The organism is Pseudarthrobacter leeuwenhoeki, assembly GCF_055412885.1.
On sequence record NZ_JBVAYY010000002.1, the window covers coordinates 114,006 to 286,790 of the forward strand.

General features: G+C 67.5%; 164 protein-coding genes and 3 pseudogenes. 102 read left to right on the plus strand and 65 right to left on the minus strand.

Features of this window, described 5'->3' with window-relative positions:
- The first annotated feature begins 125 nt into the window (after positions 1-125).
- Both ACZYX4_RS02205 and ACZYX4_RS02210 read left to right on the plus strand, forming a co-directional pair.
- Complete coding sequence (locus tag ACZYX4_RS02205) at positions 126-1,790, plus strand: PucR family transcriptional regulator (RefSeq protein WP_463873356.1); 1,665 nt, start codon at positions 126-128, stop codon at positions 1,788-1,790.
- 246 nt (positions 1,791-2,036) lie between these two features.
- The gene (locus ACZYX4_RS02210; RefSeq protein ID WP_463873357.1) at positions 2,037-3,719 is read left to right on the plus strand and encodes an ABC-F family ATP-binding cassette domain-containing protein; all 1,683 of its coding nucleotides are present in this window, start codon (positions 2,037-2,039) and stop codon (positions 3,717-3,719) included.
- An 87-nt stretch (positions 3,720-3,806) separates the two neighbouring features.
- Here ACZYX4_RS02210 and ACZYX4_RS02215 read toward each other — a convergent pair whose 3' ends face one another.
- A complete protein-coding gene (locus ACZYX4_RS02215) occupies positions 3,807-4,499 on the minus strand; it encodes a GntR family transcriptional regulator (RefSeq protein ID WP_463873358.1) in 693 nt (230 codons plus the stop codon).
- A gap of 145 nt (positions 4,500-4,644) precedes the next feature.
- Between ACZYX4_RS02215 and ACZYX4_RS02220 the strand changes: the two genes are divergently transcribed.
- From ACZYX4_RS02220 to ACZYX4_RS02230, 3 genes and pseudogenes are all read left to right on the plus strand, one after another.
- Positions 4,645-6,411: an L-lactate permease gene (locus ACZYX4_RS02220; protein WP_463873359.1), complete on the plus strand. Its 1,767-nt coding sequence runs from the start codon at positions 4,645-4,647 to the stop codon at positions 6,409-6,411.
- A complete protein-coding gene (locus ACZYX4_RS02225) occupies positions 6,411-9,236 on the plus strand; it encodes an FAD-binding and (Fe-S)-binding domain-containing protein (protein WP_463873361.1) in 2,826 nt (941 codons plus the stop codon). Before ACZYX4_RS02220 ends, ACZYX4_RS02225 begins: the two co-directional genes overlap by 1 nt.
- 155 nt (positions 9,237-9,391) lie before the next feature.
- Positions 9,392-10,603, plus strand: a pseudogene (locus ACZYX4_RS02230) (MFS transporter); the annotation flags it as partial.
- On the opposite strand, the gene ACZYX4_RS02235 reads toward ACZYX4_RS02230, so the two are convergent.
- Positions 10,581-11,180, minus strand: a complete 600-nt coding sequence (locus ACZYX4_RS02235; protein WP_463873362.1) for a phosphatase PAP2 family protein — start codon at positions 11,178-11,180, stop codon at positions 10,581-10,583. The pseudogene ACZYX4_RS02230 and the gene ACZYX4_RS02235 overlap by 23 nt on opposite strands.
- A 183-nt stretch (positions 11,181-11,363) precedes the next feature.
- Here ACZYX4_RS02235 and ACZYX4_RS02240 point away from each other — a divergent pair, with 183 nt between their 5' ends.
- From ACZYX4_RS02240 to ACZYX4_RS02270, 7 genes are all read left to right on the plus strand, one after another.
- Positions 11,364-12,860 carry a phosphatase PAP2 family protein gene (locus ACZYX4_RS02240; RefSeq protein ID WP_463873364.1) on the plus strand — a complete coding sequence of 499 codons (1,497 nt, stop codon included), beginning with the start codon at positions 11,364-11,366 and terminating at the stop codon, positions 12,858-12,860.
- Positions 12,861-12,991: 131 nt separating this feature from the next.
- Positions 12,992-13,942 carry an ABC transporter ATP-binding protein gene (locus tag ACZYX4_RS02245; protein WP_463873365.1) on the plus strand — a complete coding sequence of 317 codons (951 nt, stop codon included), beginning with the start codon at positions 12,992-12,994 and terminating at the stop codon, positions 13,940-13,942.
- Positions 13,939-14,835 carry an ABC transporter permease gene (locus tag ACZYX4_RS02250; protein ID WP_463873366.1) on the plus strand — a complete coding sequence of 299 codons (897 nt, stop codon included), beginning with the start codon at positions 13,939-13,941 and terminating at the stop codon, positions 14,833-14,835. The genes ACZYX4_RS02245 and ACZYX4_RS02250 overlap by 4 nt, the downstream gene beginning before the upstream one ends.
- A 29-nt stretch (positions 14,836-14,864) precedes the next feature.
- On the plus strand, positions 14,865-16,196 hold the full coding sequence (locus ACZYX4_RS02255) for a sensor histidine kinase (protein WP_463873367.1): 1,332 nt from the start codon (positions 14,865-14,867) through the stop codon (positions 16,194-16,196).
- A 14-nt stretch (positions 16,197-16,210) separates the two neighbouring features.
- The gene (locus ACZYX4_RS02260; RefSeq protein ID WP_463873369.1) at positions 16,211-16,951 is read left to right on the plus strand and encodes a response regulator; all 741 of its coding nucleotides are present in this window, start codon (positions 16,211-16,213) and stop codon (positions 16,949-16,951) included.
- A 257-nt stretch (positions 16,952-17,208) separates the two neighbouring features.
- Positions 17,209-18,654, plus strand: coding sequence for an amino acid permease (locus ACZYX4_RS02265; RefSeq protein ID WP_463873371.1), 1,446 nt, complete (start codon positions 17,209-17,211; stop codon positions 18,652-18,654).
- A gap of 315 nt (positions 18,655-18,969) precedes the next feature.
- Positions 18,970-20,280 carry a M18 family aminopeptidase gene (locus ACZYX4_RS02270; RefSeq protein WP_463873575.1) on the plus strand — a complete coding sequence of 437 codons (1,311 nt, stop codon included), beginning with the start codon at positions 18,970-18,972 and terminating at the stop codon, positions 20,278-20,280.
- Between the two features lie 378 nt (positions 20,281-20,658).
- Here ACZYX4_RS02270 and ACZYX4_RS02275 read toward each other — a convergent pair whose 3' ends face one another.
- The 9 genes from ACZYX4_RS02275 to ACZYX4_RS02315 form a co-directional block, all read right to left on the minus strand.
- A complete protein-coding gene (locus ACZYX4_RS02275; protein ID WP_463873373.1) occupies positions 20,659-20,955 on the minus strand; it encodes a hypothetical protein in 297 nt (98 codons plus the stop codon).
- A 159-nt stretch (positions 20,956-21,114) separates the two neighbouring features.
- Entirely contained in the window at positions 21,115-21,993 is an 879-nt protein-coding gene (locus ACZYX4_RS02280) for a glycosyltransferase (protein WP_463873374.1), read from the minus strand.
- The gene (locus ACZYX4_RS02285) at positions 21,990-23,270 is read right to left on the minus strand and encodes a hypothetical protein (protein WP_463873375.1); all 1,281 of its coding nucleotides are present in this window, start codon (positions 23,268-23,270) and stop codon (positions 21,990-21,992) included. Before ACZYX4_RS02285 ends, ACZYX4_RS02280 begins: the two co-directional genes overlap by 4 nt.
- Complete coding sequence (locus ACZYX4_RS02290; RefSeq protein WP_463873376.1) at positions 23,267-24,406, minus strand: glycosyltransferase; 1,140 nt, start codon at positions 24,404-24,406, stop codon at positions 23,267-23,269. Before ACZYX4_RS02290 ends, ACZYX4_RS02285 begins: the two co-directional genes overlap by 4 nt.
- On the minus strand, positions 24,403-25,668 hold the full coding sequence (locus tag ACZYX4_RS02295; protein WP_463873377.1) for a glycosyltransferase family 4 protein: 1,266 nt from the start codon (positions 25,666-25,668) through the stop codon (positions 24,403-24,405). Before ACZYX4_RS02295 ends, ACZYX4_RS02290 begins: the two co-directional genes overlap by 4 nt.
- Positions 25,665-27,122 carry an oligosaccharide flippase family protein gene (locus ACZYX4_RS02300; RefSeq protein ID WP_463873379.1) on the minus strand — a complete coding sequence of 486 codons (1,458 nt, stop codon included), beginning with the start codon at positions 27,120-27,122 and terminating at the stop codon, positions 25,665-25,667. Before ACZYX4_RS02300 ends, ACZYX4_RS02295 begins: the two co-directional genes overlap by 4 nt.
- Positions 27,123-27,124: 2 nt before the next feature.
- Positions 27,125-28,252 carry a DegT/DnrJ/EryC1/StrS family aminotransferase gene (locus ACZYX4_RS02305; RefSeq protein WP_463873381.1) on the minus strand — a complete coding sequence of 376 codons (1,128 nt, stop codon included), beginning with the start codon at positions 28,250-28,252 and terminating at the stop codon, positions 27,125-27,127.
- Positions 28,252-28,491 (minus strand): hypothetical protein, encoded by a 240-nt coding sequence (locus ACZYX4_RS02310; protein WP_463873382.1) that lies wholly within the window; start codon positions 28,489-28,491, stop codon positions 28,252-28,254. The genes ACZYX4_RS02305 and ACZYX4_RS02310 overlap by 1 nt, the downstream gene beginning before the upstream one ends.
- Positions 28,492-28,901: 410 nt before the next feature.
- Positions 28,902-29,585, minus strand: a complete 684-nt coding sequence (locus ACZYX4_RS02315) for a DUF1345 domain-containing protein (protein WP_463873383.1) — start codon at positions 29,583-29,585, stop codon at positions 28,902-28,904.
- Between the two features lie 241 nt (positions 29,586-29,826).
- On the opposite strand from ACZYX4_RS02315, the gene rpsF reads away from it, so the two are divergent.
- The 4 genes from rpsF to rplI all read left to right on the plus strand — a co-directional run bounded on the left by rpsF (position 29,827) and on the right by rplI (position 31,626).
- On the plus strand, positions 29,827-30,132 hold the full coding sequence (gene rpsF, locus ACZYX4_RS02320) for a 30S ribosomal protein S6 (protein ID WP_069950073.1): 306 nt from the start codon (positions 29,827-29,829) through the stop codon (positions 30,130-30,132).
- Positions 30,133-30,187: 55 nt separating this feature from the next.
- Positions 30,188-30,790 (plus strand): single-stranded DNA-binding protein, encoded by a 603-nt coding sequence (locus ACZYX4_RS02325; RefSeq protein WP_463873384.1) that lies wholly within the window; start codon positions 30,188-30,190, stop codon positions 30,788-30,790.
- 126 nt (positions 30,791-30,916) lie between these two features.
- Entirely contained in the window at positions 30,917-31,156 is a 240-nt protein-coding gene (rpsR, locus tag ACZYX4_RS02330; RefSeq protein ID WP_003800144.1) for a 30S ribosomal protein S18, read from the plus strand.
- A 17-nt stretch (positions 31,157-31,173) separates the two neighbouring features.
- Positions 31,174-31,626 carry a 50S ribosomal protein L9 gene (rplI, locus tag ACZYX4_RS02335; RefSeq protein WP_463873386.1) on the plus strand — a complete coding sequence of 151 codons (453 nt, stop codon included), beginning with the start codon at positions 31,174-31,176 and terminating at the stop codon, positions 31,624-31,626.
- Between the two features lie 102 nt (positions 31,627-31,728).
- On the opposite strand, the gene ACZYX4_RS02340 is transcribed toward rplI, so the two are convergent.
- Positions 31,729-32,244, minus strand: a complete 516-nt coding sequence (locus tag ACZYX4_RS02340; protein WP_463873388.1) for a DUF1801 domain-containing protein — start codon at positions 32,242-32,244, stop codon at positions 31,729-31,731.
- A 65-nt stretch (positions 32,245-32,309) separates the two neighbouring features.
- Here ACZYX4_RS02340 and ACZYX4_RS02345 point away from each other — a divergent pair, with 65 nt between their 5' ends.
- Positions 32,310-33,170, plus strand: coding sequence for a PhzF family phenazine biosynthesis protein (locus ACZYX4_RS02345; RefSeq protein ID WP_463873389.1), 861 nt, complete (start codon positions 32,310-32,312; stop codon positions 33,168-33,170).
- Between the two features lie 211 nt (positions 33,171-33,381).
- Positions 33,382-34,008: an FMN reductase gene (locus ACZYX4_RS02350; RefSeq protein WP_463873390.1), complete on the plus strand. Its 627-nt coding sequence runs from the start codon at positions 33,382-33,384 to the stop codon at positions 34,006-34,008.
- Positions 34,009-34,086: 78 nt separating this feature from the next.
- On the opposite strand, the gene ACZYX4_RS02355 is transcribed toward ACZYX4_RS02350, so the two are convergent.
- On the minus strand, positions 34,087-34,659 hold the full coding sequence (locus ACZYX4_RS02355; protein ID WP_463873391.1) for a hypothetical protein: 573 nt from the start codon (positions 34,657-34,659) through the stop codon (positions 34,087-34,089).
- Positions 34,660-34,663: 4 nt separating this feature from the next.
- A complete protein-coding gene (locus ACZYX4_RS02360; RefSeq protein WP_463873392.1) occupies positions 34,664-35,092 on the minus strand; it encodes a hypothetical protein in 429 nt (142 codons plus the stop codon).
- A 628-nt stretch (positions 35,093-35,720) separates the two neighbouring features.
- On the opposite strand from ACZYX4_RS02360, the gene dnaB reads away from it, so the two are divergent.
- Positions 35,721-37,103, plus strand: coding sequence for a replicative DNA helicase (gene dnaB, locus ACZYX4_RS02365; RefSeq protein ID WP_463873393.1), 1,383 nt, complete (start codon positions 35,721-35,723; stop codon positions 37,101-37,103).
- Between the two features lie 3 nt (positions 37,104-37,106).
- On the opposite strand, the gene ACZYX4_RS02370 is transcribed toward dnaB, so the two are convergent.
- Positions 37,107-38,081, minus strand: a complete 975-nt coding sequence (locus ACZYX4_RS02370) for an acyl-CoA thioesterase (protein WP_463873395.1) — start codon at positions 38,079-38,081, stop codon at positions 37,107-37,109.
- A gap of 240 nt (positions 38,082-38,321) precedes the next feature.
- On the opposite strand from ACZYX4_RS02370, the gene ACZYX4_RS02375 reads away from it, so the two are divergent.
- From ACZYX4_RS02375 to ACZYX4_RS02385, 3 genes are all read left to right on the plus strand, one after another.
- On the plus strand, positions 38,322-39,677 hold the full coding sequence (locus ACZYX4_RS02375; protein ID WP_463873396.1) for an MATE family efflux transporter: 1,356 nt from the start codon (positions 38,322-38,324) through the stop codon (positions 39,675-39,677).
- Positions 39,678-39,757: 80 nt separating this feature from the next.
- The gene (locus tag ACZYX4_RS02380; protein WP_463873397.1) at positions 39,758-40,351 is read left to right on the plus strand and encodes a hypothetical protein; all 594 of its coding nucleotides are present in this window, start codon (positions 39,758-39,760) and stop codon (positions 40,349-40,351) included.
- A 144-nt stretch (positions 40,352-40,495) separates the two neighbouring features.
- Positions 40,496-40,801, plus strand: a complete 306-nt coding sequence (locus ACZYX4_RS02385) for a hypothetical protein (protein WP_463873398.1) — start codon at positions 40,496-40,498, stop codon at positions 40,799-40,801.
- Positions 40,802-40,859: 58 nt separating this feature from the next.
- On the opposite strand, the gene ACZYX4_RS02390 is transcribed toward ACZYX4_RS02385, so the two are convergent.
- Positions 40,860-41,171, minus strand: a complete 312-nt coding sequence (locus ACZYX4_RS02390; protein ID WP_463873399.1) for a hypothetical protein — start codon at positions 41,169-41,171, stop codon at positions 40,860-40,862.
- Between the two features lie 208 nt (positions 41,172-41,379).
- Here ACZYX4_RS02390 and ACZYX4_RS02395 point away from each other — a divergent pair, with 208 nt between their 5' ends.
- The gene (locus ACZYX4_RS02395) at positions 41,380-41,547 is read left to right on the plus strand and encodes a hypothetical protein (protein ID WP_463873400.1); all 168 of its coding nucleotides are present in this window, start codon (positions 41,380-41,382) and stop codon (positions 41,545-41,547) included.
- Between the two features lie 86 nt (positions 41,548-41,633).
- On the opposite strand, the gene ACZYX4_RS02400 is transcribed toward ACZYX4_RS02395, so the two are convergent.
- Positions 41,634-42,176 (minus strand): CGNR zinc finger domain-containing protein, encoded by a 543-nt coding sequence (locus ACZYX4_RS02400; RefSeq protein WP_463873401.1) that lies wholly within the window; start codon positions 42,174-42,176, stop codon positions 41,634-41,636.
- Between the two features lie 123 nt (positions 42,177-42,299).
- Here ACZYX4_RS02400 and ACZYX4_RS02405 point away from each other — a divergent pair, with 123 nt between their 5' ends.
- On the plus strand, positions 42,300-43,307 hold the full coding sequence (locus ACZYX4_RS02405) for an EamA family transporter (RefSeq protein ID WP_463873577.1): 1,008 nt from the start codon (positions 42,300-42,302) through the stop codon (positions 43,305-43,307).
- A 67-nt stretch (positions 43,308-43,374) separates the two neighbouring features.
- Here ACZYX4_RS02405 and ACZYX4_RS02410 read toward each other — a convergent pair whose 3' ends face one another.
- The 7 genes from ACZYX4_RS02410 to ACZYX4_RS02440 form a co-directional block, all read right to left on the minus strand.
- Positions 43,375-43,638, minus strand: a complete 264-nt coding sequence (locus tag ACZYX4_RS02410) for a hypothetical protein (protein WP_463873402.1) — start codon at positions 43,636-43,638, stop codon at positions 43,375-43,377.
- 287 nt (positions 43,639-43,925) lie between these two features.
- On the minus strand, positions 43,926-46,340 hold the full coding sequence (locus ACZYX4_RS02415; RefSeq protein ID WP_463873404.1) for a heavy metal translocating P-type ATPase: 2,415 nt from the start codon (positions 46,338-46,340) through the stop codon (positions 43,926-43,928).
- A gap of 57 nt (positions 46,341-46,397) precedes the next feature.
- Positions 46,398-46,628, minus strand: a complete 231-nt coding sequence (locus ACZYX4_RS02420) for a heavy-metal-associated domain-containing protein (protein WP_463873406.1) — start codon at positions 46,626-46,628, stop codon at positions 46,398-46,400.
- 67 nt (positions 46,629-46,695) lie between these two features.
- Positions 46,696-47,043, minus strand: coding sequence for a metal-sensitive transcriptional regulator (locus ACZYX4_RS02425; protein ID WP_463873407.1), 348 nt, complete (start codon positions 47,041-47,043; stop codon positions 46,696-46,698).
- Positions 47,044-47,329: 286 nt separating this feature from the next.
- Positions 47,330-47,842 (minus strand): universal stress protein, encoded by a 513-nt coding sequence (locus ACZYX4_RS02430; RefSeq protein WP_463873408.1) that lies wholly within the window; start codon positions 47,840-47,842, stop codon positions 47,330-47,332.
- Between the two features lie 2 nt (positions 47,843-47,844).
- Entirely contained in the window at positions 47,845-48,249 is a 405-nt protein-coding gene (locus tag ACZYX4_RS02435) for an arsenate reductase/protein-tyrosine-phosphatase family protein (RefSeq protein ID WP_463873409.1), read from the minus strand.
- A gap of 203 nt (positions 48,250-48,452) precedes the next feature.
- On the minus strand, positions 48,453-49,838 hold the full coding sequence (locus tag ACZYX4_RS02440) for an NAD(P)-binding domain-containing protein (RefSeq protein WP_463873410.1): 1,386 nt from the start codon (positions 49,836-49,838) through the stop codon (positions 48,453-48,455).
- A gap of 82 nt (positions 49,839-49,920) precedes the next feature.
- Here ACZYX4_RS02440 and ACZYX4_RS02445 point away from each other — a divergent pair, with 82 nt between their 5' ends.
- From ACZYX4_RS02445 to ACZYX4_RS02460, 4 genes are all read left to right on the plus strand, one after another.
- Positions 49,921-50,271: an ArsR/SmtB family transcription factor gene (locus ACZYX4_RS02445; protein WP_463873412.1), complete on the plus strand. Its 351-nt coding sequence runs from the start codon at positions 49,921-49,923 to the stop codon at positions 50,269-50,271.
- A gap of 77 nt (positions 50,272-50,348) precedes the next feature.
- Positions 50,349-50,549 (plus strand): hypothetical protein, encoded by a 201-nt coding sequence (locus ACZYX4_RS02450; RefSeq protein ID WP_463873578.1) that lies wholly within the window; start codon positions 50,349-50,351, stop codon positions 50,547-50,549.
- Between the two features lie 56 nt (positions 50,550-50,605).
- Positions 50,606-51,745, plus strand: a complete 1,140-nt coding sequence (locus ACZYX4_RS02455) for a WD40/YVTN/BNR-like repeat-containing protein (RefSeq protein WP_463873413.1) — start codon at positions 50,606-50,608, stop codon at positions 51,743-51,745.
- Between the two features lie 5 nt (positions 51,746-51,750).
- A complete protein-coding gene (locus tag ACZYX4_RS02460; protein ID WP_463873415.1) occupies positions 51,751-52,038 on the plus strand; it encodes a MoaD/ThiS family protein in 288 nt (95 codons plus the stop codon).
- Between the two features lie 5 nt (positions 52,039-52,043).
- On the opposite strand, the gene ACZYX4_RS02465 is transcribed toward ACZYX4_RS02460, so the two are convergent.
- Positions 52,044-52,280, minus strand: a complete 237-nt coding sequence (locus ACZYX4_RS02465; RefSeq protein ID WP_463873417.1) for a hypothetical protein — start codon at positions 52,278-52,280, stop codon at positions 52,044-52,046.
- 206 nt (positions 52,281-52,486) lie between these two features.
- On the opposite strand from ACZYX4_RS02465, the gene ACZYX4_RS02470 reads away from it, so the two are divergent.
- The 11 genes and pseudogenes from ACZYX4_RS02470 (at position 52,487) to ACZYX4_RS02520 (ending at position 61,933) form a co-directional block, all read left to right on the plus strand.
- On the plus strand, positions 52,487-53,563 hold the full coding sequence (locus tag ACZYX4_RS02470; protein ID WP_463873418.1) for an ATP-dependent DNA ligase: 1,077 nt from the start codon (positions 52,487-52,489) through the stop codon (positions 53,561-53,563).
- 228 nt (positions 53,564-53,791) lie between these two features.
- A pseudogene (locus ACZYX4_RS02475) lies at positions 53,792-53,911 on the plus strand (shikimate dehydrogenase); the annotation flags it as partial.
- 271 nt (positions 53,912-54,182) lie between these two features.
- Complete coding sequence (gene pcaH, locus ACZYX4_RS02480) at positions 54,183-55,079, plus strand: protocatechuate 3,4-dioxygenase subunit beta (protein WP_463873420.1); 897 nt, start codon at positions 54,183-54,185, stop codon at positions 55,077-55,079.
- A complete protein-coding gene (gene pcaG, locus ACZYX4_RS02485) occupies positions 55,072-55,638 on the plus strand; it encodes a protocatechuate 3,4-dioxygenase subunit alpha (protein WP_463873423.1) in 567 nt (188 codons plus the stop codon). The genes pcaH and pcaG overlap by 8 nt, the downstream gene beginning before the upstream one ends.
- On the plus strand, positions 55,635-57,167 hold the full coding sequence (locus tag ACZYX4_RS02490; protein WP_463873425.1) for a lyase family protein: 1,533 nt from the start codon (positions 55,635-55,637) through the stop codon (positions 57,165-57,167). Before pcaG ends, ACZYX4_RS02490 begins: the two co-directional genes overlap by 4 nt.
- Positions 57,160-57,978, plus strand: coding sequence for an alpha/beta fold hydrolase (locus ACZYX4_RS02495; protein ID WP_463873426.1), 819 nt, complete (start codon positions 57,160-57,162; stop codon positions 57,976-57,978). The genes ACZYX4_RS02490 and ACZYX4_RS02495 overlap by 8 nt, the downstream gene beginning before the upstream one ends.
- A complete protein-coding gene (pcaC, locus tag ACZYX4_RS02500; RefSeq protein ID WP_463873427.1) occupies positions 57,975-58,475 on the plus strand; it encodes a 4-carboxymuconolactone decarboxylase in 501 nt (166 codons plus the stop codon). Before ACZYX4_RS02495 ends, pcaC begins: the two co-directional genes overlap by 4 nt.
- Positions 58,472-59,713, plus strand: coding sequence for a thiolase family protein (locus ACZYX4_RS02505; protein WP_463873428.1), 1,242 nt, complete (start codon positions 58,472-58,474; stop codon positions 59,711-59,713). The genes pcaC and ACZYX4_RS02505 overlap by 4 nt, the downstream gene beginning before the upstream one ends.
- Before the next feature lie 3 nt (positions 59,714-59,716).
- Entirely contained in the window at positions 59,717-60,376 is a 660-nt protein-coding gene (locus ACZYX4_RS02510) for a 3-oxoacid CoA-transferase subunit A (RefSeq protein ID WP_463873429.1), read from the plus strand.
- Position 60,377: 1 nt separating this feature from the next.
- Complete coding sequence (locus ACZYX4_RS02515) at positions 60,378-61,070, plus strand: 3-oxoacid CoA-transferase subunit B (RefSeq protein ID WP_463873431.1); 693 nt, start codon at positions 60,378-60,380, stop codon at positions 61,068-61,070.
- Positions 61,071-61,117: 47 nt separating this feature from the next.
- Positions 61,118-61,933, plus strand: a complete 816-nt coding sequence (locus ACZYX4_RS02520) for an IclR family transcriptional regulator domain-containing protein (protein ID WP_463873432.1) — start codon at positions 61,118-61,120, stop codon at positions 61,931-61,933.
- 5 nt (positions 61,934-61,938) lie between these two features.
- On the opposite strand, the gene ACZYX4_RS02525 is transcribed toward ACZYX4_RS02520, so the two are convergent.
- On the minus strand, positions 61,939-62,178 hold the full coding sequence (locus ACZYX4_RS02525; protein ID WP_463873434.1) for a hypothetical protein: 240 nt from the start codon (positions 62,176-62,178) through the stop codon (positions 61,939-61,941).
- Positions 62,179-62,405: 227 nt separating this feature from the next.
- Between ACZYX4_RS02525 and ACZYX4_RS02530 the strand changes: the two genes are divergently transcribed.
- The 9 genes from ACZYX4_RS02530 (at position 62,406) to ACZYX4_RS02570 (ending at position 73,653) form a co-directional block, all read left to right on the plus strand.
- On the plus strand, positions 62,406-63,344 hold the full coding sequence (locus ACZYX4_RS02530; protein WP_463873435.1) for a diacylglycerol/lipid kinase family protein: 939 nt from the start codon (positions 62,406-62,408) through the stop codon (positions 63,342-63,344).
- Between the two features lie 522 nt (positions 63,345-63,866).
- The gene (locus tag ACZYX4_RS02535) at positions 63,867-65,351 is read left to right on the plus strand and encodes a sugar transferase (RefSeq protein ID WP_463873436.1); all 1,485 of its coding nucleotides are present in this window, start codon (positions 63,867-63,869) and stop codon (positions 65,349-65,351) included.
- Between the two features lie 17 nt (positions 65,352-65,368).
- Complete coding sequence (locus ACZYX4_RS02540; protein WP_463873437.1) at positions 65,369-66,457, plus strand: Gfo/Idh/MocA family protein; 1,089 nt, start codon at positions 65,369-65,371, stop codon at positions 66,455-66,457.
- The gene (locus ACZYX4_RS02545; protein WP_463873439.1) at positions 66,454-67,449 is read left to right on the plus strand and encodes an NAD-dependent epimerase/dehydratase family protein; all 996 of its coding nucleotides are present in this window, start codon (positions 66,454-66,456) and stop codon (positions 67,447-67,449) included. Before ACZYX4_RS02540 ends, ACZYX4_RS02545 begins: the two co-directional genes overlap by 4 nt.
- A complete protein-coding gene (locus ACZYX4_RS02550) occupies positions 67,446-68,618 on the plus strand; it encodes a DegT/DnrJ/EryC1/StrS family aminotransferase (RefSeq protein WP_463873440.1) in 1,173 nt (390 codons plus the stop codon). The genes ACZYX4_RS02545 and ACZYX4_RS02550 overlap by 4 nt, the downstream gene beginning before the upstream one ends.
- The gene (locus ACZYX4_RS02555; RefSeq protein ID WP_463873442.1) at positions 68,611-69,270 is read left to right on the plus strand and encodes an acetyltransferase; all 660 of its coding nucleotides are present in this window, start codon (positions 68,611-68,613) and stop codon (positions 69,268-69,270) included. The genes ACZYX4_RS02550 and ACZYX4_RS02555 overlap by 8 nt, the downstream gene beginning before the upstream one ends.
- Positions 69,271-69,290: 20 nt before the next feature.
- Positions 69,291-70,400 (plus strand): DegT/DnrJ/EryC1/StrS family aminotransferase, encoded by a 1,110-nt coding sequence (locus ACZYX4_RS02560; RefSeq protein ID WP_463873443.1) that lies wholly within the window; start codon positions 69,291-69,293, stop codon positions 70,398-70,400.
- A 28-nt stretch (positions 70,401-70,428) separates the two neighbouring features.
- The gene (locus ACZYX4_RS02565; protein WP_463873445.1) at positions 70,429-71,022 is read left to right on the plus strand and encodes an acyltransferase; all 594 of its coding nucleotides are present in this window, start codon (positions 70,429-70,431) and stop codon (positions 71,020-71,022) included.
- 9 nt (positions 71,023-71,031) lie between these two features.
- A complete protein-coding gene (locus tag ACZYX4_RS02570) occupies positions 71,032-73,653 on the plus strand; it encodes a WecB/TagA/CpsF family glycosyltransferase (protein WP_463873446.1) in 2,622 nt (873 codons plus the stop codon).
- A gap of 46 nt (positions 73,654-73,699) precedes the next feature.
- Here ACZYX4_RS02570 and ACZYX4_RS02575 read toward each other — a convergent pair whose 3' ends face one another.
- Together ACZYX4_RS02575 and mscL are read right to left on the minus strand one after the other, a co-directional pair.
- Positions 73,700-74,584 (minus strand): ACT domain-containing protein, encoded by an 885-nt coding sequence (locus tag ACZYX4_RS02575; RefSeq protein WP_463873448.1) that lies wholly within the window; start codon positions 74,582-74,584, stop codon positions 73,700-73,702.
- Between the two features lie 63 nt (positions 74,585-74,647).
- Positions 74,648-75,157, minus strand: a complete 510-nt coding sequence (gene mscL, locus ACZYX4_RS02580) for a large conductance mechanosensitive channel protein MscL (protein WP_463873450.1) — start codon at positions 75,155-75,157, stop codon at positions 74,648-74,650.
- A gap of 216 nt (positions 75,158-75,373) precedes the next feature.
- On the opposite strand from mscL, the gene ACZYX4_RS02585 reads away from it, so the two are divergent.
- From ACZYX4_RS02585 to ACZYX4_RS02600, 4 genes are all read left to right on the plus strand, one after another.
- The gene (locus ACZYX4_RS02585; RefSeq protein WP_463873451.1) at positions 75,374-76,264 is read left to right on the plus strand and encodes an ABC transporter ATP-binding protein; all 891 of its coding nucleotides are present in this window, start codon (positions 75,374-75,376) and stop codon (positions 76,262-76,264) included.
- Complete coding sequence (locus ACZYX4_RS02590; RefSeq protein ID WP_463873453.1) at positions 76,186-77,034, plus strand: ABC transporter permease; 849 nt, start codon at positions 76,186-76,188, stop codon at positions 77,032-77,034. Before ACZYX4_RS02585 ends, ACZYX4_RS02590 begins: the two co-directional genes overlap by 79 nt.
- Positions 77,035-77,070: 36 nt before the next feature.
- A complete protein-coding gene (locus ACZYX4_RS02595; protein ID WP_463873579.1) occupies positions 77,071-77,850 on the plus strand; it encodes an IclR family transcriptional regulator in 780 nt (259 codons plus the stop codon).
- A 94-nt stretch (positions 77,851-77,944) separates the two neighbouring features.
- Entirely contained in the window at positions 77,945-79,156 is a 1,212-nt protein-coding gene (locus ACZYX4_RS02600; protein WP_463873455.1) for a 4-hydroxybenzoate 3-monooxygenase, read from the plus strand.
- Between the two features lie 9 nt (positions 79,157-79,165).
- Here the strand turns inward: ACZYX4_RS02600 and ACZYX4_RS02605 are convergent, their stop codons facing one another.
- From ACZYX4_RS02605 to purB, 6 genes are all read right to left on the minus strand, one after another.
- Entirely contained in the window at positions 79,166-80,947 is a 1,782-nt protein-coding gene (locus ACZYX4_RS02605; protein WP_463873581.1) for an ABC transporter permease, read from the minus strand.
- Between the two features lie 38 nt (positions 80,948-80,985).
- Positions 80,986-82,053, minus strand: coding sequence for an ABC transporter ATP-binding protein (locus ACZYX4_RS02610; RefSeq protein ID WP_463873456.1), 1,068 nt, complete (start codon positions 82,051-82,053; stop codon positions 80,986-80,988).
- An 88-nt stretch (positions 82,054-82,141) separates the two neighbouring features.
- A complete protein-coding gene (locus ACZYX4_RS02615; protein WP_463873582.1) occupies positions 82,142-83,224 on the minus strand; it encodes an extracellular solute-binding protein in 1,083 nt (360 codons plus the stop codon).
- A gap of 272 nt (positions 83,225-83,496) precedes the next feature.
- Positions 83,497-84,000, minus strand: a complete 504-nt coding sequence (locus ACZYX4_RS02620; protein ID WP_463873458.1) for a GNAT family N-acetyltransferase — start codon at positions 83,998-84,000, stop codon at positions 83,497-83,499.
- A gap of 94 nt (positions 84,001-84,094) precedes the next feature.
- Complete coding sequence (locus ACZYX4_RS02625; RefSeq protein WP_463873460.1) at positions 84,095-84,760, minus strand: histidine phosphatase family protein; 666 nt, start codon at positions 84,758-84,760, stop codon at positions 84,095-84,097.
- Complete coding sequence (purB, locus tag ACZYX4_RS02630) at positions 84,757-86,199, minus strand: adenylosuccinate lyase (protein WP_463873461.1); 1,443 nt, start codon at positions 86,197-86,199, stop codon at positions 84,757-84,759. The genes ACZYX4_RS02625 and purB overlap by 4 nt, the downstream gene beginning before the upstream one ends.
- Before the next feature lie 201 nt (positions 86,200-86,400).
- Between purB and ACZYX4_RS02635 the strand changes: the two genes are divergently transcribed.
- Both ACZYX4_RS02635 and ACZYX4_RS02640 read left to right on the plus strand, forming a co-directional pair.
- Positions 86,401-86,760 carry a hypothetical protein gene (locus ACZYX4_RS02635; protein ID WP_463873462.1) on the plus strand — a complete coding sequence of 120 codons (360 nt, stop codon included), beginning with the start codon at positions 86,401-86,403 and terminating at the stop codon, positions 86,758-86,760.
- Positions 86,760-88,184 carry a hypothetical protein gene (locus ACZYX4_RS02640; RefSeq protein WP_463873464.1) on the plus strand — a complete coding sequence of 475 codons (1,425 nt, stop codon included), beginning with the start codon at positions 86,760-86,762 and terminating at the stop codon, positions 88,182-88,184. Before ACZYX4_RS02635 ends, ACZYX4_RS02640 begins: the two co-directional genes overlap by 1 nt.
- Here the strand turns inward: ACZYX4_RS02640 and ACZYX4_RS02645 are convergent.
- Entirely contained in the window at positions 88,181-88,567 is a 387-nt protein-coding gene (locus ACZYX4_RS02645; RefSeq protein ID WP_463873465.1) for a phage holin family protein, read from the minus strand. The genes ACZYX4_RS02640 and ACZYX4_RS02645 overlap by 4 nt on opposite strands.
- Positions 88,568-88,651: 84 nt before the next feature.
- Here ACZYX4_RS02645 and ACZYX4_RS02650 point away from each other — a divergent pair, with 84 nt between their 5' ends.
- From ACZYX4_RS02650 to ACZYX4_RS02675, 6 genes are all read left to right on the plus strand, one after another.
- The gene (locus ACZYX4_RS02650; RefSeq protein WP_463873466.1) at positions 88,652-89,770 is read left to right on the plus strand and encodes a histidinol-phosphate transaminase; all 1,119 of its coding nucleotides are present in this window, start codon (positions 88,652-88,654) and stop codon (positions 89,768-89,770) included.
- Positions 89,771-89,917: 147 nt separating this feature from the next.
- The gene (locus ACZYX4_RS02655) at positions 89,918-91,177 is read left to right on the plus strand and encodes a thiamine pyrophosphate-dependent dehydrogenase E1 component subunit alpha (RefSeq protein ID WP_463873467.1); all 1,260 of its coding nucleotides are present in this window, start codon (positions 89,918-89,920) and stop codon (positions 91,175-91,177) included.
- Positions 91,177-92,157 carry an alpha-ketoacid dehydrogenase subunit beta gene (locus ACZYX4_RS02660; RefSeq protein WP_463873468.1) on the plus strand — a complete coding sequence of 327 codons (981 nt, stop codon included), beginning with the start codon at positions 91,177-91,179 and terminating at the stop codon, positions 92,155-92,157. The genes ACZYX4_RS02655 and ACZYX4_RS02660 overlap by 1 nt, the downstream gene beginning before the upstream one ends.
- Positions 92,158-92,217: 60 nt before the next feature.
- Positions 92,218-93,741, plus strand: a complete 1,524-nt coding sequence (locus tag ACZYX4_RS02665; protein WP_463873469.1) for a dihydrolipoamide acetyltransferase family protein — start codon at positions 92,218-92,220, stop codon at positions 93,739-93,741.
- 111 nt (positions 93,742-93,852) lie between these two features.
- A complete protein-coding gene (locus ACZYX4_RS02670; RefSeq protein ID WP_463873471.1) occupies positions 93,853-95,451 on the plus strand; it encodes an AMP-binding protein in 1,599 nt (532 codons plus the stop codon).
- 735 nt (positions 95,452-96,186) lie between these two features.
- The gene (locus ACZYX4_RS02675) at positions 96,187-97,116 is read left to right on the plus strand and encodes a lysostaphin resistance A-like protein (protein WP_463873472.1); all 930 of its coding nucleotides are present in this window, start codon (positions 96,187-96,189) and stop codon (positions 97,114-97,116) included.
- An 18-nt stretch (positions 97,117-97,134) separates the two neighbouring features.
- Here the strand turns inward: ACZYX4_RS02675 and ACZYX4_RS02680 are convergent, their stop codons facing one another.
- The 3 genes from ACZYX4_RS02680 to ACZYX4_RS02690 all read right to left on the minus strand — a co-directional run bounded on the left by ACZYX4_RS02680 (position 97,135) and on the right by ACZYX4_RS02690 (position 99,601).
- Positions 97,135-97,566 carry a universal stress protein gene (locus ACZYX4_RS02680; RefSeq protein WP_463873473.1) on the minus strand — a complete coding sequence of 144 codons (432 nt, stop codon included), beginning with the start codon at positions 97,564-97,566 and terminating at the stop codon, positions 97,135-97,137.
- 51 nt (positions 97,567-97,617) lie between these two features.
- Positions 97,618-98,910, minus strand: coding sequence for an aminotransferase-like domain-containing protein (locus tag ACZYX4_RS02685; RefSeq protein WP_463873475.1), 1,293 nt, complete (start codon positions 98,908-98,910; stop codon positions 97,618-97,620).
- Positions 98,911-99,037: 127 nt separating this feature from the next.
- Positions 99,038-99,601, minus strand: coding sequence for an NAD(P)H-dependent oxidoreductase (locus tag ACZYX4_RS02690; protein WP_463873476.1), 564 nt, complete (start codon positions 99,599-99,601; stop codon positions 99,038-99,040).
- Between the two features lie 124 nt (positions 99,602-99,725).
- Between ACZYX4_RS02690 and ACZYX4_RS02695 the strand changes: the two genes are divergently transcribed.
- The 6 genes from ACZYX4_RS02695 (at position 99,726) to ACZYX4_RS02720 (ending at position 107,890) form a co-directional block, all read left to right on the plus strand.
- Entirely contained in the window at positions 99,726-100,322 is a 597-nt protein-coding gene (locus tag ACZYX4_RS02695; protein WP_463873478.1) for a TetR/AcrR family transcriptional regulator, read from the plus strand.
- A gap of 361 nt (positions 100,323-100,683) precedes the next feature.
- On the plus strand, positions 100,684-101,670 hold the full coding sequence (locus ACZYX4_RS02700; protein ID WP_463873480.1) for an ABC transporter permease: 987 nt from the start codon (positions 100,684-100,686) through the stop codon (positions 101,668-101,670).
- Between the two features lie 2 nt (positions 101,671-101,672).
- Positions 101,673-102,677, plus strand: a complete 1,005-nt coding sequence (locus ACZYX4_RS02705; protein ID WP_463873481.1) for an ABC transporter permease — start codon at positions 101,673-101,675, stop codon at positions 102,675-102,677.
- Entirely contained in the window at positions 102,674-104,956 is a 2,283-nt protein-coding gene (locus ACZYX4_RS02710) for a dipeptide ABC transporter ATP-binding protein (RefSeq protein WP_463873482.1), read from the plus strand. The genes ACZYX4_RS02705 and ACZYX4_RS02710 overlap by 4 nt, the downstream gene beginning before the upstream one ends.
- Positions 104,957-105,008: 52 nt before the next feature.
- Positions 105,009-106,721, plus strand: coding sequence for an ABC transporter family substrate-binding protein (locus ACZYX4_RS02715; RefSeq protein WP_463873483.1), 1,713 nt, complete (start codon positions 105,009-105,011; stop codon positions 106,719-106,721).
- 113 nt (positions 106,722-106,834) lie between these two features.
- Complete coding sequence (locus ACZYX4_RS02720) at positions 106,835-107,890, plus strand: Gfo/Idh/MocA family protein (protein ID WP_463873485.1); 1,056 nt, start codon at positions 106,835-106,837, stop codon at positions 107,888-107,890.
- Between the two features lie 95 nt (positions 107,891-107,985).
- Here the strand turns inward: ACZYX4_RS02720 and ald are convergent, their stop codons facing one another.
- A complete protein-coding gene (ald, locus tag ACZYX4_RS02725; protein WP_463873486.1) occupies positions 107,986-109,104 on the minus strand; it encodes an alanine dehydrogenase in 1,119 nt (372 codons plus the stop codon).
- Positions 109,105-109,363: 259 nt separating this feature from the next.
- Between ald and ACZYX4_RS02730 the strand changes: the two genes are divergently transcribed.
- Positions 109,364-110,584, plus strand: coding sequence for a PucR family transcriptional regulator (locus ACZYX4_RS02730; RefSeq protein ID WP_463873488.1), 1,221 nt, complete (start codon positions 109,364-109,366; stop codon positions 110,582-110,584).
- 11 nt (positions 110,585-110,595) lie between these two features.
- On the opposite strand, the gene ACZYX4_RS02735 is transcribed toward ACZYX4_RS02730, so the two are convergent.
- The 3 genes from ACZYX4_RS02735 to ptsP all read right to left on the minus strand — a co-directional run bounded on the left by ACZYX4_RS02735 (position 110,596) and on the right by ptsP (position 113,103).
- A complete protein-coding gene (locus tag ACZYX4_RS02735) occupies positions 110,596-110,865 on the minus strand; it encodes a hypothetical protein (protein WP_463873489.1) in 270 nt (89 codons plus the stop codon).
- A 74-nt stretch (positions 110,866-110,939) separates the two neighbouring features.
- Positions 110,940-111,362 (minus strand): helix-turn-helix domain-containing protein, encoded by a 423-nt coding sequence (locus tag ACZYX4_RS02740; protein WP_463873491.1) that lies wholly within the window; start codon positions 111,360-111,362, stop codon positions 110,940-110,942.
- Positions 111,363-111,417: 55 nt separating this feature from the next.
- Positions 111,418-113,103 carry a phosphoenolpyruvate--protein phosphotransferase gene (gene ptsP, locus ACZYX4_RS02745; protein ID WP_463873492.1) on the minus strand — a complete coding sequence of 562 codons (1,686 nt, stop codon included), beginning with the start codon at positions 113,101-113,103 and terminating at the stop codon, positions 111,418-111,420.
- Between the two features lie 140 nt (positions 113,104-113,243).
- On the opposite strand from ptsP, the gene ACZYX4_RS02750 reads away from it, so the two are divergent.
- From ACZYX4_RS02750 to ACZYX4_RS02760, 3 genes are read left to right on the plus strand one after another with little or no spacing between them, the layout of a single operon-like run.
- Positions 113,244-113,972 carry a TetR/AcrR family transcriptional regulator gene (locus ACZYX4_RS02750; protein ID WP_463873493.1) on the plus strand — a complete coding sequence of 243 codons (729 nt, stop codon included), beginning with the start codon at positions 113,244-113,246 and terminating at the stop codon, positions 113,970-113,972.
- A gap of 59 nt (positions 113,973-114,031) precedes the next feature.
- Positions 114,032-116,029: a PTS mannitol transporter subunit IICBA gene (locus ACZYX4_RS02755; RefSeq protein ID WP_463873495.1), complete on the plus strand. Its 1,998-nt coding sequence runs from the start codon at positions 114,032-114,034 to the stop codon at positions 116,027-116,029.
- Positions 116,029-117,189 (plus strand): mannitol-1-phosphate 5-dehydrogenase, encoded by a 1,161-nt coding sequence (locus ACZYX4_RS02760; RefSeq protein WP_463873496.1) that lies wholly within the window; start codon positions 116,029-116,031, stop codon positions 117,187-117,189. Before ACZYX4_RS02755 ends, ACZYX4_RS02760 begins: the two co-directional genes overlap by 1 nt.
- Before the next feature lie 129 nt (positions 117,190-117,318).
- Here ACZYX4_RS02760 and ACZYX4_RS02765 read toward each other — a convergent pair whose 3' ends face one another.
- Positions 117,319-118,770, minus strand: coding sequence for a sugar porter family MFS transporter (locus ACZYX4_RS02765; protein WP_463873498.1), 1,452 nt, complete (start codon positions 118,768-118,770; stop codon positions 117,319-117,321).
- 295 nt (positions 118,771-119,065) lie between these two features.
- Here ACZYX4_RS02765 and ACZYX4_RS02770 point away from each other — a divergent pair, with 295 nt between their 5' ends.
- Positions 119,066-119,998 carry a hypothetical protein gene (locus ACZYX4_RS02770; protein ID WP_463873500.1) on the plus strand — a complete coding sequence of 311 codons (933 nt, stop codon included), beginning with the start codon at positions 119,066-119,068 and terminating at the stop codon, positions 119,996-119,998.
- 54 nt (positions 119,999-120,052) lie between these two features.
- Here the strand turns inward: ACZYX4_RS02770 and rraA are convergent, their stop codons facing one another.
- Positions 120,053-120,529 carry a ribonuclease E activity regulator RraA gene (gene rraA / locus ACZYX4_RS02775; protein WP_463873584.1) on the minus strand — a complete coding sequence of 159 codons (477 nt, stop codon included), beginning with the start codon at positions 120,527-120,529 and terminating at the stop codon, positions 120,053-120,055.
- A gap of 642 nt (positions 120,530-121,171) precedes the next feature.
- Positions 121,172-121,618 (minus strand): annotated as a pseudogene (locus tag ACZYX4_RS02780) (thermonuclease family protein); the annotation flags it as partial.
- A 265-nt stretch (positions 121,619-121,883) separates the two neighbouring features.
- Here ACZYX4_RS02780 and ACZYX4_RS02785 point away from each other — a divergent pair.
- From ACZYX4_RS02785 to ACZYX4_RS02800, 4 genes are all read left to right on the plus strand, one after another.
- Positions 121,884-123,200, plus strand: a complete 1,317-nt coding sequence (locus ACZYX4_RS02785) for an MFS transporter (RefSeq protein ID WP_463873502.1) — start codon at positions 121,884-121,886, stop codon at positions 123,198-123,200.
- Positions 123,201-123,695: 495 nt separating this feature from the next.
- Positions 123,696-124,904, plus strand: coding sequence for an NAD(P)-dependent malic enzyme (locus tag ACZYX4_RS02790; RefSeq protein ID WP_463873504.1), 1,209 nt, complete (start codon positions 123,696-123,698; stop codon positions 124,902-124,904).
- Positions 124,905-125,027: 123 nt separating this feature from the next.
- Positions 125,028-125,528 (plus strand): DUF456 domain-containing protein, encoded by a 501-nt coding sequence (locus ACZYX4_RS02795; RefSeq protein ID WP_463873505.1) that lies wholly within the window; start codon positions 125,028-125,030, stop codon positions 125,526-125,528.
- Positions 125,529-125,566: 38 nt separating this feature from the next.
- Complete coding sequence (locus tag ACZYX4_RS02800; protein WP_463873507.1) at positions 125,567-126,556, plus strand: hypothetical protein; 990 nt, start codon at positions 125,567-125,569, stop codon at positions 126,554-126,556.
- 137 nt (positions 126,557-126,693) lie between these two features.
- Here the strand turns inward: ACZYX4_RS02800 and ACZYX4_RS02805 are convergent, their stop codons facing one another.
- Positions 126,694-127,344, minus strand: a complete 651-nt coding sequence (locus ACZYX4_RS02805) for a LysE family translocator (protein ID WP_463873509.1) — start codon at positions 127,342-127,344, stop codon at positions 126,694-126,696.
- A 103-nt stretch (positions 127,345-127,447) separates the two neighbouring features.
- On the opposite strand from ACZYX4_RS02805, the gene ACZYX4_RS02810 reads away from it, so the two are divergent.
- Complete coding sequence (locus ACZYX4_RS02810; RefSeq protein WP_463873510.1) at positions 127,448-127,903, plus strand: Lrp/AsnC family transcriptional regulator; 456 nt, start codon at positions 127,448-127,450, stop codon at positions 127,901-127,903.
- An 84-nt stretch (positions 127,904-127,987) separates the two neighbouring features.
- Here the strand turns inward: ACZYX4_RS02810 and ACZYX4_RS02815 are convergent, their stop codons facing one another.
- The 3 genes from ACZYX4_RS02815 to ACZYX4_RS02825 form a co-directional block, all read right to left on the minus strand.
- Positions 127,988-128,185, minus strand: a complete 198-nt coding sequence (locus ACZYX4_RS02815) for a hypothetical protein (protein WP_463873511.1) — start codon at positions 128,183-128,185, stop codon at positions 127,988-127,990.
- A 372-nt stretch (positions 128,186-128,557) separates the two neighbouring features.
- Positions 128,558-128,842 carry a hypothetical protein gene (locus ACZYX4_RS02820; protein WP_463873515.1) on the minus strand — a complete coding sequence of 95 codons (285 nt, stop codon included), beginning with the start codon at positions 128,840-128,842 and terminating at the stop codon, positions 128,558-128,560.
- A 90-nt stretch (positions 128,843-128,932) separates the two neighbouring features.
- Complete coding sequence (locus tag ACZYX4_RS02825; RefSeq protein WP_463873586.1) at positions 128,933-129,391, minus strand: Lrp/AsnC family transcriptional regulator; 459 nt, start codon at positions 129,389-129,391, stop codon at positions 128,933-128,935.
- 476 nt (positions 129,392-129,867) lie between these two features.
- On the opposite strand from ACZYX4_RS02825, the gene gluQRS reads away from it, so the two are divergent.
- Both gluQRS and ACZYX4_RS02835 read left to right on the plus strand, forming a co-directional pair.
- Positions 129,868-130,764: a tRNA glutamyl-Q(34) synthetase GluQRS gene (gene gluQRS, locus ACZYX4_RS02830; protein ID WP_463873516.1), complete on the plus strand. Its 897-nt coding sequence runs from the start codon at positions 129,868-129,870 to the stop codon at positions 130,762-130,764.
- A gap of 9 nt (positions 130,765-130,773) precedes the next feature.
- Positions 130,774-131,469 carry an HD domain-containing protein gene (locus tag ACZYX4_RS02835; protein ID WP_463873517.1) on the plus strand — a complete coding sequence of 232 codons (696 nt, stop codon included), beginning with the start codon at positions 130,774-130,776 and terminating at the stop codon, positions 131,467-131,469.
- Positions 131,470-131,600: 131 nt separating this feature from the next.
- Here ACZYX4_RS02835 and ACZYX4_RS02840 read toward each other — a convergent pair whose 3' ends face one another.
- The 3 genes from ACZYX4_RS02840 to ACZYX4_RS02850 all read right to left on the minus strand — a co-directional run bounded on the left by ACZYX4_RS02840 (position 131,601) and on the right by ACZYX4_RS02850 (position 134,416).
- Positions 131,601-132,917 carry an ATP-binding protein gene (locus ACZYX4_RS02840; protein WP_463873518.1) on the minus strand — a complete coding sequence of 439 codons (1,317 nt, stop codon included), beginning with the start codon at positions 132,915-132,917 and terminating at the stop codon, positions 131,601-131,603.
- A 197-nt stretch (positions 132,918-133,114) separates the two neighbouring features.
- Complete coding sequence (locus ACZYX4_RS02845; RefSeq protein WP_463873520.1) at positions 133,115-133,717, minus strand: DUF305 domain-containing protein; 603 nt, start codon at positions 133,715-133,717, stop codon at positions 133,115-133,117.
- Between the two features lie 135 nt (positions 133,718-133,852).
- Positions 133,853-134,416, minus strand: a complete 564-nt coding sequence (locus ACZYX4_RS02850; protein WP_463873522.1) for a hypothetical protein — start codon at positions 134,414-134,416, stop codon at positions 133,853-133,855.
- Between the two features lie 147 nt (positions 134,417-134,563).
- Between ACZYX4_RS02850 and ACZYX4_RS02855 the strand changes: the two genes are divergently transcribed.
- Entirely contained in the window at positions 134,564-134,899 is a 336-nt protein-coding gene (locus tag ACZYX4_RS02855) for an ArsR/SmtB family transcription factor (protein ID WP_463873524.1), read from the plus strand.
- Positions 134,896-135,993 (plus strand): cation diffusion facilitator family transporter, encoded by a 1,098-nt coding sequence (locus tag ACZYX4_RS02860; protein ID WP_463873525.1) that lies wholly within the window; start codon positions 134,896-134,898, stop codon positions 135,991-135,993. Before ACZYX4_RS02855 ends, ACZYX4_RS02860 begins: the two co-directional genes overlap by 4 nt.
- On the opposite strand, the gene ACZYX4_RS02865 is transcribed toward ACZYX4_RS02860, so the two are convergent.
- Positions 135,990-136,946, minus strand: coding sequence for an L-lactate dehydrogenase (locus ACZYX4_RS02865; RefSeq protein WP_463873527.1), 957 nt, complete (start codon positions 136,944-136,946; stop codon positions 135,990-135,992). The genes ACZYX4_RS02860 and ACZYX4_RS02865 overlap by 4 nt on opposite strands.
- Before the next feature lie 133 nt (positions 136,947-137,079).
- Complete coding sequence (locus ACZYX4_RS02870; RefSeq protein WP_463873529.1) at positions 137,080-137,697, minus strand: uracil-DNA glycosylase family protein; 618 nt, start codon at positions 137,695-137,697, stop codon at positions 137,080-137,082.
- A gap of 472 nt (positions 137,698-138,169) precedes the next feature.
- On the opposite strand from ACZYX4_RS02870, the gene ACZYX4_RS02875 reads away from it, so the two are divergent.
- Entirely contained in the window at positions 138,170-140,302 is a 2,133-nt protein-coding gene (locus ACZYX4_RS02875; RefSeq protein WP_463873530.1) for a glycoside hydrolase family 3 C-terminal domain-containing protein, read from the plus strand.
- Between the two features lie 58 nt (positions 140,303-140,360).
- Complete coding sequence (locus ACZYX4_RS02880) at positions 140,361-140,870, plus strand: hypothetical protein (protein ID WP_463873532.1); 510 nt, start codon at positions 140,361-140,363, stop codon at positions 140,868-140,870.
- Positions 140,871-140,879: 9 nt separating this feature from the next.
- Here ACZYX4_RS02880 and ACZYX4_RS02885 read toward each other — a convergent pair whose 3' ends face one another.
- Complete coding sequence (locus tag ACZYX4_RS02885) at positions 140,880-142,385, minus strand: amidohydrolase (RefSeq protein WP_463873534.1); 1,506 nt, start codon at positions 142,383-142,385, stop codon at positions 140,880-140,882.
- 400 nt (positions 142,386-142,785) lie between these two features.
- Between ACZYX4_RS02885 and ACZYX4_RS02890 the strand changes: the two genes are divergently transcribed.
- The 9 genes from ACZYX4_RS02890 to ACZYX4_RS02930 all read left to right on the plus strand — a co-directional run bounded on the left by ACZYX4_RS02890 (position 142,786) and on the right by ACZYX4_RS02930 (position 150,563).
- The gene (locus ACZYX4_RS02890) at positions 142,786-143,088 is read left to right on the plus strand and encodes a hypothetical protein (RefSeq protein WP_463873536.1); all 303 of its coding nucleotides are present in this window, start codon (positions 142,786-142,788) and stop codon (positions 143,086-143,088) included.
- The gene (locus ACZYX4_RS02895; protein ID WP_463873538.1) at positions 143,085-144,140 is read left to right on the plus strand and encodes a zinc-dependent alcohol dehydrogenase family protein; all 1,056 of its coding nucleotides are present in this window, start codon (positions 143,085-143,087) and stop codon (positions 144,138-144,140) included. The genes ACZYX4_RS02890 and ACZYX4_RS02895 overlap by 4 nt, the downstream gene beginning before the upstream one ends.
- A complete protein-coding gene (locus ACZYX4_RS02900; RefSeq protein ID WP_463873539.1) occupies positions 144,137-144,583 on the plus strand; it encodes a flavodoxin family protein in 447 nt (148 codons plus the stop codon). The genes ACZYX4_RS02895 and ACZYX4_RS02900 overlap by 4 nt, the downstream gene beginning before the upstream one ends.
- Before the next feature lie 36 nt (positions 144,584-144,619).
- Entirely contained in the window at positions 144,620-146,269 is a 1,650-nt protein-coding gene (locus ACZYX4_RS02905; RefSeq protein ID WP_463873540.1) for a DUF4389 domain-containing protein, read from the plus strand.
- A gap of 228 nt (positions 146,270-146,497) precedes the next feature.
- Positions 146,498-147,334: a DUF4397 domain-containing protein gene (locus ACZYX4_RS02910; RefSeq protein WP_463873543.1), complete on the plus strand. Its 837-nt coding sequence runs from the start codon at positions 146,498-146,500 to the stop codon at positions 147,332-147,334.
- Between the two features lie 78 nt (positions 147,335-147,412).
- Entirely contained in the window at positions 147,413-148,198 is a 786-nt protein-coding gene (locus ACZYX4_RS02915) for a class F sortase (protein ID WP_463873544.1), read from the plus strand.
- Complete coding sequence (locus ACZYX4_RS02920) at positions 148,195-148,824, plus strand: RNA polymerase sigma factor (RefSeq protein ID WP_463873546.1); 630 nt, start codon at positions 148,195-148,197, stop codon at positions 148,822-148,824. The genes ACZYX4_RS02915 and ACZYX4_RS02920 overlap by 4 nt, the downstream gene beginning before the upstream one ends.
- Before the next feature lie 466 nt (positions 148,825-149,290).
- Positions 149,291-149,701 (plus strand): anti-sigma factor, encoded by a 411-nt coding sequence (locus ACZYX4_RS02925; RefSeq protein WP_463873588.1) that lies wholly within the window; start codon positions 149,291-149,293, stop codon positions 149,699-149,701.
- 82 nt (positions 149,702-149,783) lie between these two features.
- The gene (locus ACZYX4_RS02930) at positions 149,784-150,563 is read left to right on the plus strand and encodes an SDR family NAD(P)-dependent oxidoreductase (RefSeq protein WP_463873547.1); all 780 of its coding nucleotides are present in this window, start codon (positions 149,784-149,786) and stop codon (positions 150,561-150,563) included.
- 32 nt (positions 150,564-150,595) lie between these two features.
- Here ACZYX4_RS02930 and ACZYX4_RS02935 read toward each other — a convergent pair whose 3' ends face one another.
- The 3 genes from ACZYX4_RS02935 to ACZYX4_RS02945 form a co-directional block, all read right to left on the minus strand.
- A complete protein-coding gene (locus tag ACZYX4_RS02935) occupies positions 150,596-151,714 on the minus strand; it encodes a sulfite oxidase (RefSeq protein WP_463873589.1) in 1,119 nt (372 codons plus the stop codon).
- Positions 151,715-151,927: 213 nt separating this feature from the next.
- Positions 151,928-152,932 (minus strand): aldo/keto reductase family protein, encoded by a 1,005-nt coding sequence (locus tag ACZYX4_RS02940; protein WP_463873548.1) that lies wholly within the window; start codon positions 152,930-152,932, stop codon positions 151,928-151,930.
- Positions 152,933-152,972: 40 nt separating this feature from the next.
- Entirely contained in the window at positions 152,973-153,644 is a 672-nt protein-coding gene (locus ACZYX4_RS02945; RefSeq protein WP_463873550.1) for a hypothetical protein, read from the minus strand.
- Positions 153,645-153,867: 223 nt separating this feature from the next.
- Between ACZYX4_RS02945 and ACZYX4_RS02950 the strand changes: the two genes are divergently transcribed.
- Positions 153,868-154,308: a YchJ family protein gene (locus ACZYX4_RS02950; protein ID WP_463873551.1), complete on the plus strand. Its 441-nt coding sequence runs from the start codon at positions 153,868-153,870 to the stop codon at positions 154,306-154,308.
- Positions 154,309-154,400: 92 nt separating this feature from the next.
- Here ACZYX4_RS02950 and ACZYX4_RS02955 read toward each other — a convergent pair whose 3' ends face one another.
- The 3 genes from ACZYX4_RS02955 to ACZYX4_RS02965 all read right to left on the minus strand — a co-directional run bounded on the left by ACZYX4_RS02955 (position 154,401) and on the right by ACZYX4_RS02965 (position 157,795).
- Entirely contained in the window at positions 154,401-155,270 is an 870-nt protein-coding gene (locus tag ACZYX4_RS02955) for a TIGR04086 family membrane protein (protein WP_463873552.1), read from the minus strand.
- Positions 155,271-155,437: 167 nt separating this feature from the next.
- The gene (locus ACZYX4_RS02960) at positions 155,438-157,450 is read right to left on the minus strand and encodes an acyl-CoA dehydrogenase family protein (RefSeq protein ID WP_463873554.1); all 2,013 of its coding nucleotides are present in this window, start codon (positions 157,448-157,450) and stop codon (positions 155,438-155,440) included.
- A gap of 63 nt (positions 157,451-157,513) precedes the next feature.
- The gene (locus tag ACZYX4_RS02965; protein WP_463873556.1) at positions 157,514-157,795 is read right to left on the minus strand and encodes a hypothetical protein; all 282 of its coding nucleotides are present in this window, start codon (positions 157,793-157,795) and stop codon (positions 157,514-157,516) included.
- 337 nt (positions 157,796-158,132) lie between these two features.
- Here ACZYX4_RS02965 and ACZYX4_RS02970 point away from each other — a divergent pair, with 337 nt between their 5' ends.
- From ACZYX4_RS02970 to ACZYX4_RS02985, 4 genes are all read left to right on the plus strand, one after another.
- Entirely contained in the window at positions 158,133-159,581 is a 1,449-nt protein-coding gene (locus tag ACZYX4_RS02970; RefSeq protein WP_463873557.1) for a DUF3375 family protein, read from the plus strand.
- Positions 159,582-159,583: 2 nt separating this feature from the next.
- Complete coding sequence (locus ACZYX4_RS02975) at positions 159,584-160,420, plus strand: DUF4194 domain-containing protein (RefSeq protein WP_463873558.1); 837 nt, start codon at positions 159,584-159,586, stop codon at positions 160,418-160,420.
- Entirely contained in the window at positions 160,417-163,893 is a 3,477-nt protein-coding gene (locus tag ACZYX4_RS02980) for an ATP-binding protein (protein ID WP_463873559.1), read from the plus strand. Before ACZYX4_RS02975 ends, ACZYX4_RS02980 begins: the two co-directional genes overlap by 4 nt.
- A gap of 172 nt (positions 163,894-164,065) precedes the next feature.
- Positions 164,066-164,902 carry an SGNH/GDSL hydrolase family protein gene (locus tag ACZYX4_RS02985; protein WP_463873561.1) on the plus strand — a complete coding sequence of 279 codons (837 nt, stop codon included), beginning with the start codon at positions 164,066-164,068 and terminating at the stop codon, positions 164,900-164,902.
- A 31-nt stretch (positions 164,903-164,933) separates the two neighbouring features.
- Here the strand turns inward: ACZYX4_RS02985 and ACZYX4_RS02990 are convergent, their stop codons facing one another.
- Positions 164,934-165,221, minus strand: a complete 288-nt coding sequence (locus ACZYX4_RS02990) for a YciI family protein (RefSeq protein WP_463873563.1) — start codon at positions 165,219-165,221, stop codon at positions 164,934-164,936.
- 102 nt (positions 165,222-165,323) lie between these two features.
- Between ACZYX4_RS02990 and ACZYX4_RS02995 the strand changes: the two genes are divergently transcribed.
- Genes ACZYX4_RS02995 through ACZYX4_RS03005 form a run of 3 tightly spaced genes read left to right on the plus strand, consistent with a single transcriptional unit; the run spans position 165,324 to position 168,497 of the window.
- Complete coding sequence (locus ACZYX4_RS02995; protein WP_463873564.1) at positions 165,324-165,812, plus strand: MarR family winged helix-turn-helix transcriptional regulator; 489 nt, start codon at positions 165,324-165,326, stop codon at positions 165,810-165,812.
- A 49-nt stretch (positions 165,813-165,861) separates the two neighbouring features.
- Positions 165,862-167,679, plus strand: coding sequence for a glutaminase A (glsA, locus tag ACZYX4_RS03000; protein ID WP_463873566.1), 1,818 nt, complete (start codon positions 165,862-165,864; stop codon positions 167,677-167,679).
- 56 nt (positions 167,680-167,735) lie between these two features.
- On the plus strand, positions 167,736-168,497 hold the full coding sequence (locus ACZYX4_RS03005) for an SGNH/GDSL hydrolase family protein (RefSeq protein ID WP_463873568.1): 762 nt from the start codon (positions 167,736-167,738) through the stop codon (positions 168,495-168,497).
- Here ACZYX4_RS03005 and ACZYX4_RS03010 read toward each other — a convergent pair.
- From ACZYX4_RS03010 to ACZYX4_RS03020, 3 genes are all read right to left on the minus strand, one after another.
- Positions 168,494-169,249: an FAD:protein FMN transferase gene (locus tag ACZYX4_RS03010; protein WP_463873591.1), complete on the minus strand. Its 756-nt coding sequence runs from the start codon at positions 169,247-169,249 to the stop codon at positions 168,494-168,496. The genes ACZYX4_RS03005 and ACZYX4_RS03010 overlap by 4 nt on opposite strands.
- 64 nt (positions 169,250-169,313) lie before the next feature.
- The gene (locus ACZYX4_RS03015; RefSeq protein ID WP_463873570.1) at positions 169,314-169,775 is read right to left on the minus strand and encodes an FMN-binding protein; all 462 of its coding nucleotides are present in this window, start codon (positions 169,773-169,775) and stop codon (positions 169,314-169,316) included.
- Positions 169,772-171,208, minus strand: a complete 1,437-nt coding sequence (locus ACZYX4_RS03020) for a ferredoxin reductase family protein (protein ID WP_463873571.1) — start codon at positions 171,206-171,208, stop codon at positions 169,772-169,774. Before ACZYX4_RS03020 ends, ACZYX4_RS03015 begins: the two co-directional genes overlap by 4 nt.
- Positions 171,209-171,689: 481 nt before the next feature.
- Here ACZYX4_RS03020 and rpmB point away from each other — a divergent pair, with 481 nt between their 5' ends.
- From rpmB to rpsN, 3 genes are read left to right on the plus strand one after another with little or no spacing between them, the layout of a single operon-like run.
- Positions 171,690-171,926, plus strand: coding sequence for a 50S ribosomal protein L28 (gene rpmB, locus ACZYX4_RS03025; RefSeq protein ID WP_326967061.1), 237 nt, complete (start codon positions 171,690-171,692; stop codon positions 171,924-171,926).
- The gene (gene rpmG / locus ACZYX4_RS03030; RefSeq protein ID WP_011693743.1) at positions 171,926-172,093 is read left to right on the plus strand and encodes a 50S ribosomal protein L33; all 168 of its coding nucleotides are present in this window, start codon (positions 171,926-171,928) and stop codon (positions 172,091-172,093) included. Before rpmB ends, rpmG begins: the two co-directional genes overlap by 1 nt.
- A 4-nt stretch (positions 172,094-172,097) precedes the next feature.
- On the plus strand, positions 172,098-172,403 hold the full coding sequence (rpsN, locus tag ACZYX4_RS03035) for a 30S ribosomal protein S14 (RefSeq protein WP_011693742.1): 306 nt from the start codon (positions 172,098-172,100) through the stop codon (positions 172,401-172,403).
- Positions 172,404-172,785 lie beyond the last annotated feature (382 nt).

The following is a 172,785-nucleotide window of genomic DNA, read 5'->3' on the forward strand; positions in this document are numbered from 1 at the left end:
TTCCGAAAGAGCGGACCTCCCCGAGTGCGGAACGGCGGGTGTCTTGCGTCCAGTGTCTCCGGCAGGGATGCGGACCATAAGGTCCGGTGTGTAAAGGAAGTCAGGGCGTGCTTTACACTTTGTAAATGTTGCCCACCGTTCGCTCCATTCTTGGCCTTCCCGTGCTGCAAGAGGCTGGTCCACAGGTCCTCGGCGGCGAAGCGGCCCTGGACAACCCTGTCCGATGGGTCCATGTCAGCGAAGTCCTCGATATTTCCGGGCTGCTGTCGGGCGGAGAACTTGTGCTCACCACGGGTCTTGAGCTGGAAAAGGCGCCCGGACGCACGGCCTCGTTTATCCGGTCACTCGGGGAGGCTGGAGCCTCGGGCTTGATTGTGGAAATCATCGGAAACCGAAGGCGCAGCATGGATTCTCTGCGCACTGCCGCGCTCGGGACGGCACTGCCTGTGATAGTGGTGGAACGGCGGGTGCGCTTCGTGCAGATTACGGAGGTCGTGCATCGGATCATCGTTGCCGAGCAGCTGGAGCGCGTGGAACGGGCGCGGGACGTCCACGAAGTCTTCACCCTGTTGAGCCTGGAAAGCGCGGGGACGCAGCAGGTCGTGGAGCAGGCAGCGATGATGATCGGTGCCCCGGTTGTCTTGGAGGACCTTTCCCATCTGGTCCTCGCATACTCTTCCCGGCAGCTGGCCACGGCGGAACTGCTTGATGACTGGGAACGGCGGTCCCGGACCACACCGTCGCCGGCGTCGACGGAACGGACCGGGCCTGAGGATTGGCTTCAGGCGCCGGTGGGCGTGCGGCAGCAGCTGTGGGGCCGTCTGGTTGTTCCCGTGCCCCTCAACGACGACGAGACGGCCGCAATGGTGCTCGAGCGGGCGGCCCAGACCCTGGCCATCAACCGCCTGGCGGAACGGGACCGGCTCGAACTGAGCCAGCAGGCACAGGCGGGTCTGCTCAACGCCCTGCGCCAGCCCCGCGGGCTGAGCGACGCCGAAGCCCTGGCGCGTGCCGCGTCGCTGGGCCTGAAACGCTCACCGTTCTACGTCCCGGTGGTGTTCCGGACCACTGCGGCACATCAGCCGGCCGTGCACGGCGCAGCGCCTCCGCCGGGCGATCCGCTCGCCGGCCAGCAGGAGGAGCGGGAACTGCTGGAGCTGCTGTCCCGGACGCTTAAGGCGAGTTCCAGCACCGCCTTGATGGCCAGCATCCGCTCCGGTTCGGTGGGCATGATTCTGGGCCTCCCAGCCCGGCAGCTCGAGGATGCGGTGCTGCAGCAGCTCGCTCGGGCCGTTGTCGAGCAGACGAGACCGTCCGGCGGTGCTGGAGCCGGGGGCGGGGGGCTGAGCTGGAGCATAGGCGTCGGGCGCCCGAGCGGGTCCCTGCTGGAGGCCGCCGCGGGAATCGATGAGGCCGCGCACGTCGCCGAGACGGCGGCAACCCTGCGGGACGGCGGGAAACCGTTCTACCGCGCCGCAGATGTCCGACTTCGCGGTCTCCTGGCCCTGCTGCGCAACGACCCGCGCGTGCAGCAGTTCGTCGAGTCGGAGCTGGCGCCTGTCCTGCATGCCGAAGCCCGGGGTACGGAGGGGTACCTCGACCTGCTCGGACGGTACCTTGAGTCCGGTGGCAACAAGGCCGCCCTCGCCCGCAACGGATACCTTAGCCGGCCGACGCTGTACGCGCGCCTGGGCCGGCTTGAGGAGCTCCTCGACGTCGACCTTAATGACGCCGAATCGCGAACCTCGTTGCACGTCGCCCTCCTCCTGCACCGGTTACGGAGCCTGTGACCGGGACCGAAACATGACGGCCGCGGCCTGCGGTGAACGCCGCCCGGCCGGCAGATGACCCAGGACATCAAGGTGCTGCCGGCAACACGCCGGTTCCCTGAATGAGTCGGCCCGAGGGCTGGCGAAACGGACAGGGATTCCACTTCCTGAACGACATCGTTGGCCGACGTGATGGACCTTTCCAGTACCTGCGGATGCGGCAGGACCCCCCACCGCCGCGCAGTGCGGCCGTGGGAGGATGGAAGCGTGGCTCATATTGACGTTTCCAACATCGATTACTTCCTCTCCGACGGTACCCAACTGCTCAACGGCGTGACCTTCAAGGTCCCGGACGGGACCAAGACGGCGCTGATCGGACCCAACGGAACCGGCAAGACGACGCTGTTCCGGATCATCTCCGGCGACCTCATCGCCGACGAAGGCGTGATCGGCCGTTCCGGCAACATGGGCATCATGCGCCAGTTTGTCGGCCAGGTCCGGGACGAATCCACCGTCCGCGACCTTCTCGTCTCCGCCGCCCCGCCCGCCCTGGCCGCCGCCGCCCGGACTGTGGACGCAGCGGAGCTGGCCATGGTGGAGCACGACGACGAGCCCACCCAGATGGCCTACGCCCAGGCCATCGCCGACTGGGGCGACGCCGGCGGGTACGACGTCGAGACCGTCTGGGACGAAGTCTGCATGGCCGCGCTCGGCCTGCCCTTTGACCGCGCGCAGCACCGCCCGGCGTCGAGCCTCTCCGGCGGAGAGCAGAAGCGGCTGGTGCTCGAGGCGCTTTTCGCCGGCCCCGACGAGCTGTTGCTTCTGGACGAGCCGGACAACTACCTCGACGTCCCGGGCAAGCGCTGGCTTGAGGCTAAACTCAACGAGTCGAAGAAGACCGTGTTCTTCATCAGCCATGACCGGGAACTGCTGAACAATGCCGCGGGCCGCATCGTGACCCTCGAGCCTGGCATCAACGGCGCCGGAGCCTGGATCCACGGCGGCGGCTTCGGCTCCTACGTGGACGCCCGCGCGGACCGGAACGCCCGCTTTGAGGAGCTCCGGAAGCGCTGGGACGAGGAGCATGTAAAGCTCAAGGAACTCGTCAACATGTACAAGAACAAGGCCGCGTTCCGGTCCGACATGGCCAACCGGTACCAGGCCGCGCAGACCCGCCTGGCGAAGTTCCTCGAAGCCGGCCCGCCCGAGGCGCTGCCGATCGAGCAGAATGTTCAGATGCGGCTTAAGGGCGGCCGGACCGCCAAGCGTGCCGTCGTGGCCGAAAAGCTGGAGCTCACCGGGCTGATGAAGCCCTTTTCCACCGAGGTCTGGTTCGGCGACCGCGTTGGCGTGCTTGGCTCCAACGGCTCCGGCAAGAGCCACTTCCTTCGCCTGCTCGCCACCGGGGGCACCGACCCGGAACGGGAGCACCTTCCGGTCTCCGACGTCGACATCGCCGAAGTCCCGCACGACGGCACCGTCAAACTCGGCGCCCGCATCCGGCCCGGTTTCTTTGCCCAGACCCATATCCGGCCCGATCTTCTGGGCAAGACGCTGCTGGAAATCCTGCACCGCGGCGACGAACACCGCTCGGGAATGGGCCGCGAGGCAGCGGCCGGCGCGCTCGACGGGTACGGCCTGGCGTCGCAGTCGGAGCAGAAGTACGAATCGCTCTCCGGCGGGCAGCAGGCCCGGTTCCAGATCCTGCTGCTGCAGCTCTCCGGCGCCACCCTGCTGCTGCTCGACGAGCCCACGGACAACCTGGACCTGCACTCGGCCGAGGCGCTGGAACGCGCCATCGACCACTTCGAGGGAACCGTCCTGGCCGTCACGCACGACCGCTGGTTCGCCCGGACCTTCGACCGTTTCCTGATCTTCGGCTCCGACGGCAAAGTCTACGAATCGTCTGAGCCCGTCTGGGACGAAAAGCGCGTCGAGCGCGTCCGCTGACCAACAGCAACGCGGGGTCACTTCGCGCCCATTCCCGGGGGATTTATGGGCGGAAAGTGACCCCGCGTTGCTGTGCGTGGGTGCCGGTTACCCGGGCAGCAGCCCGGACGGCTGCCCGGCCTCCGGGCCGGCGGTTCCTCCCATGGCGGCGACCAGCCGTTCCCGGGCACGCCCCAGGTGTTCGTCGAGGACTTCGGCTGCGGCCTCGCCCTGGCCGGCCTCGATCAGCTCGAGGATTTTCCGGTGTTCGGCCTGGATCAGCGCGGTGTCCAGCAGGCGCAGGGACTGGACCCGGACCATGCAAAGCCGCACCTCGCCCACGAGCGAGCGGTACATCCTGCTGATGCGCTCATTGCCGACGGCGTCTATCAGGCTGGTGTGGAACCGCATGTCCGGTTCGACGACGTCGAGCGGAGCGCCGGTCTGCACTGCCGCAATGTCGCGGTTGGCCTGCACCGCCCCTGCGGGCACGTCCCGTGTGCGTGCGAGCCGGCGGAGCACTTCGCTTTCCAGGTACGCGCGGGCCAGGTAAATGTCCCGCACCGAGTCCGGGCCGAGTTCGACCACCCGGGCCGTTTTGTGGGTCCCCCGGTCCAGCAGCCCTTCGGCCACGAGCTTCTCGATCGCAGCCTTCGCCGTCGGCCGCGCCACGTCGTAGGAGGACGCGACCTCTGACTCCGTCAGGGCATCCCCGGATCCAAGCTCACCGGCAAAGATCCGGCTCCGCAGATCGGAGGCGACCGCGTCCACGATCGAAACTGCCGTAATTCGACCGGCCACCGGGGCTCCCTTCCCGCCAAGATTCTCTTGAGTCACTCCTCATCTTGCCAGACAAGACAACAAGTCTCTCTTGACGATCATGTGTACTTGTAAGACAATCAAAGGGCGCCACGGTGATGTGACGCCTAACACAATCTGGAGACACATGTTTCAGCAGATCCTCGACCCCATTGCCGGGTCCCTGGTGATTTCAGCCCTCTGCGCGGCGCTTCCCCTCGTCCTGCTCTTCGTCCTTCTGGGCGTCTTCAAGGTCAAGGCCCCCGTGGCTGCCATGGCCGGCCTGGCCCTGTCGCTCGTGCTGGCCATCGTCGGCTGGCGGATGCCGGTGAACCAGGCGTTGAGCGCCACCGCAGCCGGTATGTTCTACGGCCTGTTCCCGATCCTGTGGATTCTGGTCAACGCGCTGTGGATCTACCGGCTCACCGTGGCCACCCCGTGGTTCGAAGTACTGGGGCGCACCATCCGGTCCATCTCGAACGACCTGAGAATCCTGTCCATCCTGATCGCCTTCTGCTTCGGTGCCCTGCTGGAGTCGCTGGCCGGATTCGGTGCCCCGGTGGCGATCTCCGCTGCCATGCTGATGGCTGCCGGCATGAAACCGCTGAAGTCCGCGGTGGTCTCGCTGCTGGCCAACACCGCCCCCGTGGCGTTCGGCGCGATGGCCGCGCCCATTATCGCCCTGAACGGTGTCACGGGCCTGCCGCTGCAGGATCTGTCCTCCATGGCCGGACGCCAGACGCCGTTCATCGCCCTGATCGTTCCGCTGCTGCTGGTGTTCATTGTCGACGGCCGGCGCGGCGTCAAGCAGACCTGGCCCGTGGCCCTCGTGGCCGGCGTCGCCTTCGGTGTGGCCCAGTTTGTCACCTCCAACTACTTCGCCGTCGAACTCACCGACGTTGTCGCGGCCGTCGTGACAGTGGCCGCCGTGCTGCTGATGCTGAAGCTCTGGCAGCCGGAGGAAATCGTGGGGGTCGAAGGGGCCGTCGAGGGCGCCCCGGAAACTTCGCACGCCGTCGCCGCCGTCGGCGCCGCCGCCGTCGCGACCGGCTCCCGTGATGGTGCGGCTGCAGCCGGCTCCGGGCCCGCAGGCGCGGCGCCGACCGCCGCCGGATCCGCCGCCGTTGTGCCCGGTGCGGGGACCACGGTGCCCACCGACAACTCCCGGCCCGAACCCCGGCAGATCTGGATGGCGATCGCCCCCTACCTGATCATCATTGCGGTGTTTTCGATGGCCCAGCTTCCGTTCCTCAAGACCTGGCTGGGCCAGGTCGGCAGCGTGACGTTCCCCTGGCCCGGCCTGGACATCACCGATTCGGCCGGCAAACCGGTTGCGGCCACCAAGTTCAAGCTCGACCACCTCAAGGCCACCGGCACCCTGCTGCTGTTCTCCGGGCTGCTCACCATGGTGCTGTACAAGGTCACCGCGTCGCAGGGCCTGCGCATCTACCGGGACACCCTGGTCCAGCTGCGCTGGACGATCGTCACCGTCACCGCCGTCCTGGGCCTGTCCTTCGTGATGAACCTCTCCGGCCAGACCACCACGCTGGGCTTCGCGCTGGCCTCCGCGGGCGGCTTCTTCGCGATCCTCTCGCCGCTGATCGGATGGATCGGCGTCGCCCTCACCGGCTCCGACACGTCCTCCAACTCCCTGTTCGGCCAGATGCAGGCCACCGCAGCGGAGCAGACCGGACTGTCTCCGGTACTGATGGCCGCCTCCAACTCCTCCGCCGGCGTGATGGGCAAGATGCTGTCCCTGCAGAACCTGGCCGTTGCCGCCGCCGCCGTCGGCCTTGACGGCGCGGAGGGCACGCTGTTCCGCAAGCTGATCGGCTGGAGCCTGGGCCTGCTGGCGCTCATCACCGTGCTGATCTTCCTGCAGTCCACCCCCGTACTGGGCTGGATGGTGCCCTGATGGCGCCCCTGGATCTGGCAGCCCTCCGCTCGGCGGTGCAGGATCCCGCCCAGGTGAAGACCCGGGCCATCGACCTGCACGCGAACGCCCACGATGCCTCGCATTTCCTGCTCATCCCGCAGGCCGTCGTCACGGCCGGGAACGCTGCCGAGGTCGGCGGGCTGCTGCGCGCCAGCGCCGCCCAGGGCGTGCCGCTGACCTTCCGCTCCGGCGGGACCAGCCTGAGCGGCCAGGCCGTCACCGACGGTGTCCTCGTGGACGTCCGCCGCAACTTCAGGGACATCGAGGTGCTCGACGACGGCGCGCGGGTCCGCGTCCAGCCCGGCGTCACCGTGCGGGCGCTTAACGCCAGACTTGCCCGCTACGGCCGGAAGTTCGGCCCCGATCCGGCCAGTGAGGCGGCGTGCACGATCGGCGGCGTCGTTGCCAACAACTCCTCCGGCATGAACTGCGGCACCGTGGACAACACCTACCGCACCCTGGAGTCGCTGACCGTGGTGCTGCCCTCCGGCACGGTCATTGACACCGGGGCGGCGGACGCCGACCGGAAACTCCGCGCCCTCGAGCCGGACCTCTACGAAGGACTGGCCCGGCTGGCCGGGCGGGTGGCGAACAACGCGGACTCCGTGCACAGGATCCGGCAGCAGTTTTCCATGAAGAACACCATGGGCTACGGACTGAACTCCCTGCTGGACTTCCAGGGCCCGGTGGACATCATGGCCCACCTGATCGTCGGCAGCGAAGGCACCCTGGGGTTCGTGGCCGAGGCGGTGTTCCGCACCATCCCGCGGCTCCAGCACGCGGCCGCGGGCCTGCTGGTGTTCCCGGACCTTGAGGCCGCGAACGCGGCCCTGCCCGCACTCGTCGAGACAGGAGCCGCCACTGTTGAGCTGATGGATGCCTTGTCGCTCAAGGTGGGCCAGAGCCTCAAGGGAACGCCCGCCGTCGTGCAGGACCTGGCGGTCCGGGACCATGCCGCCCTGCTTGTGGAGTACTCCGCCGGCAGCGCCGGGCACCTGGCGGAACTCCAGGGTCACGGCGAGGGCATCCTCCCGGGCCTGGGGCTGTCCGCCCCCGCCCGGTTCACCGGCGACGCCCGGGAACGGGGGCAGCTCTGGCAGTTGCGCAAGGGCCTCTACGCCTCGGTGGCTGGGGCGCGTCCCCAGGGCACCACCGCGCTGCTGGAAGACATTGTGGTCCCGGTCCCGGTGCTGGGCCGCACCTGCCGGGAACTGATCCGGCTCTTCGACAAGTACAACTACAGCAACAGCGTGATTTTCGGCCATGCCAAGGACGGCAACGTCCACTTCATGCTCACCGACGGATTCGCCACCACGGCCGAACTGGACCGCTACAGCGCCTTCACCGAAGACATGGTGGACCTGGTCTTGGCCGAGGGCGGATCCCTGAAGGCCGAGCACGGGACCGGGCGCGTCATGGCCCCGTACGTCCGCCGGCAGTACGGCGATGAGCTCTACGACGTCATGCGCAGCATCAAGGGGCTCTTCGACCCTGCCGCAATGCTCAACCCGGGCGTCCTGATGGACGAGGATCCGCTCGCGCACCTGCGGCACATCAAAACGGCGCCGCCCGTCGCCGAGGAAGTGGACCGCTGCGTCTCCTGCGGCTACTGCGAGCCGGTGTGCCCCAGCAAGGACATCACGCTCACCCCGCGGCAGCGGATCGTCACGCTGCGCGCCATCGAATCGGCCCGGCTGGCCGGGGACACGGCACTGGTCAAGGAACTGGAAAAGGACTACGAGTACGAGTCCGTGGACACCTGCGCCGTGGACGGGATGTGCCAGACCGCCTGCCCGGTGGACATCAATACCGGATCGCTCGTGAAACGCCTGCGGAAGGCCGACGCCGGTCCGCTCGCCAACGGGGCGTGGAACGCCGCCGCCAGGCACTGGGAGGGCGTCACCCGCGGTGCGTCGCTGGCGCTGACGGTCGTCGATAAGCTCCCGGCCGCCGCCATCGCCCCGCCCAACAAGGCCGCGCGGTCGGTGCTCGGAACAGACACCGTGCCGCTGTATTCCGCCGAGCTGCCGGGCGGCGGTTCCGTCCGGAAGCGACCGACGCCGGCGGGCCCGGTTGACGCTGTCTACTTCCCGGCCTGCGTCGGCACCATGTTCGGACCCGCCGGAGCAGGCCAGGGCGCCGAGGGGCACGGGGTCCAGTACAGCTTCGAACAGCTCTGCGCCCGGGCCGGGCTCATCCTCGTGGTCCCGGACGGCATCGACGGCCTGTGCTGCGGCACCCCGTGGTCCTCCAAGGGCATGGCTGCCGGCCAGGAAACGATGCGGGAGAAGACCCTCGCCGCCCTCCGGGAGGCAACCCGGGACGGCGAACTGCCCATCGTCTGCGACGCGTCCTCCTGCACCGAGGGCCTGCGCCAGGCCGTAGAATCGGACGCACCCGCGGCCGGGCAGCGTGCCCTGCGCATGGTGGACGCCGTGGACTTCGCCGCGGAGAGGATCCTGCCCCGGCTGCCCGAGCACGGGAAGCTGGAGTCACTGGCCCTCCACCCCACCTGCTCTTCCACCCGGATGGGCCTCAACGATGCCCTCGACGCCGTCGCCGGCGCCGTTGCCGAGCGGGTCGAGGTCCCGGAAAACTGGGGCTGCTGCGCGTTCGCGGGCGACCGGGGCATGCTGCACCCCGAACTGACGGCGTCGGCCACCGCGAAACAGGCCGCGGAAGTGGCGGACATGGGTGCTGCCGCGCACGCCTCGTGCAACCGGACGTGCGAACTGGGCATGACCCGGGCCACGGGTGCCCAGTACCGCCATGTGCTGGAGCTGCTGGAGGAAGTCACCCGCTAACCCACCGCAACGCGGGGTCACTTCGCGCCCATTCCCGGGAGGTTTATGGGCGCGAAGTGACCCCGCGTTGCTTACGTTTTCGCAGGAAATGATTGAATGATCACGATCCGTTAGCATTTGGTCATGAACACTGAGGAGCGCCACCGCCGCATCGGCGAACTCCTGCGCCACGATCCGGCGTGACCAGGACGGCAACCCGCCCGCAGCTCAGTGCCGCAGCGGCGGCAACGTTCCTGATTTTCGGGATCAATGGGCTCGTGTTCGCCAGCTGGGCGGCCCGCATCCCCGCGGTGACGGACATCCTGGAGATCTCCTCGGGGCAAATGGGAACCCTGCTGCTGTGCGTGGCGGCCGGGTCCCTGATCGCATTGCCCACCGCCGGCCACGTCGTGGGCCGGATCGGGACGGCCAATGCGGTGCGGGCCGCCGGCGTTGTCGCCGCCCTGGCCGGCGTCGGTGTCGCGCTGGCGTTGCTGGCCGAGTCCATCCCCGGGACCGCTCTCGCGCTGTTCTTCTTCGGAATGGGCATCGGGCTCTGGGACGTGTCCCAGAACATCGAAGCCGCCGACGTCGAACACCAACTCGGGCGCACCATCATGCCGCAGTTCCACGCGGCCTTCAGCGGGGGTGCGTTCCTGGGCGCCCTGATCGGGGCAGGCCTGGCGGGTCTGGGCGTCGGGCTCCCGGCGCACCTGCTGGTGATCGCCGCCGTCGTGGCCGTCGTGACCCTGGCGGCGCCGCGCCATTTCCTGCCGCACCTCCCGGCTCCTGCGCCGGTGGCCGGGGAAACCAGGGAACCCAAGGGCCGATCGGCCTGGCGGGACGGACGAACGCTGCTGATCGGCGTCGTGGTGCTGGGCGCGACGCTCACCGAAGGCGCCGGCAACGACTGGATCGCAAAAGCCGCCGTGGACGGCCTGGGCGCGACGGAATCGTCCGGGGCGTTGCTGTTTGCGGCCTTCGTCCTGGCCATGACCGCGGTGCGCTTCTTCGGCGGCCGGGCGATCGACACCTACGGCCGGGTGTCTGTGCTCCGTGCCAGCATGTCGGCCGCCGCCGCAGGCCTGGGGATCTTCGTCCTGGCGGGTGACATCTGGATGGCCACGGCCGGCGCGGTGCTCTGGGGGGCGGGGGCCGCCCTCGCGTTCCCGATGGGGATGTCGGCTGCAGCCGACGATCCCAACCACGCAGCCGCCCGCGTGTCAGTGGTCTCCACGATCGGGTACGTCGCGTTCCTGGCCGGTCCGCCGCTGCTGGGCTACCTCGGTGACCTGGTCGGAATCCGGTTGGCTCTGCTGGCGATCATGATCCCGATCCTGGGGGCACTCCTGCTCGCCGGCGCCGCTAAGCCCGTGCGCGCCGGCTAACCAGGCGGGCGTCTCTATTCTCCTGGATGCATATGTCCTGGAGGACCAGCCACAGCAGGAGCACCACCGGGACGGCCAGGCACAGGCTGCCCACGGTGTCCACGAGCCAGTGGGCGGACAGGTACGTGCGGCTGACCATCATGGTCAGCACCCCAAGCCCCGCGAGCACCCCTGCCCATGCGCGGCCCACGAGAAGGGCAGCCACCACCAGGAACGCCGCGGTGCTCGCCACATGGCCCGAGGGGAAGGAGCCCGTATCGGTCAGGACAACCGTGTTGTCCGGCCGGCCACGGAAAATGCCCGCCTTGAGGATCTGCGCGAATATCAGGACGGCGATGCCGGCCGAGGCGGCGAAGATGGCCGTCTGCGGGCGTCTCTTCAGCAGCAGGGCCGCGACGAGCAGTCCGTGGAGCACCAGGACGCCGCGGTAGCCGGCCAGGTTCAGGAAGACATTGAGGCCGTCCCAGAACGGACTGCGCAGGGACGTGATCCAGCGGGCCCAGTCCTCGTCCAGGCCTCGGAACGCTGGCAGCCTCACGTCCGCCAGCAGCAGTCCCCCGAGGACCACACCCAGCATGAGCAGGCGGTACTCGCCGCCAGCACAGGGCCAGGTGACAGCCGCTGAGGGTCCAGCACTCGGGTCATCGCCTCATCCTAGCCAACCGGCCGCCCGGCGGCCTGGCCCCTGCTTCCGCAGGACCTTAGCGAGTCCCTCCCTGTCGGACAGCGTGCCGTCCCGATCCGGCAGTAAGGTGGTCGAATGCGCAGCATGTTGAGGAAGGCGCCGAGACGGCTGGGGAAACTTGACCGGAAACTCGTACGCGCCGTGTCCGGCCTCCCCGGGGGCACCCATGACGACTTTTTCCGCCGGCTTTCCGCTGCGGCGAACAAAGGCAAGCTCTGGTTTGGCATCGCCGCTGTGATGGCCCTCTTTCCTGGCAGGACGCGGCGCGCCGCCCTCCACGGCGTGCTGGCGCAGGCCGTCGCTTCAGCGGTCACGAATCTCGGATTCAAAACCCTGCTGCCGCGGGCCCGCCCCCTGCCGGAGCACCTTCCGGTCTTCAGGTTTGTCAATCCCCAGCCCACGAGCTCCTCGATGCCCTCGGGACACTCCGCCTCGGCCGTGGCGTTCGCCCTCGGCGCCGCTCTTGTGCGCCCGGCCCTGGGCGCCGCGCTGGCCCCCCTCGCGGCGGGCGTCGCCTACTCCCGGGTCCACACCGGCGCCCACTGGCCTTCGGATGTGTTCTTCGGATCCGCGATCGGTGCGGGTGCTGCGCTGGTCACGCGGAAATGGTGGCCCGTTCGGCCGCCAATTCCCGAGCCCCGGCGCACTCCCGTGAAAGCAGCGGAGCTCCCGGAAGGTGAGGGTCTCGGCATCGCGGTCAACACGCTGGGAGGCTCGTATGCGGCGGAGACCGCAGCTGCGCTCCAAAAGGTATTCCCCAAGGCGTATATAACAGAGGTTGCCCAGGACGAGGACCTCGCGGAGGAGATCGCGCGGGTGGCCGGCCGGCCTGGGGTTGTTGCCTTGGGCGCCTGGGGCGGCGACGGTACGGTCGGCACGGCAGCCGCGGCAGCCATCCAGCACTCCCTCCCGCTCCTGGTCCTGCCGGGCGGTACCCTCAACCACTTCGCCCGGGACGCCGGAACCCCTAACCTCACGGCCGCCGTCGGGGCGGCGTCCCGCGGCGAAGCGGCGCGGGCGGATGTTGGCAGGGTGTCCGTGGAGCGCGGACGTCCCGGCAGCCCCGAACTGTTGCACCTGACCATGGTCAACACAGCGAGCATCGGCCTCTACCCGAACCTGGTCCGCCGGCGCGAACTGCTCCAGCCGGCCATCGGCAAACCCCTGGCCGGCGTCGTCGCGATGTTGCGGACCTTTGCTGCCGGGACGCCCACCGTCCTGACCGTCGACGGGGTGCGGCACAAACTGTGGATCCTGTATATCGGCCGCGGACGGTACTACCCGCGCGACCACGCCCCGCTGGTCCGCCCGGTCCTCGACGACGGTGTCTTCGACCTCAGGATGATCACCGCCGACGAATCCTTTGCCCGGCTCCGGCTGCTGTGGGCCGTACTGACCGGAACCGTAGCCACCTCCCGGATCACCCACCTCAGCGAATCCAGCAGCATCCGGGTGGAACCGGGGGACACCACCATGGTCCTGGCAGTGGACGGGGAGGTCATGCCCGGGGTGCGCGGTGTTCAGTTCTCGGTGACGCCCGGCGCCCTGACGTACTACTCGCCGTCGTCCTGAGGGCCGCACTGTCATCCTCCCGGACTACCCTGATTCGCCCCTGAATCATCCCTGAGACCGGCGAAACCGGCGCTCCGCCTCGGTAGCGTGGTGTGTACACCAACCCCACTGCTAGGTAAAGGAACGCTTCCATGATCGAAGCACGAGGCCTGACCAAGGTTTACGGCGACAAGACCGCCGTCGCCGGAGTCAACTTCACCGTCGAGGCCGGCCGGGTCACCGGATTCCTGGGCCCGAACGGGGCCGGCAAGTCCACGACCATGCGCATGATCATGGGGCTGGACCGGCCGACGTCGGGCACCGTCACCGTCAACGGCGCCCCGTTCGCCCGGCACGCCGCGCCGCTTCGCGACGTCGGTGCGCTGCTCGACGCCAAGGCCGTCCACACCAGCCGCTCCGCTTACAACCACCTGCTCGCGATGGCCGCCACGCACAGCATCCCCAAAAAGCGTGTGCACGACGTCATCGAAATGACGGGGCTGGCCGACGTGGCCAAGAAAAAGGTCGGCGGCTTCTCCCTCGGCATGGGACAGCGGCTCGGAATCGCCGCGGCACTGCTCGGGGACCCGCAGACGATCATCCTGGATGAGCCGGTCAACGGGCTGGACCCGGAGGGCGTCGTCTGGGTCCGCAATCTGGTCAAACACCTTGCCTCCGAGGGACGCACAGTGTTCCTCTCCAGCCACCTCATGAGCGAGATGGCCGTCACCGCCGACCATCTGATCGTGATCGGCCGCGGCCGGATCATCGCCGATGCGCCGATCCAGGACATCATCACCGGAAAGGGCCAGATCCGCACCCGCGTCCGCACCGACCAGCCGGACCAGCTGATGCACCTGCTCGCCGGCGCCGGCGTTTCCGTGGAGCTGCAGGAGAACGAGCTGCTCGAGGTCACCGGCCTCGATCCGCGCCGGATCGCCCGCGCGGCCCTCGACAGCCACGTCATGATCTACGAACTCACCCCGCTTCAGGCCAGCCTCGAGGAGGCCTACATGGAACTGACCAAGGATGAGGTCGAATACCATTCACTGATCACCACGGGCGCTGCCGCCCTGTCCAGTCCGGAGGCAACCAAGCCATGAGCTCAACCACTCTCGATCCCTCCCGCCGCGGCGCACACGCGGGCACCGGCGGCGCCCCGGCCGGCGGAATATCAGGCACCAGCACCGGCCCCGGCCCCAGCTTCTTCCGCGTGCTGAACTCCGAATTCATCAAGTTCCGCACCCTGCTGTCCACCCTGATCCTGCTCGGCTCCACCGTCCTTGTGATGGTGGGCTTCGGCGCCCTCTCCGCCTGGGGAACCGGGCAGTTCGCCGAAGCGGCGCTCACTGATCCGGAAGCGGCCGCGGCTTTCGCCGCCCAGGGCGGGGACCTCGCCGTCGGCGTCCCCACGTCCGGCATCGCGTTCGCCCAGTTGATTCTGGGCTCACTCGGGGTGCTGCTGATGAGTTCGGAGTTCACCACGGGCATGGCCCGCTCCACCTTCGCGGCAGTGCCCAAGCGGACCCCCGCGTTCGTTGCCAAGTTGCTGGTGGTCACGGTGACCGCGTTTGTTGTCACCGCCGCCTCCGTATACCTGGCCGGCCTGGTCGCGCTGCCGATTCTGGACAATTACAACCTCAAACTGGACCTCTCGAGCTCGCAGTCGGTGAAGATGCTGCTCGTCAACAGCCTCTACGTCGCAGCCGTTGCCGCGATCGGCATGGCCCTGGGCTCGCTGATCCGCAATTCCGCCGGCGGCATCATGAGCCTCGTCGGGTTGTTCTTCGTGGCACCGATCGCCTTCCAGCTGATCCCGGGCGACTTTTTCGTCGAGGCCCGAAAGTACCTGCCAGGCAACACGGTCGAGCCGATGACGGCCGTACAGCACGTCCCGGACACGCTGGAAGTCTGGCAGGCCGCGATGGTGCTGGGCGCCTGGGTCATCATCCCGGTGGTCCTGGCCGCCGTGCTGCTGAAAAAGCGGGACGTCTAGGCCCCGGACCCGCCGTCTAGGCTCAGAGCATGATCGATGCAGTTCCCGTGAAGGACGCGCCGGCCGCCCAGGCTGACGCGTCCTTCGCTGAAATCACCGCCCGACGCCGGGGGCGCATCCGGCGCTACCTGTTCCAGCACCCGCGGGCCATGGATGCCGTGGTCGTGGTCTGCTACCTGCTGCTGGTGACCCCCGCCGCAGCGGAAGCGCTGGGCGACGGCGTCTGGCCGGCCGCCGTGCTGCTCGTGCTGGCCGCGGCGGCGCTGATGTTCCGGCGGAGCCATCCGGTACCGGTGGTCGCCGTCGTGGCGCTGCTGGAGCTGGGGGTGACCATGCTCCACCCGTGGGGGTCCAACGCCTCCGCCGGGCTGTGGTTTGCGCTCTACGCCGTGGCGGCGGCGCGCAGCCGCCGGGTCGCGCTGGTGTGCCTGGCGGTGGCGACTGCTCCGCTGGTTTTCCTGTACCTACTGCTGGGCGTTGGTCCGCTGGATGGCCGGCTGCCGGACATGGGCGTGAATACGCCGGAGAACTTCCAGCTGATCACCAGCATCGCCGCCGCCGTCAGCATCACCCTCTCCAACGTCATCGCCACCGGGATCGGCGTCTCGGTCCGGCAGCGGCGCGAGCACGAGCACGAGATTGCCGCTTGGGCCGCGAGGGCCGCGCAACTCGGGTCGGTCACCGAACGCAACCGCATTGCCCGCGAAATGCACGACATCGTGGCGCATTCGCTCACGGTGATGATCAGCCTGGCGGACGGGGCCGCCGTCGTGGTCGCAAAGGACCCGGGCCGGGCGGCGGAGGTCCTCGGGGAACTCTCCCGCACCGGCCGCACCGCACTGGCGGACATGCGGCGCGTCCTGGGCGTGCTGCGCGACGACTCGGCCCCGGGGCAGGCTCCGCGCGAACCGCTCGTGGCCGGGGACAATCTGGGCAAACTCCTTGAGGGTTTCCGCACCGCGGGGCTCCCGGTGCACTATACGCACACCGGCCCGTCGCTGCCGGACGATGCCGCGTTCCAGCTGACGGTGTACCGGATCGTGCAGGAGTCACTGACGAATGTGCTGCGCTACGGCCGCTCGCTGGGCCGGGTGGACGTGGCCATTGCCCGGAGCGGCCCCACGGTCACCATCGACGTCGTCGACGACGGCAAGGGCACCGTCGACTCCGGCGGATCGGCTGCGGCGCCGGCGGCGCGGACCTCCCCCGGATCCGAGGGGACGGGCCGGGGCCTCGCCGGAATGCTGGAACGGGCACGAATCTACGCGGGCACCGTGGAGGCAGGGCCGAGCGCCGATCACGGCTGGCGCGTGCACGCCGTGCTGCACTGGAACGGCGACAACGGAAGCGAAGGAACATGAGCGAAGGGGAACCAATGAGCGAGGCCGGACCGATCCGCATCCTGCTGGTGGATGACCAGCCGCTCCTAAGGATGGGCTTCCGCCTGATCCTGGAGGGTGAGGACGATCTGGCGGTTGTGGGCGAGGCCTCCGACGGCGCCGAAGCGATCCGCCAGGTCCGCGAACTCGAGCCCGACGTGGTGCTGATGGACGTGCGGATGCCGGTGCTGGACGGGATAGAGGCCACGCGGGCCATTACCAGGTCCGGGGCCGAGGCGCGGATTATCATCCTCACCACCTTCGACCTCGACGAATACGCGTTCGCCGGGCTCCAGGCCGGGGCCTCGGCCTTCCTGCTCAAGGACGTGGCGCCCGCCGAACTGATCAGCGCCGTCCGGGTCGTGGCGAGCGGTGACGCGGTGGTGGCGCCGCGCATCACGCGCCGGCTGCTCGAAACGTATGTCCGGGGCAACGGGAATGGCCCGGCCGCCGGGGGAGCCCCCGCGCAGGCGGCGTCCGGCGGCGCCCCCGCCGGGGTCCGGCCGGCCCGGGATCCGCTGCTGGAAGACCTCACCCCGCGGGAAACCGAGATGCTCGGGGCGATGGCCGAGGGGCTGTCCAATGCCGAGATTGCGCACCGGTACTTCCTGTCCGAAGCCACGGTCAAGACCCACGTGCGCCGGATCCTCACCAAGCTCCATCTGCGCGACCGGGTCCAGGCCGTGGTGTACGCCTACGAGACCGGTCTGGTGGTGCCCAGCAACCCGGACTACTGAGCCCGGGCCGGGGCCCGCCGGCCCGGGAGTCCGAAGCGGTGGTTTCAGGCACATTTCCGAATTGCCCGTGAGGCAACTGTCGTTGCCTAATGGGCCTCTTTGCTGGAGTTCTGCCCGGACTGGCAGTAGGGCATTTGTGGGTTTGCACAGAACCGGCGCTTCCCCGGCCGGTCTAGGGTGAAACGTCAACGAGGTCCGCCGCGCAACTTTTCACGATCCACCCGCGGACCCGAAAAATCCACGAAGGACGAAGCTTCATGCAGGCTGACCAGCAACTCTCGAAATCCCTGAAACCCAGGCATCTGTCCATGATCGCGATCGCCGGGGTGATCGGAGCCGGGCTGTTTGTCGGCTCCGGCGCGGCGATCCAGCAGGCGGGTCCCGGCATCCTGGTCGCGTACACGGCGGCGGGACTCGTGGTCATCCTGGTCATGCGGATGCTCGGGGAAATGGCAGCCGCCAATCCGGAGACCGGATCGTTCTCGACGTATGCGGACAAGGCCTTGGGCCGGTGGGCAGGGTTCAGCATCGGCTGGCTGTACGCCTGGTTCTGGATCATTGTGCTGGGCATCGAGGCCACGGCCGGTGCCGCGATCATCCACCGCTGGGTGCCCGGGATCGACCAGTGGATCTGGGCGCTGCTGCTGATGGTGGTCCTCACCCTGACCAACCTGAGCTCGGTGAAATCCTTTGGCGAGTTCGAGTTCTGGTTTGCCTCCATCAAGGTCGCGGCGATCGTGCTGTTCCTGCTCTTCGGCGTCGCGGCAATCCTGGGCCTCATCCCCGGCGTCCCTGCCCCTGGAGTGAGCAACCTGCTGGAAAACGGCGGCTTTATGCCCAACGGGCCCGGCGCCGTGCTGGCCGGCATCCTCGTGGTCGTTTTCTCCTTCTTCGGCGCTGAGATCGCCACCATCGCCGCCGGAGAATCCGAAAACCCCGTCGATGCGGTCAAGAAAGCCGTGAAGTCCACCGTCTGGCGCATCCTCGTCTTCTACATCGGCTCCATTGCGATCGTGGTCACCCTCCTGCCCTGGAACTCCGCCTCCGTGGCCAAGAGCCCGTACGTTGCCGTGATCGAGCAGTACGGCATCCCCGGCGCCGGCACCATCATGGACATCGTGGTGCTCACCTCCGTGCTGTCCTGCCTAAACTCCGGCCTGTACACGGCCAGCCGGATGCTGTTCTCGCTGTCCCGCCGCGGCGACGCGCCGCGGTCCTGGATGCGGATCTCCAAGCGCGGCGTTCCCGCCGCCGCCGTACTGGCCTCCACCGTCGTCGGATTCATCACCGTCGGCCTGAACTACATCGCCCCCGACACCGTGTTCCTGTTCCTCGTCAACACTTCAGGCGCCATCGCCCTGTTTGTATGGCTCGTGATCGCCGTCTCGCAGCTGATCCTGCGCCGCAGGATGGGGGCCGCGGCCAAGGACCTCGAATTGAGGATGTGGCTGTTCCCCTACCTGACCTGGGTCGCCATCATCAGCATCGTCGCCCTGCTGGTCGGCATGATGGCCCTGGAGGCCACCCGCGAGTCGCTGGTGCTCTCCCTGGCACTCGCCGCCGTCGTGGTCGCTATCGGCGTCTCGCGCTACCGCAGGAACGGCGGGCAGACCCCGGCAATTTCCGACGGCGGTGCCGCGGCCGATACCGAGACTGTGGCGCACGCCGAACACGCCACAGCGGGGGCCGGCCGGGCGTCGTAACTCCCGCCCCGGGTCCGTCAGCACCACGGGACATGCCCAGCCCTGCCGCGCTGCCGTGGACATAGTGGCACTATGTCCACTCGGCGCGGCCTAGGGAGGGCATGTCCAACGGGGCCGGAGGGACATGCCCAGTCCTGGGCGCCCGCGGAGGGCGTGTCCGGGCATAGTGCTGACGACGGACATATTCTTCGCGACGACGGCGGCGTCTACCAGCTCGCCACAACGTCCCGGTCGGTGTCCGGCGGGTACACGGCCGGACTCGACGTCACGGTGCAGGGGCCGTTGGGCCCAGGTCACGGCGCTAGACTCGGTGCCATGCCTTCAGAGTCCAACGCCGCAGCCCACATCCAGGACCTCGGCGCGTACGTCACCGCGTCGCCGTCGAGCTTCCATGCCGTCCACGAGGCCGCCCGCCGGCTGAACGCGGCAGGATTTACGGCCCTCGACGAGCTGCAGCCCTGGGCCGGGGCCGCCGGGACCGGGAAGTTCTACGTGGTTCGCGACGGTGCGATCATCGCCTGGGTGACGCCGGAAACGGCCGGGCCCGCCACCGGCTTCAACATCCTGGGCGCCCACACGGATTCACCGTCGTTCAAGCTCAAGCCCAAGCCCACCACGGGCAAGTTCGGCTGGCTGCAGGCCGGCGTCGAGGTCTACGGCGGACCCCTGCTCAACTCCTGGCTGGACCGTGAATTGCAGCTCGCCGGGCGCCTGGTGATGCGGGACGGGACTCAGCACCTCACCGCCACCGGGCCGCTGCTGCGGTTCCCGCAGCTGGCCATCCACCTGGACCGCGCCGCGAACGAGGGGTTGGCGCTGGACAAGCAACAGCACATGAACCCGGTCTACGGACTCGGCGACCCGGCGGGCGAAGACCTGCTGGGCCTGCTGGCGGACCGGGTTGCCGGTGCGGACGTGGACGCTGCCCTGATCGGCGGCTACGACGTCGTCATCGCCGACACCCAGCCCGCGGCCGTGTTCGGCGCGAAGGGCGAGTTCTTCGCCTCCGGCCGGCTGGACAACCTTTCGGCGACCCACGCCGGGCTCACCGCGCTGATCAACCACGCCGCAGCGCCGATGCCGGCCGGGGCGCCGATTGCGGTGCTGGCCGCGTTCGACCATGAGGAAATCGGCTCAGCCTCCCGTTCCGGCGCGAGCGGGCCCATCCTCGAGGACGTGCTCGTGCGCATTTCCGACGGACTGGGCGCCTCGGTGAGCCAGCGGCGGCAGGCCTTCGCGGCGTCGTTCTGTGTGTCCGCCGACGCCGGCCACGCCGTGCACCCCAACTACGCCGAACGGCACGATCCGGCGAACCGGCCGGCCCTGAACGGCGGCCCGCTGCTGAAGATCAACGCCAACCAGCGCTACGCCACGGACGCCCCCGGCGCCGCCCTCTGGGCGCGGCTGTGCTCCGACGCCGGCATCCCGTACCAGGAGTTCGTCTCCAACAACGTGATGCCCTGCGGCTCCACCATCGGCCCGCTGACCGCCACCCGCCTCGGCATCCGGACGGTCGACGTCGGTGTGCCCCTGCTTTCGATGCACTCGGCCCGGGAACTCTGCGGCGTCGAGGACCCCTACCGGCTCGCGAAAGTGACGGAGCGGTTCTTCCGCACGGCCGTATAGATGTTCGGGGTCACGGCGGAGGCGTGCGGCGCTCCGCGAAGCGTCCGGTGGAGGCGCCCTCGCGGCCCGTCCCGACTTCATCTACGACAGCCGGGGATCCCATTGGCTGGTGCGTTCCTATCACCGGCCGCGCTTCAGGTGCCCTCCCAGCGGGCATACCTTTGGGGTGCCGGCGCCTTTGCCGTTAGGGCTGAGGATCAAAGGCTTCCCCGACCTTGCGGCCGACGACCTTCCATCGACCCGCGGCTTCTTCCTGCAACGCACTTACCGGCCAACGCGGGACAAACTGCCCGCGGGGACGCCACCAGCGGCCTCGCGGCCGTGTTGGGATCAGTTCGCGGCCTGCTGACAGCCTTCGATGCGCGGTCTGCGGGACTCTTACTCTGCGGGCCCCGACCTCCCGGTCAGCGCACTCAAGGGGTACGGCAGCGAGGTAGTCAGTAAGGGCCCCAGTGTCTCACCCGCCGTGGCCCCGGTGACGGTGACCAGGACGATGGGCCCGTTCGTCGACGGGTCGCGGATGGTGGAGTACTCTACTGCGTCGTATTTGCCCGCGATATGGCGGTGCACCTCGTCGGAGTTCAGCTTTGCGGTGAGGATCCCCAGCGCCTGTTCCAGGCCTCCCATGTAAAGGAATGGGTTGTCGCCGGAAATGACAGCAGTCGCCGGGGGCACCAATGCAACACTGCCGGTGGCCTCTTACTTCACCGGCGCCTGGAAGTAGACGACGAAGGCCAGGGAGACGGTCAGGAGCGCTCCGAACACAACCAAATACCATCTCCGCGTCAGGCTGGCGTATAAATCACGCAGGTACATATGTGGCTCCTTGAACTATCAACGGCTGGACAACGGGCGGGTCCGGGCATTCAAGGAATCCCTCAGCCGGTCCAATCCTGATTTTCCGAAGGTTCCGAGAATGGCTGCCTTGGCCAGTGACCGTGCCCTGTCCCGGCTCCACCTGCCAGGCCGGGCAAGGGCCAACTCATAGAGCAACTGCAGCCCGGTGGGGTCCTTCACCCCGGCCAGCAGCTGCCCGAAGGCCTTCGGCGCTGCACTGGCGGGTATCCGGGTCCCATGGACGCGGTTGCTCACGTTTTTTCCGTGGACCACCTGGAGCCAGCCTGCCGCGCCGCCAATTTCCTGCACCGTCATGGATTTTCCCAGACGGGTGTGCCAATCAGCCCAGCAGGTCACCGGAGAGTCCCAGGTTTCCATCACTGAGCAGAACGCGTTAGTGCTGTCCCTGTTCACGTACAGGGCATCGCCGCTGAGTACCAAGCCGTTGATGAAGTACACGGCTGTTCGGGATGACCCGGCCGGAGTCTTCTGCAGGCGTTCGATGAAGTCTGCGGCAAGTGCATCATCGTTGTCCAAGTTTGTAGTGAGAAGCATCTGGCCGGTGGCGCCGGTCACTGCCCTGATATCGGCAATCCGTTCCGAATCAGAAATCTGCGACCGGTATACAGGGGTGAAGAGCCCGCCGGCGCTGAGTTCAGCGAGCCTGGACTTGAGCCATCCGGGACTTTTCGGATCGAGGTATATGATCCAGCGGAAACCAGAGTTGGTCTGGGACTGGACGGATGGCAGGCAGAAAGCCTCGAACAGCGCCATCCGTTCACGGAGCCAGCCCTCCTTGGCGCGGATCCGGCTTTCCAAGCCGGCTGACGGCACGTTGAACCGGGTGAGGATTACATGGTCTATCGTGTGGTTCATAGCTTCACCTTGTAGACGTGGTAGGCGGATTCATGGGCGAAGGAATCGGCGAACCGCCCGCTGCCGTCAACGGGAAGGGAGCGTCCCTCGAAAAGGACCTCAACGCTGTCAGCCTTGATGCCCGGCGGAAGAGCGAAGACCCGGTTTCCTGGCACGGACTCCCCTGTGGCCATCGCGAAAATGTAGGCGGAGTCCTCGTATGTCTTCAGCATGGTGTCCAGGCCGACGCCGAGCGAATAGTCATAGGACTGGGTGTTGAGTACCGGTGCCAGCTCATGAATTCGGGAGTTGACGTTCTTCATGGCCTCGACCTGCGGGGCCCCACAGTAATCGGTTGTCACTTGGGCCAGCCGCAGTATGCTCGCGCCGCCGCACGGGCCGGAAAGGCTTTGATTGAAGTAGACGATGCCGCGGGCTTCGTTGATGATTGAACTCATCACCGCGCCCTCCAGCTGTTCCGGGCTGGTGTTGGAGACGAAAGGGCCCTCGCCGGGACCCCCGTTGAGGTTTTCGACGAACTGCCACAGCGGCTGGAGTTTCCCGTCCGCAGCGTCCTGCTGGCGCAAGGCCTTCATCGTCTTCCCGTAGCTGGACGCAGTCCTGCAGGTTGCCGCGTCTACAGGTACTATGTGGGCGTTCTGGTACGGCTTGAGGCTGCAGTACGGGATGGTATACCAGTACATGTCCACGGAGACGGTATCGGTGTAGCCGTTCACAAAGGCCTGGGCATCGGAGGCTGGCATGTAATGACTGATGACCATCTGCGTGAAGTTGGCGTACTTAAAGAGACCAGCAGGTGCTGCGTCGGCGAGGTCCTGCAGATGCTTCCGGCCGTCCTCCGGGGTGAACCGGCCATCGACTTCGTCGTCCAGGAACGCACCCACCCAGTTGGTCCCGGCCGGGGTGAATGATTCATTGAGTTTCCCCCCGATCCAATAGACGCTGTTGCGCTCAAAAATTGAGTAGGGAGTGCTGCTGTCCATGCCCATATAGGTGTTGATTCCATGGTCTTTGTCGAAGCGCACTTCCTGGTCGCTGCTGATGCCGTTGTACCAGATGGCCACCGGGAAAAACCGGGGATCGTCCCAACCGGCGGCGTCTGCATTGGGGAAGGACTTCCAGTAATCGGGACCGCCTTCCCAAGGAATCCTGGGCAGATCCAGCCCGGTGCTGGTACCGGCAGCCGGAGCTGCCTCTGCGACGGGGGAGCAGGCAGCGCAGAACAGTCCGATAATCATCAGTAAAGCTGCAGCGGGGCTGCGGACGGGAGGCGTCATCTTTTTTCACTTCCTTCAATGATGGACATCAGTTGGCGGGCCCGTTCGTGCCAGGAATGTCCTGCCGCGAAGGTCATGCGTTCAGCCTCGGCCGCGGTGGTCGGTGCGGTGGCCAAGTGCTGCTGGACCTGTCGGATAAAGGTTTCCGCCGTATCGCAGATCGTCACCAGATCTGTGTCCAGCCAACGGACGGCGGGCAGGTCGGTGGCCACCACCGGCAGGCCGGCGGCCAGATAATCGAGGGTCTTGAGGGGGAAAGACGCCCGGTTGAACGCATTGTCCCGGTATGGCGTCAGGCCTACTCGAGCGGTAGCCAGGTGCTTCCTGGTTTCCGCGAGCGGGAGCCGGCCCAACCATGCGACATTGTCCGAGGCCAGGAAGGTGTCCAGACGGCAGCGTGTTTCGGGGTCACGTTCGGTCCGCGGTCCGATGACCAGGATCGGAACGTGCGCTTCGTCCAATGCCGCCAGCAGGTCCATGTCCAGTCGTTCGTTCAGCTGCCCGATAAGCACCGCCGTGGGCGTCCGGGTCGGTGCCGGCTCCTGGAGGGCGGTGATGGCGCAACCGTTGGGAAGCACCGCGGTGGCCCGTTGGCCTGCCGTCATCTGGGAATCGACCAGGGCAGCCAGCGCCGGTGAAACTGCTGCGGTGTGCTGTGCGGTAGCCACGTTGGACCGCAGGGTCTTTTTTACCAGCCCTGACGCCAGTCCCATCATGGTCGCGCCCGCTTCCCAGTCATCGGTCACGTACAGCAAGTTGGGACCGGCCAGCCCGGACGGGAAGCGCGAGATCGGCGAGGACAGCAACGTGGCCTTGGCCTCCACGCCGAGCCAAGCAAGACTGGTCCGGATGTCAGCGGACAACAGCCGGCTGGTCAAGGGTGCCACGAGCCGACGGGTAAATCCGGGCAACGACAGGGACCGCAGCCGGGTGATGCCGTCAGCCACCTCTGAAAGTTCCAGGCGGCCTTGTGGAAGGTCAGGTGACCGCAAGGCATGATGGAACGGCAGGGGCGGATCGACCCAAAGCACGGGAACCGATCCCGCCACGGCCAAGGCGAGCTGGTGGTCGGTGCCGCTGACGTTTTCCCAGCGGCTTCCCGGAATGAACACCAGAACACCGCCTTTGTCGCTCATCCGCGCACGCCTTTAAGCGCCTGCTGCACCACGGCCTGGCGCCTGCCGGGCCGTGGTGCGTTGAAGTCGTCTTCGGCGGCGGAACCGAGCAATTGCCGGGTACGTTGGACCACCTGGTGGGCGGCAAACCGGCCCGCAGCTCCAAAATTGTTCCGAACCTGCACGGCCGCCGGCTCCTGCATGGCCCGGCCGTAGAAGACCTCCTGCTGTTCGGCCGCCCGTGCCAGTGAGAAGCGCCCGGTTACGGTGGCGAGGCCGAAGGCGGATAACTCCCGGCAACGGTCCGGGTTCCTGTAGGCCTCCACCAGAAGTCCTGCGAGCCTTCCCGCTCCAGTCTGTGGTCCGGGGCCGGTGCCAAACCAGCCCTGCTGCAGAAAAGGCGGCAGCGATTCCGGAGTCAGCAGCTCCCAGAATCCCAGTTCACCCTGGACCACGAGCGGTTTGGCGAAAGCCATGGCCCTCAAGGCCGAACCGCCCATGCCGAGGACAAGATCCGCGGCGGCGTAAGCGGCACGGGGATCGTCCAGTTGACCTGCCAGGACAACAACCCTGCGTCCAGTCCGGCGGTTTACCTCGTTGGCGGCCGCCTCGACGATGTTGCGGGCGGGGCCGCTACCGGCGATGAGCAGTTGGACGGGAATCTGATTGGCCACCCTGCCAACTGCCTCGATGGCGGACAGCAGGCCCTCCAGTTTCAGCTCAACCGCAAGGCGGGTGACTGTTGAAACAATAAAGGAGGAGCTTCCCAGCCCCCACTGGCGCCGGAATGTTTCGACCCCTAGCTCTATGCCTGGGTTGTTCGCGGCCAAGTCAACCGGCGGCTCCAGCAGTTCGGTGCGGGTTCTGCCGAATTTCTGCTCTGCCGCCAGGATGTTGGCGGTTCCCACCATCAGGGGAAGATGCTTGGGGATGAAAGGGGCCACTGCCATGGACATGACAGTGGAAACGGCCACGGCGGGTGTTTTCCGGGCGGCCAGCGCGCATTCGAGTGTGGGTGGCCATTCATAGCCGTGGAGAACAGCGAATCCCCGTGAACTGATCAACTGTCTCAGGGCCCTGACAATTGCCGGAGTGGGGCGGTGCGAGGGCCGGGGAGATTCAATGAACTCAAGTCCCAGCTCCACGATCCGGGCATTGAGCGCGCCCTTTCTGCCGAAAATGACAACTTCGTGGCCTCGTTGCTGCACTGCAGCCGCTATCTCGATGGCGTTTATCTGGCTGCCGCCGATTTCGAGGTCGTGGGGGAAAACCAAAATTTTCACGGGGCCACCCCTGTGGTTTGGGGAGTGTTCCCGATGGTGCGCAGGAGGCCCAGCGAGGTCCGGCGCAGGTAGAGCAGGCCCAGGGTGAGGGCCCCTGTGACCAGACCTGAAGATGCCACGACCAGAAGCGGGCTCGGTTGGACCGTTGCCATCAGCCATGCGAAAGCACCGGCAGCGAGTCCGGCGGTGGCTGGAAGCCAGATGCTCCCGGCCATGGGCGCGAGGTTGACGCCTGCTTTGTGCAGCTGTCGAAGATAGCAGGGGAGGACGACGAGGCCCGTGACCAAAGCCTGTGCCGCCGCGAGGCCGGCCAGCCCGAACAGGATGGCGCCGGAGATCAGCGCGGGGATAAGAACCACCAGGCTCCCGGCTTGGATCATGAAGACCGTGCCCGATCTTCCCAAGACCACAAGGAAGTCGTATGCGAGGTCGCATATGATCTTCAGCAAGGCGGCTACTACCAACCAGGACAGCACCGGGGCCGCGGGAATCCACACTGTCCCGTAGATCAGGCTGATCAGCGGTTGGGAGCTGGCGGCAAGGAAGATCATTGGCGGCACTGCTGTACAAAGGAGGACGGAGAAGATGGCGCCCAGCGTGCCATTGAGTCCGGACGGGTCGTGTTGGAGGGCAGAGAACGCTGCTGGTCCCACCCGGCGTAACGGCTGCGCCAGAATGCTGACCGGCCAGCTGGCTAGGTTGAAAGCCAGCACGTAGAAACCCAGTCCGGTTGTTCCGATCAGGATCCCTGCGGTGAGCTGGTCAGCGTAACCGATGGCGAAGAAGATGATGCTGGTGCCAGCCAGCGGCAGGCCGAATCTGATGAGCGGCATCAGGTAGTTTCGGTCCAATCCGAACCGGTACGGTAGGGGTGATGCCCGCAAGAACATGACCGCTGCCAGCAGGCCGCCGGCAATCCGGCCAACGGCCAGCGCCATGGCCCCGAGTCCGGCAATGGCCAGAGCCAGAGAAACTCCCGCACCAACCCACACATTGACCTGGTCGATGCTCATCCTCGTCTTCTCGCGGAAGTTGCGCTGCAGCAGGGCTGCCGGCGACGCCACTACGCCGTTGATGAAGACACTGATAATCAGGATCCGGATGACGTTGGTAGCCTCGGGGTCCCCCATGGCGGAGGTGAACACCGGCGCCGCCAGTACCGCCGCCCCGCAGAATACGGCGCTCCCAACTACGGAGATGGTATTGACTGTGGGAACGATTTTTGCCGGATTCCCCGGCCATCTGACAATGGCGAGGGACACGCCCAGCTCATTGAAGCTCAGTACTGCCATGAGGGCCACGAGTGCCACTGCGAACGTTCCGAAAGACTCGGGCCCCAGGACGCGGGCCAGAAGGATTCCGATGCCCACGGTGCCCAGGCGGGACAGCGCTGTGTTCAGTACGCTCCAGCCGAAAGCTCCGGAAGCCCCCTGGCGCCCCTGCGTATCTGTCATCGCTAACTCATCGCCGTGCTAGCTGCGCGCACGACCCGTTCCTGTTGCGCCTCCGTGATGTGCGGATAAAGCGGCAACGGGAGGATGCGGCCGGCGGCACGCTCCGCTACAGGAAACGAGCCTTCACGCACTTCCGGGCCAGCGTAGGCGCCGCTGAGATGCACCGGCACCGGGTAATGGACCCGGGCTTGGATTCCTGCGGACTGAAGGACGGCGAGCACGGCATCCCGGTCAGGAGCACGAACGACGTACAAGTGCCGCACATCCGCATTGCCGGGAGCCTCACGGGGGGGTGCCCAGCCCGGCACGTCGGCGAGCAGATGGCTGCAACGTTCAGCTGCGGCCCGCCGCGGAAGGTTCCACGTCTCGAGTTTGGCCAGTTTCGCGCGAAGCACCACTGCCTGGACAGCATCCAGGCGGGAGTTAGACCCGACGACGTCGTGCACGTACTTCTGCGAGCTGGCAGGTGAGCTGAGCGTACGCACCCGGGCAGCCACGCCGCCGTCGTCCGTTACCACCGCACCGGCGTCGCCAGAGGCCCCCAGGTTCTTGCCCGGATAGAAACTGGACCCGGCCGCCAGCCCCAACGTCCCCGCTGAACGGCCGAACCGGGTGGCACCTTGCGACTGCCCCGCGTCTTCGATGATCACGGCTCCGCAGGCCGACGCAACCGGAATGAGCTGCTCCACGAAGGCCGTCCGGCTGAAAAGAGGCACAATGGCCCGTGTACCGGGCGTGACGGCGGCCGCCACGCCCGCATTGTCAATTAGCAAATACTCAGGATCGACGTCAGCGGGCACCGGGACGGCTCCAATCCGACTCGCCGCCTCCGCTGTCGCGATGAAGGTATTCGCAGGCGGGATTACCTCGCCGCCGGCCCCAACGCCAGACGCCCGCAGCGCCAATTTCAGCGCATCAGTTCCATCGGTCACGCCCACACAGCGGCGGGCGTCCAGGAATTCGGCGTATGTCGTCGCAAACTCTGCAACGGCCGGTCCACCGATGAACCCAGCTTGGCGGAAGACCTCCGTGAGCCTTTCCATGACGTCTGCGTTCACGTCGGCCTGTTGCGCCACCAAGTCCACCAAGGGGACCGCGGCGTCGGTCCGGACCGGCGGCCCCTGGTTCATTATCCGCTCCCGATGGAGAAGGCCTCGCGGTCGTTTGCATTCGCCGGCGCACCCACCCACGTTTCGCCTGGGGGGACGTCCCCGACTACCGCGGCGCCCATGCCGATCGTCGCGTAGGTGCCGATTGATGTGCGTTCCCGGACGCTGGAGTTCATCCTCAGGTAAACCGCCCGGCCAATTTCATCCCAGTGCAAGGGGATGGGGAAGGCGCCGGTCCATGACCGTCCCGTGACGGTCATGGCGGATTCCCTAGGACAACGGATCAGAGCGAGGATTCGGGCTAGTTCCTTATTACGGCTGAACAAAACCATGGGTGTCCCCATTCCATCCCCAAGTGACCATTCAGCGGAGGCCCAGGTTTTCCATCGGAAAACGTGGGTCCAGGACTGACGTATTCACTGCCGCACGCCAACTTCTCCTGCAAAATTAAGGCCCGGGTCGCGCTCGGGGCTGGAGCGGAAACCCTGACCAAAGGGTTGTGCTTTTGCAAATATATCCGGGGGTCTGCCGGGGGACTAGGCCGCACGAATAGTCGAGTAGGGCATCGCCTGAAGTCGAGTAGTTTTCGTCCCAGTACTTGTTTCCGGTCCCGGAACCTCCGGACGCGGGTGCCGGCAGAAACAGGAGTGCCTGCCGGACCCTCTGGCCCTCAGAAGGCCAGGCTGATGACAAGGCTGATCGTCGTGGCCAGGATGACGGTGCCAAAGAGGTAGGACAGCAGGCTGTGCTTGAGCGCTTCCGCCCGGATGCCGTGGCTCTGCAGCGCAGTGTCCGAGACCTGGTACGTCATCCCGAGGCTCGTGGCGAGATAGGCGAAGTCCGTGTATTGCGGGGGCCGTTCCTGGTTGAAGTCGATGCCGCCCACGGCCGCGCCGGCCTTCCCGCCCGTGCCGTAGTAGAGCTCGGCGTACCGCAGCGTGAACAGCGTCTGCACCAGCATCCAGGACAGGGCCACTGACGCCAGCGCCAGGAGGCCGCCGCCAAAGCGCGACCCGCCGCCGCTGGCATGGGAATCGACGACGACGGCGGCCACCGCGCCGAGGCTGGCGACGTTGGCCGCCAGGATCAGCAGGTCGGTGATGCCGCGGGACGGATCCTCCACAGTGGCATGCGCCCGGGTCTCGGCCGGGTTGAAGCGGCCGACCGCCAGCCAGACCCACACGACGTAGGTCAGCGCGGCGATGCCCCAGCCGGCAGCCGGGGCCGCCATCCAGTTCCCCGCCAGTCCGGTCGCTGTGGCCGCGATCACCCCGGCGAGAAGCATGACCGCCAGGCGCAGCCGGCTGCGCCGCACCGGCCGGGCGTCGCCGCGGATCGGGGAACCGTTGTTCATTCCCCGATCTTGGCACAGGGTTGTCCACATGGAGGCCGGCGCCGCTACCCGGACACTGCCTGCCGCGCCTACGCTGGGCAGGCATGGAATCGCGGAATCCGGCCCCGGTGCACTAAACTATTTAAGTCTGTGCTGCGCCCTGCCCCCGTTCCTGGGGGTGATGCGGGTACATGGCACCGCAAATGAACCTCCTGTTACGGAAATGCCGTAACCGCTTAGCCCAAAGGAGGTGGGTTCACATATGCGTCCTTACGAATTGATGGTAATCATCGACCCCGAGGTCGAAGAGCGTACCGTTGAGCCAACGCTTCAGAAGTTCCTGAACGTCATCACGACCGATGGTGGAACCATCGAGAAGGTTGACATCTGGGGCCGTCGTCGCCTGGCTTACGAAATCCAGAAGAAGACTGAAGGTATCTACGCCGTGGTGAACTTCACCGCTGAGCCGGCTACCGCCAAAGAACTTGATCGCCAGCTGAGCCTCAATGAGACCATCATGCGCACCAAGATCACCCGCCCCGAAGTACAGAAGGTCGTTGCTGAGTAATCTCAGCTCCCGATTTTCACTCTTCACCCCGCAGGAACGAACAAGGAGGCAGTAGATGGCAGGCGAAACCACTATTACGGTCATCGGTAATCTCACCAGTGACCCCGAACTGAGGTTCACACCGTCAGGTTCGGCAGTAGCGAATTTCACCATCGCTTCTACTCCCCGCACCTTCGACCGCCAGTCCAATGAGTGGAAGGACGGGGAAACCCTGTTCCTCCGCGCATCGGTATGGCGCGAAGCAGCCGAAAACGTCGCCGAATCCCTGACCAAGGGCATGCGCGTGATCGTTAACGGCCGGCTGAAGAGCCGTTCCTACGAAACCAAAGAAGGCGAGAAGCGCACCGTTATCGAGCTTGAGGTCGATGAAATCGGCCCCAGCCTGCGCTACGCCAACGCCAAGGTCAACCGCACCCAGCGCTCCGGCGGTGGGGGTGCCGGCAACGGCGCCCAGGGTGGCTTCGGCAGCGGCAGCGGCGCCGGCGGCAACAGTGGCGGCGGCTTCGGTGGCGGCTCTGGTGGAAACCAGGGCGGCAACTCGGGCGGAACCTGGGGCGGCAACCAGCCCGCACAGCAGGATGACCCTTGGGCTACGCCCGGTGTCAGCAATGCAGGCGGCGGCTGGGGCAACGGCCCGGATTCCGAACCTCCCTTCTAAACAACATCTAAGGTTCGATGACGGAACCCGCCGGAACGCCGCAAGGCGGACGGGCGCTGACCGGCGTCGGATCACCACCATCCCGTGGATCAATATCCACGGGCTCCATCGAATAGGAGCTCCACGATGGCTAAGGCTGAACTCCGTAAGCCCAAACCAAAGTCCAACCCCTTGAAGGCCGCTGACATCACTGTCATCGACTACAAGGACGTAGCATTGCTGCGCAAGTTCATCTCCGACCGCGGAAAGATCCGCGCCCGTCGCGTCACTGGCGTCACGGTGCAGGAACAGCGCAAGATCGCCCAGGCAATCAAGAACGCCCGCGAAGTTGCTCTGCTGCCTTACTCCGGCGCTGGCCGCGGCTAAGGAAGGGATTAACTAACATGGCAAAGCTCATTCTGACCCACGAAGTAACCGGTCTCGGTGCTGCAGGCGACGTTGTCGAGGTCAAGGACGGTTACGCACGTAACTACCTGCTGCCCCGCAACTTCGCTCTGACCTGGTCCAAGGGTGGCGAGAAGCAGGTTGAGTCCATCAAGACTGCCCGCGCCGCCCGCGAGCACGCTTCCCTGGAAGACGCTCAGAAGCAGGCCGCTGCACTCTCCTCCAAGCCGGTCAAGCTCGTTGTCAAGGCTGGCGAGACCGGACGCCTGTTCGGCACCGTCAAGCAGGGCGACGTGGCCGACGCTGTTGAGGCCGCTGGCCTTGGCCGCATCGACAAGCGCAAGGTTGAACTGCCGACGCACATCAAGTCGGTTGGTTCCTACCAGGCCAACGTCCGTCTCCACAACGACGTTGCCGCTGTGATCGAACTCGACGTAGTCGCAGGCAAGTAGCCCTCACCGGCTACGCAGTCCTGAACTGCTGGAGGGCCCCCGCTTTCGGATTCCTTTGAGGAACCGGACGCGGGGGCCTTCTGCTTTAACTCCAACGCGGGGTCACTTAGCGCCCATGGTGCCCGGCGTTTTGGGCGCTAAGTGACCCCGCGTTGCTTCGGCCGATGGAGCCGGGGTGTGGTGCAGGACCGTTCTCACGTGCCGGTAGCCGTTCCGGATCAGATCGGTGAGCACCGCCTCGTCGACGTCGTCGAGTGTGGTGACATAGAGGCACCCGGCGCCGGTCTTGTGCTTCCCCAGCCGCGCCAGCAGCCCGGCCGACTCCGGTCCGTAGGTTAGCCCATAGAGGGAGAGGCCGGCTTTCCGCGGCGAGAAGCCAACGGCGGGCGCATCGCCCTCTCGCCCGGTCGCGTACTTGTAGTGGTAGCGGCCGAACCCGACAATCGTCGGGCCCCACATCTCTGCCGGCTGCCCGGTGACCTTTTCCATCAGTTCCAGCAGCCGGAGCCCGTCCCGGTGCCGGACGGGATGGTCGACGGCGGCGAGGAAGTCCTCTACCGACGCACCGGTTGCCGTGGTCTTGTTTTCGGTTTTGATCGGGGTCTTGTTCACAGCCATGCGGGAAGTCTTGCAGACCGCGGCAGCCCTGTCAGCCGCACCGGCGCCGGTGATAGCCTGCGGCAGTGACCCCACGTGCCGCACCCGCCCCCCGCCTCCGCCCCTTCGCCCAGGTGGACGTCTTCTCGGCCGAGCCCTACCGGGGCAACCCGCTGGCCGTTGTCCTCGACGCCGGGGGCCTCTCCGCGGAGGTGATGCAGCGGTTCGCCAACTGGACCAATCTCTCAGAGACCACCTTCCTGCTGCCCCCCAGCGATCCCGGGGCGGACTACCGGGTCAGGATTTTCACCGGCAGCGAGGAGTTCCCCTTTGCCGGCCACCCCACCCTCGGCTCAGCGCATGCCTGGCTTGAAACCGGCGGCATCCCCCGGCAGGACGGGATGCTGGTCCAGGAGTGCGGGGCCGGACTTGTCCGGGTGAAGCACGACGGCGGCCGGCTGGCGTTCGCGGCCCCGGCACTGACCCGCTCGGGGCCGGTAGCCGAAACGGACCTCGTCCGCATCGCTGCCGGCCTCAGAATGCCGCGGGAGGCGCTGCTGGACGCGTCCTGGCTGGTCAACGGCCCGGACTGGATCGGTGTGCTGCTGGAGTCGGCGGAACTGGTGCTCGCCGTCAGGCCTGATTATGCGGCCATGGCGGGACTCAAAGTCGGCGTGATCGGCCCCCATCCCGCCGGATCGGAGGTCGGCTTTGAGGTGCGCACCTTCATTCCGGGCGACGCCGCGGCGGAAGACCCCGTCACCGGCAGCTTCAACGCCGGTGCTGCCCAGTGGCTGATCCGCAGCGGCCGGGCCCCGGAGTCCTACGTTGCGGCGCAGGGAACGGCGCTGGGACGTTCCGGCCGGGTGCACATCGATGCGGCGGGGGACGACATCTGGGTCGGCGGGAGTTCGGTGAGCTGCGTCGAGGGGTTTGTCCTGCTCTGAATGGCCGGGCCGGGCAACGGCGTCAGGCCTGCCATCCTGGTTGCCCTGTCAATCGTTGTCCCCATTTGGGCCTGTCATTCCGCCCGTTTAGGGCCCAAAAGTGACAGCGCAACGTAGGCGGGAATAAGCGGGGCGGCCCGGCGCTTTACTATTTATATGCAAACGCATGTATCAGCGTTTGCGGCCGTGCCACGACTTGAGGAGCATCCCCGTGGAATCCCGACGCATCACCGTTCTCTCCGCCGGACTCGGAGTCCCGTCGTCGAGCCGCCTGCTGGCGGACCAGCTGGCCGCCTCCGCAGAACGCCGGCTGGCCGCGGCCGGCTATGCCGTCGAGATCCAGGTGGTGGAACTGCGCGACCTCGCCGTGGATATCGCCAACAACTTCGTGACCGGCTACGCCGCACCGAAGCTGGCCGAGGTGATCGCCGGAGTCGAGGCCTCGGACGGCGTCATCGCCGTCAGTCCGGTCTTCAGCGCCTCCTACAGCGGCCTCTTCAAGTCATTCATCGACGTCCTTGACCCCAATTCGCTCGAGGGCAAGGCAGTCCTGCTCGGAGCAACCGCCGGAACCGACCGGCACCAGATGGTCCTGGACTTCGCCATGCGGCCCCTGTTCAGCTACCTCCGCACCAGGATTGCCAGCACTGCCGTCTTTGCCGGACCCCAGGACTGGGGCCATAACGACGACGGCGGGTCACCCCTCTCGACGCGGATTGACCGGGCGGCGGGTGAGTTCGTCGGGCTGCTGCAGGGTGCCCGGCCGCAGCAGAAGCAGGCTGCCCTGGAGTCGCTGCCGTTCGAGACGTTGCTCGCCGGGATTTCGGGCCGGCACTGACCGCTCCGGCACAGGTCTGCTACCTCACGGCCCCGGACCGCGCGGCGGAGACCGCGGGCGTCCCCCGCGGAAGCCGGGTCAGTCCTCCAGGAGGGCGATGAATTCGCGCGCCTGCTTGATGGAGATGTCCGAATGGCGGGTGAGGGCCTCCGCGGCGGCCTCGGTGTCGCCGCTTCTGGCCAGGGTGCGGATCCTGCCGTAGATCTCATCGTTAAGCATATTGCTGCTCACCTCGCGGGTGACGTCGCCCTTGCTGGCGATGGCCCGGTAGCGGTACGCAAAACGCTGCGGTGCGTCGTCGTCGTCCTCGGTGGGCGCTTCGGCGGGGGCTTCGGGCCGGAAGGGCTGCGGGTGGGCAGCCAAGGCCCCCACGGCGTCCCTTGAGGCCCGCAGCCCGTCTCCGGTGGCCTCGAAGTACAGCTTGATGGCAGCCATGGCCTGCCCCTGGGCAATCAGCGCGTAAATCCGGCGGTGCTGTTCCTGGCTGAGTTTGGCCGTCGCGGCCCGTGCGATGTCAACCGGATCGCGTCCCGTCGGAGGGGCTGCTTCCGGGTGTGGCCGCGGGCCGCGGCGCCCGAGGGCGCGGGCGCCGAGCAGGACGGCGGCACCGACGAGCGCCAGAATCAGCAGGGGGATAAGCAGGGGTTCCATGAAACTACAGCCGATCTACATATTTCTTGGCGGTCAAAAGATCTGAATGGGTTGCCTGGCGCAGCAGCCTGATGGCCTGGAGCTTCTTGCCGTCCCGGGCCAGTGACTGGAGTTGCAGGGCAAGCTGTGGGTTCACCTGGCCGCCGGGGAGCACGTGCCTCTGGGCTCCCAATGCCAAGCGGGCATGGTCGGCCTGCTGTGACTGCTGCTGTTCATTCTGGCTGGGGCGGGTGACGGCGTCCACACGGGCCCGGGCGGCGGTGGCGGCCTGGACCTGGGCCGCGTAGTGGGCCTGGGAGCGGACGTCCAGTTCGTGTTGGTAGCGCTCCGCGTCGGACATGCCCAAATCGCGGGGTCTCAGGGCCGTGGCAAACGCCCAGAGGACTGCTGCCAGGATAAGGGCAGGCAGTATGACTAGCAGTACATCGCCCATGGGAAGAGCTTATGTCAGATCGCAGTTATCCACAGCACATTCCGCGATCGGCATAGCGTGCGTCGCCGCCGGCGGCAAAGCCGGGCGATCCGGTGACGACCATCACTAAATGTGCAATTTCCGACGTTGTGTGCCCTCGTGTGCGGCCTGCTATCCCCAGCTGCTCGCCGGTTGCTGTGGATGAATGGTGGTGGAAATTCTTTTGTGTCCACACCGCGATTCCGGTGTTTCCGCAGGTCAGAGGCTTATTGTAGGGGCAAGAAATTTTCTATCCACAGCTGTTCCCACAGGCTGTGCACAAGCAGGAGCCAGTAGTGCACAGGTTATCCACAGGAGGGGCGGCCGGCCGGGTTGGTGCCTGCCCCGGCGGGGGATAACGTTGCTGGATATCGAGCCTTGGATACCGAAACCCGATACTGGCTTCCCTTTCAACCCCGGCCCCTCGGGCCTGGACCCGGGCTGTGGAAAACCGGCAGTTCCCGGAGGCAGCCAAAGTGTCGGGGCCCGCTGATAGTACTTAACCCGTCGGGCTCACTCCGGGGTCGACGCCAGCGGGCACCAAGGCCCATGGCACACGCGTCGCCGGCGCACGGACATCCGCCGGGGCACACAATGGAGGACGGCAGTTTTGTCAGTTACGCATCTGGACTCAGTCGAGGGGACGCGGGGAGCCGAAGGCAGCCGCAAGCCGCCACAGGACATTCCCGCCGAACAATCGGTGCTGGGCGGCATGATGCTGTCCAAGGACGCCATTGCCGACGTCGTCGAAATCCTGCGCGGTGTGGACTTCTACCGCCCTGCGCACGAGACGATCTACGAAGCCATCATCGACCTTTACGGCCGCGGCGAACCTGCCGACGCCGTCACCGTCTCGGATGAACTGACCAAGCGGGGAGAGATCAACCGGATCGGCGGCCCCGCCTACCTTCACGAGCTCATCCAGACTGTTCCCACCGCCGCCAACGCCGGCTACTACGCCGAAATCGTGGGCGAACGCGCGGTCTTGCGCCGCCTGGTCAATGCCGGCACCAAGATCGTCCAGCTCGGCTATGGCCAGGACGGTGAGGTCGAGGACCTGGTGAACCAGGCTCAGGCCGAGATCTACGCCGTCGCGGAGCGCCGCACCGCGGAGGACTACGTTGTCCTCAAGGACGTGATGGAGTCCACCGTGGACGAAATCGAAGCGTCCGGCCACCGCGAGGAGGGAATGACCGGGGTTCCCACCGGCTTCTACGAACTCGATGAGCTGACAAATGGCCTGCACCCCGGCCAGATGATCGTCATCGCTGCCCGTCCGGCCGTCGGTAAGTCAACTTTCGCCCTGGACTTCGCCCGCTCCGCGGCCATCAAGAACAACCTCGCCACCGTGATGTTCTCCCTGGAAATGGGCCGGAACGAGATCGCCATGCGTTTGCTGTCCGCGGAGGCCACGATCGGCCTCCAGGACCTGCGCAAGGGCACGATCAAGGACGAACAGTGGTCCAAGATCGCCACCACGATGGGCCGGATGAATGACGCACCGCTCTTCATTGACGACAGCCCCAATATGTCGCTGATGGAAATCCGGGCCAAATGCCGGCGCCTGAAGCAGCAGCATGATCTCAAACTCGTCATCCTTGACTACCTCCAGCTGATGAGCTCCGGCAAGAAAGTGGAGTCCCGCCAGCAGGAAGTGTCCGAGTTTTCCCGTGCGCTGAAGCTGCTGGCCAAAGAACTCCAGGTCCCCGTCATTGCCCTGTCGCAGCTGAACCGTGGCTCCGAGCAGCGCCAGGACAAGCGGCCGATGGTCTCGGACCTTCGCGAATCAGGCTCCATTGAGCAGGACGCCGACATGGTCATCCTGCTGCACCGTGAAGACGTCTACGACAAGGAGTCGCCGCGGGCCGGCGAGGCGGATATCCTCATCGCCAAGCACCGTAATGGGCCTACCAAGGATATTGTGGTCGCCTTCCAGGGCCACTACTCGCGGTTCGCCAATATGGCGGCCGACGCCGGGGGCGGCGGCTTCTAAGGGCTACTCGCCGCCGGTCCGAAGCAGGTGGTTGGGCAGCCGGTTCCCCGGCGCCCGGCCCCGGATCTCCAGCAGTTCGCGGGCGTGGGCGTGCAGCCGCTTGTCTTCCTCGGACACCGGCACCCACTGGGGGACCGGGACGGACGTGCCGTGCTCGTCGCGTGCCACCATCACGGTCAGGCAGTAGGTCGTGAGTTCCAGTTCGCGTCCCTTGGGATCTCCCGAGCGGACATGGACCGCGATGTGCATGCCCTTGGTTCCTGTGTAGACGAGCCGGGCCTCCACCTCCACCACGTGGCCAATGAGCAGCGGACGGTAGAACCGCACACCGCCGGAGAAGACGGCCACCGTGTCCATTCCGCAGTACCGCGAGGCGCAGACGTAGGCCGCTTCATCGATCCATTTCATGACGATGCCGCCGTGCACTTTGCCCCCCCAGTTCACATCCGTGGGCGCGGCCACAAAGCGGAGCACAACGTTCTCGGCGGTTCCGGCGTCGGTATATTCCTGCCCGCTCATTGCCTGGACGATGTCCTCGCGGACCTTGATCCGCGCCAGCGCATGGTCGCGCTGTTCGATTTCCTCAAGCGTCGTCGGCTCAAACTGCGGCACCGGGATGGGCTTGCCGTCCGCGCCGACGGCCACGAATATCACCATGCACTGGCTGCGCATCGTGGCCGGGCCGCCCTTCGGATCGCCCGAGGACACCACGGTGCGGATGTGCATGGAGGACCGGCCGGTGTAGACAATCGTGGCCGTGACTTCAACCATGTCCCCGCTGTTGACCGGGTCCGCAAAGTGGATGTTCCCCACGTAGGCCGTCACACAGTAGGACTTGGCCCAGCCGACCGCGGCCGCATATGCGGCCTTGTCCACCCACTCAAGCACGGTGCCGGCGTCGACCGAACCGCTGTGGCCGACGTCGGTGGGCGCGGCGAGGAAGCGCAGGGTCACGGCGTTGGCGGCAGTATCACTCATGGTGTGAGTTTACTGGCGGGCCGCGGAAGCGTCGCGGGCGGGGACACAAACGCAGTGCGGGGCGCCATACAAGGCGCGACGGCGGGCGGCCACCTGGAGGTGGCCGCCCGCCCGGACCCGCGGCCCGGTGCAGGGGATTCAGGCCAGGACGCGGAGCCCGGAGCCGGCGCGGCCGAAGGGGGCCTTGTCCACGGGGCCCTTGCCGCGGTCCGGCGCCGGCCCTGCGGCTAGGGTGGTTCCGTGCCCGCCTCAGCCCCGCCCCCCGCAGTCCTCCCGTCCGCGGCGGCCCGCCGGCGGGAAATTCTGCGCCTCGCAGTCCCGGCCTTCGGTGCGCTCATCGCTGAGCCGCTGTTCCTCCTCGCGGATGCGGCAATCGTCGGCCACCTCGGCGTGGCCCAGCTCGCCGGCGTCGGACTGGCATCCGCGGTGCTGCATACCGTGGTGGGCCTCATGGTGTTTCTGGCCTACTCCACCACTCCGGCCGTGGCGCGGGCGGTCGGCAACGGGCAGCTGACCAGGGCCCTGGCCGCCGGGCGGGACGGCGTCTGGCTCGCCCTGCTGCTTGGAATCGTCCTGGCGGCCGCCGGATTCCTCGCCGCCGAACCGCTCCTGGACCTGATGGGCGCCACCGGAGACGTGCGGGTCTTCGCCGTGGACTACCTGCGCTGGTCGATGCCCGGGCTTGTTGCGATGCTGCTCATTTTTGCCGGCACCGGCGTGCTGCGCGGCCTGCAGGACACCCGCACGCCGCTGTTCGTCGCGGCCGCCGGGTTCACGCTGAACGTTGTGCTGAACCTCTTCCTGGTCTACGGGCTGCAGCTGTCCGTTACCGGCTCGGCAATCGGCACCAGCATTGCCCAATGGGCCATGGCCCTGGTCTACGTCGTCATGGTCCAGCGCAATGCCCGCAACCACGGCGTGTCCCTGCTGCCCGATTGGCGCGGCATCCGGGCGCTGACCAAAGTGGGCTCGTGGCTGATGCTGCGGACGCTCAGCCTGCGCATCGCGATCCTAGCGACGGTGGTGGTGGGCACCGCCCAGGGGCCGGTCAACCTGGCCGCCCACCAGCTCGCCATGACCGTCTTCACCTTCCTGGCCTTCGCCCTCGACGCCCTTGCCATTGCCGCGCAGGCGCTGATCGGCAAGGAACTCGGTGCGTCCCGCCCCGCGGCGGTGCGGGAGCTTACCGGAACCATGGTCCGCTGGGGACTCGGTTTTGGGGCACTCGCCGGGATATTGCTCGCCGTCGCGGCGCCGTGGGCGGGCCAGCTCTTCACGTCCGACGCCGAGGTCCGGGCCGCGCTCACGCTGGCGCTGTGGGTGCTCGCTGCCGGGCAGCCGCTTGCCGGCTATGTCTTTGTCCTCGATGGCGTGCTGATCGGTGCGGGGGACGCGAAGTACCTGGCGCTGGCCGGCGTTGTGAATCTCGCCGTCTATCTGCCGCTGCTGCTGGCCGTCCGGCAGTCCGGGGCCGACGGCGGCGCGGGCCTGCTCGGGCTGTGGGCGGCGTTCTCGCTGGGCTACATGGCGGCGAGGGCTGTGACACTCGGCCTTCGCGCGCGGACGGACCGGTGGATGGTGCTCGGCTCGCACTGAGTCCTGCCGCGCGGCTTTCCCGCCCCGGCCCGCGCGGCGTCCCGGAACGCGCGGGTGCGGCTTCGCACTAAACTGGTCAGGTGACTCTCCCCGCAGACCCTGACGCCCCCACCGCCCTGCCCGCCGCGGCGGATCTCTGGAAACCCGTGCTGGTCCGGGCGGCCGTAGCGCTGGGATTCGGTGCTGTGACCGTGTTCTGGGCTGCGCCCTCCACGGCGGGCATGGGCTGGGCCGGCGGTATCTACCTGCTGGCCACGGGTGTGGCGCTGCTCTGGAGCGTGAACAAGACCGGGCTCCGCGCCGGATCCGCGTCCAGCAAGGTCCTGTCAGCCGCTGGCGCCGTGCTGACCGGAACCGGCGCAGCGCTCGGGCTTATGTCCGGCAACCTGCTCTTCGGTGTCCTTGCCGCCTTGGGTCTGGGGCTTGCCGGCGCGGCAGAGCTGTACCTCGGCATCACCAGCCGCGGCCGGTCCGTGCTGGCCCGCGACTGGATTGCCTCCGGCGTCGTCGGGGTGGGCACCGCGTGCCTGCTGCCGTTCTTCATTGACCTCGGCCCGCATGCACTGCTCGGCGTCGCCGGCGGCGGTGCCATCATCAGCGGCGTGCTCTGGATGCTGGCCGGGCTGACGTTGCGGCACGATGCGCGGGCCGATTCCATGAAGGCCGTAAACTAGAGCGGACAGGTTCTACCTTGCGTAGAACGATCGCGGCATCACAACGGCCACGCCTGGCGGCGTCGGCTGCAGGAGGAAAGCACCTTGGCACAGCATAAATCTGGAGAACAGCGTAAGCCGCGCACCTCGGTCAAGGGGCCGCTCATGTTCTCAGCCTTCTGGGCAGTGCTGGCTTTCGTTGCCACCCTGATTTTCGCTTCCGGCGGCAGCGCCAAAACCCCGCGCTTTGACCTGGCATTCACTGCCGCCGGCATCGCCTTCATTGTGATCCTGGTGGTGCTTGCCATGCTTTCGATGGGGCACAAGCCCAACGATGAACAGCTCGGCAAGGGCTCCGGCGTCAACCTGAGCTCCCGGCACTCCGGACACGGCGGCCACCCGGTGCAGCCCCGGCCGGATGCCGGCGCCCCGGATGCCGGCCCCCGCGGGTCGGGCGACGACGTCCGCTAAGTCCGCGAACGCCGTCCTGCCCGCCCGGCGCCCGGTTCTGGCGCCACGGCGAACGTTCCTACTTGGTCCAGGAAATCGGATTCTTCAGGTAAGGGTTGTCGCTGTAGTTGGCGTAGGCGTACTTGGAATCGGTGTACTCGACGGTCGTGATTTCATCGCCGGCCGGGGCCAGGAACACCTGGCAGGACACCATCGTGCTGCCCACTACCAGGCTCAGGGAGTCCCCGGTGCCGGTGGTGGCGAGGCGCGTGCCGGCGCACTGGTCGAAGGCGCCGAAGACGATGAGTGACTGCGCGTCGGAGCCGTCCTTGAGCTGGGCGGTGACCCTGGGCTCGCTGATCCCAAGGGATGCCCTGCTGAGGCTGTCCATCCGGTGGCTGACCGTGACGAAATAGGGCGTCTGCCCGGCGAACTTCGCAGCGTCCTTGAACTTGGCGAAGTCGTCCGGGGTTCCCGCGACGACACCCGTCAGCGTCGAGGTGAAGACGGCCTCCGTGTACTTCGGGTCCGCCTTATCCTTGCCCGTGTTGGTGTGGGTGACAGCAGATTCGCCGGCCTTGAGCTTGGTTCCCGGCGCGGTGAGCGAACCGCCCGCTGCGGCTGCGGCAGCGGACGGCGCTGCAGCACTGGGCGTGCCGCTGGAGCTGGGTGTGGCACTGGCGCTGGGGATGCTGGCTGCAGAGCTTGAGGCCTCGGGCGGGACGGTTGCGGCGGGCTCGGAGCCACCCCCGCCACACGCGGCCTAATGGCTGCGGATTAATCCATTTTATGGGGAAATTGGGGGGGCGCGGCTCGGCCCGCGCGGGTCGCGGCAAGGATCTTTGTGACCCGCTCAGGACGCCGCCTTCCGCGCCCGGTAGGCCGCCACGTGCGCGCGGTTGGCGCAGTTCCCGGTGTCGCAGTAGCGCTTGGAACGGTTCCGGCTGAGGTCCAGCACGACGGCGTCGCAGTCCTCGGCGGCGCACACCAGCAGGCGGTCCATTTCCTTGCTGCGGATGACATCGACCAGGGCCATCGCGGCTTCCGTGCTCATCCGGTCCGCCAGCGGAGCGTCCGGGGTGGTGGCGTGCAGGTGCCAGTCCCATTCGTCGTGTTTGACGAGCCGGGGGAGCGCGCGGGCCTCCCGCAGCAGCCGGTTCACGGTGTCCACGGCGGCGGATTCGTCCGCGAGCCAGAGGTCAGCAAGTTCCCCGCGGAGGCGTTTCACGCTGGCCAGCTCGGCCGCGTCCCGGGTCCGCGAACCGGTGAATCCCTCGGCTTCCAGGAAGCGATCCAGGTCCTCGGTCGTGGACAGATGCTCATCCCCGTTGGCCGCCGAGTTGATCAGGTTGACCACGGACCGCAGGGCCACCTCCGTGTCAGGGGCAAAAAGCATTTTGACTCCTTACGTCGGAGTGGCGTACTGTCATGAGCATAACCCTACTTTACTCCTGACAGGAGGCAGTCCTTGTCTGCCGCACGCCGCACCGCCGAAGCACCGGCCACGACCGATTCCGGAATGCGCACCCCCGGAAAGCCCGGTGAAAGCAAGCCCGTTGCGGCATCAGCATTCATGGCGTCAGGCCTGGGGGTTGCCTTGTTTTCCTCGGCCGTGTTCGGTCTCTCCGGGTCCTTCGCCAAAGCGCTGCTGGAGACCGGCTGGACCCCCGGGGCTGCAGTCACCGCCCGCCTCACCGGGGCGGCGATTATCCTGGCCGTCCCCGCCATTCCGGCGTTGCGCGGGCGCTGGCACCAGCTCAGGGACAACTGGCTCACGGTGCTGCTCTTCGGCCTGATCGGGGTCGCCGCCTGCCAGTTGTTCTATTTCAACGCGGTGGCCCGCCTGTCGGTAGGGGTCGCCCTGCTGCTGGAATACCTGGCTCCCGTGATCATCGTGCTGTGGCTCTGGGCCGCCAGCCGCAAACGCCCACGGCCCCTGACAATTGCCGGAACCCTGCTGTCCCTGGGCGGGCTGGTCCTGGTCCTGGACCTGACGGGGGCCGTCAAGATCGACCTCATCGGCGTGCTGTGGGGAATCGCGGCCGCGGTCTGCCTGGCTATCTACTTCTTCATCACGGCCAAGGAAAACGACACCCTGCCGCCGATCGTGCTCGCCTCCGGTGGACTTATGGTCGGTGCCGTCACCATGTGGCTTGCCGCGGCAACGGGCCTGCTGCCGATGGCGTTCAGCACGGCCGACACCCGGCTGGGCCCCTGGGTCACCCCCTGGTGGGTGGCCCTGGGCGGGCTCGTGGTGCTGGCCACCGTGCTCGCCTATGTATCCGGCATTGTGGCGGCGCGGGCTCTCGGCTCCAAAGTGGCATCCTTTGTCTCGCTGACCGAGGTCCTGTTCGCCGTCATCTGGGCGTGGCTGCTTCTTGGCGAACTGCCGGGCCCCATCCAGCTCATGGGCGGCCTGCTGATTGTCGGCGGTGTTGTGCTGGTCCGGCTGGACGAGCTCCGGACCCCCTCCGGGGCCGGACCTGCGGCGCTCGACCACGCGAACGACGTCGAACCCGTGCCGTAGGCAGCCACCGACGAAACCGGCCCGGACGCTGCTGCGTCCGGGCCGGTTCGATTCTGCGGGATGGTGCCTAGCGGGAAGCGCTTTCCTGCTCGGTGGCGTTGCGGCTGGCATGCTTGCCGGCCTCCTGCAGCGCCTGGGAGACCTTCGCCAGGGCGGAAACGTGCTGGCCGTTCCATTCGCTGCGGAACTTGTCGGCGTCCGGACCCTTCCAGTCGGTGCCCTCGAGCACCTTGGTCAGCAGCGACTTCTGCTTGTCGATCTCCGTCGAACCTGCCTGCAGCTTCGTCCCAAGAGTCTTGAGCTGAGCAATGTCTGCACCCCAAATAGCCATTCGAAAAATCTCCTCAAGTGGTAGAACCGGGCCAGGGCCGGTAGGGCCCCCCGGCGGATCCCGGCTGCTCCGGAAGATCCAATGCCCCCAAACTATCCTGCCCGCCGGAATAGTGTCGATGGGCAGCCCTCCCCATGCCCTCGATCCCGGACGCAAAGGCACCTGGCATGACCCTCCACGATTTCGAGCCGCACGCCACCACCGCCGAAGTGGAAGCCGCCAAGGCGAAGGCCAGGGCTGCCGTCCACTTCGGCGCGGCCTGAGGGGCGCGCCCCGGCGGGGGCGGCCTACCTGCCGAAGCGGCGCAGCCGCAGCGAGTTCGCCACGACCAGCACGGAGCTGGCGGCCATCGCGGCGCCGGCGATCATCGGGTTGAGCAGGCCCAGGGCCGCCACCGGGATCCCGACGGCGTTGTAGAAGAAGGCCCAGAAGAGGTTCGTCTTGATGATGGCCAGGGTCCGGCGGGACAGCTCGATCGCCTGGGCTACCTGCCCCAGTTCGTTGCCCATGACCGTCAGGTCAGCGGCCTCGATGGCGACGTCAGTGCCGGAGCCCATGGCGATGCCGAGGTCCGCCTGGGCCAGCGCCGCGGCGTCGTTCACGCCGTCGCCGGCCATGGCCACGGTGGCGCCGGCCGCCTGCAGTTTCCGCACAGCCTCGACCTTGCCCTCCGGCAGCACCCCGGCGTACACGTCCTCCGGAGCGATGCCGACGGCGGCTGCCACCTGCGTGGCGACGGCGGCGTTGTCCCCGGTCAGGAGGATCGGACGCAGCCCAAGCCTCCGGAGCCGCAGGATCGCGGCTGCCGATCCCGGCCTGAGCGTGTCCCGCAGGCTGATGATTCCGGCTGGCTCCCCGTCCACGGCGAGCCAGACCGCGGTGGCCCCGGAGCCCTCGGCGTTGCCCAGGGTCTCCAGCTGTGCTGCGGTGGGGGTGATGCCGTTTTCCTGCAGCCAGCCCGTGCGGCCGGCCGTCACGAGCCGGCCCGCGACGGTTCCCTGGACTCCGCCGCCGGGTGCGGAGCGGAAGCCGGCGACGGCGGGAAGGGCGCCGGCGTCGTTGACGCGGCGTTCCGCCGAGAGCGCGGCCGCGGCGACGGCGCGGGCGATCGGGTGTTCGGATGCGGCCTCAACCGCGCCGGCCAGGCGCAGCACCTCGGCCGCGCTGAAGGTTCCAAACGCCTCGGTGCCGTCGACGGCCAGGTGTCCGCTGGTCACGGTGCCGGTCTTGTCGAGCAGGATGGTGTCGACGGTCCGGGTGTCCTCCAGCACCTGCGGCCCTTTGATCAGGATGCCCAGCTGCGCTCCCCGGCCAGTTCCGGTGAGCAGTCCCACAGGGGTGGCCAGGCCCAGGGCGCACGGGCAGGCGATGACCAGCACGGCGACGGCGGCCGTGAACGCGGCGCGCAGTTCGGCATCGCTGATGTCCGGAGCGGCTGCCAGCATCCAGACGCCGAAGGTGACTGCGGCAATGGCCAGGACCACCGGCACGAACACCGAGCTGATCCGGTCCGCGAGACGCGCGATCGGCGCCTTGCCGGTTTGGGCCTGGGAGACCAGCCGGCCCATCTGGGCGAGGGTGGTTTCGGCGCCGACGCGTGTGGCGCGGACCAGCAGCCTGCCGGAGGTGTTGATGGTGGCACCCGTGACCGGACTGTCCGGGCCGACTTCCACCGGCACGGACTCGCCCGTCACCAGCGAGGCGTCGACGGCGGAGGACCCTTCGACCACGACGCCGTCGGTTGCAATTTTCTCGCCGGGGCGGACCACAATGAGGTCGCCCACCCCCAGCTGATCGGCGGGGATCTGCTGCTCCTGGCCGTCGCGGAGGACCGTGGCATCCTTGGCGCCCAGGTTCAGCAGCGCCTTGAGGGCGTCTCCGGCCTTCTGCTTGGCATTGGCCTCCAGGTACCGGCCCAGCAGCAGGAAGGTGGTGACGACGGCGGCAACCTCGAAGTAGAGACCGCCGGAGCCCATTCCCTCCATACTGTCCATACCCTGCGGGTGGTCGGTCATCCGCGGGTCCACAAAGAGCTGCCAGGCCGAGAAGACATACGCCGCGGTCACGCCGATGGAGACGAGCGTATCCATCGTGGAGGCGAGGTGCCGGGCATTGATGGCCGCGGCCCGGTGGAACGGCCAGGCCGCCCAGGTGACCACGGGCAGGGCCAGGGCTCCTGCGACCCAGCCCCAGTTGGCGAACTGGAAGGCCGGGAACATCGAAATGAGGAACACCGGGATGGTGAGGATGGCCGCGACCATCAGGCGCGGGCGGAACTTGGCCGCCGGGTGGGTCGCGGCGTGGTCGCTTCCCCGCGCCGCCGGTCCGCCATGCTCGCTCGTGCCTGGCCCAGACTCATGCTGCCGCATGCCGGCACCGTCGGCGCGCGTGGACAGCGCCCCGAAGGTTTCACCTGGCGCCCTAACGGCGCCGGGTTCAATCACCGCGGCTGGGTACTGGGGGGCCCGGACGGTGGCTTTGTAGCCTGCTGCCGCCACGGTGGCGGTGATCTGGGCGTCGGTGACCGCCTCGGGGACTGTGACGTGGGCTGATTCCAGGGGCAGGTTGACGGTGGCGGTGACGCCGTCGAGCTTGCCGAGCTTGCGTTCGAGGCGGTTGACGCAGGAAGCGCAGGTCATGCCCTCGATGTCGAGCTCGATCACCCGGTTTCCGGGTTGGTCCAGTAGTTGCTCTCTGCTCATGGTGTTCCCTGCCTGTCCTGGTGCTGTGCGCTGCGTCGTGTGCCGGGCCGGTGCTGCTCAGGTTTCGTTGGACACGACCAGGTAGCCCGCTTCGGCAACGGCCTCGCCGATCTCTGCGGTCGACAGGGCCCCGGTGGAGGTGATGGTGACGGTGGAGATGCCTCCGGAGTTGAGGTCGACGTCGACGGCTTCGACGCCGGCCAGGGATTCGAGCTCCTCGCTGACGGAGGACACGCAGTGGCCGCAGGTCATTCCGGAAACGTTGACGGTAGTGGAAACGGTGCTCATGGCTTGCTCCTTGTGGGTGGGCTGCTGGTGGTTGGGCAGGCCCGTCGTGTGGTGGGTGGTGTCGCTGCTACCGCAGCAGGCGGCCGATGGCATCGGTGGCCTCCTTGACCTTGAAGTCGATGGCTGCCGCCCTCAGTTTCGCGTCCGGTTCGGAGGCGGCGCCGACGACGCAGTGGCCGATGTGCTCCTCCACCAGTCCAAGGCTGACGGCGTGCAGGGCTTTGGTGACAGCGGCGACCTGGGTGAGGATGTCGATGCAGTACTTGTCCTCATCGACCATCCGGGCGATGCCGCGCACCTGGCCCTCGATACGTTTCAGCCGCAGAAGGTAGGCGTCCTTGTTGGAGGAATAACCGTGCTGATGATGCTGCTCGCCGTCCGCAGGTTCCATGGCGGGGGCTTCGGGCTCGTTCATGAGCCCAATCTATACCCCATAGGGGTATATGACAAGTACCCCATAGGGGTATTTTTGGCCGGTGCCTGGCAGAAGGGTCCGGACACAAAAAAGGCTCCGGAGTGCGTTATTGGGGGATACGCACTCCGGAGCTGTCTTTGGGTCGGCGGTTTTTCTTCCACCTACGCAATCAAGCCTACGTGGCGGGGGGCGGCGAAGCCAGCACCTCGAATAAGAACATTCACTTTATTTTTGGGGGACCCGTCGCGCCACCCGGAGTCGACGCCAACGTTCGCCGGGCAGGACGTCAGGAACTATGTTTCGTCCGGTGGTGGATGGCGGCCCGGACCGGAACGATGAGGATCGGATGGTCCTGATGGTGGCTGAGCCACGCTGCCACCGAACCGTTGAGGGCAGCGGAAATCCGGTGACCCAGCCCGGGTTCCGGGGTGCCCACGATGATCATCGTGGCACCGACCTCGGCTGCCAGCTTGCCCAGCGCCCTGGCCGGGTCACCGGCCAGCGTCCGCAGGGTCCACTGGATGCCCAGGCCGTCGCAGGCTGCGCCGATGCTGTTCCGCAACTCCTGCGTTACGGCCCGGATTTCGGCGTTGTCAGTGTCGGGGTGCAGCGAGAGCCGGTGCGCGGACCGGGCCGGATCCCACTCCACGAGGTAACTCGCCTCGTCCACATGGGCGCAGATCAGCGGCGTGGCGAGTCTTGAGGCCAGCGCGGCGGCAGTCTGCAGCACTTCGGGGCTCTGTCCCGGGAGCACGCCGACCACAAGGGGCGGCGGGCCACTCGTGCGTTCGGCGGACATACTCAATTGTGGCTCCCGCCCCGCGCCGGGAACAGGGCCTTACTCCCCGGGCTTTCCTCGGCCACGCGTCTGAAGGAGGGACGAAACCAGTCCCCTGACCCGGTCGTGGATCTGGTCGCGGATGGCACGGACCGTTTCGAGGGTCCGGCGGGGTCCGTGAGCTCCCAGTCCTCATGCCGTTTGCCGGGGTAGATGGGGCAGGAGTCGCCGCAGCCCATGATGATGATGACGTCGGAGGCCCGCACGACGTCGTCGGTGAGGGGTTTGGGATAGTCCTTGGTGAGGTCCAGGCCCATTTCGGACATGGCCGCGACGACGGCGGGGTCGAGTTCGGCTGCCGGCATTGAGCCGGCCGAGCGCACCCGGATCCGGCCTTTTGCCTCGGCGTTGAGCAGAGCCGCAGCCATCTGGGAGCGGCCTGCGTTATGGACGCAGACGAACAGCACCTCGGGGACCTCGGAGCCGACGGCTCCCTTGGATTTCGCCAGGGCGTTGAGCCGGTCGTTGGCGAAGTGCTCGGTGGTGGCCGGGTTCTGGGTGGTCGGTCATGTCAGCACTCCAGAGTGTTCGATTGACGAAGGCTGGGCGAAGAAGACGAAAGGGAAAGAGGTCAGTTTTCGCCGGAGCGGCCGTGGGCCAGTCCGGTGGGGAACCCGACGAGGACGGGTTCGGGTGTTCCGCAGCAGCCGCCGGAAGTTTCCGCTGCAGGCCCTGCCGGTTCGGCGGCGGGGACGTCGCAGCTGGTGCCGATGTCGGAGGAGCAGACGCCGGTTTCGGGGAGTTCGAGCTGGACGGTGTCGGCGGCTTCCCGGTCCCCGGCCAGGGCGGCCGCGACGGAGCGGATCTGTTCGTAGCCGGTGGCGAGCAGGAAGGTCGGTGCCCGGCCGTAGGACTTCATGCCGACGATGTAGAAGTCCTGTTCCGGGTGGGCCAGCATTGTGGCGCCATGCGGCTCGACGGTGCCGCAGGAGTGGAACTCCGGGTCGATCAGCGGGCCGAGCTCACGCGGGGCTTCGACGCCCGGGTCCAGTTCCAGCCGGAGTTCCCGGAGGATGTCCAGCCCGGGGCGGAAGCCGGTGGCCGGAACCACGACGTCAGCTTCGAGGGTACGGCCGTCCGTGGAGGTTGCGGTGACGGCGCCGCCGGCCGGTGCGAGGGCGGCGATCCCGAAGCCGGTGTGCAGCTCCACCGCGCCGGACTCGACGAGGCGGCGGAGCCGGCTGCCGAGCTGACCGCGGGCGGCCAGGCGGTCAGCGTCGCCGCCGCCGTAGACCTTGGCGGCGGAGGCGCCGCGGACGGCCCAGAGGATCCTGGTCTGCGGTGACTGGCTGGCGAGTTCGGAGAGGTTGATCAGGGTGTTGGCAGCGGAGTGGCCGGCGCCGACTACGAGCGCCGTGCGGCCCTCGAACTTCTCCCGGTCCCGGCCCAGGACATCCGGCAGCGGTGAGGAAATCCGGTCCGCTGCGGCGGCTTCGCCGAGGGCGGGCAGACCGGAGGTTCCCAGCGGGTTGCGGGTGGACCAGGTGCCGGACGCGTCGATGACGCCGGCTGCCCGGTAGTCGCGGACTTCGCCGTCGGCGTGTTCGACCCGGACCACAAAGGGTGTGTTGTTGCGGTTGCGGCTGTGGGTCTTGTCCATGCCCTGCCGGGTCACGGCCACGACGCGGGCACCGGTGTGCAGGCGGGGCGCGATCGCGGGAAGTGCAGCCAACGGGGTGAGGTACTGGTCGATGAGTTCGCCGCCGGACGGCAGCGCCGTGGCCTCCGGCGCCTCCCAGCCGGAGGCTGCGAGCAGGCGGACGGCGGCTGCGTCAGTGTTGAAGCGCCAGGGCGAGAAGAGGCGGATGTGCCGCCACTGCCCGATGGCGGCGCCCGCCGTCGGACCGGCCTCAAAAATCAGCGGCTCGAGGCCGCGCTCCAGGAGGTGTGCTGCCGCGGCAAGGCCGATCGGGCCCGCTCCGATGACAGCAACGGGAAGATTGGTGGTGACAGCCATGGTGTCCTCTGTCCGGATAGATTGATGATGCGAGTATGCCCGCCTATATCGACGTCTGTCAATATAAGTGCATAATGGAAGCATGACAACACAGCAGATTGTTGAATCCACGACGGCCGAAGCCTGCTGCCTGCCGTCCGGGATGCAGGTGCTGGGCGCAGAAGAGGCGCAGGGCAAGGCCCAGCTCTTCAAGGCCCTTGCCGACCCGAACCGTCTGCGGCTGTTGTCCATCGTGAAGGCGTCCGACGGCGGTGAGGCCTGCGTCTGCGACCTCACCGAGCCGCTGGACCTTGGCCAGCCCACGGTGTCCCATCACCTCAAGATCCTCGTTGACGCCGGACTGCTGCACCGCGAAAAGCGGGGCACCTGGGCCTACTACTCGCTGGTCCCTGGCGCGCTGGAGCGGACAGCGGACATGCTCGCGGCACTGTAGGCCGGCAGGGCCATGCGGCACTTGAACACTTCCGGTGCGGGGCCTAGCGTGGCAAGCCTCAGGAAGGGGTGACCGCCGTGGAAATCTTCATGTGGTGGCTGGATCTGGATCTGGCGAGCAAGGAGTGGCTGCGGGAAAACCTGCGGGCCACCGAGTTGCCGCTGAACGTGGTGCAGGGCATTGCCGAAGCCGGCGGCCCGCACCCGGATGACGTTTTCGGGGTGCTGACCGACGCCGACTGGGACTTCATCGAGACGCAGTCCGAATTCGTCGACTGACCCGGCCTTCAAAAAAATCATTGCGGGCATCCTCTGGTGGTGGTTCCATAAGGGGCATGGCTACCGCAGAGAGTTATGTCCTGGCGATCGGCACCAAAAAAGGACTCTGGCTGGCGACGAGCCCGGACCGCAAAGACTGGTCACTTTCCGGCCCGCACTTCCTGATGAGCGAAGTCCCCAGCATCGGCATCGACACGCGCGAGGACCGGACCCGGATTCTGGTCGGCGTGCGTTCCGAGCACTGGGGTCCCACCGTGTTCCACTCCGATGACCTGGGCGAAACGTGGAACGAGCCCGACGAGGGTGCCATCCGCTTCCCCGAGGGCACCGATGCCGCTCTGGAACGGGTCTGGCAGATCCACCCCGACGCCGCGTCCCGGCCCGGGGTCGTCTGGGCCGGCTGTGAGCCGATCTCGGTCTGGAAATCCACCGACGGCGGCGAACACTTCGAGCTCAACCGCGGCCTCTGGGACCACCCGCACCGCGGTGAGTGGGGCGCCGGCTATGGCGGTGCCGCGGCGCACTCGATCGTCATCGACCACACCGGCGAAAAGGTGCACGTCGCGATGAGTACCGGCGGCGTTTACCGCTCGCTCGACGGCGGCAGCTCCTGGGAGCCGCGCAACAAGGGAATCTCGGCCTACTTTATGCCCGACCCCAACCCGGAATTCGGCCAGTGCGTGCACAAGATCGCGGCCGATGCCGCCGTCGACGGCCGCCTCTACGCGCAGAACCACCACGGCGTCTACCGCAGCGACGACGACGCCGAGAGCTGGGAGTCGATCGCGGAAGGCCTGCCGGCGGACTTCGGCTTCGTGATGCTCACACATCCCCGCCGGGCCGGCACCGCCTGGGTGATCCCGCTCAAGGCCGACGGCGAGAGGATCCCGCCGGAGGGCAAACTGGCGGTGTACCGGACCGACGACGCGGGTGCGAGCTGGAAGCGGCTTGACGACGGACTCCCGGGAGCGGAGTTCAACTCCGTGCTCCGTGACGCCGCCTGCGTGGACGCGGCGAAACCGGCCGGCGTGTACTTCGGCACGCGCGGCGGCAGCGTCTACGCCAGCGCCGACGAGGGGGAACACTTCGCCGAGGTGGCTTCGCACCTGCCGGACGTGCTGTGCGTGCGGGCCGTGGCCGTCGCCCCGGCCGTTGTCTCCGGTTCCGCGGCGGTCGGCGCCGCCGTGGGCGTCTGAGGCCCGTGGCCGGCATCAGTGTGGTGCTGCCCAGTGTGCTCCAGCCGCTGGCCGGCGGGCAGCCCTGCCTGACTGCGCCCGCAGACGCCGCGGTGACGGTGGAGGGGGTGCTGGACGTGGTGACCGGGGAGTTCCCGGCGCTGTCGAGGCGGTTGCGGGATGAGACCGGGGCCATCCGACGCTACGTGAATATATACGTCAACGGGAATGAGATTCGCCGCTTGCAGGGCCTGGCCACCGAGGTTTTCCCGGGCCAGGAGGTCCTGATCATCCAGTCCGTCGCGGGGGGCTAGCAGGCTCAGGCGACCCGCCAAAGACTGCACTCGTCCGTGTTGATGGCTTTCCGGGTTCCGGACTGCCGGTCCATGATCCAGACCACGCCGATTCCGGGCGCGGTTTCTTGGACGCTGCCGCGGCGGATCACTACGTCGTCGTGGTTCGGGCCGACCTTGATGCGCGCCTCGATCTCGTCGCCGCGGTGCAGCTGATCCAGGGCGCGGATGCGGGTTGCATGGGCTTTGGCTTCCTTCAACATGGCGGGGCCTCCTGGACTGGAGCGTGATGCCTGCTCTTGCCGGCACCTCCAGTGTCCTGCGCCATTGTTGCCGTTGCGTTTCGGCCCGGTAAGACGTGGGTTAGCGATCGACGCCGCGGGAGTTGCCTGCTCCCCGATAGTTGTCGAAGAAAGCCGGTGCGGCCCGGCCTCTGGCGGGCGGCTCGCTGCGCGGCCACAATGGGCCTATGCGACTGCCGCTGATGCCCCCGATTGCGCCCATGCTGGCGAAGGCCGTGACGTCCCTGCCGGACGGTGCGCTGATGTTCGAGCCGAAGTGGGACGGGTTCCGGTCGATCATCTTTCGCGATGGCGGGGACGTGGAGATCGGCAGCCGCAACGGCAAGCCCCTGACCCGCTACTTCCCTGAACTGGTCGAGGCGTTAAAGGCAAACCTCCCGCCGCGCTGCGTGCTCGACGGCGAGATCATCGTGGTCGGCGCCGCCGGGGACCGGCTCGACTTCGACACCCTGCAACAGCGGATCCACCCCGCCGCGAGCAGGGTCCGCCTGCTGGCCGAACAGACGCCGGGGAGTTTTGTCGCGTTCGATCTGCTGGCGCTCGACGACGAGGACTTCACCTCGCGTCCCTTCGCTGAGCGGCGTGGGGCACTGGAACGCGTGCTCGCCGGGAGTGCGGCCCCGATCCACCTCACCGCCGCAACGCAGGACAAGGAAACCGCCCAGAAATGGTTCCACCAGTTCGAGGGGGCCGGGCTTGACGGGATCGTGGCCAAGCTGCTGGATGGGCCGTACCTGCCGGACAAGCGTTCGATGTTCAAGATCAAGCACCAACGCACCGCCGACTGCGTTCTCGCCGGGTACCGGGTGCACACCTCCGGGCCGGACCGGATCGGTTCGCTGTTGCTGGGCCTCTACGACGACGCCGGCGGACTCGCCAATGTGGGCGTGGTGGGGGCCTTCCCCATGCAGCGCCGCAAGGAGCTCTTCGGGGAGCTCCAGCCGCTCGTGACCAGCGTCGAGGATCACCCCTGGGACTGGGCCCGGCAGGCGGAAGGGACCCGGACCCCGCGCAATGCCGAGGGCAGCCAATGGAGCGGAGGCAAGGACCTGTCCTTCACCCCGCTGCGGCCGGACCGCGTGGTGGAAGTGAAATACGACCACATGGAAGGGGCGCGGTTCCGCCACACGGCCCAGTTTGTCCGCTGGCGCCCGGACCGGGATCCGCGTTCCTGCAGCTACGAACAACTTGAGGAACCTGTCACGTACGATCTGGCCGCGGTGCTGGGGACCGGAAAAGCCTGACGCCAGGGCGGAGCAGGCCCCGGCCTGCGCTCTCCCTTCCGGGGCTGCGGCCCGAAGCAACCGGGCGGGAGCGCTGCGGCCGGTCCGGCCCGCGAGCCCCTGCGTTCGCTAGTAGAACAAGAGTGCAACATATGAACAATTGCGGTACTGTAATCCCCAACACCCGGCCTGCGGCCGGCGCCACGTGCGTCCCGCCCGCCGAGGGCCGTTGTCAAAGGAGCTATACGGATGAGCAATCGGGCAGAGTCCTTCCTTATGGGCCTGATAGGCGATGGCGTCGCGCCGTCCCTCACTCCCCCCGTGCACGAACGCGAAGGCGATGTGCAGGGCCTCCGGTACCTCCACCGGGCGAAGGGCAGTTCGAACTCGCCACATTCCTCGGCCCGCCGGAGCAAGACTGTGCAATTGTGGACTATGGGCCACGCCCGCGCGATCAGCAATGAGGAGTCTGCCGAGGACCCCCCGTCGGCCGGTGTGCCCGCAATTTCCGCCCTGGGCTTCGACGTCGGTTCCCCCATGATCGACCACGTCAACCAGGCGCAGCCCTCACCAGCTGAACCCCACGTCCTGACCGGCCAAAGCAAAGCCAAACACCAACACCCAACGAAAGGAGGCTGCTGTGCCTGAAGAAATGGACCTTGAGTTCTACAACGCGTATCCGCTCACCGAGGACGTGTCCGACGAAGTCACGGAGGCCGCACCGAAGACGTACGCGCCCCTGGACACTGCCGCGGAGTCTCAGGCGGACCTCAGCGCCGAGATGAAGGCGCTCGCCGATGCCTACGCCCTGGCGCGCAGGAACGGTGCCCCGGCGGAGATCCAGCCGCGGCTGGACTATGCCCCGTACCGCAGCAGCGTCCTGCGCCACCCCACCAAGGACCTGCACCACGCGGACCCGGAGACCATTGAGCTGTACTCACCGGCCTTCGGGCACATGGATGTCCACGCCCTCGAAGCGGACCTGACCATCCAGCACAACGGTGAACCGCTGGGCGAACGCATCATCGTCTCCGGCCGCGTGCTCGACGGCGACGGCCGTCCCGTCGCGGGCCAGCTGGTGGAGATCTGGCAGGCGAACTCCGCCGGCCGCTACATCCACAAACGGGACCAGCACCCGGCACCGCTGGACCCCAACTTCACCGGCGTCGGCCGCTGCATCACGGGCGCTGACGGCTCCTACAGCTTCACCACGATCAAGCCCGGCGCCTACCCGTGGAAAAACCACCTCAACGCCTGGCGCCCGGCGCACATCCACTTCTCCCTGTTCGGGCAGGAGTTCACGCAGCGGATCGTCACCCAGATGTACTTCCCGGGCGACCAACTCTTCCCCCTGGACCCGATCTACCAGTCGATTGTTGACCAGGACGCCCGGGACCGGCTCGTGGCCACCTACAACCACGAGCAGACCAAGCCCGAGTGGGCCCCGGCGTACAACTGGGACATCGTCCTGACCGGGTCAAAGCGGACCTGGACAGAGAACGAAGCCCTGGGAGCAGAAGGAGACGAGCATGAGTAAACTCACCCCGACACCAGGCCAGACCGTGGGCCCCTTTTACGGCTACGCGCTGCCCTACGCCAAGGACCGCGAGCTGCTGGCCCCCGGCTCCCCGGGCTCCATCCGGCTCCAGGGCACCGTCCTTGACGGCGTCGGACACCCGGTCCCGGACGCGATCCTGGAAATCTGGCAGGCCGATGCAGAGGGCAAGGTCCCGCACCACACGGGTTCGCTGGTGCGCGACGGCTACACCTTCACCGGCTTCGGCCGCAGCGCCGTGGGCAACACCGGCGTCTTCACCTTCACCACGGTCAATCCCGGACCCACCGGGGACGGCGCGGCGCCGTTCATCGCCGTCGCGGTCTTCGCCCGTGGCCTCATGAACCGGCTCTTCACCCGGATCTACCTGCCGGAAAATGAGGCGGCGCTGGCCGCGGATCCGCTGCTGTCCTCGCTGGATCCGGAACGCCGCAAGACGCTGATCGCACGCCGGGACCCCGACGGCGGCCTGAGCTGGGATATCCGGCTTCAGGGTGCGGGCGAGACGGTGTTCCTCGACTTCGAGGGCACCTCGAAGTGATCTCCCGTGACACCAGCGGAGCCACCGGGGGCGACGCCGGCCTGCAGGGCGATTTTGGCCTCCTGAGTCCCGTGTCGGCGGCGTCCCTGGTGGCGGCGCTGACCGGGGACCGGGCCGTGCTGGCCGCCATTCTCCGGGTCGAGGCCGCCTGGGCCACAGTCCTGGAAGGCACGTCCTTGGCGCCCGCCGGGTCCGCCGCGGTCGTCGCCGCGGCGGCCGAGGTGGGCCGTTATGACCTTCCGGGCCTTGCCGTGCGCGCCCAGGGCGGCGCCAATCCGGTAATCCCGCTGCTGGCGGATCTCCGCGCGCAGGTCAAGGCCCTTGATTCGGCAGGAATCGGTGCCGGGAAAGCCGTGCACACCTCGCTGACCAGCCAGGACGTCCTTGACAGTGCCCTCATGCTGCTGGCCCGTGACGCCGTCCGCGCATTGCTCGCCGAGCTCAAGGAGACGACGGCGGCACTGGCCGCCCTCGCCGCACAGCATACGGACACCCTGTGCGTGGGCCGTAGCCTCACCCAGCACTCGCTGCCGTTCAGCTTCGGACTCAAGGCGGCCCAATGGTTCCACGGACTCGCCGCGGCCGCACGCCGGCTGGAGGCCCTCGACTTCCCGGTGCAGACCGGGGGAGCAGCCGGAACCCTGGCCGCGGGCACCGTCCTGACTGCGGGATCGGGCCTCAGCCCCCTGGATCTCTCGGACCGGCTGGCCGCGGAACTCGGCCTCGCCGCTGTCCCTGCGCCCTGGCACACGAACCGGCTGGCCGTCACGTCCCTCGGCGACGCCCTGGCCTCGGTCACCGACGCTGCGGGCAAGATCGCCTCCGACGTGCTGTTCCTCAGCCGCCCGGAGGTCGCCGAACTCGCCGAGCCCCGTGCCGCCGGCCGGGGCGGGTCCTCGGCCATGCCGCAGAAACAGAACCCGGTGCTGTCCGTGCTGGTCCGCAGCGCAGCCCTGCAGGCGCCCGGCCAGGCCGCACAACTGCACCTGGCCGCCGCCAACTTCAACGATGAACGCCCCGACGGTGCCTGGCACAGCGAATGGCCGGCGCTCCGCCAGCTCCTCCGCCTCGCCCTCGGCGCCGCCGTGCAGCTCCGCGAACTCGCCGAGGGCCTGCAGGTCTTCCCCCGGGCCATGCGGCGGAACCTGGATCTTTCCGGCCCACTGCTGCTCAGCGAGGCCGTCACGGCCACCGTCGCACCGCTCCTGTCCGGCAGCGTCCCGGGCAAGAGCAGCGCGGACGGCAAGCAGCGGCTGCAGGCCGTGGTGGACCGGACACTCCAGGTCCCGGCCGCGGACCAGGCGTCCACCTACCGGCGGCTGCTCCGCGCGGCCGTCCCGCCGGAGCTGCTCTCCGACATCCGGCTGGCGGAGCTGCTCGATCCGGCCAACTACCTCGGCCAGGCCGCCGAAATCTCCCGGCGCATCCTCGCCGCCTACCCGGAGTACGGCGTCAGCGTCACCGACACGGTCGCCGGATCCCACCCCGCACCACCGACCCCCGAACTGAACGGAGCCTCCCGTGGCTAGGCCAACAGTCAAGGCAGTACTGCTCTCGCCCCAGCGCCCGCTGGGGGACAAGCCCCTCCTCGTGGTGGGCCCGTCCCTGGGCACGTCCACGTTGCTGTGGACCCAGGCCGGCGCCCTGCTCGGGGACGATGTCGACGTCGTCGCCTGGGACCTGCCGGGCCACGGCATCTCACCGGCCGCGAAGGAAACGTTCACCGTTGCCGAACTGGCCGACGCCGTCGTCGAGCTGGTGGATTCGATCGCCCCCGGAGCCCGATTCCACTACGCCGGCGTGTCGCTGGGCGGCGCCGCCGGCCTGCAGCTGGGCATCAAACACGGCGAACGGCTTAAGAGCCTGTCCGTGCAGTGCACCGGAGCGAAGCTTGGCACGCCCGAGGGCTGGCTGGAACGCGCGGAAACTGTCCGCACCCAGGGCACACCCGTGATGATCCAGGGCTCGGCGCAGCGCTGGTTCGGCCCCGGTTTCATGGAACGCCAGCCGGAACTCAGCGGCCGGCTGCTGCACAGCCTGCGCGACGCCGACCGGTTCAGCTACGCCTTCTGCTGCGAGGCCCTCGCCGGTTTCGACGTCCGGGACGAACTCGCCAGCATCAGCGTCCCCACCCAGGCCGTCGCAGGAGCCCAGGACAGCGTGGCCCCGCCGTCCTTCGCCGAGGCGATCGCCGAGGGGATCACCGCCGGCGGCGGCACCGCCAGCGCCGTCACCCTTGAAGGGGTGGCACACCTGGCCCCGTTTGAGGCGCCCGGCCACGTCGCCGAGCTGCTGCGGAGCCTCATCACGTGGACCGAATCCAACGGAGCAGCCAAGTGACCGGCCCCGGGCTCGCCGGCGCAGATCCCGGCGGAGCAGCGCGCAACGGCGTCGTCCAGCCGGAGGCCACCAGCCAGGAAATCTACGACGGCGGGATGGAGGTCCGGCGCGAGGTGCTCGGTGCCGCGCATGTCGACCGCGCCAACGCCACCAAGGATTCCTTCACCGAGGACTTCCAGGACATGATCACCCGGATCGCCTGGGGCGGCATCTGGACCCGGCCGGGCCTGACCCGGCAGATGCGCTCCGCGGTCACCATCACCGCGATGGTGGCCCACGGCCACTGGGAAGAACTGGCCATGCACCTCCGCGCCGCGGTCACCAACGGCCTGAGCCGGGACGAGATCAAGGAAATCCTGCTGCAGACCGCCATCTACTGCGGGGTTCCCGCCGCCAACACCGCCTTCAAGACAGCGCAGCAAGTCTTCCATTCCATGGACAACACCGGGATGGACAACACCGGGATGGACAACACTGAAACGGACAAGAGCCCATGAACCAGGCCTACCTCTACGACGCCGTGCGCACCCCGTTCGGCAGGTTCGGCGGCGGGCTCGCCGGTGTCCGCCCGGACGATCTCGCGGCCCACGTGATCGGCGAGGCCGTGAAGCGCGCGCCGACGCTCGACGTCGAGCGCATCGATGAGGTCATCTTCGGCAACGCCAACGGCGCAGGCGAGGAAAACCGCAACATCGCCCGGATGGGCACCCTGCTGGCGGGCCTGCCGGTCTCGATCCCCGGCACCACCGTCAACCGGCTCTGCGGCTCCTCCCTGGACGCGGCGATCATCGCTTCCCGCCAGATCAACACCGGCGACGCGGAGCTCATGCTGGTCGGCGGCGCCGAATCGATGTCCCGCGCCCCCTGGGTGCTGCCCAAAACGGAGAAGCCCTACCCGGCCGGGGACATGACCCTGGTCTCCACCACCCTGGGCTGGCGGCTGGTGAACCAGGCCATGCGCCCGGACTGGACCGTGTCCCTGGGCGAGGCCACCGAACGGCTGGCCGGGAAGTACGGGATCACCCGTCAGGCGCAGGACGAATTCTCCGCCAATTCCCACAATCTCGCCGCCGCGGCCTGGGACGGGGGCTTCTACGACCGGCTCGTCACCGTGGTCCCGGGCACCGAGCTCACCCGGGACGAAAGCATCCGTCCCGGGTCCTCGGCGGAGAAACTCGCCGGGCTCAAAACCGTGTTCCGGACCGGAAACGGCACCGTCACCGCCGGGAACGCCTCACCGCTCTCCGACGGCGCGTCCGCGGCCTGGCTCGGATCCGAGGACGCCGCCGGCCTGCTCGGCCTGGATCCGCTGGCCCGGATCGCCGGCCGCGGCGCGCACGCCAACGACCCCCAGTACTTTGGCTACGCCCCCGTGGAGGCCGCGAACAAGGCCCTCGCCAAGGCCGGCATCGGCTGGGACCAGGTCGGCGCCGTCGAACTCAACGAGGCCTTCGCCGCGCAGTCCCTGGCCTGCATCAACGCCTGGGGCATCGATGCCTCGATCGTGAACAGGCACGGCGGCGCGATCGCCATGGGCCACCCGCTGGGCGCCTCCGGCGGCCGCATCCTCGGCACCCTGGCCCGGTCCCTGCAGGCCTCCGGCGAACGCTGGGGCGTCGCCGCGATCTGCATCGGCGTCGGCCAGGGCCTCGCCGTCGTGCTCGAAAACGTCACCGCATCCGGCGCGCCCCCGGCAACAGCACTGCCGGCAAAAACAGTCACAGGAAAGGGCTAGGACATGCTGAACTTTGTAGACAGCGTCGGAGAGGCTGTCGCTGGCATCAAGGACGGCTCCACCGTCATGATCGGCGGCTTCGGCAACGCCGGCCAGCCCTTCGAACTCATCGACGCGCTGATGGACTGCGGCGCCACCGGCCTCACCGTGGTCAACAACAACGCCGGCCAGGGCGACCAGGGCCTCGCACTGCTGATCAAGGAAGGGCGGGTGAAGAAGATGATCTGCTCCTTCCCGAGGCAGTCCGACTCCTGGCACTTCGACGCGAAGTTCCGCGCCGGCGAGATCGAGCTCGAACTCGTCCCGCAGGGCAACCTCGCCGAACGGATCCGTGCCGCCGGCGCCGGAATCGGCGGATTCTTCACCCCCACTGGCTACGGCACCATGCTGGCCGAAGGCAAGGAAACCCGCATCCTCGACGGCCGCGGGCAGGTCTTCGAGACCCCCATCCACGCCGACGTCGCCCTCATCAAGGCGCTCACGGCCGACGGCAAGGGCAACCTCGTCTACCGCAAGACGGCCCGGAACTTCGGCCCGATTATGGCCGCCGCGGCCAAACACACCGTGGTCCAGGTCTCCGGGATCGTCCCCGCGGGCGGCCTCGACCCGGAGATCATCGTGACCCCCGGAATCTACGTCAACAGCATTGTGAAGGTGGCCTGAGATGAGCATCCAGTCCAACAGCCAGGCCGGAATCCAGACCTCCGACAAGCCGCTGGGCCGCGACGATCTGGCCCGCCTGGTGGCCCGGGACATCAAGCCCGGCTCTTTCGTGAACCTGGGCATCGGCCAGCCCACCCTGGTCTCCAACTACCTCGAGCCGGAGCAGAACATCACGCTCCACACGGAGAACGGCATGCTGGGCATGGGCCCTGAAGCCACCGGGGACCAGATCGACGGCGACCTCATCAACGCCGGCAAAATCCCGGTGACCGAACTTCCCGGAGCGTCCTACTTCCACCACGCTGACTCCTTCGCGATCATGCGCGGCGGGCACCTCGACATCTGCGTGCTTGGGGCCTTCCAGGTTTCCGCGACCGGCGATCTCGCCAACTGGCACACCGGAGCGCCGGACGCAATTCCGGCCGTCGGCGGGGCGATGGACCTCGCCACCGGCGCCAAGGATGTCTTCGTCATGATGACCCTCCTGACCCGCGAAGGGATCTCCAAACTTGTCGGGACCTGCAGCTACCCGCTCACCGGCATCAATTGTGTGACCCGCGTGTACACGGACAAGGCTGTCTTCCTGACCGGACCCGGCGGGGTCGAGGTCCGGGAAACCTTCGGCTGCACCCTCGGGGAGCTGCAGGACATGGTTCCGGTCCCGCTCAGGGCCGCGACCGCCGTCGGAGGCTGAGCATCCGCTCGCACGGATAAAGTGGTGCGGGACCGAGAGGCATGGAAATGATTGACGCAGCAAAGGCCGCCGGGGCCGGTGGCGCGCCGGCGGCCAGTGACCAGTACGTGCAGTCGCTGGCGCGCGGGCTGGCGGTGATCCGCGCCTTCGACACGGACCACCCGAAGATGACGCTGACTGAGGTGGCGGCCCGGACGGACCTGACCCGGGCCACGGCGCGGCGGTTCCTGCACACGCTCGTGGAGTTGGGTTACGTCCGCACCGACGGCAAGATTTTTGCCCTGACCGCCAAGGTGCTGCAGCTCGGCTACGCCTATCTGTCCGGGCTGTCGCTGCCGCAGCTCGCCCAGCCCCACCTCGAGGAGCTCTCGCTCCAACTCGGGGAGTCGACGTCGGCCGCCGTGCTGGACGGCACGGACATCGCCTACATCGCCCGGGTGGCGACGCGCCGGATCATGGCCGTCGGCATCACCGTCGGCACCCGGTTTCCGGCGTACGCCACCTCGATGGGCCGGGTGTTGCTTGCGGCACTGCCGCCCGCCCAGCTGCAGGAATGCCTCGCCGGCACAGAAATCCGGCCCCTGACCCCGCTGTCCATCGGGACGCGCGAAGGGCTGCTGGCCGAACTGGCCACCGTCAGGGAGCAGGGCTGGTGCCTGCTGAACCAGGAACTTGAGCTAGGGCTGATGTCCATCGCCGCACCGGTCCACGACGGTCCCAAGGTGGTCGCCGCGATCAACGTCTCATTGCAGGCCCAGGCGGTCGCGAGCCGGCCGGACCCGGCGGCCTTCCTGGACTCCGTGCGGGTGGCAACGGTGGCCACCGCCGAAGTCATCTCCGCGGACCTGTCCTCCGGGCGTTAGGGTGCTCAGCTGGAAGGATCCGCCGACGGTGCGGTGGAGACCGTGATGGTGACCCCTTCGGCGTCGTCACGGATCAACAGACGCAGGTCCTTGCCCACAAGTGAGGCATGGATGTCCTCGCTGTCCGCTGGGGCGAGCTGCTCCGCCAGCCGTGTGACCGCCCGCGACATGGCGCGGCCCCAGTCGTGGGGGTCGGTGCTGGACGCTTCGGCCTCGGCCGAGTAGTTCTCCTGTGGTTCGGACATGTACTCCTGCTTCCCGCCCCTGGAGTGCTGCCTGTCAGGCTGATCCGGACAGGCGCCGGCCCGAAAATGACTTGGGACGGCTGGCTCCAGTACTTGAGCATGGCCAGTCTAGTGACTCCGGAGCGCGGACGTCCACGGTTCGGGCCCGGGCTGCGGAAGTTACGGGCGGAATCCCGCTAGGCTTTCACTCCGGGACACCCCACGCCCACGGACCTCCGAAGGACGCCATGCCAGAGAACAAATCCGCGCCTGACAGCACCCCACAGGTTAGGCGCGCCGCCGTCGTCATCAACCCTGCCAAATCAGGGGGTCCTGCGCTCCGGGGCGCAATCCTCCGGCTGTGCGAAACGCAGGGCTGGGCCGAGCCGCTCTGGCTCGAAACCACGGTCGAAGACCCGGGCACCGGCCAGGCGCGCCAGGCCCTGGAGGCCGGGGTCGACGTCGTCATTGCCGCCGGCGGCGACGGCACCGTTCGTTGCGTGGCCGAGGTGGTTGCCGGCACCGGAACAGCCCTGGGGCTGGTGCCGCTGGGAACCGGAAACCTCCTGGCCCGCAACCTCGGCGTGAATATCACCGACCCGGTCGCGGCCTGCTACGACGTGCTCAACGGCAGCGAAAAAGCCATCGATGTCGTCAAGGCCAGGCTGAACCACGCGGGCGAGGAACAGGTGTTCCTGGTGATGGCCGGGCTGGGCTACGACGCCGCCATCATGGCCGACACCGTCGATGTGCTGAAGGACCGCATGGGCTGGCTCGCGTACGTGGAGGCGGGCATCCGCAAACTCCCCGGCAAACCGGTCAGGGCGAGGATCAGCGTCGATGGCGGGGAACCCGTCCGCCGCAGGATCCGCAGCGTCATGATCGGCAATTGCGGCCGGATCATGGGCGGAGTCGAGATCTTCCCGGACGCCAAGCTCAACGACGGCCTGCTGGACCTGCTGGTCCTGGCCCCGCGCGGCCGGCTCGGCTGGCTGGGCGTTGTTGCCGGGATCTTCGGCCGGAACAAGCGCGAGACCGAATCAGTGGAGTACTTCCAGGGCAAATCCGCCGAGATCACCCTGGAGCAGGAACAGGAATTCCAGCTGGACGGTGACCACCTCGGCACCGGAATGCATCTCGCCGTGGCTGTAGAACGCGACGCCCTGAAGATCCTGATGACCGCCTAAAATAGCTTCCTCCGGCGTTTGGCGCTACCTGCCTGCCAATATTCCGGTACCAGCGCAGGGGGCCATGCCCGGGTAGTGAGTACTACCCGGGCATGGCCCCAAGAGCATGGTTCGCAAAGGCAGGTATCAACCACTCGTGACCTAGGTATTCCTACCAACTTTGATTGGCTCAGGCATTAAACGATGCAGCCAATTGCCTTTGGAGGGAGCCGCAATGGCACGCCGGTTCGTGGTCGCCCTGGGTGTTTGGCCTAATGACCGGACATCTTTGATTTGTGCGGATGACGCGTCCGACGGCCCGCGGCCCACTGACCCTGGCAGGTGCCTGTGACACCGCGGTCCGAGGGCCTGCCGCACGGCTTGGCCCTCCACCTTCCCGGATACACCGCTGACCGCCCCGGGGGGACGGTGGCCGACCTCGCGTATGCGCCCCACGCCCTTCACGCGTCCCAGGGCAGCCACGGAGCGCCCGCAACCTTCGTGCCACCCCGGCCGCCCGTTCCCCCCGCCGTGGACGCGGCGGTGCGTCCAACCGCGCCGATCGCCCCCATCTCCACCCCCACTTCGGCCCCGGCCCCGCTCTCCGGCCGGGAATGGGCGCGGTTCTTGCGCCGCGTGCTGAGTGGCACAGATGCCGTGCTGGTCCTGGTATGCCTCGTCGCTGGATTCCTCGTCCCCTTCGCGGGCACCCAGCCGTTCACGGGAAGTCTCGCTGACCTCAAAGAGGCCTTCCTCGGCGTGGTCCTCGGCGTGATGTGGGTCGCGGCCCTGGGCCTCTACCGAACCAGGGACACGAAGATCCTGGGGGCCGGGACCAGTGAATACAAGCGTGTCGCTGCCGCCAGCGGCGCGGTCTTTGGGCTGCTCGCCGTCGCCCTGGTGGCGTTCCGCGTCCAGTCGGCGTCGGCGTTCTACCTGGTCTCCCTCCCGCTGGGTCTCATCCTGCTGCCGGGCAGCCGCTGGGTTGCCCGGCGCTTGTACAACGCGCGGCAGTCCCAGGGACAATACCTCGTCAAGGCGATTGTCATCGGCCAGGCCGAGGATGTCCGCTATGTGCTCAAGCGGATCGCCCGGAAGTCCGGCGCCGTCTACGAGATCCTCGGCGTGTCGTTGCCCGGCGGGCGGCGGGGGACATCGTTCGACGTCGACGGCCAACGGGTGCCGGTCCTTTCCTCCACGGATGACGTGGTCCGGACGGTTGGCCTCTGCGGGGCAGAAGCGGTCATCGTGGCCGGCCCGGTTCCCGGCGGCAACCAGTTCATCCGCGAACTGGGCTGGGGGTTGGAAGAGCACCAGGCGGAACTGGTGCTGGCCTCGTCCCTGACCAACGTTGCCGGTCCCCGGATCCACTGGCGTCCGGTGGAAGGGCTGCCGTTGATGCACGTGGATGTGCCCAGGTACAGCGGCGCCAAGCACGCGTTCAAGCGGCTGCTGGACATTGCGGTGGCCGCGCCTGCCCTGGTCCTGCTGTCACCTCTCTTCCTCGTTTTGGCGGTCATCATCAAGCGCGACAGCCCGGGACCTGTCCTGTTCCGGCAAGAGCGGGTAGGCAAATCCGGGCAGCCATTCCGGATGCTCAAGTTCCGGTCCATGGTCACAGACGCCGAAGCCGCGCTGGCTGGTCTCGGGGCGCAGAACGAAGGAGCCGGCGTTCTCTTCAAAATGCACAATGATCCCCGGGTGACCCGCTGCGGACGCTGGATGCGCCGTTACTCGCTGGACGAACTGCCGCAGTTGTGGAACGTCCTGCGCGGCGAGATGAGCCTGGTTGGGCCCCGCCCTCCGTTGCAGCGTGAGGTGGGCGGCTACGAGCGGCACACGCGCCGGCGGCTGCTGATCAAACCGGGGATTACCGGGCTGTGGCAGGTCAATGGCCGTTCGGATCTGCCGTGGGATGAGGCGGTGCGGCTGGATCTCTACTACGTCGAAAACTGGTCGATCATGGGCGACGTCATCATCATATGGCGCACCTTCAGGGCTATGTGCGCCCCTGCCGGCGCGTACTGACTGAATGAGGAAACACAATGGATGAAACACGTTCGGGGTACTCCCGCGGCCTGATGCGGGCAGCGGTCATCGGTGCAGGCTACTGGGGGCCCAACCTGGCGCGGAACTTCACCGCCAGTCCCGACTGGGAGCTGGCCGGTATCGTCGACCTGGACCAGCCACGGGCCGCCAAACTCGCCGCGGCCCAGGGCGGGGTTCCCGTCTTCCGGTCCATTGACGAGTTGCTGGATACGGCCGACGTTGACGCCGTTGCGATTGCCACGCCGGCCCACACCCACCACGGCATTGCCCTGACGGCGCTGAAGGCGGGGAAACATGTCCTGGTCGAGAAACCCCTCGCCGACAGCCGGATCAAGGGGCTGGAGATGGTCGAGGAAGCGGAGGCCAAGGGGCTGGTCCTGATGGCGGACCACACGTACTGCTACACCCCGGCCGTCTTGAAGATCCGGGAACTCATCGCCGACGGGTCGCTCGGCGACATCCTGTTCATCGATTCGGTCCGGATCAACCTGGGGCTGGTCCAACCGGATGTCGATGTTTTCTGGGACCTGGCCCCGCACGACCTGTCCATCCTCGACTTCATCCTGCCCGAGGGGCTGCGGCCGATGGAGGTATCGGCGCACGGCGCGGATCCCTTGGGTACAGGCCATGCCTGCATCGGGCACCTGACGTTCGCGTTGCCCAACGACGCCATGGCCCACGTCCACGTCAACTGGTTGAGCCCGACCAAGATCCGCCAGGTGGTGATCGGCGGCTCCCGGCGCACCCTGGTCTGGGATGATTTGAATCCCCAACAGCGGCTCAGCGTCTACGACCGCGGAGTCAGCCTGGACCGCCAGACACGGTCCGCGGCCGACCGGACGGCCTCGGCAATTTCCTACCGGCTGGGTGACACCTGGTCCCCGGCACTGCCTGAACACGAGGCGCTGGGCCAGATGGTGGCCGAATTCGCCAACAGCATCCGGCAGCAGCGGCCTTCCCGGACTAGCGGCGCCTCCGGACTGCGGGTTCTGTCCGTGCTGGAGGCTGTCAGCGACAGCCTCCGCGCAGACGGGAAGGCCAGCATCGTCGTCGGTAACGAAACGAAGCTGGAGGCCAGCCGATGAGCACGCTGCAGGGCGCGCAGGTCCTGGTCACCGGCGGAGCGGGGACCATCGGTTCAACCGTCGTGGACCACTTGCTCGACGCCGGCGCCGGCAGGATTGATGTGCTGGACAACCTGGTCCGCGGCCGGCGGGCCAACCTCGATCCGGCGATCGCCAGCGGCCGGGTCCGCCTCATCGAAGGGGACATTCGCGACCGGGACCTCGTCCACGACCTGAGCCGGGGTAAGGACATCGTCTTCCACCAGGCGGCAATCCGGATCACCCAGTGCGCCGAGGAGCCCCGGCTGGCCCTGGAGGTGCTGGTCGACGGGACCTTCAACGTGCTCGAAGCCGCGTCCGACCAGCGGATCGGCAAGCTCGTGGCGGCCTCCAGTGCCTCGGTCTACGGCATGGCGGAGACCTTTCCGACGTCGGAACGCCATCACCACCACAACAACGACACGTTCTACGGCGCCGCCAAGTCCTTCAACGAGGCCATGGCCCGCAGCTTCCGTGCGATGTCCGGCCTGGACTACGTGCTGTTGCGCTATTTCAACGTTTACGGGCCCCGGATGGACGTCCATGGCCTCTACACCGAGGTGTTGGTCCGCTGGATGGAGCGCATCGAGGACGGGCTGCCGCCGCTGATCTTCGGCGACGGACAGCAGACCATGGATTTCGTCCACACCCGGGACGTGGCCCGGGCCAACATCATGGCCGCGGGCAGCGGGGTGGACGAGGGTGTGTACAACGTCGCCAGCGGTGCCGAAACCAGCCTGCTGGAACTGGCCCAGGCGCTGTTGCGGGCCATGGATTCGGAGCTGCACGTGGAGCACGGCCCCGAGCGGGCCGTCAACGGCGTCGTCCGGCGCCAGGCGGACACCGCCGCGGCCCGGCGCGACCTTGGTTTCAGTGCCGACACCGGGCTCGAAGACGGGCTGCGGGAACTGGTGGACTGGTGGCGGCCGCTGCGCGTTGAGATTGCGGATGCCAGGATCGGAGGTGTCCGGTGACGGTTAGCCAGGACCGGGCCCTGAGCCGGATCAACGTCATGAAGCCGTGGCTGGGGACCGAGGAAGCCGAGGCCGTGGCCGAGGTGATCGCCTCCGGCTGGGTGGCGCAGGGGCCCCGCGTGGCGCGTTTCGAGGAAGCGTTCGCCGGCACGCAGCGGGCCAGCTACGCCGTCGCCGTCTCCAACTGCACCACAGCCCTGCATCTGGCGCTGAAAGTGGCCGGCATCGGGCCGCGCGACGACGTCGTGGTCCCTTCCCTGTCCTTCATCGCCACCGCCAACGCGGTCACCTATGTGGGCGCCCGGCCGGTCTTTGCCGACGTCGAGCCGGACACCGGGAACGTGTCCGTGCGGACACTGGCCGCGGCCCTGACCCCGGCCACCCGCGCGGTGATCGTGGTCGACCAGGGCGGCATGCCGGTCGACCTGGTTCCGATCCGGGCCCTCTGCGACGGCCTGGGCATCACCGTCGTCGAGGACGCGGCCTGCGCAGCGGGCTCCACCTACCACGGCCGGCCGGTCGGAGCCGGCGCCGAGCTCTCCGCCTGGTCATTCCACCCCCGCAAAATTCTCACCACCGGGGAAGGCGGGATGCTGACCACCCACAACAAGGCCTGGGCGGACCGCGCCCGGAAGCTCCGCGAACACGCCATGAGCGTATCCGCGAACGACCGGCACTCCACAGTCCTGGCGCCGCCGGAGGAGTACGGGGAAATCGGGTTCAACTACCGTATGACGGACATTCAGGCCGCTGTCGGGCTCGTGCAATTGGGCCGGCTGGATGAGGCAGTGAACCGGCGCCGGGCCATCGTCGCTGCCTACCGGGAGGCGCTCTCCGGGGTAGCGGGGCTGCGCTTCAGCCAGGACCCCCCGTACGGCACCAGCAATTTCCAGTCTTTCTGGTGCGAAGTACTTCCGGATTTCGGCCTAGGGCGTGAGGAACTCCTCGAGCGGCTGGCCAACGACGGGATATCCGCCCGGCGGGGCATCATGGCCGCACACCGTCAGCCCGCCTACGCCGGCCTGGACACCGGCACGGCGGACCTGTCCGTGACGGAACGGCTCACGGACCACACCGTGATTCTGCCGGTCTACCACCAGCTGACCCCGGACGAGCAGTCCCGGGTCATCGATTCGATCCTGAAGGCTGCGGGGAATTCTTATGACTGAGCTGCTGCTGATTGGCGCCAGCGGCCTTGCCCGCGAGGTACTGGCCTGCGTCCGCGAGAACGGCCAGTTCGACGTCGTCGGAATCCTCGACGATGACGAATTCAGGGTCGGATCAGCCCTGGACGGCGCACCTGTCATGGGTCCCGCCAGCCACGCCCTCCGCTACCCGGAGGCACGTGTGGTCGTCTGCATCGGTGCAGGCAAGGGTAGGGAGCGGATTGTCGCCAGACTCGCCGGGCTGGGCTTCCCAAGCCACCGCTTCGCGACGGTGATCGACCCTTCCGTGCGGGTTCCATGCTGCTGCGACATCGGTCCCGGGAGCATCCTGATGGGCAATGTCACCCTGACCGCCGGCATCACGGTCGGGAGCCATGTCGTGATGATGCCCGGAGTGACGCTGACCCACGACGACGTTGTGGAGGACTTCGCCACCCTGGCTGCCGGAGTGTCGCTGGGCGGCGGAGTCCGGATTGGGCGCGCGGCCTACCTGGGCATGAACTCCTGTGTGCGGGAACGCACCAGGGTGGGGGCCGGTGCGGTGATCGGCATGGGAGCCGCCGTGTTGGGCGACGTTCCGGACGGAGAAACCTGGGCCGGGGTCCCGGCACGGGTGCTTGAACCCTCAGCGGCGGCCGCGGGTGGTGCGCGATGAGATGGCCCAGGACCGTAAGCATGTCCGTTCCCTTCGTCGATTTGGGCGCCCAGCAGGAGGAGATAGCCGCTGAAGTCGAGCTCGGGCTGAAGGACGTCTTCGCACGGACCTCCTTCATCGGAGGCCCGGCCGTGGCCGAATTTGAGCAGGCCTACGCCCGGTTCCTCGGTACCCGGAATTGCGTCGGGGTGGCCAACGGCACGGACGCCCTCGAACTGGCACTCCGTGCTTCCGGGGTCACGGCCGGAGCGGAAGTCATCCTCCCCGCTAACACCTTCATCGCGACCGCCGAAGCGGTAAGCCGGATCGGTGCCGTGCCGGTGCTCGTCGACGTCGACCCCGAGTACCTGCTGATCGATCCGGATCGGGTTGCGGAAGCGGTGACACCCCGGACCCGGGCCATTATGCCCGTCCACTTGTTCGGGCAAACGGCCTTCGTGGAGCGCCTGGCCCCGGTTGCGGCAGCCTGCGGCGCGGTGATTGTCGAAGACGCCGCCCAATCCCAGGGCGCTTCCCGCTATGGCCGCTTCGCGGGCACGCTGGGACTGGCCGCGGGCACGAGCTTCTACCCCGGCAAGAACCTCGGTGCCGCCGGGGATGCCGGGGCTGTGGTGACGGATGACGACGACGTCGCAGCCCGGGTCCGCATGCTTGGCGCCCATGGCAGCGAACGGAAGTACCATCACGACGCGGTCGGCATGAACTCGCGCCTCGACACCATCCAGGCGGTGGTGCTCAACGCCAAACTGCGCAGGCTTGCCCTGTGGAACGAACAACGGCGGCAGGCCGCGGCACGCTACCAGGAACTGCTGGCGGACCTGCCCGGCGTCGAGGTTCCCCGCACGGCCCCGGGCAACCTCGATGTCTGGCATCTGTACGTCATCCGAGTGCCAGAACGGGACCGCGTGCTGGCGGCCTTGACCGAAGCGGGTATCGACGCCGGCATCCACTACCCGGTTCCGGTGCACCTCAGCCGCGCCTACGGGGGCCTGGGCCTCGGTCCCGGATCCTTCCCGGTTACGGAGCGGGCCGCCCGCGGGATGCTGTCGCTGCCGCTCTTCCCGCACGTCAGCGAGGCGCAACAGCAGTATGTGGCGGACCAGTTGCAGGCAGCCCTGGGCCGCTCATGACGACAGAACCGATACCAGGAGGAGCGCCATGACATCCATCGCCGAAACGGCGGACGTTGCAGTCACCGCCGCCATTGGAGACGGAACGAGGATATGGCACCTCGCACAGGTTCGTGAGGACGCCACCGTGGGCAGCAACTGCACTATTGGCCGCGGCGCGTATGTCGGCCCCGGCGTCGTTCTGGGCAACAACTGCAAACTGCAGAACTACGCCCTCGTCTATGAGCCGGCATGCCTGGCTGACGGCGTCTTCGTCGGCCCCGCGGCAGTGCTCACCAACGACCTGCACCCCCGGGCGATCACCCCGGACGGCACGCTCAAGGATTCGGATGATTGGGTCGCTGTCGGCGTCACGGTCGGCAGGGGGGCGTCCATCGGGGCGGCCGCCGTTTGTATCGCCCCGGCGTCCATTGGCGAGTGGGCAACGGTGGCTGCCGGAGCGGTGGTCACACGGGACGTGGCGGCCTACGCCATTGTGGCCGGAGTCCCGGCCAGGCAGACGGGCTGGGTGGGTGAGGCCGGACACCCGCTCAAGCAGGACAGCGGCAGCTGGCTCTGCCCGGCCACCGGCCGGAGGTATGTCGAAACCAGCGGGCAACTAGCGCCAATGGTTGTGGACTGAGGAGGCGACGTGGAAAAGCTGGATAGAAGCAAGGTAATTCTTGGCGGCACACCCGTAGATCTGATGGAACCCGAACCGGCGCTGAAGAGGATACTCGCCCGGGTGACCGACGGCGCCGGCCTCCCGCCGCTCGGGGTTGCTTCGGTCAACCTGGATCATTTGCACCATTTCGGAACCGGCGGCCGCTGGGCGGGCACACTGCATGCGGATCCCGGGAGTGGCGTGGATTGGCTGTACCTTCTTGACGGGGCGCCACTGGTTTCCCAGTCCCAGCGAATCACCGGGCACCGGTGGCCCCGGCTGGCCGGCAGCGACCTGGCCTCTCCCCTGCTGGCGCGGGCAGAACAACTCGGGCTCAGGGTGGGATTCCTCGGCGGGTCCGAGGCAAACCAGCGGCTGCTGGCGCAGAAGATCGCAAATGAGCACCCTGAACTGCAACTCTCCGGCATGTGGTCCCCGAGCCGGGAGGAACTGGCCTCGGTCCCTGACTCCGAGCGGATCGCCCGCGAGATTGCCGCGTCCGGCACGCAGATCCTCTATGTGGGACTCGGCAAGCCCCGCCAGGAACTCTGGATTGACCGGTACGCGGAGGCCACGGGGGCGGCTGTCCTGCTGGCCTTCGGTGCGGCGGTGGACTTCCTGGCCGGCAGGGTCCAGCGGGCACCCGAATGGTTTTGTGCGCACGGTCTGGAATGGGGTTACCGGCTGGCACTGGAGCCCCGGCGGCTGGCCAGCCGCTATCTCGTTGACGGACCACCGGCCTACCTGAAACTGCGGACCGCCTCCTGCGCCGTCCCGCCCGCCCGCGCGGAACCCCTACCCCAGGCCGCCCCTGCCCCGCGGACACCTGGCCGCTTCACCGGGCCGGAGGGTTCGGCGGATGCCGCCGTCGTCATTGTGACCTATAACAGCTCGGGTTGCGTGGAGAAGTTGCTGGAGAGCCTGCGGGTGGAAACAGCCGACCTGACCCTGCGAGTTCTCGTCGCAGACAACTCCTCCAGCGACGGCACCCTGGACCTGGTGCGCCGCCGCCACCCCGACGTCCAGGCCTTCAGTACGGGCGGCAATCTGGGCTATTCCGGCGGGATCAACGCCGCCATGTGCCGCGCGGGCGATGCGGCCACCGTGGTGGTGCTCAACCCCGACCTCACGGTGGATCCGGGCAGCTTCAAAACGATGATGCATCGGCTGCTTGCCTCGCAGGCCGGGGCCGTGGTTCCCCGACTTGTGAACGAGGGGGGCATCACCAGCCGCTCGCTATACCGGGAGCCCACCATTTCCACGGCTGTGGGCGATGCGCTGCTGGGCCGCCGGGCGCCCAACCGGCCGAGCTGGCTGGCCGGCACGGATTTCTCCCCGGAAAGCTATGCCCACCCCCACCGAGTGGACTGGGCTACCGGTGCTGCGCTGATGGTTCGGCGTCCGCTGGCGGACGCCCTGGCGTGGGACGAGTCCTACTTCCTCTACAGCGAGGAGACGGATTTCTTCCGGGGCCTGCGGACTATGGGGGAATCCGTCTGGTACGAGCCTGAGGCCGTCATGAGCCACGCCGGCGGGGCTTCCGGCAACTCGCCGGAATTGAATGCGCTCCTGGCCGTCAACCGTGTTCGATACATCCGTAAGTACCATTCCGCCGCGTACTCCGCGGTGTTTCACGGGGCCGTCGCGCTTTCTGAACTCTTGCGGTGCTGGAAGCCGGAAAACCGGGGTGTACTGCGGACGGTGCTTGACCCGGGCAGCTGGGCTGCGCTGCCCGGACCGGACACAGACCCCGAGAAGAACGCGGACGCCGGAAGTTTCCCGCACGGCTCGGTGATTATTCCCGCGCATAACGAGGCCGCCGTGATCGCGCGGACCTTGGCGCCGCTGGCCCCGCTGGCTGCGACCGGACAACTCGAGGTGATCGTGGCCTGCAATGGTTGCAGCGATGACACTGCCACAATTGCGGGCCGATTCGAGGGCGTGACGGTGCTGGAGCTGGAGCAGCCGTCCAAGACCGCCGCGCTCAACGCCGGTGACGCCGTCGCCTCACACTGGCCGCGGCTGTATCTCGACGCGGACGTGCAGATCAGTCCGGGCACGCTGCGCGACGTTTTCAACGCGCTGCTCTCCGGCCAGATACTCGCCGCCCGTCCGGCCGCGCGATTCGACCTTCACGACGCGCACCCGCTGATCCACTCGTATTACCGCACGCGGCAGCATTTGCAGGTGCTCCGCAGCGGACTATGGGGAGGCGGTGCGTACGGCCTGTCCCAGGAGGGGCGCCAGCGTTTCCAGCAGTTCCCCGACCTGACCGCGGATGATCTGTTCGTGGATCGTCTCTTTGAACCCTCGGAAAAAGCCGTCCTGGACGTGGAGCCGGTGGTGATCTGGCCGCCGAGGACGCCCAAGGACCAATTGGCCGTGCTGCACCGCGTCTACCGCGGCAACGCCGAGCAGAACGCCCGGCACAGCACGGCCAGGCAGACGCTGTCGGAAGTCGTTCGCTCGGTTCGCGGTCCGCTCTCCGCCGTCCACGCCTCGGTTTACATGGGCTTTGCCCTGGCCGGCCGCCGGGGGGCCGCACATCCGGCGGGGTGGGAACGCGATGCCAGCACCCGACAACCGGGTGCCGGCGGCCACGTCCACTGAGGGAACACTGACCCCACGCCTGCGCAAAGCCGGGGAAGCCGCGCTGTCAACGGCCGGTAGCCGGGCTGTGAGCGATGATTTCGGCGAGCTCGGCCAGCCGGTGCGCCCGGGCGGATTCTGCCGGGGTGAACGGCTCGCCGGGGCGGACAAAGGTGATGGGGCCGTGCCAGGCGGTCGGGATCCTCAGCACGGTTCCGTCCGCGGCCGGTACCGTGCCCGCTCTGGCAGCCGGAGTGCCGGTGCCCGTGTCCGGCCTGGCGTCGATCCGTGCGTGCAGCAGTTCAGCCACCGCCAGCGGCAGCTCCTCCGGGTTGGCCGCGATCCTGGCCGCGAGGCTCAGCGCCCCGGTCTGGCCGTCAGCCATGGCCAGCGCCGTGGTGGGCCAGACCTGAGGATCGTTGCCGCCGCCCTCGCGCAGGGCCTTCAGCAGCTCCGCTTCGCCCATTTCACCGGGCGCGGACAGCACAAACTCATCCAGCACGCCGCCGTCGACCGGGTGGACATGGATGCTCAGGATGTTGGTGTCCAGCCTGGCCAGCGACTGTGTGAGTTTCTGCAATGAACCGGGCCGGTCCTTCACGACCGTGCGGGCCCGCCACAGGGCCGGTGCCGCACCGAGCCGGCGGCGGTGCCGCAGGGCGGGGGCATGCAGCCAGCGCCGCAGCATCCGCGTCGCGGACGGTTCCGCCACCCAGATGACCAAAATGGTGGCGGTCAGCGTGAGGACCAGGACCTTCGCCACGTAGGGCAGTTGCGTCCCCACCACGGCCGCATGGACCACCAGCTCGATGGGCAGCATCACGGCGACGTTGGCCAGCGTCAGCCGGGTCTTGGTCGGTTCGGGCATCTGGCCGCAGACTTCGCAGCTCAGTTCGGAGGTGGCCGGGACCGGTGTTCCGCCGTGGTTGCTGCCGTGCTCTGAGGGCTTCATGGATCCCATGATGTCCGGCGGCTGTTACAGGCCCATTGCCGGCCGGTGACAATTACGCGCAGACTAGCGGCTGCGCCCCCCGGCAGTCTCGGCTGTGCGGTCGCCGGACGGCTCGCCGGACTGTCCGTTGTCCCCCGCCAGGGTGTGGCCGGACGTCCGCCCGTGGTCCGCGCCGGCCAGCTGGGCCAGCAGGTCACGGATTTCGGCCAGCAGTGCCGTGTCCGCCGGGAGCGGCTTCTCTTCCGGCTCGGCAGTGGCGAGCCGCTTCCTGACCAGATGGTTGATCCGGTTCGTCGGCGCCACGAAGATGAAGTACACGACGGCGGCCGTGATGATGAATGTGACGAACGCGGTGATGACCCCGCCGAAGTTGACGAAGGTCTTGTCATTGCCCGGCCAGATCCAGAAGCCCAGGCCCTTGGTCTCGACCCCGCCGGCCGCCGCGATGATGGGGTTCACGATGTTCGAGGTAAACGCGCCGACCAGGGCGGTGAAAGCCGTGCCGACCACGACTGCGATGGACAGTTCGATCACGTTGCCGCGCAGGATGAAGTCCTTGAATCCTTTGAGCATGGGTCCTCCGGTGTGTGTTGATGTAGTTCTGTGCCGTGTCCCGGGCGCGGGGATCAACCGCTAGACGCTATCACTTCTCCCGCCCCGGACCGGCCACAACCCGGCCGGCCCGCAAACGCACCCGGGACACGGCACCGCGGCTAACGCCCCTGTCCGTTGTTAACCGGCCGGGCCCGGAGGCTAGCCTGGACACAACAAAGCGGTGGGGGCTTGCTGGTGGAAGTAGTACAGACACAAACCAGGGACGTGCTGGACGTCCGTGGACTCATCAGGCGCTACGGTGACCTGACCGCCGTCGACGGCGTGTCCTTCCACATCCGCACCGGGGAAACCTACGGACTGCTGGGACCCAACGGCGCCGGGAAAACCACCATCATCTCCATGGTCGCGGGGTTGATCCCCGCCAACGGGGGAACCGTCCGCGTGGCGGGCCGGGCCATGACCCCGTCCGAGACGGAGGCGAAGCGGATCATCGGCCTGGTCCCGCAGGAACTGGCCATCTATCCGGACCTGACCGCGCGGGAGAACCTGGTGTTCTTCGGCCGGCTGCAGGGGTTCAGCGGCAGGGAACTCACCCAGCGCACCAACGAGGTGCTGGAGCTGATCGGCCTGAGCGACCGTGCCGGCGACCTGACCAAGAAGTACTCCGGCGGCATGAAGCGCCGGCTGAACATCGGCATCGGCCTGCTGCACCGGCCCGCCCTGCTGATCCTGGACGAACCGACGGTCGGGGTGGATCCGCAGTCCCGGAACGCCATCCTCGAATCCGTGGAACGGCTCTCCGTCGAAGGCATGGCGGTGCTCTACACTGCGCGGGCTGCCGGCCGTGCAGCACGTCGACAACGACGGGGCAGGGCTCATCCTCACCGTCAGCGACGGACCCACCGCACCCGCAGGGATCGTGACCGGCGCCGGGCACGCAGGAATGTCCGTGACGTCCGTGGAGATTGTCCGGCCCGACCTGGAGTCCGTCTTCCTGCACCTGACCGGCAAAGCGCTGAGGGACTGAGATGCCCGGCCTGTGGACCATGGTCGCGAACGACCTGCGCCAGCGCATCCGGGACAAGTCCGTCTTCATCTTCTCCCTTATCGTCCCGCTCGCGCTGATGGGGGTGCTGAGCCTGGTGTTCGGCGGACTCGGCGAGGACACCGTCGACCTGCAGCCGGCCACCGTCGTCGCCAGCGCGGACGACGCCGACCAGCTGGGTGCCGCACTGCTCGGCGCCGTTGATTCACTCCAGATCATGGACGTCACCATCAGGCGGGTCCCGGCCGCGGACGTCAGCCACGAGACCCGGGCCAGCGGCGCGGACCTTGGCATCATCATTCCCGAGGGCTTCAGCAGCGCGGTGCTCTCCGGAGCGGCCGCGTCGGTCCAGCTGGTCGAGGGTGACAACGCCTCGCTGGAGACCGGCGTGCTGATCTCCGTGGTCCGGGGGGTCGTGGACCAGTTCGCCGCCGGCACGGTGACCGCCGCCGCCGGGGGCCTATCCGGGCTGCCGCCCCAGGATCTCGCGGCGCTTGCCCAGCAGGCCGCAGCCGGACCGGCCCTGCTCACCCTGACCGAAGGGCAGGCCGCCGCCGAGCAGCTCTCGCTCCGCGGCACCCTCGTGGCAGGCCAGGCCGGGCTGTTGCTGATGTTCACGGTCGGATTCGGTGTGCTGGGGCTGCTCGCGGAGCGGGAACAGGGCACCCTGGCCCGGCTGCGGTCGATGCCGGTCACCGGCGGCGCCGTGATCACGGCCAAGGCCTGCACCGGCTTCATCATGGGCGTCGTTGCCACCATCGTCCTGCTCACCGCCGGCTCCCAGCTGTTCGGCGTCTCCTTCGGCTCCCCGCTCGTGGTGGCCGGGCCGGCGCGGGCACCGGCGGCGTAGAGTGGAGGCAGCATCCATTCAACGGAAGTGACGGCGATGGCGAACTCCGGCACGGGGGACTCCGTGGTGGACCGCGTGGTCAGGGTGATATCCGCGTTCCCCGAGGGCGTCACCGTGCTCCCGCTCTCCGAGCTCGCGGACCGGGCCGGGCTGCCGTTGAGCACCGCCCACCGTCTGGTCCGGCAGCTGGCCGGGCACGGGCTCCTGGAAGTGGGCAGCGGGGGATCCGTCCGGCTGGGCCTGCGCCTGTGGGAACTGGTCAACCGGAATTCGCCCACCCTGGCCCTCCGCCAGGCGGCCATGCCCTTTATGGAGGACATCCAGCAGGTGCTGAACCAGAACGTGAACCTGGCCGTGCTGGAGGGCTGGGAGGCGCTGTTCGTCGAACGCCTCTCCCGCCGCGGCTCCGTGGCGAACCGGGCCCAGATCGCCGGACGGATGCCGGTGCACGTGTCTTCCGCCGGGCTGGCGCTGATGGCCAACCAGCCGGCGCCGGTCCAGGCAGCGTACCTTCACCAGTTTTCCGATCCTGCCGGCAAGGTCCAGCCGGAGGACCTCCGCATCATGCTCCAGGAAACGGCCGGCCACGGCTTTGCCCAGCTGGCCGGCGTCGTGGACCCGGACACCTGGGGGATTGCCGTCCCCGTGCGGGGCGCGAGGAACCGCACCGTGGCGGCGCTCGGCGTCGTCGTACCCCTGCGCGAGGTGCGGCTCCAGGCGCTGGTTCCGGCCCTGCAGACAGCTGCCCGCGGGATCGGTCGGCAGCTGCAGGGAGCAACGGCAGCGTCTGCATTCCATTCAGCGGAATCGGTGTAACGCCCATCACGTGCCCGGGCGCACACTGGAGCCAGAGAACCCACACGGCCCCCGACGCCCACCAGTCCGGGCCCCGCAACGAAGCGAGGACACCATGGCAAACCGTAAAGTCATCACCACCCAGGTCGCCATCATGGGTGCCGGCCCGGCAGGGCTGATGCTCTCCCACCTGCTGGCCCAGCAGGGAATCGAATCCACCGTGATCGAGACCCGCAGCCACCGGGAAATCTCGGAAACCGTCCGGGCGGGCATCCTGGAGCACGGTTCCGTGAACATGCTCGTGGACAGCGGCGTCTCGGACCGGGTTTTGCGGGACGGGGACCGGCACGACGGCATCGAGCTGCGCTTTAACGGCGAGAGCCACCGGATCGACTTCCAGGACCTCATTGGCGAGTCCGTCTGGCTCTACCCCCAGACCGACGTCTTCCTCGACCTCGCCGCGCGGCGCCAGGCCGACGGCGGCGACGTCCGCTACAGCGTCACCGACACCACCATCCACGACCTCGAAGGCGCACCGAAAGTCTGGTTCACCGACGTCGACGGCGTGGAATGGGAGCTGCAGGCGGACTTCATCGCCGGCGCGGACGGCTCGCGCAGCCATAGCCGTTTCCAGATTCCGGAGGCCCAGCGCAAGTGGTACTTCCACGAGTACCCGTTCGCCTGGTTCGGGATCCTGGCCGAAGCCCCGCGCAGCTCCGACGAACTGATCTACGCCAACTCCGAGAACGGCTTTGCCCTGATCAGCCAGCGGACGGAAACCGTCCAGCGGATGTACTTCCAGTGCGACCCGAACGAGGACGTCAACAACTGGAGCGAGGACCGGATCTGGGATGCGTTCCGCATCCGGGTCAACGGCAACGGCTTCGAACTCAAGGAGGGCCCGGTCATCGACAAAACGGTCCTGAAGTTCCGCAGCTTCGTGCACGCCCCGATGCGGCACGGCAAGCTGTTCCTCGCCGGCGACGCTGCCCACACCGTCCCCCCGACCGGCGCCAAGGGCCTGAACCTGGCGCTGCACGACGTCAAGGTGCTGTTTGAAGGCCTCGACAGTTTCTACAAGACCGGAAACGCCGTGCTCCTGGATGCCTACAGCGACCGCGCCCTGGCCAGGGTGTGGAAGGCCCAGCAGTTCTCCTACTGGATGACGTCCATGCTGCACACCCCGGTCGACGCCGACGACTTCGCCCGCGCCCGGCAGCTCGGCGAGCTCAACTCGGTGGTGTCATCCCGCCACGGCCGGGCCTACCTCGCCGAGGCCTACACCGGCTGGCCGGGCGCCCACGAACCCCGGCAACCTCATTGCTGACCCACGCGCCTAGGGGACGCGCACGGATTCGGCCGGCGCGGCTTCGACCAGGACCGGCGTTGTGCTTTCCTTGTTATCCGTTCCAGCCTTCGAGGCTTTGGCGGACTTCCTGCCCGTCCTGCCCGTCCTGCCGTAGACCAGATACATCGTCAACCCGGTGATGACCATGAGCAGCACTGTGTAGACGAAGGTGTTTGACACCCCGTCGACACCCTCGGCGCCGTCCGTGTTGGCCTTGATCACCAGTCCCAGGGGCTGGTAAAGCGGGTGGGCCAGGAAGATGGCGGTGTCATAGTCATCCAGCATGCTGTTGAAGTTGAGCGCCGTGATCGCAGCGGCGGCCGGCAGGACGATCGGCAGCAGGATCCGGCGGAACACGTACAGCGTCTTGGCGCCCATGATGTTCGCGGCTTCTTCGAGCGAGGAGTTGACCGAGGCGAAGGAGGCCTTGAGCATCCGCAGGGTGAACGGGATCTTGACGGTCACGAAGGCGATCAGCAGGATCACCGTGGTCCCGGTCAGGACGGCGCCGCCCACCAGCGGGTTGGGATGGTCGTAGCTGAGGATCAGGCCGAGGGCGAGCAGGGCGGAGGGAAGGATCCACGGGATGTGGAGGAGGTACTCGACAGCTGTCGTGACCGGGTTGCGGTACTTCTGCAGGAGCCGGGCAACGAAGAGCAGGCCTCCGACGGCGATCAGTGCGGCCAGCGCGCTGTAGACGATGCTGATGATGAACGGCCGCAGGCCCGAGGGCTGGGTGAGGACCCGGATGTAGTTGTCGAAGGTCAGGCTCCCCGGCAGCAGCTGGCCGGTCTGGATCGCGGCGCCGTCGGCAAAGGAATACAGCACGATCAGCACCACGGGCAGCGTGTAGACGGCGAACAGCAGGTACGCGGCGGTGTGGACGGCAGCATTGGCCACAGGGTTGCGGATTTGCTGCTTCTGCAGGCCGGAGGAGACTTTTGAAACCGAGAAGTACGTTCCGCCCTTTTCCATCCGGGTCATTACCGCCAGCATCAGGATGGTGGCCACACCGAGGATCACGGCGAGCAGGGCGGCGAGGTCCCTTGACGTCGGGCTGCTGCTGAAGGTGAGAATCATTGGCGTGATGGTCTGGAACTCCCGGCCGCCGAGGACCTGCGGTGCGCTGAGGGCTCCGAGGCCGGTCAGGAACGAGAGGACGGTGACGGCGAAAAGCGTCGGCTTTAGCATCGGCAGGACGACCCGCCGCAGGATGGTCCAGGTGGAGGCCCCCATGTTCCGGGCCGCTTCGATGGTCTGGTAATCCACGCCCTTCAGCGCGTTGGTGAGGAACAGCATGTGGTTCGTCGTGGTGGCGAACGTCATGACGGCCAGGACGGCAAAGAAACCGGAAAACCAGCCGGGATCCATGCCGGGAAACAATCCCACCAGGAAACCGGTCACGATCCCTTTGCCACCGTAGATGAACTTGTAGCCCGCCGCGAGCACAATGCCGCCGTAGATGAAGGTGGTGGCATAACCGAGGAACAGGACCCTTGAGCCGCGGATCTTGAAGTACTGGGTCACCAGCACAATGAAGATTCCCGCCACGTTGACAGTGATGGACAAGGCGACAGCCAGCAGGAAGCTGTTGCCCAGGGATTTCATGGCCCGCTGGGAGGAGAAGAGCCTTTCGGCGGCGCGCCCGGAGAAGTTCCCGTCCGGGAAGAAGGTCTGGATCAGCACATTCGCATTGGGCCAGACGAGGAATGCCGCGATGAACCAGGTCAGCACGACCCCGACCATCAGGACTGCGGGGGAGCGGAGCATGCTCCGGATACTCCCGCCGTTCGAGCCGCCCGCCGTGCTCACAGGATGGTCACTTCCTGCAGCCGGTTTCTGAGCGAGACGCCTGTTTCCGGGTGGTACTGAAGGACGTGGGAGGGCTGGACATACACCGTTGCCTGGCTGCCCGTGGCGGGGTGGGTCCCGCCGTCCTCCTTGACCAGCAGCCGGATATCGGCGCCGTGGCAGCGGACGATGAACCGACTGTGCAGGCCGTGATAGGTCTTCGAAACCACAATTCCCTGCACCGGGACGGCCGAGCCGTTGCCACCGGCGGGATCCAGCGATGCCTTTTCCACTCGCAGGTAGGAGTTGGCCCCGGGATCGAGGGCATGACTCGATTGCCGGTTCAGCTCCGCGACGAACCCGGCGCTCAGGCGTGAACTGTCCCCGATGAAATTGCAGACGAATTCGGTCGCTGATTCGTCGTAGATGCTCTGCGGAGTGCCGATCTGCTCCACCACCCCCTTGTTGAAGACGGCCACCCGGTCACTCATGGCCAGGGCCTCGTCCTGGTCATGGGTGACGTACACCGTGGTGATGCCGAATTCGCTTTGGAGGTCTTTGAGCTGCTGCCTCAGCTGGTGGCGCAGCTTGGCGTCCAGATTGGAGAGCGGCTCGTCGAGCAACAGGATCTTGGGCTGCAGCACGAGCGCCCGGGCGACGGCGACGCGCTGCTGCTGTCCGCCGGAGAGCTCTGACACGTTTTTGCGCAGCTGGTCCTCGGACAGGTCAACCCGCCGGGCGATGTCGCGGACGAGGCGGTCGCTCTCGGCCGGCTTCTCCTTGCGCACGCGGAGGCCGAAGGCGATGTTCTCCCACACGCTCATACTCGGGAACAGGGCATAGTTCTGGAACACCATACCGACCTGGCGCTTGTCACTCGGGAGCCGGGTGACGGCCTTTCCGTCAACGTAGACCTCGCCGGCGGACGGCTCAATGAACCCCGCCAGGGTGCGGAGCGCGGTTGTCTTTCCGCAGCCCGAGGGGCCAAGCAGCGTGAAGAATTCGCCCGGTTCCACCTGGAGATCAAGGTTGGGGATGGCGGTGAAGTCGCCGAAGGTGACTTCGATGTTCTCGAAACGGATCATGGCAACCTGTCTTGTGCTAACGGCGGAGCGGGGGTGTCCAGCAGGAAAGGCACGGGCTGCAGCCGGCCGGCCGCAGCCCGTGCACGGGTCAGCTCATGTATTCCAGTTCGATCTTTTCCACCCAGGCGCCCATGTTCTTCTGCACGAAGTTCCAGTCGATGTCCTGCTGTTTGAGCGTGTTGAAGAATTCGACGACCTCGGGCTTGGCCGTGGCCGCGGCTGCCTTGTTGACCGGCATGGAGTTGAACTGCTGGGCCCATTCACCCTGGGTCTGCGCGCTGCCGAACCAGTCGATGAACTTGAGGGCCTCATCCTGTTTGTCCGTTCCCTTGACCAGGGCAACCTGCTCGATGGCCAGCGGCACTCCAACGGATGGCATCACGGTCTGCACGTCGACGTTGAACGATTTTTCACGTTCGAGAATGATCGAGGAGGGCATTTGTCCCATGTCCGTGTCCCCCGCAGCGATGCGGGCGAAAAGGTCGGTCTTGGCCACGGCCGGTGTTCCGTTCTTGAAGTACTCTTCGACCTGCTTCCACCCCTCGTCCGAGACGCCCAGATCGCCGCTGTCGTCCTTGTACCGCGTCAGGATGCCGGCGAAGACCAGTTGCGCGGTGGCCGTGCCGAGGCCGGTGACCCGCTCGTAGCGGGACTTGTACTTGTCCTGGGTCCACAGATCGGTCCAGTCCTTGGGGGCCTCGTCCGCGCTGAACTTCTCCGTGTTGTAGCCGAGGAGGATTGCCTGCTGGACCAGCGGCCAGTAGGCCTTGCTGTCGGATGAGTCACCCTTGGCAGTGTCGACTTCTGCGGACCAGGCGGGGGTGAACGGTGCGATGGCGCCGGCTGCCTTGACCTGCTCGAAGTACATGTTGTTGAGCCCGAAGGCGACGTCCGCGATCGGGTTGTTCTTCTCCGCGATCAGCTTGTTGGTTGCATCCGAGCCGCCGGCGCCGACGATTTCGATCTTGAAGCCGGCTGCCGCCGCCTTCTGCGTCAACCACTCGCCGCGGCCTTCACCGTTGGAATTGGTGTAGACGATCAGCGTTTCGCCGGAGGGCGGCCCCGAGGGGGCGACGGCGGCGGGTCCGATAGCTGCTCCGGACGAGGCGGGGGCCGCGGCGCCCCCACTGCAACCGGAAAGAAGGGCGACGGCGACGGCGCCGGCAACCATGGTTTTCAATCTGCGCACGGGTGAGACTCATTTCTGAACGGGGCCGGATGGCATTTGTCCGGCCAGCCTATAGCGGCGGACGCCGGATTTGGCGGTTATGGCTATCAAATCGATGAAATAGCCCATCCCAGGCAACCGAGTCTGGTGTGTACGGGTGAACGTCATGCGCCCGCGGCCTAAACGCGCTGTGAACATCGGGGCACGCCGACACGCCGGGACGTTTCCGGGCGGAGCGCCGCAGCCGCCCCGCGACGCAGACCGGGGCCGGTGTCCTAAGCCATGGCGGTGTGTGCGGCGCTGTGCGAGTCGATGGCTTTCGCGTAGCAGCAGGAGTGCTCCACCCCGATGTACGGCCCGAAGTTCGGCACCGGGACAAAGCCGGCGTTCTGGTAGAACTGCCGGCCGTCCGTCTGCACCGAGCCGGCCTCCGCCCTGAGGGAGGTGATGCCGAGACTGTGCGCGTGCGCTTCCAGGGCCGCGAGGATGGAGCTGGCCACCCCGGAGCCGCGGGTGTACGGAAGCACGTAAAGCCGCTTGATCTCGGCCGTGCGCTCATCGAGGATACGCAGGCCGCCGCAGCCCACGGGCTGCCCGGAGGCCTTGTCGTGGGCGAGGAGGAACACGGCCGTGTCAGTCTCCGACGGCGGCGGTCCGGGTTCGTGGTCGCTCGTGCCGAAGCGGGCGTCGAGCTCGGCCTGCTGGGCTGCGCGGAGATCCGCGCCCACCGGGTTGGCCCAGGTGACCAGCCGGATGTTGAGCCGCGGGTTCGTCTGCATGGCTGCCTCGCTTCGCCGAAGGGTTATGCAGATCAACGCTAGGCACTGCCGGTTTCGGCTGTGTTTCCTGCGCGTTAGGGTTCGGCTAATTCCGCTACAGCGCGCCGCCGGTGGAGTCTTCCGCCGTCGGGTCCACCAGTGCCAGGCCGCCGACGGGACTGTCGTCCCAGTGGATGAGCCGCCAGCCGGCGTCGGGATCCCCTTCCAGGGCCACAATCCCGGTGTTGGCGAGGATGTGGCGGGCGGCGAAGCCCGGCTCCACGTTGCTGGCCCGCAGGCCCGCCCAGACGCGGATCGCGGCGCCGTGGCTGACCACGGCCACCGTCGCGGCGTCGCCGGTGGCTGCGGCGGCGATCCGTGTGATCGAGGCGTCGTAGCGTTCGAAGAAGTCGTGTCCGCTGGGGCCGTCCGGCATCCTGCGGTGCAGTTCCCCGGCTGCCCAGCCGAACACGGTCCCAAGGTAGCGCCGGTGTGATTCCTTGTCGGTGAGCTTCTCCAGGGACCCGGCCTCGATTTCCCGCAGGCCCTCCAGCACCTCGATTTCCAGGCCGCGGACGGTCGAGAGCGGCGCGGCAGTGATCTGGGTGCGGATCAGCGTGGAGGCAAAGAGAAGGTCGATCTGCTCATTCGCCAGGGACCGCGCCAGGGCGGCGGCCTGGCGTTCGCCGAGCCCGGTCAGCCCGGGGCCCGGGTGGGCGGTGTCCAGCTGGCCCAGGACGTTTCCGGGCGTCTGGCCATGGCGGATGAGCAGGAGCCTCATGCGAGGTGGTCCACCAGCTTGTCCGCAATGCCGGTGTACCTGCCGGGGGTCAGGGCCAGCAGCCGCGCCTCGGCGTCCGCCGACAGGCCCAGGCCCTGGACGAATTCCTGCATCCGGGCCGCATCGACGCGCTGCCCGCGGGTCAGGTCCTTGAGCCGCTCGTAGGGGTTCTCCATGCCATCGACGCCGGCGATGGCCTCGGCGCGCATGACCATCTGGATGGCCTCGCCGAGGACTTCCCAGTTGGTGTCGAGGTCCGCGGCCAGCACGTCCTCCGCGACCTTCAGGCGGTCCAGGCCCTTGACCACATTGGAGATGGCGAGCAGGGAGTGACCGAAGGCCACGCCGATGTTGCGCTGCGAGGAGGAATCGGTGAGGTCGCGCTGCCAGCGGGAGGTGACCAGGGTGGAGCCCAGGACATCCAGCAGCCCGGAGGAGATCTCCAGGTTGGCCTCGGCGTTCTCGAAGCGGATCGGGTTGACCTTGTGCGGCATGGTGGACGAGCCGGTGGCGCCCGCGACCGGGATCTGCACGAAGTAGCCGATCGAGATGTAGCTCCAGATGTCCGTGCAGACGTTGTGCAGGATCCGGTTGAACCGCGCGACGTCGGCGTACAGCTCTGCCTGCCAGTCGTGGCTTTCGATCTGCGTGGTCAGCGGGTTCCAGCTCAGGCCCAGGCCTTCAACGAAGCTCTTGGCGACGTGCTCCCAGTCGGCGCCGGGGACGGAGGCCACGTGGGCCGCGTAGGTGCCGGTGGCGCCGTTGATCTTGCCGAGGTATTCGGTCCGGGCGATGCGGTCCAGCTGGCGGGTCAGGCGGTGCGTGATGACGGCCAGTTCCTTGCCGAGCGTGGTGGGGGTGGCCGGCTGGCCGTGCGTGCGCGAGAGCATCGGCACGGCCCGGTGGTCCCCGGCCATGGCGCTGATCTGTGCGACGAGCTTCCGGGCGGCGGGCAGCCAGACGTCCTCCACGGCGCCCTTGACACCCAGGGCGTAGGAGAGGTTGTTGATGTCCTCGGAGGTGCAGCCGAAGTGCACCATGGCGGTCAGGTGCTCGATGCCGATGCCGGGCAGGCGGCGGCCGATGTAGTACTCGACGGCTTTGACGTCGTGCACGGTGACGGCTTCGATGTCCGCCAGTTCGGCGACCGAGCCGGCGTCGAATTCGGTGACGATCGCGCGCAGCTTCTGCTGCTGCTCCGCGGTCAGCGGTCCGGCTCCGGGGAGCACGCTGTTGCCGGTCAGGTGGATGAGCCATTCAACCTCGACGGCGACCCGGTCGCGGTTGAGGGCGGCTTCGGAGAGATAGTCGACCAGCGGCGCGACGGCCGACTGGTACCGGCCGTCCAGCGGGCCGAGCGCGATCTGTTGTGAGGACGCGGCGAGGGCCAGGCGTCCGGACGGCGTGCGGGTATCGGCTGTGGCGGCAGTTTCAGGCATGCCCCGATTCTTTCACGAAGTCCCGCCGGGCCTTAAGCGGGCTGACCCATGTGACTTCCGGCCGGGATTTCCCGGTCCCCCCGCCGGTTCCCGCCGGTTCCCGCCGGTTCCCGCCGGTTCCCGCCGGTTCCCGCCGGCAGTTGTCCACATGGCAGGGCGGGCCGCTTCAGCGTGTGCACCGGGGGACCTAACGTCGGTGTCATGACCAGCGGGCACGCCAACACCGGCAACAACACCAGCACCAACGCCGGGGGCAGCGGTGGGTCCGCGGGGACCTTCTTCGCCTCCGATGCCGCGACGTGCGCATCCCGCAGTTACGAGGTCCAGCAGCTTGCTGCCCGGGTTGCCGCCTGCGCAAGCCACTCGGACGCTGTGCTGGCCCGCTTGGTCAGCGTGGAACTGCAGAGCTGGCAGTCGCCGGCCGGCCGGGCCTACCGGACGGCACTGTCACTGCACGCGGCTTCCCTGCGCCGCAGCCGCACAACCCTGGAGGAGGCTGTCGCCGCGGTGCTCCGGCACGCCCAGAACGTGGCACTGTCCCCGGGACGGCCGGGGCACTGATGACGGAGATCTCGCCGGCCGGTTCCGGGGGAGCGCCCGACCCCACCGCTCCGGTGGACGGGATGCTACGGATCCGGGGCGGAGTGGGAGGTCTCAGTTTCCAGTTCGAGGAGCTGCTGGCCGGAGTCTCGGCCCTGGACGGGCTTATCCGGGAGCTGGCGGACGTGGAGGCGGAGGCAGAAGGGTTGCGCCGGGCCCTGTTCCCGTACCAGTTCGACTCGTATGCCAGTGGCAGCAACGCCATTGTCGCTGTCGGGGAGGGAGCCCGGGCCCTCGGCCGCGTCCGGATGGCGCTGGAGCGTCTCTGCGGTGAGGTGAGGGCGAGCCACCGGGAGTACGAGTCCGCCGAGGCCCGGAACACTCTGCTCCTGCGGATCGGCCTGGCCGGCCCCGGGTACGGGCCCCTGTGGGGTCTGGCCGGCCTGCCGCCGCTCACCGTCCGCGACACGGCAGAGGACGGGTTCTCCCTGGCGCCCGGGAGGCTGGCGCTGCTGCTGGGCCTGCCGGCCGGCGCCGCAGCGGCCGGCGGACCGGCCGGCGGTGTCCGGGCCGTGATCCGCGGATTGACGGACGCGCCGGGCCTGGAGTTCCTGCGGCCCCGGCCCGTCCGGATCACGGGCCGGCAAACGCGGGCGGAGGAGGTCGATGTCTCACCGGCCGGGCTGCTGCAGCGGGCCGGGTCGGCCGGCCGGAACAGCGGGGAGATTGAGGTCCTCCGGCTGGGGGAGCCCGGCAACCGCGCGTGGGTGGTGATCATTCCCGGGACGCAGCTGGACGGGCTGCCGCAAGGCACCAACCCCTTCGACGCCGCCGGCATCGCCGAGGGCCTCGGCTACGACTCGGCCGAGACCACAGCGGCGATCCGCCGGGCCCTGGCGGAGGCCGGCGCCGAGTCGGGCGACCAAGTGGCTGCGGTCGGCTACAGCCAGGGCGGCATCCACGCCATGAACCTCGGCGGGGACAAGGCGTTCCTGGCCGACTACGAGCTGAAGTTCGTGCTCACGGCCGGTTCCCCGGTGGGCGGGATCGAGCCCGGGGCCGGCACCAGCAGCCTGCACCTGGAACATGAGCAGGACTGGGTGCCCGGGGCGGACGGGACGCCGAACCCGGACCGGTTGGACCGGGTGACCGTCACCTTGAGCACTCCGATCCCCGGACACGAATGGCTGGAGCCCGGGATGGGACCGGGCCACTCCATGGAACGCTATGCCGACGGCGCCCGGGACGTTGCGGCCAGCCAGGATCCGTCACTCCAGGCGTCGACGGCCGCGCTCGCCGCCGTGGTCGGCACGGGCGGAACCGCCACGGTGACCCGCTTCTCGCTCCGCCGCGACGCCATGCCCCCCCAGCGGGGTACGCCCGTGGCTCCGGGGCCACGGCGCAGCCCGGGAGGGAAACCCGCAGGCCATGAGCCCGCTGCCTAGCGGTCGAGCGCGGGGAGAAAGCCGGCCACGAGGGACACCGCGCTGATGATGAGGGCGGCGAACACCGCCGTCCAAAAAAAGGAATCAATGGTGAAGTTAACAGTGGTGTAGCTGCTGATCCAGGACGTCAGGTACAGCATTCCCGCGTTGATGACAACGGTGAAAAGGCCGAGGGTGAGGATGGTGATCGGCAGAGACAGGAGGCTGACGATCGGCTTGACGAAGGCGTTGACGAGGCCGAAGATCAGACCGATGAACAGGTAGCCCAAAATGATGCTGACGGTGCTGTTGCTCGCGGTGGAAATGTCCAGGCCGGTGAGGATCCAACACGCGATTGCCAGGGCCAGCCCGTTGACGATGACCCGTACGATGAATGAGCGCATGGGCTAATGCTGTCATGGGTCCGGCGGCAGCGGCAGGGACCATATCCCCCTCTTGCGGCGGAGACCCGAAGTAGGCTGGTTGGCATGACTTCATCAGAGAACACGGCCGGGGGCATCAGGCCCCGTCCGGTGGTAGACCTCCTTCCCCGCTATGCGGCCGGCAAACCGCCGGTCCCCGTCGAGGGACTGGTGAGCTACAAGCTTTCCTCCAACGAAAACCCGCTGCCCCCGATCCCGGCCGTGCAGCAGGCCATCGCGGCGCAGACCGACTTCAACCGCTACCCGGATCCGCTGAGCAGCAAGCTGCGCGGCGCGCTCTCCGGGTTCCTCGATGTTCCCGCCGAGGACATCGTCACCGGCGCCGGAAGCCTCGGGGCGCTGAACCAACTGCTGGCCACCTTCGCCGGGCAGAACGACGACGGCAAGCCCGACGAGGTCATCTACGCCTGGCGCTCCTTCGAGGCGTACCCGATCTGCGTCGGCCTGGCCGGCGCCGAAAGCGTCCGGATCCCGCTGACCAGCGAGGGCCGCCACGATCTCGACGCCATGGCCGCCGCGGTAACGGCGCGCACCCGGATGATCCTGCTGTGCACGCCCAACAACCCCACCGGACCGATCCTGACCACCGAGGAAACCGAGCGCTTCATCAAAAGGGTTCCCTCCGACGTCGTGGTGGTCATCGATGAGGCCTACCAGGAATTCGTCCGTGACGAGCAGGCCGTCGACGGGATCGAAATGTACCGGAAGTACCCCAACGTCGTCGTCCTGCGCACCTTCTCCAAAGCCCATGGCCTGGCCGGGCTGCGGGTCGGCTACAGCGTGTCCCAACCGGACCTCACCCAGCATCTGCGCGTTTCGGCCACCCCCTTCGCGGTGTCCCAGATCGCCGAAACCGCGGCTGTGACCTCGCTGGAGCACTTCGGCGACGTTGTGGAAAGGGTACAAAGCGTCGTGGACGAACGGGACCGCGTCACCGCTGGCCTGCGGGACCTTGGCTGGTTCGTGCCTGAGGCCCAGGGCAACTTCGTGTGGCTCAATCTTGGTGAGGACGGCGCGGAATTCGCCGCCCTGGCGGGGGAACGGGCCCTCTCCGTCCGCGCCTTTGCCAACGAGGGTGTGCGGGTCAGTATCGGCGAGACCGAGGCCAACACCCGCTTCCTGGAACTCTGTGCGATCTATACAAAAGCGCCGCGGCGTTCCTAGCGCTTACCATGACGGCCCCGGCCAGCCTGCTGCGGATAAAGTTAGGACGAGTAAGCCACCATATATGCCGGGCCAGGAATGTATTGACGGTCCGGCATATATCCCAGCAATTGCGGCGCATTCGGATGCGGCAGGCAAGGAGACGGTATGGGCGCCACACATCTGCCCTCTACCGAGTTCGATGGAACCGATATTGAGGACCAGTTCGAGGCGGAGGCCGAAGCCCGCCTGGGCGGTCCTGCCGAGCCGATGGTGCAGCTCCTCGCTCCCGATGGCACGCTCGGCTCTGATCCGGTTTTCTCGGACTACGCCGAGCGGCTTGACCCGGAGAAACTGCGCGGATTCTATGCCGACATGGCGAAAATCCGCCGCTTCGACGTGGAGGCGACCGCGCTGCAGCGGCAGGGCCAGCTGGCCCTCTGGGTTCCGCTCACCGGTCAGGAGGCCGCCCAGATCGGGTCCGGCCGGGCCAGCCAGCCGCAGGATTACATTTTTCCCACCTACCGCGAGCACGGCGTCGCCCTGACCCGCAACGTGGACCTGGCCGAGCTGCTGCGCCAGTTCCGCGGCGTCTCCAACGGCGGCTGGAACCCCAAGGACACCAACTTCCACCTCTACACCCTTGTCCTCGCAGCGCAGACCCCGCATGCGGTCGGCTACGCGATGGGGATCCAGCGCGACCAGAAGTTGGCGGCGTCCTCCGGGCTCGCGGGCGTAACGGCTGGCCAGGATCCGGAGCCCAAGGCTGCCGTCATGGTTTACTTCGGCGACGGCGCCAGCTCCGAGGGTGACGTCCATGAGTCCATGGTCTTCGCGGCTTCCTACAACGCCCCCGTGGTGTTCTTCTGCCAGAACAACCACTGGGCGATCTCGGTCCCCAGCTCCGTGCAGACCAGCATCCCGCTCGCCAACCGGGCCAAGGGCTACGGATTCCCGGGCATCCGGGTGGACGGAAACGACGTGATCGCCGTCCATGCCGTCACCGAGTGGGCGCTGGAACGTGCCCGCCACGGCGGGGGCCCGGTGTTGATCGAGGCGTTCACCTACCGTGTCGGTGCGCACACCACGGCCGACGATCCCACCAAGTACCGGGAATCCACAGAGGAAAGCCGGTGGCGGGCCAAGGACCCGCTGGAGCGCCTGGAGAAGTACCTCCGCGCCGAGGGCATGGCCGGCGACGCCTTCTTCGAGCAGGTCAGGGCGGACGGCGACGAACTCGCCGCCTACGTCCGCAAGACCACCTATGATCTCGAAACTCCGGACATCCGGACGTCCTTCGCCAACACCTATGTGGAAGCCCACCCGCTGGTGGCCGAGGAGCTGGCCTGGTTCGAGGAGTACAGCGCAGGGTTCGCCGACGAGGCAGAACACGCGGAAACAGCCCCGGCGGAAGGTGCGGCCAACTGATGACCACCATGACCATTGCCAGGGCCATTAATGAGGGCCTCCGCGCGACGCTGAACAACAACCCCCGCGCCCTGCTCATGGGCGAGGACATCGGACCCCTGGGCGGCGTGTACCGCGTCACCGACGGCCTGATCGCCGAGTTCGGCGCCGACCGTGTGGTGGACACCCCGCTTGCTGAGTCCGGCATCATCGGCACCGCGATCGGCCTGTCCCTCCGCGGCTACCTGCCCGTCTGTGAAATCCAGTTCGACGGCTTCGTGTTCCCGGGCTTCAACCAGATCACCACGCAGCTGGCCAAAATGCACTCCCGCAGCAACGGCAACCTGACCGTGCCGGTCGTCATCCGGATTCCCTACGGCGGCGGCATCGGCTCGATCGAGCACCATTCGGAATCCCCGGAGGCGCTGTTCGCCCACACGGCCGGCCTGCGCATCATCACCCCGTCGAACCCGCACGATGCCTACTGGATGATCCAGCAGGCCGTCGACTGCCAGGACCCCGTGATCGTCTTTGAACCGAAGCGCCGCTACTGGCTCAAGGGGGAGGTTGACACGGAATCCCCCGGACCTTCCGCGGACCCGTTCAAGGCACACGTGCTCCGCGAGGGAACAGACGCCACCGTTGTGGCCTACGGACCCCTGGTGCCCGTGGCCCTGGCCGCAGCCAGCGCCGCCGCCGAGGACGGCCGCAGTGTTGAGGTGCTCGACCTGCGGTCGATCTCGCCGATTGACTTCGACACCGTCACGGACTCCGTCAGGAAGACGGGCCGGCTGATTGTCGCCCACGAGGCCCCGACCTTCGGCGGCATCGGCGGCGAAATCGCGGCCCGGATCAGCGAGCGTGCCTTCCACTCACTCGAGGCGCCCGTCATCCGCGTCGGCGGCTTCCACATGCCCTATCCGGTGGCCAAGGTGGAGGAAGACTACCTCCCGGACATCGACCGTATCCTCGAGGCACTGGACCGCGCCCTTTCCTACTGACCGCGCCCCCTTTTCTGCTGACCGCTTCCCGCTGAGGCGATTTCTCCCAACAAGGACACCATGACTCTTCACAAGTTCAACCTCCCGGATGTGGGCGAAGGGCTGACCGAGGCCGAGATCGTCGCCTGGAAAGTCAAACCCGGCGACTCGGTGGCCATCAACGATGTCCTGTGCGAGATCGAGACCGCAAAATCCCTCGTAGAGCTGCCCTCCCCGTTCGCCGGCACCGTCACGGAACTGCTTGTCCCCGTTGGCCTGAGCGTCGACGTCGGGACCCCAATCATCAGCGTGAGCGACGCCGCGCCCGCCGGCCCGGCCGCCCCGGCTCCTGCCTCCCATCCGGCACCCGCCGGTCCGCTGTACGGAAAGCTGGAAGCGGACACCCCCGACGCCGGCGAATCGGCCGGGGGCCCGGCCGGCGGTCCGCTGGTGGGCTCCGGTCCCAAAGCCGACGCCGTCAAGCGCCGCCGGCGGGTGGCCGCACCGGCAGCGAAACCGGTCCAGCTGCCCGGGGCCACGCCCGCCGGGTTCCCGGGCCGGGCCAGCGAGGTTCGGGAACGGGTGGGGATGGAGGCGCATGAGACCTGGATCAGCCCCGAGGCGGTCGCCCACGCGGAACGCCCGGCCCCTGAGGACAGCATCGATGTCCGGCCCACCCTCGGCGGGGCCATCAGCGGCCTGGTCAGCAGGGTCCTGGCCAAGCCTCCCGTGCGCAAAATCGCCCGCGACCTTGGCATCGATCTGGCCGACGTCGTCCCCACCGGCGCCCGCGGCGAAGTAACCCGCGAGGACCTGGTGAGCTACCAGGCGCAGCGCGACGCCGAGCTCGACCAGGCGGACACCTTTTGGGGCAAGACCGGCCGCCCGCAGGAACAGCGGATCGAACGGATCCCGGTCAAGGGCGTCCGCAAGGCCACGGCGCGGGCCATGGTCGAGTCCGCCTTCGCGGCCCCGCACGTCAGCATTTTCGTGGACGTCGACGCCAGCCGGACCATGGAGTTCGTCAAGCGCCTCAAGGCCTCCCGCGATTTCGAAGGCATCAGGGTCTCGCCCCTGCTGATCCTGGCCAAGGCCGTCATCTGGGCCGCGGCCCGCAATCCCAGCGTCAACGCGACCTGGGTGGACAACCCGGACGGCAGCGACTCCGCCGAGATCCATGTCAAGCACTTTCTGAACCTCGGCATCGCTGCCGCCACGCCGCGCGGCCTGATGGTCCCGAACATCAAGAATGCCCAGGACCTGTCCCTCAAGGAGCTGGCCCTGGCCCTGAACGAGCTCGCCACGACCGCACGGGCCGGTAAGACACAGCCCGCCCAGATGCAGGGCGGCACCCTGACGGTCACCAACATCGGCGCCCTCGGCATCGACACGGGCACGCCGATCATCAATCCCGGCGAAGTGGCGATCGTGGCCTTCGGCACCATCAAGCAGAAGCCCTGGGTCCTTGACGGCGAGGTGATTCCGCGCTGGATTACGACCCTCGGCGGCTCTTTCGACCATCGCGTGGTGGACGGCGACCTCTCGGCACGGTTCATGGCCGACGTCGCGGCGATCCTTGAAGAGCCCGCCCTGCTGCTCGACTGAGCATCAGGGAAAGAACGCAGGTCAGGGCGGTCCTGTCCAGAAGGGCCCGACGGCACTAGAGTGGCACCAGCCGCCGCCAGCGGGGCGGACGCGGATCAAAGGAGATGTTGCGTGTTTTCGAGCCCGTTCCCCGATGTGGAAATTCCCGACGTCAGCCTGTACGACTACCTCTTTGGCGGCCTGGAGGACGCGGACCTGGACCGGATCGCCGTCGTCGACGGCACGAGCGGAGCTGAGACCAGCTACCGGGCCCTCGTCGGGCAGATCGATGCCGTGGCCGGGGCCGTCGCGGCCCAAGGCCTGGGTGTCCACGGTGTCGCGGCGATCCTGTGTCCCAACATCCCGGCGTTCACGGTCGTCTTCCACGGTCTGCTGCGGGCCGGCGCGACGGTCACCACCGTCAACTCCCTCTACACGGCGGACGAGATCGCCCTCCAGCTCGCCGACGCCGGCGCGGAATGGCTGTTTACCGTCTCCGCGTTGCTCCCCGCGGCCCAGGAAGCGGCCACCCGCGCCGGAATCCCGGCCGAACGGCTCGTCGTGCTCGACGGCGCCGCCGGCCACCCCTCGCTGCGGGACCTGCTGGCGGCGGGCGCCCCGGCGCCGGTCGTCAGCTTCGATCCCGCCACCCACGTGGCCGTGCTGCCATACTCCTCCGGGACCACCGGCCGGCCCAAGGGCGTCAGGCTCAGCCACCGGAACCTCGTGGCCAACGCGGAGCAGTCCCGCGGGCTGCTCAAGGTCACTCCGGAGGACCGCCTGCTGGCGCTGCTGCCGTTCTTCCATATCTACGGGCTGACCGTGCTGCTGAACCTCGCCCTGCGCCAGCGTGCCTGTCTGGTCACGATGCCGAAATTTGAGCTTGCCGAGTTCCTGCGGATCATCCAGGACCAGAAGTGCAGCTACCTGTTCATCGCCCCGCCGGTGGCCGTGGCCCTCTCCAAGCACCCCCTGGTTGCCGACTATGACCTCAGCTCCGTGCACACCACCCTGTCCGGGGCGGCCCCGCTCGACGGCGAACTGGGCAGCAAGCTGGCCGAACGCCTTGGCTGCCGGGTGCTGCAGGGCTACGGCATGACCGAGATGAGCCCCGTGTCCCACCTGATCCCGGTGGATGCCACGGATGTGCCCGTCAGTTCGGTCGGCTACACCGTCCCCAATATGGAGTGCAGGCTGTTGGATCCTGCCTCCGGGGAGGACATCGACATCCCGGCCGAGGGCACCAGCGCGCCCGGACACCTGCTGTGCCGCGGACCGAACGTCATGCTCGGCTACCTCAACAGGCCCGAGGAAACGGCGGACACCCTCGACGCCGAAGGCTTCCTGCACACCGGGGACATCGCCACCGTCCGCGCCGACGGGGTGGTCACGATCGTGGACCGGCTCAAGGAACTGATCAAGTACAAGGGCTACCAGATCGCCCCGGCGGAGCTTGAAGCGCTGCTCCTCACCCACCCCGGCATCGCCGACGCCGCGGTGATCGGAACGTCCGACGCCGACGGCCAGGAGGTGCCGATGGCCTTTGTGGTGCGCCAGCCCGGAACCGACGGCGAGGGACTCAACGAGGCCGCGGTGATGGACTATGTGGCGGCCAGGGTGGCGCCTTTCAAGAAGATCCGGCGGGTCGAGTTTCTCGACGCGGTGCCGAAGTCCTCCTCCGGCAAGATCCTGCGCCGGATGCTGAAGACGGCGGGAGCAGCCACCGGATAGGCCCCGTCGCCGGCGGGCTCCGGGACACCCGGACCGTGCCCGAAGCAGCCAAATCGATCCGGCAGATCACGATTGTGACGCAGCTAACCCCGGCTGCCCGTCCCAAAGCGTATAGTCGGAGGAAGGTCAGGACGCGGCCATTGGAACCTCATCGTGGAGTTGCTGTGCCAAAGATTTCCCCCGTCCTTCCTTCCGCCGCCCACCGCGCACATGCGTTACAACATGTGCCGGATGTCCCGGCGCCGGCCCGGTCAGGCACCGTTCAGGGCCCTGAAGTCCCCCGGCCCTCTTCGCCCGGCAAATTCGAACTCGTCCGTGCCGACGGGGGCGGGTTTCTCATCCGCATCCTTGACGGGGGCGGGGCCGTACTGGCCCTCTCCAGAACGTACCCGGACATTGCTGCCGCAGTGCATGGCGTCGAAGCCGTGCGGGAATGCGCCGCCAGTTCCCACATCTCTGACCAGACGGCAGCAACGCCCGAAGGCGGCCGGACCCTGACGGAGACCGGACCCGCTTTGCTCGTTCCCGGCCCGGAACCCCACATCCTGCCGCTCCGGTAGCAAGCGGCCACAACCGCCGACACGGAATTCAGTGTCCGGTGGCTGCCGATCACCATTGGGGGTGACCGGATGCCGCCGGAGACGAGCGCCGGCGCCCGCCGGGGCGCTGGCGCTGACGGCTCCCGGCGGAGCGGCAGTGTCCCCGCCGGCGGATCGATGAGAGGTCAGGCAGGACATGGTTCTCACCACCAGCCCGCCGTCGGATTTTCGTACCGGCATTACTCAGGCGCTGAAGCGGGTCGCCGCGTCGCCGTCCGCCTGGTTCTATGCCGCGCTGTGGTTCGCCAGCGCGCTCGTGCTCGCCGTCGGGGGCTCCGGCGTCTCGGTGGTGGTGAGTCTGCTGGTAGGTTCCGTCTTGCTCTTGCTCTGCCTGCTGGTGGTTGGAATCACCCGGCCGGTACCAGCGGGGGCTGCCGTTACCGGAGCGGCTCGCCGCCGGGTATGGCTGCAGCTCGGAGTGGCTCTGGTTGTCATCGTCCTCACGGCGTGGACGAATCTGGTCTTTCACCATGTTGTGCCGCCGGGCTCCGGCATCCCCTGGTGGACGGCACTGGTCGAATTCCTTCGACGGCTTGGGGAGCAGTGGTTTGGTGCCGGCTTGGGGACCTTCGTGGTTAATCCCGTCACGTACGTCGCGATCCCGCTGGTGCTGCTGCTGCTGGCCGGCGTCCGCCTGTCCAGCCTGGGCTTCGGGCGGGGCCACCGGGTGGGCCGGACGCTGCTGATCTGCTGCTCCCTGCCGGTCGCCTGGTTCCTATACGTCCTGGCAACCGGCCAGATGACCGTTCTCAGGCTGCTGGGGACTTTCGGATCCAATTTCATACAGAACGGCTTCGTCGAAGAGTTCCTCTTCAGGGGCGTGCTGCAGACGCGGCTGCGCTTGCTGGCGGGCCCGGGGTGGGCGCTGGTCCTTCAGGCGCTGGCATTCGGCGTCTGGCATCTTGGCCTTGGCTTCACCAACACCGGGCATGCCGGGCTGGTGCCGGCCATTGCCAGCACCATCGTGAACCAGTCGCTCCTCGGGCTGGCGCTCGGGGTACTGTTCGAGCGCACCCGGAACCTGCTGGTCCCCACAGCCGTGCATATCGCCCTCAACAGCGTGTGATGAGGGGCAGTGCCGCACCTACTCTGAAGCGTCGGTTTTGGCGATGTAAACGTCGCAGGGGGCACTGTGGGCCACGGAGTTGGCAACGCTCCCGAGCACGCGGCCCAGTCCCTGCATCCTGCGGTTCCCGACCACGATCAGCCGGGCGCCGGAACGGGCCGCTTCGTCGATCAAAGCTTCCGCTGGCTTGCCGCGGGCGGCGGCGTAGGTGACGTTCAGTACCGGGGTGCGGAGGCTGTCCGCGACGTTTCGGGCGATCTTTTCCGCGTCCCCCGCATCGGAGACAATCCATTTGTCGCTGCCGCTGCCGTAGACCTCGGTCCGGTCGCTTTCGAACGCGCTGACCACATGAAGGGTGGCCCCGAGCGAGGCGGCCAGGTCGCGGGCGGTGTGCGCTGCCTTAAGGGCGGTCTCGCTGCCATCGACGCCGACAACAATAATTCCGGTCATGAAGTTCTCCTTGAGGTCAACGAACGTCTGCGGCCATACACCACTGACAGGCTACAGCGCGGCGATGGCTTCGCGCAGGACCGGCGCCAGCCGCCGGACCCCCTCGCGGATGGACTCCGGTGGAACGGCGCTGAAAGCCAGCCGGATCTTGTTGGAGGGATCATCCGAATGGGTAAACGCCGCGCCCGGAATGAAGACCACCCCGGCGTCGATCGCCTTTTTCAGCAGCGGATAGGTGTCCACGCCGTCGGGAAGTGTGACCCAGACGAAGAAGCCACCCTCCGGGCGGGTCCAGCTGATTCCGGGGGGCATGTACTCGTCGAGGGCCGCCAACATCGCGTCGCAGCGTTCCTTGTACAGCCCGCGGTACGTCTCGATCTGGCCACGCCAGTCGTAATCGCGGAGGTAGGCGGAGACGAGCATCTGGTTGAGGGTCGGCGGGCACAGCGTGACAGCCTCCGACGCCAGGTAATAGCGGCGCTGGAGGTGCGCCGGCACGAGGGCCCAGCCGATCCGCAGCCCGGGTGCGAAGATTTTCGAAAAGGACCCCATGTAAATCACGTCGTCGGGGTTGGCGGCCCGCAGCGGGGTGAGCGGCTTGCCGTCGAAGCGGAGCAGCCCGTAGGGATTGTCCTCCAGTACGAGAATATTCGCCTTGCGGCATATATCCACCACCCGCTGCCGCCGCTCTGCGGACAGGGTGACGCCGGAGGGGTTGTTGAAGCTTGGGATGGTGTACAGGAACTTGATGCTCCTGCCCGCGGTCTGCAGGGCGGCAATCCTGGCCTCCAGGAGGTCCGGGATGATGCCGTCCTCGTCCATGGGCACGGTGGCGACCTTGACCTGGTAGGCCTCAAAGGTGTTAAGGGCGCCGACGTAGGTAGGGTCCTCGACGAGGACCACGTCGCCGGGGTTGCAGAACACCTTGGTCGCCACGTCCTGGGCGGACTGTGATCCCGCCGTAATCACCACGTTCTCGGGCTTGGCGTCCAGGATTCCCTCCGCGGCCATGACTTCGCAGATCTGGGTCCGCAGTTCCTCGGTACCCTGGCCGTTGCCGTACTGCAGCGCGGTCATGCCCTGTTCGGCGATGATCTTCGCCGCGGTCCGGCCCAGCCGTTCCAGCGGCAGGGACTCCAGGTACGGGCTGCCGCCCGCCAGCGAGACGAGGCCGGGGCGCATCGAGATGTCGAAGACATCGCGGACTGCCGATTGCTTGATATTTGCTGCGCGCTCCGAGAACAGGTCCTCGTGGCGGTGGGCGGACGGAGCCGCACGTTCGATTGCGTCAATTGCCTCAGCCGGAAGTACTTCTGCGGCGGCATCAAGTGTTTCGTGGGTCACATCTCCCAGAATACAACCCTTGTTGCCACAGGGAAAACCTTTGTTTTCAAGGGGCCCAAAAGAGCCCGCACAAGGACACCCCCGGCCGCAGGAACGCGACCGGGGGTGTCCGGAGTGGAGCGGACAGCTAGGCTGCGGAGGCCGTGCGGGACTCTTCCAGTGCCTCAAAGACGGCCTTGATCTGCTCAACAACCTCGGCGTCGTCCTTCGGGTGGACCTCGGCGAAGCGGACCATGGAGCCAGGAACGGCCAGCTTGACGTTCCCGAGCACCCGGGCCCCGGCGATGCCGACGGCCTTGCGCGCCTCATCCTGGGCCCACACTCCACCGAACTGGCCGAATGCAGTACCGACGACGGCGGTCGGCTTGCCGCTCAGGGCGCCGGCGCCGAAGGGGCGGGACAGCCAGTCGATGGCGTTCTTGAGCGAGGCGGGAACTGTGCCGTTGTGCTCCGGAGTGACCAGGAGCAGGATGTCGGCGTCGTTTGCGGCGGCACGCAGGGCAGCTGCGGCGGCAGGAACCTGGCCCTCGACGTCGATGTCCTCGTTATAGAACGGGATGTTGCCGAGGCTGTCGTGGATAAGGACCTCCACCTGCTCCGGGGCGTTCAACTGGATGGCTTCAGCCAGTTTCTGGTTGGTGGAGCCGGTGCGCAGGCTGCCGACCAGGGTGAGAACGGTGTTCTTGGACATGTGAACTCCTGGGTGTCGCGCCGCGGGAGATGCTGCGGCTGGCTGGTGATGGAGGCCTTGCAGGCCTTCACAGATCGAAACGGACTGCGGTCCGTTTCTATTCCCCCGGGCTAGAATGTGCGTTGTGAGCCTGATCCCCATCCGCCCGCCCCTGGAGCCTGAACGCCGCGACGCGGCCCGCAACCGCGAACTGCTGCTCCGCGCTGCCCGCGAGCTCATCGAGGAATGCGGGGCGGACGGCCTGACCATGGGCACGCTGGCGCAGCGGGCCGGCGTGGGCAAAGGGACGGTGTTCCGCCGGTTCGGCAGCAGGGCGGGGCTGATGATGACGCTGCTCAGCGATGCGGAAGCCGAGTTCCAGGGGCGGTTCATGTTCGGCCCGCCGCCGCTGGGCCCCGGTGCTCCGCCACTGGAGAGGCTCATCGCCTTTGGCGGGGAGCGGATCACCTGGGTGCTGGAATTCGGCGAGCTGGCCCGGGCCGCGGATGCGTCCGCCCATAACCGGTTCGACGTGCCGGCAGCCGTGCTCTGGCACCGGCATCTGGAGATGCTGCTGGTGCAAGCGGGTGTGACGGCCGACCCCTGGTTGATGGCCACCTCGCTGAGCGCCACCCTGGAACCGGAACGGATCCTGCATGCCGTCCGCGTGCACCGGATTGCCCCGGAGCGCCTCGCCGCGTCCTGGCGCGAGCTCGTCTCGCGCGTCGTGCGCGGGGCCTAGTCCGATCCGGATCCCGGCCGGGCCGCAGCGAAGCAGTTCCCCGGAAGTCTTCATAACGATCTGATACCTGACACGCGGAACGCCTGGCCCGGGGGCACCTGGCGGCGGTGTGCATGTGATAGTTTCCTCTGGAATGTGACCCGCAACATAGTCCACAAGGGCTTGCCGAAAGGCGTGCGGGCGGCCAGATACCCGCTGGCCAGGATCCCGGATCGGCAGCGGTAACCCCCTGCCGGACGGGGATTACGGAAGGATCAAGTTGTGAATCTTGTCAGGAATCCTGCGCGCGGCGTGGCTGAAAGAACCGATCCGGCAGCGGCAGAGACCGCACAGACAACGACGATCCAGAACTAGTCGTCCCATGCTCCGATACCTCGCCAAACGTGCCATCACGTATGTCTTCATGATCTTCCTGACCACCACCGCCGGGTATTTCCTGGCCGTGAATACCCTGCAGCCCGCACTGCTGGAGCAGGAACGGATCCCGCGGCCCACCCCCGAGCAGGTGGCCAATTCCTTCCGGCTCAAGGGCCTGGATCCGGAGCTCAGCCCGTGGGAGCGCTACGTTGAGTGGCTGACGGCGATCGTCACCCGTTGGGACTGGGGACGCAGCCCCAACGGCGCGTTCATCAACGCCGAATTCGGCGACCGGGTCTGGATCTCGACCCGGCTGTTCCTGGCCTCCATCATCCTGACCCTGATCATCGGCGTCGCACTGGGCGTGTACACGGCGGCGCGGCAGTACAAGGCCTCGGACCGGGTCATCACCTCGTACAGCTACCTCGTCTACATCGTGCCGGCCCCGATCGCCTACTTCCTCGTGCAGCTCGGTGCCATCAACATCAACGAGTCGGTCGGCGAACGCATCTTCTTCGTCACCGGCATCTCCACGCCAGGGCTCGAGGGCGACGGCTGGGCCCAGTTCGTGGACATGCTGGCACACTACGCGGTGCCCACCTTCGCGATCACGATTGTGGGGTGGGGCACCTACCAGATCGCCCAGCGCCAGTACCTCCTGGACAACGTGAATGCCGACTTTGTCCGGACGGCGCGGGCCAAGGGACTGACCCGGAACCAGGCCATCAGCCGGCACGCGCTGCGGGTGTCCTTCATCCCCGTGGCGCAAAGCATCGCCTTCACGATCCCCGCCATATTTGCCGGCGGCTTCTTCGCCGAGAAGATCTTCGCCTGGCACGGCGTCGGCTCCTGGAGCATCGACGCGATCGCCCTGCAGGACGTCAACGCCGCGACGGCGACCCTCGCCTACGGCTCCGTGATCTTCGCGATCGGCGCGATCCTCGCGGACTTCGCCACCACCCTGGTCGACCCGAGAGTGCGGGTGCAGTAACCATGACAAACCTCAACACCATCGATCCGGCCGCCGCCGGCGAGGCAAAAATCGAGAACAACGACGTCGTCATCGCGAAGTCCTCGATCATCCTCCGCCGGTTCCTGCGCAACAAGACGGCCGTCGTCGGCCTGGTCATCTTCCTGGCACTGACCCTGTTCTCCTTCGTGGGCGGCTTCTTTACCAGCTGGGACAAGGAGACGATCGACCCGTTCAACATCGGCATGCCGCCGTCGGCCGAGCACCCTTTGGGCACGTCCCAGGCCGGGATCGACCTCTATGCCCTGACCGTGGAGGGCACCCGGATCTCGATCCTCATCGGCCTGGTCGTGGGGCTCGTTTCGGTCCTCATCGCGGCCGTGTACGGCTGCACCATGGCCTACTTCGGCGGGAAGGTGGACAAGGTCATGCTGTTCGTCCTCGAAGCCCTGATCATGATGCCGGCCCTGCTGGTCGTCGCGGTCGCCACGAGTGGCGGCGGCAACGGACTGCAGCAGTCCCTGCCCAGCTGGCTCCTGCTCATCATGGTGCTGCTGGTCTTCAGCTGGATGGGCACGGCCCGCCTCATCCGCTCGCTCTCGATGTCCCTCATGACGCGCGACTTCGTCAAGGCGGCCCAGTACATGGGGATTCCGCCGCGGCGCATCGTCTGGCGCCACCTTGTCCCGAACATCGGCTCGCTGCTGGTCCTGGACATCACCCGCGGTATCACCGGAGCGATCCTGGCCGAGGTTGCGTTCTCCTTCATCGGGATCGGCATCAAAGTCCCCGACGTCAGCCTGGGTGTGCTGATCGGGCAGGCCACCTCCCAGGTCTCCACCTTCCCGTGGATGTTCTGGGTACCGCTGACCATCATGTTCCTGCTGACCGGTTCGCTCGCCATGATGAACGACGGGCTGCGTGACGCGTTCGATCCCAGTTCGAGCTCCGTTGGCCGCGCCAGGAAGAGCGGCCCCCAGAAGAGTGAGTCCGGCATGACACAGACCGCACAGAAGAAGACCACATGAGCCACGAAATGACCGCCAGCACCGGGTCCGCCGGCCTCTCCGCCGTCGAGCGCCTCCACGTCGCCGGGCTGCACGCCGCAGGTGATGCCCCGGCGGATGCCGTGCTCTCCGTCAGGGACCTGTTCGTCCGCTTCAATACGGAGAACGGGGTGGTGCACGCCGTCCGCGGCATCGACTTTGACCTGCGCCCCGGCAAAACGCTGGGCATCGTGGGCGAATCGGGCTCCGGAAAGTCCGTCACCTCCATGGCCATCCTGGGCCTGCTGCCCCCGACGGCTGAGATCACTGGTTCGGTCCGGCTTCTGGGCAAGGAACTGCTGGGACTCAGCGACAAGGCCATGTGCCGGCACCGCGGCAACGACATCGCCATGGTCTTCCAGGATCCGCTGTCCTCCCTGACCCCGGTCTATACGGTAGGCAACCAGATCATCGAGGCGCTAACGGTCCACAACCCCGGCATGAGCAAGCAGGCCAAGGAAGCGCGCGCCGTCGAGCTTCTCGGCATGGTGGGCATCCCCAGCCCCAAAGACCGGATCAAGGCCTTCCCGCATGAGTTCTCCGGCGGCATGCGCCAGCGCGTTATGATCGCAATCGCGATCGCGAACAACCCGCGCGTGCTGATCGCCGATGAGCCCACGACGGCGCTCGACGTCACCATCCAGGCGCAGGTCCTCGAGGTGCTGCACACCGCGCAGGAGGAAACCGGCGCCGCCGTTGTGATGATCACCCACGATCTCGGGGTCGTCGCCGGCATGGCGGACGAGATCATGGTGATGTATGCCGGCAAGCCGGTGGAGACCGGCAGCGTCGATGACATCTACTACAACCCCCGGATGCCCTACACGATGGGCCTGCTTGGCGCGGTGCCGCGCGTTGACGTGGCCGAGAAGTCCTCGCTCGTACCGATCGAGGGCATCCCGCCGAACCTCATCCACCCGCCGACGGGTTGTTCGTTCGCGCCGCGCTGCCCGCTGGCCAGCGACTCCTGCCTTAAGGGCGAGCCGGAGCTGTGGCCCGTCGCCGGAGACAACCTGGACGGCGGCCTGCCGCACCAGGCCGCCTGCATCAAGACCGATTCCCTCGGCCTCGAAGTGGACGTCCGCGAGATCTTCCAGGCCCCGGCCGTTCCGGTGTCACGCTTTGACGCGATCCCGCGCGAGGAGCGCCGGACCGTGCTGGAGCTCAGGGACGTCAGGAAGCACTTCCCGCTGATGAAGGGCGCCCTGCTCAAACGCCGGATCGGCACCGTCAAGGCGGTTGACGGGCTGAGCTTCGACATCCGCGAGGGCGAGTGCTTCTCGATCGTCGGCGAGTCCGGCTGCGGCAAAACCACCACCCTGCTGGAAATTATGGAGTTCCATAAGGACCAGGACGGTGAGGTGGTCATCGGCGGCCTCAGCAACAAGGAAGCCTCCGACGCGAAGACTAAGAGCGCCATGCGCAAGGAACTCCAGATGGTGTTCCAGGACCCCACCGGCGCCCTCGATCCGCGTTTCACCGTCTTTGAAGTGCTGTCCGAGCCGCTCGAGAACGCGGGCATGGCCAAACCTGCGATCCGGAAGCGGATCATGGAGCTGATGGACCTCGTGGGCCTCCAGCCGGACCACGTCAACCGCTTCCCCAACCAGTTCTCCGGCGGCCAGCGCCAGCGCATCGGCATCGCCCGCGCCCTCGCCGTGAACCCCAAACTGGTGGTCCTGGACGAGCCGGTGTCCGCCCTGGACGTGTCCGTCCAGGCCGGCGTCATCAACCTGCTGGACCAGCTCCGCGCGGAGCTCGGGCTGAGCTACCTGATGGTGGCCCACGACCTGTCCGTGGTGCGGCACATCTCCAACCGGGTGGCCGTGATGTACCTGGGCAAAATCGTGGAGATCGGCGACGTCGACAGCGTCTTCGACAATCCGCGCCACCCCTATACCCGGGCCCTGCTCTCCGCGATTCCGGTCCCCGACCCGGTCCTGGAACGCACGCGCGCACGCATCATCCTGCAGGGCGATTTACCCTCGCCGCTCGAGGCGCCGGCGGGCTGCAACTTCGCCACGCGCTGCCCGGTCTTCGCGGCACTGCCGGCGGCAAAGCAGGAGAAGTGCCTGACCCAGGAGCCCGGACTGTTGACAGTCACGGACTCCCTGGCGGCCGCCGGCGCCGGAGCCCCCGGACATCCGGCCGCCACCGGCCGCCGGGCCGCCCCCGGGGCTTCCACAGACCAGCAATTTGCCTGTTTCTATCCGGACGGCGAACTGGTCGCGGACATGCTCGTTGTCCACGAAACCACCTGACCTGCCAGTCTCACGCATCACAACTCGCACCAAAAGAAATGAAGGGGAACACATGAAGAATCTGACCAAGATCGGCGGCGTTACCGCCGTCGTTGCAGCGCTTACGCTGACCGCCTGTGGCGGTGGCGGCGGCGCTGCAAAGGGTCCCGAGACCGCCAAGGGCCAGGACGCGGGAAGTGACCTGGCCAAGCTGGTCAGCATCAACGCGAAGGAAGCCAAGGACCTGCAGCCGGGCGGCACCGTCACCCTGCCGCTGGGCAACATCGGGCCGGACTTCAACGGGTTCTCCAACAACGGCAACAGCGCGGACAACACCGCCCTGCACCGTCCTATCGACCAGGCCGGCACCTGGGGCTGCTGGAACTTCGACTTCGATGGCGCCGCCACGCCGAACAAGGATTTCTGCGAAGACGTCAAGAGCGACGTCAAGGACGGCAAGCAGACCATCACCATCAAGGTGAACGAGAAGGCCACCTACAACGACGGCACGCCGATCGACGTCAAGGCCTTCGAAAACACCTGGAACATGCTCAAGGGTGAGAACAAGGACATCGACATCGTCAGCTCCGGCGCGTACGAATTCGTTGAATCCGTCAAGGCCGGTGCCAGCGACAAGGAAGTTGTTGTCACCACCACCCAGCCGGTTTACCCGCTGGATGCCCTGTTTACCGGCCTGGTGCACCCGGCCGTGAACACCCCGGCGATCTTCAACGAAGGCTTCACCGGCGACATGCACCCGGAATGGATGGCCGGGCCGTTCAAGCTGGACCAGTATGACAGCGCCGCCAAGACGGTCACCCTCGCCCAGAACGACAAGTGGTGGGGCACCAAACCGGTCCTGGAGAAGGTCATCTTCCGCCAGCTTGAGACCAGCGCCCAGATCGCCGCCTTCAAGAACGGTGAAATCGACGGTGTGTCCGCCAACACCATCACCCCGTACAAGCAGCTCGACGGCACCAAGGACTCCGAGATCCGCCGCGGCCAGCGTCTCTTCGCCGGCGGCCTGAACCTCAACGCGCAGAAGGCGCCGATGACCGACGCCGCCATCCGCAAGGCGGTCTTCACTGCCGTCGACCGCGAGGCCCTGCGCAAGGTCCGCTTCAACGGCCTGAACTGGGAAGAAACCAGCTCCGGATCGATGATGCTGCTGCCGTTCTCCAAGTACTACCAGGACAACTACCCGGTCAAGGAGACCGGCGCCGAGGCCGCCAAGAAGGTCCTCACGGACGCCGGCTACACGGCCAACGCCGCAGGCATCATGGAAAAGGACGGCGTCCCGGCCGCGTTCAAGATCAGCAACTTCGGTGACGATCCCACCACCCTGGCCTTCGCGCAGACCCTGCAGAACCAGCTCAAGGCCGGCGGCATGGATGTTGGCATCGACCAGCGCGCTTCTGCCGACTTCGGCAAGGTCCTGGGCAGCCGCGACTTCTTCATGTCCGTCTCCGGCTACACCGTGGGCCCTGACGCGACCGACTCCGTCAAGCAGTTCTACGATTCCAAGACGAATGAGAACGAACTGGGCGACGCCGAACTGGACGCTGAGATCAAGAACCTCTCCACCATCGCCGACAACGATGAGCGGAACAAGGCAGCCATGGAAGTTGAAAGGAAGCACATGGAGAAGTACTTCTCCATGGGTGTTGTGATGAACGGTCCGCAGATCTCCTTCGTGCGCACCGGATTGGCCAACTACGGCCCGTCCCTGTTCAAGAGCCTGTCCCAGGTTCCGGACTGGACCACCATCGGCTGGGAAAAGAAGTAGTCCCCAGCTAGGCAGCTCCGCAAGCAGTCAGGGCCGGCACCCCCATCGGCGGGGGTGCCGGCCTTCGCCGTTTAACCCGGGGACTCAGAATGCGCCCGGGGTAGCGTGGGACCATGACAACAGACTCCGCCCGGCCCATCCGCGCGGCCGTCGCCGGCTTCGGCCTCTCGGGCAGCGTCTTCCACGCCCCGCTGCTCGCCGCCGACCCCGCCTTTTCCGTCGAGGTGATTTCCACCTCCGACGCCGGCAGGCAGGCGACCGCCTCCGCCCGGTATCCCGGCATCCGTCTGGTGGATACCCCGGCGGACATCCTGGAGCTCGCCGGCGAACTGGACCTGCTGGTCCTGGGAACCCCGCCGGCTACCCACTACCCGCTCGCGAAAGCCGCGCTGGAAGCCGGGCTCGACGTCGTCGTCGACAAGCCGTTCACCGTGCGCAGCGCCGAAGGCGAGGAGCTGATCCGGCTCGCGGCGCAGCTGCGACGCGTGCTCACAGTCTTCCAAAACCGGCGCTGGGACGGCGACTACCTGACCCTCCGGGGCCTGGTGGACAGCGGCGTGCTCGGCACCCTGACGCGGTTCGAATCCCGCTTCGAACGCTGGTCCCCGGCGGTCGCCAAGGCCTGGAAGGCGGCAGCGACGGCGGAGGGCGGCGGCGGGGTGCTGCTCGACCTCGGCACCCACCTGCTGGACCAGGCCGTACAGCTGTTCGGCCCCGCCACCCTCACGCACGCGGAACTGGATGCCCGGCGGCCCGGCGGGCTGACCGACGACGACGTGTTCCTGGCCCTGCGGCACGAATCCGGCGTCACGAGCCATCTGTGGATGAATACGCTTTGCGCCCAGCAGGGACCGCGGTTCCGGCTGCTGGGCAGCGCGGGCGGCTTCACCAAGCATGGCGTTGACCCGCAGGAGCCGTTCATTGTGGCGGGCGGCAGCCCGCTGGACCCGGACTACGGCGTCGAAGACCGGAACTGGGCCGGGCTGCTGGGCCGGGACGGTCACCTCGACCGGCTGCCCACCGAGCGTGGCGCCTACCCGGAGTTCTACCGGATCCTGGCGGCGAAGATCCACGACGGCGGGGCGGCCTCGGCGCTGCCGGTCCCGGTGGATCCGGCGGGCCCGGTGGAGGTGCTGCGGCTGATTGAGCAGGCCCGGTCCTTGGCTTAAAACACCATCGGCTGCTCCAATACCGCCGTTTTGGGGGTCCCAAAGGGCGGTATCGGAGCAGCCGGTGCCGTGCTGGCTAAGCCGGGACCGGCTGGCTACGCGGAGACCAGCTCGTGCCAGTCGGCGACGAGGGGCAGGTTGTGTGCCTGGGAGACCGAGCGGTGCGCCACCTTGCCACCGGCGATGTTGAGGCCGGCGGCGAGGGCGGCATCACGTTCAAACGCGGCCTTGACGCCCAGGTTGGCCAGGGCGACGGCATAGCGCAGGGTGACGTTGGTCAGCGCGTAGGTGGAGGTGTTCGGAACGGCGCCCGGCATGTTGGCGACGCAGTAGAAGATCGTGTTGTGCACCTTGTACGTCGGTTCCTGGTGCGTGGTGGGGTGCGTGTCCTCGAAGCAGCCGCCCTGGTCCACGGCGATGTCCACCAGCACGGAGCCGGGCTTCATCCGGGCAACGAGCTCGTTGGTGACCAGCTTCGGGGCCTTGGCGCCCGGGATCAGCACGGAGCCGATCACCAGGTCGGCGTCCACCACAGTCTTCTCGATCTCGTACGCGTTGGACGCCACGGTCTTCAGGCGGCCCTGGTACTGGGCGTCCAGTTCGCGCAGGCGGTTGATGTTGATGTCCAGGATGGTGACGTCGGCGCCGAGTCCGATGGCCATGGCGGCGGCGTTGGTGCCGGCAACACCGGCGCCGAGGACAACGACCTTGGCGGGGCGGACGCCCGGTACGCCGCCGAGCAGCACACCCTTGCCGCCGGCCGGAGCCATCAGCGAGGTGGCGCCGACCTGGACGGAGAGACGGCCGGCAACCTCGGACATCGGGGCGAGCAGCGGCAGGGTGCGGCCCTCCTGGACGGTCTCGTAGGCGATGGCGGTGACGCCGGAGTTGATGAGCTCCTGTGTCAGCTCCGGCTCGGCAGCCAGGTGCAGGTAGGTGAAGAGGACCAGGCCCTTGCGGAAGCGGTGGTACTCGGACTTGACCGGCTCCTTGACCTTCATGACCATGTCCGCGCGGGACCAGACGTCATCGGCGTCGACGACGATCTCGGCGCCGGCGATGGCGTACTCCTCGTCCGTGATGCCCGAGCCCAGGCCCGCGCCGCGCTCCACCAGGACCGAGTGGCCGTGGGTGCGGAATTCGTGCACGCCCGCAGCTGTGATGGCGACGCGGAATTCATTGTTCTTGATCTCTTTGGGGACACCGATGATCATGTGGGGGCTCCAGTCCTTGGCGGCCCGGTGGGCCTGGGTGAATGCGGGAAAGTCGTACTTCCAGAATAGATCCGGCTGTGAGGCAAGCGACAGGCGCTGTCCCGCGGCAGTGGCCGCTTCTCGCGGAAATCCGCGCTTTACCAAATACCGGGCTGGACATTTGTCGACCCGGCAGGCGTCAGGTGTCGCCTGCTGTTCGTTGGGGTGGTGTTCGCCGCGGCGTTTCCAGCGGAGGCAGCATCGGCAGTAGTGTTGCAGCATGCACCAGCAGGACGTCGAACAGCTTGTGGAGCAGGTCGCACTGCAACTGGGCCGCGGGCTCTCACTCGAGGATCTCGACGGCCAGCTGCTCGCCTACAGCTCCAACCAGTCGCACGCCGACCGGGTCCGGGTGAATTTCCTGCTCAGCAAGCGAGTTCCGGTGGACGTCAGCGCCTGGCAGCTCTCGCACGGGATCGCCATGGCGGTCCGCCCGGTGGTCGTTCCTGCCAACGCGGAGCTTGGGATGCTGGGCCGCGTCTGCGTACCCCTGCTGGTGCGGGGCTTCCGGGTGGGTTACCTCTGGGTCCAGCTCGGCGCCGATGAGCCGAACGCGACAACGGTCCTCGCGCAACTGCCCGAGGTGGCCGGCGAGCTGGAGAAGCTCTCGGCCCTGCTGCTGGAGTCCAACACGGCCGAATCCGAGTTCCGCCGCCGCCGCGAACAGGAATTCCTGGCCGCCTGCCGGGGCGAGTCCAACGCCGTCGCGGCCGTGGCTGGCTGGAAGGAAGTCCAGGGGCGCGGACCCTGGCAGCTGGTGACCGTACTGGATGCAGACGGCTGGGCGGAAGGCTCGGACCCGATCGCTTCTACGCTGGTCCACCGCTCCGCCGCGCTGCAGGCCACTATCGGCGTGGACGCCACACTGTTCAGCGCCGGCACGGAGACCCACGCCGTCGTCCTGTTCAGGGAGTCGACCGGCCGCGCGAACCATGCCCAGGTGCTGGTCCATTACCAGCTGGAGCTGGCCAAGCGGACCGGCCGGCCGGTCCACCGGATCATCCTGGGAACCTCCGAGGGCTTCGCGCGGCCCCGGGAACTTGCCGATGCGTACCGACAGTCACGGCAGGCCGCACAGGCCGCTGCGGTGGATCCCCAGCTGGGAGAACTCGTGGACTGCCGCGCCACCGGGATCTACCAGCTGCTGGCCTCGGCCGGCGGCGGGGCGGGGGCATGGGCGGACGCTGGCTCGGTCTATTTCCGCCTTCTGGAGGACCACGACCGGAACCACGAGCTGCTGCCGGTACTGGAGCTGTTTTATGACAATGACGGATCAGTCCAGGAAGTGGCGGATAAGCTGCACCTGCACCGGAGCAGCATCTACAACCGGCTGGGCCGGATCCGCCAGCTGCTCGGCGTCGACCCGCTCAAAGGGATGGTGCGGCTGGAACTCCACGCGGCGCTGAAGGCCCGGCGCTGGGCGGCCCGCCCCAGGATCTAGGGCCGGCAGTCTCAGGAACCGCGGCCCTCGCGTTTGGGCTGCTCGGCCGCCAGCGTCGTCCCTTGCGCGGTTTCCCGCGCTCTTTCTCTCGCCGTCTCACGCGCTCGTTCTCTCCTGCGGAGCGAGATCCGGTTGTCCATCCACATGGAGACGGCCACAAACGCAACACAGCTGGACATAAAGGCTGCCGTATTGTTCAGCCCCATGGAGTTTCCGAGGATGCCCGTGAGCACCATGGCGGCAATGCCGGCCACGATGTGCCACCCTCTGAACTTACGCACAAGCCAAGCGTAACCCCGGCCTTCTCCGCGTTTCCGCGAAGGCCCGGGATCGTTGTTTGATCCTTATCATGCCGTCACGAAGCATCCGCGGCACCGTCATCCCCGTGGCCCGGAGCTACGTCCGCGGTACTGTTCTTCTTCTGTTTGTCCAGCCAGGCCATGACGTCGGCGAGCCGGATCCGCCGGTGTGTGCCCCGGTATTCCACCGGGATTTCGCCGCGGTCCGTCATGTTCCGCAGATAGGTGTGCGAGATCCCGGCCAGCTCGGCCGCCCGGGACGTGGTCAGCATTTCCTCGACGCTGCTGACCGTCACCGCTTCACCCCGGCTGAAGCGCGCCAGCAGGTCCACGACGGCGTCCCGTGCCTGGGGCGGCAGCCGGTGGACGGTGCCGTCGACGAACACCGTGATGTCGTCGCTGCCGTTGAGGGCGTACCGGAGTTTCTGCGCGTCCTCAGCCGGAAGGGGGGCCGTCACCCGGGGAGCAATCAGTGTCATGGAGTGCATCCTAGCGCCCCGGATCAGCCGCACACTGCCTCTGCCTGTCGCGGCGCTACAGCCCGAGCTCTTCGAGGACCGGCAGCTTCGCCCTGACCCAGGCGCGGGCCTCGGTGGCGCTCGGTGCGGAGAGGGCCAGTTTGGCCAGTTCCTGCGCCTCGGCCAGGGTGACGGTCTTCAGCACGGCCGCCACGGCGGCGAGGGATCGGGCTGTCATGGACAGGGTCGAGACGCCGAGCCCGGTGAGGACGACGGCGAGGGCCGGGTCCGCGGCGGCCTCGCCGCAGACACCGACCGGTTTGTGGTGGCCCTCCGCGGCGGAACCTTCCACGGTCAGTCCGACAAGCCGGAGCACGGCGGGCTGCCACGGCGTGTTCAGCGCCGCCAGCGGGCCGAGCTGGCGGTCGGCGGCCATGGCGTACTGGGTGAGGTCGTTGGTGCCCAGGCTTGCGAAGGCCACTTCCCGGAGGATGGCCTCGGCCGTGAGCGCCGCGGACGGAACCTCCACCATGACTCCGGGGGTCTTGATCCCGGCCTCGGTGCACAGCGTGGCGAAGCGGGCGGCCTCCTCCGCGGTGGAGATCATCGGCGCCATCACCCAGACGTCGGCCCCGGACTCCTGCTCGGCCCGGGCGATGGCCTGCAGCTGGCGTTCCAGCACACCCGGCGTGGTGAAATCGGTGCGGTACCCGCGGACGCCGAGTGCGGGGTTGGGCTCCGTGGCGTCGGTGAGGAAGGGCAGCGGCTTGTCCGCGCCGGCGTCGAGCGTCCGGAGCACCACCTTCTTGCCCGGGAACGCATCGAAGACGCCCTTGTACGCGGCGGCCTGTTCGTCCACAGTGGGCTCGGTGTCCCGCTCCAGGAAACAGAACTCGGTCCGGAACAGCCCCACCCCCTGCGCGTTCAGCTTCGCGGCGGCCACGGCGTCCTTGCCCCCGCCGACGTTGGCGAGCAGCGGTACCAGGTGGCCGTCAGCCGTCGCGCCGGTGCCGTCGAAGTCCGCCAGCAGCGAGGCGGTGGCAGCCCAGTGGTCGGCGGCGGCGCGCTGCGAGTCATCCGGGTCCACGCTGATGAGGCCTGCGGCGCCGTCCACATAAACCTCCGTGCCGTCCGGAAGCTGGTCGACGCCGGCTGCGGCCACGACGGCGGGAAGGCCCAGCGAGCGGGCAATGATCGCGGTGTGGGACTGCGGTCCGCCGCCGGCGGTGAGCAGCGCCAGGATCTTCTCCGGATCCAGGGTGGCGGTGTCCGCCGGGGCGAGATCCTCGGCGATCAGGATGAACGGGGTGAGGGAGGACGGGATGCCCGGGGCCGGGACGCCGCGCAGTTCGGCCACGATCCGGGCCCGGACGTCCAGGACGTCGGTGGCCCGCTCCGCCATGTAGCCGCCCAGGTTGTGCAGCATCTCCGAGACGGAGGCACCGGCTTCCCAGATGGCACGCTGGCCGGAGGTGCCGCGGCCGATCAGCTTGGCAGCGGATTTCAGGAGCATCGTGTCCGTCGCCATCAGGGCCGTGGCTTCCAGGACCGCCTTGCCGTCGCCGCTGACCGTCCCGGCCCGGACCTTCAGCTCATCGTGGACAGCCTTCGCCGCCGTCTTCAGTGCCGCAGTCGCTTCATCGGCCGTGACGCCTGCCGGCAATTGCTCCCCGGCGGGCGGTTCGCTGACGGGTTTGGGCATCTGGCGGATGGTTCCGATGATGCGGCCGGGGCTGACGCCTACTCCTGGGAAGTTCTGCACTGAAGGTCCTCATTCTCTGCCGTGGGCCGGTAAGCCGGTGAGTCAGGCGCCGCCGGAGCCGGCCGTCCGATCCCGGTACCTGGAAAAAGTGTATGTGATGCACTTCATATAGCGTTGCTATAGGTGCTAGGGTAGCGGTTATGAGTTTCGATGGCCAGCCTCCGCCCAAGACACGGCTGCTGCGTGCGGCGGCTGAACTGCTCGCCAACTCCGCCGGGGGCACGGTTTCCACCCGCCAGATCACCCAGCGGGCCGGGGTCACCGCGCCGACCCTCTATCACCACTTCGGTGACAAGGAAGGGCTGTTCGACGCGGTCGTCGCGGCAGGTTTTGAGGAGTATGTGGCGGGCGAACGCGACTTCGCACCGTCAGGACAGCCGCTGGAGGATATCCGGCGGCTCTGGGACAACCACGTGCAGTTTGGGCTCAAGCAGCCGGAACTGTACCTGGTCATGTTCGGCAACATCCGCCCCGAGAGCCGCCCGGCCGTCGTCGCCGACGCCGAGGGCCTGATGGAGGAAATGCTGAACAAGGCCGCCGTCGCCGGGCAACTTAACGTCCCTCCGCGGGAAGCAGCCAGGAGCATCCTGGCCGCCAACGTCGGCGTGACACTCATGCTGATCACGGAAAAGGCGCCAGAGCGCAACCTTGAGCTGTCCACCATGACCCGCGACGCCATGATCTTTGCGGTGTCCTCGGAACAGGCCAAGAACAGCGGTCCCCAAGCGTCCGGGAAATCGTCAGTGGTGGTGGCGGCGATAGCCCTGAACGCTGCACTGCAGGCATCGCATTCGGACCAGCTCTCCAGTTCGGAACTCAAGCTCTTCCTCGAATGGCTCCACCGGATCTCCACAAGCTCCACCAGCTAATTTTCGCGAAATTATTGGACCATCCTGCCGTGCAGCAGGAATGGCGGTTAGGAAATCACATGGCAACAGAGACAGTTGCGAAACCCCGAACCAGCGTGCGGGTGGGCGTCCAGAAATTCGGGACGTTCCTGTCCGGAATGATCATGCCCAACATCGGCGCGTTCATCGCCTGGGGCATCATCACGGCCCTCTTCATCCCGGCGGGCTTCCTGCCCAACGAGGAGCTCGCCAAGCTTGTTGGGCCGATGATCACCTACCTGCTCCCGCTCCTGATCGGCTACACCGGCGGCCGCATGGTCTACGGCGTGCGCGGCGGCGTCGTGGGAGCGGTGGCCACCACGGGCGTCATCGTTGGTACGGACATTCCCATGTTCATCGGTGCCATGATGCTGGGCCCCCTCACGGCCTGGCTCATGAAGAGGCTGGACAAACTCTGGGAAGGCCGGGTCAAACCGGGCTTCGAAATGCTGATCGACAACTTCTCGGCCGGCATCCTCGCCGCCGGAATGGCGGTCGTTGGCCTGTTCGTGGTCGGCCCGGTGGTGAAGGCTTTCAGCGACGGGGCCAGCGCCGTCGTCGAGTTCCTCGTCATCAACGGCCTGCTGCCCTTCACGAGCATCTTCATCGAGCCCGCGAAGGTCCTGTTCCTGAATAACGCCATCAACCACGGCATCCTCACGCCCCTGGGGACACAACAGGTGCTGGAGGAGGGCAAGTCCATCCTGTTCCTGCTCGAAGCCAACCCCGGTCCGGGCTTCGGAATCCTGCTCGCCTACTCGATCTTCGGCACGGGACTGGCCAAGGCGTCGGCGCCGGGTGCAGCCCTGATCCAGTTCGTCGGCGGAATCCATGAGATCTATTTCCCGTACGTGCTCATGAAGCCCATCATGATCCTCGCCGCAATCGGCGGCGGCATGACCGGCATCTTCACCCTGGTTGTCACCGGTGCCGGGCTCCGGTCACCGGCAGCCCCGGGCAGCATCATCGCCGTCTACGCGGCGACCGCCCGCGACAGCTACGTCGGCGTGACCCTGTCCGTACTGTTCGCCACCACCGTATCCTTCCTGATCGCCTCGGTGATCCTCAAGGCCAGCAAGACGCCGGTGGGCGCCACCGAGGAAGAGGCCCTCGGGGCCGCCACCGTCCGGATGGAGGAAATGAAGGGCAAGAAGAGTTCTGTGTCCTCCCTGCTCACGGGTTCCGGTGCCGCCGCCGGTGCTGCCGCCGGCGGCATCGCAGTCCTCGCCGGCCCGGTCAAAAACATCGTCTTCGCGTGCGACGCCGGTATGGGTTCCAGCGCGATGGGCGCATCGGTGCTGCGGAACAAGTTCAAGGCTGCCGGCTTCCCGGGTGTCTTGGTCACCAACTCCGCGATCGCGAACCTGAGCGACACCTACGACGTCGTCATCACGCACCAGGACCTGACGGAGCGGGCCAAACCGGCCACCGCCAGCGCCGTGCACGTATCGGTGGACAACTTCATGAACAGCCCGCGCTATGACGAGATCGTGGAGCTGGTCAGGTCAAGCAATACGGACATTGGAACCCACGCTCCGGCCGCCGCGCCGGCGGCTGCCCCGGCCGCCACCCCGGCAACGCCCGAAGCTCCCGAGGAAACCGGCCCCGCCGGCATCCTTGTGGCGGAAAGCGTCGTGCTGAACGGCACGGCCACCACCCGCGACGCCGCCATCGACGAGGCCGGCCGGCTCCTGCTGGACCGCGGCGCCGTCGACGCCGGCTACCTGGACGCCATGCACGAACGCGAGGAATCCGTGTCCACCTACATGGGCAGCTTCCTCGCCATCCCGCACGGCACCAATGCCGCCAAGGACCACATTCTGAAGTCCGCGGTCTCCGTGATCCGCTACCCGGACGGCATCGACTGGAACGGCAAGGACGTGAAGTTCGTGGTCGGCGTCGCCGGCATCAACAACGAGCACCTGCACATCCTGTCCTCCATCGCCAAGGTCTTCACCAACAAGGCCCAGGTGGCACAGCTTGAGGCGGCCACCACGGTCGAGGAAGTCCTCGCCCTCTTCGGAAAGGTTAATTCATAGTGAAAGCTGTTCATTTCGGAGCCGGAAACATCGGGCGCGGATTCGTGGGGCTCCTGCTGCACGACGCGGGGTATGAGGTGGTGTTCGCGGATGTCGCCGGGGACCTGATCGCCCAGCTGGCCGCCGCGGACAGCTACCGGGTCCACGAGGTGGGGGAGCACCCCACCGTCCGCACCGTGGAGAACTTCCGCGCGCTGAACTCCGGCAGCCAGGAAGCGGAGGTCGTTGCGGAGATTGCGACGGCAGACATCGTCACCACCGCGGTGGGGCCGCATATCCTCAAGTTCGTGGCACCGGTGATCGCCAGGGGGATCGCTGCCAGGGCGGCCGGGCTCGCTCCGCTGCAGGTGATGGCGTGTGAGAACGCCATCAATGCCACGGACATCCTGAAGTCCGAAGTATCGGGGCAGTGGGACCCTGCCGCGGGTTCCCTGGACGCTGCCGCCGCGTTTGCGAACACGGCGGTGGACCGGATCGTGCCCAACCAGGAAGCCGGGCAGGGCCTGGACGTCACGGTGGAGACCTTTTACGAATGGGTCATCGACCGGACACCGTTCGGTGATGCGGTGCCGGTCATTCCGGGGGCCACCTTCGTGGATGACCTGGAGCCGTACATCGAGCGGAAACTGTTCACCGTGAACACCGGGCATGCCGCCGCAGCGTACTTCGGTTTTGAGGCCGGTCTCGGGAAGATTTCCGAGGCCATGGCCGACCAGGACGTCGCCGCCGATGTGCGCGCCGTCCTGGACGAAACCAAAGAGCTGCTGGTGGCCAAGCACGGCTTCAACCGTGACGAGCAGGAAGCCTATGTCCGGAAGATCCTGGGCCGCTTCTCCAACCCGTACCTGCCGGACACCGTTATCCGGGTGGGCCGGGCGCCATTGCGCAAGCTCAGCCGGCACGAACGCTTCATCGGTCCGGCAGCGGAGCTCGCAGAACGCGGGATCGTGCCGGAGGCCCTGCTCGGAGCGATCGCCGCAGCCCTGCGTTTCAACGACCCGGCCGACGCCGGGGCCGTGGAGCTCGGGCAGATCCTGGCCTCCTCCAGCGCCGACGAGGCCGCCGCGAAGATCACGGGCCTAGCCCCGGACCACCCGCTGTTCGCGGCGGTCTCCGCCCTGGTGGACGAGGCCAAGACTGCTGTTCAGTCCGTTTCCTGAATCGCCGAAGCACAGCGCGCCCCTACCCGCCCAGGTGACAGATAATGCCCATGTTTCCCCGAAACATGGGCATTATCTGTCACCTCGAGAGGCGGAAGCGTGCGCCGCGGTGCTCCCCGGCTCCCCGGCTCAGGCGTTGATGGAATCCTTCGCGGAGCCCTTCGGGACGAAGAGGGTCTCTGCGTGTTCCAGGGACATTCCGTTGGTCTCGGGGACCTTGAACTTCACGAAGAAGAACGACGCCGCCGCGAACATCGCGTACATGGCGTAGGTCAGGGGCAGGGAGGCCGCCGCCATGACCGGGAAGCTCAGGGTGATCGCGAAGTTGGCGATCCACTGGGCGGCCGCGGCGAGGCCCAGGGCGCGGGCACGGATCCGGGACGGGAAAATCTCGCCCAGCAGCACCCAGACGAGCGGGCCCCAGGAGGCGCCGAAGCTGATCACGAAGACGTTGGCGGCCACCAGGGCGGCCGGGCCCCAGGCGCCGGGCAGTGAAATCGCGTCGCCGGTGCCGGTGGCCGACCCGAAGGCGAGGGCCATGGTGCCCAGCGAGACGGCCATGCCGATGGAACCCGCAAGCATGATGGGCCGGCGGCCGATCCGGTCCACGAGGGCGATCGCCACGAGCGTCACGAGGATGTTCGTGATGGCGGTGGCCACGGAGATCGTCAGGGAGTCCTTCTCCTGGAAACCGACGGCCTTCCACAGGGTGGTGGAGTAGTAGAAGATCACGTTGATGCCGACGAACTGCTGCAGCACCGACAGGATGATGCCGATCCACACCACCGGCTGCAGGCCGAACGCCTTGCCGCGCAGGGAGCCCTTCTGGCCCGCCACCTTGTCTTCCTCGATGGCCTTTTTGATGTCGCGCAGGTGGCGGTCCGTGTCCTCGTTCGGGGCAATGGACTGGAAGATCTTCAGGGCTTCCTCGTCCTTGCCCTGGAAGACCAGGAACCGCGGCGACTCGGGCAGGGTGAAGGCGATCCAGCCGTAAACGACGGCGGGTACGGCGCCGGCGAGGAACATCCAGCGCCAGGCCTCGATACCGAACCAGAGAACTTCGCCGGCGCCGCCGGCGAAGTTGGCGAACAGGGCGTCCGAGAGCAGGGCCGCGAAAATACCCGTGGTGATGGCGAGCTGCTGGAGCGATGCCAGGCGGCCGCGGACATGGCGCGGGGAGATCTCGGAGATGTAGGCCGGGGCGATCACGGAGGCCAGGCCGATGCCCAGGCCACCGACGAGACGCCAGAAGATGAGGTCCCACACGCTGAAGGCGAAGCCGGTCCCGATGGCACTGACCAGGAACAGCAGCGCGCCGATCTTCATCGCCGGGATGCGGCCGTAGCGGTCGGCGACCCTGCCGGCCAGATAGGCACCCGCGGCGCAGCCAAGGAGGGCCACTGCGACGGCGAACCCGGTCACGGCCTCGCTCAGCGCGAACTCGTCCTTGATGGCGTCGACGGCGCCGTTGACCACTGAGGAGTCGAAGCCGAAGAGGAAGCCGCCCACGGCGCCCGCCACGGCCAGCCAAATGACCCGTTGGGGGATCCTGGCTACGGTCTGGTCCTGGGTGGTTGTCATCCGGCTCCCTCGGCATTTCGCATTCGACGGCCTGCGGCCACAGCTACCAAGTTTTACACCGGAGCCAGAGCGGTGCATGTCGCAGGGCCAAAAGTGAGACGAAACATACAGTTTGCAGGCACCGCGGGCGGAAGGCGTCGTCGTGCGCCGAGGTGAGATTTCGCGCCCATGTCCGGTCCAACCATGGGCGCGAACTCTCACCTCGGCAGAAGGGGTCCAGGAACTGTGGAGGACAGGTGGAGGCAAGCTGGGGATAACTTGAGCGACCGGCGCGGAATCCCATCATGATGAGGGAATGCGCCGACTTGAGCTCCCGACATTGCTGGCGGACGGTTCGTTCTCCGTCCTGGCTGCCGATGCGGCCGGGATCCCCCGGAAGCGCACCCGGGCCCGGGACCTGATCACCGTGTCCCGCGGTATCCGCGTCCCGGCCGGCAGCAGCGCACAGGGCGCGGCGGCTCTGAGGGCATACTGCCAACTCGACGACTACACCGCGCTCTGCCACCTCACCGCGGCGCGGATATGGCGCGTAGGCCTCCCGCTGTGGGCAGACGGGGACTGGCGGATCCACCTTGCCCGGCCGCGGGGCGGCAGCATCCCGAAACGGGCGAACGTGGCGGGACACCGCCTCGCGCTGCGGCCAGGGGATGTAGTGATGCTCGACGGCGTCCGGGTGACCTCGCCCGAACGCACCTTCCTGGACCTGGCTGCGACTCTGCCGCTGGACGATCTCGTGGCTGCCGGGGATTCCCTGGTCTCCGAACACGGTCCGGAGTTCCCCTCGCCCCGGGCAGCCCTGTCGAGCATCGAGTCGCTGCACCGGATGCTGCTCCAACACCCCGGAGCCCGGAACATCCGGAGGGCGCGGGAAGCCCTCGGGTTAGTGCGCGTCGGTGCGGATTCCCCGCCGGAGACACATCTGCGCTTGGCCGTAGTCCGCGGCGGCCTGCCGGAACCGGAGCTCAACATCGTGGTCTGGGGCCCGGCGGGAGTCCCGGAGTTGTGGCCGGATGCGGCCTATCCGGCGTTCGGGGTCTCGCTGCAGTATGACGGGGTCCACCATGGTGAGCCCGGTCAGCACCAGCGCGACATTCGCCGTGCACGGACCACGGACCTGCTGGGCTGGGCCGAGGTGAGGGTCTCGACGGACGACCTGACGGGGGAGCGCCCCGCTGTCGTCGGCAGGGTCCGGCGCGCCCTTCTGTCCCGGGGATGGACACCGAAGTGAGACTTCGCGCCCATGATTCGAAACATCATGGGCGCGAAGTCTCACGTCGGCGTGTTACCGCTCGATGAGGATCCCGTCCGGGTCGCACCAGATCATCGCGCCGGGCCGGAAGAGTACGCCGTCGATCTCCAGTTCGACGTCACTCTCGCCGGCGCCTGCCTTGGCGCTCTTCCGCGGGTTGCTGCCCAGCGCCTTCACGCCGAGCGGCAGTCCGGCGATGGCCGTCCGGTCGCGGATGGCGCCGTTAATGACGACGCCGGCCCAGCCGTTCGCGACGGCGCTTGCCGCGATCAGGTCCCCCATCAGGGCCGTGCGCACCGAGCCGGCGCCGTCCACTACCAGGACGGCGCCGTCCCCGGGGGTGGCGAGGGTGGACTTGACCAGGGCATTGTCCTCGAAGCAGCGGATGGTCCGGACCGGGCCGCTGAAGTGCGTGTTGCCGCCGAGCGACTGGAACTGCAGTGCCACGGAGTCGAGTTCCTCCCCCCGCTCGTCGTAGAGATCGGCGGTATTAACGGCGGATGCGGCCATCGGGTCTCCTCTTGCTGGTGCGAACGGTGTCACCGAAACTCGATGATTCATCAGAATCCACGAGTCTCCGGTCCCTAAGCTACCTCTTCTTACACGGTGTCCAGGTCTTGCCTCCGGGGGCATAGCAACGAGGACCGTTGTATCCCGGGTACGGGTTGGGCGCGGGGCCGGGGCTGCCGGAGGCACGTAGGCCGGAGGGACATAGGCTGGCGGAACATACGGTGGCGGAACGGGCGGGAGGTTTCGAAGCCGTTCAGCTTCAGCCGCAGCCGCCGCTGCGGCAGAAGCTTCCGCCACTTGTCGGGCAGACTCGGCGGCGGCGGCCTCCGCAAGGTTTTCCTTCTGCGCGCCAATGGCAGTTTTGTGCGCGTCCCCTGCGTCGGCAGCGGTATCCATCCTGTTCACCATCGCGGTCAGCTGGGCTGCCGTGTAAGCGGCCCAGTGGACATGGCTCTTGGCGTTCGCGGCGGCCTTGAGGGCGGCAACCGCGGCCAGTGCGGCGACCAGCCCTGCACGGCTCTCATCAAGGTCAACGGCAGCCTCAGCAAGCGGTGCGGCCACGATCGGTTCAACAGTCTTGGCTGCTTGTTCGATCTGCTGGGCGGGCAGGCAGGGAATTTCAACCGAGTTGAGGCCGGCACCTCTCGTGCGGGCATCCTCGAACGCCGCGACGACCGGCGGATAGAACTTCCTGTTGGGTTCGAACAAGACAGGAACTCCGAAGCCCGTCCGCGCGACCTCGGCGTGGACCAGTTTTCCACTTGAGTCGAAGACGCCTGCCAAGGTTCGGCCGTATTTGCCCAGCGGTTCCTTGTCCAGCGTGACCTTGGAGCCGACCGGCAGGAGCTGTTCAAGAACTTTCGTGGCCTCCGGACCCATGCACTCGACGGGCGCCTTGGGATCCTTGGTCTCTGGTGTGTCCACGTTGAGCTGCCGGACCGTCTTCTGTTCGCCCTGAGGGGAGGCCTCGAACGTATCTCCGTCAACGACACGGACTGCGACTGCCTGCCCGCCTGCGGAGTTCGAGGCCGGCCCGGCAGCATTCTTTTCATCGCTGGCCGATCCCGCGTTGCAGCCGGTGAGCGCCATGGCGGCTGCAATTGCCAGTCCCGCGGCCCTGGTGCGGGCAGCGCTGCCCGACGCTTTTAGCAGCAAAATGCATTCCCCCAGGAATGAGTGATGTGGGCTTTTCTCCGGAGTGGAGTTGCGCGGATAACATTGACAATACTTTGCCGGGCCACTTGTCGAGCCGGAATTCAACTTTTCCCTCGGCGGCTTATCGTGATCCCCACGATAGTCTGGCTCCACACTCAACTTCAGCGTGCGTCGGCCGTTTCCGGGGGAACCAAATTACATGAGCCTGTCCGATCTAGCCGGACCAGCGCCGGACCCAGCCCGCGGCAGCCTCGCCGCGGGAAGCCCGGCGGCGGTGGCGCTCGCAGAGCCCGAACGGGCAGTCCGCCCCATCTGGGTCACCGGCGTCGTCCTCGTCAACGTGGGCATCAACGCGGCATTCTTCGCCCCGCTCCAGGTGCTCCTCGGCCAGCAGGCCGCAGCGTTCAGCGAAGGCGACAAGGAGGCCATCCTCGCCCTCGTGACCGGCGCCGGTGCGGCGGTCTCCCTCGTGGCCAATCCCTTGTTCGGTGCGTTCAGCGACCGCACCACCTCACGCCTGGGCCGCCGCGTGCCCTGGGTCCTTTTCGGGGCGGTCCTCGGCGCCGCTGCCCTGATCGCGCTCGCCGGGGCGCCGAGCGTTGCCATCATGGCGCTGCTCTGGTGCCTCGTGCAGGCCGGCTGCAACGGGGCCTATGCCGCCGTTACCGCGGCCATCCCGGACCGCGTGCCCGTGGTCCAGCGCGGCACCGTGGGCGGCCTGGCCGCCATGGGCCAGACGGTCGGTATCCTCATCGGCGCGGTGATCGCCGCAGCGGTAACCGGGAACTTCGCCGTCGGTTACCTGGTCTGCGCCGTGGCGCTGCTCGCCGGCGTCGTGCTGTATTTCTTCAAGAACGACGACGCCCCGCTCCCCCCGGGGGCACGCCCGCCATTCAGCCTGGCCGGCTTCGCCAAGGGCTTCTGGATTTCCCCGGTGCTCTACCCGGACTTCGCCTGGGCCTGGCTGACCCGGCTCCTGGTGAACATCGGCAACCACATGGTCACCCTCTACCTGCTCTTCTTCCTCACGGACGCCGTCCGTCTTCAGGAGACGCAGGGCATCGCGCCGGAGTTCGGCGTACTGGTCCTGACCGGCCTCTACGCGGTGATGGTGATGGTGACCAGTGTGGTCGGCGGGCGGCTGAGCGACCGGATGGGGAAGCGGAAGCCGCTCGTGATCATCTCCTCGGTCATCATCGCGGCGGCCTCGCTGATCCTGGCGTTCGCACCGAACTGGACCGGGGCACTGCTGGGCGCCTCGGTGCTGGGAATCGGCTTCGGCTGCTACCTGGCGGTGGATTTCGCCCTCATTACCCAGGTGCTTCCGACGTCACTGAGCCGCGGAAAGGACCTGGGAGTCCTCAACGTCGCCAACTCCCTGCCCCAGGTGCTGGCTCCGCTCATCGCATTTCCCTTCGTGACGCTGTGGGGAGGCTACGTCTCGCTGTATCTGGCGGCTGCCGTGATCGGGCTGCTGGGGGCCGTGTTCGTGGTCAAAATCAAGGGCGTCGACTAGGACCGGACCCGCGACGACGCCGCCGGGTTCGCCCGCAGGGGCCTGGACTCCGTGGTCCGCTCCGGAGCCGCTGCCACAGCCGATGGTCCACCGGACTGGTCCGGTCTGTCCGCTGCCGTCGGCTGGCCCTCTCCGAGTCCGGGGAAGACTCAAAGGCGCGTTTTCTGCCGACATGCACGGGCCCGTCGGCGTAACTGGTCTAGACCACTCCGATAATTTAGTGGGCGGCAGTGGCACCATTTTGCGATCCAGGCCCCCTTTAGGGCTGGATAAACGTTTAACCAGCCACGGGCGCGTGTCGCAGGACACATCACGGCCGGCCGTTTTGTTTACCATTGCAGAACCGGAGCGGCACACCCGCATGCAGTGCCCGGAGCTTCACCGCAGACCCACCAACCCTGGGTCGGCACCGACGTTCCCCAGACCATCTCAAGCACCCCTGTGCTTGAGCTTCCATGTGCCGTGCGCCCACGGTGAGTCCCAGGAGACAACGAAGTGTCCATTGAAACGATTAAACCCTCCGACGCCACGTCCCCCGAGCCTGCAGCAGCGCTCAGCGACGAGGTAATTTTTGCAGCCCACCAGGGCGGCAAGCTGTCGATTTCCAGCACGGTGCCGCTCGCGAGCAAGCGCGACCTGTCCATCGCCTACACGCCCGGCGTCGCCCAGGTCAGCCGCGCCATCGCGGCCAACCCGGAACTCGCCAAGACCCTCACCTGGGCCCAGCGCCTCGTTGTCGTCGTCAGCGACGGCACGGCGGTCCTCGGCCTTGGCGACATCGGCGCCAGCGCCTCGCTCCCCGTGATGGAGGGCAAGTCAGCCTTGTTCAAGGCCTTCGGCGAGCTCGACTCCATCCCGCTGGTGCTCAACACCACCAACGTCGACGAGATCGTGGAGACCCTCGTCCGGCTGCGCCCGAGCTTCGGCGCCGTCAACCTTGAGGACGTCTCTGCGCCGCGCTGCTTCGAGCTTGAGGAGAAGCTCATCGAGGCCCTCGACTGCCCGGTTATGCACGATGACCAGCACGGCACGGCCGTCGTCGTCCTCGCAGCCCTCACCGGAGCCGCCAAGGTGACCGGACGCGGGCTCGAGAAGCTGCGCGTTGTCGTCTCGGGCGCCGGTGCCGCCGGGATCGCCGTCGCGCAGATGCTGCTCACCGCCGGTATCAGCGACATTGTGCTGCTGGACTCCCGCGGGGTCATCAACAGCGAGCGTGCGGACATCGCCGCCGATCCCGCCAGCAAGAAGGCCCAGCTGGCCAGGAGCGGCAACCCGCGCGGCGTCTCCGGCGGACCCGCCGACGCCCTGCTGGACGCCGACGTGTTCATCGGGGTCTCCTCCTCCCAGCTGGCCGAGGAACACCTCAAGCTCATGAGCCAGGACTCGATTGTGTTCGCCCTGTCCAACCCGGATCCCGAAGTCCTGCCCGAGGTCGCACGCCGGTACGCGGCCGTCGTCGCCACAGGCCGCAGCGACTTCCCGAACCAGATCAACAACGTCCTCGCGTTCCCGGGCATCTTCCGCGGAGCCCTCGACGCCGGCGCCCGCCGGATCACGCCGGCGATGAAGCTGGCTGCGGCCCGCGCCATCGCCGCCCTGGCCGACGAGGACCTTTCCGCCGACTACATCGTGCCCAGCCCGCTGGACCCGAGGGTAGCGCCGGCAGTGTCCGCCGCCGTCGCCGCGGCGGTTGTCGCCGAGTAGCCACAGCTGAACAGACGGCGACGGCGGCGCTTCCTTGGGGATGCGGCGCCGTCGCCGTTTTTTCTGTGCCGGCCGGGGCCCGGGCGAGCCTGAACACAGGCCATGGCGCCATAGACTGGGGCGATGAACCCCGAGACTGTTGTGACGATCCTGTGCGGCCTCGCCATCCTGGTCGGTGTGGCCGGCACCGTCATCCCGGTACTACCCGGCAGCTTCCTGATCGGACTGAGCCTGCTGGCCTGGGCCATCTGGGGCGGCGCCGGAACCACCGGCTGGGTGGTGTTCGGGATCGGCATGGTCTTCGTCCTGGCCGGAATGGCCGCCAGTGCGGTCCTGACCGGCCGTAAACTCAAACAGCACAGCATTCCCAGCCGCTCGGTTGCGGCCGGGCTGGTCTTCGGTGTCGTCGGGATGTTCATCATTCCGGTGGTGGGTCTGTTCGTCGGTTTCGCCGCCGGCCTGCTGCTCAGCGAACTGCACCGCACCCGGGCCATCGGCACCGCCGCGGCCTCCAGCTGGGCTGCCCTGAAGGCCACCGGGCTGGGCATGATCGTCGAGTTCGGACTCGCCTGCCTCGCCGGCAGCACCTGGGTGATCGGGGTGTGGATTTCGGCCGCGGCCTAGTCTGCCCGCAGCCTCCCGGCGCCTACTAGCATGGATGTATGAGCGCCGGACCAGGAAAATCCGCACCCCGCCCAGTCCTGTACCGCGATTTGCGCGACCTGGCGCCGTTCCGTACGCCGGTCATCCGGACGCCTGTCCGCGGCCTCGCCGACGGTGTGGGCGGGGTGGTGACGGGAGTCCTGGCAGGGCGGACCCGCGGCGCCCTGCCCGCGGAGGGTGGCGCGCCCCGGCTCGGAAAAGTGGGCGGCAGGGCCCCGGGCAAGGCGGCGAAAGCCGTACACGCCGCGATCTTCAGCAGCTCCGACCCGGACCGGCTCATCGCCCTGGCGCATGCCTACCCCGGGTGGGCCGGTTTGTGCTACCTGATGGCCGGGCTGCTGAGCTACGCCCAGGGCGGCCACCTGCGCGCTGCCGAGCTGCTCCAGCGCGGCTTGCTGACCAGGAACGACGACGACGCGAACCGCTACGCCTCCACGTATCTGGCCCGTGTCATCACCCGGGTGTCCGTCGCCGAGCGGGTCGAGGTTCCGGTCCTGTTCAGCGAGGAGGCGGTGTTCCTGGCGCTGTCCCACTCGCTGCGCGAGACGGGCCAGAGGGAAGCCGCCCTGGCGGCGCTGGACGGACTGCCGCCGTCGTTGCCGATGGCACTGGCGCGCTGCACACTGGCCGCCTCGCTGGGACGGGATGCGGACGTCGTGGCGGACACGGAAGGGCTGCTCAATGGGGACGACCTCTCGGCGGCGCTGCTCCTGGTGCGGGCGCGCTCACTGCGGAGACTTGGTGTCAATGCTGCCGCCCGTGCCGCCTTGCAGGAGGTCCTGCGCCGACGCGCGACCGACTTCACGCTCCGCAGCGATGCCCTGACGGACCGGGCGCTCCTGCTGCTGGACAACGGGCGGAGGGCGCTGAACCGGCTGGAGTGGCAGCACAGCCAGCCCGCCGAACTGGAGACAGTCAGGTCACTCCGGAAGGATGCCGAACTGCATGAGCTCTGGGACCGCGAATACGGCCGGGCCGACGACGACTGAACCAGGGTGGGGACATCAGTGCGCTGTTTACTGAAAGCACCGTCCACTCCACCCGCCCGGATGATCCCCAGCCGTGGACCGGTTGTGCCGCAGCGTTCACCGAGTGGTACATGCCGCGCCCCGTGGCCGGTTGGGGGTCAGCCGCGGGACAGGGCCTGGCCCAGGAGCGGCACCAGCTGCTCGGACAGCAGGACGGCGCCCAGCACCACCATAATGATGCCGCTGGCGAGGGTCACTTTCCGCGCCGCTCCCGGCCGGGAGTGCAGCAGTCTGCGTGCCAGCAAGGCAACGCAGCTGTAGACCACGGCGACCAGGAGAACAAACGTCAGGCCGAGGAGGCCGGACTGCACCGGAACCGGCAGGGACGCCTCGGGGCTGACAAACTGCGGCACCAGGGCCACATAGAACAGCAGGCCCTTGGGGTTGATGCCGCTGGTTCCCATGCCCTGCAGGAAGGTCCGGAACTGGTTCGCCGGTGCCCGCACCCCTGCGCTGTCGAAACTCGCCCCGCGCCAGGTCCGGATGGTCGTCAGTCCGAGCCAGAGGAGGTAGGCCGCGCCGGCCACCGTCAGCCATCCCAGCATGCCGGGGACCCCGGTGAGCAGGGCGGCCAGCCCCGCCACCAGAAGCACAGTGTGCAGCACGTAGCCCCCGCAGAGTCCCGCAACGGCGGGCACGAAGCTGCGCTGCTTCAGGCCGGCGGTAATGGAATACGCCCAGTCCACGCCCGGCGTGCAGGCAAGGGCGCCGGCGACCACCAAAAAGGCGAGGAACAGCTGGGGGTTCATGGCGGTCTCCTGGGATCTGGTTACAGGAAAAGTCTAGAAAATTAACCGCCGGAAGTGTTCCCTCTTTTCGCGGATAAATGCCGTCAGAGGGTAAGATTATTGCGTGATTGACCACTTGGACAGAAGTATTTTGCGCTACCTCAAAGAGGACGGGCGCATGACGGCGACGGCGCTCGCCGCCAAGGTGGGATTGACCGTGGCACCCTGCCACCGGCGGCTCCGCGACCTGGAGGCATCCGGCGTCATCCGCGGCTACCGGGCGGACATCGACCCGTCCGCCGTCGGGCTCGGGTTCGAGGCGATCGTCTTCGTCACGCTGCGCCAGGTGGACCGGGCCACGATGGAGATTTTCGAGAACCGCGTGGTGGATAACCCGAATATCGTGGAGGCGCAGCGGCTGTTCGGTTCCCCCGACTACCTGCTGAAGGTCATCGCCGAGGACCTGCCCGCCTACCAGCGCTTCTACGACAGCGAGCTGACGTCTCTGCCTGGCGTCGAACGGCTGACCTCGACGCTGGTGATGAAGAACCTGAAATCCAACACGGGTCCGCCCGTCTAGACCGCTAGCTGGCATTCAGGCCGGTGGCGGGTCCCGGGCCGAGTGCGAAGCTGCTCTGATCCTCCGGCCGGGCGCTGATGGAGGTTATCCATCCTTCCGCGGCGCGGCTCTCGCGACCTTGCCCGCGCCGCGGGTGCTGATTTCCGGGCTGCGGCTGCCGTCCGTAAGGCGTACCGCTGACTTGAGGAGCTCTCCGCCCGTCATATCCAGGCGCGCCTGGCGGCTGCTTTCAATCTGCTGAACACCTGCGGCATCGAGGGTGGAGTATTCGGAGGACGTCACTGTGCTCCCTGGGCCCGGCTCGGAGGACGAGCCGGGGGACGTCGGACGGGCCATCTGGCAGGATGGTGTCGGTTTCCATTTCGATCACGCCGTTCGGCGTTGTCATGGAGACCGCGATGGGCTGATCCGATTCGGCCGCAACGAGTGCGCCGTCGGAGTCCCGGCCCAAGCCCAGCTCGGACATCTTCAGCGGGCGGGCGGTGAAGTCGAAAACGGCCTTGTGGGCGTTTTTGATCCCGGCAATGCCGGCGGGGGTGAATTGGGAGTTGCCGTTAGTCGCGACCGGTTCCTTATCGTTTGAATCAGGAGGGGATACCGGTCCGCAACTGCTCAGAAGCAGCGACGACATGACCAGCATCAGCAGTCTGGCTTTCACAGGGTTCCCAGCGGTGTTCGAATTTGCTTCGGTACCAGCAGCAATGCCCTGGCTGCCGTTCCAATCCCGGAGGAAGCCGCCTTCAGCGCCAACAGGTGCGCTGCGTTCGAGGCGCTGCGGAAGCGGTCGCCGTCGTGCCCCTTCCAGGAGCTTGTTCCGATGGTGCCGCTGAGCTGCCGCCCGCGCCGCCGGAGCCGGTCGAGCTGTTGCGCGGCGCCCTGCAGCTCCTTGCCCGGCCGGCGCAACTGTGCCGCGTCAGCCTCATAGAAGTTCCCCGCCACAGTTACCCCCGATTGATTGCACCGGTCAGCCTAACCGCATTCCGGGGCGGCAGCGATGGGGAGGACTCCCCGCCGCCCGAGGCTGTAGTTTCAGGAACTGAGCAGTCCCGTCGTCCGGTAGGGGATGACCTCGCGCAGGAACATGCTGGTGGAGGTGCGCACGATCCCGGGGCAGAGCCGGATCTCCTCCGAGACGCGGTACAGGTCGTCCGGGCTTTTCGCCACCACCCGGATCAGCAGGTCCGTCTCGCCGGCCGGGGCGTGGCACTCGAGGACTTCCGGAATGCTCCGGAGCGCTTCAATGGCCTCGTTCAGATGGCTCTGGTCCAACTCCGCGCTCACCGACGCCGCCACGCCGCGGCCCAGCGCGGAGGGCAGCACCCGGCTGCTGTTCGGCCGGAGCGCGCCCGAGGCCGTCATCCGCTCCAGGCGCGACTGCACGGTGCCGCGGGCCAGCCCCAGTTTCTGGGCCAGCACCATGATGGGCAGCCGGGGGTCCTGGTCGAGGGCGAGGAGGATCCGCCGGTCTGTCGCGTCGAGTTCCTGCAAAGTGACCACTTCCTGCACGTTGGCGGACCTGGAGTTGATCAGAGTGACCAGTTTATGGCTGGCCCGTTGCACCAACTGTAGGACTTCTGTTGAAATAGTGACAACAAAGGGACGAAGGCCACCGCCGGATCCCACAGGCTACAAGTACCCCGGCACACCACCCGGACCTTGGATGAGGCTTCCCGCAAGGAACCCGCCCGCTGATTGACCCTTGTTCACACCATCGTCTTTCCGCACCAATCTCCACATTCGCAGTGCCATGGCCCGGAGCAACGCCCCGGGCCCGGCACGGCAAGAGCCCCTGAGCCACCGACGTCGGTTTTCCCGAAGTCATCGGTAGCTGAGGGGCTCTTGTGTTGGCTCCGCACAGGCAACGCGGGGTCACCTCGGGCCCATGCTCGGGCCCGTTTTGGGCCGGGAGTGACCCCGCGTTGCTGTTTGAGGGCGCCGGGCGTGGCTGCGCATAGGCTGGGGCCATGACATCTGCCGGCCGTTTCGCCCCCAGCCCCTCCGGCGAACTCCACGTCGGCAACCTCCGCACGGCCATGCTCGCCTGGCTCTTCGCCCGGTCCACCGGCAGGCGGTTCCTGATGCGGGTTGAGGACCTGGACAGGGTCCGGGCCGGTGCCGAAGCGGAGCAGCTCCGGGACCTGGCCGCGATCGGCATCACGTGGGACGGCGGCATCGTCCGCCAGACCGACCGCGAGCCCCGCTACATCGAGGCGATCGCCGGGCTGACGGAAGCCGGGCTGACCTATGAGTGCTTCTGCACCCGCCGTGAAATCCAGGAGGCACCGTCCGCGCCGCACGCTCCGCAGGGAGCCTACCCGGGCACCTGCCGGAACCTGTCGGAGCCGGAACGCGCGGCCAAACGCGCCGTCCGCCCCGCGGCGGTCCGGCTCCGGTCCGCCGTGACTGCTGGGACAGTGCAGGACGTGCTGCACGGCAGCTACACCGGCGTGGTGGATGACTTTGTGCTGCGCCGCAACGACGGCGTGACGGCCTACAACCTCGCCGTCGTGGTGGACGACGCCGACCAGGGCATCGACCAGGTGGTCCGCGGCGACGATTTGCTGCCCTCTACACCCCGGCAGGCCTACCTTGCATCGCTGCAAAATATGCCTGTCCCGGAATATGCCCATGTTCCGCTGGTGCTGAACACCGACGGCGCCCGGCTGGCCAAACGCGACGGTGCTGTCACGCTCACGGACCTCTCGGCCGCCGGCGTGCCTGTGGAGGTGGTGCGGGACGCGCTGTTGGCGTCGCTCGGCCTCCCGGCGGGTCCCTTGGAGCAGACGCTCGCCGTGTTCGACCCCGCCGTGCTGCCGCGGGAGCCGTGGACCTGGCCCGGGATGGCCGGGCCGGACGCGTAGGCTGGAAGCATGTCAGAACCAGAGTTCAGGGAAGCGCGCAGCGCGCAGCCGAGTTTTACCGTCGAGACAGCGAAGATCCTCGCCGAAGTCGCCCATAGCCGGCAGAAGGATAAACTCAAGCGGCCCTACCGCGAGCATGTGATCGCCGTCGGGGATGCCCTGGCGGACTTCGATGACGACATCAGGATTGCCGGCTACCTGCACGACATCGCCGAGGACACCCCGATGACGAGGCAGGCGCTGCTGGACATGGGCGTCACCGAGCGAGCCGCGGACATCATTGAGCGCGTCACCAAGCGGCTGCATGAGAACCCGGACGACTATCAGGCCGGCATCCGCTACATCGCCGAGGACCACGATGCCACCCTCGTGAAGATCGCGGACAACGCGCACAATTCCCTGCCGGAGCGCGTCAGGGCGCTGGCGGAGAAATGGCCGGACAAGCCGCCGGTCACCCGCTACAACGAGGCCCGCCCGGTGCTCTACGCAGCCGTGCCGGTGGAGGAAACCCGGAAGATCCTGGCCCGGATCAATCCGTGGCTGCTGGCGGAACTCGACGATCTGCTCGACGAGGCGGACAACACCGACTACGAGAACCTTTCCTACGAGGACGCCACGGAGGGCGAACCGTCCGGAGCGGAGTCCGCGGCCGGACACGTCGAAACCCCGGCCGCGTCCCCCGAGTCCGAGCCGCACCGGGACTGAACCCGCGCCCGCCGCGGCCAGTCTGTGCCCGAACCGGGACCGCCGTCGTCCTCTGACGGCAACGCGGGGTCACACCGGGCCCATCCCGGGGTCCGGCATGGGCGATAGGTGACCCCGCGTTGTCTTGGGCGTTAGACCCGGCCCAGGGCGTCGATGTCCTCGAGGAACTGCTGGTGGACCTCGTCGCTGACAGTGGTCCGGGTGTCCGCGATCGCGTCGAGGTAGTCCTGAGTCGCGGGACCTTTCCGGACCGCGTCGCGGAGGGCGGCGCTGCCGCTGGACGCCAGCCCGCCGTCGTCGTACACCGCCTTCTCCAGCGCGCGCTGGGAGGCGCTCCGGGCCGCGTACTCGATGTCCGCGGGGGAGAACCCTTCGGTGCGGTCCACCAGCAGCTCCACGTCCACGTCGTCCACCACGGTCGAGGGAATGAACCGCTGCCACATGGCCTCGCGGGCCTGGCGGTCCGGCAGGCCGATGGGAATGACGTAATCGAAGCGGCCGTGGCGCAGGAACGCTGTGTCCAGGGCGCGGATGAAGTTGGTGGCGCAGACCAGCAGCCGGCCGGGCTGTTCGCGGAAGGCCGGGATGATCTTGAGGAGTTCGTTGGTGACGCCCTGCAGCGGAGACGGCGGTTCGCCGGAGCGATGGGAAGCGATCTCCTCCACCTCATCGATGAAAACGACGGCGTGTTCCAGCTCGGCGATCTCCAGGAAGGTCTCGCGCAGCGCACCCGAAAGGCCCTTGGGATCGGCGGCCAGCCGGGAGGGGAAGACCTCCACGAACGGCCACTCGAGCCGGGAGGCAATCGCCTTCGCGAAGGTGGTTTTGCCGGTGCCGGGAGGGCCAAAGAGGACGACGGCGCGCGGCGGCACCACACCGTACTCGTCGGCGAGGTCGGCTTCGGCCAGCGGCAGGACCAGGCGGCGTTCCAGGAGCTCCTTCTCGTTCCGCATGCCGGCGACGTTTTCCCAGAGGTCGCGGGCCAGGATCCGGCCGCCGAGCTGGCTGAGCGGTTCGAGTTCCTGGCGTTGCACCGGGATCTTCCGCTCGAAGTAGCGCAGGTTTTTCTTCAGCACGAAGCCGCGGCCCAGGAAGGCCTCCACCCGGGTCTCGGACTCCGGCATGAGAGCGGAGAGCTTGTTCAGCCCGTGCGGCGCCATCCGGTTCTCGACGGCGGCCAGCAGCGAGGTGCCGATCCCGCGGCCCCGGTACTCGGGGAGGGTGGCCAGGAAGACGATCCAGCCCTGGTCGTGGGCGGCACGGCCGATGGCGGCGCCCACGACCTGATCGCCCTGCACTGCGACGACGGCGTGGTCCTTTTCGCAGGAGGCCAGCACTTCGGAGAGTGCGTAGACCGGCTCGACGTCGGCGGCCTTGAGGGACTCCCAGAGGTGCAGGATGCCGTCGAGGTCGGCGGAATGGAAATCCCTGATTCGCCAGTTGGTCATGAGGTTTCTCCCGGGTGGTTCGTCGCTGGGCCAGCGTGAAGCTGTCCGTTGAGCATATGCGAACCGCGTCCGGGAGGTGTTGCGGGGACGTTGCGTTACGGCGCCCCGCGAACGGGGGAACCTCCGCGAGTTGAGACTTCGCGCCGATGTTGCTTCCAGGCATCGGCGCGAAGTCTCACCTCGCGGTCCACGGCGCTCTACAGGGCCGAGAGAAGCTCCGTCATCTCCTGGATCTCGTCCGTCTGGGAGGCCGCGATGTCCCTGCCGAGCTGGATGGCTTCGGCATTCTTGCCGCTCCGCACCTCGGCGTTCGCCATCTCGATGGCGCCCTCGTGGTGCGCGATCATCTGGCCGAGAAACAGCTTCGCGGCGTCGGTGCCCTGGGCGGCGTCGAGCTTTGTGAGGTCATCCCCGCTCATCATGCCGGTCATGGAGTGGCCGCCTGGCGCCTGGGTGGGTTCGTTCCAGTCCTTGAGCCAGCCGGTCATCTTCTCGATCTCGGGCGCCTGGGCGGCCTTGATCTTCGACGCCAGCGCGGTGATCCTGGCATCGATGCCCTGCTTCTTCAGAATGAGGTCGCTCATCTCCACGGCCTGGGCGTGGTGCGGGATCATCCCCTGGACGAACATCGTGTCCGAGCCGTTGCGGTCCGCGGCCGCGGATGCGGCACCCGAGCCCATGGTGCTCTGGTCCATGCCGGGCATGCTGCTGCTGCCGCCGGAACTGCCGGGGGTGGCGCAGCCGGCCAGTGCCATAACGGCGGCGAAGGCAGTGGCGGTAATCGTGAGGGTCTTCGTCATGGGAGGTTGTGTCCTTCGTGGAACCGGCGGCCGTCGCCGCCGGTTGTCTGGAATCGCGCGGGAGGCCGCCGGGATCGGCGGCAGCGCGCTGTGGGCAGGTGGTGGCGCCGGCGTCTGCGCAGCGCATGCCCATTCCTACGTGCGGCTAATGGACAGGTCCCGGGGTGTGGGCGTCCCGGGCAGGTAGGCATAGCTGGACAGGAGGTCCGCCCGCGCTAATGCGGTCCAGGCCTGGGCCCCCAGCAGTGAGGTCCCAGGCTGCGGGGCGTTCGAAGATGCTCCCGCCGGGGACGGCGTGCAGTCGATGTGAGCAGACGGCTTCCCGGCGCATCCGCCCTGGCAAACGCACGACGGCGGGGCCTGGGTTCCGCGGACGGTCGCCGCACCGGGGGGCGCGGCAGGTGCGGTCGTGGCCGCAGCCGGGCCGTCGTGAGCCTGCGCGAAGGATCCGGCAGCGCCGTGGCCGGAGTGCCCGGCAGGATGGCTGGCGGTATCTCCGGTGGGCGCCGGGCCGGCGGTATGCCCCAGCGACCTTGTGATGCTGTCAACAGGGGACACCTGGCCGTGTATGCCGTGCATGTCGTGGGAGCCGGAGAGCATGTGCATGCCCAGGAAGCCGGCAATCACGGCGAGCAGGCCGGTCAGCAGCGCGGCACGGCGGAGGAAGGCGACGGGACTGGCCGCGGCAGTGGCGGGCATCGTCATCCTCCTTCTCAGTCAGGGCTTTGCGCAGTTTCACGAAGCACTCAGGCTACCTGTCTTCAACGCCTGCCCCCGGCATTGCGTTCCGGCGGCGTTGGCGCAGAAAAAATTGGCTGGCGGGGACAACAATGAAAGTATCTGCGTATGGATGCAGATATGCAGGTTGAGGTCGACAGCGCCCACTTGGAGCTGGCCGTCGAAGTATTCTCCATGCTGGCCGACGCCACGCGCGTCCGGCTGATCCTCGCTTTGGGAGAGGGTGAGCTGCCGGTCAACGCCCTGGCGGAGTGCATGGGGAAACCGGCCTCAGCAGTCTCGCAGCACCTGGCCAAAATGCGGCTGGGCGGCATGGTCGCCACACGGCCGGAAGGCACCCAAGTCTTCCATCGGCTGCAGAACGCCCACGCCCCCCAACTGGTGATGGATGCCATCCACCAGGCCGAACATACGCTCGGCACCGCCCCGCGGCACGGCGCATGAACCGCCCGTCGGACGCCGTGGACGAACACCGCCACGGCGAAGGCCAGGAGCAATCCCACAACCACAACCACGGCCCGAACGGGCATGACCACGACGCGCACAACCACGACCACGACGCGCCTGGCCAGACCCATACGCACGCCACCGGCCTGAAGGGCTGGCTCCAGTCGGTCTTCGTCCCGCACTCGCACGACGCTGCGGACTCCATCGACGAGGCGCTCAAATCCAGTGCGCAGGGCATCCGCGCGGTCAAGGTCTCCCTGCTCGGCCTCGGCGCCACCGCGCTCTTCCAGCTCGTGATCGTGCTGGTCAGTGGTTCCGTGGCACTGCTCGCAGACACGGTGCACAACTTCTCCGATGCACTGACTGCCGTCCCGCTGTGGATCGCGTTCCTGCTGGGCCGCCGCAAGCCCACGCGGACGTACACCTACGGTTTCGGCCGGGCCGAGGACCTCGCCGGACTGTTCATCGTGGCGATGATCGCCCTCTCCGCGGTGGTGGCCGCCGTCGAATCGATCCGCCGCTTCTTCGAACCCCAGCCCCTGTACAACCTCGGCTGGGTGCTCGCCGCCGGACTGGTGGGCTTCGCCGGCAACGAACTCGTGGCGATCTACCGGATCCGCGTCGGCCGGCAGATCGGGTCCGCTGCCCTGGTGGCAGACGGCATCCATGCCCGGACGGACGGCTTCACCTCGCTGGCGGTCGTCGTTGGCGTCATCGGCGTCTGGCTCGGCTTCCCGCTGGCGGACCCGATCGTTGGCCTGCTGATTTCCGCCGCCATTGTTGTCCTCCTGTGGGGCACCGTGCGCGACGTCGGACGGCGGCTGATGGACGGCGTCGACCCTGGGCTGACCCAACGGGTTGAGGCCGTCGCCGCGGAACACTCCCGGTCCGGCGGCACGGCCCGGCTGCGCTGGTCCGGCCACCAGTTGCACGCCGAGATCACGGTGCCGATCGCGACGGACGCACACCTGGTAGAGCTCGCCTCGGTGACGGCCAATCTGGAGCGCGGGGTCCGCCGTGCCCTGCCGCATGTCGGATCGGTGACGGTTGTGCCCAACTTCGCCGCGGCACAGTCGCCACCGACCGCCTAAATCCCCAGCGTCGCGAGACTTCGCTGGAGCGTCTCCGCCGAGTGGTGCAGCGAGGCGAGTTCGGCGTCGTCCATGGGGGTCTCCAGAACTGCGCGGACCCCACCGTGTCCCACGATGCTGGGCAGGGACAGTGCCACGCCGGTGATCCCGTACTGGCCGTCCAGCACGGTGGACACCGGCAGAACAGCGTTTTCCCCGCGCAGCAGCGCCTCCACGATGCGCGCGCCGGACAGTCCTATCGCGTAGTTCGTGGCGCCCTTCCCGGCGATCACCTTGTAGGCCGCATGCGTCACTTCGTGAGCGGTTTCGGCGAGGTAGTCGGACGTGAAGACGTGTTCGCCGCCGACCGTCCAGTTGCGGATCGGGACCGGGCCGATCGTGGCTCCGGACCAGATGGGGAACTCGGTGTCGCCGTGCTCACCCACCATGCTGGCGTGCACGCTGGTCAGGGAGACGCCGGCCTTGCGCGCCAGCAGCCAGCGCAGCCGGGACGTGTCCAGGACGGTGCCGGAGGAGAAGATGCGCGAGGAGGGCAGGCCGGAGAACTTCTGCGCCGCGACGGTCAGCACATCGCAGGGGTTGGTGACCAGGACGTAGACGGCGTCCGGGGCGTGCGTGAGCAGTTGCGGCATGAGCTGTTCGAGGATGCGGACGTTGGTGCCGGCCAGGTCCAGCCGCGACTGGCCCGGAGCCTGTTTTGCCCCGGCGGTGATGACAACGACGTCGGCCCCCTCGGTTGCGGCAATGTCCCCGCCGCCGGAGACGGTTGTCGCAGCGGCGGCGAACTGGGTGCCGTGGGCCAGGTCCAGCACCTCCGCTTCAGCTTTGGTGGCATTGACGTCGAAGAGGGAGACGCTGCTGGCCGTGCCGCGGATCAGGGCGGCGTAGGCGAGGGACGTGCCGACGCTGCCGGCACCGACAATGGCAAGTTTTGAGCCGGGACTCGGGGACATGGGTTTCTTCTTTCCGGTGCGGGGGAGGCGCCACTCAAGCTCACCAAGCACCGCCCGGTCTGGGCAGTGCCGTTGGACCCTACGCGGGCCCGACCGGCAGCGCCGGCGGCCGGGCGTGTCCCGCGCCGTCGGCTCAGAGGTGCTGGATGCCTGCCCGCTGCATGGCGTCCTTGTAGACCTCGACGTTCTTGGCCAGAAGTTCCTCCTGCTTGGCGGCCGAGACGGCGAATGCGCGGCCACCCAGGGCGGTGGCCTTGTAGATCTTGACCCCGCGGTTCTTCAGGGAGGAGTGGTAGGTCTTCTCGAAGAGTGTCAGGAAGGCGTGGGCGTCGGCGCCGTGGGCGATGACGGCGGAGACGCGCTTGTTGATCTTGAGGAACTGCCGGAACGGCCGCAGCCCGTCCGTCTTCTCCTGGACGTTCAGGGCGGAGGGGAGTTCGGGATCCCGGACCCAGGGGTAGGCGTTCCACGGCATCACGTAGCGGGGGTCGAGTTCGACGGCCTCGTAGATGGAGGTGGCGCGGCGGGCGGCCTCGTCATCGTTGAAGTGGGAAACGAAGCCCGATTCGGTGCCCTTGCCCGGGGCGATATGGAGGCTGACGATCCGGCATTCGTCCTCGTCATGGACGGGATCGATGTAGGGGACGACCGACCCCGGCTTCTTTTCCATCAGTTCGTCGCACAGCTGCGTTACGGCGGCGATGTTCGGTTCCTGTAGCAGGGTCTTCTTTTCGTCCCAGTCAATCGTCACGATTTCTCCCTCAGCGCTCGGCGTCCAGAATCAGGCGTCTGGTTCCACTCTACGCTTTTGGGCGAGGTGGCGTTTTTTCGGACGATGGAAGAGGCAACGGACCCCTTAGTCACGGGGAATGGGCAGGCGTACGCTTAAAGCGCCTGCAGGTAACCACTTGATTAAGCCGGGTCGTTCTGGACATGAAAATGTCCAAGCCTTCTCATAGCGAGATCGCGAAGGTACCTGCAGGCCCTGCGTTTAAGCGCAACGCGCAGGGTTCCGCTTTGCGGCCAAACCGATCCGCCGATCTGGTTCAGACGCGCCCGGCAGGGGTGTGACCGCCTCCGGCCTTCTCCGCGAACCGGCACCAGAATCCACCCAAACCTCTGGCCCCTCTGAACCGCCACGGGCATGAGGGAACCGATCCCAGGTTTCCACTCCGCCGTGGCGCCCAACGCCCGCCGGGACGACCCCGAAAGCAGGCAGAAGCGTGAATTCAGAAGCGATGAACCGCGCCCGTGAAGTCGAGGCGCAACTGACGGATGAGGAGCGCTTCTCACTCCTGATCAGCGTCATGGGTACCAATGACGTGCTCACGGACAAGGATCCGCGCATCCCGGACGGCGTCCCGATGAGCGCCGGCTACACACCCGGGATCCCGCGGCATGGCGTCCCCGCCCTGCTGATGAGCGACGCGAGCCTGGGCGTCACCAATCCGGGCTACCGGGAGGGGGACACTGCCACCGCGCTCCCGGCGTCGATCGCCCTGGGAGCCAGCTTCAACCCCGAACTCGCCCGCCGATCCGGGCAGCTGGTGGGCAGGGAAGCCCGGAGCAAAGGGCTCAATGTCCTGCTCGCGGGCGGCCTCAACCTGCACCGTGACCCGCGCAACGGCCGGAACTTCGAGTACCTCTCCGAGGACCCCTGGCTCACCGGAGTCCTCGGCGCGGAGTCGGTCCGGGGCATCCAGGGCGAGCAGGTCATCTCCACTGTCAAGCACTTTTCCCTGAACTGCAACGAAACCAACCGGCACTGGCTGGACGCCGTCATCGACCCGGCCGCACACCGGGAATCCGATTTGCTCGCGTTCGAAATCGCCATCGAACGCGCCCGGCCCGGCTCGGTCATGACCGGCTACAACAAGATCAACGGGACCTACGCGGGCGGCAACGAGGCGCTGCTGCAGGGCGTTTTGAAAGGCGCCTGGGGCTTCCCCGGCTGGGTAATGTCCGACTGGGGCGCGACGCCGGGCTGGGACTTCGCGCTGCGGGGCCAGGACCAGGAATCCGGCGTGCAGATTGACGTGATGATGTGGGGGCAGGAGACCTTCACCGCTCCGCTGCGCGCCGCCTACGAGGCGGGTGACCTCCCCAGGGAACGCCTGGCCGGGATGGTGCAGCGCATCCTCTACGCCATCTTTGACGTCGGCATCGACCGCTGGGAGGGAACATCCGACGTCGACCTGGCTGCCCATGCCGACATCGCGCTGGAGACGGCGCGGCAAGGGATAGTCCTGCTGAAGAACGACGGCGTGCTCCCGCTGAAGCCGCCGTCTCCTGCGGGCGCGCCCCTCACGATCGCCGTCATCGGCGGACATGCCCATCTCGGCGTTCCCACCGGCTGCGGCTCAAGCGCCGTCACCCCGCCCGGCGGCTACGCCGAGATCCACACAGTCGGCGGCCCGGGCATCATGGGCAGCATGCGGAACCTGTACCTGCTGCCCTCCTCGCCGCTGGCGGAACTGCAGAAGCTGCTGCCCGGCGCGGAGATCGAATACGACCCCGGGATGAGCCCGGCCGAGGCGGCGCTGCTGGCACGCCGTTGTGACGTCGCAATCGTGTTCGGCATCCGTGTGGAGGGCGAGGGCTACGACAACGCGGACCTGTCCCTGCCCTGGGGCCAGGACGCCGTGATCGAGGCGGCCGCGGACGCCAACCCGAACACCGTCGTCGTCCTCGAGACCGGCAACCCCGTGGTGATGCCGTGGCTGCCGAAGGTCCGGGCTGTCCTCGCGGCCTGGTACCCCGGGCAGTGCGGCGGCCAGGCGATCGCCGAAATCCTCGCCGGCGTCACCAATCCTTCCGGGAAACTCCCGCTGACCTTCCCGACCGGCCTGGAGCAGACACCGCGGCCGGAGCTGCCGGGCCTCGGCACACCGTGGGGGACCCCGACGACGATCAACTACTACGAGGGATCCGACGTCGGCTACCGCTGGTTCGCGAAGACTGCGCAGGAGCCCCTCTTTGCCTTCGGCCACGGGCTCAGCTACACCCGGTTCGGCTACGCGGGCCTGAGCGTGCAGGACCGGGACGGGGTGCGGGCCGAGTTCACGATCACCAATGCGGGGCCGCGCCACGGGTCCGACGTGCCCCAGCTCTACCTCATTGAGGATCCCGCGGGCGCCCGGATGCGGCTGCTCGGCTTCGAGCGCGTGGACCTCGAACCCGGCGAATCACGGACAATCGGGCTGGACGTTGATCCCCGGCTGCTCGCGTCCTACGACACAGACCGCGGGCAGTGGCACACCCCGGGTGGCAGCTACCGCCTGGCGCTCGGGTATGAGGCCGGCAACTACACCATGGAGGCTGGCGTGACCCTGGCCGAGTCATGGTTTGGGCGGTAGCCGGCCGCGCGAGCTGGGTATCCGTAAGCTTTGAGGAAACCCCCGACCCAAGGAACCCATGCCCATCAACAGACAGTCGCTGAAGCAGGACGGGTTTACCGGGTTCCGGCCGCTCGGCGACCTTGACATCAACCGGATCCCGCAGAAACCCGGGATCTTCGCGGTGCTGCAGCCCGAGGGGTTCCACCCGCAGTTCCTGGCCAGGAGCACGGCAGGCATCTTCAAGAAAAAGGACCCCTCCCTGAAGGCAGGAGCGCTCGCCGCCGAATGGGTCGACGGGGCCGACGTCCTCTATGTGGGCAAGGCCGGCCCCGGGAGCAAGGGCAACCGTGGGCTGCGCCGGCAGATTCAGGAATTCGTCGACTTCGGCAACGGCAAGCCGCCTGGCCACTGGGACGGCCGGCTCATCTGGCAGCTCGCCGCGGCCGGCTCGCTGATCGTCGCATGGAAGGAGCTTCCCGTTGAGCAGCTCACCGCGGCCGAAGCCGGGTACCACGCCGCGTTCGTGGAGGGGTACGGCCGCCTGCCGTTCGCCAACCTGGTCCAGTCGCGGGTCAAGGCCAGCTGATTCAGCCGGTCAGAGGCCGCCCCGGAAAGTGAACCGCCCGGCCACGAGCGTCGCGGCCACCGGCATCGCCGCGAAGACGGCGTCTGCTACCGCCAGCGGATCGCCGTCGAGCACCACGAGATCCGCCGGATCCCCCACCCGGATCCTGCCCCGTCCGCGCGTTGACGCGGCCAGGGCCTCCTGCCGGGTGAGCGCCTGCTCCGGATGCCAGGGGTCCCGCCCGTCATGCCGCGCCCGGGTGGTGGCCGCCGACATGGCAGTCCACGGCTCCAGCGGCGCCACCGGCGCATCGGAGCCCAGCGCCAGGGTGGACCCGGTGGCCAGCAGTGACCGCAGCGGAAACGCCCGGTCCGTGCGCCCGGCCCAGTTGGAATCGGCAGCATCCCGGTCATCCAGGGCGTGGGCGGGCTGTACGCTCGCCGTCAGCCCCAGCTCGCCAAAACGCGCGAAGTCCTGGCCCCGGACAAACTGGGCATGCTCAATCCGCCCGGCGATCCCGGCCGCCGCAAAAGCATTCAGGGCCACCTCATTCGCGCCGTCGCCGATCGCGTGCACCGCCGGAACAAAGCCGGAATCCCGGGCCAGGACCAGCAACTCCAGCAGGTCCGCCTCGCTCACGGTCAGCAGCCCGCGGCCGCCGTGCGGGTACGGGTCCACGCAGTACGCCGTGCGGGTGTTCAGCGAGCCGTCAATCAGCACCTTGAGCGGGCCGACCCGCAGCAGCCCCGCTCCGCCGTCGAGCACCTGCCCGGTCCGCATCCCCTCCGCGATGGCCCGCTCAAGGTCCTGCGGGTAGACGCCGGTATCGACCTGGAAGGAATCGAAGCCGCCAGCGACGCGGCGCAGCCATACATCGCGGTTCCAGGTCATTTCGAAATCGACAATCCCCACGATCCCGCGTGCAGCCGCCGCCTGCGCGGACTCCCGCACCCAGGCATCCACCACAGCGTCCGGCAGTTTGCCCAGCTCACGGGTCAGTTCAAAGGCCGGATCCTCGCGCAGCAGTCCGGAGGAGTCCACTCCCACGCCGTAGCGGGACGCCGCCGCGCTGTTGAGCCAGACGCAGTGCAGGTCATGGCTGAGCAGCGCCGTCGGCAGGCCGCGGGTGGCGCTGTCGAGCAGCTCCAGGCTGGGAACATCCGCCCAGACGGCGTCCCGGAAACCGACACCCACCACCGTCAGGCCGCCTCCTTCACCCGCAAGGCCGGGGCCGGACAGGGAGGAACGCACGACGTCGGCTGCCGCACGCGCCGAGGCGGCACCGGAAAGATCAATCCGGTTGGCGGCGAGGGCCCACTGCGTCATGTGGACATGCTCATCCCACAGCCCCGGGATGACGTGGCAGCCGTCCAGGTTGACCACCTGGGAACCTGGCAGACCGGACATCCCGGCGGGAGTGATCCGCGAAACCACCCCGTTGGCCAGATGCGCGTCGTACAGCGACGTGCCGCCGGGGACCCGCGCCGAGGCGAGCACGAGGGGGCGGTTCACGGCAGCGGCAGGAGTCTCAGGCATAGGGAACACGCTATGGGCCGGAACGCGCTGCGCCAATCCGGACCGCCGCAGCTGCCGGGTTCCGGCTATTCCCGGGGCAAGGGACTTTCGCCCCTTGCCCCGGGAACTCATATCAACAAAAATGGATTTGGGGCGGTTCCTGCACGGCTATTGGGGATGAACCGCTTGCTTGTCAGTTGTACGGTCTCGCTCGAACCTTGGGGAAGGAAAAGGGATTCTGCACTGCCCGTATCTGCGGGACAGGGCAGGAGACTGCCGCCGCTATGACTGTTAACAGCGATTCTTACATTCTTGAGTCCGCCCACGGGCTCCGCGGGAGCTCTGACGCCGCATGACGCACAGGCAGCACGGAAACAGGTCCAGCGCCTACTACGCGCACCCCTCACACGGGGATCCGCGTATGAGGGTACTCATCCGGATTGACGCAAGTGAGGAGTCGGCGCGGATCTATGTGCGCGGCGTCGTTACGCCCGCAAATATCAGGGCCCTCCACGTTGTCTGCCGCCGCGTGGCGGCAAAACTCCCCGGGTACGAAATCGTGGTGGACCTCGCCCACGCCCGGGTGACGGCCGAGGCCATTGAAGACCTTCACGACCATGCCAGTCGCTCAGTCGTGTCATCCGGCATCGACAGCACCGTCACCCCGTGCCGGCTGCGCATCGTAAATCCGCCGAACATCCTCAGAACCAAGGAGAACGCATGAAAGCTCTCGTCTACGGCGGTCCCGGTGAAAAGACCTGGACGGACGTTCCCGATCCAAAGATCCAGAATCCCAGCGACGTGATCGTCAAAGTGGACACAACCACGATCTGCGGAACAGACCTCCATATTCTCAAGGGGGATGTTCCCGCCGTGGCCACGGGCCGGATCCTGGGCCACGAAGGCGTCGGGACCATCACGGAAGTCGGCTCCTCGGTCGCCAGCCTCAAAGTGGGGGACCGCGTCATCATCTCCTGCATCAAGTCCTGCGGCCACTGCGCCAACTGCAAGACCGGGCTGTACTCGCACTGCATGGGCGAGGAAGGGGCCTCCGGCACCGGCTGGATCTTCGGCCACCTGATTGACGGCACCCAGGCGGAGTACGTCCGCGTCCCCTACGCCGAAAACTCCCTCCACCTGCTCCCGGAGGGCGTCACCGACGAACAGGCCGTGATGCTCTCCGACATTCTTCCCACCGGCTTCGAGATCGGGGTGCAGTACGGCCGTGTGAAGCCCGGCGACACGGTCGCCGTCGTGGGGGCCGGGCCGGTGGGCCTCGCCGCGATCGCCACCGCCGGGCTTTACGGTGCCGCAACCATCATCGCTATCGACCTTGACGCGAACCGGCTGGAAAAGTCCCGCGAGTTCGGCGCCACCGACGTCGTCCTTTCCGGCGAGCCCGGCTGGAAGGAGCAGGTGCTCGCACTGACCGACGGGCAGGGCGTGGACGTGGCAATAGAGGCCGTCGGCATCCCGACCACTTTCGATATGTGCATCGATATCGTCCGGCCGGGCGGCAATGTGGCCAACGCCGGCGTGCACGGCAAGTCCGTGGAACTGCATGTGGAAGACCTCTGGATCCAGAACATCAACATCAGCATGGGACTGGTGAATACCAACACCACCCCGATGCTGCTCAAACTCGTAGCGCAGAAGAAGGTGCCGGCGGAGAAGTTCGCCACGCATCACTTCAGGTTCGACCAGTTCCTGGAGGCCTACGACACGTTCGCCCGGGCCGCGGAAACGAAGGCGCTCAAGGTCGTGATCACGGCATGAAAGCCCTGGTCGTTTACGATTCGGCCTACGGCAACACCAGATCGGTAGCCGAGGCGATCGCCGGTTCGCTTGACGGACTTCAGGCGCGTTCGGTCCCGGTCGGCGACTTCAAACCCGACGCGCTCGCGGCCGGGGACCTCCTCGTGGTCGGCAGCCCCATCAATGGATGGCGCCCGACGCCGAAAATCACCGCGCTGCTCTCGGCCTTGGGGGACGGTTCCCTCAGGGGGGTGAAAGCCGCGGCGTTCGACACCCGCGTCCGGATGTTCATCCACGGCGATGCCGCCAGGAAGATAACGCATGCCCTGAAGGCAGGCGGGGCGGACATCATCGCCGAACCCATGCCCTTCTTCGTGGTGGGAAGCGAAGGGCCGCTGCGCGACGGCGAAATCGAGAAAGCGGGGGGCTGGGCACGAACCCTACTCACCTCACTTACGAGCTGAGTCAGCTGATCTAAGTCATCTGAAAGGACGGCGGCCATGCGACCAGGCCGGATAGTCATGCTGGTGCTGGGCACGCTCAGCGCTCTTCTCGGACTGGGGCTGCTGGCCGTTGCCGGCGCCGCAGGGTTCGCCAACTACCTGCAACGCGACAACGGCTACTTCACCACACCATCGGAACGTTATGCCACGAACTCCTATGCCCTGACGACACCGCGCCTGGACATCATGGCCGACGAGGGGGTGCCGGACACGGCCCCGGTCGGCGTGGCGGGAAGTGTCATGCTGGGCGGATCGGCGGCTGCCGGCAAGGAAATCTTCATCGGCATCGGGCCGCGGAGCGACGTGGAGGCCTATCTGAACGGCATCAGCCACTCAGAGATCACCGAGGTGCGGTTCAACCCCTTCCGGGTGGACTACCGGGACGTGGCCGGCACCCAGGTCCCGGCGAGGCCAGCGGACCAGGGGTTTTGGGCCGCGTCGGCCAGCGGCACGGGGGAGCAGCAGCTCGAATGGAACCTGCGGTCCGGCAGCTGGGCTGTGGTGATCATGAACGCCGATGCCAGTGCCCCGGTGGTCGTGGACATGAAAGCCGGAGCCCGGTCCAACCTGCTGTGGCCCGTCTTTGTCGGGCTGCTTGCCGGCGGAATAGTGTTCCTGCTCATTGGCGTTCCCCTGATCGTGCTTGGGGCCGCAGGGCTGGGCCGCGGCAAGGGAGGACCTCCCCATCCCGGCCAGCCGCAGCCCCGACCCGGCCAGTTGCAGCCCTCGTCCGCAGCCTCCGCACCCCGGCTCTATGCGCCGGGCGCGGTGCCAGGTGCGGTGCCGGGCGCTGTTTCGGGCGCCCCCCCGGGTACCGGCGTCGTCTATCCGGCCCGGCTCAGCGGCTATCTGGACCCGAACCTGTCCCGCTGGAAGTGGCTGTTTAAGTGGCTCCTGGCGATCCCGCACTTCATCGTTCTCTTCTTCTTCTGGTTTGCCTTCGGCGTGGTCACCATCGTGGCGTGGTTCGCGATCCTCTTCACCGGGCGCTACCCGCGATCGCTGTTCAACTTCAACGTCGGGGTACTCCGCTGGAGCTGGCGCGTGGCTTACTACTCGTACGGGGCGCTCGGCACGGACATCTATCCGCCCTTCACCTTGGAGCGCACCGACTACCCGGCCGACTTCGACGTCGACTATCCGGAGAAGCTCTCCCGCGGCCTGGTGCTCGTGAAGTCCTGGCTGCTCGCCATCCCGCACCTGCTGATCATCGCGCTGCTGACCGGGACCACCCAGACCTGGGTGAACCGCGACGGCAACTGGGTGCAGGTGGGCACGGGACTCTCTCTGTTCGGGCTGCTGGCCTTCATCGCCGGGGTCATCCTGTTGTTCACCGGCGTGTACCCGCGGGGACTCTTCGACTTCCTGATGGGCCTGAACCGCTGGATCTACCGCGTGGTCGCCTACGTTTCCCTGATGCGCGACGAATACCCGCCGTTCCACCTGGACATGGGGCCGCGGGACCCGGGAGATGCCCCTGCGGTTCCGCCTGCGGCGACTCCGGCCGGACCCGGGTACGCTCCGGTTTCCGGCGGTCCCGGCGCCGCCCCGCCCATCTACGGCCAGCCAGGCCCGGGTGGGACAGGCCAGCCGGGCCCGGACAGGCCGGAAGCCGCCGCAGGCGTGGACAGCCCGCCGCGCGCCTAGGACTCTCGCCGGGACATCTCCACCCGCGGCCGGGCAGCTCACCAGAGCCGCCCGGCCGCTTCGCTGTGCTTCTTGCGCTGTGCTCCTAAGGCGCCGGACCTGCGACCGTCGCCGCGTGCACTCCCAAAAAAAATATCTACATGCACGTGCATCCAAGCGGGCCCGTGCGCCGGTAGTAGGGGTGTAAGCAAAAATCGCCCGCCTGGCGGGCCGTTGAAGGAGATGCAAATGCGTACCAGCCTTTTCACAGCAGGAGCCGTCGCAATCGCGGCAGCTCTCACCCTTGCCGGCCCAGCCCAGGCTGCCGAGTCCGACGCCCAGCTTTCCGTACTTCACGGCGTGCCGGGACTGACCGTTGACGTCTATGTCAACGGCGAACGCACACTTGACGACTTCGCCCCCGGCACCCTGGCCGGTCCGCTGGCTCTGCCGGCCGGGTCCTACGACCTTGCCATCACCGCCGCCGATGCCGCGGACGCTTCCGCCCCCGTAATCGGGCCGGTCACGGTCACCCTCGCCGCCAACGGCAACTACACGGCCGTAGCCAACCTCGACGCGGCGGGCAAACCGACGGCCAACTTCTTCACGAACGACGTCTCACAGATCGATCCCGGCAAGGGCAAGCTCACGGTCCGCCATACGGCAGCGGCGCCGGCCGTAGACATCCTCGCTGGCGGCGCTCCCGTCATCTCCGGCCTGGCCAACCCCAATGAGGAGACGCTTACGCTGGATCCCGGCACCCTGTCCGTTGCGGTGGCCGCCGCCGGCACCACGGCCCCGGTCATCGGCCCGGCCGATGTGACGGTCGCAGAAGGCACCCACACGGTGGTGTACGCGTGGGGCAGCCTCGCGGACAACAACCTGCAGCTGGCCGTGCAGAACATTGAGGGTCTGCACTCCGCCCCCGCCGGCGTTCCCGGCGCACGCTCCGGCGCCGCTGACGCCGGAGCCGCATCAGCCGGTCAGACAGCCGCCACTATAGGCATCGGTGCCGCGGTCCTCCTGATGCTCGCCGGCGGGGTCGCCGTGTCCCGCAAGCAGCCGGCGCTCCGCCGCACCCGCTAGGCCGCAACCGCTACCCCGGCCGCCCGGCTACCCGCCGGGCGGCCGGACCACGAGCTTCAACAGGGCAGGAGGACGGACATGAACGGCACGACGACGGCGGAAGCCACCCGGCGCCCGGCTCCTGGTCTGCGGACGGCCGTATGGAGGTCCAGCGTGCAGGGTTCCGCTGCACGGATAGCAGCCGCCGCCGTCACGATGGCGCTGCTGATCGCGGGTTGCGCCGCACCCCGGGAAGCCGCCGCCCCGCAGCCCGTGTCCACGGATAGTTCGGTAGCGGAGAAAATTGCCCCGGAGACAGCCGCGACTGCCCCCGGGGGACCCGGCACCGGGCCCCGGACGCCGGCGCCGGCCACGACCGCCCCCGTCCCGGGACCAGCCATCCCGATCCGGCCCGCAGCCCCACTGGCACAGCCGCCTGAAGACCCGGCCCCGCGCCTCCTCACCGTGGAGGGAACCACCATCAACATGCCGATCGTGGAGGTCGGAGTCAGCCCGGACGGGGCCATGGAAATCCCGGAGCCTTTCAACGAAGCCGGCTGGTACCGCTTCGGACCGGTCCCCGGAGCCGCCGCCGGCACAGCGGTGGTCGCGGCGCACGTCGACACGACCTCCGATTCGGCACCCTTTTCCCAACTCAAATCGCTCGCGCCGGGCACTCTCGTGACGGTGCAGCGCGAAGGGGCAGCATCCGTGGTTTTCCGGGTGACCGGGGTGGAACTCATGGCCAAGGACGCGTTTGACGGCGCATCCATCTTCCGGCGCGACGGCCCGCCCGAACTGAAGCTGGTGACCTGCGGCGGCCGATGGCTGGACGAAAAGCAGGACTACGGCGACAATGTGATAGTCACGGCGGTGCCGGCATGATTCAGCATGCCGCGCTTATCGTCGCCACCAACAGGGGGAAGGAGCCGGGATTGGCACCTTCCGACGCTTCTTCCGTCTGGGACGCGCGACTCAACGATTCTTTCGCCGCCGGTGACGAAACAGCCCTGGCAGAGGCGTACCAGCAGTTCGCCCCCCTGGTGCACACGCTGGCGCTGCGCTCGTTGCGCGACAACTCCGCCGCCGATGACGTCACCCAGGAGGTGTTCATCCGGGTGTGGCGCTCGCGGTCTGCGTTCGACCCGGCGAGAGCGCGGCTCCCGGCGTGGATCGTGGGGATCACCCGGAACGCGATCACGGACGCCCAGGCGGCCTCGATGCGGGAAACCCGGAAGGTGCTCGCCGCCGTCGAGCTCTCTCCGGACCCGGAACGGGCGGCCGGGCACGCAGCCGCCGAAGTGCTGGCCGACCGCCTGCTGCTGGACGGGGAACTGGAAAGGTTGGGGGAGCCGCAGGGATCCATCCTCAAACTCGCCTTCTACGATGACCTGACGCATTCCCAGATTTCACAGAAACTGGACCTGCCGCTTGGTACGGTCAAAAGCCACATCCGCCGCAGCCTGTCCCAGCTCAGAAACCGATTGGAGGTAGACCGTGCAACATCTTGACCTGGAGTCACTGAGTCTGCTGGCCCTCGGCGAAGAGCTCGGAGACAACGCCGCGGATCACCTCCGTTCCTGCGGCAGCTGTGCAACGGACTACGCAGGCCTCCGCCGCGTCGTCGTGGCGGCGAAGCCCGGACCACCGGACGCCACCGCGCTGGAATCACCGGGACCGCTGGTGTGGGCAGGGATTCACCGCACCCTGGGGCTTTCCGCGGCCGTCGCCGCTGACCCGCTCGAATCCCCGGCATCGTCGGGCTGCCCCCCAGCGGCAGCGTCGCCGACACAGACACTGATACAGACACACGCACAGACACAGACACAGACAAAGACACAGACAAAGACACAGACAAAGACACAGCCGCCGCCGACGTCACCGGCCGGCTCCCCGACGCCGCTCCCGTCCCGGGAGGAAAAGACCACCCGGAAGCGGGAACCAGGCAGGGGCTCCGGGTGGATCCGCCGTCCCGGGGTGTGGCTGGCGGCCGCAGCGGCCACAACACTGCTGGCGGCAGGGGTCTTCTGGTCCGTGCAACAGAACCAGCCGGCGGTGACCCCGCTCGCCCTGGCCGAACTTGCGCCCGTGGACCAGCATTCCGCCACCGGCTCGGCCCAGGTCGTTGAGACCAAGGACGGGCAGCGCACCCTGGAGGTCCGGGTCGACAAGAACGAGGCCCGCGGGTACCAGGAGGTCTGGCTGATCGCGCCGGATCTGTCCCGGCTGGTGAGCCTGGGCGTCATGACCTCCGAGTCCGGAACTTTTGCCGTGCCGGCAGGCCTGGATCTGGGCGCGTACCCGATCGTTGACGTGTCCGACGAACCGGTTGACGGCAATCCCGCGCACTCCAGCGTAAGTATTGTCCGCGGAACCCTGGCCTCGTAAACCGATCTGCCCTCTTGCCAGCGGACCCCGGCGGGAACATAGTTGAGGGAATTCACCACTCCACCGCGGGAGGCAGGCGACCATGCTGAACAACGAGGCGCAGGGAAGCGGACTGCTGAAGGGCAAGACCGCGCTGATCTACGGTGCGGGGGGTTCCATCGGCGGAGCCGTGGCCCGGGCCTTCGCAGCGGAGGGTGCCTTCGTCCACCTCGCCGGCCGCACCGAGTCGTCGCTGGAAAAGGCGGCCCGGGACATCCAGGAGAAGGGCGGCCGGGCGGAAACCTCCGTCGTCGACGCCCTGGACGAGGAGCAGGTCGACGCGTTTGTGGACCGGGTGGCCAAGAAGAACAAACGGATCGACATCTCCTTCAACGTCATCTCCTTCGGCGACATCCAGCAGCCGCTGATGGACATTGACGTCAACGATTTCACCCAGCCCATCAGCCTGGCCACCCGCACCCATTTCCTCACCACCCGGGCCGCGGCGACGCATATGATCAAGCAGCGCTCGGGTGTGGTGCTGATGTACGGCGGTTCCGGACCCCAGACCGCGCCCGGGGTCGGCGGTTTCAAGGTGGCCCTGGACGCGATGGACGGGCTGCGTCGGCAGTGGGCCCTGGAACTCGGCAAACACGGCATCCGGGTGGTCACCATGGTCTCCGGCGGCATCATCGAGACGATCCCGTGGCAGACGGAGGGGCGCGAGGAAATGATTGTGGAGATCTCCAAGTCCGCCCACCTGAACCGCACCGCAACGCTGGCCGATGTCGGAAACGTCGCCTGCTTTGTGGCCTCGGACAAGGCCGGGGCCATCACCGACGCCACCGTCAACATCTCCTCCGGCGCGATCGTGGACTACTAGGGCCAGGCCCTTCAACGCAGGGGAACGGCTGCCTACTCCACCGTCACCTTGACCCGCTGCACCACGTTGTTGCCCATGCCCTGGTAGTTCCAGACCTGCTCCAGCGGCTGGGTGGTGCCGGTGGCGTCCGTGGCGCGGCAGGCCAACTCGTGGTCGCCGGGGTCCGCCATCCAGGGCAGTGACCAGGCGCACCAAGCGAAGGGCCCTGCCGGATGTTCCAGGTGGGCCGGCGCCCATTTGCCGTCGATCCCCACCTCGACGCGCTGCACCGCACCCTCCCCGGACCAGGCCCGGCCGGTCAGCAGCACCGGCCCGGCCTGCACGGTCCGGCTCCGGGTGAAGAAGTCCGGGACGCCCGGCGGGACCAGCAGCGAGCGGACCTTGATCCAGGTGACGGGGATGCCGGCGTCGTCAGCGTCCTGCTGGTAGCGGTACGCGACCGCCTGTTGGAAACCGTCGAAAGGCTTGGTGAGCACCTTGATCGAGGAGACCCACTTGACACTCGCCATGCCGTACCAGCCGGGGACCACCAGCCGCAGCGGGTAGCCATGCTGCGGCGGCAGGTCGTTGCCGTTCATCTGGTAGGCCAGCACGATGTCGGGCCGCAGGGCCTCCGCAATCGGAAGGCTCCGGGCGTACTCTTGCCGGACGCCACCCTGGATGCCGCTGTCGGTGCCGGTGAACACCACCTCCACGGCGTCGTCCTCCACCCCCGCCTGGGCCAGCAGGTAGGAGAGCGGAACCCCGGTCCAGACGGCGGTGCCGACGGCCTCCAGCCGCCAGGGCTGGCTAAGCGGGCGGGGCCGCAACAACGAGCGGCCGTTGCCGGCGCATTCCAAGGTCACGGGGATGCTGATCCGCGGCGACCGGCGGAGGGCTTTGAGGTTCAACTCCAGAGACCGCTGCACGGCACCGCCGATCCGCAGGTGCCATTGCTCGGCATCGATGAAAGGGATGTCAAAATGGTTCAGCAGGTAATGCAGTCCCGGCGGTGTGGTGTCATTCCGCAGGGCCTCCAGCGGCATGGAATGGTTCCGGACGGCAAGCTGCAGTTCCTCCCCTGTGAGGGGGCCGTGGCTCGGCTCGCCGGGGTCCACCGTGAGCTTCCGGCCGTGCCGCGGGGTCTTCAGGATGGACGAGTGTCGGGACATCTGCTTTGGCATGGCACCGCGATTCTGCTCCAGACCAGCCCGGGTTTGGACCGGTGTCACCTGCAGTCAGGTCTACGCCGCAGCCCGGAAGCCGTCAAGCCACGTCGATTCCGTCAGCCCAGCAGCCCCGCCGGGGCGATTAAGCAGCCCCGCCGGGGCGGTTAAACTGTGTGCGACCCGGCCACGGCGAGCGTTGGCGCGGCGGTCATGGGCCTAAGCCTCCCGGGACGCGGGCGACTTGGTCTGCGCCGGGTCGCGTTCGGCGAGCGAGCCGATCGCGGCGTCGATTTTCGCCATGATTTCGGTGTCGAGCCTCACGCCCGCGGCCGCGACGTTCTTTTCGATCTGCTCCGGCCGGGATGCGCCCATGATGGCGGAAGCCACGTTCTTGTTCTGCAGCACCCACGCGATGCTCAGCTGGGCCATGGTGAGTCCGGCCTCTTCGGCAATGGGCTTGAGCTGCTGCACGCCGGTGAGGACCTCGTTGGACATCCAGCGCTCGATCATCTTCGAGCCGCCCTTGGAATCCGTGGCGCGGCTGCCCTCGGGGGCCGGCTTGCCCGGGTGGTATTTCCCGCTCAGCACGCCCTGCGCCATTGGCGACCAGACGATCTGGGAGAGGCCCAGTTCCTCGGACGTCGGGATGACCTCGGTCTCGATGACCCGCCACAGCATGGAGTACTGCGGCTGGTTGGAGATCAGCTGGAAGCCGAGTTCCGTGGCCAGGGCGTGGCCGTCGCGGATCTGGCTGGCCGTCCACTCGCTGACGCCGATATAGAGGGCCTTGCCCTGCCGCACGATGTCAGCGAAGGCCTGCATAGTCTCTTCCAGGGGAGTCCCGTAGTCGTATCGGTGGGCCTGGTAGAGGTCCACGTAGTCCGTCTGGAGCCGGGTGAGGGAGCCGTTGATGGCCTCCAGTATGTGCTTGCGGGACAGCCCAAGATCGTTGTGGCCCTTGGGGCCGGTGGGGCCGAAGACCTTGGTGAAGATTTCCAGCGATTCACGCCGCTCATCCCGGAGGGCGTTTCCGAGCACGGTCTCCGCGGCCGTGTTGGCGTAGACATCTGCGGTGTCGAAGGTGCTGATGCCGGCGTCGAGCGCTGCCCGGACGCACTGGGTGGCGACTTCGTTCTCCACCTGCGAGCCGTGCGTGAGCCAGTTGCCGAAGGTGATTTCCGAAATCTTGAAGCCGCTGTTACCGAGGTATCTGAATTCCATGGGTCTCACCGTAGCCGACTTGACTGCCGGGGGTAAGGCCTCAGCCTGCTTTGCGCTCCCGGGCGTGCGATTCGGGTGCTTGTTCGTTCAGGTGGCCGCCCAGAGGCTTCCGGGGCAGGGGAATCCGGCCGGGAAGGGAGGCCATGGAGCCTGTGTCCAGCAGGGACTTCGCCGCGGGCATCGCGGCTTTCTTGAAAGCCGGTGCGGCGGTGCCAAGCTGGCCGTTCCGGTCCGTGGCCGACTCCACGAGCGGCGCCACGGCCGCCACGTCCCGTGCCGGGGCCGTGGGGCTGGGCAGGTCGCGGACCGAGACCCTGACCGCCGGGGCGGCCCCGGCCTTGACCCGGGCGGCGGCGCGGGACTCGGCCCGCGCGACGGCGGCAGTCCAATTCGGTGCCAGGGAGGGTTCCTTACTGGCGGTCTTGGCCGGCTTCGCGGCCTGTGCCGGTTGGGCAGCTTTCGCCGGCAGGGCCGGTTGCGTGGTCCCGAGGGTCCGGACAGCGCGGTCCCGCTGGACGGTTTCGGCGGTTCGGCCGGCGGTCCTGAACAGCCCGTGTCCCACAGCCATGATGGTCACGGCGGCCAGCCGGCCAAGGCCCGCAACCACCAGCGTGGCCACGAATACAAGGAAAAGACCGAAGAACATGACGAGCCCCACGGCCAGGGTCCCGAAGAAGGTCAGGTTGAGGGCGATCGTTGTCGGATCCTGCATTTCACCTCTCCTGGCTGGTCGTGGCGCGACTCTGCCCGCCACGACCGGCGGGCAACAACACCCCTTAACAATACGGACTTTTTTCCATGGACACGCAGCCATCCGGCTTCTTCGCGGAGACGTGTCACAGCTGTTACCGGTTCCGCCGCGCCGGCCCCGGGCTGCCCCGTCTATAGTCGGAAGAAGCCCTGCCGGAGTGATCCGGCCGCCGGAAAGGACAATTGTGACGCCCCCAGCCGCCGCCCCTCCGGGAGCCTGTGCCCAGCCGGCCCCGTTCCGGGGCAACTGCCCCTGCCTTTCCGGGGAACAGTACGGCGCGTGCTGCGGCCGCTTCCACGGCGGCGAGGCGGAGGCCCCGACCGCTGAACAACTGATGCGCTCCCGGTACAGCGCCTTCGTCCTGCTCGACGCCGGCTACCTCCGGCGGACCTGGCTCCCGGAGACCCGGCCAGCCGAACTTGAACTGGATCCGGACCTGCAGTGGCGGCGGCTGGACATCATGTCCACTACGCGCGGCGGTCCGCTGGACACCGAGGGGACCGTCGAGTTCAAGGCCCATTTCCGGCACGACGGCGAGCGTGGAGTCCACCATGAGACGAGCCGCTTCCTGCGGGTCGACCGGCGCTGGTACTACGTTTCCGCCGTCGCCGTCGAGTTCGGCTGAACGGCCGGCCAGCGCACCTGACGTTTAGACGGCCGCCGGGCGCCGGGCAGCGTTGCCCGGCGCCCGGCATGTCCGGACGGTGTACTTCCGGATCAGCGTTCCTGGACGGTGTCCACCGGGGCGAACCCTGCGCGGTCCACCTTGCGGTGGAAGTGCATGCCGGCGGTGCCGCCGAGGACGGCGCCGACCAGGGCCACCGCGGCCACCACAACGGCGGCGATGATGCTGGTGGTGGTCAGTTCGCCCTCGTTGACCGGGATGCGCGGGAAGCTGTTGAGCTGGGCCAGGATGTTGTACTGCTGGCCTGCCACGACGGCGAGGACGGCGATGACGACGGCGGCGATGAGGGCCCAGACCCACACCATGAACCCCTGCTTGGCGCCGTTGAAGCGGGCCATCCGGCCGGCGACGTAGCCGCCGGCGTAGTAGGAGACGAAGAGGATCACCAGCAGCACGATGATGCCGACGAGTCCCACAGTTTCATTCCCTGAGGCGACCGTTGCGTTGACGTCCGTGTTGGTGGCGAGGCCGACGGCGGTGCCGGCGGCGGCGACCAGCGCGGTCAGCAGCACCGCCATGCCGGTGGCGGCGAGCCAGCCGAAGAAGGCGGAGCCGATCTGGATGCCGCCGAACTGCTCCCGTTCGCGGGCCACCACGGTTTCACGGGTGGGAACCTCTTCGACCACGGTGTCCCGTGCGGGGGTGGCACGAGCGGGCTCGTCAAGGCGCACGGCGGTGACGGGCTGGCTGCGGGGCGGTTCCGGGCGGACCGCAGCCTGGGCCCGGGTGGGCGCGTCGGCAGCGGCGCTGGTGGAGATGGCGCGGGTGTCGCTGGTGGGGGCAGTGTCTAGGCGGGCGGTGTCCTGCCGGGCGTCGTGGATCCGGGGGTCCTGGTTGACGGCCCCGTCCTCGTCGCGGGCGCGACCGGAGGTGCGGTTTTCGGGGCCTGCTGGGTTGCTCATGAGGACTGCTCACTTTCACTGAATGACCCGCGCTCATTGTTTGGGCCGGGCACGGCAAGGCGGAGACCGGTGTGCAGGCCTCGGGTCCACCTAATCACGGGCAGCCGGAGGTAGCCGGGATGCTCACCATTTATGGTGGGGCGGCGGGAACGGGGTGACGCGCCGGCTCAGCGGTACTTCCGGTGCAGGTTCGCCTTCACCGACGCTCGGGGGCTGGCATCGGCAATCCAGGGCCCGGTGCCCTCGGACTGGTCCAGGACTCCGGCTTCCAGCCACTCGTAGTCGCCGGCGAGGACCTTGCGGGCGAGCACGCGGTCGCCGTCGTCCGTGTTCCTCCAGAGCTGGTCGAAGTACTCGTCCACCCGCACGCGGGCCTGCTCGCAGTATGCCTCGGCAAGTTCGTAGGCGGAAGCCCCCTTCTCCGGCTCGGTCCGCAGCAGCATTTCTGCCCGGGAACAGCAGGCGGCCATGGCAAACAGTTCGGCCCCGATGTCCACAATCCGGCCCAGGAACGCCTGTTTGTGCTCGAGCTTTGCCTGCCACCGCCCCATCCCATAGAAGGTCTGCCGGGCCAGCCGCCGGGAGGACCGCTCGACGAAGCGCAGCTGTTTGGCGAGCCGGCCGAAGTCACTGTAGGAACGCGGGTCCATGCCTGCCCCGGCGACGAGCTTCGGCAGCCACTTCGCATAGAAGCCGGAAGCGCCGACCGCGGCCTTGGCCTTGCCGGACAGGCTGGCGTCCTCGGAGGCAAGGTCTCCGGCGGCTGCCAGATGCGCGTCCACGGCCTCACGGGCGATCAGCAGTTTCATGATTTCCGAGGATCCCTCGAAGATCCGGTTGATCCGCAGGTCGCGGAGCTGCTGCTCGGCCGGCACGGCGCGCTCGCCGCGGGCCTCCAGCGAGTCCGCGGTTTCAAAGCCGCGGCCGCCGCGGATCTGCACCAGCTCGTCGGCGATCCGGCAGCTGATCTCGGTGCACCACAGCTTCGCCAGGGCCGCCTCGATCCGCACATCCTTCTGCCCGGCGTCGGCCATTTCGGCACACAACTCAAACACGGCGTCCAGGGCGAAGGCGCTGGCCGCAATGAAGGCAATCTTCTTGCCCACGGCCTCATGCTTGCCCACGGGCCGGCCCCACTGGGTGCGGGCGTTGGACCATTCGCGGGCGATTTTCAGGCTCCACCGCCCGGAGCCAACGCAGAGTCCGGGGATGGAGAGCCGGCCGGTGTTGAGCGTGGTGAGGGCGATCTTCAGGCCCTGGCCTTCGCGGCCCAGCCGGTTGGCCGCGGGCACCCGGACCTGGTGGAAGCGGGTGACGCCGTTCTCGATGCCACGCAGGCCCATGAAGGCGTTGCGGTTTTCCACCGTGATTCCGGGGGAGTCCATCTCAACGACGAAGGCACTGATGCCGCCCTTGTGGATTGTGCCGTCAGCGTCGGTGCGTGAGGGGACCACCGCCATGACCACCACGAGTTCGGCGATCACGCCGTTGGTGGTCCAGAGTTTCACGCCGTCAATTATGTAGGACTCCCCGTCGTCGGAGGGGACAGCAGTCGCTCCCATCCGGGCGGGGTCGCTGCCGACGTCGGGCTCGGTCAGCAGGAACGCGGTGATGGCTCCCGCGGCGCAGCGCGGCAGGTATTCCTGCTTTTGCGCGGGGGTGCCGAAGACCTTGACGGGCTCGGGAACGCCGATGGACAGGTGCGCGGAGAGCAGGGCGCCGAGGCTGGGATGGACGGAACCCAGCAGCGCCAGGGCCCGTCCGTAGTACACCAGCGAGAGGCCCAGCCCGCCGTAGTCGCGGGGGATCTTCATGCCGAAGGTCCCCAGTTCGGCCAGCCCCCGGAGGTATTCATCCGGGATCCGGGCATCGCGTTCGATGGTGCGCCCGGACATGGTGCGGCAGAAGTCGGTCAGGCGGGCAATGAACGCTTCGCCGCGTTCGACGTCGTCCGCCGGGGCTTCCGGCCAGGGGTGGATCAGGCTGAGGTCAAAGCTGCCGAGGTACAGTCCCTTGGCGAAACTGGGCCGGTCCCAGCTGGTATCGCGGGCGGCTTCGGCGATGGCCCGCGCGTCGGCCGCTGTGGCGTCGTGGCCGATCGTCTCAGGCAGGACCGGGACATCCGAGGTGGGGCTGTCGGCGGGATTGCCGGTTGCTGGATTTTCAACGGCGGAGCTCATCGGGCATCTCCTCTAACCGGGTCACCGGCTCGAGCCCTGGATCCGCCGTGGGTGGAGGACCCTTCAGCTGTCCCGCAATACTACCCGCGGGTAGGTGCCGGTGCTAGGGGCCGAGTGGCCCCTGATTTCCGCCGCGATATCCCCGACGAAGTCGCCCGGAAGCTCCACCGTGGAGGCGTGGTGGACCAGCCGGTCCCAGCCGTGGTTAATGCCATGGACAAGCCCCAGCAGGAGCGTCGAGGCGATGATCCAGGCGAGCCGGCCGACCCCCACGAGAACGAGGGCCGCGAAGGACACCGTCATCATAAGAAGTGTGATTACCAGGGCAAACACGAGTGTGCCCATGAACACCAGCGTTGGCGTTTCCACTGCACTTAGGTCGAACTGCATTCTTCCCCCTGGATCATTGCTTCGGCTTAATTAGTAGCCCGAGCGTAGGGTGCGGGAGGTGGGCTCGCCAGAGCCGGCAGCCCGCGCCGGGATTCTTGATACGGGATCGAAATGCTACCGGGGCGTAGGTCACGGGCCGGTTGCGGTAGCCTCACGGGGCGGTTACGGCGGGTTGGCACCACGGCACCACGTGGCCGGCCATGACAGCCGGGGTCTGCGTTAACCTTGTAGCTGGCAGTTTTTCCTGATCCACTGCCCAATCGAGATCCCACGGCAGATGTTAGGAGAGTGCGTGACCCGTTCCGCCCTGTCCTCCGCCGACGCCATCAGCGCCCGGTTGAGGGACCTCGAACTCCTCACCAAGGGTCCCGCCTGGGCGCTGACCCGCTCGGCGCCGTGGGTGATCGCAGTGCTGCAGGCGTCCTTCACCCGCACCCGGCCGCAGCTCCCGCTGGAACAGTTCCACGCCGACGTCGACGCCTTCCTTGTCCAGCTCCGCCGCCAGGATCCGGGGCTGGGCGGCGCCGCCAACGGAAAGACGTTCGGCGATGAGTGGACCCGCAAGAATTTCCTGACCCGGCGGAACCAGTCCGGGCAGATTGTGTACGAGGTGACCGAACCGGCCGCCCGTGTCATCGCCTTCCTGGAGAGTCTCTCCAGCGAACGCTCCACGCTCAACGGGTCACGGCTCGGCACGCTGCTGGGCGACGTCGAGAAGCTCGCCAATGAGACGAATCCTGACCAGAGCGCGCGGCTCGAGTCCCTCGCGGAAGAGATCGGCGACCGGCACCAGCTGATCGAGGACATCAGCTCGGGGGACTTTGACGGGCTGCTCGACGACGAGGAGGCCGTGGAGGCCGCCGGGAACATCCTGGACCTCGCAGCCAGCCTGCCCGCGGACTACAAGAAGATGCGCGACCGGATCGAGGAGCTGGTGGGGGAGCTCCGCAACCAGATCATCGAGGAGTCGCTCAGCAAGGGTGCCACGATGGCCCAGGTGCTGGAAGCGGACAAGCGGCTCCGGCAAAGCCCCGAGGGCAGGACCTTCCGTTCCTTCACGGCGTTCCTGGAGGATCCGCAACAGCAGCTGCGTTTCCGTTCCGCGATTGGCGAGGTGCTCAGCCGGCAGTTCGCCGATGACCTCAGCCATGAGGAACGCGAGACGCTGAAGAACCTTGTCGCGGAATTGCGGGCCCAGCACAGCCAGATCCAGCGGATTTACGGCAAGCTCAGCGAAAGCCTGAACACCTACGTCCAGAGCGACGACTTCCGCCAGTCCGTCCGGCTCCGCCAGGTCCTGCGGGAGGCCGAGCAGGCCATCCGGTCCCTGCCGTATGAGCGCGAACGCCCCGGACTGGTCCGCGGCCCGGTGCTGTTCAACGCCGGTTTCGAGTCCCTGGCCATGGTCAAGCTGTTCGACCCGGACGAGTTCGCGGCCCCGCCCAAGCTGGCCGACCCGATCGCCTTCAGCGACTCGGACCGGGTGCGCTCGCCGCGGACCGGCAAAGCCAGCCCCGCGGCGATCCGCGCCGCGTTCGCCGGCGCGTCCACCCTGGCCGGGGCCTGGGAGCAGCTGCCGCCCGGCGAACGCCATATCAACTCGATCCGCGCCCTGCTTTCCCACGCCCTGCACGAAGGTGCCGGCTTTGACCGCGAGGCGTGGGACACCCTCGACTTCGAACAGATCGACGGCTCCACGCGCACAGCGTACCTGCCGGTCGTCACGCTCAAGAAGGACTGAAGATGACTGAACTTCCCCAAGAAACAGTGGAAGACACGGCCGGGGCAGCCGAAGGAGCGGCAGCGGCTGCGGAGCCCGCCCAGCATGTCCACGCCGACCCTTTCACGGTCACCCCGCGCGACACGTTCGTCGACGGCGCTGCGCTCTTCCCGGGGGACACCGGCGTGCTCCCGATGAAGGTCCGCCAGGCCCTCGTGAAGCTCCTCAAGGGCCCGTACATCGACGGGGGCCGGGACGAAAAGCTCTGGACCACGCTGCTGGACAACCAGCTGATCCTGCGCAGCCGCCTGTCCGAACTCTTCCTGACCCTGCAGCTGGACCACGACCGCAAAGTGGCCGTACTGCGCCCGGTGGACCCCGAGGCCATCGGTGGCAGCACCCGCTCCAGCATCCTGCGCCAGCAGCGCGCCCTGAGCCGGGTGGAAACCATCGTGCTGCTCCGTCTGCGCCTGCTCCTGGACCGCCACGTCACGGCACAGACCGACCCCACGATCACGCGCGAGGAAATCGCCGAACTTGTGGCCCACTACCAGCCCTCCGGCCACCAGGACGCCCTCCGCGATTCCGACGTCGTCAACCGTGCCATCACTAAACTCCTGGCCCGTCAGCTCCTCCTCGCCACCGGCCTGGACGAGGTCTACACCATCTCCAACGCCCTCCCCCTGGCCCTCCCGTTCGAAAACATCGGCGACATCCCCGCCCAAATCGACGCCCTCGTAGCCGCCGCCACCGACCAGTCGGGAACAGAACCCCTGCTGGAGTTCGACGGCGACGCGGCAGCGGAGGAGGAGAGCGACGACGCCAACCCGGCCGTTGACGACGCGGAGGCAGCCAAATGAGCATCGCAACCATGCTCCCGATGGGCGAGCTCACCAACCCCGGCCAGATGCGCCTCGCCCTCGTCCAGGTGGTCAACTGGGGCACCTTCCATGGCGCCCACACCATGCACGTGGACCGCAACGGCACCCTGCTGACCGGCAATTCCGGGGTCGGCAAGTCCACGCTGTTCGACGCGATGCTCCGGGTCTTCGATGCGAGGCCGCGCTCCAACGAGGCAGCGGCCCAGCGCGCGGGCGGGGCGGTCGAGGACAAGCGGACCACGTTCACGTACATGCGCGGCAAAGTGGGGGACAAGGCCGTCGGCGAGGGCTCGGCGAGTGCGTTCCAGCGCCCCGGAGCAACCTGGTCAGCGGTCGCGCTGACCTTCGACAACGCCGCCGGCACCCGGGTGACCGTGTCGGCGCTGTTCGACCTGCCCAAGAACGGGACGGAGTCCAGCGTCGGCCGGTACTACCTGGTCGACAACAAGCCGCTGGACCTCGCGGCGATTGAGGCCATCGCTGAGAAGCGCTTCACCAAGTCGGCGCTGGATGCGATCTTCCCGGACGCCCAGGTCTTCGACGTGCACAAGGCCTTCGCGGAACGCTTCCGGCGCCTGCTCGGAATCAGTTCGGACCAGGCCCTGCCGCTGCTGCGCGTCATCCAGGCCGGCAAGGGCCTCGGCGGCAGCGTCAACAACTTTTTCCGCGACCAGGTCCTGGACGCGCCTGCCACGCTGGGTGCGGCGGATGACGTCGTCGAGGAATTCAGCAACCTGATGTCCATCCGGCAGCGCCTCGAGGACGTCCGGCAGCAGCGCGACCAGCTGGCGCCGGTTCCCGGACTGAACAAGGAGTATGCCCGGTCCCTGAACGACGCGAACCGCCTGCGGGAGCTCGCCGGCGGGGAATTCGAGGCCTACAGCCAGCAGCTGTCCGTCACCGTGCAGGAGAAGACCCTCGCCCGGTTCAAGGACCTGGCCCAGGCGAAGGCCAAGGAGCTCGGCGCCGAGCGCGGCATCCGGGACGGCCTGGCCAAAGAGCTGCGGCAGCTCGAAGCGGACTACAACAACCAGGGCGGCAACGCGATCTCCGCGATCGAGCAGGCGCTGGAGAACGCCCGGGTGGGGCTCAAGCTCCGCCAGCAGGTGGAGGAATCGGCCCGGAAATCCCTCTCCGACGCCGGCCTGGAACTTCAGTGGTCCGCGGCCGGCTGGGAGCAGGCACACGAGCACGCGGCTGCCCGCTCGGCCGAGCTGAAAGACGATTCGGAGGCGCTCAAGGAGCTGCGCTTCGAGGCGTTCGACGGCCACGCGACCAGGAAGCGCGAGCTCGCCGCGGCCCAGCAGGAACTGCTCTCGCTCAGGACGCGCAAGTCCCTGCTGCCGCCGTCGAGCATTGAAAACCGCAGCGCCATCGCGGCGGCCACGGGCGTGCCCGAGGAGCAGATGCCGTTCGGCGGCGAACTGATCGACCTTGCGGACGGACAGGAACGGTGGCGGCCGGCCGCCGAGCGTGCGCTGCGCAGCCTCGCCACCACGCTGCTGGTTCCCGGCGAGCACTTTGGCGCCGTGACCGGCTACCTCAACGGGAATTCCGTCCGCGGCGCGCTGCGCGCGGTGGATGTCTCGAAGCCCCTCGCCGGCGGAGCGCTGGCCGTGCAGGACGCGGCGGACGGCGATCTGCTCACCAAGCTGGACATCCTCGCCATGGGACCGTCCGCGGACGCGGGCGAGTGGATCCGGGAGCGGATTGCCCTCGATTTCGCCTACCCGTGCGTGGAAGACCCGGACGGCCTGGCCCGGCTGGACAAGGGCCTGAGCCTGGGCGGTGTGGTCAAGCGCAACCGCCACACCGTGGAAAAGGACGACCGCTTCACGAGCCGGCAGGACTATGTCCTCGGCTTCGACAACGCCGCCAAACTGGAGCTCGTGGCCGCGCAGGTCGAGGACCTGCAGGAGGAACTCGCCAAGGCCGCCGAACTCGCGCAGAGCCGGGAAGAGTCGCACCAGGGAATGAGCCGGCAGCTCGAGGCCCTGCGCCGGGTGGCCGGCGACCACCGGCCCTGGGAACAGGTCTCGGCCGCCGTGGCGGCGGACGAACTCGCCCGGATCGAGCAGCGGCTCAAGGACGCCCTCGCTGCGCAGGCGGACCTGGAACCGCTGCGCGCCAATATCGAAGCGGCCCGGCAGGAACACCAGTCCAGCACCGAGGCCGCGGCCGTGCTGCAAAGCGAATACAAGGCAGTCGACTCGCAGCTGTCTTCCGCCGGTTCGCTGCTGGACGCCGCGCGGGCGCGCCTGGTGCAGGCGCCGCCGTCGGACGCCACCGTCACGGCGCTCGAACCGTACTTCACGGACTTCGGCGACGTCGCGGAAATGCACGAGCTGGATAACCTCGCCAACCAGGTCCGGACCCGGCTCCTCGCCGAGCTGCACGCGGCCGAATCCCGCGGCCAGGCGACCTCGGAGCGGCTCACGCGCATCTTCGAGGGCTTCGTCCGGGAGTGGGGAACGGCGGTTTCAGCGGACCACGGCACCTCGATCGGCGCCGCGGGGGAGTTCGAAGCCCGCTACCACGCCATTGTCAGCGACGGCCTTCCCGCGCAGGAAGCCGAATTCCGGCAGTTCTTCAACCAGCGCACGCACGAATCCTTCAGCACCCTGCTGCACCTGCTGGACGAGGAGCGCCGCTCGATCAGCAGCCGCATCCTGCCGCTGAACGGGATCCTCTCCGCGGTGAACTTCCATGAGGGCAGCTTCCTGGAACTCGACATCAAGCAGACCCTGCCCGCCACCGCGAAGCAGTTCAAGGACGCGATCCAGAATGCGTTGAAGGTCCGGCACACCCGCCCCGGAAAGGCGGCCGCTCCGGCGTCCGGTGCGTCCGGTGCGGAAGCGGACGACGATGCCGAGCTGGGCAACCGCTACAAGTCGCTCGAAACGCTCGTGAAGCGGCTCGGCTCGCAGACCCCGGAGGACCGGCGTTGGCGTGCCGAAGTGCTGGACGTCCGCGGGCATCTCTTCATCCAGTGCAAGGAGCACCGCGAGGTCCAGGGCCCGCGGGCGGCGAAGGGCGGGCGGACGAAGACCGAGGTCTTTATGCACGCGGACACCGGCTCGATGTCCGGCGGCGAGCGGCAGCGGTTCACCGCGTTCATCATGGCCGCGGCGCTGAGCTACCAGCTGGGCATCGCCGAGCAGGGCTTCACCACCTACGGCACCGTGATGATGGACGAAGCCTTCGTGCTGGCCTCGGAGGAGTTCGCCGGCGCCGGCATCAAAGCGCTGCACGAGTTCGGTTTCCAGCTGCTCCTGGCCGCACCCGAGAACGTGATCGACCTGTCCCGGCACCTTGGTTCCGTCACCGAGATCCTGCGGGACAAGCGCACCAACCGTTCCGGCGTGCTCACCGCCCCCGTGATCGGCCCGCGGCCCGGCACCGAGGGAACCTGGCGCTCCGAGGCAAACCCGGTGGACATCGTCCTCCGCTGACCCCGGACCCCCAACCCAATGCAACGCGGGGTCACTTACCGCCCATAATCCCCTCCGGGATGGGCCGTAAGTGACCCCGCGTTGCTGTTAAGGGGCGCGGGAATAATTCGGCTCACCTGCTGTGCCCCGCCTGTTAACCCCGACGTCGTCCGGCGGGGCTAGCGTGGGCGGTATGGCCGAGAACCTTCTGTCGCCGGGCGCTGACGGGCGGCGGGTTTATGTTGCACTGGGGGATTCCTTCACCGAGGGGGTGGGGGACTCCAGCTCCCGGCTGCCGAACGGAGTGCGCGGCTGGGCGGACCGGGTGGCGGAGCAGCTGGCCAGGGCGGATCCGGGGTGGGAGTACGCGAACCTCGCCATCCGCAGCAAGAGGCTGCGGCAGATCATCGCGGAACAGCTGGAACCCGCGCTGGCCATGGAACCGACCCTGGTCACCCTGTACGCGGGCGGGAACGACATTTTGGATCTTGGGACCGACATCCGCGCCCTGATGAAGGACTACGAGTTCCTCGTCGCCAGGCTTGCCGCGAGCGGGGCGACGGTGGTGCTGTTCACCGGTTTCGATGTCAGGGTCTCGGCCCTGCTGGAACCCCTCAAGAGGCGGAACGCCGTCTACAACCAGCGGGTCCGCGAGGTGGCGGCGAGGTACGAGGCGGTGCTGGTGGATTACTGGTGCTTCGACGCGTTCTACGATCCGCGGATGTGGGATTCGGACCGGCTGCACATGTCCAAGGCCGGCCACAAGTATCTGGCCGGCCAGGTCCTGGACCAGCTCGGAGTGGCCCACAAGGTCAAGGCCAAGGAGTGGGCGCCGCCCGCGAGGATCGGCCTCCGCGACTGGGGACGCCGGCAGCGGAGGTGGGTCAGGGACTGGGTCCTGCCGCTTTTCGCGCGCAAGCTCCGGGGCGTCACGCTCGGGGACGAGCTCAGCCCGCGCTGGCCCGAGCCGATCAGGGTTCCGCCCAAGGCGGGGCTGAAGAAACTGACCGCCAAGGTCCCCGCGGACTGAACTGTGGTCCTCCGCAGACGGCGCGCCGGTGTCAGCTGTCCAGCAGGTTCTCGTAGCCGGGCGCCACCCGGCTCGCATGGAACTCCTCGACGTCGAACTCGGCCACTCCGTTGACATAGAACGGGTCCTTGGCCAGCGAGGCGTCCAGGGCCTCGCGGTCCGCGTTGGAGAGCAGCAGGGCGCCCGTGCGCGGGATCTTCCGCCCCGCGACCATAAAGATGCCCTGGTCGAAGGCATCCCGCAGCCACGTCACGTGCGCCGGAAGATGGAAGTCAACGATCTCTTCGGGGACCTTATAGGTCAGGGAGACTACATACATACGGCCAGCCTAGCGCCTGTCCGCAGCGGCGGGGCGGGATAGGCCCCTCACGGACACCGACGAAGTTGAACCGTCAATCTTCAATGCTCCTAGACTGTATCCATGACCGAACCGCGCTGGCTGAATGCCGACGAACGCCGGGCCTGGCTGGCCCAAGTGAGCATCAACACCCTGCTTCCGGCAGCGCTGGACACGCAGCTGCACCATGCGCGCAATCTCTCCCTGTTCGACTACAACGTCCTCGCGATGCTCTCCGAGGCCGACGGCCGCTTTTTGCCCATGAGCGAACTGGCGGCGCGCACCAGCGCGTCCCTGTCCCGGCTTTCCCATGTGGCCACCAAACTGCAGAACCGGGGCTGGGTGGAGCGCCGGCCGCACCCCGGCGATGCCCGGGTCACGACGGCGCACCTCACCGACGCGGGAATGGCGACTATCGAGGAGCTCGCCCCGGCCCACGTCGATGCGGTCCGGTCGCTGTTCCTCGACGCCCTGAGCGAGGCGGACGTCGCTGACCTCGCCCGGATCGGCGAGAAGATCGTGGGCCGCCTGGATAAGGACCACTGGATCCTGCGGGAGAGCAAGCAGGGCTGAGGGCCGCCGCAGGGCTTTCCGCGGCCCGGCGTCGCCTAGTGTTGGCAGTATGGAATCGCCGATCGACAGCTACCTGCGCCAGATCCACGCCGAGATCGCCGAGCTCAAGGACGGCAAGCCCTACAGCACCATTCCGGCCATGGCCAACGTGGACCCGGACAACTTCGGCATCGCCCTGGCCACCGTGGACGGCACGGTGTACGAAGTAGGTGACACCCGCGAGGAATTCACCATCCAGTCCATCTCCAAGCCCTTCACCTACGGGCTGGCCCTGGAGGACCTCGGCGCCGAGGCCGTGGACGCCAAAGTGGACGTGGAACCGTCGGGGGACTCGTTCAACGAGATCTCCCTGGCCGAAGGAACGGGCCGGCCGGCCAACGCGATGATCAACGCCGGGGCTCTCACCGCCACCTCGCTGATCAGGGGATCCGGCGGGCAGTCCGGGTTCAAACGGATCCTCAGCACCTACTCCGCTTTCGCCGGCCGCCAGCTCGCGGTCAGCGAGAAGGTCTTCGAATCCGAGCTCAAGCACGGCCACCGCAACACGGCGCTCGCGTACCTGTTGCGCTCCTTCAACATCATTGAGGATGATCCGACGCCCGTCCTGGAGGACTATTTCCGCCAGTGCTCCGTCCTGGTGAACTGCTTCGACCTCTCGATCATGGCCGCCACCCTTGCCAACGGCGGCCGGAATCCGCTCAGCGGCAAACAGGTGCTGGAAATCGGGCCGGTGGAACGCGTGCTGTCCGTCATGATGACCTCCGGCATGTACGACGACGCCGGTGCCTGGATCAGCAGCGTGGGGATGCCGGGAAAGAGCGGGGTGTCCGGCGGAATCATCGCCGTGCTGCCGGGCCAGGTGGGTCTGGCCGTCTATTCGCCGCCGCTGGATGAGCACGGCAGCAGCGTCCGCGGCCTGGCGACGGCACAGCGCCTCTCCCGGGACATGGAACTCCACTTCGTCCGCTCGGCCAGGACGGGCCGGTCCGCCATCCTCGCCGCGTACGACGTGACCGAGACGCCCTCGGGCATCCGCCGGAACGACGAGGCCGCCGATGTCCTGCGTGCCCATGGCCACCGGGCCCGGGTGATCGAGGTCAACGGCGACCTCCTCTTCGCCGGAACCGAGTCCATGGTGCGCGAGCTCAGCAGCCTGGCGGACGACGTCGAACTGGTGGTCCTGGACGTGCGGCGCACCGACCAGATCAGCGAAGTTGCCGTGCGAATGCTGGCCAAGGCCAGGCAGGGGATGGCCGACGCGGGCCGGGAACTGGTGCTGATTGAGGCGGACGGGTCCGTCGCGGAGGCCCTGGGGCTGTCAGCACAGCGCCAGGTGCCGTCCTTCGCGACGCGGAGCGCCGCCGTTGAATACTGTGAAAACCGCCTGCTGGGGCGCCACGGGAAGCACCTGCTGCTCCCGGACCACGTGCCGGTCACCGCGTCGCCAGCGTTGGCGCCGCTGGAGGAGGCAGACGCTGCTTTGCTGGAAGAGCTCATGACCCCGAAGTCCTACGACGACGGCGACGTCATCCGGCGCGTGGGTCTGCGGTTCGGCGGGGTCTACTTCATCACCTCCGGACGGGTCAGCAGCACGTCCCCGGGGCCCACCGCGGACCGGGTGAAACTGAATACGCTCAGCGCCGGCATGACGTTTGGCGAACTGGCGCTGGGCAGCGGTAACCGGCAGGAAACCACCGTCCGGGCGGTGGGCCCGGTGGAGGTCATGGTCCTCAGCGCGGAGGCAATCTCCGAGCTGGAAGCCGCCGACCCGCGGCTGGCCATCGCCCTCTGGAAGGCCCTGACCCGGGACGCCTACACCCGGGTGGAGCAGTACCTGCGGGAAACGGCGGTCCGGATCCGCGAATAGCGGATATGTCAGGCCCGCTTTTGTTTGCCCGGGGCAACTGCTGGCACACTGGGAACATGGATTTCACCTCCCGCTATGTAGCCCTTGGAGACTCCTTCACGGAAGGCGTCGGCGACGACGACCCTGCCCGTCCCAACGGTGTCCGGGGCTGGGCGGACAGGGTGGCGGAGCAGCTCGGCGCCGCCGATCCCGGCTTCGGGTACGTGAACCTCGCCATCCGCGGCCGGAAGCTCCGCCAGATCATGGCCGATCAGGTCGATGCCGCCGTCGCCCTTAAGCCGACGCTCGTGAGCATCTATGCCGGGGCCAACGACATCCTCCGGCCCAAGGTGGACATCGATGATCTGCTGGTGGAGTACGACGCCGGCATCCGCAAACTCAAGGCCACCGGCGCAACCGTGGTGATGTTCACCGGATTCGACTCCCGCGGCTCGAAGATCTTCAGCACGACGCGCGGCCGCACCGCAATCTACAACGAGCTGGTCCGCGGAATCGCCGGAGACCACGGCGCCCTCCTGGTGGACTACTGGCGCTTCAGCGAGTACTACGACTGGGGGATGTGGGCGAGCGACCGGATGCACATGTCCGCCGCGGGCCACGCAAACATGGCCAAGCGCGTCCTCACTGTCCTGGAGCACGACCACTCGATCGACGTCCCGCCCATGACCCCGGTTCCGGAGCTCAGTCGGACCGAGGCTATCCGGGCCAACGCCCGCTGGGTCCGCGAATTCGCCGGACCGTGGGTGGTCCGCCGCGTCACGGGGAAGTCCTCCGGCGACGGACTGACGCCGCGCTACCCCCGGCTCACGCACCTCTAAGCACGGAAGCCCGGCGTCGCGAGCAGTTCCCCGCCGCCCAGGACGGCAAGCACCTCGACGTCCCAGCTGTCGGTGGCCCAGTTGAGCATCCGCCTCCCGCCGGCGACGACGGCCGTCGCCAGCACGTCGGCGGTGAGAATGTCCGCGGCCGCCACCGACACCTGGCTGAATTCGAGCGCTCCGGGTCCGGTCCGGCCGGCTCCGGCCCGCCAGATGTGGTTGCCGCGCTCGGCGGTCCCGGACGTCGCCAGTGCGCTGAAGCGACCGGTGCCGCCCAAGGAAAAGCCCGAGAGCAGCGAGCGGCGGTCCTGCGGATCCACGATGCCGGCCAGCCACGGGGACCCCGTTCCCGGCACGGGAGAGCCGCTGACCAGCACGTCGCCGCCGGCGTTCAGGCACCAGTTCCGAATGCCGGCGGACTCCAGGGCGGCAGCTGCCTGGTCGATGGCGTAGCCCTTGATGATCCCGGAGAGGTCCAGCACGCCGTCGGGCCGCTCGGGCGTGAAGAATCCGTCGGTCAGCAGCCGCCACCCCGTGGCGTCCGCAAAGCGGGCGCGGAAGACAGCCGAGGCGTCCCGGAGCGTGACCTCGCCGCGGGCCAGCCGGCTCGCTTCAGACTCCGGGCGGTAGAGGCTGAAGGTCGCGTCCAGGCCGGCAAACACGCGTCCGACGGCGGCCGTGGCACCTTCGAGCACCTTTCCGCCATCCCGGGCGTCGCCGGCAGGCAGGGCGAGGCTGATGACGGTTCCCATGCACTGGAAGGTCCTGCTTTTCAGGGCAGGGGCTGCCTGCGCCGTGCTCCCGGCGGGCGAAGGCTTAGAGGTTTGCAGCATCGAGGGCTCCTTGAAGTGAACTCAAATACGCGTCACTGGTAACAGTGGCGCCGCTGATGGTCTGCACCTGGGCCGACTGGGCCCTGATGACCGCAGCGCGCAGCAGCGGCGCGGCACGGTTGCTGATTTGCTCCGACTTGCGGTCGTCGTCGGTCAGCTGGAGGGCGGTGACATCCGTGATCGCACCCGCTTTTACGGTGATCTGCACCTGGACGGCGCCAAAACGGGTCGGGACCACGCTGCCGGCAAAGGTCCCGGCGGCCTGCGCGGTGGCCCCCGCGGTTCCTCCGCCCGCTCCCGGCCCGGACGATGTGCCGGACGACATGGCGGCTGAGGTGCCCGCCGCCGTGCTTCCGGTGTCGGCGACTTGGGCGCCGGATTGCCAGCCCGCCAGAAGAATCCCGGCGGAGGCCAGTGCTGCTGAAACCGCTGCGCGTATTCTCACCAGTCAAACCTTTCGTTGTGGAGTTGCTCTTCGCGGACACCCGCCGCGCGGGCGTCGCCGATCACGCTGCGCACCCAGGCGGCTGGGCCGCAGACGTACACATCGGCGTCGGCGATATCCGGGGCGTAGCTTGCCAGCCGGTGTCCTGAACGGAGGGCCGACTCCGGCAGCCAGCTGTGTCCGCCGGTGGTCCGTGCGCCGGTGGCGTGGAACAAAGTGGCGCCGCGGCGGCGGCAAAGGTCCAGGATTTCATCGCCCAGGTACAGCTCCGCCGCACTGTGGCCGCGGAGGATCACCGTGGCGTTGCCGGGGTCAAACGGCGTGCGTTCCAGCAGGGCGCGGATCGGGGTGATTCCGATGCCTGCGCCGATCATGACGACGCGGTCCCGGCTGCGGGCCGCGGTGCTGAAGAGCCCGTAGGGTCCTTCGATGGCCACCCTCGTCCCGGGTTTCAGCCGTGCAAGCTGCGCCGATCCGCGGCCGAGGCTGCGGACGGTAATGCGCAGGGTGCCCCTGCCGGAGGCATCGGAGAGCACGGGTTCCGCGGAGAGGCTGAAGGGGTGCGGATGCCACCACGCGGCCGGGGAGAGGAACCTCCAGATAAAAAACCTGCCGCCTGTGCCGGCCAGTTCATCGAGGTGCCGGCCCGCCAGTTCAATACTGACGACGCCGGGGGCCTCCGTCACGATACGGCTCACGGCCAGCTGATGCCGGACGGTGGCCACGAGTGGCTCCAGGAAGCGGTAATGGGCCAGTGCGGCGCCGGTTCCGATGCAGATGCCCAGCCAGTACCAGCGCTGCCAGGTGCCCTCGGCGAAGAGCCCGCCGGTGCTGAACTGATGCGGGATCGCGGTCAGCACCGCGGCATACGTCAGCAGGTGGACGGCATGCCAGAGCTCGTAAGGGTACCGCCGCCGCACCGCCACGAGCGAGGTGAGCACCACGGCGATGAACAACCCGCTCGACACAATGGCGATCCGCATGTCGGGAACCAGCAGCCAGAGGGACACAAGCTCACGGAACGGATCGAGCCCTTCAGCCATCCCGTATCCGATGGCGATCAGGATTCCGTGCGCGAGCAGCAGGTACAGCGACGGCTTGCCGAGTTTGCGGTGAAACTCCAGCGCCCGGTCATGCCCGACGGCGCCGTCGATCACCGGCAGACGCGCCGCCAGCAGCAACATCAGCAGCGCAAGGTCCATGCCGGCGAGGCCGGCAACGATTCCCAGGGCCGTGAAGGAGCCGGCCGGCGTCGAGAATCCGGCGGCGCCGCCGTCGGCGAGCCACAGTGCGACGGCAAAGGCCACCGACGCCCAGGCGAGGACGGCCAGCAGGTCCGCCCGGAACAGGCGGCTCCGGGACTGACGACGGAATCGCTCCACAGGAGTGCGGCGCGGCCTGGCCGGCACGGCCATCTGGAGTGAGGAGTCCATGGCTCCACGCTCCGCCCGCCACCTATCAATTGGCTGTGAAACCGCTAGGGTGCCGATGTGACTTTGGGCCGAAGCGGGCAGTGCCCCTTATACACTTCCGGCTGCCGGATTGGTCTTTAATTCGTGAAACTCGTAGACTTGGTAGGCGCTAGGTGGCGCGGAGCGTGTGCAATTGCTCCGGTTGGCGGGATCTGTCTGCAAAATTGGCAGTCCTGATGGCCGGTAGTTAGGGGCTCAAGTTGCGTGCACTCCTGTATTCGCCCAGCATCCCGGTACTTCGCGGGGGTTTCCCGAAAGGATTCCGCCGCCCGGTAACCGTGGCCCACAATCTTCGCCGCAGTGAGGAACGCAGTAGGTTTACGCCACTGCCTGAATCCTGCGGAACTACCGAAACCCTGTGGGCGCTGGATGCGGACGCCGCCTGTCGCACGGTCAGCGGGAACTCCGCCGATCGTTTCATTTATTTTTGAGGAGAGTCGTCATGGCAGCACACTGCCAGGTGACCGGAGCCGAGCCGGGCTTTGGACACAGCATTTCGCACTCGCACCGACGCAACAAGCGCCGGTTCGATCCGAACATCCAGAAGAAGCGCTACTGGGTTCCGTCCCTGCGCCGTAATGTCACTCTGCAGCTCTCTGCAAAGGGCATCAAGACCATCGACGTACGCGGCATCGACGCAGTCGTCGCCGCAATCCTGGCACGAGGAGTGAAGCTCTAATGGCTAAGGACAAGGACGTACGTCCGATCATCAAGCTCAAGTCGACCGCGGGCACGGGTTACACCTACGTGACGCGCAAGAACCGTCGTAACGACCCGGACCGCATGGTTCTGAAGAAGTACGACCCCCGTATCCGCAAGCACGTCGAATTCCGAGAGGAGCGCTAAACACATGGCTAAGAAGTCAATGATCGCTAAGAACGAACAGCGTAAAGTCATCGTCGAGCGTTATGCTGCAAAGCGCCTCGAACTGAAGAAGGCTCTTGTTGATCCTGCTTCCACCGACGAAGCACGCGAAGCTGCACGCCTCGGCCTGCAGAAGCTGCCCCGCAACGCCTCACCGGTACGTCTGCGTAACCGCGACATCATCGATGGCCGCCCGCGCGGTACCTTCCAGAAGTTCGGCATCTCCCGTGTTCGCTTCCGCGACATGGCTCACCGCGGTGAGCTCCCGGGCATCACGAAGTCTTCCTGGTAATTCAGCACCCCTGAAGCCAGTGGCTTGAGGAAGGGCCGGCGCCTCGTGGCGCCGGCCCTTCCTGCATTTAAGGCTCGACGGCGGGCTGAAGCTCCTGCCGGTGGTGGCACTGCCCCCCGTTGCCAGGTGAGGCGGGAGTGTGACCCACTCCATGGAAGCGACTTTCCGGATTCCCCCGGGGAACCATGGTTCCGGGGGGCGTGGTTTCCGTGTGGTGGCGGGGTTTTTGGGGGTGTGGGGGTGGTGGTGGGGGTGAATTTGTGTCTGGTCGGGGGGGTGTGTAGAGTAGTTCGAGTCGCCGCCGCTGATGCGGAAAGATAGCGACCGACCCCCTGACAAACATCCTGAAAATGGTTCGCTTTTGTGGCGTGCTGTGGTGGGT

Coding starts and splice junctions, on each gene's coding strand:
- rpmG (WP_011693743.1), top strand. CDS start 171,926: ATGGCTAAGGACAAGGACGTACGTCCGATCATCAAGCTCAAGTCGACC.
- ACZYX4_RS02400 (WP_463873401.1), bottom strand. CDS start 42,176: ATGCTTTTTGCCCCTGACACGGAGGTGGCCCTGCGGTCCGTGGTCAAC.
- ACZYX4_RS02845 (WP_463873520.1), bottom strand. CDS start 133,717: ATGACGAAGACCCTCACGATTACCGCCACTGCCTTCGCCGCCGTTATG.
- ACZYX4_RS02705 (WP_463873481.1), top strand. CDS start 101,673: ATGACAAACCTCAACACCATCGATCCGGCCGCCGCCGGCGAGGCAAAA.
- ACZYX4_RS02220 (WP_463873359.1), top strand. CDS start 4,645: ATGTTTCAGCAGATCCTCGACCCCATTGCCGGGTCCCTGGTGATTTCA.
- ACZYX4_RS02805 (WP_463873509.1), bottom strand. CDS start 127,344: ATGAACCCCCAGCTGTTCCTCGCCTTTTTGGTGGTCGCCGGCGCCCTT.
- ACZYX4_RS02520 (WP_463873432.1), top strand. CDS start 61,118: ATGATTGACGCAGCAAAGGCCGCCGGGGCCGGTGGCGCGCCGGCGGCC.
- ACZYX4_RS02360 (WP_463873392.1), bottom strand. CDS start 35,092: ATGGGCGATGTACTGCTAGTCATACTGCCTGCCCTTATCCTGGCAGCA.
- ACZYX4_RS02865 (WP_463873527.1), bottom strand. CDS start 136,946: ATGTCCCCGAGTCCCGGCTCAAAACTTGCCATTGTCGGTGCCGGCAGC.
- ACZYX4_RS02960 (WP_463873554.1), bottom strand. CDS start 157,450: ATGAGCTCCGCCGTTGAAAATCCAGCAACCGGCAATCCCGCCGACAGC.
- ACZYX4_RS02525 (WP_463873434.1), bottom strand. CDS start 62,178: ATGTCCGAACCACAGGAGAACTACTCGGCCGAGGCCGAAGCGTCCAGC.
- ACZYX4_RS02935 (WP_463873589.1), bottom strand. CDS start 151,714: ATGTCCCGACACTCGTCCATCCTGAAGACCCCGCGGCACGGCCGGAAG.
- ACZYX4_RS02255 (WP_463873367.1), top strand. CDS start 14,865: ATGATCGATGCAGTTCCCGTGAAGGACGCGCCGGCCGCCCAGGCTGAC.
- ACZYX4_RS02290 (WP_463873376.1), bottom strand. CDS start 24,406: ATGAGCGACAAAGGCGGTGTTCTGGTGTTCATTCCGGGAAGCCGCTGG.
- ACZYX4_RS02245 (WP_463873365.1), top strand. CDS start 12,992: ATGATCGAAGCACGAGGCCTGACCAAGGTTTACGGCGACAAGACCGCC.
- ACZYX4_RS02405 (WP_463873577.1), top strand. CDS start 42,300: ATGCGCACCCCCGGAAAGCCCGGTGAAAGCAAGCCCGTTGCGGCATCA.
- ACZYX4_RS02785 (WP_463873502.1), top strand. CDS start 121,884: ATGAGCCTGTCCGATCTAGCCGGACCAGCGCCGGACCCAGCCCGCGGC.
- ACZYX4_RS02995 (WP_463873564.1), top strand. CDS start 165,324: ATGACCGAACCGCGCTGGCTGAATGCCGACGAACGCCGGGCCTGGCTG.
- ald (WP_463873486.1), bottom strand. CDS start 109,104: ATGATCATCGGTGTCCCCAAAGAGATCAAGAACAATGAATTCCGCGTC.
- ACZYX4_RS02965 (WP_463873556.1), bottom strand. CDS start 157,795: ATGGGCACACTCGTGTTTGCCCTGGTAATCACACTTCTTATGATGACG.
- ACZYX4_RS02605 (WP_463873581.1), bottom strand. CDS start 80,947: ATGCTCCGCTCCCCCGCAGTCCTGATGGTCGGGGTCGTGCTGACCTGG.
- ACZYX4_RS02250 (WP_463873366.1), top strand. CDS start 13,939: ATGAGCTCAACCACTCTCGATCCCTCCCGCCGCGGCGCACACGCGGGC.
- ACZYX4_RS02990 (WP_463873563.1), bottom strand. CDS start 165,221: ATGTATGTAGTCTCCCTGACCTATAAGGTCCCCGAAGAGATCGTTGAC.
- ACZYX4_RS02505 (WP_463873428.1), top strand. CDS start 58,472: ATGAACCAGGCCTACCTCTACGACGCCGTGCGCACCCCGTTCGGCAGG.
- ACZYX4_RS02720 (WP_463873485.1), top strand. CDS start 106,835: ATGACAACAGACTCCGCCCGGCCCATCCGCGCGGCCGTCGCCGGCTTC.
- ACZYX4_RS02795 (WP_463873505.1), top strand. CDS start 125,028: ATGAACCCCGAGACTGTTGTGACGATCCTGTGCGGCCTCGCCATCCTG.
- ACZYX4_RS02420 (WP_463873406.1), bottom strand. CDS start 46,628: ATGAGCACCGTTTCCACTACCGTCAACGTTTCCGGAATGACCTGCGGC.
- mscL (WP_463873450.1), bottom strand. CDS start 75,157: ATGCTCAAAGGATTCAAGGACTTCATCCTGCGCGGCAACGTGATCGAA.
- ACZYX4_RS02425 (WP_463873407.1), bottom strand. CDS start 47,043: ATGAACGAGCCCGAAGCCCCCGCCATGGAACCTGCGGACGGCGAGCAG.
- ACZYX4_RS02610 (WP_463873456.1), bottom strand. CDS start 82,053: ATGATCCGTTTCGAGAACATCGAAGTCACCTTCGGCGACTTCACCGCC.
- ACZYX4_RS02885 (WP_463873534.1), bottom strand. CDS start 142,385: ATGCCTGAGACTCCTGCCGCTGCCGTGAACCGCCCCCTCGTGCTCGCC.
- ACZYX4_RS02985 (WP_463873561.1), top strand. CDS start 164,066: ATGGCCGAGAACCTTCTGTCGCCGGGCGCTGACGGGCGGCGGGTTTAT.
- ACZYX4_RS02660 (WP_463873468.1), top strand. CDS start 91,177: ATGACCACCATGACCATTGCCAGGGCCATTAATGAGGGCCTCCGCGCG.
- ACZYX4_RS02895 (WP_463873538.1), top strand. CDS start 143,085: ATGAAAGCTCTCGTCTACGGCGGTCCCGGTGAAAAGACCTGGACGGAC.
- ACZYX4_RS02310 (WP_463873382.1), bottom strand. CDS start 28,491: ATGACCGTCACGGGACGGTCATGGACCGGCGCCTTCCCCATCCCCTTG.
- ACZYX4_RS02225 (WP_463873361.1), top strand. CDS start 6,411: ATGGCGCCCCTGGATCTGGCAGCCCTCCGCTCGGCGGTGCAGGATCCC.
- pcaG (WP_463873423.1), top strand. CDS start 55,072: ATGAGTAAACTCACCCCGACACCAGGCCAGACCGTGGGCCCCTTTTAC.
- ACZYX4_RS02415 (WP_463873404.1), bottom strand. CDS start 46,340: ATGAGCAGAGAGCAACTACTGGACCAACCCGGAAACCGGGTGATCGAG.
- ACZYX4_RS02680 (WP_463873473.1), bottom strand. CDS start 97,566: ATGACCGGAATTATTGTTGTCGGCGTCGATGGCAGCGAGACCGCCCTT.
- ACZYX4_RS02435 (WP_463873409.1), bottom strand. CDS start 48,249: ATGGCTGCGGCTCTGCTCAACGCCGAGGCAAAAGGCCGGATCCGGGTG.
- rpsR (WP_003800144.1), top strand. CDS start 30,917: ATGGCTAAGGCTGAACTCCGTAAGCCCAAACCAAAGTCCAACCCCTTG.
- ACZYX4_RS02730 (WP_463873488.1), top strand. CDS start 109,364: ATGCACCAGCAGGACGTCGAACAGCTTGTGGAGCAGGTCGCACTGCAA.
- ACZYX4_RS02750 (WP_463873493.1), top strand. CDS start 113,244: ATGAGTTTCGATGGCCAGCCTCCGCCCAAGACACGGCTGCTGCGTGCG.
- ACZYX4_RS02905 (WP_463873540.1), top strand. CDS start 144,620: ATGCGACCAGGCCGGATAGTCATGCTGGTGCTGGGCACGCTCAGCGCT.
- ACZYX4_RS02715 (WP_463873483.1), top strand. CDS start 105,009: ATGAAGAATCTGACCAAGATCGGCGGCGTTACCGCCGTCGTTGCAGCG.
- ACZYX4_RS02620 (WP_463873458.1), bottom strand. CDS start 84,000: ATGCAGACGAACCCGCGGCTCAACATCCGGCTGGTCACCTGGGCCAAC.
- ACZYX4_RS02260 (WP_463873369.1), top strand. CDS start 16,211: ATGAGCGAGGCCGGACCGATCCGCATCCTGCTGGTGGATGACCAGCCG.
- ACZYX4_RS02700 (WP_463873480.1), top strand. CDS start 100,684: ATGCTCCGATACCTCGCCAAACGTGCCATCACGTATGTCTTCATGATC.
- ACZYX4_RS02440 (WP_463873410.1), bottom strand. CDS start 49,838: ATGGCTGTCACCACCAATCTTCCCGTTGCTGTCATCGGAGCGGGCCCG.
- ACZYX4_RS02545 (WP_463873439.1), top strand. CDS start 66,454: ATGAGCACGCTGCAGGGCGCGCAGGTCCTGGTCACCGGCGGAGCGGGG.
- purB (WP_463873461.1), bottom strand. CDS start 86,199: ATGCCTGAAACTGCCGCCACAGCCGATACCCGCACGCCGTCCGGACGC.
- rpsF (WP_069950073.1), top strand. CDS start 29,827: ATGCGTCCTTACGAATTGATGGTAATCATCGACCCCGAGGTCGAAGAG.
- ACZYX4_RS02565 (WP_463873445.1), top strand. CDS start 70,429: ATGACATCCATCGCCGAAACGGCGGACGTTGCAGTCACCGCCGCCATT.
- ACZYX4_RS02390 (WP_463873399.1), bottom strand. CDS start 41,171: ATGGACAGCCTCAGCAGGGCATCCCTTGGGATCAGCGAGCCCAGGGTC.
- ACZYX4_RS02850 (WP_463873522.1), bottom strand. CDS start 134,416: ATGCCCGCCACTGCCGCGGCCAGTCCCGTCGCCTTCCTCCGCCGTGCC.
- ACZYX4_RS02265 (WP_463873371.1), top strand. CDS start 17,209: ATGCAGGCTGACCAGCAACTCTCGAAATCCCTGAAACCCAGGCATCTG.
- ACZYX4_RS02560 (WP_463873443.1), top strand. CDS start 69,291: ATGTCCGTTCCCTTCGTCGATTTGGGCGCCCAGCAGGAGGAGATAGCC.
- glsA (WP_463873566.1), top strand. CDS start 165,862: ATGGAATCGCCGATCGACAGCTACCTGCGCCAGATCCACGCCGAGATC.
- ACZYX4_RS02855 (WP_463873524.1), top strand. CDS start 134,564: ATGGATGCAGATATGCAGGTTGAGGTCGACAGCGCCCACTTGGAGCTG.
- ACZYX4_RS02445 (WP_463873412.1), top strand. CDS start 49,921: ATGACAACACAGCAGATTGTTGAATCCACGACGGCCGAAGCCTGCTGC.
- ACZYX4_RS03005 (WP_463873568.1), top strand. CDS start 167,736: ATGGATTTCACCTCCCGCTATGTAGCCCTTGGAGACTCCTTCACGGAA.
- ACZYX4_RS02755 (WP_463873495.1), top strand. CDS start 114,032: ATGGCAACAGAGACAGTTGCGAAACCCCGAACCAGCGTGCGGGTGGGC.
- ACZYX4_RS02465 (WP_463873417.1), bottom strand. CDS start 52,280: ATGTTGAAGGAAGCCAAAGCCCATGCAACCCGCATCCGCGCCCTGGAT.
- ACZYX4_RS02300 (WP_463873379.1), bottom strand. CDS start 27,122: ATGACAGATACGCAGGGGCGCCAGGGGGCTTCCGGAGCTTTCGGCTGG.
- ACZYX4_RS02860 (WP_463873525.1), top strand. CDS start 134,896: ATGAACCGCCCGTCGGACGCCGTGGACGAACACCGCCACGGCGAAGGC.
- ACZYX4_RS02665 (WP_463873469.1), top strand. CDS start 92,218: ATGACTCTTCACAAGTTCAACCTCCCGGATGTGGGCGAAGGGCTGACC.
- ACZYX4_RS02470 (WP_463873418.1), top strand. CDS start 52,487: ATGCGACTGCCGCTGATGCCCCCGATTGCGCCCATGCTGGCGAAGGCC.
- ACZYX4_RS02945 (WP_463873550.1), bottom strand. CDS start 153,644: ATGCAGGATCCGACAACGATCGCCCTCAACCTGACCTTCTTCGGGACC.
- ACZYX4_RS02515 (WP_463873431.1), top strand. CDS start 60,378: ATGAGCATCCAGTCCAACAGCCAGGCCGGAATCCAGACCTCCGACAAG.
- ACZYX4_RS02770 (WP_463873500.1), top strand. CDS start 119,066: ATGCGCCGACTTGAGCTCCCGACATTGCTGGCGGACGGTTCGTTCTCC.
- ACZYX4_RS02385 (WP_463873398.1), top strand. CDS start 40,496: ATGTTCTCAGCCTTCTGGGCAGTGCTGGCTTTCGTTGCCACCCTGATT.
- rpsN (WP_011693742.1), top strand. CDS start 172,098: ATGGCTAAGAAGTCAATGATCGCTAAGAACGAACAGCGTAAAGTCATC.
- ACZYX4_RS02280 (WP_463873374.1), bottom strand. CDS start 21,993: ATGAACCACACGATAGACCATGTAATCCTCACCCGGTTCAACGTGCCG.
- ACZYX4_RS02555 (WP_463873442.1), top strand. CDS start 68,611: ATGACTGAGCTGCTGCTGATTGGCGCCAGCGGCCTTGCCCGCGAGGTA.
- ACZYX4_RS02955 (WP_463873552.1), bottom strand. CDS start 155,270: ATGAGCAACCCAGCAGGCCCCGAAAACCGCACCTCCGGTCGCGCCCGC.
- ACZYX4_RS02590 (WP_463873453.1), top strand. CDS start 76,186: ATGGTCGCGAACGACCTGCGCCAGCGCATCCGGGACAAGTCCGTCTTC.
- ACZYX4_RS02645 (WP_463873465.1), bottom strand. CDS start 88,567: ATGCGCTCATTCATCGTACGGGTCATCGTCAACGGGCTGGCCCTGGCA.
- ACZYX4_RS02765 (WP_463873498.1), bottom strand. CDS start 118,770: ATGACAACCACCCAGGACCAGACCGTAGCCAGGATCCCCCAACGGGTC.
- ACZYX4_RS02325 (WP_463873384.1), top strand. CDS start 30,188: ATGGCAGGCGAAACCACTATTACGGTCATCGGTAATCTCACCAGTGAC.
- ACZYX4_RS02740 (WP_463873491.1), bottom strand. CDS start 111,362: ATGACACTGATTGCTCCCCGGGTGACGGCCCCCCTTCCGGCTGAGGAC.
- ACZYX4_RS03010 (WP_463873591.1), bottom strand. CDS start 169,249: ATGGGAACCGTCATCAGCCTCGCCCTGCCTGCCGGCGACGCCCGGGAT.
- ACZYX4_RS02355 (WP_463873391.1), bottom strand. CDS start 34,659: ATGGAACCCCTGCTTATCCCCCTGCTGATTCTGGCGCTCGTCGGTGCC.
- rraA (WP_463873584.1), bottom strand. CDS start 120,529: ATGGCCGCATCCGCCGTTAATACCGCCGATCTCTACGACGAGCGGGGG.
- ACZYX4_RS02530 (WP_463873435.1), top strand. CDS start 62,406: ATGCCAGAGAACAAATCCGCGCCTGACAGCACCCCACAGGTTAGGCGC.
- ACZYX4_RS02975 (WP_463873558.1), top strand. CDS start 159,584: ATGACTGAACTTCCCCAAGAAACAGTGGAAGACACGGCCGGGGCAGCC.
- ACZYX4_RS02235 (WP_463873362.1), bottom strand. CDS start 11,180: ATGCTGGGTGTGGTCCTCGGGGGACTGCTGCTGGCGGACGTGAGGCTG.
- ACZYX4_RS02285 (WP_463873375.1), bottom strand. CDS start 23,270: ATGACGCCTCCCGTCCGCAGCCCCGCTGCAGCTTTACTGATGATTATC.
- ACZYX4_RS02910 (WP_463873543.1), top strand. CDS start 146,498: ATGCGTACCAGCCTTTTCACAGCAGGAGCCGTCGCAATCGCGGCAGCT.
- ACZYX4_RS02240 (WP_463873364.1), top strand. CDS start 11,364: ATGCGCAGCATGTTGAGGAAGGCGCCGAGACGGCTGGGGAAACTTGAC.
- ACZYX4_RS02915 (WP_463873544.1), top strand. CDS start 147,413: ATGAACGGCACGACGACGGCGGAAGCCACCCGGCGCCCGGCTCCTGGT.
- ACZYX4_RS02205 (WP_463873356.1), top strand. CDS start 126: ATGTTGCCCACCGTTCGCTCCATTCTTGGCCTTCCCGTGCTGCAAGAG.
- gluQRS (WP_463873516.1), top strand. CDS start 129,868: ATGACATCTGCCGGCCGTTTCGCCCCCAGCCCCTCCGGCGAACTCCAC.
- ACZYX4_RS02800 (WP_463873507.1), top strand. CDS start 125,567: ATGAGCGCCGGACCAGGAAAATCCGCACCCCGCCCAGTCCTGTACCGC.
- ACZYX4_RS02710 (WP_463873482.1), top strand. CDS start 102,674: ATGAGCCACGAAATGACCGCCAGCACCGGGTCCGCCGGCCTCTCCGCC.
- ACZYX4_RS02675 (WP_463873472.1), top strand. CDS start 96,187: ATGGTTCTCACCACCAGCCCGCCGTCGGATTTTCGTACCGGCATTACT.
- ACZYX4_RS02890 (WP_463873536.1), top strand. CDS start 142,786: ATGAGGGTACTCATCCGGATTGACGCAAGTGAGGAGTCGGCGCGGATC.
- rpmB (WP_326967061.1), top strand. CDS start 171,690: ATGGCAGCACACTGCCAGGTGACCGGAGCCGAGCCGGGCTTTGGACAC.
- ACZYX4_RS03020 (WP_463873571.1), bottom strand. CDS start 171,208: ATGGACTCCTCACTCCAGATGGCCGTGCCGGCCAGGCCGCGCCGCACT.
- rplI (WP_463873386.1), top strand. CDS start 31,174: ATGGCAAAGCTCATTCTGACCCACGAAGTAACCGGTCTCGGTGCTGCA.
- ACZYX4_RS02940 (WP_463873548.1), bottom strand. CDS start 152,932: ATGGAATTCAGATACCTCGGTAACAGCGGCTTCAAGATTTCGGAAATC.
- ACZYX4_RS02930 (WP_463873547.1), top strand. CDS start 149,784: ATGCTGAACAACGAGGCGCAGGGAAGCGGACTGCTGAAGGGCAAGACC.
- ACZYX4_RS02690 (WP_463873476.1), bottom strand. CDS start 99,601: ATGTCCAAGAACACCGTTCTCACCCTGGTCGGCAGCCTGCGCACCGGC.
- ACZYX4_RS02840 (WP_463873518.1), bottom strand. CDS start 132,917: ATGACCAACTGGCGAATCAGGGATTTCCATTCCGCCGACCTCGACGGC.
- ACZYX4_RS02900 (WP_463873539.1), top strand. CDS start 144,137: ATGAAAGCCCTGGTCGTTTACGATTCGGCCTACGGCAACACCAGATCG.
- ACZYX4_RS02640 (WP_463873464.1), top strand. CDS start 86,760: ATGACGGAGATCTCGCCGGCCGGTTCCGGGGGAGCGCCCGACCCCACC.
- ACZYX4_RS02980 (WP_463873559.1), top strand. CDS start 160,417: ATGAGCATCGCAACCATGCTCCCGATGGGCGAGCTCACCAACCCCGGC.
- ACZYX4_RS02635 (WP_463873462.1), top strand. CDS start 86,401: ATGACCAGCGGGCACGCCAACACCGGCAACAACACCAGCACCAACGCC.
- ACZYX4_RS02920 (WP_463873546.1), top strand. CDS start 148,195: ATGATTCAGCATGCCGCGCTTATCGTCGCCACCAACAGGGGGAAGGAG.
- ACZYX4_RS02835 (WP_463873517.1), top strand. CDS start 130,774: ATGTCAGAACCAGAGTTCAGGGAAGCGCGCAGCGCGCAGCCGAGTTTT.
- ACZYX4_RS02655 (WP_463873467.1), top strand. CDS start 89,918: ATGGGCGCCACACATCTGCCCTCTACCGAGTTCGATGGAACCGATATT.
- ACZYX4_RS02600 (WP_463873455.1), top strand. CDS start 77,945: ATGGCAAACCGTAAAGTCATCACCACCCAGGTCGCCATCATGGGTGCC.
- ACZYX4_RS02315 (WP_463873383.1), bottom strand. CDS start 29,585: ATGAACAACGGTTCCCCGATCCGCGGCGACGCCCGGCCGGTGCGGCGC.
- ACZYX4_RS02595 (WP_463873579.1), top strand. CDS start 77,071: ATGGCGAACTCCGGCACGGGGGACTCCGTGGTGGACCGCGTGGTCAGG.
- ACZYX4_RS02430 (WP_463873408.1), bottom strand. CDS start 47,842: ATGTCCGCCGAACGCACGAGTGGCCCGCCGCCCCTTGTGGTCGGCGTG.
- ACZYX4_RS02575 (WP_463873448.1), bottom strand. CDS start 74,584: ATGAAGCCCTCAGAGCACGGCAGCAACCACGGCGGAACACCGGTCCCG.
- ACZYX4_RS02625 (WP_463873460.1), bottom strand. CDS start 84,760: ATGAGGCTCCTGCTCATCCGCCATGGCCAGACGCCCGGAAACGTCCTG.
- ACZYX4_RS02270 (WP_463873575.1), top strand. CDS start 18,970: ATGCCTTCAGAGTCCAACGCCGCAGCCCACATCCAGGACCTCGGCGCG.
- ACZYX4_RS02410 (WP_463873402.1), bottom strand. CDS start 43,638: ATGGCTATTTGGGGTGCAGACATTGCTCAGCTCAAGACTCTTGGGACG.
- ACZYX4_RS02650 (WP_463873466.1), top strand. CDS start 88,652: ATGACTTCATCAGAGAACACGGCCGGGGGCATCAGGCCCCGTCCGGTG.
- ACZYX4_RS02455 (WP_463873413.1), top strand. CDS start 50,606: ATGGCTACCGCAGAGAGTTATGTCCTGGCGATCGGCACCAAAAAAGGA.
- ACZYX4_RS02370 (WP_463873395.1), bottom strand. CDS start 38,081: ATGAGTGATACTGCCGCCAACGCCGTGACCCTGCGCTTCCTCGCCGCG.
- ACZYX4_RS02615 (WP_463873582.1), bottom strand. CDS start 83,224: ATGGTTGCCGGCGCCGTCGCCGTCGCCCTTCTTTCCGGTTGCAGTGGG.
- ACZYX4_RS02305 (WP_463873381.1), bottom strand. CDS start 28,252: ATGAACCAGGGGCCGCCGGTCCGGACCGACGCCGCGGTCCCCTTGGTG.
- ACZYX4_RS02540 (WP_463873437.1), top strand. CDS start 65,369: ATGGATGAAACACGTTCGGGGTACTCCCGCGGCCTGATGCGGGCAGCG.
- ACZYX4_RS02880 (WP_463873532.1), top strand. CDS start 140,361: ATGCCCATCAACAGACAGTCGCTGAAGCAGGACGGGTTTACCGGGTTC.
- ACZYX4_RS02340 (WP_463873388.1), bottom strand. CDS start 32,244: ATGGCTGTGAACAAGACCCCGATCAAAACCGAAAACAAGACCACGGCA.
- ACZYX4_RS02510 (WP_463873429.1), top strand. CDS start 59,717: ATGCTGAACTTTGTAGACAGCGTCGGAGAGGCTGTCGCTGGCATCAAG.